The organism is Piscinibacter sp. PDB5-1 (assembly GCF_056676035.1).
Map to the genome: position 1 here is coordinate 1 of NZ_JBWVZL010000005.1, position 223,292 is coordinate 223,292.

Consider the following 223,292-nt stretch of genomic DNA (forward strand, 5'->3'; position numbering starts at 1 on the left):
GTGCGGCGCTGGGCGCCAGCCGCGCCGCGGTGGACGCGGGCTACGCGCCCAACGACTGGCAGGTCGGCCAGACCGGCAAGATCGTTGCGCCGCAGCTGTACGTGGCGGTGGGCATCTCGGGAGCCATCCAGCACTTGGCCGGCATGAAGGACAGCAAGGTCATCGTCGCGATCAACAAAGACCCGGAAGCCCCGATCTTCAGCGTCGCCGACTACAGCCTGGAGGCCGACCTCTTCACGGCCGTGCCGGAGCTGATCGCTGCGCTGTAACCTTCGCGGCAGCGTGAAGACCAGGGCGCGCCAGAATGGCGCGCCCTTTTCGTTTTTGGGCGCCCTGCGGCTTCGCCTCGGCGGCCGTTCGCCCTGAGGTCTCGACGGGCCCGCGCCTTGGGTGGCTGGGCTTCGAGTCCTCAGCCCGAATGGGTGTGGAGCGAGGCGATGCCAAAGGGCGCATCCCCAGGAGACCGCCATGCCCACCGCCACCCTCGACATCCCCTCGATCCGCCACCAGGTCTCGCCCGAGGAGTGGCAGGCGCGCGTGGACCTCGCCGCCGCCTACCGGCTGGTCGCGCTGTTCGGTTGGGACGACCTCGTCTTCACGCACATCTCGGCGCGGGTGCCGGGTGAAGAAGACCACTTCCTGATCAACCCCTACGGCCTGTTCTTCGAAGAGATCACCGCGTCGAGCCTGATCAAGGTCGATCACGTCGGCAAGCCCTTGATGGACTCGCCCTTCCCGGTCAACCCGGCGGGTTTCGTGATCCACAGCGCCATCCACGAGGCGCGGCCCACGGTGAACTGCGTGCTGCACACGCACACGCCGCATGGCGTCGCGGTGTCGGCCCAGAAAGACGGGTTGCTGGCGCTGTCGCAGACCTCGGGCTTTCCGCTCACGAGCCTCGCGTACCACGATTACGAAGGCGTGGCCCTGCGCGACGACGAGAAGCCGCGCCTGTGCGCCGACCTCGGCACGGCCAACAACCTCATCTTGCGCAACCACGGCCTGCTGACCTGCGGGCGCACGGTGGCCGAGGCCTTCCAGGGCATGTACACGCTCGAGCGTGCGTGCCAGATCCAGATCCTCGCGCAGGCCGGTGGTGTGGCGCTGACGAAGGTGCCGCCAAGCATTCTCTCGACCATGGGTGAGCAGGCGCGCGAGGTCAGCAAGGGCCTGGGCGCCAACCTCGTGTGGCCGGGGCTCTTGCGCCGCCTGCAGCGGCACAATCCGGGCTTCGACGCCTGAGGCGGCCGAGGCACCCGCATGGCGATCCTCGTTCTGTCGTCCCCGCTGCCGTCGGCGCCGTTCGCCGAATCGCTGCGGCTCGCCGCCCCCGACCTGCCGATCTGGACCGAGCACGACGCGCCCGACCCGAACGCGGTCGAGGCCATCCTCGCGTGGCGCATGAAGCCCGGCGTGCTGCCGCTGTACCCGAAGCTGCGCGTGCTGTGCTCGACCGGCGCCGGCGTGGACAAGCTCCTGAGCGCGCCCGACCTGCCGGCGCAACTGCCCGTCACGCGCGTGGTGGACCCGATGCAAAGCGTCGAGATCGCGCAGTACGTCGTCGGCTGCACGCTGGCCCACACGCGCGACATGCGCGTCTACGCGCAGCAGCAGGCGCGCGCCGAGTGGCAGCGCCACCCGGTGCGCCTGGCCCTGCATTGCCGCGTGGGCATCCTCGGCTTCGGCGAGGTCGGCCAGGCCATCGCGCGGGCCTTCGCGCCGCTGGGCTACCCTGTGTCGGCCTGGACGCGTTCGCGCCGCGAGCATCCGCAGGTGAAGACCTTCGCCGGTCCGCAAGAGCTGTCGCGCTTTTTGGCGCAGACCGACGTGCTCATCTGCACGCTGCCGCTCACGCCCGAAACGCACGGCCTCTTGAACCGGGCCACGCTCGAAAGCCTGCCGCCCGGCGCCTATGTGATCAACGTGGGCCGGGGTGAGCACGTGGTCGAGCCCGACTTGCGCGCGCTGCTCGATGAAGGTTTCTTGGCCGGCGCCGCGCTCGACGTGTTCGAGCGCGAGCCGCCCCGCCCCGACAACTGGGTCTGGTCGCACCCGCAGGTGGTGGCCACGCCGCACATCGCCGCGCAGGCCTCGTTCGACGTGGTCGCGCGCCAGTGCGTCGAGTCGCTGCGGCAGGCGCGGCGCGGCGAGGTGCCCACGCTCGCGGTGGACCGGGCCCTGGGTTACTGAGCATGGCGTCGCCGCCCCGCTGGACGCATCGCCCCGAGGGCTCGACCTGGGGCGACTTCGGCCCCGACGACCAGCTCGGCCGGCTGAACCTGCTGACGCCGCAGAAGGTGCGCGAAGGCGTGGCCGAGGTGCACGAAGGCCGCTCGTTCTGCCTCAGCCTGCCGCTCGACTATCCCGGTGGGGCCAAGCTCGACCGGCGCCGGCAGCCGCCTGCGCTGCGCCCCATCGAAAGCCGGGGCCAGCCGATGATGAACACGCCCCTGAGCGCGTTCGATCCCCGCCACACCGACGTCGTCTGCGACGACCAGGTGACGCTGAGCCTGCAGTACTCGACCCAGTGGGACAGCTTCGCGCACGTCGGCGCCTGGTTCGACGCCGACGGCGATGGCGAACCCGAGAAGGTCTACTACAACGGCTATCGCGCGCACGACGACGTGCTCGGCCCCGGCGACCTGAAGCTCGCCTCGTGCCCGTGCGGCGCCGAGGGCCAGTCGTACGCGCTCAGGCTCGGCATCGAGACCTTCGCCGCGAAAGCCCTCCAGGGCCGGGGCGTGCTGGTGGACCTGCACGCGTACGTCGGCGATGCGCGCGAACTGATCGGCTACGAACGGCTGATGCGCATCCTCGACGCCGACGGCGTGGCGGTCGAGCGCGGCGACATGCTGCTCTTGCACACCGGCTTCGCGGGCCTCGTGCTGGGCATGAACCGCCAGCCCGACATGGCGGTGCTGAACCAGTCGTGCGCCGTGCTCGATGGCCGCGACGAACGCCTGCTGCAGTGGATCACCGACAGCGGCCTCGTCGCGCTGTGCGCCGACAACTACGCGGTCGAGGCCTTCCCCGCGCGCGTGCTCGATGGCGATGCACCGCGCGCCGCGCTGCCGCTGCACGAACACTGCCTCTTCAAGCTCGGCGTGCCGCTGGGCGAGCTGTGGTGGCTGGGCGACCTGGCCGCCTGGCTGCGCGCGAACCGGCGCCACCGCTTTCTGCTGACCGCCCCACCGCTGCGCCTGCCCGGCGCGGTAGGCTCGCCGGTCACGCCGGTGGCGACGGTGTAGCGTGTTTGGCACCTGGGGCGGACATGGCTACAAGATCACCGCAAAGGCGCCAAGAACGCAAAGAACGCCAAGGGGTTGCTCTTCTTTGCGAACCGTGGCGTCCTTGGCGACTTTGCGTTGACAACACCCCACCCAACCACCTTCGCTGACCGACGCCTCGATTCCTTCCAAAGCCCACCCCATGCAAGAACACTTCGACCGCGACTTCGGTGTCATCGCCGACCTGATCCGCCTGCATGCCGAGCAGCAGCCGCAACGCGCCGCCTTGATCGACCCGAACCACCGCCTCAGCTACGCCGAACTCGACGCGCTGATGGACCGCATCGCCGCCAGTCTGCAGCGCGATGGCTTCCAGCCCGGTGACGCCATCGCCATCTGCGCGACCATGACCGTGCCCTACGCCGCCGTGTTCATGGGCGCGCTGCGGGCCGGCGTGGTGGTGGCCCCGCTCGCCCCCGGCTCGACGCCGCAAAGCCTCGCGCGCATGCAGCAAGACGCCGACGCCCGGCTGCTGTTCACCGACGCCTCGGCCGCCGACACGGTGGGCCCCGAGCTGCCCGACAGCCTGCCGCGCATCGCGCTCGACAACGACGCGAACGTCGGTCGCACGCTCGACGCCTGGCTCGCCCCGGTCGGCGCGAAACCGCAGGCCGTCACGCCGCAGCCCGGCTGGCCCTTCAACATCATCTATTCGTCGGGCACGACCGGCGAGCCCAAGGGCATCGTGCAAGGCCACGGCATGCGCTGGTCGCACGTCAAACGCGGCGCGAAGTACGACTACGGCGGCCCCGACGGCGTGACCTTGCTCTCGACGCCGCTGTACTCGAACACCACGCTGGTGGTCTTCTTCCCGAGCCTGGCCTGGGGTGGCACCGTCGTGCTGATGCCCAAGTTCGACGCGCTGCAGTACCTCAAGCTCGCCCAGGAGCACCGCGTCACGCACACCATGCTCGTGCCGGTGCAGTACCAGCGCCTGATGGCCCGGCCCGAGTTCGACACGTTCGACCTGTCGAGCTTCAAGATCAAGTTCAGCACCAGCGCGCCCTTCGGCGCGGCGCTGAAGGCCGACGTGCTCAAGCGCTGGCCCGGCGGGCTCGTCGAGTTCTATGGCATGACCGAAGGCGGCGGCACCTGCATCCTCGACGCGCACCTGCACCCGACCAAGCTGCACACCGTGGGCCAACCGGCCGAGGGGCACGACATCCGCCTCATCGACGACGCGGGTGTCGAGGTGCCGCGAGGCGAGGCCGGCGAGGTCGTCGGCCACTCGCCCGGCATGATGATCGGTTACCACAAGCAGCCGCAGAAGACGCGCGAGGCCGAGTGGTTCGCGCCCGATGGCAAGCGCTTCATCCGCACCGGCGATGTGGGGCGTTTCGATGCCGATGGCTTCCTGACGCTGTTCGACCGCAAGAAAGACATGATCATCAGCGGCGGCTTCAACATCTACCCGAGCGACCTGGAAGCCGTGCTGCGCCAGCACCCGGCCGTGGCCGACGCGTCGGTGGTCGGCGTGCCCAGCGAGCAATGGGGCGAAACGCCGGTGGCCTATGTGGTCAAGAAGGCCGAGGCCACGGCCGACACGCTGCTGCAGTTCGTCAACGGCCAGGTCGGCAAGACGCAGCGCCTGGCCGACCTGCGCTTCATCGACGAGCTGCCACGCAGCCCGATCGGCAAGGTGCTCAAGCGCGAGCTGCGCGACCTGTACGTGAAGGCGTGATGGACTGAATGGAAGAAGCCGCCGCACTGCCTGCGGGCATCGAGCACCGCATCCTCACGCTGCGCGGGCAGCGGGTGATGCTCGACGCCGAGCTCGCGCGGCTCTACGGCGTCGAGACCCGCGTGCTGGTGCAGGCGGTCAAGCGCAACGCCGAGCGCTTTCCGGCGGACTTCATGTTTCAGCTCAGCGCGGCCGAGTTCGCCGCTTTGACATCACAGGCTGTGATCTCAAACGGCGGCGTGCGCCCCGGCCGCGGCGGGCGCCGCAGCGCGCCCTATGCCTTCACCGAGCAGGGCGTGGCGATGCTCTCGTCGGTGCTCGGCAGCCCGCGCGCCATTGCCGTCAACATCGAGATCATGCGCAGCTTCGTGCGGGTGCGGGCGCTGTCGGCCTCGCACGCGCAATTGGCGAAACGTCTCGACGACATCGAGCGCATCACCCGCGCGCTGGCCATCGAACACGAGCAGTTGAGCACCGAAACGCGGGCGCAGCTGCAACAGGTGTTCGAGGTGATCCAGCAACTGATGGCACCGCCCGAGCCGCCGCAACGATCCATCGGCTTCCTCGCCGAGGCCGACCCCCAGCCGGGCCAGAAGAAGCCCGGTCCCAAGAAGCGCTGACGACGCACTCGCGGCGCACTCACCCTCGACGATGGAGATGACGATGACCCGCTTCCCCCTGACGCGACGCCGTTTCAACCTGGCTGCCGCCGCCAGCCTCGCCGCCCCTGCCGTGCAGGCGCAGGCCTGGCCGAGCAAACCGATCCGCGTGATCGTGCCCTACACCCCCGGCGGCTTCACCGACGTGACCGCGCGCCTGATCGGCCAGAAGCTGCAAGAGCGGCTGGGCCAGTCGGTCGTCATCGAAAACAAGCCCGGCGGCAACAGCATCACCGGCGTCGATGCGATGGCCAAGGCCGCGCCCGACGGCCACAGCTTCGGCGTCGTGATCGCGGCCTACGCGGCCAACACCACGCTGTACCCCAAGCTGCCTTACGACCCGAAGAAAGACCTGGTGGGGGTGTCGCTGATCGGCGTCTCGCCGCTGATCGCGGCCGTGCCCAACGACGCACCCTTCAAGACCGCCAAAGAGCTGATCGAGTACGCCAAGCGCAACCCCGGCAAACTGGCCTTCGGCTCCAGCGGCAACGGCTCGGCCGCGCACCTGACCACCGAGTTGCTGAAGGCGCAGACCGGCACCTTCATGCTGCACATCCCCTACCGGGGCGCCGCCCCCGCGCTGACCGACCTGATCGGTGGGCAGATTCAACTCTTCTTCGACGCGGCCTCGGGCCTCATCCAGCCCGGCAAGGCAGGCCGTGTGCGCCTCATCGGCGTGGCGAGCGACAAGCGCCTGGCCGCCGCACCCGAGGTGCCGACCTTCATCGAACAAGGCTTCACGCAGTTCACCGGCAGCACCTGGGCCGGCGTGCTGGCCCCGGCCGGCACGCCGCGCGACATCGTCAAGCGCGTGTCCGACGAAGTGGCCAAGATCGTGCGGCTCGACGAGGTGAAGGCGCGGCTGGAGGCGATGGGCACCATCCCCGTCGGCAACACGCCGGAAGAGTTCGACGCCTTCATCGCCAGCGAAACCGCGAAGTGGGGCCAGGTGATCCGCCGCGCGAAGGTCACGCTCGAATGACCCGGGCAACGGGCGTCGCCCGTTGGGTGATCGGCGGCTGCGTGCTCGCGGCCGGTGTGCTGCTGTACCTCTGGGTCGCAGCCCCCATGGGCGTCGGTGCGGCCGCCCGCGCCGACGGCAAGCCCCGCTCGGGCGTCAACCACGACCCGCTTGCGCTGATGCGGTACTTCAGCCCCGACCTCGAACTGTCCGACGTGCGATGGGAAATCTTCGGCACGCCCGAATGGCATGCACGCCGCGAAGAGATGTGGCCGATCGACTATGTGAGCGTGGTCGTCGTCGGCCGGGCCGCGCCGGGTGCGATCTCGCCGAGCCACTTCGCCAGCGGGCTGGATGCTTACGCCACGCCGAACGCCGCGCGTGCGTGGCTGCCCGAGGTGTTTCACCGCACCTTGCACAACCGATCGAAAGGGCTCGCGCTGCCTGCTGGGGTGAGGTGCCGGGCGCTGAGGCCTTCAGAGACCTACGAAGGTGGGTTCGCCTGCACCGATGGCACCGAGGTGTTGTATTTCGTACTGCTCGAATCGCACGCCTGACCTGCGCGCGGGAGAGGGGCCGCACGCGTGCGCGCGCCCCGCGTGCTGACTGCGTGCCGCCCTTCGCGCAACGGGCGATGCGCTACAACCCGATTCGCCACAAGGACACCGACGATGACCCGCACATCCACCCTCGCCCGCCCCGGCACACCCCGCGCCTTGCGTGGCCTGCCTCTGGTTACGGTGCTGCTTGTGCTGGCCGCTTGCTCGTCCGCGCCGAAGAAGGCGCCGGGCAGCGTGGCCGTGCGGTCCGGGCCGGCGCCCAGCAGCGAGCGTGACGGCCCCGAGGCCCGGCCACCGGCCGACTTGGCGAAGGTGCCCGACGCGCAGCCCAAGGTCGAGCCGATCCGCCCGGGCGGGCCCAACAAGCCCTACGAGGTGCTGGGCCGCGACTACACGCCCGAGCGTGAAGACAAGCCGATGACCGAACGCGGCCTGGCCTCGTGGTACGGCAAGAAGTTCCACGGCCGGCGCACGGCCAGCGGCGAGGTCTACAACATGTACGCGATGACGGCAGCGCACAAGACGATGCCGATCCCGAGCTACGCGCGGGTGCGCAACCCGGCCAACGGCCGCGAGGTGATCGTGCGCGTGAACGACCGCGGGCCCTTCCATGCCGGCCGCATCATCGACCTCAGCTACACGGCCGCGCTGAAGCTCGGTGTGCTGCGCGGTGTGGCGCCGGTCGAGGTGGAGCGCATCACGCACGACGACATCCGCAGCGGGGCGTGGCGGCGCGACGGTGCGGCCGAGCCCGTGGCCGAATCGCCGGCGGCGGTGGCCGAGCCCGTGGTGTCGGTCGCAGCGCCACCCGCGCCCGACTCGGCGACGGTCGCCGCAGCGGCCCCGACGCCCGCCATTGCCGCGACCGAAACCGGCCGCGCCCACACGAAGGCCGCGCGGGGCTTCTGGGTGCAGCTGGGGGCCTTTCGCGAGCGTGAAGGGGCCGAGCAGTTTCAGCGCCGCGTGGCCGATGAACTCGACTGGCTGTCGCCGCTGCTGGCGGTGTTCAGCGAGCCGGCGCTGTTTCGCCTGCAGGCCGGCCCCTACCCGTCGAAGCACGAGGCGAACGAGGTGGTCGCCCGCGTGCGCGACGCGCTGAAGCTGGTGCCGGTGGTGGTCGAGCGGCGCTGAGCGAATGAGGGGGTGGCTGAGGCCACGCCGGCGTTCGTTGCTCGCCCCCCCGCGCCGATCAGTCGGCCTCGACCTCTTCCAGCGCTTCGTCGTCCGGGTCCGAGTCGTCGTCTTTCTGCGCTTTCTCGTCCAGCGTGCTTTGCAGCTTGCCCAGGCGATCGACGAAGGCGCCGGTCTCGACCGGCGTCACGAGCCGGAAGGCCGGCGGCAGCAGGTGCGTCATGTACAGGTCACGGCCCAGGCGGCCGGTGGCCTGGTGGTTGAACCACATCGACAGGCCGATGCCGACCACCGCGGCCGTCACGCCGACAAGGCGCCAGCGCTTCGGGTGGCGCGGCTCGATGGCGAGCATGTGGTGGTACAGCGCCGCGCCGATCACCGCCTGCGTGCCGAGGAAGCTGAAGTCGCTGATCCACGGCCACGAGAACATGAATGCGAGCGCGCTGGTGACGGCGTCGATCAACTGCCACGCGATCACCGCGCACAGCATCACGCGCAGGTGCCAGCCGAAGTGGCCCTGGCGCGTGAAGACCTTCGACAGCACGCTCAAGAGGCCGCACCACGCGAGGCCGATGCCCACCGCCGCGATGCCGGCGCTGGCCAGTTCGCGGGCCAGGGCGCTCGGGTCGCTGGCGAGGTAGGTGCCGAAGCCCAGCAGGGCCACCGCCACCAGCACCATCAGCGCGAGCGAACCCAGCTGGCGCGGCAGCGACAGCGCCGCGGCCAGGGGCTGCTCGGGTGGCAGCGCGTGCTGCGCCAGGCGCAGGCGCAGCGCCGTGCGGCCGAGGGTGATGGCCAGCGGCGTATCGCCCACCGGCACGCGCGCGGCGGCTGCGAGGCGCTGGTGGCCGACCTCGGCGCCGTTGACCGTGTCGCCCACGGTGACGAAGATCTGGCCTTCGTCATCGGCGGCCACGCTGATGTGGTGGGCCGCGACATGCGGGTCGTCGAGCACCAGCTCGTTGTCGAGCGCGCGGCCGGCACGCAGCGGCCAGTGCGACACGCCGACGCTGTGCCGCACGTGGCCGTCGCGGTCGAGCACCTCCAGCAGCGCTAGCGTGCCCATGCGTAGGCCTCCAGGTAGTGGCGCGTGAGCTTCATCGCGTTCTCGTAGCTGACGCCGTGCGCATCGAAGCGGCCTTGCACCCCGCCGGTCGATTGGTCGAGCGTGGCCGCGAGCACGGCCACGTCGTACAGCTTGGGCAGCTTCTTGTAGGCGCGCAGGCAGACCACCGCGCGCAGCGGCAGGCCTTGAGCGTTGACGAAGTCTTCCTGGCACAGCGGCTTGGTCTCGTGCTGGCCGCCCAGGCGGTGGAAGCGCTCGTTGCGAAAGCTCTGCGAGTAGACCGCCGAGAAGCGCATCGTGCCGAGCTTGCGGCCGTCGTAGGCCTCGTGGCGCACGCTGATCGAGCCGGTGGTGTAGTCGCCCACGAAGACCTGCGTGTCCATCACGCAGTCAGAGCGCTCGAAGTCGAGTCCACCGGTGCGCGAGGGCTCGCTGCTGCCCCAGCAGCGCATGAAGCGGTCGGGCGGCACCGGCACCTTGTAGCGTGGGTGCGTGGCGCTTTTCCAGCCCTGCGCGATGAAGCGTTCGGTCAGCACCGCCTGGTGCGCCTGCAATTGCTGCGCGACGATGGGCCAGGCCGAACCGGTGATGGGCTTGGCGTCACGGCCGCGTTGCAGCAACTCGACCGCGAACGACGCCGGCACCAGAAAGCTCACCTGCTCGCCATCGACCCGGCGCGCGACGTTGATGCCGATCACGCGCCCTTCCTGGTCGAGCGCGGGTCCGCCGCTCATGCCGCCGCTCAGCGAGCCGGCAAAGAAGATCTGCGGGTAGAAGCTGCGTTCGACCAGCCCGTTGTAGTTGCCCTCGATGACGGCGAAGCCCACGTCCAGCGGGTTGCCCAGCGAGTACATGCGCTCACCCTGCGCGAGTGGCTGGCCGAGCGGGCGAAAGGGCAGCGCGTCGAAGGCCTTGGGCGGCTGCTTCGGGTCGCCCGCCACCACCTTGAGTAGGGCCAAGTCGTGCTGCACGTCGAGCATCAGCATCTGCACCGGCGCTTCTTTGCCATCGGCCGTCACGTAGACCAAGTCGTGCCGCTCGGGCGACAGCGCCGCCTGGCTCACCACGTGGAAGTTGGTGACGATGTGCCCCTGCGCCGTGACCACGAAGCCCGAGCCCACCGAGGTCTGGCTCGCCTGCCCCTTGAGCACGGTTCGGATCTGCACCAGCTGCGAGCGCGCCTGCTCGTAGACCTTGCGGGCCGAGAGCGAGACGGGGGCGAGGGGGGCGGCGGCGGCCGATGCCGCGGGCGACACGGCCGGTGGGGCGGCCGGCCCTGTCTGTGACTGGGCGAGTGCCCCGGCACCCAGGCCCAACCCAAGCGCCACCACGGCGGCGCTGCGATGAAGAAGACTCATGCGGGGCATTCTAGGGAGCGGTCTTGCAGCCACCGGGCGCAGGCCGCTCACGGCTCGCGGCCATGCACGAACAACACGCTCAGGTCTCGCTGGGGTCGAAAGTCCTGCTGCCGGTACTCAAAGGTGCGCGGGTCGATTTTTTTCAGGTCGCCGTCGAGGCACAGGCTGATCAGGTCGTTGGCGGCCTTCTTGCGGATGCGCAGCGTGAAGTCGCCGATCGGCCCTTGCCAGTTGGCGGTCGTGAGCACGTAGCGCAGGTGGGACCAGCTCGCCCCGTATTCGGCCTCGCGCTTGCGCATGCCGGCGCGCGCACCGGCGTCGATGCAGGTGTCTTTGCCGTGGGCCTGCACCAGCAGATCGACGGGCTGCGGCACGCCGGTGCTCAGGCTGGGTTTGTAGGTGTGTCGCACCGCGAGCGGTCGGCCCGCCGGGAAACGCAGGTCCCAGGTGTAGACCTCGTTCATCGCAAAACGTGGCTGGCCGTCCGGGTCGAACCAACTCGCCGGCAGCGGCGCGCGCCCTTTGGGCAGGGTCTCGTCGGTGAAGAAATCCACGAGCTGCGCTTGCGTCCAGCCCCAACTCTTCAAGCGCGCGGTGACGTCGCTGCCGTCGCGAAGTTTCACCACCCAGCGCGGCTGGGTCGGCATCGCCCGGCCGTCCACCCAGAGCTTGAAGCCGGTGAGTTCGTTGTGGTCCATCGATCCGAAATACATCGGCGGCATCGGAAAGGCGACCGGCACTGTCACGTCCTGTGAGCCGGTGTTGCGAAAGACGTACTCGACCGTCACCTCGTCCTCGCTGACGGTGAGCACTTCTTTTTCCATGCGGATGTCGTCGCGGCGTTGCAAGACGATGCTGCCGTTGTCATCACCGAAAGCAGAGTCGTTGGCCTGAGCGAGCGGCGCGAGTGCGCAGGCTGCCGCAAGGGCCAACGCGGCCCCGCGGAGTCGAAGAGAAGGTGTCATGAACGGGATGAAGGGCGAATGGGTTGCGAATCAGCGCGCGGTGGGCATCGAAAAATCCGCCCCGGCCGCGTCTTGTGGCCAGCGTTGCATCACGCTCTTTTGTCGCGTGTAGAAGCGCACGCCTTCTTCGCCGTAGGCATGCGAGTCGCCGAAGAGGCTGCGCTTCCAGCCGCCGAAGCCGTGCCAGGCCATCGGCACCGGGATGGGCACGTTGATGCCGACCATGCCCACTTCGATCTGCCGCGCGAACTCGCGCGCGGTGTGGCCGTCGCGCGTGAAGCAGGCGACGCCGTTGCCGTACTCGTGCGCGTTGATCAACTGCACGGCCGAGGCGAAATCGGGCACGCGCACCACGCACAGCACGGGGCCGAAGATCTCTTCGCGGTGGATGCGCATCGCCGGCGTCACGCGGTCGAACAGCGTGCCGCCGAGCCAGAAGCCGCCTTCGTGGCCGGGCACGTGGATGCTGCGGCCATCGACCACCAGGTCGGCCCCTTCGTCCACCCCCTGGGCGATCAGGCCGGCGATGCGCTCGCGGGCCTCGCGCGTGACGAGCGGGCCCATCTCGACGCCCGGCTTCAGGCCGTCGCCCACCTTCAGCGTGCGGGCACGTTCGGCCAGCGCGGCCACGAGGCGGTCGCCCACGTCACCCACCGCCACCGCGACGCTGATCGCCATGCAGCGCTCGCCGGCCGAGCCATAGGCCGCGCCCACCAGCGCATCGACGGCCAGCGGCAGGTCGGCGTCGGGCATCACGACCAGGTGGTTCTTCGCGCCGCCCAATGCCTGCACGCGCTTGCCGTGCTTCGCGCCGGTCTCGTAGAGGTGCTGCGCGATGGGCGTCGAGCCGACGAAGCTGAGCGCCTTCACGTCGGGGTGCGTCAGCAGGGCCTCGACCGCCAGCTTGTCGCCCTGCACGACGTTGAACACGCCGTCGGGCAGGCCGGCCTCTTTCAGCAGCGCGGCCATGAAGAGCGAGGCCGACGGGTCGCGCTCGCTCGGCTTCAGCACGAAGCTGTTGCCCGTGGCGATGGCGAGCGGGAACATCCAGCACGGCACCATGCACGGAAAGTTGAACGGCGTGACGCCCGCCACCACGCCCAGCGGCTGGCGCATCGTCCAGTTGTCGATGCCGGTCGAGACCTGCTCGGTGTAGTCGCCCTTCAGCAACTGCGGCACCCCGCAGGCGAACTCGACGATGTCGATGCCCCGGCTGACCTCGCCCTGCGCGTCGTCGAAGACCTTGCCATGCTCGGCCGTGATGATCGCGGCCAGCGCATCGCGCTCGCGGTTCATCAGTTCGAGAAAGCGCAAGAGGATGCGCGCCCGGCGGATCGGCGGCGTGTCGCCCCAGGCCGGCTGCGCGGCCCGGGCGGCGGCCACGGCGGCGTTCACCTCGTCGAGGCTCGCCAGCGCCACCTCGCGCGCCACCGCGCCCGTGGCTGGTTGGTACACCGGCTGGCGGCGCCCGCTGGTGCCCGCGACCCGTCGGCCGCCGATGAAATGGCCGACCTCGCCGGCATCGGTGAAAGGCATGGGTGCGGCCATCGGAGTCTCCTGCGGGTTCGGCGTGCAGCCAGTCTATGCTGCCCCCACCGTCCCTCGGAGACCCCCATGCTGCGTGCCGGATTCACCCCCGAGAGCTTCGACCAGAGCGACGCCTATCTGCCCGGCCACTTCGGCCTGCGCATCACCGAGCTGGCGGAAGGCCGCATCGCCGCCGAGATGCCCATCCAACCCTGGATGCTCGCGCCCAACGGCTTTCTGCATGCCGCCAGCGTGGTGCTGCTGGCCGACACCTGCGCCGGCTTCGCCACCATCGCGCACCTGCCCGAAGGCGCGAAGAACTTCACCACCGTCGAGCTGAAGAGCAACTTCTTCGGCACGGCCCGCGAAGGCGTGCTGCGTTGCGAGGGCCTCGCCGACCACCTGGGCCGCTCGACGCAGGTCTGGTCGGCCGCCGTCTTCGGTCCGCAGGGCAAGAAGCTGGCGCTGTTTCGTTGCACGCAGATGGTCTTGAGCTGAGTGGCTGAGTGCTCGTCCAACGAAGAACAAAAAAAAGCCCGCCTCGTGAGAGGCGGGCTGGAAGTCCTTCGAAAAGGACGTCGTTGGGAACGTTGCAGTCCTCGCCCTTTTTCTGGGCTCGCAGCCACATTCGTGTGCACCGGGCGATGGACTCGTTCGCTTGGTAGAGCGGAACAAACCCTGTGATGACAGCACCGGCCCACTGTAGGAGGGCCACAGGGCCCGCTCCATCCCCACTTGGGTGGAGCCAAAAACAGCCGATGCGAGGCTTGGGTGGGCCGCTTTGAACCGTCTTACACGGGGCTGACACAGGCGTGGCGCGCCCTCGCGCGGTGCGGCTTGTGAACCTAGGGGGTGCGCGCCGGACCCCCGCCCACCCCCACCCTCTTTTGGGGGATGTGCTGAGAACGCGCCGTTGACCGCTGACCTCGGCCGCGCGGTTTTCATGGCGCGCGGGCGCGGCGCCACAATCCCGCCATGTCATCGCCGCCCCGTCGCCCGCCGTCCTCCCCGCCTCCTCGCTCGGCGCCGCCGCCGCGGCCGAGCCCGCCCCGGCCCGCTGCCGCCGCGTCCCAACCGCTGAGCGAGCAAGAGGTCGAACGCCTGCAAGCCCTGCTCGATGCGGTGCCGGCGCCGCTGGAGCCACTGGACGTGAGCATGCTCGACGGCTTTCTGTGCGGCGTGCTGCTGCAGCCCACGTTCGTGCCGCCGGCACGCTGGCTGCCGGCCGTGACCGACGCCGACGGCCGCGCTCTGCCGGCGCGCTTCAACCCGGCCGAGTTGCACGCGCTGGTGCTGCGCCGCCATGCCGAGTTGAACCAGGCCATCGCCGAACGCCAGTGGTTCGACCCCTGGGTGTTCGAACTCGAGGCGGACGACGACGAAGACGCGGACCCGTCCGACGATGACGAGGCGCTGATGGGTTCGCCCGCCGCCAGCGAAGCCGTCTACCCCTGGGTGGCGGGCTTTGCGACGGCGATGGAGCTGTTTCCGGCCCTGATGGCGATGGACGAAAAGGCCCTCACCGAACCGCTGGCGCTGCTGTACCGCCACCTCGACCCCGACGACCTCGAAGACGCCGACGCGCTGCTCGAAGAGATCGAATCGCTGGAGCCGCCGACCAGCCTCGACGAATCGGTCGAAGGCTTGGTGCAGGCGACGCTGCTGCTGGCCGACGTGAGCCGGCCGCTGCGCAAGCCGGCCGCAGCGCCGGCCCGCGGGCCGCGCCCGTCGCGCCCCACGCACGGCGGCGGGCCCCGGCGCCGCTGATCAGCAAGGTCTCGGACGTCGCTCAGGGCGCCGCGCCGAACACCTGCTGCGCATAAAGCCCCAGCCCGACCGCGACGCTGGCGAAGCGGTCGCCATGGACTGGCAGTGCGCCCGGAAAGGCCGCCGCCAGCGCGTTCGACAAGGCACGCAGGCCGGTCGAGCCACCGGTGAAATACAGCGCGTCCACCGCCTCGGCACCCACGCCGGCCAGCCGCACCGTCTCGCGCGCGGCTTCGACGATGCGGGCGATGTCGGCCTCGATGGCCTGCACCGCCTGCGCTTCGCTCAGGGGCACCGAGAGGGCACGTTCGACGTGCGACAGGTCGATGCACACGTCGCCTTCTTGCGCCACGCGGATCTTCGCGTCTTCGGCGCGTGAAGCCAGCTCGTGGCCGAGCCGTTCGGTCACGACGATCATCAGCCGCTCGTGGTGGCGCGGGTTGCCGTAGAAGCGCTTCATCGAGCGCAGCTCGGCCACTCGCTGCGGCGCGTACACGGTGTTGATCAGGTGCCAGGTGGCGAGGTCGAAGTACACGCCGTTGGGCACCTCGCGCGGCACGCTGCCCGGCGAGGCCGGCCCCATCGCGCCGTAGCCGAACTCGCGCAGCACGCTGGCGAGCTCGATGCGGCGGTCGAAGTCGGTGCCGGCGATGTGCACGCCGTGGCTGGCGAGCAGGTCGTCCTTGCGCTCGACGCGCGCGATGCGATCGGGCCCGACGCGCACCAGCGAGAAGTCGGACGTGCCGCCGCCGATGTCGGCCACCAGCACCAGTTGCTCGCGCTCGGCGCTGCGCTCGAAGTCGAAGGCGGCGGCGATGGGTTCGTACTGGAAGCGCACCTCTTCGAAGCCGACCGACCGCGCGGCTGCGGCGAGCGTGGCCTGCGCCTGCGCATCGCGCGCCGCGTCGTCATCGACGAAGAACACCGGCCGGCCCAGCACCGCCCGGTGGATCGGCGCGCCCGCCTGCGCCTCGGCCTGCGTCTTCAGGTGGCGCAGGTAGCCGGCGATCATGTCGAGGTACTTCACGCCCCGGCCGTTGCCCACGTCGGTGGTCTGCTCGGCGAGCGGGCTGCCGAGGATGCTTTTCATCGAGCGCATCAGCCGGCCTTCGAGCCCATCGACATAGGCCGCCTGCGCCGCGCGGCCGAACTCCCGTGGCGGCCCCTGCGACTCGTCGCCCTCGGCCAGGTAGAACACCGCCGTTGGCATCGTCACCTGACCGTCTTCGAGCGCGACCAGGCGCATGCGCTCTTGGCCGTCGGGAATGGCGATGGCAGAGTTCGAAGTACCGAAGTCGATGGCGCAGAACATGGCGGGCCCAGGGCGAAAGGGGCGCGATTCTAGGAGTCGTGTGCGGCACCCCCCGGAGGCGCGGCCATCACGCGGGTTTTTCGTGCGGACTGCATCCAAACGGCGGCCTGCCCCGTCTGATGACACAGGACGGCCGGTGACGCGCTACGGCGCGCACCGCGCGGCCTGCCCACCCACCCCGCTTCTTTGATCACCGAGGACCGACATGAAGACTTCGATCGCCCGCCTGCTGACCGTCACCGCCCTGGCCCTGGCCGCCCACGCCGCGATGGCGGCCGACTCGTCGCCCGCGCCCGCCGCGGCCAACGACAAGCTCGCCGCCGCCCGCGCGCAGATCGCGTCGCTGCAATGGACGGCGGCCATCGACGAGCTCAAGCGCGTCAACGACGTGCGCAACCCCGACTGGCACAACCTGATGGGCTACAGCCTGCGCAAGGCCAAGACGCCCGACCTCGTGGCCGCCGAACGCGCCTACAACGAAGCGCTGCGCCTCGACCCCACGCACCGCGGCGCGCTCGAATACTCGGGCGAGCTGTACCTGATGAAGGGGGACCTGGCCACGGCCGAACAGCGCCTGGCCACGCTCGGCAAGGCCTGCGCCAAGACCTGCGAGGAATACCGCGAGCTGCAGTTCGCCATCGACCGCTACAAGGCCAACGGCAACAAGCACGTGGCTCGGCAAGGCGGCTGGTGACTGGGTGTTGACGGGCCGGACTCAGACCGCCACGACGCGGCCGCGCAGCCGCAACTGCGCCTCGCCGAGAAAACGAAAGTCGATCGCCGGGCGCACGCCGCTCATCAGCTCGGCCAGCGCGCGGCCCGAGCCCGCGCCGTGCGTCCAGCCCAGCGTGCCGTGGCCCGCGTTGACCCACAGGTTGGCGAGCGCCGTGCGGCCGATGCAGGGCACGTTGTTGGGCGTGCTGGGCCGCAGGCCGGCCCAGAACTGCGGCTCGCGCGTGTCGGCCACACCGGGGAAGAGATCTTCGCAGCGCCGCACCAGCGCCTCGCAGCGAACGCGGGCGGTGGGCGTGTCGAGCGAGGCGTCGTAGCCGGCCAGTTCGGCCGTGCCGGCGATGCGCAGGCGGTCACCCAGGCGGCTGATGGCGATCTTGCGGGCGTCGTCGATCATGCTGACGACGCTGGCGGCTTCGGGCCGCTTCAGCCGCAGCGTGGCCGAGTAGCCCTTGGCCGGGTAGATGTTCAAGGCCACGCCCAGCGGGCGCAACAGCGGCGCGGTGTACGAACCCAGCGCCGCGACGAAGGCCTCGCCCCCGATGCGGTGTGTTTCGCCGAGCGGCCCGGTCGTCGTGTGCACCGCCACCACGCGGCCGGCCTGCGCCTCGATGCGCTCGATGGCGTGCCCGTAAAGAAAGCGCACGCCGCGCTGCGCGCAGCGCTCGGCGAGTTGCCGCGTGAAGGCATGCGCGTCGCCCGACTCGTCGCTCGCGGTGTAGATGCCACCGGTCAATTGCGGTGCGAAGTGCGTGAGCGCCGGTTCGATCTGCAGCACCTCGTCGGGTGTGAGCACGCGGCGGTCCACGCCATGGCGGCGCATCAACTCGGCGGCGCGCACGCCCGAGGCGAAATCGTCGGCCGAGGTGAAGAAGTGCAGGATGCCGCGCTCCAGCCGGTCGTAGGCGATGCCGGTTTGCGCGACCAGCGCCTTCAGCGCGGTGTGGCTGTAGCGGCCCAGCGCGACCAGTTGCCCGACGTTGCGCTCGAACGCGCTGTCGTGGCACTGGGCCAGGAAGGCCAGGCCCCAGCGCCATTGGTCGAGGTCGAGCCGCGGGCGAAAGAGCAGCGGCGAATCGTCGCGCCACACCCAGCGCGCGACCTTCCACGGCGCGTGCACGCTGGCCCAGGGCTCGCAGAAGCTCACCGAGATCTGCGCGCCGTTGGCGAAGCTTGTTTCGAGTGCGGCCCCGGGCTGGCGGTCGATCACCGTCACCTCATGGCCATGCTCGGCGAGGTACCAGGCGCTTGTGACGCCCAGGATGCCCGCCCCCATCACGACGACTTTCATCGGCGCCTTTCGCAGCGGTCTACTTCTGGAATGTCGGCCGTTGGCGCGGGAACTGGAGGGCGCCGCCGCGGTGCTTTCATGCTGCACCGCAAGGGCCGTCAACGCGCAGGCCGCGCCGCGTTCGCAGGGCTGAGCGTCGTGGCCGTGCCGCTGTCGAGCAGCGTCTGCCAACCGGGCTCGGGCAGGCCGGCGTCGCCCAGCGCGAGCAGCACCGCGCATGCCACAGCGGCCAGGGCGACGGCCCAGGTCCAGGTGCTGATCGAGGGCATCTTCATCACGGCGCTCCTTGTGGCCTCGCTGGAGGCATAGGGAAGTTACTCCCCTTGCGGCGTGACGTCTTTCACTGTTCGCAACCACCCCGTGGCGGGCTCGGACTTGGCGGTTCTCGGCGACCCCTCACGCAATCGCGTGGCGCGTGAACAGCGCCGCAAGCACCTCCTAATTTCCTGGTCCACGCGGGCTTGCACAAGACCACACTGTGTCCCACGAAATCAAAACCAACCAACACCAACAACGTGGAAGCGAGGTGAGGACATGGACAGCTCAGGCCACAAACCCGGTGCATGGACATGGCTGCTCGCGTGGGTCGCGGCGGGCCTGCGGCGACCGGTGCGACACCACCGCCACGAACTCGAACCCGCCGACATGGGCACCGCCTTCGGGCTCGATTGCACGCTCGGCGCCCCGCTCTACATGAACAGCCAGGGTGACCCGGTCGATGGGTGTGACGCGCCACGCGCCAAGACCGTCTGCCGGCCCACCTCGGCCTTCATCCCGGCGGCGGTGCGGCACCGGCGGGCGCGGACCTGAGTCCGATCCGCCGGCGCGCCGCACCGGGGCGCACTCACTTCGGCATCACGACCGAATCGATCACGTGGATCACGCCGTTGCTGGCGGCGATGTCGGTGGCCACCACCTTGGCCTGATCGACCAACACGCCGCCTTGCGTGCTGATCGTCAGTTCGCTGCCTTGCACGGTCTTCACCTTGCCGGCCTTCACGTCCTTGGCCATCACTTGGCCGGGCACGACGTGGTAGGTCAGCACGGCGGTCAGCTTGGCCTTGTCTTTCAGCAGTGCGTCGAGCTGGGCCTTGGGCACCTTGGCGAAGGCCTCGTCGGTCGGCGCGAACACCGTGAACGGCCCAGGACCCTTCAGCGTGTCCACCAGGCCGGCCGCTTTCAGTGCGGTCGCCAGCGTCTTGAAGTTGCCGGCGGCGACGGCGGTGTCCACGATGTCGGCGGCCTGGGCACCGAGCGCGGCGAACGAGAGGGCCGAAGCGGCCAGCAGTTGCTTGAACGAGGTCATCGAAAACTCCTTGAAGTGGGGTGAGACAGAAAGAAAAGGAAGGGACGCGCGAGCCACGCTCAGGGACTCGGCAAGATGACGCGGTCGATCACATGCACGACGCCGTTGCTCGCCAGCACATCGGTGGCGACGATGTTGGACGTGCGGCCCCGCTCGTCGGTGATGGCCAGCGTGGCGCCGACCGTGAAGGTGCCGCCCTCGACGGTGGTGATGGGCGTGCCCACCGGCACCTGGGCCCGCAGCACGCGGCCCGGCACCACGTGGTAGGTCAGCACCTGGGTCAGCAGGGTGCGGTTGGCGAGCAACTGGGCCTTGGTGACACCCAACTCGGCCAGCAGGTTCGCGAAGGCCGCGTTGGTGGGGGCGAAGACCGTGAAGGGACCCGGTCCCGACAGCGTGGTGGCCAGGTCGGCGGCGACCACCGCCTCGACCAAGGTGGCGAATTCGGCGTTGGCCTGGGCGACCTGCACGATGTTCGGCGTGGGTGTTGCCGGCGCGACCGGCTCGTCGTCGCCGCCGCCGCAGGCGCTGACCAGGGCAACCGTGGCGGTCGCCAGCAAGAACTTCAACCAAGCAGTCATGACGTCTCTCTCCTCGAAGGGTGGGTGAGGGACGGCCTGGAGGCCGTCCGCAGGTCACGGGTTGTGACGGTGCGGACGGAATTTGAACTGATCAGTTCACATAGTCAACCGTGTGGTTTTTATTGCGGACTTGATGGTTTTTATTCGCCCTCGTTCGTATACGTGACGGCCCCGCGCGCTTACACTTGCGCCATGGCCAAAGTGTCTTTCCGAGAACAGGTGTTGCGTGCCCGCGAGGATGCGATCGTCGCGTCCGTCAACCGCTTGCTCGCTGAAAAAGGCTTCGAAGCCATGACGGTGGACGAGGTCGCCGCCGATGTCGGCATCGCCAAGGCCAGCCTCTACAAGCACTTCGTCTCGAAGGAAGAGCTGGCGGCTGCGGCGATGATCCGCGTGCTCGACAAGGCGCTGGCCTTCATCGACGGCGTCGCGCCCAACACGCCGGCCATCGAGCAGCTGAAGTCGGTCGCGCGTTGGACGATGGAAGTGCAACTTGCCGGCGAGATGCCCTCGCTGCCGGCGCAAAACTCCACCCTGCGTGGCGCCCTGATGGCCAACGCGATCTACATGGACCGGCTGGTGGAGGTGAGCGACAAGCTCGGCGCCTGGATCGTCGCCGCGCAGACCGCTGGCGACATCGACCGCGAACTGCCGCCTGAGGTGGTGCTCTACACGCTGTTCGCCCGGGCCTGCGACCCGGTGCTGGGCCTCATGAAAGCCGGCGGGCAGTACAGCAACGAGCGCATCGTCGAGTTGCTGCTGCGCAGCTGCTTCAGCGGCCTGTGCGGGCCGCGTGCGGCGGGCTGATCGCCCGGGCCGTCAGCGCACCAGCAGCACCGGCGTGCTGCATTCCGACATCACCTTCGAAGTCACCGAGCCCAGCAGCAGGTTGCCGAAGCTGCCATGGCCGCGCGAGCCCATCATGATCAGGTCGGCCTTGAGGTCTTGCGACGCCTTGACGATGCATTCGGCGGCGTGGCCAACACGCTTGACGAAGTCGGCCTGCAAGCCAGTCTCTTGGACGAAAGCCCGCACCGGCTCGAACACCTTCTCGGCTTCTTCGTCGTAGTACGAGTCGAGCAACTCGCGGCCCAGCGCCGCAGCGGCACGGGGGGGCACCGCGGGGGTCACGTGGATCAGCGTGAAGTGGTGCTCGGCACCACGCCACTCGGCATGTGTCTTCACGTAGTCGAGCAAGCGGCCCGTGTAGGGGCTGCCGTCCACCGGCATCAGGATCTTCATCGTCAGTTCTCCGCAGATTGCTGGGGCTGTTCGCGCCAGTGTTGCACACGCGGTCGAGGGCTTCAGAGCTGGAAGACCCGCTGCGCCTCGTAGCCGTCGGCCTCGCCGCGTTTGCCATGGCCGCGTGCGTTGCACACCACGCGCGTGTGGCCCACGGTGTAGTCGTGCCGGCAGTGCAGGTGGCCGTGCACCCACAGCTGCGCGCCGGGCAGCAGGTCGTCGTCGGCGTTGCAAAAACTCGCCGTGGCCATCTGCGCGCCGTAGCGCGGGTCGGCGCTGCGCAGGCTGGGCGCGAAGTGCGTCAGCGCGACGGTGGCGTGCCAGTCGCCGGTCTGCGCCAGCTCGTTGGCCAGCCACGCACGGCAGGCCAGGGCCTCTTCGCGCACGGCCGCCGCATCGAAGGGCTGGCCGTGGCGGGTGGAGCGTTGCACGCGCACGAAGTAGCTGCCCGCACGCTCGGCCTTGGCGCGCTGCGCTTCGCCGAAGAGGTCGAAATCGCACCAGCGCACGGTGGCGACGAAGCGCACGCGCTGGCCTTGCGTGTCGGTGAGGACGAGCGACTCGCGCTCCAGCAGGCGGATGCCCAGCTCGGCGCAACGCGCGCGCAGCAGCGGCCAGGTGGCGTCGATGTCGCGCCCGTCGAACTCGTGGTTGCCGGCGACCATCAGCACCGGCACGGGCCAGTCCCTGAAGTGTTCGAGCCCGGCCCAGGTGGCGTCGATGTCGCCGCCCAGCACCAGCAGCTCGGCGTCGGGGGCGGGTCGGGGGCGGAAATCCTCGGTTTCGAGGTGCAGGTCGGACAGCAGCTGAAAACGCATCAGGCGACGGGCCTCGCGGGTCGGTTCGTCAGGCGTTCTTGCCGTGGCACTGCTTGAACTTCTTGCCGCTGCCGCAATGGCAGGGGTCGTTGCGACCGAGCTTCGGGGTCTCGCGGCGCACGGTCTCGACCTTGTAGCGCGCGTCGCGCGTCAGGTCGTAGAGGTCGGCGACCGTGACGACCAGGTCTTCCATCGCCTCGTCGAGCGACTTCAGCGGGTGCTCGCGGTCGAGCAGGGCGACGGTCTCGCGCTCGTCGTCGGTCTCGGCCGGCAGGTGGCGGTACAAGCGGGCCAGCGCAGCCATCACCGCGTCGTCGGGCATGTCGGCCAGCTCGGGGAAGCTGATCGTCGCGTGCTGGAAGCCGGCCACCCAGGGCATCAGCGATTGCGAAACCTCGCTCAGCCCCGCCAGCGGATCGACCTCGCCCTCGGGCACCGGCTCGCGCGGGTGCTCTTCGTCGAATTCGAGCACCAGCGGGTCGAACCAGCCGTCCTCTTCCATTGCGCGGTGCAGCGCGGCATGGCGACGCAGCACCAGCTCGGTTGCGCGCGCCTGCCAGTCGGGCTTCGTGTCGCTGGGCAGCGGGTGGCCGTCGAAGTCGAACACGTAGGGCAGCCAGTCGTCGGGCTGCAGCAGCACCGGCTGCACCAGCACGCCGCAGAGGTAGCCGTCGAGCATCACCGCATCGACGGGTTGCAGCGGCTCGGGCGTGGCCGCCAGCAGTTCGTCGAGTTCGGCGAACTCGGCGTCGGTCAGGTCGCGGGCGGCGGCCGCAATGGCGGGCGTGGGCATGGCAGGGCTCGGCAGAAAGGGAGTCGCGATTGTCGGCGATGCCGGCGTGCGTCTCGCCCGCTGACCGGGCTTACACCTCGTGCGTTTCGAGCGCCGCCTCGACCAGCAGCGCGCGCAGCCAGTGGTGCGCGCTCTCGCGGTCGTGCCGCATGTGCCACATCAGCCCGACGTGGATGCCGCCCAGGTCCAGCGGCAAGGGCTTCTCGATCAGTTCGTCCTTGTAGCCCGTGGCCTCGATGAACGAGGCAGGCAGCGCGGCCAGCAGGTCGGTCTGCGCCACCACCCGGCCGGCCGTGAAGAACTGGTTCACCGTCAGCACCACCCGCCGCGAGCGGCGCAGCGCAAACAGCGCCTGATCCATTGCCCCGTGCGGGCGGCCTGAAAAGCTCACCAGCAGGTGGTGTGCGCCGCAGTAGGCGTCGAGCGTCAGTTCTTCGTTGGCCAGCGGGTGGCCGCGTCGCATCACGCACACGTAGTGCGTGTCGTACAGGCGCTGGTGCTGAAGCGACGAACGCGAGCCCGGCGCCGCCAGCGTCGCCACCGCTTCGGGAAAGTAGCCGATCGCGAAGTCGGCGTCGCCGCGTTCGAGCAGGGCCCGGGGGTCGCGAGTGGTCAGCGGCAGCACTCGCAGGTTGGCGAGCGCACGCTGACGTTCGATTCGAGCGATCAGCGCCGGCATCAGCAAGGCCGCGGTGGCATCGGCCATCGCCAAACGGAAGTTCGCTGGGTCGTGCTGCGGGTCGTACTCGCCGGGGTCCAACGCCTCGCGCAAACGCCCCAGCGCGGTGCGCACCTCCGGCCACAAGGCCTCGCCGCGGGCGGTGGGTTTGACGCCATAAGCGGTGCGAGTGAGCAAGTCCTCGCCCACCGCTTCTCGCAGACGCTTCAAGGCATTGCTCACCGCCGGCTGGGTTAGCGCCAAGCGCTCGGCGGCGCGGGTGATGTTGCGCTCGCCCATCACGGCGTCGAACACGCGCAAGAGGTTGAGATCCAGGGTGCTGAAATTCATGCGCCGCAAGATATCACTACAGTGAATGACGAGGATTCAGAGATGTCATTGGTGTCACTGCGGGGAAACACCTATCTTTCGTCCAACAGCACCACAAGTGCTGCCTCAGAAGTTCAAAGACCTACCGGAGAGACTCATGACCACCCTGAACCTGAACGTTCCCCGCCCTGTGCAAGCCCCCCGCGGCGCACACCTGTTTGGCCGGTTGGGCGCGGCCGTCGTGCAAACCCTGCGCGATCTCGTGACCCCGCATGCAACCAATGATGCGGCCGAAGTGCGAGCCCTTGCTCACCAGTACGACGATGTGGATCCGCGCCTGGCCGCCGATCTGTACGCCGCCGCAGACCACGACGAAGCCGTTCGCGGCGTGTGACCGACGAGCTGCGTGCCGACCACCAACGTGGTCACGCCCATGAAAAAAGCCCGCTTGCAGCGGGCTTTTGTTCGTCTGCGCGCAGGGCTCAGAGCTTTTCGAGGCGCGCCTCGAGCTTTGCCTTGGTCGCGGTCAGCTCGGTCGGCAAGTGGTAAGCCAGCTGCGTGAACAACTCGGCATGCAGACCCAACTCGGCTTGCCAGGCGGCCTTGTCGATGCTGGTGACCTGCTCGTACTGGGCCTTGGTGAAGTCGAGGCCCGTCCAGGTGATGTCTTCGTAGCGCGGGGTCACGCCGAACATGTTCTCGGTGCCTTGGCCCGTGCCTTCGACGCGGTCGAGCATCCACTTCAGCACGCGCATGTTCTCGCCGTAGCCCGGCCAGATGAACTTGCCGTCGGCGCCCTTGCGGAACCAGTTGACGCAGTAGATCTTCGGCAGCGTGGCGCCCTGGGCCTGCAGCTTGGCGCCCAGGTTCAGCCAGTGCTGGAAGTAGTCGCTCATGTTGTAGCCCATGAAGGGCAGCATGGCGAACGGGTCGCGGCGCACCACGCCTTGCTGGCCGAAGGCCGCGGCGGTGGTTTCCGAGCCCATCGTGGCGGCCATGTAGACGCCTTCGTTCCAGTCGCGCGCTTCGGTGACGAGCGGCACGGTGGTCGAGCGGCGGCCACCGAAGATGAACGCGTCGATCTTCACGCCGGCGGGGTTGTCCCACTCGGGGTCGAGCGCCGGGTTGTTTTCGGCGCCGACGGTGAAGCGGGCGTTCGGGTGGGCAGCCTTGGCGCCTGTTTCCTTGGCGATCTGGGGCGTCCAGTCCTTGCCTTGCCAGTCGATGGCGTGTGCCGGGGCGTCGCCCATGCCCTCCCACCACACGTCGCCGTCGTCGGTCAGCGCCACGTTCGTGAAGATCACGTCGCGGTTCAGGCTGGCCATGCAGTTCGGGTTGGTCAGCGTGTTGGTGCCCGGCGCCACGCCGAAGTAGCCGGCTTCGGGGTTGATGGCGCGCAGCGAGCCGTCGGCCTGGGGCTTGATCCAGGCGATGTCGTCACCGATGGTGGTGACCTTCCAGCCGTCGAAGCCGGCCGGCGGGATCAGCATCGCGAAGTTGGTCTTGCCGCAGGCGCTGGGGAAGGCCGCCGCGACGTGGTACTTCTTGCCGGCCGGGCTGGTGACGCCCAGGATCAGCATGTGCTCGGCGAGCCAGCCCTGGTCGCGGCCCATGGTCGAGGCAATGCGCAGCGCGAAGCACTTCTTGCCCAGCAGCGCGTTGCCGCCGTAGCCCGAGCCGTACGACCAGATTTCTTGTGTTTCGGGGTAGTGGACGATGTACTTGGTCTCGCTGCACGGCCAGGCCACGTCTTTCTGGCCGGCTTCAAGCGGCGCGCCCACGGTGTGCACGCAGGGCACGAAGTGGCCGTCTTCGCCGAGCACGTCGAGCACGGCCTTGCCCATGCGGGTCATGATCTTCATGTTGACGGCCACGTACGGGCTGTCAGAGAGCTCGACGCCGATGTGGGCGATCGGCGAGCCCAGCGGGCCCATGCTGAACGGCACGACGTACAGGGTGCGGCCCTTCATGCAGCCCTTGAAGAGGGCTTTGTCGCCGGTTTGCAGCAGGCTGCGCATCTCGGCCGGTTCCATCCAGTTGTTGGTGGGGCCGGCGTCTTCTTTCTTGGCCGAGCAGATGAAGGTGCGGTCTTCGACGCGCGCCACGTCGCTCGGGCTCGTGACGGCGAGGTAGCTGTTGGGGCGCAGCTCGGGGTTGAGCTTCTTGAAGGTGCCGGCGGCGACGAGCTGGCCGCACAGGCGGTCGTACTCGGCGGTGCTGCCGTCGCACCAGTACACGTCTTTGGCTTCGGTGAGGGCGGCGATCTCGGCCACCCACGCCACCAGGCGGGCGTGCTTCACATACGCGGGGACGTTCAGGCGTACGCCTTCCATCACGGGTTGGTTCATCGTTGGCTCCAAGGTTTGAAAGTCAGAAATGGCGGAATCGGGCCAAGCTCCAAGCCGGCGGAAGGCGCGGGGCGTCGGGGAGCGTCAGGGCTTGGCCCCATGCCGCGGTGCAGGCGTCGGGCCGTGGATGACGGCCCTTGGGGGCGCCTGCGAGGAGGTGTACGGGCAGGCGGAAACGATTGTGATCCGTTTGTCATGGCACCGTCACCCACCGAGGCACAGGGGGTCATGCAAAATTGGAATAGTCCCATGCGACACCGCGTCTTTCCTCGCTGAAGTGTGAAAAATTGATGCCATTGGGGACAGGTTTTCCCCAGGTCTCGGGCCCGTTGGACGGGCGCACAAAACCGAGGCATCTGCCCGTGTCTCGCCACGCGAGTGGCAATTAACATTCCCGCCATGAACGACCGACGCCGCCTGCTCGCCCTCGCCCCTTTGTGTCTGCCACTCGCCGCGTTCGGCCAGCAGCGCCAGTCGCTCACCGACCCGATGCGGCTCGGCGTCGAACAGTCGTTGGTCGATTCGGGCCTGGCGGTGCAGTTGCAGCGTGCCTTCGGCCGGGACACCGGCGTGGCGGTGAAGCTGGTGCCCGGACACAGCACGGCCTTGCTGGCCGCACTGGAGCAAGGCGAGCTCGACGCCTCGATGACCAACGCGCCCCAACCTGAGAAGGCGCTCGAAAAGCAAGGTCTGGCGCACGACCGCCGCCACATCGCCGTCGGCGAATTCGTCTTGGTCGGCCCGGTCGAAGGCGCCGGCAAGAAGGCCCGCGACCCGGCCGGCGCTTTGGGCGGCAAGGACATCGCCACCGCGCTCGCGCTGATCGCCCAGGCCAAGGCACCGTTTTTGAGCGCGGGCAACGGCAGCGGCAGCCACCTCGCCGAACAGGCGCTGTGGCGCGTGGCCCAGGTCGCGCCCGCCGCGCCCTGGTACACCCCGGCGCGCGCCGGCTCGCCGGTGCTGGCGCAGGCACGGGCGTCGGCGAGTTATGCGCTGGTCGAGCGAGGCGTGTGGCTGGTGCAGGGTGGCAAGCCGCTGGCGGTGATCGTCGAGGGCGACCCGCGCCTGGCCGACGAGGTGCACGTGATGCGCTCGTTCCGATCGCGGCACCCGGCGGCCAAGCTCTTCGTGCAGTGGGTGTCGGGCCCGGGCGGGCGCCGTGCCGCCGGCAGCGTGCGTGGCTGGAGTGCCCCAGCGCGCTGATCGCCCCTCGGCGCATGGCACGATGCGCGCCATGCCGCACACCGTCCTCAGCGTCAACCGCGCGCTCGCGCAAGAAGTCGAGATCAACGGCCGCAAGCTGCGCACGGGCATCGGCAAGCGGCCGGTCGAAGGGCCGGTGGAGGTCCGGCCGCTGGGCCTCGTGGGCGACGAGCAGGCCGACCTCACGGTGCATGGCGGCTTGTCGAAGGCCGTGTACGCCTACCCAAGCGAGCACTACCCGTTCTGGCAGACCGTGCGGGCGCAGGCCAAGGTGGCGCTGTGGGACGAAGCCCTGCCCTTCGGATCGGTCGGCGAGAACCTCACGCTGTCGGGCTTGCTCGAATCGCAGGTGTGGATCGGCGACGTGCTGCGCTTCCCGGATTGCGAGCTCGCCGTCAGCGAGCCGCGCTACCCCTGCTTCAAGTTCAACGCCGCAATGGGCTTCAGCCAGGCGGCCAAGCTGATGGCGCAAAGCGCCTGGAGCGGCTTCTACCTCGCGGTGCGCGTGGCCGGCACCATGGCCGCCGGCCAGCGCTTCGAGGTGATCCCGGGCCCCCGCGAGGTGGGCATCACGGAGTTGTTCAAGTCTCGCATCGACCCGCGCAAGGTCTGAGGCGCAAGCGGGCGAGCGCCCGCTGCGCGATGCGGGCTCAGGCGGACTGCGCGTCCATCGTCGGGTAGTCGGTGTACCCGTCGGGGCCCCCGCCGTACAGGCGTTCGACGTTGAAGCGCGCCAGCGGCGCATCGACCTTCAGGCGCTCGACCAGGTCGGGGTTGCCGATGAACGGCCGGCCGAAGGCGACCAAATCGGCCTCGCCCGAGGCCACGGCGTCCATCGCCATCTGCCGCTTGTAGTTGTTGTTGACCATCCACGAGCCTGCCGCGTGGCCGGCCTTGTAGCGCTCGCGCAGCGCGGCGTAGTCGAACGGCGCGATGTCGCGCGGGCCGCCGGTCTGGCCTTCGATGACGTGCAGGAAGGCCAGCTTCAGCGGGTTCAGCTGCTCGACGACGTAGTTGAACAGGCCTTGCGCATCGCTGTCCTGCCCGGCGTCGTTGACGGGGGTGACGGGGCTCAGGCGCAGCCCGGTGCGGCCGGCGCCGATCTCGGCCACGATGGCGTTCATCACTTCGAGCAGCAGGCGGGCGCGGTTTTCTTTCGGGCCGCCGTAGGCGTCGGTGCGGTCGTTGATGCTGTCGCGCAAGAACTGGTCGAGCAGGTAGCCGTTGGCGCCGTGCACCTCGACGCCGTCGAAGCCCGCGTCGATGGCATTGCGCGCGGCCTTCCGGTACGCCTCGACCACGCCGGGCAGCTCGTCGGTGCGCAGCGCGCGCGGCGTCGAGCAATCGACGTAGCCGTCGGCGTTGAAGACCTTGCTCTTGGCCGGCCGGTTGGTGGACGACACCGGCGCCGTGCCGTTCAACTGCACCGACACGTGCGAGATGCGGCCCACGTGCCACAGCTGGATCACGATCTTGCCGCCCTTGGCATGCACGGCGTCGGTCACCTTTTTCCAGGCCGCGACCTGCTCGGGCGAGTAGATGCCGGGCGTGTCCACATAGCCCTGGCCTTCGGGGCAGACCTGCGCGGCCTCGCTGACGATCAGGCCGGCGCTGGCGCGCTGCGCGTAGTACTCGACGGTGGTGGCGTTGGGCAGGCGGTGGGTGGCGCGGTTGCGGGTCAGCGGCGCCATCACGACGCGGTTGGCGACGGCGATGTCGCCGACGTGGGTGGGGTCGAACAAGGAGGGCATGGCGGACCTGAAGAAGGGGGTGAAGGGAATGAGGCGATGCGCCCGGGCGCAGCTGTCGGCGATCCTAGTCACTCTCGGCCCGGCCTGCCGTCGCCGGGCCGACAGCCCGGTGCCGGCTCAGAAGCCCTCGAGCACCACCTTGCCGCGGGCCTGGCCGCTCTCGACGAAGGCGTGGGCGCGCTTCAGGTGGGCGGCGTTGATCGTGCCGAAGTGCTCGGCGAGCGTGGTGCGCACCCGGCCGGCATCCACCAGGTCGGCCACGCGGTTGAGCAGCACGTGCTGGGCCTGCATGTCGGGTGTCTGGAAGCGCGAGCGGGTGAACATCATTTCCCAATGCAGCGAGAGGCACTTGAGCTTGAGCGTCATCACGTTAAGCGGTGTGGCCGGGTCGTCGATCAAGCCGAGGCGCCCCTGCGGGGCCAGCGCTTCGATGATCTGCACGTAGTGCGTGTCGGTGTGCGTGAGGCTGGCAACGAAGCCGACCTGCGGCACGCCGATCCGGCGCAGCTCGGCCGCCAGCGGCTGGCTGTGGTCGATCACGTGGTGCGCGCCGAGTTCGCGCACCCAGGCCTGCGTCTCGGGCCGCGAGGCGGTGCCGACGATGGTGAGTTGCGTCAGCTGGCGCGCCAGCTGCGTGAGGATGGAGCCGACGCCCCCGGCCGCGCCCACGACCAGCAGCGCGCCCTCGGTGTCGGGCGTGACGCCGAGCCGGTCGAACAGCAGTTCCCAAGCGGTGATGGCGGTCAGCGGCAAGGCGGCCGCCTGCGCGAAGTCGAGCGAGGCCGGCATGCGGCCGACGATGCGTTCATCCACCAGCTGCAGCTCGGCGTTGCTGCCGGGGCGCGTGATGTCGCCGGCGTAGTAGACGCGGTCGCCCGGCTTGAACAGCGTGACCTGCGCACCCACCGACTCGACCACGCCGGCCGCGTCGAAGCCCAGCACCTGCGGCTGGCCGGCCGGGGGCGTGTTGCGCTGGCGCACTTTGGTGTCCACCGGGTTGACCGACACGGCCTGCACGCGCACCCGCAGGTCGCGCGGGCCGGGCACGGGCTCGGGCAGCGTGGTGTCGAACAGGGCCTCGGCGTGCTCGATGGGCAGGGGGTGCTGGAAGGCGATGGCTTTCATGGCGGGGGCGCGGGAAGGGTGGTGAGGGCCGCACTGTAGGTATTCGCCGGGGAATTGATAATTCCAGTCAATCAATCAACTCTTTCAATCAACATTTGAAGATGGGCCCCGCTGTTTTGCCCCTGCCCCCGGCCGAACTGCCGGCGGACCTGCAGCTCGCGCAGCTGCAGCTCTTCGTGCGGCTGGCCGAGGCCGGCTCGCTCTCGGCCGCCGCCCGGCAGTTGCAGCTGACCCCGGCGGCCGCGAGCGCCTCGCTCAAGCGCCTCGAAGCCGCGCTGGGCGTGCGCCTGGTCGAGCGCTCGACGCGCTCGATGCGCCTGACGCCCGAGGGCGAGCTGCTGCGCGAACACGCCCGGCGCGCCCTCGGCGAGCTGGACGACGCCCGTGCCCTGCTGGGCGCGCAGCGCCAGCGGCTGGCCGGCGACATCCACCTCGCCGCGCCGGTGGATCTGGGCCGCGAGGTGCTGAGCCCGTTGCTCGACGACTTCCTCGCCCGCCACCCCGGGCTGCGCCTGACGCTGCACCTGTCGGACGGCATCCAGGACCTGCGGCGCGAAGGGGTGGACCTGGCGGTGCGCTACGGCGTGCTGCCCGACTCGTCGCTGGTCGTGCGGCCGCTGCACGTCACCCGCCGCGTGCTGGTGGCCTCGCCCGGCTACCTCGCCCGGCACGGCACGCCCGCGCACCCGCAAGACCTGCTGCGCCACGAGTGCCTGCCGCTGTACCTCAGCGGCCAGCCCGAGCTGGTGTGGACGCTGCGCGGCGAAGGCGGCGCGACCCAGCGCGTGAAGGTCCAGGGCCGCCGCATCGCCGACGACGGCGGGCTGGTGCGCGAATGGGCCGTGCAGGGCCGCGGCATCGCCTTCAAGGCGCGGCTCGACGTGCTGGCCGACCTGCGCGCCGGCCGGCTGGTCGAACTGCTGCCCGCCTGGCGCGGCCCGAGCTTCCCGCTGCAGGCGCTGCTGCCCGCGCAGCCCCACATGCCGCTGCGCGTGCGCCACCTGCTCGACGAGCTGGTGGCCCGCTTCGGCGAGATCCCGCACGACGGGCCCCACGAGGGCGATACAGTGCCCCCTTCTTCGAAAGACTGACCATGCTCGCCTACCGACACGCCTTCCATGCGGGCAACCACGCCGACGTGCTCAAGCACATCGTCTACACGCGCGTGCTGCGCTACATGAACCAGAAGGACAAGCCCTACCGCGTGATCGACACGCACGCCGGGGCGGGCGGCTACTCGCTCGAAGGCCGCTACGCGCAGAAGAAGATGGAGTTCGAAGAGGGCATCGGCCGCCTGTGGGGCCGCGACGACCTGCCCGAGCTGGTGGCCGACTACGTCGAGGTCGTGAAGCTCTTCAACCCCGATGGCCAGCTCGCGCAGTATCCCGGCTCGCCGGCGTTCGCCAGCCTGCTGCTGCGCCCGGGCGACCAGATGCGCTTCTTCGAGAAGCACCCGACCGACCACCGCATCCTCGCGTCCTACCTCGGCGAAGCCAAGGGCGCGCAGGTGTTCGACACCGACGGCTTCGACAGCCTGAAGGGCCAGGTGCCGCCCTCGACGCGCCGCGCCGTGGTGCTGATGGACCCGAGCTACGAAGGCCACGGCGACTACGGCCGCGTGGTGCATTCGCTGCGCGACGCGGTGCAGCGCTTCGCCGAAGGCGTGTACTGCGTCTGGTACCCGCAGGTGCAGAAGGTCGAAGCGGCCGAGCTGCCGCGCCGCCTGCAAGGCCTCGCGCCCAAGGGCTGGCTGCACGTGCGCCTCACCGTACAAGAGCCCGACTCGCAAGGCTTCGGCCTCGCGGGCAGCGGCATGTTCATCCTCAACCCGCCGTACACGCTGCACGACGAGATGGTCGAGCTGATGCCCTGGCTGGTCGAGACGCTCGGCCAGTACGACGGTGCCAACTACCTGATCGAACAGAAGGCCGCCTGACCCCGCACACGCACGGATGGAGCACGCCATGGGCCCGCTGGCCGGATTGAAAGTCGTCGAACTCGGCCAGCTCATCGCCGGCCCCTTTGCCGCCAAGACCCTGGCCGATTTCGGCGCCGAGGTCATCAAGATCGAAGCCCCCGACGGCGGCGACCCGTTGCGCCAATGGCGCCTGCTGCACAACGGCACCAGCGTGTGGTGGCAGGTGCAGTCGCGCAACAAGAAGAGCGTGGCGCTCGACCTCAAGCAGCCCGAGGCGCGCGAGATCGTGCGCAAGCTCATCGACGAAGCCGACGTGCTGGTCGAGAACTTCAAGCCCGGCGTGATGGAGGCCTGGGGCTTCGGCTACGACGAACTGAGCCGCAGCAACCCCAAGCTCGTGATGCTGCGCATCAGCGGCTACGGCCAGACCGGCCCCTACAAAGACCGCCCCGGCTTCGGCGTCGTGGCCGAGGCGATGGGCGGGCTGCGCCACCTCAGCGCCGAACCGGGCCGCGTGCCGGTGCGCGTGGGCGTGAGCATCGGCGACACGCTGGCCTCGCTGCACGGGGTGATCGGCATCCTGATGGCGCTGCACCACCGGCGGGCCACGGTGTCGCCCGAGGCGCCGCAGGGCCGCGGGCAGGTGATCGACGTGGCGCTGTACGAAGCCGTCTTCAACTGCATGGAAAGCCTGCTGCCCGAGTACAGCGCCTTCGGCACCGTGCGTGCGCCGGCCGGCTCGGCGCTGCCCGGCATCGCGCCGAGCAACGCCTATGCGTGTGCCGACGGCTGGGTGCTCGTCGCGGGCAACGGCGACAGCATCTTCAAGCGCTTGATGAAGGCCATCGACCGCGCCGACCTGGCCGACGACCCTGCGCTCGCCGGCAATGCCGGTCGCGTGGCGCGGGTCGAAGAGATCGACGCCGCCATCGGCGCGTGGACGGCCACGCGGCAGGTCACCGAGGTGCTCGACGCGCTGAACGCGGCCCAGGTGCCGGCCGGGCGCATCTACACCGCGCGCGACATCGCCGAAGACCCGCACTACCGCGCACGCGGCATGCTCGAACGCGTGACCAGCGCCGACGGCCTGAGCGTCGAGGTGCCGGGCATCGTGCCCAAACTGAGCGCCACGCCCGGTGCCATCACCCGCCGCGCGCCCACGCTGGGCGAAGACACCGAGGCCGTGCTGCGCGAGGTCGGCGTGACGGCCGAACAGCTCGCGGCCCTGCGGGCACGCGGTGTCGTCTGACCCGCCGAGACACCCGAGGACACCCGACATGCTCACCACCGCCCGGCGCCACCTTCGACACTTCGCGCTGTGCTGCGCCGGGCTCGCCGCCGCCGGCGCCGGCCACGCGCAGCTTGCCGACAAGCCCTCGCCCTTCGCCGCGCAACGCAAGGGCGAGGTGCTGGCACCGGCCAGCCAGGCGCCCAGCCCGCGTGCGTCGCTCGACGCCATCCGCAGCCGGGCTGAGTTCGACCGCGTGGCGCGCGTGCAGGCCCCGGGCACGCCGCGCGAGATCGTGCACACGATCTTCCTGATCGACCTGCGCGGCGACCCGTCGAAGGGCCCCACCGTGCACTACATCAACACCCACCGCTTCGCCTTGCACGAGGCCTTCATCCGCGCGCAGCACCCGGGCGAAAGCTTCGACCGCGCCATGCTCGCGTCCCAGTACCGCAGCCCGACGCGGCGTTTTCTGCTGGGCACCATCGGTCATCGCGCCGAGCTGAAGCGCTGGGTCTACGAGTTCTGGGAAGGCGACCAGCTCACCCCCGAGCTGCTGCGCACCGCGCAGGCGCGCCTGTCGGCGAGCTTCTTCGAGCCGCTGGTGTTCAAGGCCAACTCGTCGCAGCACGAGGGCATCGGCAGCGCGGCCGGCATCGCCACGTTGACCGAGCGCGAGATCCTCGGCCAGCGCAGCTACCTGCCGCTCAACACCGGCCTCGCCGTGGGCCGGCTGCGGCTGATGGCCGACGTCGAGTCGGACACCGAAGACGACATCGAGCCCTACGACATCGTCGTGCTGCGCGAGGTGCCGCTGGCCCTGCCGCCGGTGGCGGGGGTGGTGACCGAGCGGCCGTCCACGGTGCTGTCGCACGTCAACGTGCTGGCCAAGGGCTGGGGCATCCCGAACGCGTACGTGAAAGACGCCTTCACCACGCTCGCGCCGCTCGACCGCCAGTGGGTGCGCCTGCGCGTCGGCGCCGAAGCGCATGCGATCGAGGCCGTGCCCGCCCCCAAGACGCTGCCGTCACGCGTGAAGCCCATGGCCGTGCGTGCGCCCGACCTGCGCGTGAGCACGCTGCGCCCGCTGGCCGGCCTGCGCCGCAGCGACAGCCGCCACTGCGGCAGCAAGGCCGCGACGCTCGGCGAGATCACCCACAACGTGCGCAGCGGCCGCCTGCCAGGCGTGGCGCCGGTGCCGGCGGGCTATTGCATTCCGTACGCGCACTACGCGGCCTTCATGCAGCGCGGCGAGGTGCAGGCACGCATCCGCCGCGCGCTGCAGACCGAAGGTTTCGAGCGCAGCCGCGTGGTGCGGCGCCAGGCGCTGGCGGCCTTGCGCGACGACCTGGCGGCGCTGCCGGTCGATGCCGACACCGCACGCGGCTGGTCGCAAGCCTGGTCCACCCAGCTCGCGCAGCGCGGCGTGTTCGTGCGCAGCTCGTCGAACTCCGAAGACCTGCCCCAGTTCAGCGGCGCAGGCCTCTTCGCCACCGTGCCCAACGTCACGCGCGCCGACGACCTCGTGCGCGCGGTGCAGACCGTGTGGGCCTCGGTCTACCAGTTCGAGGCCTTCGAGGCGCGGCGGCACGCGGGCATCGCACACGGCGACGTCTACATGGCCGTGCTGGTGCAGACCGCCACCGACTCGGTCGCCTCGGGCGTAATGATCACGCGCGACCCCTTCGACGCCACGCACCGCGACGCGGTCTACGTGTCGGCCAAGCGCGGCCTGGGCATGCGCGTGGTCGAAGGGCGCGCCGTGGCCGAGCAGTCGATGGTCGATGGCCGCAGCGGTGCGGTGCGCCGCCTCACCCGCTCGGCCGACGACAGCGCCTTGCAGCTCGATGCCCAAGGCGGCGTGACCGAAACCGCCATCGCCGCCGGCAGCGAGGTGCTGAGCGACGCGGCCTTGCGTGCGCTGGCGCGTGCCGGCCGGCAGCTCAAGCCCTTGCTGGGCGGCCGCGACCAGGACATCGAATGGGCCCTCGACGCGCAAGGCCGCGTGGTGGTCTTGCAGTCGCGGCCCTTCATCGACGCGGGTGCGGCGCGGCACTGAGCGGCGACGCTGCCCGGCCGCGCGTGCAGGGCGGCACCTCGTTGCAAGCGGTCACCCACACGGCCCTGTGTCGGGTTGGCTTTGCCCCGATCATCGAAGGCTCCATCGAACCCAGGCACCACGAGGAGTCCATCGCATGTCCGGCACGTCATCCACCTTGGGGCCCCGCCTCAGCACGCACAGCAAGAGCCGAGCGATGGTCGCGGTGTGGGTGCTGCTCGCCACCGTCTTCGCGGCCACGGGGGTCTTCGTGCTGTGGCTGGTCACGCAGGTCGGCAAGACGGTCAACTTCAGCGGCGACCCGGCGTTGCTGCAGGGCGCCGGCGCGGTGTCGCTCGGTGTGGCCGGGCTCATCCTTGTGTTGCTGTGGCTGGCGATGCGCGCGCAGACGACGATCCATCTGCACGACCACGGCGTGCGCGCGGTGCGAGGCGGCCGCGAGCACACCGCCCGCTACGACGACATCGAAGACCTCTACCTCTTCTACTTTCCCGGCCTCGCGTTTCGTACCACCCAAGGTGCGCCGTGGTTCAGCGCCGGTGGCCGAACGAGCGGGCTCGCGCAACTCACCCGTACGCTGCGCGAACGCCTCGTGGCACGGCGCGGCGACAAGCTCTTCGCGGAGTTGATGCGCGGTGGCGCGGCGCGCTTTCGCTGCTTCTCGGACAAAGTGGCCCTGGCCAAGAGCTTCGTCGCCTCGCGCGACATGGGCCACCCCACCCACACGCTCGAACTCACGCGCGACGAACTGCGTGTGCAGGGCAAGACGATCCCCATCGCCCGCATCGGCGACTTCAGCACCCACGCATGGACCGAACGCGCCGCCATCGTCGATGTCGACGGGCAGGTTTTTCACACGATGCACATCACCGCCGTGATGTCGGCCGACGTGCTGGTTCACCTGGTGGGGCGATTGCAGGCGGTGCAGACCGAGAAGCCGGCACCGGCGGCATGAACTCGGTAAGGCTCAGGCGGCCGCTGCCGCCGCGTGCAGCGCAATCGCCATGCGCTCGATCTCGTCGCGCATCGTGAGCCGCTCCAGCCAGTGCAGCGGAATGCCCGTGCGGCCGTAGAACGCCCCGGCCAACTGGCCGGCGATGGCGGCGGTGGTGTCGGCGTCGTCACCCAGGTTGGCGGCCATCAGCACCGTGTCTTCGAAGCTCGTGCCGTGCATGAAACACCACAGCGCGGCTTCGAGCGAGTCGATGCAATAGCCCGTGCCGCGAATCGTGTCGATGGGTTTGTCGCGGTAGGCGCCGCGGGCCAGCGCCTGCACCTTCGGCTCGCGGGGCTGGGCGAGCACGGTTTGCACGACGGCGGGCTTCGGCAGCCCGCGCAAGGCCCGGTCCAGCATTTCGGCGAACAGCTCGCAGCACTCGACGGCTTCGGGGGCGCCATGTGTGGTCTCTGAACTGCGCCGTGCCTGCGCCAGCACCTGCGGGGTGTCGGGGTGGAAGAACAGCACCACCGGCGCCAGCCGCATCAGCGAGCCGTTGCCGGCGCTGCGCGGGTCGGTGTCGCCGGCGAACGGGTCTTGCGTGGCCAGGTAGCGCTGCAAGGCCTTCGACACGGTCATGCCGATGTCGAAGCAGTCGCCGGTGGCGCTCAGGTAGCCCCATTGCCACCAGTTCACATAGCGGTTCATCTGGTCGCGTGCGTCGAAGCCCTGTCGCTGCAACAGGCTTTCGGCCAGGCACAGGGCCATCGAGGTGTCGTCGGTCCACTGCCCGGCCTGCAGCTCGAAGGGGCCACCGCCGACCATGTCGGTCACGGGGGCGAAGCTGCCGCGCGGTGAGAACTCGACCGTGGTGCCCACGGCGTCACCGCAGGCCAGGCCGAGCAAGGCGCCGAGTGCGCGGTCTTGCGGGGTGAGGCTCATGCGTGCCCCCCTCGCGGGCTGAAGGTGCGCGGAAAGACCACCGGCGCTGAGCGGTCGCGCAGGCGGTAGCCCATCGCGGGGCGGTTCGAGTCGCCTTCGACGTGGCCGGCCTCGTCGAGAAACTGCGCGGCCAGCATGCGGGTGCGAAAGCCGCTCTTGTCCACCGGGCGGCCCAGCACCACTTCGTAGGCGCGTTGCAGTTGCGGCAGCGTGAAGGGCTCGTCGAGCAGAAAGGCCGGCAGCGAGGTGTATTCGACCTTGCTGCGCAGGCGCTCGACGGCGGTGCGCAAGATGTCGCCGTGGTCGAACGCGAGCTTCGGTTTGCGCAACACGGTCTCGACGTCGAACCAGCCCACGTCGGCTGCGTTCGCGCCTTTGGCGAGCGTGAGTTCGTGCGCCGCGATCAGTGCGAAGTACACGTGCGTGGCCGACCAGCCGCGCGGGTCGCGCTGGATGCCGCCCCAGCTGCCGAGCTGTTCGAGGTAGGGGCTCACGACGCCGGTCTTTTCGACCAGCTTGCGGCGTGCGCAGGCTTCGAGGTCGGCGTCGCGCTCGATGTCCACGAAGCCGCCCGGCAGCGCCCACGCGCCCGGAAAGGGGTCGTCGCTCGCCCCGGGCCGTTGCACCAGCAGCACCCGCAGCGCGTCGTCGATCACCGTGAAGATGACCACGTCCACCGTCGTGTACGGCAGCGGAAAGCTCGGCTTTGTCGCGGCGCGCGACGGCGTGCGCACCGGGGTGTTGCGTGCAGGGCGTGTGTTCATGGGTGGGGTTCGGTGTTGGGGGGCGGTGGGTGGCCGGTGTGAGGTCGAAGCGAATCGGGGCTTGCGTGCGGCGTGAATGAGTTGTATTGTCCAACTTATGTGAGTTGCACTGTACAACTTATGAATCCGGCGAACCGGCCGATTCACGCAACCCACCACAAAGGCTCACGGAGGACCCCATGTTCGGCATTCGCTTCATCAAATCGCAACCCACCACCCACCTGATGCAGTTCAAGGGCGGCAAGCTCGTGCGCGAAGGCGTGGGCCAGTCGTTCTACTACTTCGGTCCCACGACCACGCTGGTCGCCGTGCCGGTGGCGAGCCAAGACCGCCCCTTCATGCTCGAACTGGTCACCGCCGACTTCCAGAGCGTCACCGTGCAAGGCCAGGTCACCTACCGCGTGGGCCACCCGTCGCGCGTGGCGGCCTTGATGGACTTCTCGCTCGCCAGCGATGGCAAGTCCTACGTGTCGGAAGACCCGGTGCGGCTCGGTGACCGCGTGGCGATGCAGGTCGAGGTGATCGTGCAGCAGGCCGTGCAGGCGCTCGACCTGAAGAAGGCGCTGTGCTCGTCGGCGATCATCGCGCGGGCGGCCGAGCGGCAACTCGCGGCGCAGGCCGAGATCCAGGCGCTGGGGCTCGAGGTGCTGGGCGTGTCGATCATCGCGGTCAAGCCCACGCCCGACATCGCGCGGGCCCTCGAAGCCGAGGCGCGTGAGTCCAACCTCAAGGCGGCCGACGACGCGGTGTACACGCGCCGCATGTCGGCGGTCGAGAAAGAACGCGCGATCCGCCAGAACGAGCTGGACACCGAGATCGCCGTCGAGCACAAGAAGCGCGAGATCCGCGAGACGCAGATGGAGGCCAAGGCCGTGCTGATGCGCAAAGAAAACACGCTGCGCGACGAGCAGATGGCCGCCGACGTGTCGCTCGAAGCGCAGCGCCAGCAGCTCGTCGAGGGCCAGGCGCTCAACAGCCGCACGCTCGCCGAGGCCGAAGCCCACCGCGTGGGCGCCCTTATGCAGGCGCTCGACAAGGCCGATCCGCGCACCGTGCAGGCGCTGGCCGCCGTGGGCATGCAGCCGGGTCAGCTGATCGCGCAGGCCTTCGGGGGCATCGCCGAGAAGGCCGAGCGCATCGGCCAGCTCAACATGTCGCCCGAGCTGCTGCAATCGCTGCTGGCGCCCACCGCCCGAGCGGGCAAGGCGGCGTGATGAGCGCACCGCAACGCAAGGTGGTGCTGGTGACGCGCCGCACCCGGCTCGAAGAGCTGGTCGCGCGTCACCACACCCTGGCGCAGGCGCGCTTCTATCTGGAGCGCCTGGGCGCCGACTTCGGCGACTACGTCACCGAGAACGCGGCCTATGCGCGCAGCCTCGATGTGGTGGTGAACGCCTTGCAGACCTGGGGCCGCTACCAGATCGTGGACCGGGGCTACCTGCCGAACTTCATCTTCGCCGCCGACGACATCGTGGTCGCGCTGGGCCAGGACGGCCTGGTCGCCAACACGATGAAGTACCTCGAAGGCCAGCCGCTGGTCGGCCTGAACCCCGAGCCCGCGCGCTGGGATGGCGTGCTGCTGCCCTTTGAACCTCCCGCGCTGGCTGGCGTGCTGGCGGCGGTGGCGCGCGACAAGCGGGCCACGCGCGCGGTGACGATGGCCGAGGCGCGCCTGTCCGACGGGCAGCGTTTGCGGGCCGTGAACGACCTGTTCATCGGCGCACGCACGCACACCTCGGCGCTGTACGAGATCGAGTCGTGCGGGCGGCGCGAGCTGCAGTCGTCGTCGGGCGTGATTGTCGCCACCGGCCTGGGCTCGACGGCGTGGATCAAGAGCGTCGTGACCGGCTCGCTGGGCATCGCGCAGGCGCTGCAAGGCGGGGCCGCTGGCGAGGCGCCCCACCACGCGACCGCCTGGGACGCCGACAGGCTGAGCTTCGCGGTGCGCGAGCCCTTTCCGTCGAAGGCCTCGAAGACCGAACTGGTCTTCGGCGAGGTCAGCGCCCGCCGCCCGTTGACGCTGCGCTCGCGCATGCCCGAGCAAGGCGTCATCTTTTCGGACGGCATGGAGGCGGACCACCTGCGCTTCGGTGCGGGGGTCGAGGCCCGCATCACCATCGCATCGACGCGGGGGCAACTGGTGGTCTGACGATTGAATGTCGCCCGCGATGATGATTTCCACAGAACATCGCAAGAGAAACGAAACATGAACGAGTACCTGCATTCCGGTCACCCGGGCAAGCATCCGCTGCCGGTGGCCCCATTCTTCGAGCAGCAAGCGCGCTGGCCACAAGGGGGCGAACACATCCTGGCGCAGCACGACGAGGCCTCGGTCATCGTGTACCAGGCCTACCGACCGAGCATCGGCGCGTATGCGCTGCAGAACGGGCACTTCGGAGGGCCCGGCTTCAGCTTTGAGCGCATGAGTTGGATCAAGCCGAACTTCCTGTGGATGATGTACCGCTCGGGCTGGGGCACGAAGCCTGGGCAGGAGGTGGTGCTGGCACTTCGCCTGCGTCGAGCCTTCTTCGATGAACTGCTGCACGCGGCCGTCGCGTCCTCGTTCGACCCGACGCGTCACCCGACGCGCGAAGCGTGGCAGCGCGCGGTGGCCGCCTCGGACGTTCGCCTGCAATGGGATCCCGACCACCTGCCCAGCGGGGCCAAGACGCAACGTCGGGCGATCCAGCTCGGATTGCGGGGCCCGATGCTGCGCCGCATGGCCCGGGACGAGCTGCTCGAACTGATCGACATGACCCCCTTCGTCGCCGGGCAACGAGGCCATGCCACGGACACGTCACGTGAACTGCTGACACCGTTGGAACAGGTGTACGTCACCGCTCGCCAGCCGACCTGAGAACACCGATGAGACCCACTGTTGATTGCGTGCGCAAGGTGCCTGAACTGATTGCCGCGCTTGCGAGCGGCACCCGCCCGACCTATGTCTTCTTCTGGGGCCACCGCCCCGCGCCCGATGGCCGCGTCAGCAAGAGCTGCTTCAGCCAATGGTGGGAAGCGCCGTTCACGCTCGACGGCATGAGCTACCGCACGGCCGAGCATTTCATGATGGCCGAGAAGGCGCGCTTGTTCGGCGATGCGGCCGTGCGGCAACGCATCCTGCAAGCCCACAAACCGGCCGACGCCAAGAAGCTCGGCCGCCAGATCGCCGGCTTCGACGAGGCGCTCTGGCGCGAGCAGCGCTTCGACATCGTCGTCGCGGCCAACCTGGGCAAGTTCGGCCAGCACGCCGCGCTGCGCGAGTTCTTGCTGAACACCGGCACCTCGGTGATCGTGGAAGCCAGCCCGGTGGACAGCATCTGGGGCATCGGCCTGGCCGCCGACCATGCGGACGCGCACGACCCGGCGCGCTGGCCGGGCGAAAACCTCCTGGGCTTCGCGCTGATGGAGGTGCGGGCGCGTCTGGCCGCCGGCTGAGCGCCCGGCCACACGCAGCGCGCGCAGGTGTCGCTCAGGGCCCGGGCAGCGCCGCCTGCTTCACCGCGTGCTCCCAGCGCAGCATCAGGTCGTGGGCGCGCTCGCGCGGCAGCGTCGGGTGAAAGCGCCGCTCGACCTGCCACTGCGCGGCCAGCTCGTCCTGCCCGGCATAGACGCCGCACGACAGGCCGGCGAGGTAGGCGGCGCCGAGCGCGGTGGTCTCGATCACGCGCGGGCGCACGACCGGGATGCCCAGCACGTCGGCCTGGAACTGCATCAGCAAGTCGTTGACGCAGGCGCCGCCATCGACGCGCAGTTCGGCCACGGGCGTACCACCGGCGGCGACCGCGTCGCGGATCATCGCCAGCAGCAGCGCCGCGCTCTGGAAGGCGATGCTCTCGAGTGCCGCACGCGCGATGTGCGCGACCGTGGTGCCGCGTGACAGGCCGACGATGGCGCCGCGCGCTTCGGGCTGCCAGTAGGGCGCGCCGAGGCCGGTGAAGGCCGGCACGAACATCACGCCGCCCGCGTCGGGCACGCTTTCGGCGAGGCGCTGCACCTCGCTGCTGGCGCGGATGGCATGCAGCCCGTCGCGCAGCCACTGCACCACGGCGCCGCCGATGAAGACGCTGCCTTCGAGCGCGTACTCGGGCCGCGCGAGGCTGCCGCACTGCGCGGCGCTGGTGGTGATCAGCCCGTTCGACGAGGTGAGGAAGCGTTCGCCGGTATGCATCAGCATGAAGCAGCCGGTGCCGTAGGTGTTCTTGGCGAGGCCGGCCTTGAAGCAGGCCTGGCCGAAGAGCGCGCTTTGCTGGTCGCCCGCCACGCCGCCGATGGGCAGCGCCGCGCCCAGCAGGTCGGCGCGGGTGTGGCCGAAGACGTGGCTCGACGCGTGCACCTGCGGCAGCAGCGGGGGCGGGATGTCGAGCGCGCGCAGCAGCTCGTCGTCCCAGCGGTTCTCGCGCACGTTCCACAGCATCGTGCGCGCGGCGTTGCTGACGTCGGTGGCGTGCACCTGGCCGCCGGTCAGGTGCCACATCAGCCAGCTGTCCACGGTGCCGAAGGCCAGCTCGCCGCGCTCGGCCTGCGCGCGTGCGCCGGGCACGTTCGTCAGCAGCCATTGCAGCTTGGTGGCCGAGAAGTAGGCGTCGATGACGAGGCCGGTCTTGTCGCGGACGGTGTCGCCCAGCCCGCGTGCGCGCAGCTCGGCGCACATCGGCTCGGCGCGGCGGTCTTGCCACACGATGGCCGGGTACACGGGCTCGCCGGTCTGGCGGTGCCACAGCACGGTGGTCTCGCGCTGGTTGGTGATGCCGACGGCGGCGATGTCTTGCGCGCGCAGGTTGGCGCGGGCCAGCGCTTCGCGTGCGGTGGCGAGCTGGCTGTCCCAGATCTCTTTCGGGTCGTGCTCGACCCAGCCCGGCTGCGGATAGCTCTGGCGAAACTCGCGCTGCGCCATCTCGACGATGTGGCCGTCGCGGTCGAACACGATGCTGCGCGAGCTGGAGGTGCCCTGGTCGAGGGCGAGCAGGTAGGTCATGCCAGCCCCTCGCCCGATGAAGACATCCGCCGAGCCCCCAGGGGGATGCGGGCCGGCTGGGGGGCGGCCCGACGCTCGGCCCGCTTCGACGTTGGCACAGGGTGTCTCATGCGATCAATTCATCCAGTCGTGACATGGCACTGCACACCGGCCTCGCTCAGCATGTGCGGAAAGGGCTCGGGCGGCGTCTGGTCGGTGAAGAGCATGTCCACTTCGCCCAGGCGCGCCAGCTGCACCATCGCAGGCCGGTTGAACTTGCTGTGGTCGGCGGCGACCCACACCTGCCGCGAGTGTTCGATGATGGCCCGCGCCACCTTCACCTCGCGGTAGTCGAAGTCGCGCAGCGTGCCATCGGCCTCGATGCCCGAGATGCCGATGAGGGCGATGTCCACCTTGAACTGCCGGAAGAAATCGACCGTCACCTCGCCGACGATGCCGCGGTCGCGCGAGCGCACCACGCCGCCAGCGACGATCACCTCGCACTCGGGGTTGTCGGCCAGGATGGCGGCCACGTTCAGGTTGTTGGTGATGACGCGCAGCCCCTGGTGGCGCAGCAGCTCGCGGGCAATCGCCTCGACCGTGGTGCCGATGTTGAGGATCAACGAGCAGCCCGAAGGCACCGCCTTCGCCACCGCGCGCGCGATGCGCTGCTTGGCCGCTTCGTTGAGCTGCTGGCGCTGGCGGTAGGCGATGTTCTCGGTGGTCGAGCCCGGCAGGCGCACGCCGCCGTGAAAGCGCGCCACCAGGCCGGCGTCGGACAGCAGCGCCACGTCGCGCCGCACGGTCTGCAGGGTCACGCCGAAGCGCTCGGCCAGCGCTTCGATGCTGATCGAGCCTTGGCTGCGCAGCGCATCGAGCAGCTGGGCTTGTCGGGGGTTGGGGGTCATCGGGGGCGGGACGGTTGCGCCGCGAAGGCTAGCGAAACACGGACCACGCACGCAGCGGGATGCCCCGCTTGCGCCGTTTTCGTTTTGCGCATAAAAAGAAAAGCTTCGAACCAAAACGAACATTCCCGAACCGCCGTGCGAAAAGCCGCCGGGGCCTAGGGATCGCCGCCAGGAGTCATCCGCGTTGGACGTGTCCTCCCTGCCCACCCCGCCGGCCGGCCCGGCCGCGGCGCCCGCGCCCCGTGCCGTCGATGTGCTCGTGGTGGGCGGCGGCATCAACGGCGCCGGCATCGCGCGCGACCTGGCCGGGCGCGGCCTCTCGGTGCTGCTGTGCGAGAAAGACGACCTTGCCGCGCACACCTCGTCGGCCTCGACCAAGCTGATCCACGGCGGCTTGCGCTACCTCGAGTACTACGAGTTCGCGCTGGTGCGCAAGGCGCTGGCCGAGCGCGAGGTGCTGCTCAAGAGCGCCCCGCACATCATGTGGCCGCTGCGCTTCGTGATGCCGCACGACGCGGCCATGCGCCCGGCGTGGATGATCCGCCTCGGCCTCTTTCTGTACGACCACCTGGCCCGCCGCGAGGTGCTGGCCGGCTCGCACGGCATCGACCTGCGCCATCACGCACTGGGCGAGCCGCTGCAGCCGCGGTTCACGCGCGGCTTCGTCTATTCGGACGGCTGGGTCGATGACGCGCGGCTCGTCGTGCTCAACGCGGTCGATGCGGCCGAGCACGGCGCCACGGTGCTCACGCGCTGGCGCTGCACCGACGCGCGCCGCACGGCATCGCACTGGACGGCCACGCTGCAGCACGAAAGCGGCGCCATGCAGCAGGTGCAGGCGCGGGCGCTGGTCAACGCGGCCGGGCCGTGGACGGCGCAGTTCCTCGGCGAACACGCGCACGCACCGCGGGCCAAGGCGTTGCGGCTCGTGAAGGGCAGCCACATCGTCGTGCCGCGCGTGTTCGCGCACGACCACGCCTACATCCTGCAAAACCCCGACAAGCGCATCATCTTTTTGATCCCCTACGAGCGTGATTTCACGCTGATCGGCACCACCGATGTCGAGCACCACGGCGCCATCGGCGACGCGCGCATCGACGCTGGCGAGATCGCCTACCTCTGCGCGCAGGCCAGCCGCTACCTGCGCCAGCCCGTGCAGCCGGACGACGTGGTGTGGACGTATTCCGGCGTGCGCCCGTTGCTCGACGACGAATCGGGCGACCCCGCCGCCGTGACGCGCGACTACTCGCTCGAACTCGACACCGCCGCGGCGCCGCTGCTGTCGGTGTGGGGCGGCAAGATCACCACCTTCCGCAAGCTCGCCGAAGAGGCCAGCGACCGCCTCGCCGTCGTGTTGAACCCGCCGCGCGGCGCTTGGACGCGCGGCGCCCACCTGCCCGGTGGCGACCTGCAGGCCGTGATCGGCCCGCCGCAACGCCCTGACACCGACTTCGCCCGCTTCGTGCAGGCCCTGTGCCTGCGCCACCCCGGCGTGCCCGAAGCGCTGCTGCACCGCTTGGCGCGGGCCTACGGCGCCCGCGTCGCACGGGTGCTCGACGGCGCCCTCGGCAACGAGGTTGCGCCCGGCCTGTTCGAGGCCGAGCTGCACTACCTGCACCGCCACGAATGGGCCACGCGCGCCGACGATGTGCTGTGGCGCCGCAGCAAGCTGGGCCTGCACTACACGCCCGCGCAGCGCGCAGCCGTCGCGCGCTGGTGCGAGGCGCATTGGCAAGCCGTGCCCGCGACGAGAGAGACCCCCGCATGGAACTGAGCCTGCACGCCGTCGGCCAACAGGTGGGCGCCGAGACGCACCTCTACCCGCTCGACCTCACGCTCGTGCCCAACACCATCACCGTGCTGCTGGGTGCCACGCAGGCCGGCAAGACCAGCCTCATGCGCGTGATGGCCGGGCTCGACGCGCCCACGCAAGGCCGCGTGCAGGTCGATGGCCGCGACGTGACGCGCGTGCCGGTGCGCCAGCGCAACGTCGCGATGGTCTACCAGCAGTTCATCAACTACCCGTCGATGAGCGTGTTCGACAACATCGCCTCGCCGCTCAAGCTGCGCGGCGAGAAAGACATCGCCACGCGCGTCAACGGGCTGGCCGAGCGCCTGCACATCGAGCCCTTCCTGCAGCGCCTGCCCGCCGAGCTGTCGGGCGGCCAGCAGCAGCGCGTGGCATTGGCGAGAGCGTTGGCGAAAGACGCCCCGCTGATGCTGCTCGACGAACCCCTGGTGAACCTCGACTACAAGCTGCGCGAAGAACTGCGCGACGAATTGACGCAGCTGTTCAGCGCCGGCCGCTCGACCGTCGTCTATGCCACCACCGAGCCGCACGAGGCGCTACTGCTGGGCGGCTACACGGCCGTGCTCGATGCCGGCGAGCTGCTGCAGTACGGGCCCACGGCCGAGGTGTTCCGCCGGCCGAAGTCGATGCGCGTCGCGCGAGCGTTCAGCGACCCGCCGATGAACCTGGTCACCAGCGAGTTCGCCACCGAGGGTGTGCGCATGCCGCCCGATGTCTACATCCACAAGCCGCAGCTGCCGCCGGGCTGCGGCGCGACGCTCACGGTGGGCATCCGCGCCAACGTCTTGCGCGTGCAGGCACGCGAGGGCGACCTCGCGTTCGCCGGCCGTGTGGAGCTGGCCGAAATCTCGGGTTCCGACACCTTCGTGCACGTGGCCACCGCCAACGGCGAACTCGTGGCCCAGCTCACCGGCGTGCACGTGTTCGACCTCGGCGCGCCGCTGACGCTGTACCTCGACCCGGCGGACGTCTACGTGTTCGACTTCAACGGCGAACTGCTTGCCGCGCCGGAGGGCGACTGACATGGCACGCATCGACCTCGACCTCGCCCACGCGTACCGCGCGAACCCGCAGCGCGATGAAGACTACGCGCTGCTGCCCTTGAAGATGACGTTCGAAGACGGTGGCGCCTACGCCTTGCTCGGCCCCTCGGGCTGTGGCAAGACCACGCTGCTCAACATCGTCTCGGGCCTGCTCGTGCCCTCGCAAGGCAGCGTGCGCTTCGACGGCGTGGACGTGACCGCGCAAACGCCGCAGCAGCGCAACATCGCGCAGGTGTTCCAGTTCCCGGTCGTCTACGACACGATGACCGTGGCCGAGAACCTGGCCTTCCCGCTGCGCAATCGCGGCGTGCCGGCCGAGCGCATCCGCCACCGTGTCGGCCAGATCGCCGAGATGCTCGAGATGAGCAACCAGCTCAACCAGCGCGCCGCCGGCCTGAGCGCCGACGCGAAGCAGAAGATCTCGCTCGGCCGTGGCCTGGTGCGCGAAGACGTGTCAGCCGTGCTGTTCGACGAACCGCTCACCGTGATCGACCCGCACCTCAAGTGGCAGCTGCGCCGCAAGCTCAAGCAGATCCACCACGAGCTGAAGCTCACGCTCATCTACGTGACGCACGACCAGGTCGAGGCGCTGACCTTTGCCGACCAGGTGGTCGTGATGACGCGCGGCCGCGTGGTGCAGCGGGGCACGGCGGGCGAGCTGTTCGAGCGGCCCGCGCACACCTTCGTCGGCCACTTCATCGGCTCGCCGGGCATGAACTTCCTGCCGGCCGGCATCGTGCCCGGCGCGCCCGAAGGCGCCACCCAGCTCGGCGTGCGGCCCGAGTACGTGGTGCTCGCCGGTGCGCAGGCCGAGGGCGCCGTGCAGGGCACGGTCACGCAACGGCAAGACGTGGGCACGTATTGGCTGCTGACGGCGCAGGTGGGCGCGAGCGTGGTGCGCGCGAGGTTGTCGCCGCAGCTCGCACCGCCCGCCGTGGGCGACAGCGTGTGGCTCGCGGTGCGCGGCCCGCACACCTGCTACTACCGCAACGAGGAGCTGGTGGCATGAAACCCGTCAACCAGAAAGCCTGGCTGCTCATCCTGCCCGTCGTGCTCTGCGTGGCCTTCTCGGCCGTGCTGCCGCTGATGACGGTGGTGAACTACTCGGTGCAAGACATCATCTCGCCCGAGCGCCGCGTGTTCGTCGGCACCGAGTGGTTCAAGCTCGTGATGCGCGACGAAGAACTGCACGGCGCGTTGCTGCGGCAGATCGGCTTCTCGCTCGCCGTCCTGTTGGTCGAGATCCCGCTCGGCATCCTGCTCGCGCTGTCGATGCCCGCGCAGGGCTGGCGTTCGTCGGCGGTGCTGGTGACGGTCGCGATCTCGCTGCTGATTCCATGGAACGTGGTCGGCACCATCTGGCAGATCTACGGCCGCGCCGACATCGGCCTCTTCGGCCACACGCTCGCGACGCTCGGCATCGACTACAGCTACACGGGCAACGCCACCGATGCGTGGCTCACCGTGCTGCTGATGGACGTGTGGCACTGGACGCCGCTCGTCGCGCTGCTGTGCTTCGCCGGCCTGCGCGCCATTCCCGACGCGTACTACCAGGCCGCGCGCATCGACGGCGCGAGCAAGTTCGCCGTGTTCCGCTACATCCAGCTGCCCAAGCTGCGCGGCGTGCTGATGATCGCCGTGCTGCTGCGCTTCATGGACAGCTTCATGATCTACACCGAGCCCTTCGTGTTGACTGGTGGCGGGCCCGGCAACGCCACCACGTTCCTGAGCCAGTACCTCACGCAGAAGGCGGTCGGCCAGTTCGACCTCGGCCCGGCGGCGGCCTTCTCGTTGATCTACTTCCTGATCATCCTGCTGCTGTGTTTCATCCTCTACAACTGGATGCAGCGCGTGGGCACGCAGTCGAGGCCGGAGGCCGGCCATGGATGACCGCCGCTTCAAGAAGCGCAGCGTCTTCCTCGCGCTGTACCTGCTGTTCGCCATCCTCCCGGTCTACTGGATGGTCAACATGTCGTTCAAGACGAACGTCGAGATCCTCTCCAGCTTCAGCCTGTGGCCGCAGACCTTCACGCTCGACCACTACAAAACCATCTTCACCGACGAGAGCTGGTACTCGGGCTACATCAACTCGTTGATCTACGTTGGCATCAACACCGTGGTGTCGCTGCTGGTCGCACTGCCGGCGGCGTATGCGTTCAGCCGCTATCGCTTCCTCGGTGACAAGCACGTCTTCTTCTGGCTGCTCACCAACCGCATGACGCCGCCGGCGGTCTTTCTGCTGCCGTTCTTCCAGCTCTACACGACGCTCGGGTTGATGGACACGCACATCGCGGTCGCGCTCGCGCACCTGCTGTTCAACGTGCCGCTGGCGGTGTGGATTCTTGAAGGCTTCATGAGCGGCATCCCGCGCGAGATCGACGAGACGGCCTACATCGACGGTTACTCGTTCCCGCGTTTCTTCCTGACGATCTTCCTGCCGCTGGTGAAAGCCGGCGTCGGCGTCGCGGCCTTCTTCTGCTTCATGTTCAGCTGGGTCGAGCTGCTGATGGCGCGCACGCTCACGAGCGTCGATGCCAAGCCCATCGTCGCGGTGATGACGCGCACGGTCAGCGCCTCGGGCATGGACTGGGGCGTGCTGGCGGCAGCGGGCGTGCTGACCATCGTGCCGGGCGCCATCGTCATCTGGTTCGTGCGGCACTACATCGCCAAGGGCTTCGCGATGGGGCGCGTGTGAGCGAAGGAGTCAGCATGTTCGAGTGGATGGCCTGGACCCAGCCGGTGGCGATCTTCTTCACCGCCATCGTGGGGATGCTCATCGCGATGACGGTGTGGGAGATCAAGCAACCCACCACCGAGCGCAAGGGCTGGCTGCCCATGGCCACGACGCGCGGCGACCGGCTCTTCATCGGCCTTTTGCTCGCCGCCTACGTGCACCTCGCGTTCGTGGCCTTCAGCGAAAAGATGGTCGAGTGGTTCGGTCTGGCCGAAGAGCCCTCGGTGTGGATCGCCACCGCCGTCTCTGCCGCGCTGCTGACCCTCGTCATGCGCAAGGGCTGAGCTCTCAGCGACCGAAACCGAATCGACCGACGCAGCGGCCCTCCTTCCCAGCCGATGCGCCCTGACCTGCGAGACGGGAAGCCACTGAGGAGATCACTATGAAATTGCGCTTGAATGCCGTGGCTTTCGCCGCTGCCGCCTTGACGATCGGCCACAGCGCCTGGGCCGGTGAAGCCGAAGCCAAGAAGTGGATCGACAGCGAGTTCCAACCCTCGACGCTGACGAAGGATCAGCAGATGGCCGAGATGAAGTGGTTCATCGAAGCGGCCAAGAAGCTGCAGGCCAAGGGGGTGAAGTCGATCTCGGTGGTGTCCGAGACCATCACCACGCACGAGTACGAATCGAAGACGCTGGCCAAAGCCTTCAGCGAGATCACCGGCATCCAGGTCAAGCACGACCTCATCCAGGAAGGCGACGTGGTCGAGAAACTGCAGACCTCGATGCAGTCGGGCAAGTCGATCTACGACGGGTGGATCAGCGACTCTGACCTGATCGGCACGCACTACCGCTACGGCAAGGTCATGAACCTGACCGACTACATGGCCGGCAAGGGCAAGGAGTACACCAACCCCGGCCTCGACTTGAAAGACTTCATCGGCACCAGCTTCACGACCGGCCCCGACAAGAAGCTCTACCAGCTGCCCGACCAGCAGTTCGCCAACCTGTACTGGTTCCGCGCCGATCTGTTCGCACGGGCCGACCTCAAGCAGAAGTTCAAGGCCAAGTACGGCTACGACCTCGGCGTGCCGCTGAACTGGAGCGCCTACGAAGACATCGCCGACTTCTTCACCAATGACGTGAAGACCATCGACGGCAAGCCCATCTACGGTCACATGGACTATGGCAAGAAAGACCCGTCGCTCGGCTGGCGCTTCACCGACGCGTGGCTGTCGATGGCCGGCACCGCCGACATCGGCATCCCCAATGGCAAGCCGGTCGACGAATGGGGCATCCGTGCGTCGGCCGATGGCTGCACACCACAGGGTGCGAGCGTCTCGCGCGGTGGTGCCACCAACTCGCCGGCTGCGGTCTATGCACTCACCAAGTACGTCGACTGGATGAAGAAGTACGCGCCGAAAGAGGCCACCGGCATGACCTTTGGCGAGGCCGGCCCCGTGCCCGCACAAGGCCAGATCGCGCAGCAGATCTTCTGGTACACGGCCTTCACCGCCGACATGACCAAGAAGGGCCTGCCCGTGGTCAACGACGACGGCACGCCCAAGTGGCGCATGGCCCCCGGCCCCAACGGCCCGTACTGGAAGCAGGGCATGCAGAACGGCTACCAGGACGTCGGCTCGTGGACCTTTTTCGACAAGCACGACGAGAACAAAACCGCCGCCGCGTGGCTGTACGCGCAGTTCGTGACCGCCAAGACCACGTCGCTGAAGAAGACCATCGTGGGCCTCACGCCCATCCGCGAGAGCGACATTCAGAGCAAGGCCATGACCGACCTCGCGCCCAAGCTGGGCGGCCTGGTCGAGTTCTACCGCTCGCCCGCGCGCGTGGCCTGGACGCCGACCGGCACCAACGTGCCCGACTACCCCAAGCTCGCGCAACTGTGGTGGAAGAACGTGGCCGTGGCCGTCACCGGCGAAAAAACGCCGCAGGCCGCGATGGACACCCTGGCCGAAGAAATGGACCAGGTGATGGCGCGGCTCGAACGCGCCGGCATGGCCCGCTGCGCGCCCAAGCTCAACAAGAAAGAAGACCCGAAGAAGTACCTCAGCGACAAGGGCGCCCCGTGGGCCAAGCTCGCCAACGAAAAGCCCAAGGGCGAGACCATCGCGTACGACACGCTGCTCAACGCGTGGAAGGCCGGCAAGGTGCGCTGACCTGGGCAACTGCCTGGGGCGCGGCGCGCGCGAGCCGCTGCGCCCCGGTGCAGGCGCGACGCTGCGCGTGCCGCGTGGCGCGCACAGCGAGGGGTGATCGAGGAGGTTGGTGCCGGGGACCGTGGACGAGGGCCGCTGCAGCGGGGGTCACGGAGAAGGCGTCTGAATAGTTCAGCAAAAACACGGCCGGAATGAAGCAATACTTGGCGATCCTTGTCCGCTCTCGCGTCTGCCACCCGCCGGCCATCAACCATTTGCTGGCGAAAAATGCGTCCATGAGCGCAAAAGCTTGCGCTTAACCGCGCTTATCACGGCTCTCCTGTGAGACGCCTGTCAAGTTGCGCAAGCCACGAATCCTGAAAGCGGCGCTCGTTCACGCAGGCCGTACAGAAACCGCCAATAAATCGGCCAAATGCCGTCAACTCGGGATGGCCAGCTTTCGGCGAAGCCTTCTGGCACCAACTGTGGCGCGGGTGTGCGTCTCACCGAGTGCATGTTCGTCCCAAGCATCGACTGCTGACCCCACGCAATCGGAGTTACGCGTAGACCCCGTACCTCATCCGTTGCAAGAGGATCTTGACGGATTCGCAACCGGGCGAAGTGCTCAGCAGCTCGACCGGCCTTCTAAACCCCAACCCGATCGACTCACTGTTCAGCCACTCGCTGGCGGCCTCCGCACTGCCAAGCACCTGTTCCGCCATTGCGCGCGTGGACTCGACCCGATAGACAGCGTCTGCCGTACGTACGGCGATTGGCTTGTCCGGGTTCGATCGAATACGGTGGGCGGTGTGCGCGCTTATGCCAAGGACCTTCAGGATGGCGCCGACGGAGAGAGTGCCCCTGGCTGTTCTTGAGATGGTTTCAGTCAGCGCCCTGCCTGACAGGCCCTTCATCACTGCATCGTGGGCCGTGAACTCAGAGCTTCCAAACGCGCCGGAAGTCTCGTGATAGAAGCAGTCGGACGACCCACGCCTTTTGTCTCCGAAGACGTTCACCTGGCCGCACCCGGAAGTCTGCGAACAGTCCGAGGTCAGCTTCGCGGTCGAACGTGCGCTGTGCACCTTCATGCTCTGCTCCTACCACTTGTAGACGATCCTACACCTCCGGACGCAGAGCGGGAGTGGCGCAGGTACCAGGGGTGGTAAGGGGCCGGCTCACTTCCGCACTAGTGCGTCTCTGCACCATGGGAGCGGCCGCTATGCAGCGAATGCCGTTACTAGCGGCTTTCAGCCGGGTACACGGTGCGTGGCATGAAGCCGTCATCGGCTCTTCTGAAGTCGTGGCAACACCAATGACTGGTGTCGAGAGCGCAGCAGTCGTCCGCTTGTCAGCCCGGACCACGCCGCATCAACACGCAATGGAACATCTGCTGCTCGAAGGATCGAACTTGCGCTGTCGACCCGGCACTTCCGTAGCAAATGCAAATCTCCCGCCCTGAACCGGTAGGCAGTCCCGGAACAACCACTGAGCAAACACAACGTGCCCGTTGTGGAGGCCAAGCAGGCAACCTCCAGGAGCCATAAGGCGGGGTCGCACTGCTCGGGGCACTGCTGGAAAGCATGCGCTAGGCGAAGGGCTGCGTAGCCTACTTCTTCTTGCGGTTGGGCCGCTTCGCGGCGTCCTGAGCCTTGCGATGCCGCTTCTCGGCCTTCCGCCTCTTGCCTGCGTCGCGCTTCCGATCCGACGCCGGTTTGTCCACCACCCGGCTAAGCGCGACCCTCTGATCGTCGCCAGGGAACTCGTCCTGGCGAAGACTCCACTGCTCACCTTTGCCTTTCCACAATCCCAAATCGACGCGCATTCGCTCGAGTTGCGCGAGGTCAGCTGCGCTCCAAGACTCCTGCGAGTAGACCATCAGGTCCTCTGCACCACCCTCGTAGTCCTTGCGCGGATTGTCTAGAGCAATGCCTACGAAGACGGTTCCGAGGGGGGCTTTCAATTTGGCGGTTCTCACATAGGCGTGGAGGACGCCGCGGCGATAGGTGCGGTACTCATCGTAGGTTTCCGTCGACCGCTTGGGCACAATCACGAAGACGAAGACGGTCTCGCCGGCAATGCCCCCATACACGACCCTGCCAAGGCGCATGCCAGGCTCGACTCGGTCGAGGGCGTTGAAGAGGGATATGGCCAGTTGCCTTCGACGGTAGCGCGACTCCGCGGCCATGAGGCGCAACCCATGCTCAGTCTCGGCGTTGGTTTGCACGAGGTACGGCCTTAAGAGCGTCGGGTCACCGTAGTCGATAAATCCGTCGATTAGCCGATCCCAGCCGTAGCTGATGCGGTCTACTCGCTGTTTCCGCTGGTAGCCGATGTTCTCAGTGAGGGCATCATAGGAACCAGCGTCGAAGACGATGGCGCCCGGGGGCGATTCGCCGTCGCTGACGTCGAAGAACAAGTGCTCCTGGCCATCGGCATCCGTTGTCCGCAAGTACGCCGCCAGCAGTTCCTCCTCGCCGGTGGCGCTGACCATGATGCCGGACGTGCCAAGCAACGCCTGTCTCTTCCTCAGGTAGTCCAGAAAATCGACGACGGTGTCGAGCTCGCTTAGCACCAGCTCAATAGACACCTCGTCGAAGACGTGGACGAAGTGTTTCTCTGGCTGTGGTATGCCGACGACGAAAGGAAGCTCGTTGTGGGCATCTCCCTTCACCGCGTTGTTCACAGCGAACGACCCGCGGCCTGCCCCTCCGTTGTGTGAAAGCGCGGAGTCACGGCTGCCTCGGGTCACGGCCACCAGATGGAAGGTAACGTCCTTGGCGGGGACGGGGACCGGCAACGGTCTAGTGCACTTCGCGTCCAAAAAGGCGCGCTGCGGGAAACGCTCAAGCCAGAGCTTTGCACCATGGAGTTGCCGGCACGACTCCAACACCGCCTTCTTGTACCAGCGCGGCCAGGCTACTTTGAGCCCCTTGGCCTCGTTCAAGAGGATGTGTTTGTCCGAGAACAAGATGACATCTTTCCCGAAGACGACGAGCGCATCGCATAGCTCTTTCGTGGCACCCTTGCTGTTCTTGAAACCGTCGTCGGTGTAGACGTTCGTCTGGGACCAGAGGCGCAGAAACGTCTTCCTGCACAGAGCAGTAAGGATGCGCTCGGATTCATTGACCCCTTCCGTCTCCAGTAGGTCGAAGAGCTTCGCTGGTTGTGCTTCTTCGGCTTTTGGGCCCATCATGTGCCTCAGTTCCGATCGGATCGCGTCGTGGAAATCATCCCATGCGGTGGGTGGCTTGTTGCTCTCGGCACGGCCGCATAGCGTAGGCACCGTACAGTGTTTACGCGGGCGGATAATTTGCGGCAAGCTGATCGGCGCCTCAAGGGCGCCGTCCTCTTTCCAGACGCAGAACGGTCTGGCCGGCGGCGACCACTTGGCTCTTCTCGCCTAGCGCCTCAACGACAGCGCAGTCGCTGTTGGATCTGGCCGCGCCAAGAAAGCCGCGAAGGCCGCCTGCCAGCCATCGGCCGCAATCGTCTAAGGCGTCCGTCTCAAGGTCTCCGCGTGGATTGCCGACACCTACATCACCGTCTGCGGCCTAAGGATTCAAATCAGCGATTCCAAGAATGCGCATGATTTCGTCAAAGCTACGGTCGCATTGAGCGGCGAGATCCTTGAAATGCGCTCGCAATGTTCCATGCGCAGCCCGCGCTTGTCTCTCTTCCTTGTCCTTCTCTTCGACTGAGCTGTGGGCTTTGAGGATGCTTCTCAGTGCATGCAGCCTACTCAACGGTGTGAGCAGAGCTTTGGCCTCGTCTACGGTCTTTCCGGACACCACAGCAAGTTCCGCGACCACGCGCAGGGAGGCCCAGCTTGCCTCTGCCTTTCGCCCATTGGACTCGAGCAGCTTACGCAGGGGTTTGACCTGGAAACCTTCGACGAGCATCTGGTCGAAGGCCATGATCTCGTTGGCCCACTCAAGGACCGAGTCCGTAGCTGGATGCCGAACAGCATCCATATGCCCTTCAGAGCGCGGCTGCCACCAATCAGGAGGCGTGGTGTTCAGCTTCCTGATCTTGTACTTTAAGCGGCTGAGGGGGTCGTATTCCGAGCTGAACTCACCAAGAATGTCGCTCTCATATGCTCTTTTTGATATCGACCCGTTCGGCCATTCGTTGAAGGACTGCCAATAGCGCTGCTCCTCAATCGGAAGACGTGCCAGGTCACCGATGTAGGCGTGCACTTGGCCAGCCTCGTTGATGTCATAGCTCTTCAGGTGCCAGGCATTGCGGCATGTGATCGAACGGTCGTTAAGGCTGTACTTCTCAGGGTCCGCCTTGAACCGGTGCAAGACGTCGGCACGAAAGAACGCAGGCGATATCTCCCAGGGCAGGTTGGACTTCTCAAAGTAGTTGGAAAGGAACTCCGGTGCACAGGAGGTTTCGACCTCGCGGTTGTTCTTGCGATCGAAGATCTTGAAGGTGGCGTAGTCCCTCTTTCTGTTGGGACTGGACTCCGCCTCCCACTCCGCAATCAAGTCCTGCACGGTGATCGTCGGGCGAACGATCATGCGCCCGTTCACGTAGCTGGCGTTGTGGATGCCACCGCCGTGGTAGAACAAGTCCGGAGCCCTACGATCGATGCGCTCGTGGTCGCCCCAGCCGCCGAATGCGGGACTGAAGCGGGTGAAGTCAAAGAAAAAGACCAGTGCAAAGCCACCGAGCGCCATGTATCTGGCAAGGTCTTCTGTGAGTATGGTGACCGCCACCAGCTTCTCGCCGCTCGAAGCAATGTCCGCGCGGAGGATGCGGATGACATCTTCAATATCGCCTCGTGAATCCAGCCGGCAGTAGGCGTTCCGCTCTGCCACGAAGTGCAAATCCAGGGCATGCACGAGTTTTTGGCTCAATTCCACCGCCCGCTCGCCCTTGTCCACACCATGAAAGCTGCGTTGGTAGACCAGCTTCTCGCCACCTGCGAGGGACTTGCTCGACCCTAGCGGCGGCTCCAGATATACGCGGTGACCTTCTCCACCGCCGTAGCTCTTCTGGATCGCCCAGGCCTCATCGGTACTGACAAACCGGTTCATCAAGTCCTGTTGATCTGCCGGTGTGACCTGCTGAACATGTGCGAGCACGGCGTGAATGAGCACAGCAGGACCGCCAGCGTAGATCACGATTTCGTCGCTCTGAGCGTTCTGCTTCAGGAATTCGACTGAGTCTTCCGCGCTTACAAGCCATTTGGTCGCATCCGAGGCAGGAGCATGTGCAATGGCCTTCAGTGCTGCAATGTTGAGTCTCCTAGCCATTCGCAACCGCCTCCGAGTTCCTGTGTTGGATTTGTAGCGCAACTTCCTGCGCCTAACGGTGATCGCGTATCAAGGACGAACAGGCCTATGGAAGGCCGGCAGCCGCGAAAAGTTCGGTCTTCAGCCACGAATCCAAAGTCGATATCGTCACGAAATGGGTCGGCACCGGGTAGGGCGTGTGAACCATCCAATAGTAGATGTCCCGACTCACGTAGAGCTCAACATAGCGCTCTGGAACGTTGGTGGGCCTTGGCCATTCCAGCAGCTCCAGCATCCGACTTCTGTGCCGCTGCAAGAACGCCCCTCTGCGGAGAACTTTTCCAATCTGTCCCTTGTCGTCTTCTTTGCGGCCGAAGATCTTGTCGCGCATTCGGCGACCATCCTTCATCGTGTATGCCGGCTGGTTGTACTTGCACTCTACGGCGACCAGCAGGTTGTGCTCAGGCCAGTACCCAAGGACGTCAAAGTCGCCGACATCGTCGAAGCCTTCTGCTCGGAACTTCCTGTAGAAGTCGATGCCTCGCGCGACGTAAGGGGTATGCCGGCGGAAGACCTCCTCGCCGCGGTACTCGAGCCGCTTCTCTATCCCGGCTTTCACCTGTCGAACGGCGGGTTCGATGTGCGGCCAGCCGAACTCGGCCGGCAGATATCCATCGCGCACCGACGACATCCAGTTGTACATGCAGCGACTCGCGGCCTCAGCTCCCCAGCGCAGCTCATCACCGACCTGCACCAGGGGGCGTATGGCGTAGCGGTGAACGCGCTTGCTGTGCTCCCAGTAGGGAACTTCCACCTCCTGGACTTCGCGTCCGGCGAGCCGCAACAGCCCGGTTTCTGAGAGCGTAAGGAAGGCAACGATGCGGTCTGCTTTCTCTCGTCCAAGGTCTCTGACCTCGGAATCAAGCTTCGCAGCCAACTGGTCTGCACTGGCACCGTACGAAAGCGCTAGCTCCCCGGAAAAACCGTGGCGCTGTGCTTGAGCGAGCACGGATATTGAAGTGAACAGGTCCGACAGGGTGAATCCAAGGTCAGTCTCAAAGGCCTCGTTGAAATCGGGCGATTCCAAGAGGGCCTCTGACTCACCCTCTACCACGTCCTTGCGGTTCTCGCCCAGTCCCAAGCGAGTCTTGGCGTACTCACGCGCGAACCGCATCTCCCGGTCTTTGGGGCCGTCGGAGTAGAAGACCTCCGGGATGAAGGAGTCGTTGATGACGACGCCTGCAACATCGACGCCGTTGTGAAGTACGTCGCTGGCACTCGCGAGCGACATGAGCCAGTCAACCTTGCCCACCAACTCGCGCAGCACATCGGGGGTGACGTCCACGCGTCCAGATGCCTGGCTGCTGACGGTCTTTTCCAAGAGATATCGGTAGTGGCGAGCGATGGTGCCGTACTTCTTGCGCGCCTCCTCAACGGCGTCAACCCGGTCGTAGTCGACCTCGTGGGAGAGGCTCTGACGGGCACGCTCAATCCGTCCTCGCTCGGTGGCCAGAAGCGCATCGTGCTGTTCGATGCATGCTCGGAGCAACTGTTGGCGGTCGAGCTGGGCGAGACGTTCCTCGATGCGACGCCTGAACTGGGCGCTGGCCAAGTCAATTTTCTCCTTGGCCTCCGCAAGCGCATATCGACCAGGCGCCAGTCCCAGATCCCTGATCACCTCAGCGAGCTGTTTTCGGGCCAGCTTGTAGTCCGACATCCGTGGCATGACCAACGATGGATGGTCAGGAACGTCCACACGTCGAGTCGCAACCCGGAGCGTGTAGCGTGCAAGCTCCCCCGCCGTTGAAAGAACAGCTTCCTCCAGCCCTTGCGGCAGCTCCAGGCCAAGAGCATCGTGGCTCTTGCGGATCGTCTCCGCGAGGCACTGCACCTCGAAACTTCCGTCGGTCGCGTCGGTCAGCCCTGCCAGCACTGCACGAACATCAACGTCGATGTGAACAATCGCAGCTCTACCCAAGCTTCCTTCCGCGGAGGTGACGACGGGACTTGCCTTGAGCGCGTTTGAGTCCGCTTCATCGGCGCCAACAACGGTACTGGAAGGACTGCGCCCGCAAACGAACAGGACATGCTCCAGCTGGAAGAGCGGCGCGATAGCCAGTAGTTCGCGGCATCTGAAGGAGCAATCTGCAAGGATCTGGACGAAGAGGTCGACCATGCGTCCGTCTTCTAAGTCGAGGTCATGCTTTATTTCCAGCAAGGCTTGAACAGTGCAACACGCGATGTGAGTGGAGTAGGCGAGGGCCTTGCGACCACGCGAAGTCATCTCAATGACACCCTCAGTCCCCTCGCCCAGGCGCCAGGTTGATCTGCGGTCGGGGAAGACGCGAGGTGCTCGTGACCAGAAATCAGCAAGCTCCTTGAAACGCCATGAGGTGCCCCAGCTCGGATCAAGGCTGATCATGGTGGGCTCGATCGCCCCGTCGACCAGGACCGCATCGGTGTCGCGGAACGAGGCGAAGAGGTCAGCAGGCCCGCGCGAGAAGGGATTCAGGGCGGAACTCTGCCCATCGCAGAAGGCCCAGTAACGTTCCAAGTCGTCGAGGTTGCTCAGGCTATCGAAGATGGTGATGAAGTCCGCTAGCGGCAACAGCCGCAGCGGTTTCCGCGGGAGGTTGAGCATCCCCGGTGAAGTTCCCTCCAAGGTCGGCACTAGGATGATGTGTAGCTCGTCTGCGGATGGGCCGCTCACGCCGTCCTTCGAGAGCAGGACCTCTGGGCCCCGAACCAGCTTGAAGCGAGCCGTTCCTCCCCGCTTGACCTTCCCCAAGACTCGACTGGCCGCGGCTGCTTGTTCATCCAGCAGATCGTGGCGGCAGGCGCAGATCAGGTAGACGCCGGTTTTCGCCGAGATCACGCAGCTGATGGTCAACTCGGCGCACACCTCGCCGCCGGTCACCAGCATCACCGGTCTTGGCAGGGTGTTGTCAAAGCGCTCAGAGGCGAACCGGCCGAGCGTCAGATGCACTTGCGGCGTGACACCCGAGGCCTTCCTGTTCTTGTTGGCCCAGTGGTCGACTACCACTCCTGGCCCGCTCCTCACGGCGACTGGATACCACGTGCCGGCTACGTTGACGCCCAAGAACGGCGCAGCCTCTCCAGTGAAGGCGGCATTGCCAAACTCTGCCCAGGTCAACGGTGCCTTGTAGCTCCCAAGTTCCGCATCCAGGTCCGCTCCTGCTGCTTGGCGCCATTCAATGCTTTTTTGACCGACGTTCTGGAGGACCTTGCAACACGCGGCCCAAAACTCTTCCGGCGGCAGTTCTACCTGGCCGCCCTCTGCGTTGGCGGCAGGTGCATGCGCGAGGTGAGGGATGGCTTCGATGATCAACGCCTGCAGAGCGATGACCAAGTCCATCTGGGCCAGCGCAACAGGCTCATCCGCGTAGCTGATGCGGAACGCCTCAATGAAGTCGGGGACCCGTTCGATGCTACTGCCGTAGAAGATGGGAACGAATCGACCGCCCAGGCGGACTTTCGTTTGCCCCCAGTCAGCCTCGGGGGAGAAGTCCTCGAGAGTGGGAAAGTGTGGCCATTCGGCGTACAGCGCGCTCGCAAACGCCCTGAAGTCCGCGTAGGTCTCGATTCGTCGGTTGCCACGCCCCTGAAGAGGCATATCTAGGAAGATGCACCAAGCGAACGCGTGCTTGAAGTGGCAGCCCGCATTTGCCGGCCAAAGTTCGGACACGCCGATCGCATTCGCCACGTCGGCGGGAACGTAGCTGCCTATAAGGGCGCGGATCTTCTGGACCTGGGCAAGAAAAGTCTTCTCCACCTCCTTGAGCCTGCCAGGCTGGTCGTGCAGGCTCGTCGGTTGGCGCAGCAGGAAACCGGGATCTTCTGCGTGCTTAGCAAACCGACGCTCGCGCTTCTCCCTGGACTTCTTACCCACGGGGCCTCCCAGATGTTCTCGGTGATTTTGTCTCTAAGGAGGGTCTAAAAGACACTGGCCGAGGGAGCGGTAGGCGGCCTTTGCAGCTTCCTTGCCGCGGCAAGTCCAACCTGGCCGCGGCCTTGAACAAGACGTCTTGCGCGTTCGAACCGGCCACTTTGGGGACCGGAACAGGCCAGAGGCGCCTACTCGGCAGCGCTGCGACGCCCAACGGCCGGTTCCGGGGGCATGGTTGCCAGCTAGGCCGCTGCATGTCGTTCGCCCGCTTTTGGCAGTGACAGCGGTCCTTCGTCCGCGACCGCGCCCGTAAGACTCGTTGGCCGGCCGGTCACGAGTGAGGAGCGGTCATCGGAGCTGCCGACCAATGTGAGACCGCTTGTGGCCGGAACCGTCGCTCAACCGAGGAGGCAGAGTCGCAGCACCCAGTCTGAAGCTGTCACGAGTGGCTGAGGGCTCAGCACACGATCACCTCAGCCGGACGCCCCCATTGAGGGGGCATACGCGAAAGGAACTCAATCGCAGCGCCCGCCGGTGTTGCATCGGGCAGCGCCTGTCGAAGGCCGGCCGCCAGATCCGTGGCCAATTCATCGCTGACAAGCGGTGCCATCCGCTTCAGTATCTCCGCGGCGCGCTCATCCCATTCCCGCATTTAAGTCCCCCTCTAGTTTTCGGTGCCGGAAATGTTGCCGCCCTGGGGAAGGTATGTCTTCACCCTGCCGGGGTGCCCCCCACTTGAGGGTGAAAAGGGAGGGTTGCATCTTGACTTGCAGATGAGGCCGCTTGGCTCTGGCTAACCACCTATACATGCTTGGCGGTGCTCGGTAGCATGGCGCCTACATTGAGGGAGAAAACAAGATGTCCGGATCGTCAGGTGGTGGTGGTGGTGGTGGTTCGTGGGAAACGCCCACCACATGCGAGAACCTCGTCATTGACACGCAGCTGAGTTCGCCAAAAGCAGCTGTTATCGCGGCCATTGCCGTTGGCGACGTCCTCGACGTCGCACTACAGTCGGGAGCCGGGACGATAGTTGTCGTAATGCATCGAGGCCAGGTTGCCGGCGGGCTCGCGTCGCCGGATGTGCAGCGCCTTCGGGAATGCATCGAGGGCGGTACGCAATACGGCGCCACGGTGAGGGAGATCAACGGCGCGCAAGTGAAAGTCCGCGTGAGCGCCATCGGCGCATGACGACCCCAGCTTCGAGCACTGCGCCGCTCATTCATGTAGTGGGCGGCGTCTATCGTGAGTGGTGCATGCGGCCTTCTTGGCGCGAGATCTACGGATCGGCCGGGCGGGCCGCCGTTGCCATGGCATCAATGGGTGCGAACGTCCGATTGCACGCCTACATGGATCATCTCGCGAGGGAGTCTATGGCGGCACAAGCGGCCTTGAATGGATTTGAGATCGCCCCACGCGAATCGTCAGTCGCCGTCAGTTTCGCGTACGTCCACGGTCTCGCCACACCGGAAATCTCTGCTCCCTCCCTGCAGCACGACGCGCTAGAGGTTCGCGCTGAGAACATTGTCCGGTTTGGCATGCTGGAGGCAGATGCCATCGTGCACGGCGACACCGTCGTCTACGACCCACAGAATGCGATAGGCCCACTTCCCTTCACACGGAACGGCTCCACGGCCCGACGGCTCGCAGTGATCTTGAACCGGCATGAAGCAATGCTCATGACCGGACTGCGCAGCGCCTCCGCTCGCGAGATGGCCAAAGCATTGATCGCCGACGGGGAAGCCGCCGTCGTCGTCATCAAGCAAGGGCCTCTGGGCGCCTTCGTTCTGGATGTTGATCAAGAGTCTGTTGTGCCGGCCTATCGCTCCGCCAACGTGTGGAAGATCGGCTCTGGTGACAACTTTGTCGCGCACTTTGCCTATCGGTGGATCAGCGAAGGCCGCCCGGCAGCGGAGAGCGCCGACCTGGCGTCGCGCGCCACTGCTTACTATTGCTCTACAGCCGGATTCGCCACTCATGCCGAGGTTGACGCATTTGCAATGTTGCCTATCCGGCCGAGTCAGCGGTACATAAGCGGACGAAGGCCGACGGCCTACCTTGCGGGCCCGTTCTTCAACCTGTCCCAACTCTGGCTTGTGGAGGAGGCTCGCAAAGCTTTGACCGCGATGGGTTTGCAAGTGTTTTCGCCGTTCCATGACGTGGGCCATGGCTCTGCTCAGGACATTGCCTCAAAGGATCTTGAGGCAATCGAGAACGCTGATCTCGTGTTCGCTCTCGGTGTCGGTATGGACCCTGGAACCATGTATGAACTGGGCTATGCCCGCGCCATCGGCAAGCCTGTCGTTGTCTATTGCGAGAACGAATCAGACGGCAACAAGAAAATGATGCTGGGTTCCGGCTGCCAGTTCCACACCGACTTTGTTAGCGCGATCTACAACGCATCCTGGACCGCTTGCGAGCTATGAAAACCGCTCTATTGCTGTCCGGCGGGATGGACTCCTTGTGTTTGGCCTGGTGGTTACGCCCTGACGTCGCAATTACCATCGACTATGGCCAACTACCTGCTCAAGCGGAGCGCGAAGCGTCCGCAGCGATCTGTAGCAACTTGGGCATCGAGCATCACGTCATCAGCATCGACTGCCGTCCCCTCGGCTCTGGGGACATGGCCGGTGTCGTAGCGAATGAGTACGCACCCGCGAGCGACTGGTGGCCTTACAGGAACCAAATGCTGGTCACCTTCGCGCTGATGAAAGCCATCAGCCTTGGTGTTCAGCGGCTTTTGATCGGCGCGGTCGAATCGGATGGGTCTCATGCCGATGGCACACCGGAGTTTGTCGATGCGATCAGCCGGCTCGTAGCAATGCAAGAAGGCGGGCTTGTTGTCGAAGCTCCAGCGATCAAGTTGAGCACAGCCGCGCTCGTCCAAAGAAGCGGCGTGCCCCCTTGGTTCCTCGCATGGGCGCACAGTTGTCACAAAGCCAATGTGGCCTGCGGACACTGCAGAGGCTGCAACAAGTACTTTGAGGTCCTGCGCGAGGTGGGTGGTGGATTGGCCTGACCTCGGCCAGCCGGTGCCGCGCGGCACCGCTGAGGCACATGAACCGATCAAGTGGCCTCCGTGCTCAAGGCAAGCGTTGAGCAGTTCGGCGCCAGACTGCGACCCGGCTGTCGCCGACCTGTTCCAATCCCGCAGGACGACTCGTCGTTTCCACGCGGTTTCGCCTGCTCGGCTGGCGGGCTGGTTTGAACTAAGTTGCAAAGTACAACAACGCCAAGCCAGCAGCTTAGGTTTTGAATTGACGCGCCGCCCTGCCCCTTCGGCTGGCGCCATCCATCCAATCCATGTCGTTCTGGCCTGGCCGAACGAATCAAGTTGGTACCGCTATGACGCATTCCATCACGCACTGCTGGCATTTCGCAGCACGATGGATCCGCGAGATGCTCATGCGAGCATGCAGCAGCTAATCACGGCACCAAGCGCTACGTTGGTCTTGCTCGCAGCCGAGGTGGGCCGCACAGGGTCGAAGTACCAGCATGCCGCCAGCTTGGTATGGCGCGACGCCGGTGCGCTGCTGGCGACGATGGCCTTCGCTGCGCATGCAGTGTCACTCGCCTTTTGTCCGCTCGGCGTTACCGGCGAGCCTTGGGTCGGCCGCCTACTTGAACAGCAAGGATTGGTCGGCGTCGGCGCGGCGTTTATTGGTCAGCCTGACAGCCTGACTTGAGCGGCTGACGGCGGTCATGATGCCGCTGCGAGTGCCGTCCAGCAACCGACTCACTGTCGCCGGCGACATTTTCATCTCCATCCAGATCACTGAGTCGAGTTCGGAAGCACGGACCTGCAGGCATTGACTGAACTCAATGAACCGCTCTTCGAGTGCGCGGTAGTGCCGCTCGACTGTCAAGCTGCGATCGAAGAATCCTGCTAGCGCCCCTGCACGAAGAATGTGGATATCCAAGATCGCAATGTCGTCGGCATCCAGGGTGTTGCGAGCAATCCAAGAAGCAGTCTTGAGACCAACTCCTGGCAAGTCCGTCAGCCAGTCCCGCAGTTGTCGTCCTGACGCCACGGGGGCACTCTCCGCCGCAAGACGTCGCATGGCCTCGTGAAGGTACCTCGCCTTTTGAGCGGCGAAGCGATAGCGAATGCTGCGTCCGCCAAGCTGCAAGGGCTCAGAGAGCAGCTTCTTGAGTTCGTTCTCGCTGACGGCCTCGTTCAATGCGCCGCTATCCCGTAATCGCACAAAGGCCGCCAAGCCGACTTCTGCTGGAATGCCGTGACCGCCGAGCAGACATGCAGCCACCTCTTCTCGCAGGTTGTTTCCCAACCGATGACGGATCGTCTTGCCGATCACCCGGCGAGCCAACACCTGGTAAGCCCAATACGCGGGCGTTGGAAAGGCCTCCACCGCCCCCCAAGGCACACCCGGCATGACCTCGGAAGCGGCGTCAGGTAGCTCCACCTGCACGGTGACGTGTCCACAAAAGATCCCAGCGGTCTGGCTCATGCGGACGTCACCTCAGATTCATAGCGGTCGCGAATCAGAGCGAGGAGGTGTCCGCGTTCGGTTGCCGGCATGCGGTCGAGGCGTTCAATCCAGCGCTGATGACGACGTCTCACCGACTGGCGCTCCCGGAAGGTTGAGCCCAGATGGGCACCATCGTGAAGTTGGTTTGGCGTCTCAAAGTTCATCCAGACGCATTCCTCCCGGAGATCGACGTGCGTCTTGGCCATGAACGAGACCCTGCGCCACCCGGCTAACGCGCTGTCGTACAGGGGGCTGGGGTAGCCAGAGACCATCACCATGCATGGCAGTCCCTTGAGTACGTCCAAGAGCCGAACATGATCGGCCTCTTCCAGATCATGCCGGTAGAGCTTGTTGGCGCTGCGGCGCGTCGACTTGAGGTAGGGCGGGTCGGCGTACACCAGTTCCCCACCTCGGTACGCGAACGACTTCAAGAACTCGGTGGCATCAGCGACGACCAGTTCGCAGAGTCCGGGAAAGTCTCGCCACCGCTCGACAACCTCGCCGTCTCGATCAACGCCGATGTTGATCTCGGCAGGTTTTTTGTGACGCATGACCGCACCGCCGCCTAGATGCGATTCGATGTATGTCGAATGCGCAGGCATCAGGTTAATGATGCGCTGATAGCACTTGCCCTTGCCGCCGGGATATCGCATGCGCCCATCATCGTCAGATGCGACGATGATGTCAATGGGCCCAAGGAGGTACATATTCCACACCTAACGGCCTCGTCCCCCGTGCTCGTACCCGAGGCGGTAGTAGCGTGCGCATACATCAGGCTCGTCTCAGAGTTCGGTCCTGCGCTTGCGGCTTCTTCTGATCTCCAGACTTGGGATGGCTGTTTGTAAGGGAGAATGGCAAGCTTTTTGCCTGCGGACGTCGTACTTTCTGCGCGAGGTACCCGGGATAGTCATGATGGAGCGACACACATCCGACATGGATGATTCACTGGTGAGTTCCACGGCGGGGATCGATGTCGTGGAAGCGTGGCGTTCGCTTGGTGAAGTGCGTGCCTTGCGCATACGACCAGTCAAATCAAGTGAGCCGGTACAGGTGCTTCAGGCTCGTGCGCTACAAGACATAGGGCTTGAAGGCGACAAGCATGCCAATGCCTTGTCACCACGACAGGTACTGATCGCAGGTGAAGACGTCTACAGGGAGATGTCCTTGAGTCCATACACCTTGCGAGAGAATTTGCTCGTCAACTTCTCAACCAAGGGATTGCGCTCGTCGGGCCTCTTGAAGATTGGGCACGATGTGGTCCTTTGGTTGACGTTTCAGTGTGAGGCTTGTGGTCACTTGGAAGTTCGGCGTTCAGGACTCGTTCGAGCTATCGACGGGAGACGAGGCATCTTGGCGCGAATAGTTCGTGGAGGGGAGATCCGCGTAGGTGACGAGGTCGCTTTTGCGGAGTCGACGATCCGGCCGATTTCTGAGCACTGGAAGGATCGGCTGTTTAGCGTGATGAATCGTGTGCCGAACGGCAAGTGCGTCGAGTTCAGGCATTTGGCACGCTTAGCCGGTGTGCCAAAGTCTTACTGCAGAGTTTTTCCGAAGGTTCTCTCTGGACTTCCTCACGTAGTCGCAGCTCGGGCGAAGGCCGGTGTTGTCACAGAGGCAGAGCATCGCTGGCTGGGGCAGGAGCTCTTCGACATTCGAGGCGCGACTATTCGCCGAGCAACATTCGATATTTAACGGGAGCGAACTTATGAACCAAAACAGACCATCAGCCTACGAGCAGGCCAGAAGCGCGACGCAGCAACTATTTACTGGTCAAGAGCCTGTGAAGGTTTTTAGCGTCGGAGGTACCCGCGTGACTCTGTCGAAAGTTCGCAAGGTTGAGACCGAGGCAGAACTGCCAGAGCCCTTCCCGAAGATCGATCTCAAGCCCGGCGAGGACTTTGATTCCTGGATGAAATAAAGATCGAAAGGGGGGAAGGATTGGGAAAAGAAATATATCCAGCCAAGTCCAATAAGAAGTCGTCGGAAATTGGAGGGCTACGCAAGTTTTCTACGTTTGACGACTTGGCCCAGTGGGCTGTCGACAGCAACTTGGCCACGAGTGTCGAGACTGTCCGCCAAGTACCCAGTGATCTTTGGGGGCGGTTGGTCTTTGAGTGGTACACACAGGGCCAGGTTGCGTGCATGTTCGCAATCGTGTTGGCGAAGGACGTCGACAAGACGAAATGGATCAATGCCGTCGTTGAAGGCGAATTTGATCCCGATGTCGTGACCGCGGTCATTGATGAGGCTGCCGAGGCCGGCGCGGATGCAATCCAATTGCTGTTCCCAGGTCGCGGTGATGCGCAGCATGCGGCAAACATTGCTTGCTCCTTGAGCCGGCATGCGAGGTGGCGCTGCGTCGATGTCGGTGTGCTCGAACAGGAACCCGAGTGCGATACACGACAGGTCGGACTGCGCTGGATTTCGCCTGACGGCGCGTACGAATCATGGGCGTTGGGTCTGGGAGATTTTGATCCCATGGCTTTCACGCGAAGGTTCGCTGGCGCCCCATTCATAGCGCTGGTTCTGCGCCCCACCCCTCCAGTCGATGAGCGTGCAGATCCAGTCAAAGGGGACTCGGGTCTCCCCGCGTCGCATGTCGCACACATGGATGACGGGCTTGGAGACGACAAAGTCAAGCGCGAAAAGTATCGCGACGGTTCCAGAAACCACAAGCGCGCGCTTGTCTCTCCAGCCCCCTTATCCCGAGCTCGGGCCAAGGTGACGTTCTCTTTCCTCGCGAACGAGTATTGGACTTTGCTTGCCAATGCAAACGTCCACGACGGATTGAAGAAGGCACCTCCAGCGCCGGCTGAGGCTTAGCCACAGTCAACGGGTCACGTTCTCCTTCACGCCTGCGGGTTGGCGCTCAGGACTCGTGACCCGCGCCATGAAAGAGCCACCTTGATTTCAGTTGGGCGCCGACGCGAACAGATGGGGTTCGATGTCAACTACGTTGCCCACGGCAAGTTGGTACTCAGGCGGCCGATGGCGGCGGACGTCAACCGCGACTTGCAAATCCTGCAGCGTGTAGTCGACCAGGCAACTTCGCAGTTGAAGCGTGCGGGAAGAGCGCCCACCGAAGTGCTCATGCTCGATCAATTCGGCCTGCGACCTTGGCAGCGCCGGGTGCGCCACGAGAACCACCGTAGCCAATGTGGTCCAGGCGCGGTCTTCTTGCGGTGGCATTGAGGGCGCTTCTGGCGCAGGACGTACGGAACCGACCCGCGTAATCGCGAAATCCCTAAACGCCTCTCGCTCGAAGCACCATGCACGCATGTGCCAACGGCGACCGGCGCGTACCACCACGTGCGGATACACCAAGCGCAGACGCCCCTGCGGCGTTGACATAGAGCGGTACAGGATGGTGACCGGCGTACGGTCGACGCAGGCACGCATCAGTTGAGAAAACACTGCGGGGTCCGGAAGCGTCAGCTCCAGACGGCTGTCTTCGACCACTGCCCGTATCGGGGACGACGAATCGTGCAGCGACAGATATTCCTGCAAATCCCCTTGCGCATAGCGCGGCCTAAAGCGCCCGGTGGCTATATACGCCGAGCGCGAGGTGTCACGGCGCACGCCGTGCGGATGCGTGTCGGCGAACTCTCGCAACAGGCGGCTAGCCTGCACAGCCTGGATGTCGAATAGGTGGCGAACGCGCGAGTTGTCCAGTTGGCCTTCCCAAAGGAGAACCGATTCCAACTGCCGCAAACGATCGCTCAGGCGATTGAAAGTGTTGGTCAAGCGCTTGCCTTCTCTAAGGCTCTGCTTATCATTGATGATAAGAAGGAGGAGCCACACCCCGGTCGCCCACCCACTTTCCCGCAGGCATCCTTGGCGGCGCTAGAGGGAAGCGGCGGGATAGTAGCTTTCTTTATACTAGTATCATTCAGTTTACTACCTTGGTGCAAAGTCTGTTCCCGCTGCTCCTGACACCGCAATGTCTGGCGATTCTCGCCCGTGGCGAACTTTCAGCGGCCGAACACCGGCTGCTGTGGTTGCTCGCGCAGCAGTTGGGCAATGAAGTCCAGGTGGTTTCGCTCACGGAGCTGGCAGAGCGAGCCGGACTGACCCGAGTGACCGCGGTGAGGGCGGTGCACCACCTCCTGCGCTGCGGACTTCTAGCGCGCGGTGCGCGGGTGGGCACGTCGTACCAGTACAAGCTGAACCCAGCCCATCTGAGGGCTCTGTAAGTCATGGACGCGCCGGAGGTAATGCAGCTAGCACATGACCTACTGGCGCAGGAGCGGTCGGTGCAGCTGGAAGCGCGCGACCTCGCACTCATGCTGCTGACGGCTGACGAACTTGGCCGTCGCGCCGATGCGTTCTGCCTCACCGTGCGCGAGTTGCTCACGCTATCGATCCGCCTGGACCGGCTGGAGGCTCTAGACAACGACAAAGCGCGCGCCCGCCTGACTGGCTCACTGAAGCGTCTGGTGGAGGGCGACTGCATGATGCGCGTCGACCTGAACCAGATCGGGCACCCGGACGACGCTCAGTATCAGCTGACCACCGTCGGGCACGCATGGGTGTCGTGGGAGCGCGATCGCACTCGATTTTCCGGCGCGCCACTGGTGGCCCTGCTGCGTGCGTTCAATACGCAGTTGGAGGGGCTGCTGCACGCGTTGCCCACAGACGGCGATGAAGAGTTGTGGCGTGAGAAGGTGGAAGTACCTGCGCGCAGCGTCGTCTCCGAATTGCTGCATGGCATTCACCGCCACCAAACCCGGCTTGACCGCGAACATACGCGTCTGCGAGACCTCATACCCGGGTTGCTCGCCGATGGCAGCGATGTAGCGTTGGGACGCTGTGAAGAGCAGTTGCGAGACGTGCAGCGAACCATCCGGGACCTGCATGAGGCGACCACCTCATACGGGACCACCGCACTGAACATGGTGGCGGACCTGCGACAACGCGAAGCCGCGATGACTTCGGTCCACGGGGTGTGCAGCGAGATCGAGCGCCGGCTGTTGTCGGTCATGGAATGGGCGGCACAGCGCAGCGAGGACTGGATGCGTCACTTCCACTCGGTGCACCAGCTGATGCGAACGGTGATCCGGGTGGATCGCGAGCGGAGAGTGACCGCACATCTAAAGCGCGCGCTCGCCGAGATGCCCACCTGGACGCTGCAGCTGTCCGCAGCTGAGCCCTGCCACCGGTTGCGCAACGAGTCCGATGACGTTGGGAGCCAACGCAAGCGCTTGACGCGGCCGCGTATGGACTACGCCCCGGTGATGCAGACGCTGGAGTTGGACGAATTCCCCGCCCTGCTGCTGCAAATCGCGCGCGAGCACCTGGCGCGCGGAGAGGCGAACTGGAGCGAGGTGCTTCGGGAAACGATGGAGCTCACTGGACGTGAGTCAGTGAGCGTCCTGCGCTACCTGCCGCGCCTGATGGATCTGCTCGTTAAAGAAGGCCACGTAGACCAGCGGGAACGTGCCGAAGCGGCTTTTAACGGCTTCAAATTGGAGGAGCTGAGGGTGGTGACGCGATGAACACGCTGGATCCGAGGTTCGCGCCTATCGACGTGCTGTTGCGCAGCGGCGGCCAAGTCAACCGATCCGACTTCGCTGAATACGAGTACCTCAGCCTCCAACTGGAGGAACTGCAGCGCTTCTATGCGAGCTATCAGGTCTCGCTCGTTCACCACGCTGATGGATTCTTTTTCCTTCAGGTCCAGGATGGGCTTCTGCCCACACGGCGACTGCCCCCGAGCACCATGCACCTAGGGCAGTTCGTGTGCAGCAAGTCGCGAGATCCCGAGATCACCCGCTCGGCCGGCGTACTGTCGGTGCAGCAGTTGGTCCAAGAACTGGAGTCGTCGCTGCCGCAGGCGCAGTTGCTTCGCATCTACGCGCCCCGCCATGGAAAGACCGTGGCGACTTCGCGAGCGCACGAGCAAATCCTCAAGTCGCTGCGGCAACTCGCGCGCTTTCGTTTCGTTCGCATCAAGGGCGACGCACTGACGCCGCTTGAATCGATCCTGCGCTTTGCCGAGCTGGCCCGTCATGGCAATGACCCGGACGAGTTGGGCCGGTTGGCGCTCCAGGGCCGCGGGATCGTGCTGGATGTCGACAACGACCAAGAAGAAGCGGAGGACGAGGATGAAGCCGAAACTGAATAAGGTCGCACTCGTCGGGTGGCTTGGAATCGAGTACGAAGAGATCCGCTTCGACGACGAAGTGTTCGCGGGGCTGACTGGTGGCAGCGGGGCGGGCAAGACCACCGTGGCCTTGTGCTTGGCCTATGCGCTGCTTCCCGACCGCAAGACCATGTCCGTGCGGCCACTGTCCAGCGTGAACGACCCGACGCAAGCCGCGGTCGATCCCCTGGCGGTGCGCATGGCCTCCTCGTATGCGTACGTCGCGCTCGACATCACCAGCCGTGACGGCTCGCGGGTGGTGGCCGGCATCCACGTGGCAGCGGTGGAGTCCGGCGTCTCGCTTACCGGCTGGCACATCCTCAATGCAGACGGGAACACTTCATTGCAGGACTATCTGCGCTCGATAGAGGGCTCGGACGAATGGTTTCCGGATCTTCATGACCTGCGTGCGGTCCTGGCCCGGCGAAGCGTTGACTTGCGCATTTGCCGCACGGTCTCTGAATATGGCGAGCTGCTCTATGACGTGGGGATCCTGCCGACTACGCTCGCCGAGTTATCCGATCGCACCCTGTATGCCAAGCTGATCGATTCGACTTTTCGCGGCGGACTGTCGGCAGATGTCACCAGCCGATTGAAAGACTACCTGCTGCCCGAGGCCTCCCGTGTGCCGGAAGCCTTAGGTCGCCTGCAGCAGTGCGCCGCGCAACTCAGTCGGACAAAGCGCGCGCTCGCCGAAGCCCAGCGGCACCTCGCGCTGCTCAAGCTTGTGTATGAAAAGGGTAAAGAGCTGGTCTGTGCGGCGATCTGGAGCGCACAGCGGCAGCAAGAGAGATCGGCCGCAGAGCAGGCGCGGTTGCAGCAGTTGGCGACCTCACTTATTGAGACCATCGCGGCGGCGGAACCCGCCCTCAAGGAGCTTGCCGGGACCGAAGCCCTCGTGAAGTCGCAGCAGCAGCAACTGCGCACGGAGCGTCAACGGCGATTCGCGGCCGCGCAGGCCGCGGCGACCGCGGCCCAGACCTTAGTCACCCAGCGCAACGGGACTGTGACGAAGCGGGAAGATGCGCTGAAGACTTTCGATGCCGGCCAGAGGGTGTGGGACACCCTGACCAAGGGGCACGAGCACCGACCGGACACTTACGACGACCTAATGGCCGCGCTTGCGGCGGACGCTGCCGCCCAACACGATCTGGCCGCGAAGACACGGCTCGAGCTTTCCGACTTGGACATGATCATCGAATCGCTCTCAAATGTTGCGCCTTCCAGCTCTGCGCGCTTGGCAGAGAAGTTAGGTGGCATTGCGCTGTCGGAAGCGGCCAGCAGCCTGTCCTTAGAGGATGCGCGCGCGACAGAGATGGCGCTCGCAGGTCTGACTGAAGGGGTGGTGGGCGCGACGTTGGAGGGGCTTGCGAGCCTGCGGGACGACGCGGACCTGCCCGACACCTTCTGGCTGTGCCCCGAAATGCCGCAACCCGAATCCGTGCATCACGTAGGCGACTGGTTGGTCTCGCCGTTGGCTAGCGGCTTCGTCGCCACGTCGCAGCGCCGACGGGCGGTTCTCGGCCAAGCGGCGCGGGAGCAGCGCCGGGCACAGTTGGAAAGCGCGAAGGAGCAGCCGCAACGCCTGCTCACCGAGGCGCAAGAGGGGGTGCGTCGCCTCAGCCAACAGTCTCAGCGTGCCGCCGAGAACCGCGATGAGATCTGCGCGTTTCTCGCCGATGTACAAGGACGGGACCGCCTTGTGAAGCAGCGCGACGATGCCCTTGAAGCGCAGCTTTCGGCCGAGAAGAATGCACGCGAGGCCCAGGCCGAACTAGTGGCTTTGTCCGAGTACTACGAAGATGAAACCAACCGGCTGGCCGAGCAGCTCAGTGCACTCGGCCTGCAACGCGTCGAGACCGAGCGCCGCCGCGACTCCGCAGCCAACCAGTTGGTGGACGTGCGAAAGCAGCTGCAACGGGAGGGCGCTACGTTGGCGAGCTTGTCCACGGTCTATGCAGATGTGCAGGCTACGCTCGCGTCGGCGTTTGAAGAGCTGAGTGCGGCGGCACAAGCGCGGGAGTGGGGGGAGCCGCAGAGCGCGCGTTTCGGTTCGGAGCAGGCCGCGCGGCAAGCAGCCATCGCGGACCTGCTCCGCCAAGAAGGTGAAGCGGCGTCCGGAGTCGTCTCTGCTGTGGCTGCAGACGATCCGGTTGCCTGCGCTTCGCTTTGGCCGGTGTTGATCCGCGTGCTGCGCGATCGCTTGCCGATCGAAGTGGCCGATGATGCAGACCAAGAACTTCTGGAGCAGATGCAGCACTCCCGCGACGAGCTGCAGCGGCAGTTGCAGCGTCACGAGGAGGATCTGCAGGGCGAGGCATCCGTGCTTTACCGCTCAGTGTTGGTTGACGTGCGGCGTCAGATGGTGCGCATTGAGGAACTCAACCGCCTTGGTGACACGATCGAGTTCGGCAATGTTGTTGGCCTTCGCTTCGACGCGAAGCCGCGAGAGGAACTGCTGTCCGCACTAGAGCGGGTGTCCTCGCAGCTTTCGCTGCTGATCGATGAAACAGAGGAGCCCGTTCACCTGTTGCTCGAAAGGCTGTTTCGTCAGGTCTACGACGTCAAGTTAGACGGAACTGCGCTGATGGACTACCGGAGCTACATGGAACTCCGGTTGCAAGTGCTGCGTCGCCGCGCGACGAAGTGGGAGCCGGCCAGCAACCTGTCGGGTGGGGAGGCGATCGGCGGCGGCCTTGCGGCCACGCTCATCCTCGCCCGCTCGCTGCACCAGATGGGGCCGGTCCCGTTGGAGCAGTTCACCCCAATCTTCATCACCGATGAGGTGCATCGGCTGGACCGCGACGGCCATAAGGTGATGGTCGAGATGTGCCGCCGCGAAGGTTTTCAGATGCTGGTCACCGCAATTGAACTGGAACCGGCATATCCCTGTGCGCTGTACACGCTGCGAAGAGAGTACGACCCGGTGGAGCGAGTGGTAATGCGGCGAGCGAAGGTCGAGGGGCGCGAGGATGTCAAGGGCGCTTGAAGCAGCGCTGCTGCTGCGATTGCTCGAACAAGGCCGCGCGAAAGAAGGCAGTCGCAACCACCTACTCGTGCAGCGGTTCCGATCGGCCGGTTGGCTGCAGCCGTCGACGCGCCGCGACGAGTGGCTTGCCAAGCCGCAGGCACTAGAGGCGTTGCGCACGCGGCTCGCGGAGTTGCTACCGGATTGGGAAGAAGAGGCCCGACGACTACGTGGCCTAGGTTTGGATCCATACGATGCCACGGCGATCGCCTGTATCCCGCGCCTGCAGCAGCCACCAGCACACTTCGCGTTGCTTAACCGGCGGAACTGGATGGCAGCCACCGGGCTGGGGCCGAAGCGGTCCGCTAAGCTGGCCCCGCCCGGGCAATTGACGAAGGATTGGGTCATGCGCGTTCGTTGCAACGCGTTGCTTGGGCTGCGGTGGCCTGAGCAGGTTCGCGACCTGGCTGCCCACACACGCCTTGACGGCGAAGTGATGATCTCGGAGCGGCAGTGGCTGCGGCGAATCGGCTGGCAGCTGGCAGACTCAACGGGCACTGTGATCTCGATAGAGAACCGGGGCGCGTACATCGACCCGCCAGTTCCGCCGGGCTGTCTGTTTGTTGAATCACCCGGATGGAACGTCGAGGTCGCCGTCGAACTGCTGCTGAGCCTGCCCAGTTGGCAGTGGTTGCACTTCGGCGACATCGATCCAAAAGGGTTGGAAATCGCGATCCATATCAGCGTCGCCACCGGCCGGCCGCTGCGCTTTTACGTGCCCTCTTTCGCGCAGGAGTACCTGGACTTGCCACACGCCACCGGCCTGCGCTGGCCGGCCACGGCAAGCGAGTTGCCCGCACTGGCTCCCTTTGCGACAACAGGTCTAGGCCTGTTCCAGGAAGCGTTCGTGACGGATCCGCGGCTAGCCGACGACCTTTCCTTGCACTGCCGACAACAGCACAAGGGATCTACGCCTTGATGTCCTCTGTCGACCGGTTAGTGATAACAACACAGCCAGGCAAGGCATCGCGACGGGCGGTCGATGATGACGCTTGAGACCTTTTAAGGCCTTGCTCGCAGAAAGCGCTGGACCTATGTCGACATTGGCATCCGGGCCTTCTTCCCCCCGCCGATCCCAGCTTGCTTGGCGTACCTCGTCTCCACGGCCGCAGCGAAATCGCCAAACGACATCTCGAGGGCCTTTGCGATGAGGAAGAGCACGCTGATGGTTGGCTGCTTGCGACCAGCTTCCATGAGCGTGATGTAGGGCCGGTCCAACTGACATCGACCCGCCAGATCTTCCTGGCTAAGCCCGAGCGCCACACGACGAGCTTTGATCTCCACCCCGAGAGATTCGATGAGTGGTTGATTTCGGCTCGGGCGCATCGAGGCGAAGTTTTCGACGCATGTACACTAAAGACACGTGTCTACAGACAACAAAGAATCTGTCGGCCACCCTTCGTCTGCCGAAATCGCGGAGAGATGCATCGGCAGACAACCGCCGCGCGAACGGAAGCCGTACCGCCAATGGGAGATTTCTTAGATGAGACTGATCACGACGACGATCGTGGCGCTGTTTGTGGTCGCTTGCGCCACACAGCACAACACATCAACAGTCCCGCTCGAGCAGGGCAAGACGGTGCGCTACATCCTCCCTGGACAGCTTGCCGATGAACTGAACCGGAACGGTGCGGCTGGGCGGTACGCAGATGCGCTTCTACGAACAAGCATGTACAGGCCTGCTTCCGACACCGGGGGCAGCCACAAAGGCGTAAGCGTTCGGCCGGGCGCCAACACTGTCGACGTCCTCTACCAGAACTACGGAAGTCCACAACACCGCCACACACAGCGTGCACGCTTTCAGCTGACAACGTCGCGCGCCGGTGAAGATCTGGTCCTCCAAGTTGCTTGTCCCGAAGCAATCCAGGTCGAGTCTGTCCACCTTGGCGGCTTGAGCTTGTCGCCGTTGATATCGCCGCAGCTGGTCGCAGCAGACCTAGCTGCTCTTTGCACACGAACCCCGCTGGTGTTCTCACGCAGAGAGACAGGTGAGCTCGATGTTCCGTTCAGTGCCCCAGCGGTCCTTGCAAGCTTCCAACGCAAATCACTGAGTCCGGCTCACGAGACCGATTCGTATGCAGCAGGCAACTCGATGGCTCGAAAGTGGACCATCAGCATTCAGGACTTAAACGACCGCCAGTCCGTCGCGGTCACGGTTGTGCCCTACCGCGCCGGATCGAAGGTCAGCTACGCATGGAACCATGACATTCGATGCGTCCCTGACAAGAAGTGCTCGTTCGAACCGGAGAAGCCCGCGCGAATTCGTGAGGCTCTGACGAAAATCGCGAACGACTGACCTGTAAAGTTAGAACATCCACGGTCCACAGCGAACTGAGCGTAGATCCACGGTGGCCGGCTACGTGAAGGAGGCGCCATGAAGTCACGATCAAAGTCCGCTCTGTGCCATCCGGTCGACCCGACGCCGCAAGAGTTGGCTGCAAGGTTGGGAAAGGCTCTTAGCAAGCCCGGGCTCAGCAGGCGCTCAGTCTTCGGAGATGCAGGTCCCAGCGCCCACATCTACGCATACTCGGTACTTCCCAGCGACCCAACGAAGTTCGTGCGCGAATCCGTCGACGGCAAGATCACGATCGGTCGGGTCGTCGGTGGCCGTTTTCGAGCGCTTCCCACGAAGGGCGCTGCGCAGTCCCAGCAACTCCACACCACAGTACCCGTCCCCGATTGCGTCGCCCCAAGCCGGGAAGGCTCCATTCCGACAGGCCGCAAGCGTCGCTAGGGGGACGCAGACAAACCTTGCAGTTTCTGCTCCAACGTGGCGGCAGATAGTTCGCCAATGCGGGTTGCGACGAGTTCGCCGCGGGCATCAAAGAACAGCGTGGTCGGATAGCCCTTCTGATGAAACAGTGCACCGGCTTGGCGGCGTGGGTCCAACAAAACATTGCGCAGGTGCAACCCGCTGCGATGCAGCCAGCGTTGCACACGCCCTGGCTCCTCGCCCTGGTTTAAGAACACGAAGTGAACGTCTGCGCGTCGGCGCTGGGCGTCAAGCAATACCGGCATCTCTCGCACGCAAGGCGGGCACCATGTGGCCCACAGGTTGACCACTACCGGTTTGCCTCGAAAGCTGTCGAGCCGGACATCTGCGCCATCCATCGAGGCGAATGCGACCGCCGGCAATGGCGGGCCTGGCCGCGCCCCGACCGCCAGAGCGATGGCGCCCGACAGGTAGACAGTAGTGCCGGCGGCCAAAGCCCAGCGCAATGGTCGCCGCATGGCCGGCGCGGCGCGCCCTCGGAACAGTCCGTAGGCCCAGGCGGCTAGCAGGCCGGCAGTCGGGTTCCAACCGCCGTCACGAATGTCGAGAATTGACATTGGCGCGCCGAAGTAGAGCGAGCGGTATTCGTAGACGAAGGCGAGCCGGGCTGCTGCCAGGCCAATCGCAAGGGCCCACCACAGGGTGAGATCAACCGCCTTCGATGCCCCCGACAGGCGCTTGCCCAGCGCCAAAGCGACGACGGCCGACACCATCACGAGCAGCGGCGTCAGGGGCAGCAAGAGCGGCCCCAACGCAATGGCGCCGGTCAAGTATCCGCCTCACGCAGGCCCAGGGCGCCCAACGGGATCTTCGGATTGCTCATGCCTTCGGACGCTGCCGAGGACACCCCGCCGGTGCGTCTGCTGGCCTCGTTGAATAGCAGGATGAGCTTGGGCACTTCGATCTGTCATCCTCGGCCTGGCGCACGCACGTGACCTCCCAGGGTATCGGCCCATGTGGATCGAGCCCACTCCCAAGCGTACGCACCCTCCAGCTCATTGACCGCAGGCGAGATCGCGCCAGGGCCTGGAAGGACGCCCTTGTAGGCCTTGTCAACTTGGCTGTACCGATAGGTGTTGGCCACGTGCGCCGCCAGTGTCGGTGCAACCAAGCTGTAGCAGGCGTTCAGCAAAACCGGCTCAGCGATCTGCTGCTTGCCGGTCAGCTCAGCCACCACGGAGGCTGCAACCACCTTGCCCTGGTTGTTCGCCAGGTGACCGCTCTTCGGCATTCCCGGCGGAGAGACGATGGCGTCTCCGATCACGTGAGCATCCGTCACGACCGTTGAGGCGAAATCGACGTAACGCACAGGGCACCACCGTCCACCCGCATTGAGACCGACATCTTCGGCAAACGATGCGGCCCGCATGGAAGGAATCACGTTCAAGACGTCCGCGCGAACCTCAGGCTGCCCATCAAAGCGGAGAACCCCGGACTTGCCATCGACTGAAAGCAACCGGTGCCGCGCTCTGTGCTCGACCCGCCCGCCATACAGGTCTGACCAAGCCTTCCTGAACAGCGTCCCCTTGACGACGATGTCAGGATTGGCGTCGAGGATGAGCACCTTCGAGCGCGGCTTGGCCTGCAGCAGGTAGTGCGCAATAAGACTTGCGCGCTCGTACGGCCCCGGCGGGCAGCGAAACGGCATTTCCGGCACGGTGATGGCGACAACGCCGCCGTCAGGCAACGCCTCAAGCTGACGACGCAGCAGTAGGGTGTCCGGTCCGGCCTTCCAGGCATGAACCACCTGACCTGCCGAGATTGCCTGTGGCAATCCCTCAACCTGCGAGGTCATCATGTCGATGCCTGGGCTCACGATCAACTTGTCATAGGACAGCGTCCGATCCGAAGCAAGGCGGACCTTCCGCTGCAGGATGTCAACGTATACCGCCCTGTCACGCATCCACTGCACGCCGGTGCTTTCAAGCGTTGAATACGAGTGTGTCAGTTCGTCCATCGTGCGCGTACCGCTCAACACGAGGTTGCTCATCGGGCAGCTGACGAAGGTCGGGTTCGGTTCAACCATCGTCACGGCGACCGCGCCGCCAGAAAGCAGCCTGACGTATCTGGCCGCCGTGGCACCCCCGAAGCCGCCACCGATGACTACGACCTTCGGACTACCCGCGCCACTGCCGACGGCGGCACAGCCGACCATACCCAGAGTGCCTGCAGCCCCCGAGGCCTGCAGCAACGTTCGACGGCTGATCATCGGGCGCTCTCCATGTGGAGGGTCTGTTGTGAGAAGTACTTAGCCAGCTGCTCGATCTGACGCTCGTCAAATCCTTTGGCAATGCTCGGCATCACGGTTGACCCGCCTGCTCCCGCCTTGAACTCGCTCATTCGTGCCAAGAACCTTGCAGCCGGCAATCCAGCCAAAGCAGGCATCACAGAACCTTGGGGCGGGCGCCCATCCGTGCCGTGGCAGTTCGCGCACGTGGCAGCCAAAGTGCGGACTGCCAAGGCACCGGCGTCTTCCGAAGACCACGCCACGCCGGAGTGGGCAGTGAAGCCGATCGCGGCCGCAATGAAGAACAAGAGACGGTAGCGGTTCATTCAATCTCCATGAGAGCTCAAGCGGTGCCCACCACCGGCCTCGACCGGCGGTACCACGCGAGCGCCCCGACCGCACAGACCACGGCAAGCAAGAAGGGAAGCGCTAGGAGGTTCACCGCCTCCCACCCACTCACGTTCAGCAGCTTGCCGGCGGAGAACGAGGCGGCGGTGATCACGCCAAACACAAGGAAGTCATGAATGGCTTGAGCTCGCGCCCGATCGCTCGGCTCAGTGGAATCGGCCAGCAGCGACGTCCCGCCAATGAACAGGAAGTTCCACCCGACGCCTAGCAAGATCAGTCCGGACAGGAAATGCAGGTACTCCACTCCAGACAGGGCGATGAACACGTGGCCTGCCAGAAGGAGCGCGCCGGTTGCCATGACCGGCAGCACACCAACCCGCGCGATCAAGTGCCCCGTGAAGAACGACGGCACGAACATGCCGAGAACGTGCCACTGGATGACGGTGGTCGTCAGGCCGATCCCGTGACCGCAGATTTGCATGGCCAAAGGGGTGGCGGTCATCACCATCACCATCACCCCATAGCCAACGGCTGATCCCAAGAGCGCGGTGAGGAAGGCAGGCTGCCGGACGATCTCACGCGTAGACCGCGCCGCCTTGGCTTGAGCTCCGGCGCTCGGTAGGGGGAGTGTGAGCCGGGTGCTCAACGCAAGAGCCAGCAAGCTCAGCGCCAGAAGACAGATGAAAGACCAGAAGAAGGGGATGCTTCCCGCAGTGCCCGTGAAGCGTGCGATGTTTGGACCGGCAATGGCCGCAACCACGCCCCCTGATACCACCCAAGAAATCGCCTTTGACCGGTACGCCGCCTCCGACACCTCACCGGCTGCAAAGCGGTAGTACTGAGAAAACCCCTGGTAGGTGCCCACCAAGAAGTTGGCGAGCAGAAACAGCCCGAAGCTTTCTACGCTGACGGCCACGGCAGCGATCGCCGCTGACAGCACGCCGAGAGAAGTCCCTATGGCAAAGCCGCGGCGACGCCCGATCCGCTGCATCAGCAAGGAGGCCGGCACCATCATGAGCGCAGCGCCCACCATGGTGATCGCGATTGGCAGGGTGGCCAAACCTTTGTCCGGGGCCAGTCGAAACCCGATCAGCCCCCCGACAGTGACCATCAACACCGAGGTGGTCTGGAACAGCGCCTGCATTGCGGCCAGGAGCAGCACATTCCGTTTGAAGTCGCCGGCGCTCATGCTCATCGCGCGCTCCCGCCTACGTGCGGCCGGGTCAAGCCAGCCACCAGAAGCTGAGTACAGCGCAGGCCGCCAGTGCAGCGATGCCGACGATTCGCAAGGCGAGCGAGTCGCTCGCGTGCGGAGCCGACACGCCTCGTTTGAACCCCGTGATCATCGGCGTCACGAGATCGATCTTTCTAATGACTCGGTAGTACGCGATGGCCAGGATGTGCAACGCAAGCAGTCCATAGATGAACCACTGCGCATTCACATGCAAAGAGGTGATGAGCGTCGCTGTCTCCTCGTCGATCCGCGAGACCAAGGGACCGTCGACGCCCATGAAGTCTGAGCTGAACAGCCCGCCAACCGCCTGAAGGCCGATCAGCCCCAGAAGTGCAAACACAGACAGCGAGCCGCTTGGACTGTGACCAACATAGCGATGGTCGCCATCTCCGCGCCCGGCGAGATGGCGCAGGAGCGTACGGGGACCGTAGATGAAAGACGCGAAGCGCGCATAGCGTGGTCCCACAACACCCCACAGAAGGCGGAAGGCCAGCAGCGACAGCGTGGCGATGCCAGCGCGGGCATGCCATTCCATCCAGTTACCGCCCAACTGCGCTGTGACGATGGAGGTAGTGACGCAGATCACCAGCAGCCAATGGAACAGGCGCGTCGGAAGATCCCATACCTTGACGCCCGGACGAGTGCGGGAAGCCGGGATTGCCGAGGAAGAGCGCGGATAGATGGCGCTCATGCCGACTCGCGTTGCCGATCGCCAAGGTGACGCTCGTATGCCCAGCCAAGCAGCTGCACAGCTTGGTCAATTTCGTCTACCGTTGTGTCGTAGCCGAGGCTGAGTCGGATCGCTCCACGCGCCTGTTGGGCGGTCGCACCAATGGCCTGCATCACGCCGGAAGGCTGCTCATCATGATCCGAGTGGCAGGCTGCGCCAGCCGACATGGCCAGTTCGTCGACCAACAGCGCAATCACGCCTCGGGCAGTGCCGTTCGGCAGAGACACATGCAGGGTGTTCGGTAGACGATGCCGCTGGGATCCATTGACGGTCAGCCCAGGGATCTTTCGAATCAGTTGCGCTTGCAGTCGGTCCCGCAGATCGGCCATCCGATGCCAAGCGTCCGGAGACTGAGACACCAGACGCGCAGCCACGCCCAAGCCAGCGATATAGGGCACGTTCTCTGTGCCAGGCCGCAGCCCCTTTTCCTGCGACGCACCGAACACGAGGGGCGACAGCGGAGTTCCCTTCCTGACGTAGAGGGCGCCGATGCCCTTCGGGGCATACATCTTGTGGCCTGCAATCGTTAGCAGGTCAGCACCCAGGCTGTCGACGTTGACCTCCATCTTCCCGATGGCCTGTGCAGCGTCGACATGCACCAGCGCGCCATGCTGTTTCGCCAGTGCGGCGACTTCGGCGATCGGCTGGATGGTCCCGATCTCATTGTTGGCAAGCATCACGCTGACCAAGGCGACGGGAGGGCCCTTGAGAAGCTCTTCGAGCGCAGCCAGATCTACGCGCCCCTCGTGATCAACAGGAGCAACGGATAGCTCCCAACCTTGCCGTGCCAGCTCATGGGCCGGCTCAGCGACCGCCGGGTGTTCAACTGCGCTGATCACTAGTCGGCGCCGCTCGGGCGCGGCTGCGCGGCAGGCGCCAAGAATGGCCAGGTTGTTGGACTCCGTAGCACTGCCCGTGAAAACGATTTCGTCCGAAGTCGCCCCAACCGCTTGAGCGACGGCTTCACGGGCCGTCAACACTGCGGCTTTGGCCGCAACCCCTTTCACATGCGACGAAGACGGGTTGCCGAACTCCTCTAGGTACCTGTTGATCGCGACGCGCACATCGGGATGAATGCTCGTCGTGGCGTTGTAGTCGAGGTAGATCATTGCTGTTCCAGATAACGTTGCGCGTCCAGGGCCGCCATGCAGCCGGTGCCGGCGCTGGTGATCGCCTGACGATAGACGTGATCCTGCACGTCCCCGGCCGCAAACACTCCTGGAATGGTGGTCATCGTGGCAAAGCCTTCCGAGCCTGAGCGGGTCAGCAAATACCCGTTACGCATCTCGAGTTGCCCCTTGAAGAGGTCAGTGTTCGGATGGTGGCCGATGGCAATGAAGCATCCGCTGACGGGGACGTCGACCTGTGACCCGTCCAGCGCGTTCGCGAGTCGCAGAGCCGTAACTCCCCGCTGCGCGTCGCCGACGATCTCCTGGACCGTCTGATGGAGGTGCAGCCGGATGTGGCCGCTCAAGACCTTCTCCATGAGCTTGTCGAGCATGATGGGCTCCGCACGGAACTTGTCGCGACGGTGCACAAGGTGCACCTTGCTCGCGATGTTCGAGAGGTACAAAGCTTCTTCGACCGCCGTGTTGCCACCACCGACGACCGCCACTTCCTGCTGGCGGTAGAAGAATCCATCGCATGTGGCGCATGCGCTGACGCCACGTCCCTTGTATTCCTCTTCCGAAGGAAGGCCCAGGTACTTCGCTGAGGCGCCTGTTGCCACGATGAGGGCATCACAGGTGTAGGTGCCCGAGTCGCCTTGAAGTGAAAACGGCTTCTTCGACAGATCGACGGTGTGGATGTGGTCGTGGACAAGCTGAGTTCCGAAGCGAAGTGCATGCCGCTCGAAACGCTGCATCAGTTCTGGCCCTTGGACGCCATCGACATCGGCTGGCCAGTTGTCGACTTCGGTGGTCGTCATCAACTGCCCACCTTGCGCGATGCCAGTCACAAGCACCGGCTTGAGGTTGGCTCGTGCGGCATAGACAGCGGCGGTATAGCCAGCGGGACCGGATCCCAGAATGAGTACCTGCGCGTGCATCTGATTTCGTTCCTAGCTCATTGAACCTTGAAGGCGTCGTGGCAGTCCTTGCAGGACTTGCTCGCAGCGCCGTATGCGGCCTTCAAGGCACTCGTGTCCCCTGTTGCCACGGCCGCCTTCAGCTTGCCCACCTCCACGATGGAGGCATCACCAAGCTGTTTGAAGCGGGCGCTGTCCTTCCAGATTTCCGGCTTGGCCTTCGTTCCCTTGTCCGTTCCAGCGGGGAAGTTCTCACCAACGATGCGGCTCAGTACCTCCAGCGTCTCGGCACTCAGTTGCAGGCCTGGCTTGTCCATCGGCCAGTCCCCCTTGATGGTTGCGTTGATACGGGCCATCTGCTGACCCATCAGGTAGTAAGCCGATTGCCGTGCCTTGATTGCCTTCTCAGGAGCGATCTGCGGAGGGCCGGCAAGCACTGGTGCAGCGCTTAAAGCAAGCGCAAGTGCGGTGGGAAGAGCTTTGGAAAGCCAGGGGTGGGTGAAGTTGGTCATGCTGCGACGCTTGATTTCTTGATGCTGCACACCGTGTCGTACCAGGACTGCATACCGACCAACGGTGACGGATTGATGGGGAGGATGGCGTTGATGTTGACCCCGTTGCCGCGCCCGCCCAGCCGCTTGTCCCACCAGAGGCCATGCGCGAGATCGTCGAACTGAGCGGCGTCGCCCATCCCCTTCGCGGTTTGCGCCTGGCCTAGTTCGGCAAGCGCTTGATCGCGCGGCGCACGGCGGCCTTGAGTGGCCCGGCCGCCGAACTCCCAGCCCAGAGAGTTGGAGACGGCGACGACTCGCGGATGAATCGCCTCGGTCACGAAGACGCGGACCTTGGCGCTCCCGACTCGCTGTTCCGTGTCTGAGCCTCGGAACGCCTTGTCGCCCTGCGGGCCGGACTTGGGCCGATAGGTTGTGAGCTCGACCCACTCTCCGCTTCGAACGCCCACAAGTCGCGCTGTCTCCGGGTGGATCCACATCGGGTTGTCGTGAACGATCTCGGACAGGTACTTCTGCGAAGCCGTGCGCCCTTGCGTGTGCACGTTCCACTTGAACGTTGTCAGGATGAAGCGGTCCTTGCCAAGTCCCACATGCCAGGGCACCTGGGCGAACGACGGCATGCCGTCGTCATGCATCCCGAGGCCGCCTGCGACCTTCTCTACTTCGGGTGCATAAACCTCGAACTTGCGCGACGGCGTGGCAAAGCCTCGAAGCGCCTCACCCATGACCATGACACCGATCGCGCGGTCCTTACCGGCTGCATCGGGCTTCAAGATCACGCCAGATTTTTCATCCACGCGCGACCCTGCCACTTGCTCAGCGCTTAACTTGCGGCGGTACACCTCGTACGCCTTCGGCTTTGAGGTGTCGACGTAGACGCCGTAGTGCTTGATGTAGTCGAAGCCCGACGCGAACGTTTTGCCGTCCGGCCCAAGCTTCGGGAGCAGCGAGCACTGGTGGCGCACGAAATCTTCGTGCGAGCCGTAGGCGAAGAACTTGGCCTGGTTGGGCCCGAGGCGCTTGCCGATCTCGATCAAAGAGTCTGGGAAGCTCTTTGCTTCGCCCGGAGGCGTGACCATCGGTTGCCGCAGCGTCACGTAGTGCTGCAGCTCGAGGTTGTTGCGAATGTCCAAGCCCCAGCGCTCGAGGTACGTGGCGTCCGGAAGGATCATGTCGGCGTAGTGCGCCATCTCGGAGTAAATGATGTCCGAGCAGGCGTGAAACGGAATCAGCGCCTCGTTCTTGAGTACGTCGACAGTCTTCGAGCGACCTTCGGGCCAGGTCATGGGCGAGACGATGGTGTAGCTGAGGTAGACCTCCAGCTTCGCGCGCCCTTGTTCGAGATAGTCATAGACGATCTGACTGACCTTCATCTTCTGCCAGCGGTTGGCCAGCGGCCACTCGGGCGGGTCTTCCAGGTCAGTGCGAATCTTCGGGGCCGAGGGAACCGGCTGCGGCTGCGGGTAACGCTGCGGCGAGAGCTTTTCCTCTAGCCCATAGCAGTAGCCGCCCGGGCGGCCGACAGAGCCCACCAGGGCATTCAGCATGACAACCGCGCGCTCGGCGTTGAAGCCGTTGTAGTGCGCGCCGGTGCCCCGATTGGTAAAGGCAGCAGCCGTCGGTGCTGCCTTAGCGAATTCCCTGGCCAAGCGCTCGATATCTTTGGCCGATACGCCACTCAGTTGCTCTGCCCACTTCGGCGTACAGGTCGATAGCCATTCCCGGATCCGAGATTCACCCGGCTGAACGAGATCGGCCATGAACTGCCTGTCGTGCAGGTTGTCGCGCAGGATCACGTGACCCATGGCGAGGGCTATTGCACCTTCGGTGCCGGGAAACGGCTTGAACCACTCGTCGCTGCGCCCAGCCGTGTTCGACATGCGCACGTCGAACGTCACCAGCTTCGCACCATGGTCGAAACGCGCCTTCACGACTCGTTTGACGAAGTGGAGTCCGCCTTGGTGCGCCTCGTAGAAGTTCGAGCCGAAGTTCAAGAAGTACCGGCAGCGTTCTGCGTCGATCGATTCCCAGTCGGTATCGCCAAGGCTGACGTAGTTGGCAGCGCGCTTGTTCGATGAACAGATGGAGCGATGGTTGAGCAGGACCGGGGAGCCGATGGCGTTCAGGAACCGGTTGAACTCCGACTCGTATCTTGAGCGCCCCTGGTGGATCGCTACCCATTCAGGATGACCCGCATCGATGCACTTGCGAATGCGTGCCGCGATCTCCTCGTGCGCCTCGTCCCAGGTGATGCGCTTCCAGAGACCCTCACCCCGTGCGCCGACTCGCTTGAGCGGGTAGAGCAAGCGCTCGGGGTACGAGTTGATGGTCGGCCCGCTCTGACCCTTGGCACAGGTCATGAAGTTGCCCATGTTCGGGTCGAGCGGATTGCCGCGGATCTTCACTACCTTGTTGTCGACGACGAAGCCTTCAATGCCGCACACGGTCGAGCAGTTGAGGCACACGCTCTTGACCCGCTTGGCTGTGCGGTAGTCGGTTCTTTGCTTGCGCGGATTGCCCGCGGCATTGAGCTTGTAGCTCAGCGGCTCAAGTTCAGCGGTGGAGGCTGCGGCCGGCTGTGGCGACAAAAGGATGGTCTCACCCACGGCGAGCGTGGCGAGCGCACCCATGCCTGACTTGACGAACTGTCTGCGTTGCATGGCGTCCTCCGTCAGGCCTTCTTCTTGCCGGTGCCGTAGTCGGATGTCAGCTGCGACCACGTATCGACCTCGTACGTGAAGGGATCGTGATTACGTCCCTTGGGCAACTTCTTTTCCATCTCGCGTGGCACCACCTTGCCGAGGCCGCGGTACTTCACGCTCGGCTTCGTCCCCTCCTGGGGCTTCAGCACGGACAGCTCAGCGCCGTGCTTGGCCTGCATTTGCCTGACCTTGCTGTTGGGATCGTTCAAGTCGCCGAACGCGAAAACCTCGGCGGGACAGACCTCAACACAGGCTGGGTCCATGCCGACCTCAAGGCGGTGACTGCACCAGTCGCACTTATCCGCGACTTCCGCCACCGGGTCGATGTGAATCGCGCCGTAGGGACAGGCTGAGATGCAGTCGCCCGACTTGTCGCACGTCGAGGCGTCGATGCGAACAACTCCGTCAGCGCCGCGCGAGATCGAGGTAGTGGGGCACGCCTTGATGCAAGGAGCGTCTTCGCATTGCATACAAAGTGTGGGCAGGAAGGCCCGCTTGAGCGCAGGTCGTCCGACGGCGTTTTTCCCCTTGTGGTCGTAGTAATAGACCTTGGTTCGAAAGTTGCCGAGAGAGACCGAGTTCTCGACCTTGCAAGCCACGGAACAGGCGTGGCAACCGATACAGCGCTCGAGATCGATCGCCATGCCCCACTTGGGCGGCGACGTGTCTTGTTTCGTGTCCACACCTGCTCCCTGTTGTTGTCAGTCGATCAGAAAACGATGACTTTGTCGGCCCACAGGGTCCAGGTGGTCAGCTCATCCATCGTGCCGCGATGCGTGCCATCGGTGAGTTCAACCTCGGCCATGCCGCGTGCATCCATGCAGGTGCCGCAAACGCCGACCTCGCCATTGCGGCGGGTGACCATGCCCAGCATGTCTTCGACCTTGTAGTAGCCGGCCGGGACCTTTTGCGCGCCCTTGGCGCACAGCGCGCTGTCGCCCATCAGGAAGATGCGGACTTCTTCGCCTTCGCGCTTGGCCACAGCGCCCGCCAGGCGAAGGCCGTTGTACGTACGCTCGCTGCCGTAGGGAGCGTCATTGAAGATGAACAGGTGCTTCATGGTTTTCCTCTGATCAGAATGAATAGCGCCCGAGGACGTAGACGTTGGAGTCGTCCCTGAGCATGCCGAAACGGGTATCGGACCTGCCGTTAAATACGTTGGCCCCTCCCTCGATGGCCCAGCCATCGGCTGGGCTCCAACTCACGAAGGGGTTGAAGTGCGAGTCGCCTTCATCTCCCCCGAAAACTTGTGCGCCACCGCGGACGGTCTGCTGCGCCCACTGGCCTTGGATCCGCAGGTGGACCATGGCGGCGGTGCGCCGCGTGGGCCGAACGCCGGGTGCCAGCGAAGCGAGGTAATCACTCCGCGAGAGCGGGGCTTCCAGCTGCAATTGAATAGACGCGGTCATGTCTTGAAGCAGCTCGCGCGAGTAGCCTCCAAGCACCTTGACGGCCGACCCGTAGAAGTAGCGGCTCACCGAGCTACCTGTGACCTCTTGCGCATCACGCAGGGCAACTTCGGCCCACGCCAGGCCGTTCGCCGCATTTCCGGTCAGGCTTGCTCCGAGGTGCGACGTCAAGGGGCGCTCGAATTGCAGTCCAGCAGGCGTCGCCAGGTATCGCCGTTCGCGGCTCGAGTACCGCCCGGCATAAGCCGCCCAGTCCACACCACTCGAATGTCCCGACCACCGCGAGGCAACGTCCGCCCGGTCGTCGGCGTCGTCTTTGTCGAGCGCTGCTGCAGACATGGCGGAGGCGAGGAAGCGGTCACCGCGGGGAGGCGTGTCGCCTCGTGACCGTGAAAGGACTGCCTCCAGATCACCGCCGCCAAGCCGCCAAGAGACCTTAGCCGCGTCAACGGGTTGCTTCATGCGGTCGATGCCGCCGCCGGTGAAGAACGAGTCGTAGTTCTTGGGGAAGATGTCGTTGACGTAGAGATAGTCACTCACGCCCCAGGTCACCACCTGCCGACCGAGTTTGAGGCTCACGCGGTCAGACGGTGCGAGGTCTGCGAATGCTTCGCGCAGTTGAATCCGATCCTTGCCAATCGCCGCGTCGCGCCAGCCTTCGACCCGCAACGTGGTGCTGGCTCGACTGCCGAACCGGCGCTCATGCAACAGTTCGCCGCTCACCTCGTTCACCATGCTGCTGCACGGCATTGACGGAGCACACGCGGTCGCAGCTTTGGCCCGTTGGGCGTGCCGCAGCTGCACGAACCCGGTGAGATCGGCTTGTGCAGGAACGGAGACAGCCGTCACCGCTGCGGCGAAGAGGACTCGGCCGAGAGTCATGGAGCCAGCGTCGGCGGATTGCGGAGGCTGCGTTCACTGAAGACGTCGTCCGGCAGGCCTGCGTCGTAGCGGATCGACTTGAACGCCACCTCGGTACGGTGGCCGGTCTGCGCGTTCGTCATCGTGCGCGTCGTCACCGTCCAGTAACCGCCGATCTCTTCGACCTTTTCAGCCTTGAACGTGCGTTGCAGCTTGCCCTCGGAGTCGTAGTACTCCTCCTTGAGCGGCAGCCAGCGCTCGCGGTCCACCCACGTCAAGCGCCGGGCATAGCTCGCCGCGGCCTTGGGGCGGCTCTCGACCACGTAAGTGGGCCGGTCACCTGCGGTTTCCTGGCGGACCAGCGAATGCTGTTCTTCCTCGAGGTCACGGCCTGAGATGTCTTCGTAGGTGAAGTCGGAGCCAACGAAGGATGAGCGCTTGTCGTCGGCTGCCACACGCTTGACGGCCTTCAGAGCCGGGATGTACAGCCAGCGGTCGTCTTCCTTCTTGGCGTACTTCCAGACAAGGAAGCCCATGCCTCGCACGTCTGCGGGGGCGTCGAAGGTGATGAGGTAACGCTGGTCGCCAGCCGTACCTGCATTGACGCGCCACATGTTCATGGCGCGTTCCCGTTGGGAGCCCTGAGCGTTGATCAGACGCATGGTCACCTTGCCCTGGAAGTCCTTGCCCGATTGGTAGAAGGCTGCCAGTTGCTTTTGAACGATCTGTTCCGCCGAGGGCGCGGTCTGTGCATGAACTCCGGTGGCCAGGAAGGCCATCGTCCACGCGAGCTTTCGAATCATTGGAGGTGCTCCGGTTCAGAGTCGGAAGGTTTTGATGAGGGCGGGCAGCAGCGTCAGTGACGCCAATGCGCTGAGCGTCATCATGGAAACGATGAATGCACCGACGGTCACGTAGGGCGTCAGCGGAGCTGCCAACATCACCGAGAACGCCACAGCAAACATCAAGGCGTTGCGAACGATTCCCTTGCCAGGCCACTCGACCACCCACTTGAGCGCGGCGACGCGCTCGTCATCCGTGAGGGCCCGCCCGATGGCCGCCTTAGTGGCCGCCTGCCGGTAGCGACTGACGAAGTGGATGGCAAAGTCGACTGCCATGCCCAGTGACAGGCACGCCAGCACGGCGACGGGCATGTCCACCGACTTGCCTGCCCAGCCGAGCGCGCCAAAGATCGCCATGACAGTGACGAGGAGCGGCACGTAAGCGACGAGTGCCCATTTGAGCGAGCGGAAGTCAAGAGCCAGGACGGCGAACACCACGGCCAGGGCAATCGCGAAACCGAGCACCATGTCCTTGAGCACTTCCTGGTTCCACACCAGGTTGAAATGCGCTGGCCCCGCCGCTTGGACCTTCAAGCCGAGCTTGTGCTCGCGGGCAAAGGTGTCGACACGATCTTCCAGCCGCTTCATCGCCTGCGCGTCTCCGCTGCGGAGTTGCAGCAGCACATTGGCACGCTGGTATTCGTAGTCCACCACGCGGTTGAGGTCGCTGGGCCGCGATCCCATCGAGAACGCCAGCAGGTACTGCCCGACCGTGTCAGCATCGCGCGGAAGCACTTCCGCTTCTGCGGCGTTGCCGTTGAGGACCCGGTTGATGCGCTTGAGGTAGTCGACCAGGGAGAGGCTGGTGCCGACCAACTCCTGCTTCAACAGATCGGCCTGCAGCGCCTCGATCGCTTTGAGCAGCTCAGGATCTTTGATGCCATCCGGACGACCCGAGTCCACGACGAGGCTGGCAGGCATTGCGCCGCCCATCTCTCGGCTAAAGAGCGCGTCAGCTTGACGCACCTCGCTGCTCTCCTTGAACCAGCGCAACATGTTGTTGTCGACGATCAAGCGGGACATCCCGGTGGCGCTGAAAGCGACCAAGACCATCGCGCCGATGACGATGAGCCCAGAGCGAGGCACAGCCCAAGCCGCAAGCCACGCTGTCAGGCGAGACAGCGGATCATTCTTCGGCTGCTCGCTTGGAAGCGGGACCAGCATCAAGCAGGCTGGGACCAGGTAGAAGCTCAGCAGGCGCAAGACGATCGTGCCGAGCACGATGATGCCGCCGAACACCTTGACGGGGATGACCGTCATGAACAGCAGGACGGCGAACCCCAATGCCGTAGCGAGCGCGGTGTAGCGCACTGGACGTGCCACCGCATCGATGGTTTGCCGTACCACTTCGGCGCGGTTCATGCCCGAGCGATAGCGCTGGAAAAACTCGTTGAAGATGTGGATGCTGTCCGTGGCAATGGCCATCAGGAACACCGGCGCCATCGAGCTCATGATGTGAACCGGGAAGCCGAGCGCAATGCCCGCCCCCATTGACACCATGATGCTGACCATGGCCGTCAACATCATCACGCCCGCAAGCCACCAGCTGCGGAACATCCAATACATCAGCGCCATCATCAGCGCACCTGCGATGGGCGCAAAGATGCCCATCAGCTTGAACATCTCGGCGCCAAACAGGTCACGGGCCACCGGGTCGCCCGTGATGAATACTTCATCCGGACCGAAGTTGCTGAGCGCTGCGCGACGGATGTCGTTGGCGAGCTGAGCGCCGTCCGTGTTCTTCTGCAGCGGCACGTAGATCGCGGTGGTCTTCTCGTCGCGCGAGATCAAGCGATCGACAAACAGCGTGCTCTCGAACAACTGTTGGCGCAGGCTTTTGATTGCCGCGGCATCCGCTGGGGCATCCGCCAGCAGCGGCGCAATGCGCATGGAATCACCATCGGCTGTGACGTTGTCCACCGTGAAGAGGGACGTGACGTCGCCTTTGACCACACCTGGCAGGGCAACCACTTGGGCGCTCAACTTGCGCAACTTGGCCAAGCTGTCTGGGTCAAGCACACCATTGGAGGGGCGCAGGGCAACGACGATCGTGTCCTCATGCAACCCAAACCGTTGGTCGACCTGATCGTTCCAGACGCGCACAGGTGCGTCCGGGGGCAGCATGTTCTTCGGGTTGGTGTCGATCTTCGCCCAGGGGAAGGCCGCACCGAACAGCATCGCAATCAGCACGCACACGACGATCGTCAGCCAGGGGCGTTCGATCCCCAGGCTGGTCAGGCGTCCGGTGCGTTGCATTGGCAGGTACTCGCTGGAAATGGCACTCATCGCTGCCGGTCCTCAATACATTTTGTTGAGCCAGAACTTCTCGAAGAGAACCTTGCCGACGTGATTCCAAGGGCCCGGCATGGCCAGGCGCACGTCGGGGTTCGGTTCGGCGTAGAAGTTGCCCGCACCGCGGCCGGCCATGAAGCCACCCATCTCGACGAAGCACTGTCCGTGACCCTCATAACGGTGTGTCGCCTCTCGACCCTCGAGCTCCGCCAGGATGTTTCGGGCCGCAGCCTCTGCTTGCCCGTGAGCAAAGACGCCCGCTTTCGGCAGCGCCTTCCCGTTTGCCAGTGGAATACCGACACAGTCGCCCACGGCGTAGACGCCGGGGTACTTCGTCTTCATCGTGTTGCGATCCACCGGCAGCCAGGCGCCGGCCGCTGCCATGCCGGCGTCGACGAGCAGTTGCGGGACGCTGTGCTTGGGCACATACGCAAGATGGTCGAACTCGGCAGTTGAGTCTCCGAAGTCCAGCCGGCCTTTGGCGTCCAGCCCCTTGATCGTGTGCTTCGGGTGATAGGCAATGCCCTTGTGCTTGAGCATCTCGACCATCTGGCCTGACACCTTCTCGCCGGCCACGGGCATCGGACCTGGTTCGGGCGTGTAGATTGACACCTGGGTGCCGGAGCCGCCCCGCTTCACGCGCGACTGCCAAAGCATGGCCGCCTCATACGGAGACGCCGGGCACTTGAACGGCATCGAGCAAACCAGGACGGCGATCCGCTTGCCAGCGGGCTTCGTGCCCAGCCGGTCGATCGCGGCGGCTCCTTCCGCGCTGAATATGTTGTGCCCGACAGCGGCGACGCTTTCCAGCCCATTCATGTGCGTGGAAGCGCCCAGCGCGATCAACAGGCGGTCGGCATGCACTTGGCCAGCGTCTGTTTTGACGGTGAGCGTCGAGGGATCGATGCTCAAGACCTTCGCCTTCAAGAACTCGATGCCCTTGCGTCGCACTCGTGCGATCGGCACGGTGATCTCGGGCAGCTTCCGCTTGCCAGACAACACCCACAGGTATGACGGCGAGAACTCGTACTGGTCGGTCTGATCGATGAGCAGCACCTCGTGCTTGCCCTTGCCCAGCTTGACGAGTTCGTTGGCCGCCGCGATGCCGCCGATGCCGGCGCCGAGAATGACAATCTTGCTCATGCGTTTCCTGTTGCAGAGGCGCGATCAGGCAAGCTTGAGAACTCGAGTTTCTTCTCGTAGATCACGCTGCTGCCGGAGACCCGCTCCACGCGGGGCTCAGTAAAGAAGTTCTCAAGGCCACCCTTGCTGTCGGGGACCATCTGGATGTCACGGCCGCGGCTGAGCATCACGCGGTCTTCGTCAATCGCGCCGAAGAAGTAGTCGCGCTTCTCAGGGTGGCGGGAAGCTTCGGAGACGTCTGCCGGCACCCAGCCGAGGCCGGGAACAAGGAAGCGCGTCCAACAGTGGTAGCCGCACTTGAAGTGCGTGATGTCTCCACCATCCATGTCTGCAGGGAACGCCGCGCCGATCTCGAACTCGCAGGCAATGCCGCAGCACCGCAAGATCGCCAGGAAGAGCGTGTGGAAGTCGGTGCAGTTGCCGCGACCCATGGAACAAGCCCACTCGGTGTCCCCCGCGCCCCAGCCTTCACCCGACTTGTCGTAAGTCATCGTCGCGAGCACGTGGTCATAGGCGGCGCGCGCAACGTCCAATATGTCTTTACGGCCAACCTGGATTTCCTTGGCCGCTGACACGATGTCTGGCAGGAAACGGATCTTTCTCGTCTCGGCCAGTTGCGCTTGGAGCAAGTGAGGATCGAGCACAGCCAGCGCGCGGCGCGACTGCTCGAGATCGACCTTCCACTCTCGCCGCTCAACGACCGCCCGATATGCGACATGGGCCGGCCCGCCGCCTTGTCCCGAGGACACCGCATGCAGGATGGGGTTGCCGAATACCGGATCGAAACGAACCTCGGTCTGCATGGTCGAGTCGGACACCAGGTCGAGCACTTCCTGATGCGACGTCGATGCCGGCAACGGCATCCAGATGTGGATGGGGTCGCCTTCGTCCCGTGGCTCGGGAATGGCGACGTGGTAATGCAGCTCGATGGTGCGGGATGCGCTCATGACCGTTCCTCTCTCTTACTTGAGCAGGCCCGTCGAGCGCGCCACTTGTTCGATCACGTCGAAATCTTTGGGGTCGGCCCGCACGAACTTCTTCGCGCCCTGGATGTCGAGCACCTTGTTGTCGAGCGCTTTCGATGCGTCGAGCGTGAGGAAGGCGTTGGCGAACTTCTGAACGACGGCAGGAGGCAGGTCCTTGCGTGCGGCCCAGACATAGTCAACATACGGCGGCGTGGTCCAGACCACCTTGACCTTGGAGACGTCGACCTTCTCCTGGTCGACCATGCGGTTCCAGACCTCGATATTCAGTGCGCCGCCTTGAACCTTGCCGGACTCGACCATCTTGGCCGTCGCGTCATGCGCACCGCTGTAGATGGGCTGGCCGGCAAAGTCTTTCTCGGGATCGATGTTGAAAGAGGTCTTCAGGAAGTGGCGGGGGAACAGGTGCCCAGAAGTCGAGCTCTTGGAGCCGAACGAAAAGGTCTTGCCCTTCATCTCTTCGGGCTTGGTAATGCCCGACGCAGCGCTGGCAATGAAGACGCTCTTGAACTCGCGGTCGATGTCGCGCATCACCACGGGCTGAGCGCCCGCCAGCACCCGGGCTTGCACGAAGGTGAAGCCGCCGAGCCAGGCGAAGTCGATCTTGCCGGCCGACAACGCCGAAACGGCTGCGCCGTAGTCCACGACCGGCACGTACTGCACCTTGACCCCCAGGTGCTTCTCCAGGTGCTCCAGCAGTGGCTGGAACTTGCGCTGGAGTTCTGTGGGGTTCTCATCGGGAATGCCCGACAAGCGGATCACGTTCTGGCCGAACGACGACAGGCTCACGGCGGCAAGACACGCGGCCAGCAAACACTTGAACTTGGAAATCATGGTTCTCTCCTGGACAGTTGAAGATCAATGGGGTTGAGGTAGGGCGTCCAGCGGCATGGGCTCGCTTTCGAGCAGCCAGTCGCGGGCATCGCCGTCGTGAATCCACTGCGAGGCGTCCTCGCCGGAATCGCACGGCGTCAGTTCGTAGACGTAGTGGCTTGTGCCGAGCTCGGCGACACGCCGGGCAATCACCGCACGGGCATCCGGACGGATGCCGGCGGAACGCCCCTGTGCGGTGAGACGGAAGCACTGTCCTTCGGGGACAAGTTCGGCGGTTTGCACCACCAGCCGCTCTCGGCTCGCCTCGACGATCCGCTCGATGCCGAACAACTGAGTGCCGAACTGCATGGGAATCGTCACCGGCGGAACTGCGACTTCCTCGATGGCCGCTTCGGACAGCGACTTGGAGGACGACTGATTCGTCTGTCCGTGGTCCGACCTCAGAATTGCGCCGCGGATGCGGTCGCCCACGGTGTCGACCACAGTCACGAGCACCACCATCGTGACGAGCAACAGCATGAGGTCCTGCAGATGGAACAGGCTGATGGCCGTGTTTAGCGCGTCGCCGATGCCGCCTGCGCCGACGAAACCGACCATTGCCGTGGCGCGAACGTTGACCTCGAACCGGTACAGCGTGAAAGCCGCCAGGCGGGCGCGCACCTGAGGTAGCACGCCGAACAGGAAGGTGCCCAGGCGCCCTGCGGCCATGGCCTGCAATGCAGCGGGTGGGCCTCCTTCAACCTCTTCAAGCACGTCCGAATACAGACGGCCGAGCACCCCCGCGTTGTGGACTGCAATGGCCAAGATGCCAGCGAGCGGTCCAGCGCCGACCCATACGACGAAGACCAGCGCAAGCGTGAGCTCGGGCATCGCCCGTGTCACCTGCAGGAAGGCTCGGCTGAAGCCTTGCGCAGCTCGCAGAAAGAGCCCGCTCAGACCGCTGATGCGCACGGGGTCCGGCAAATAGCTGCCAGTGGTCAGCGCGGTCGCCGAGAGAGGCGCCAGAAGGAAGGCGACCACCGCGGACAGCACCGTCGCAATCCAGGCCATCGCCAGCGTGTCGACCACCTGGCTTGCCGCGTTGCGGATGAAGTCCCACTGCACCGGAGCGCTCTCGGCCACCATGATGGCGCCGGCCGGATTGACCAAGTCCGACCACGGCAGGTCAAGGAACCCGATGGAGGCAGCTGTTCCGAGGCCTGCAGCGACGAACGTGTACCACCCGGGCGAGCGGCGGAGCCAAGCGCTCAGCAGTTCGAGCGCGATGACAAAAGCCAGCACCGCCAGCAACGCAGTGGCGAGCTTGTCGTACTGAAAGTAGCGGATCGCCAGCGCGATTTCGCTGCCCAGGCCACCGGCACCCACCACGCCCAGGATCGTGCCGCTGCGGATGTTGCATTCCAATCGGAACAGCGCGTATGCAATCCACTGGCGCGCGACCTGCGGAATGACCGAGAAAAGCAGGATGGCCGTCCGCCCCGCGCCTGAGGCACGCATGGCAAGCACGGTGCGCGGGTCCACAGACTCGGCGAGCTCCGAGTACAGCTTGCCAATCGAGCCGCCCACGGTCAGGCCGATGGCGAGGATGGCGGGAATCGCTCCAAGGCCGAAGACCCGCACGAAGATGTAGGCCCAAACGATCTCGGGTATCGACCGGAAGAAGGCCAGCACCCATCGACCAAGCAGGCGTCCAATCTCGAACGCGTAGCGAATCGCCGGCGGCGCACGGCGCGGCGGCTGCGGCAGGTCAGGAACGCGGATCGTGCCGAACGCCAGGGCAGCGCCGATCACGACCGCCAACACCGTGCCCATGATCCCGATGAACAGGCTCTCCAACGAGAGTTGGCCGATGCGCAGCAGGAAGTCGGACGACAGATCCGGGTTGGCAAACCCCGAAAGGATTGCCAAGGCATTGCTCAGGCCGTCAGCATCCGCCAGCTTGCTCGCGTCGGCACCGACGTACTCGATTGCGATCGCTGTGAGCAACGCGATGCCGCCCCACAGTCCGAAGCGGCGATATTCGCCGCGGCGGTCAATGGCGTTCATCGCTTCCCTCGTACAGGCGTTGCAGCATGGCCGCGCTCACATCGGCCGGCTCCAGATCGAAGACGACTTGGCCATCGCGGAGGCCCACGACGCGTGTGCAGTCGTTGCGGACGATGTCGAACCAGTGAGTGCAAAACACCAGGGAGACGTTGCGGCGCTTGGCCATGTCGACGATCTGCTGGGTGACCGAGCGCGCGGTATTGGGGTCGAGTGACGCGGTCGGTTCGTCCGCCAGCAGAATCTGCGGATTCGCAATCAGCGCGCGTGCGATCGCAACGCGCTGCATTTGGCCCCCGCTCAAATCGCCGGCCCGCGTCCACTGGAAGTTGGCGATCCCCAACTGCTCGAGCATGTCGCGGACGCGGTCCTTCTCGACTGTCATCAGGCTTGCGCGCAGCGCCTGGTACCAGGGCCAATGGGAGAGGAGCCCCGACACCACGTTGTGGTGTACCGTGGCCTGAGGCACGAGCAAGCTTTGCTGCTCAACGATCCGGCATCCCGACCGATAACCCTGCAATGCGCGCCAGGACAATTTCTCCAGGTTGCAGCCGTCGACCTGCACGCTGCCCTCCGTGGCGCGAAGGGCTCCGGCCATGATCCGAATCAACGTCGACTTGCCACCGCCGCTGGGCCCGATCAACGCGACCCGATCGCTGGGACGCAGATCGAGGTTGATGTTTCGTAGAGTCGATTTCGCACCCCACGACTTTCCGACCGCGCGCAGCGACACCCCTGGCGTCTGACTGACTGCCACCATGCTTCTCTCCCCTGGACGATTTGGAATGGGCACCGGGTGCCCGGCGAGCCGACTTCAGGTCGGCACATGTCGTGTGATGCGCCGCCGCCCCAACCAGCTCCTCAGCAGAAATTGCAACTAAGCGTTACCATCACCCCTGTGATATGGTGAACAATTAATCAATTAATCCGTTGATTAGGATCATGCCGGAAATTTCTGCGGTGTCAATGCGTGAGTGCAAGACCGAACTGTTCGAACAGTTCGCCCGAGTGGCCAAGGCGCTTGCCAGTGGCGTGAGACTGGAGGTCCTGGATCTGCTTGCTCAGAAGGAGTACAGCGTCGAGGCACTTGCCGACATGCTCGGCCAATCGCTGCAGAACATGTCACGCCACTTGCAGGTACTGAAACAAGCGAAGCTCGTGACGACGCGGAAGGACGGGAACTTCGTTCACTACCGCCTGACCGATCCGGACGTTTCCGACTTGGTGTTGCGGTTGCAGGCTCTATCGCATAAGCACCTGTCGGAGGTGGATGAGGTGCTGGAGCGCTTTCGATCACATGCCGCTGAATTCGAGGCGATCCAGCTCGACGAGCTGATGAGACGAGCCCGCGCGGGCGAGATCTATGTGCTCGATGTGCGTCCCCCGGGCGAATTCGCCAGTGGTCATCTGCCGAGCGCACACAACGTGCCGTTGATGCAGCTAGAAAAGCGCGTCAACGAGTTGCCAGCGGACAGACCGGTGGTCGCCTATTGCCGTGGTCGCTACTGTCTGCTGGCGTATGCCGCCGTCGACCTGCTTCAGTCGAAGGGCTTCAACGCCCAGCGGCTCAGTGAAGGCGTGATCGACTGGAAGCTGCGTCGGATGGCGCTTGACGACGGAGCGTCGGACGTGACCTGAACGCGAAGCTCAGCGGCTCACCCGGACTGAGGGCGTGCCGGCCTCTATCCTTCCGATCACGGCGGCCCCGGAGAACCCCTGCGATCGAAAGGTAGACAGTACCTCGCTGACGCTCTCTCCGGCGCATGTCACGAGCAAGCCGCCACTTGTCTGAGGATCGGTGAGCAGCACACGCTGCCAGTCCTGCAGCGTTTCGTGAAGCACAACGTCCGACGAGTAGCTCGCCCAGTTGCGAGCAGAAGCACCCGTGGCGAGACCAGCCCGCGCGAGCCCGGCGGCCGATGAAATGAGGGGTATCTGCTGCATGTCGATGGCAGCCGCCAGGGACGAGCCCCGAGCGATCTCCAGCAGGTGGCCTAGGAGGCCGAAGCCGGTCACGTCGGTCATTGCGTGCACGCCTTCGAGGGCGCCCAGTGAGACACCCACGCGGTTGAGTTGCGTCGTGTGACGCAACATGTCCTCGTACCCGGACGCGTCGAGTTGCCGCTTCTTCAGCGCCGCCGACAGCACCCCTACGCCGAGCGGCTTGCCGAGAACGATGGCATCACCTGCCTGCGCGTCCCTGTTCCGCCGAACACGTGACGGATGCACAAGGCCCAGAACCACCAGGCCGTAGATGGGCTCGAGCACGTCGATCGAGTGCCCACCTGCGATCGGAATGCCCGCTTCACGGCAGATGCTGGCACCCCCTTCGAGGATCTGGCCGATGACGTCGAGTGGCAGTTTGTCCAGCGGCATGCCAACCAAGGCCAGCGCCATGATCGGCGTGCCGCCCATGGCGTAGACGTCCGAGATCGCGTTCGTCGCAGCGATACGGCCGAAGTCGCGCGGGTCATCGACAATCGGCGTGAAGAAGTCGGTGGTGGCCACCAGTGCCTGGTGCTCGTTGAGCTGGTAGACGGCGGCGTCATCGGCCGTTTCAGTGCCAACCATCAGCGCGGTCGGGATGAGCCCTTGAGGGGCCCTCGACAGGATTTCAGCGAGCACGCCCGGCGCGATCTTGCAGCCGCAGCCACCCCCGTGAGAGAACTCAGTCAGGCGAATCGTCGGTTGGGTCATCCCTGAAGTTTGAATCAAAACCCGACCGCCACGGCCCACCACAGTCCATGAGCTTCAAGCCCACCACCGTTGCCGACCTGGGCGCTTTCTCTGAACTGATCGATGCGCGCTCGCCTGCCGAATACGCCGCGGACCACGTCCCCGGCGCGATCAATTGCCCCGTGCTCGATGACGAAGAGCGACGCATTGTCGGCACCACCTACGTCCAGACCTCGGCCTTCGAGGCAAGGAAACTAGGTGGCGCGATGGTCGCGCGAAATATCGCCGCCCACCTGGACGCGCGTTTTCGCGAGAAGCCGCGAGATTGGCGTCCCCTCGTGTACTGCTGGCGAGGCGGTATGCGCAGCGGTAGCTTCGTGACGTGGCTACGGCTTGTCGGCTGGGACGCGCAACAACTGCAAGGCGGCTACAAGAGTTGGCGTGCGCATGTGATCAGCGTGATCGCCGAGCGTGCTCCCCAGTTGCAGATTCGGCTGCTGTGCGGACCGACTGGCAGTGCCAAGACGAAGCTGCTCTCGGCGCTTCAGCGTGTCGGCGAGCAGGTCCTGGACCTGGAGGATCTGGCAGCGCATCGAGGCTCCGTGCTGGGCGAGGTGCCTGGCCGGCCTCAACCGACGCAGAAGGCGTTCGAGACAGCGCTTGCGCAACGCCTCGCAGGCTTCGACATGTCGCGACCGGTTTGGGTCGAGGATGAGAGCCGTCGGATCGGCCGCATCGCCTTGCCGGACCCCTTGCTTCATCGCATGCGCGCGAGCCGAGTTCTTGAAGTGCGGGCCACGCCCGAAGCCCGGCTGGCTCATTTGCTCGAGGAGTACGCATGGTTGGGGCAGGACCGTGAGGGCCTCGCCGGCAAGCTTGGAACCCTGAGCACGGTGGTGTCAAAAGAACGCCTTACGCAGTGGCAGGCAATGGCTCGCGAAGGCAACCTGCCAGACCTCTTTGCGGATCTCATGGCATACCACTATGACCCGCTCTATCTGCGTTCTCAAGGCCGTCTTCTCCAGGCATCCAACAACCCTGAGTCAGTCGATGTTGATGACTTGTCTGCGCAAGGGTTGGAAGCAGTAGCCGACCGCCTCACACAATCGCGCTAGACCCCGACCCATAGGAGCTGACCGTTCCGAGGCGAGCCTCACCCGACTTGGCTCTACAGGTAGCTGAGCGCGAGTGGCACTTGGAAGGCGCAATGCGCGGCGGAGTAGACGTTCGTGGAACGCGTCCCCGTATCGCAAAAGAGCGGCGCCATCGAGTCCGGGTAGGTAGACGTGTCAGGGTCCTTTCACTCGATTGAGGATCAGTGCCATGTCCGAGGGATTGGGGAGCGACTTGAACGGGCTTATGTTGCTTCCGCCGGTGTTGCCTGTGGGCACCCAGCCGATGGCGGTCTTCGTTGCTGCGCCAATGACCCGCACCAGCTGGCCACAAACCTCGCGAGCTACGCGGTTGCGCAGTGCCCACAGCAGCATCCTCACATGTACCCGCACATGCTGCACGGTCGAGGCCTGACCGAGCACGTGGGCACGCTCAAGATGACGGAAGGCGCTGTCCGGTCCGCCGGCGGCATCGGCTGCAGCCAGCTCCTTGTCGACGTGCGGACGAATTTGGCTTCCAAAACGGCTCATGACAAGAATCCTTTCGACGATGACTGCTGGACCGCAAAGCTCGGTCCATTGGAGGCGACGAGCAGTCTCGAGCCTATGGCGTTGAACTGATCTCCATGCCGCCATTTAAAACCCTGTAGTAGGTGCAGAGTCAAGGGGGGGCCGGAGATGCGCTCATTGAGTTCTGTGAGTTGGCGCAGGAGACCGGGAACTCCGCTCCTAACGCTCCTCTTTTGCGAGCGCGAGGGTCTGTCGCTCGCTCCAGCGCGCGCAGAGTCGAATTGCCGCATCTGCAGACTTGAGCACATCGAGCGGCTAGGCATCTAGTGCGCTACTCAGCAACGCAAGTCGCGCCATCAGGGGGACATAGCCCTCAGAGCTCTTGTAAGCGCAGGCCCGGGCATCGATGTCTACGCCCAACCGAACGCAGAGTTCCTTTTGAGATCTGCTTTTCCAGCGCCTCAATGTGAGGGCGTGTAGGTCTTGTCTCGTGATGCCGCGCGACGCAAGCGCTGTGAGCTTTTGCTGGATGACATGAGGCCTTAACTCCGGGGCTTCCTGCTTGAGAGCGCGGAACGACAGGTCCAATAGTGACCAGTATGCGTGCGGGTGTCCGGTCAACGGCGCCGTATCCAGCAGGTCCGTGAAACCCTTGCATCTGCTTCCGCAATATAGGCATTCGTCGGAGGCGGTTTGCCAGATTAGCAACTGGGGCTTTTGACAGCTGCCGCACGATGCGCAAGCTGCCTGCAACGGCACGCGATGCTCCGCGCAATGGCGTGCAAAAGGCCATTGATGGTGCAGTCTCCAATGGGCAATGCCGTACTTCTTCAAGTCCGAATCAACGCACATCGGGCAGCGTCGCAACGCCGGGGACTCGATCACGTCGCGCTGGGCAAACTGGTTGAGGCAATGAAAGGCGAGCGTCGTATTCGACCGCTGCCTGTTTCGCATGGTGAGCGCGTCCTCTTGCGTGAGCATGGACGAGAACAGCGGAAGTTGGCTGTGCTCGTCGAGCAGGGCGTCCGCTGTGATGCGGCCGCCGAAGAACCGTTCGCTCAGTTGATCCGCGCCCCAACCAAACAAATGGCGATGCTGGCTCGGCGCCTCGATTGACTCGTTGGCGGACAGCGCCGTCAATCGACGCTCCCGCAGGCACCACGCGTTAATGACGGAAAGGGTTGTCGCGAAGGGTGGAACGATGAAGGGTGCCATGAAAGCTCGCAGGGATTTGTTGAATCCCGAGCTTCCCCAATCGCACCTTCGCTCGAAGCGCCTTTTCCGCTTGTTCTATCGCTGCCCGAGAAGGCGCCCCCATCAATAGAGCGGGCGACTCAGACCCAAAAGTCTCCTCAAGCGATCGAACTTCGCTCCCCAGCTGGCCCGACCCTTTTCTTCTTCCGCATCCGCATCTTCTTCGGCTGCGTCCAGCAGGTCGGCGACATAGTCGTCAAGCATGTCGTGCAGACAGCGACGAACCACGTGTTGCTCGACTCCGCTGCTGATCAAACTGGTCAACTCCTGTGCTGACTGCATTGCCCACGCAAACTTGTCGCGGTCATGGAGGTCCCAGAGTGCTTCGTTGCAAAGGGCGCTGCTTTTCGCCTCTTGCACTAGCGACTTCTGAATCTCCGCCATTAACGCCTCAGCCTCGAGCAGAGACTTCGCACGTGGCTCCCTGAAAGGCTTCGGCGCGTCGGCAGCCGCAGTTGAAGTGCTATCGCTGCGTTGACCGCCGCCGAGCACCAACCAGTCTTCGACGATTGCGGAGTTCGTAGTCGCCCCTACGCCAGAGCGCTTGTTGGCCGCTCGCAGTCCAGCTAAGGCCGCTTTCGCTTCGGACGTGAGATAGAGCATCACCGCCCAGCGTTCCGGGCGCGTCGGGTCTGCCAGCCCGCGATTGAGGTGGCGCTCGTCGAAGTCCTGCTTTCGCTGCTTCGCAGACTTGGATGTGCTTTCCGAAAGCCCATCACCCCTAGCTACGGGCGTCCCTTTCAAGGTGCATTCCTAACCTGGTCGCTTTCGTTATTAATAACGCGGAACCTCCCAAACACAGGTTTTCTACCCTTCTGGCAAGCGAGTTCCGTAAGCCCTGGCGTCTTACGCATCTGCGGATGCCTCCGGTGCTGGGGCCGCTGACTTCAATGGCGCAATGTCGACGGAAGTCATTCCCATCGCACGCGAGACCCGGATGAAAAACGCGAACGAAAACCGACCACGGTTCACCTTGTTGATGAGCGTCTGTACGGATTCAGTGGGACCGTCTTCGACCGAGGCCAGGACTGCCGCCAGACGCTTAAAGGTGAACCCTCGCCGGACCATTTCAGCTTTCAGGATCCTCTTTGCCTCATCTGCAAACGGTTCCGAATCCTTGCCTGTCTGGGCCTCGATAACCGGCACTTTCGGTCGATCAGCGCTCATCGACACAGGGTAGTGAGAACAAAGTCACAGCCAAGCATGTAAACCACATTCAGTTTATTGAACTGCTGTTCGATGTAAACGCACGCCTAATGCGAAGCGGGAGGCGTTCGTTCGACTTCAAGCCGATGACCTAAGGGAGGTCCTAGATGACGGATCGTGAAAAGTGGAAGCCTAACCAAACGCAAGAGGCACACGTCGAAAACCTGTTCGTTGAACTGCGCACACCAACGGCAGGACAGGTCTTCGTTCGCAATGCAATCGCAAACGCACCAAGCCGGCCAGTGAGCAACCGCCGTGGGAACGCCATGTTCAAGTTTATGAGCAGGAAGAACGCTCGCGTGCTTGAACTGGAAAGCCGAAGCGGAGAGTTTCCGCAGGCGGTGCTGCTCGAAGAGGACGACGACGTTGTTCTTTGGCTCTGCCAAGCGCCTAAAGAAACGTTGAGCCTCAAAGATGCAGAAGGCAATCGTGTCGGGGTCACGGGCTACTACCTGGACTTCTTGGTCGTAAGGCGAGGCCGACTCGTCGGCATCGAAGTGCGGGACGAAGCAGTGCTCTACAAGCGGCATCTGGAGAACCCACACCAGTTCTGGCTCGACATGGAAAGCGATCAATGGCACTACCGGGCAGCGGAAGAGCACTTCGCGGAACTCGGCATCGAATTCGAGGTGATTGCCAACCGCCAGATCGACAGTGTGTATGTGAATAACTTGCGGTTCCTCGAGGACTTCCTCCTTGAAGGTGCGCCTGAGGTGGATGCCGACGTTCTGACGCGGCTCAATAACCGCCTTAAAGAGGCCAAGCGCGTTTCATACATCGACGCTCTCAAGGCCGGATTCACTGCCGACCAACTGCTCTATGCGATCGCCCACCGACACGCATACGTCGACTGGCGAACGGATCGCATCGATCAATACGAAAGCTTGTCCCTGTACGCAAGCCCGGAAGTTCGAGCGGTCTACAGAATTCAAGAGCTGAAGGACCTCGCGCCGATCGAACCCATCCCAGGGTCCATGTTCCTGCGCACAGGTGCCCGGCTCGAGTTCGGCGGAAAGGTGTACCACGTGGTCCTCTGCGGGGAACGAGACGTTCAACTTCGAGACGAGCTCGGTTGCTTCCGTACCTTCGACCTTGACATGCTGAAGAGCATGCATGCCAAAACCAACCTGAAGGTCGACGGGTGCATGCCTGGTGAGGGTCCTCGCGAGCTGGCGAACTGTTCTGAGAAACAGTTGGCCGACGCCCTGCGCCGCCTCAATGCTTTGCAAACGAATGACACGACGCACTACTCACAACGCAGCCTGAGTCGCTTCGCCAATCTCACCAGGGGCATCACTGGCCAGCTGCCGCAGCTACTCGCACTCGTCGACGAAACACCGAGCAGGGGGAATCGAGAGCCCCGCTACAACGAACGGGACGAAGAGATGGTCAAACGCGCCGTCGAGGAGAAGTACAACAGGGCGGAAGCCAGTACCAAGACGGCCGCCTTCGTTCGATACGGCGAGCTCTGCAATGAGGCCGATCTAAACGAGAGCGACAAGCCAAAGGTGCGCCGTGTGTCGTTCACGACCTTCTGTCGGCGGGTCGATCAACTGAAGGACGATCGTGCGCGACACGGTAAGCGAGTGGCGTATCAACGCGCTGCAATCGTGTCGACGGCTCACGACGCATACCCCGTGCATGGCGCCATACCTCATGAGGTCTGCTACATCGACCACACCAACCTGAATCTCGCAACGATCAGTGGCGATGGGTCACGCACACCCCTTCACAAGCCCTGGATTTCAGTGGCACAGGACGGCTGCACAACACAAGCACGAGCTTTGATCATGACCTACGACCCACCGTCGACCACGACGGTGCTGCTCGTCCTTCGTGACTACGTCAGACGCAACAAGCGGCTTCCCAAAACTCTCTCACTTGACAACGCCAAAGAGTTTCGCGGCAAGGGACTGCAGAGCTTCTGCCAGCTCTACGGCATTCACCTGCGCTTCAGACCGCCCGGACAGCCGCGCGGAGGAGCTCCTATCGAGAGCTTGCAAGGCGCGATCGAAAAGGAGGTTCTGTCGCAAATGACGGGCAACACCATTCAGCTGAAAGATCCCCGACTTGTCACGAAGTCGGTCAATGGCTTCAACCATGCCGAGCACTCGCTGGCCAGCGCGTACGGCCTGATCGAGTCCTACCTGTTCGTCACGCGCGAGACGCGGGTCCATCCTGTACTGGGCGTGTCACCTGCAGAGTATGAGAGCCAGCGCACTGCTGTCGCCGGAAACAGAGAACATGTGTTCATCCGGTACGACGAGAACCTGCTCCTCGCGACGAGCCCATTCGCAAAGCGCGTTGAACATTCAGTGTGTCATCGGCGCGGCGTGTGGGTCGACAACATGTGGTACCGGCACTCCAAACTGCGCGGCCTCAGCAAAGGGGCAAAGGTACGTGTTCGCATCGAGCCGTTCCTGGCGCGCGTCGTCTATGTGGAAGTCAAAGGAAGGTGGTACGCCGCCGTGGGGACCAACTCGCGCAACTTGGACGGCCGCACGGCTCGAGAGGTGCAGATCGCTTCGCGAGCGAAGCTCAAGGCCGCAGGGACTTCTGCGCGGAAAGCTCGCCTTGCCGGAAAGACAGAAGACGGGTCGCCGAGATCCTTTGCCCCCGAAGACTTCGATCCACGCCTCGCCATTCAGCAGATGGAAACCAAGGGCGTCCTCTCGGCCAACGACCTGCTCGGCGCCATCCTTCCTGATGAATCCGAGCTGAACGGCGACGAGCCACTGGCCTTCGATCGCAAGCCATTCATGCTGCCCGAGCGCCAGTCTGCGACGCCGGCACTGGGGTTGGATCAAACCATGCAACTCTTTGCTAAGGCTCAGGCGGCCAACGAGGCCGCTGCTGGCTTCGTCGCCGCCCCCGCCGAAGCCGGAGGCCAAGCAGAAGCTCCGAAGGCCCGAGTGCTGAAAGGATTCATGTAATGGCGCGCACGCTGACAGTCGCAGCTACAGACGAGGTCGTCCAGCAGGCAACGCGGATTCAACTGACGCCGGAGGATGAGCAACTCAGCATGCTGACCCGGGAGCACGTCCTCCAACTTCCGGCACACATGAGGCTTCGATGGTTTCACTTGATGCGAGTTTCGCATCGCGAACTGATGAGAGTGGTAGACGACGTATACGAGCTTCTGCAAGACGACAACCAGGTGAGCATCGTGGCCCTCTTAGGCTTTTCAGGAGTGGGCAAAACCACAGTCGCCTCGGCGATTTGCACGCAACAAGACGACCGCTTCGAGAAGGAGATTGAAGCGGGGCACACACCCGTTCTCTATGTGGAAGCTCCCGCAAACGGGGAGAAGTCGCTTTCATGGCGGGTGCTCTACCAACGCATCCTTCGCGCGGGTGGCGTATCGGCTCCTCCGTCTATGCGCGCGGCAACTCTGAAGGATGGGTGGCTGACCGCTTCATGGGGTCGTGCCACTGTCGCGGAACTGCGCGAAGGGGTAGAGACGATGGTGCGTCAGCGCGGCGTCCGGGTCCTGATCATTGACGAAGCACTGCACTTGCTTCGATTCAGCATGTACGACGCCATCATGGATACGCTCAAGAACATCGCGGACATACCCGGTCTGAAGCTTGTGCTGATCGGGGCATATCCGGTCGCCGATCTGCTCGAGCGCTATGGGCAGGTCGTTCGCCGTACAGAGATCGTCCACTTCCAGCCTTACGTCCGGCCGGACGCGAAGGGCGGCACGAGGCAAGCTCAGCCAATTCCCTCTGCCCCGGTTGGCTCAGGGCCCAGCACGGATGCGTACGAGTTCTACTCCGCCCTGAAGAGGAGTCTGGAGGTCTGGCCCTGCAAGGATGTCCCCAATCTGCTGCCTTTCTGGTGGCAGCTCATGGACACCTGTTTGGGCTCTATTGGCCTTCTCAAGATGCTGTTGCTTCGTCTTGCCGCACAGCAGTTGCACGCGCCGTCAGAAGTGTTTACTCCGCAAATGCTGGCTAAAGCCGGGAAGAGCGAGAAGGCACTCAAAAAGTTGCGGGAGGAGTTGGAGTCTGGGCAGCAGGATCTGAAGAATGGCTGCTACGGTGAGTCGAGATTGCAGCGGGAGTACGGAGATCTATTCCAGTCACTGATACCAGCCAATGTGGCTCATCCTCGTCAACCCGCCGGAGCTGCTGCGCATGCATGACGCCGGTCTTCTGCGAATAAGAAGTCGAAAGTACACGCCGCCCGCCTTGTACCCGCTTGAGCCGCGGGGCGTCGGCACGGCTGATGTGGAGAGCCTGTACGGCTACATGCTAAGTCTTGCAGGCGAGCACTGCATGGCGCCTCGGGCACTGGGTGACCGGTTGGCTGAACTGCCTGCTTGGCATCAGCTCGGCCACTCGTCAGGGAAGTACTGGGACACCTGTCAAGGAGCAGACCTGGTGGGCGTATCGAACGTCGCGAAGCGTTGGGCAAACTTGCTGCAAGCTGCCACCGGGGTTCAGACGCTACAGGGCTCCACTCTCGCAGCGTTGGGGCCCTTCGTGTGTGGCATTGGGCTCATTGCTGCCGAACCACGCGTCTGCTTGCCGTGTTTGGCCGAGGATGCGGAAGGTGAAAGGTTGCCCTACGAGCGGCTCTGGTGGCGGATCGCAGCCGCGAAGTGTTGCCCCACGCACAAGACGTTCCTCGTGGTGCCGAAGTGTCATCAACAGGCCGCACACCGACGGCTGCTGATTCCTAAGCGATCCGGCGTCTGCTCGACATGCGGTTCCGTCGCGCACGCTTGCCACAGGGCTCCTGAATGTTCGCCTCCCACCAAGACGCAGCTCTGGATTTCAGGTCAGATTCGTCGACTTGTTGGTGAGCTGCCAACGCTGGCGACGACAACCAATGCACACATGAAAGATCAGCTCACTCACTACTGTGCAGAAGGAGACGGGCAAAGCGCACTTGCGAAGCGGGTGAATATGACGAAATCACAGATGAGCCACTGGCTTCGCAAACCCAACGCCAAAACATCCCTTGGTCAGTTGCTCGACATCGCACTGGTGGAACGATTTGATCTGACAGAGCTGCTCCGCGGGAAGCTGAAGCGGACCGACGGAGGCAGTGACGAACCGGAGGCGATCTTGGACGCCAAGGTCTCGAACGATGAGTCAGCAGTCGATCGGAGCCCTTTGCGGAAGAGCAAACGGACCCGTTGGGTCGACCATCACGCACTGCGGTTGCGGCTCCACGCCGCTGTCAGCGACGGAGAAAACGCCTCTGAGGTCGCTCAGGAGGCCGGGGTCGATATCTCCACGGTCGCCCGGCACCGGGACCTCTACCTCCAACTGCGCAGCCAAACGATGGCCAAGCGAAGCGCAGCTGACACCGAACGCCGGAAACAGGCCGTGGAGGAGGCGGAGAACGTAGTGGCCACTCTTGCCGAAGCAGGGCTTACGCCCTCGCTGCGCGCAGCGTCAGAACTCACCGGCTCCAAGTGGTATCCGGCACAGCTACGTGCGCTAGCGCTGGCGGTACTACGTATCCAGCTTAACGATTGCCGCGTTGCTGTCCCTCCGAGGCTCTCAGCAACCAGCAACGAATATCGAGGAATGCTGGAGTGCAGCGCTCGCCGGCTGCGAGAGCGCCTGGGCTACTCGGATGTGAGGCCGGCCTGGCCAGAGCTGCTCAAGCAGCTTCCTGAGAACCAGCGCGCTCTAAACCGATTCAATGCGGATCCCGACATCAAGCAAAACGGGGCACAACCGCCGTTATTTGCTTAACTTGTCAGCGTCGGGCCGATCGGGCGAGGGCCGCCTTGGCGCGCCCGGCTGGGATCGAACCAGCAACCCCTGCCTTCGGAGGGCAGTACTCTATCCATTGAGCTACGGGCGCGAAGGCCGCGATTCTATCAGCGCACCGTCGGCGGACTCGGGTTGGCAGGGCCCCCACCCTATAATCCGGAGCTTTTGCGCTCTGCGTCACCCCGTTTCCCGCCGCCGAGGAATTCATGACTGAAGCCAACCACACCGACGCCCACGACGCCCCGCACGAAGGGCCCATCAAGACCCCGAAGCAACTCGTCGTTGCGGTCCTCTTCGCCTTCATCGTGCCCATCATCGGCATCATCCTGCTGGTGACCTACGTGGCCTCGGGCAGCAAGACCGGGGCGGGCAGCTCGGGCATGGAAGAAGAAACCATCTCGCGTCGCATCCAGCCGGTGGCCAGCGTCGAGGTGAAAGACGCCTCGGACGTGGCCTCGCTGAAGGCCGGTGACCAGGTCTATGCCGCGCAGTGCGCGGCCTGCCACGGCAGCGGCGCGGCCGGTGCCCCGAAGCTCGGTGACACGGCGGCCTGGGCCGCCCGCATCGGCCAGGGTTTCGACGCGCTGCTGACCAGCGCCCTGAAGGGCAAGGGCGCGATGGGCCCGCAAGGCGGCGGTGATTTCAGCGACTTCGAAATCGCCCGTGCCGTGGCCCACATGGCCAACAAGAGCGGCGCGAACTTCCCCGAGCCCAAGGCCCCGGCCGCTGCCGCACCCGCGGCCGACGCCGCCCCGAAGGTGGACGACAGCGCCGCCGTCGCCGCGGCTGCGGCCGTGGCTGCCGCCAACGCCACGCCGGCCGCAGCGCCCGCCAAGGCCGATGCATCGCCCGCGCTGTACGCCCAAGCCTGTGCCGTGTGCCATGGCGCTGGCGTGGCGGGTGCGCCGAAGACCGGCGACAAGGCCGCCTGGGCCCCGCGCGTGTCGCAAGGCGTGGATGCGCTGACCGCCTCGGCGATCAAGGGCAAGGGCGCGATGCCCCCGCGCGGTGGAGCTTCGGCGTCCGATGCCGACATCAAGGCCGTCGTGACCTACATGGTCAACGCCTCGAAGTAAGCCCTGCGCCGCTGGCGCTCCGCGCGCCACGACAAAGCCGGCCCGAGGGCCGGTTTTCTTTTGGGCGATCCGATGTGGGGTGGGCGCGCTTGCATCCGATCGACCAGGGGCTGCGTATGGGGTCGGACTGTCTGGCTCGCCGAGGCGAGCGGCTGTTTTCTCATCCTCACCGACCCAGGAGATCCCCATGAAGAACGTTCTGCTGTTGAGCGCCACCGCTGTCGTGCTGGCGGCTTGCGCTTCGTCGCCCGCGCCGATGGCGGCGGTGGACAACGCCACGCTGCCCGAGGCGGTGCGTGTGCCGGCCGGCCAGAAGTGGCGCATGAGCACCACCGCCACCGGCGAGATCACGTACGAATGCCGCGAGAAGAAAGACATGGTCGGCGCCTACGAGTGGGTGTTCGTCGCGCCGGTCGCCACGCTGTATGGCAGCGGCAAGCAGGTGGTCGGCAAGTACTACGCCGGCCCGACCTGGGAGTCGAACGATGGCTCGAAGGTGGTGGGCAAGCAGGTGGCGGTCGCCCCGGGCGGCACGGGCAACATCCCGCTGCAGCTGGTGAAGGCCGAGCCGGCGATGGGCATGGGCGCGATGCAGGGCGTGAGCTTCATCCAGCGGCTCAACACGCAGGGCGGCGTGGCGCCGGCGATGGCCTGTGATGCCTCGGCCAAGGGGCGCCGCCAGCAGGTGGCGTACGCGGCCGACTACGTGTTCTACGGTTCCTGAGCCGGTGCGTCGGCCGGCGCCGTGCTCAATGCGCGGTGGCGGCCGGGGCCTTCACCGCCTGCGGGCTGAGCTGGTGACCGAAGCGCTCGCTCAGGTCGGCGAAGCGCACGTCTTGCGGCGACCAGAGGCCCTGCTCGATGGCGTCGGCGGCGCTGTGCATGTCGAGCGTGTGCACGATGCCCAGGCCCTGGTCGGTGGCGAGAAAGAGCCGGCCCGATTCATCGAGCCAGGCCGATTCGACCTGCGCGGCGACGCCGGTGTGCGAGCGCACGCGCGGGGCGCTGCCCTCGATCGCATCGAGCCGCCACACCCATGGGGCAGCTTCGAGTTCGACGTAGACGCGCTGCGGCCCGTTCTGGAAGAACCAGCAGCCGGCGTCGTCGCGCTCGTAGTTGCGCGCGATGAACTCGCGCAGCTTGTCGTGCTCAATGCGGCTGCCCTTGACACGCGGGAAGGGGCCGGCCGCCTGCGTGCGGTCGTCGCGCATGTACCAGTCGCCGCGTGCGTCGAGTGCGAGCCAGCCGCAGCAGTCGGGCACGTTGGGCCACTTCTTCAGTGCGGCTTTGACGAGGTCGTCCATTCAGGCTCCTGCGGTGTGGGGGGCGGCCCAGGCCATCACCCGCTCGGGCAGCGTCAGCACATGGCCGGGCCAGCGCCCACGGGGAAAGCCGACGTGACCGCCGTGGTCGGGTTGCCACAGCGTGACGAAGTCGCCGACTTCGCCCGCGCGAGGCAGGCTGTGCGCTGGCACGAAGGGGTCGTTGCGCGCGTTGAGCACCAGCGCCGGCACGCGGATGCGGTGCAGGTGCGGCTTGGCCGAACCGCGCGCCCAGTAGTCTTCGGTGTTCTTGAAGCCATGCAGCGGCGCAGTGAAGACGTTGTCGAAGTCGTACAGGGTGCGCACGTTGCGCAGTGTGCTCGCATCGAAAAGACCGGGATGCTGGCGCAGTTTGGCCTCGGCCTTGGGCACCATGGTGCGCAAGAACATGCGCGTGTAGATCAGGCGATTGAAGCCTTGGCCGATGCACTCGCCGCCGGCGGCCAGATCGACCGGCGACGACACCGCCGCCACCGCGCTCACGGTGCGGGTGGCGGTCTCGCCAGCTTCTTCGGCCCAGCGCAGCAGCGCGTTGCCGCCGAGCGAGACGCCGATCGCGACGATGGGACCGACGTGCTGCTGGCGCAGGCGGTCGAGCACCCAGCCGATCTCTTCGAAATCGCCCGAGTGGTAGGCGCGCGGCGCGAGGTTCAGCTCACCCGAGCAGCCGCGGAAGTGCGGCACGACGAAGTGCCAGCCGTTCTCACGCGACCAGTTGGCGAAGGCCTCGGCGTAGTGGCTGCGCGACGAGCCTTCGAGCCCGTGAAACAGCACCAGCAGCGGCCGCACCAGCGCTTCGGCGTGGCCCATCTCGACCTGCCAGTCGAGGTCGATGAAGTCGTGGTCGGGGGTGGTCCAGCGCTCGCGGCGGTACACCGGCGCGGGCCCCTGGAAGCGGCGCGAAAACAGCGCCGGCCAGATCGTCTGCAGGTTGCCGCCCAGTACGCCCCGGCCCATCAGCCAGTTCGGCGCCGAATACTCGTTCATGGTCCCGCCTGTCCCGCCCTCGGCATGTTTGCTCGGTCAGTGCAGCACCGACGGCATCTCGCCCATGTCGGGCAGCTCGTGCGACATCGCCCGGCTCGCGTGGTGCGTCACCATGCGCCAGCCCTGCGCCGTCTTGAGGTAGACGTTGGTGGCGATCACGTAGCCCACCTGCGTGCCTTCGTCGTTGGTCACGCGGATGCGCTCCAGCACGCTGTGCACGGCGCTGGTCTGCGTTTCGAGCCGGCGCACCTTCTCGGGCTGCGCATCGACGCCGCCGCTGCCGAACATGGACTCGAAGCTCGCGCGGATGGCCATCGGCCCCACCACGCGCGGGCCTTCGGGGTGCACGCAGGTGATCTCGTCGTCGTCGGACCACACGGCCATCAGCTTGTCGATGTCGCCACGTTGCATCGCTTCGTAGAACTGCTGCTCGATGTCATCGGGCGAGGCCATCAGCGCAGCGGCGGGGGGCTTGGGTCGTGCCATGTGGGTCTCGTCGGTTCAGGGATCGTCGGCTCAGAGAAAGGCGACCGTCTTGTGGCCGTTGAGCAGCACGCGGTGCTCAACGTGCCATCGCACGGCGCGTGCCAGCACCATGCACTCCACGTCGCGGCCGACGGCGGTCATGTCTTGCGCGCTGAGCGAGTGGTCCACGCGGGCGACGTCTTGCTCGATGATCGGGCCTTCGTCGAGGTCGGCGGTCACGTAGTGCGCGGTCGCGCCGATCAGCTTCACGCCGCGGTCGTGCGCCTGGAAGTACGGCTTCGCGCCCTTGAAGCTCGGCAGGAAGCTGTGGTGGATGTTGATCGCGCGGCCCTTGAGAAACGCGCAGAACGCCGGGCTCAGGATCTGCATGTAGCGCGCGAGCACGACGAGGTCGATGTGGTGCTCGGTGATCAGCGCCTCGACCTGCTGCTCTTGCGCGCGCTTGGCCTCGGCCCCCGCACCGGCCGCCAGCGGCAGGTGGTGGAAGGGGATGCCGTAGCGTTCGGCCAGCCCGGCGAAGGTCGGGTGGTTCGACACGATGGCCGGGATGTCCACGTTCAGGTGGCCCGATTGCCAGCGGTACAGCAGGTCGTTCAGGCAGTGGCCGTGCTGGCTCACCATCAGCAGCAGGCGCGGCCGGCGCGCCACGCTGTGAAAGCGCGCGTCGAGGCCGAACTGGTCTTTCACGCTCTTGAACAGGGTTTCGAGCGTCTCGGTCTTCGCCAAGTGAGGCGGGGCTTCGAAGTGCACCCGCATGAAGAAGAGACCCGTCGCCGATTCGTTGCCTTCGCCGGGCAGGTCACCGAACTGTTGCGAGTCGAGGATGTTGCAGCCGGCCTGGTACAGCAGCCCCGACACCGCATAGACGATGCCCTTCGCGTCGCGGCACGACAGGGTCAGGATGAATTCTTGATTGCGTGTCATGGGTGGGGCCCGGAGGAGGTGGCCATTGTACGAACGGGGTTGCATCGCAATCGTGGGATGCAGCGCGAAGCCGCATGAAACCTAGAATCGCGCGAGCCGTGAACCGCCTCACGGACGAGCCTGCCACACGCCCATGACACTGCCCGTCGATGACTGGAGCGACAAGAGCCGCGACCTCGCGCGCCTGCTGGCCCGTGCAGGAATTGGCGATCGCGCCGCCTTTGCCCAGCTCTACCAGCGCACCAGCGCGCATCTGCTGGGCGTGGTGCTGCGTATCAACCGGGACCGGGCGCAGGCCGAAGACGTGCTGCAAGAGGTGTATGTGAACGTGTGGCGTGCCGCGAAGACCTTCGACGCGGCGCAGAGCCAACCGCTCACCTGGCTGACCAGCATCGCGCGAAACCGCGCCATCGACAGCCTGCGCCGCAAGCAGACCGAACCGCAAACCCAGCCCGCCACCCTCATCTCTGACGACAACGAGGAACGCAACGTGTACGACGACGTGGCCGACGACGCCCCCGGGCCCCTGGCGCTTTTGAGCCGGGCCTCGGATGCGCGCGCCCTCGCGCACTGCATGCAGGGCTTGAGCGCATCGCAGCGCCAGAGCGTCGCGCTCGCGTTCTACGACGGCCTCAGCCACGCCGAAGTCGCCGAGCAAATGCGCCAGCCGCTGGGCACCGTGAAGTCGTGGGTGCGTCGTGCCTTGCTGTCGCTCAAGTCCTGCCTCGAAGCGGCGGTCGCACGTGACGTGCGCACCGAAAGCTGATGGACTACAGCCGCCCCGCACTCGCCGACCGGTTGGCCGCCGACTACGTGGCCGGCACGCTGCGCGGCCGCGCGCGCCGTCGCTTCGAATCGCTGCTGCCCGCCCACCCGGCGCTGCGTGCGGCGGTGCGGGGCTGGGAGTCGCGCCTGATGCCGCTGACCACCACCATCGCACCGGTGCAGCCGTCGCCGCAGCTGTGGCAGCGCATCGAAGCCCGCCTCGGTGGCGCAGCGGCACCGGCGCCGACCAAGTCGCCGTGGTGGACGCAGCTCGCGATGTGGCGCAGCCTCGCCGGTGTGGCGACGGTGGCGGCGCTGACGCTGGGCGTGTTGCTCGCCGTGCCGCCGGCCGCACAAGCGCCGGTGGTGGTGGTGCTCAACGCGACCTCGCCCGTGCCGGGCGGTGCGGTCGTGCCCGCAACCTTCGTCGCCAGCATCAGCGGCGATGGCCGTGCCGTGGTGACGAAGCCGCTCACACCCGTCAGCGTGCAGGCCGACCGCACGCTCGAACTCTGGGCCGTACCGCCCGAGGGCGCCCCGCGCTCGCTGGGCTTGATCTCGGCACAAGGTGCGACCGTGGTGAAGAAGGGCCGCGTGCTCGACAACACCGCGGCGCTGGCCGTCAGCCTGGAGCCGCCGGGGGGCTCGCCGACCGGCGCACCGACGGGGCCGATTCTTTACGTTGGCAAGCTCACGCTCTGAGCGACGCGTGGGCCGTGCGCTGGGGCGCCCTTGCTCGCCGGTGCATCCGCCAGCGGCGAGCGCACGGACGACACACACAGCCGACGCGCACAACCGGCACTCGCAACCAGCACGTACAAGCAATGCCGCAAACAAAAAGGCCGGTGCAGGGCACCGGCCTTTTTAAAAGAGCCCGAGGGCTCTGGTCACTTCAAGTGGCTGTTGACCAGCTTGGTCAGCTCGAACATCGAGACTTGCGCTTGCTTGACGACTTCCTTGAGCTTGGCGTCTGCGTTGATCAGCGTGCGCTTCACGCTGTCTTGCAGGTTGTGCTTCTTGATGTATTCCCAGACCTTCTTCGTGACCTCGGTGCGGGGCAGCGGCGAGTTGCCGATGATCGCTGCGAGTTGGGCGCTGGGGGTCAAGGGCTTCAGGAAGGCCGCGTTGGGGGTGCGCTTCTTGGCCGGAGCCTTCTTCGCCGCCGCCTTCTTGGCGGGCGCTGCCTTCTTCGCAGCGACCTTCTTCGCGGGCGCGGCCTTCTTTGCCGGAGCCGTCTTCTTCGCCGCAGGCGCCTTCTTTGCTGCCGCCTTTTTGGCGGGGGGCGTCTTACGGGTCGGGGGTTTCGCAGTTGCCATGTCGAATCTCTCCATCAAGATGTTGTTGATGTGCCCGGGTTGGGTGAAGACCGCATGAGCCTTCTGTTCTCCATGAACCGCGTGCGAGGCGAATCCTACAGCGAGAGTTCAGCAGTGAGAAGCCGTTTTCCCAGGTAAATCGTGCATTCGCGCGGCTTGCAGCGGCGTTTTGTCGTCGCATCGCATCATTCATGCGGCCCCGAGGGCTCGAACTTGTAGCCCACGCCGTAAACCGAGTGGATGAGTTCGCGTTGCGGCGCGGCTTCGGCGACCTTCTTGCGCAGCTTCTTCACGTGGCTGTCCACCGTGCGATCCGACACCACGCGCTCGTCGCGGTACATCGCATCCATCAGCTGGTCGCGCGTGAAGATGCGCCCCGGTTGCGCGGCCAGCACCTTGAGCAACTGGAACTCGACCGCGGTGAGCCCGAGGTCGCGGCCGTCGAGCGTGGCGCGCCAGCCCGCGTCGTCGAGCAGCAGGCCGCTGTCGGTGCCGGCTGCACCACCGAGCGTGCGGCGCAGCACGGCCTTCACGCGCGCCACCACCTCGCGCGGGCTGAAGGGTTTGCAGATGTAGTCGTCGGCGCCGAGCTCGAGGCCGAGCAGGCGGTCGATCTCTTCGACGCGAGCGGTGACCATCACGATGGCTGCACGCGTTTGGTTCGGCCCGGGTGCACGCAGCGCTTTGCACACGTCGAGGCCGCTCTTGCCCGGCAGCATCAGGTCGAGCAGCACGAGGTCGGCGCCGTGCGCCTGCATCCACGGCTCGACCTCGTCGCCGCGCATCAGGCGGTGCGTCTCGAAGCCGTGCTGCACGAGGTAGTCGCGCAGGATGTCGGCGATCTTGTCTTCGTCTTCGACGATGAGGATGCGTTCAGGCATGGGGCGCCTCGGTCTCAATCAGCGGGAAGGTGATGCGCCACGCCAGCCCGCCGAGCGCGCTGGCCCCGGCCTGCAGCGTGCCGCCATGCGCTTCGACGATGGCCTGCACGATCGCGAGGCCCAGCCCCGAGCCGCCGCCCGCGCGGCTGCGCGAACCATCGACGCGGTACAGCCGCTCGGTCAGGCGTGGCAGTTCGGCCTCGGGCACACCGGGCGACGAGTCGCGCCAGTCGAGCACCGCGCGCGGGCCGTCGCGTGTGAGCGTGACTTCGAGCGTGCCCGGCGCGTCGGTGTAGCGCAGCGTGTTTTGCAGCAGGTTGGCGAAGACCTGCGCGAGCCGCGTCGCGTCGCCGTCGATGCGCAGGTGTTCGGCCAGCGTGGTGCGCAGCGTGAGGCCCTTGGTGTGCAGCGCGCTCGCGTGCACCGCGAGGCCGTCGTCGATCAGCTCGGCGAGGTCGAGCGCCTCTTTCTGGTACGTGAGCGCGCCCAGGTCGGACAGCGACAGCACGCGCAGGTCTTCGACCAGCCGCGCGAGCTGCGCCACCTCTTGCGCGAGCGAGCCCACGCTGCCTTGCGTGAGCGGGCGCACGCCGTCTTGCAGCGCTTCGATCTCGGCGCGCAGCACCGCGAGCGGCGTGCGCAGTTCGTGGGCGATGTCGGCGATCCACTGCTGGCGCGCGCGGCGTGCGGCGTCGAGCGTTTGTGCGAGCTGGTTGAAGTCTTGCGCCAGCTGCGCCAGCTCGTCGTGGCCTTGCGGTTCGATGCGCTCGTCGTAGCGGCCCTGGATCAGCGCGTGCGCGCCCTGTGCCAGCCGGCGGATGCGCCGCGACAGCCAATCGGCCAGCAGGGCAGCGATCACCAGGCCGGCCAGCAGCATCACCACCGCGATGGCGGCGAACTTGCGGTTCTGCTGCGCGGCGAACAGTTTTTCGAGCGACTCGACGATCTTCAGCCGCGGCACATACCCCAGGTGCCCGACCACCGTGCCGTCGAGCGTGATGGGCTTCAACACCGCCTCGGGCACCATCTCGGCGCGGCCGACGACCAGGTGACGCTCGGCATCGAACAGCATCAAGCGGGGGTCGATGGTCAGCAGCAGGTCGCTCGACGGCGGCGGTGCGGCCTGAGGCGTCGAGGCGGCGCGCGCCACCACCGGCGCGCTCGGGCCGACCTCGTCGGGGCGCCGGATCGGCGGGCGCGGCGCGCCCATCACCTCGCGCGTGAGGTCGTAGAACTTGCGGCGTTCTTCACCACTGAAGCGCCACGCACCGTCGCGCCGGTAGACCTCGCCCAGGCGCACGACCAGCGGCTGCAGGCGTGCTTCGTCGGCGCGGTTCAGGTACTCGACCAGGCCCTGGTCGAAGCTCCAGCTGAAGACGATGAAGGCCGTCAGCGCGAGCAGCGCGTTCGCCCCGGCAATCGCCGCGAAGAGCTTGATGCGCAGCGTGTCGAAACGCGCGAGGCCGCGACGGGCCACCGGGCGCGAGGGCGAAGAAGAGGCGGGCGTCATGGGCGGCAAGTCTGGGCGCGAACTGGGCAAGCACTGTGCACGCGGGCTTGAACAGGCCTGCACGCCACGGGTTTCTGTTTGTAAACCAGACTTCCTCGGTTCTTCCTCAGTGCTGCGGCTTTTGGTGGCCACACTGCCCACCAACGCTCTGACCTCGACTTCACCGATGACCGCCTCGCCCACCCCTGCCCGCGCCGCCTGGCGCCGCCGTGTGTTCAACCGCTACACCATGGGCGTGCTGGTGCTCGCACTGGCCGGCGCTGGCTTCTGGGGTTGGCAGCGCAACAACGGCGCGAAGAACGCCCGCCAGCAATTCAACATCGCCAGCGTGCAGCGCGGTGACATCCAAGACCTGGTGACCGCCACCGGCACCGTGCAGCCGCGCGACTACGTGGACGTGGGCGCGCAGGTCTCGGGGCAGCTGAAGAAGCTGCACGTCGAGGTGGGCTCGCTGGTCAAGCAGGGCGACCTGCTGGCCGAGATCGACCCCACCGTGCTCACCGCCAACGTCGAAGCGCGCCGCGCCGGCCTGCGCAACCAGCAGGCCACGCTGAAAGACCGCGAGGCGCAGCTCGCGCTCGCGCAGATTCAATACCAGCGCCAGAAGAACCTCGCCGCCGAAGACGCCACCACCGCTGAGCAGGTGCAGCAGGCCGAGGCGGCCCTGCGCTCGGCGCGCGCGCAGCTCGACGCCGTGCGCGCACAGATCGAGCAGACGCAATCGACGCTGCGCGCCGACGAGGCCAACCTCAACTACGCCCGCATCTACGCGCCGATGGGCGGCACCGTCGTCACCGTCACCGCGCGCCAGGGCCAGACGCTCAACGCCAACCAGTCGGCCCCGGTGGTGCTGCGCATTGCCGACCTCTCGACGATGACGGTGCAGACGCAGGTGTCCGAGGCCGACGTGAGCAAGCTGCGCCAGGGCATGGAGGTCTACTTCACCACGCTCGGCAGCCAGGGCCGCCGCTGGTACGGCAAGCTGCGCAAGGTCGAGCCCACGCCGACGGTGACCAACAACGTGGTGCTCTACAACGCACTGTTCGACGTGCCGAATGCGAACCAGCAGCTGATGTCGAACATGACCGCGCAGGTCTTCTTCGTTGCCGCGCAGGCCGACGACGTGCTGCTGGTACCCGTGGCCGCCGTGCAGCGCGCACCGATGGGCGGGGGCGCGCGGCGCGGGCACGAAGACGCCGGCGGCGCGGCGCCCTCGGTGGTTGCCTCGGGCGTGGCGGCGGTGGCCGATGGTGCGGCCTCGTCCCCGCGCCGCGAGCGCCGCCGTGCCGAACGCGAGGCCGCAGGCAGCGACGCCCCGGCGCGCGGGGCGACGGCCGCGAGCGACGCCGCTTCGCGCGCGCCGGTGTCGGCCGGGTTCGCCGCCACACCCGCGGCGCGTGGCCCGCGCAAGGGCACGGTCAAGGTGATCGACGCCCACGGCCAGGTCGAAGAACGTGCGGTCGAACTGGGCATCACCAACCGCGTGCAGGTGCAGGTGCTGGCCGGCCTGAAAGAAGGCGAGCAGGTGATCGCCGGCGCCAAGGCCCCGCCGGCGGCCAGCGGCTCGCGCGGCGCCAGCAACGCCGGTGCGCCGCCCGGCTTCGGCGGTGCGCCGGGCGGCCTGGGTGGTGCAGGTGCGGGTGGTGCCGGCGCGGGCGGACGCGGAGGCCGTTGATGCACAGCGACCCTCACCTCACCGGCGCGGACCCTGCGGTGCTCGACGCGGCCTCGCCACGCGGCGGGCCCGGCCGTGGGCCCGGCGACGTGCCGCTGATCGACCTGCGCGGCGTCACCAAGACCTACTTCAACGGCGACCTCGCCACGCAGGTGCTGCACGGCATCGACCTGCAGATCTACGAAGGCGAGTTCGTCGCGATCATGGGCAGCTCGGGCTCGGGCAAGTCCACGCTGATGAACATCCTCGGCTGCCTCGACCGGCCGACCGGCGGCAGCTACCGCTTTCGCGGCCGCGACGTGTCGAACTTCTCGCGCGACGAACTCGCGGTGCTGCGGCGCGACGACTTCGGCTTCGTCTTCCAGGCCTACCACCTGATCCCGGGCGCGAGCGCGGCCGGCAACGTCGAGGTGCCGGCCATGTACACCGGCCTGGCCGCTGAAGAACGCCATGCGCGGGCGCGCGAGCTGCTGGGCGAACTGGGCCTCGGTGAACGCCTGCATCACCGGCCCAACCAGCTGTCGGGCGGCCAGCAGCAGCGCGTGTCGATCGCGCGTGCGCTGATGAACGGCGGGCGCATCATCCTCGCCGACGAGCCCACCGGCGCACTCGACAGCAAGACCGGCGACGAGGTGATGAAGCTGCTGGCCGAGCTGTCCGCGCGCGGTCACACCGTGCTGCTGATCACGCACGAGAAAGAAGTCGCCGCCCACGCGCATCGCCTCATCGAGATCAAGGACGGCCGCGTCATCGCCGACCCCGGCCCGCCGCCGGTCGATGCCGGGCGCCCGACCTTCCAGGCGCCCGCCGTGGCGAGCGAACCTTCGCCGCTGACCGACATGGTCGAAGCCGGCCGCATGGCCTGGCGCTCGCTGCGCGCCAACATGTTTCGCGCCGCACTCACGCTGCTGGGCATCGTGATCGGCGTCGGCTCGGTGATCGCCATGCTGGCCATCGGCGACGGCGCCAAGCAGGCCGTGGTGGACCGCATCAGCGCGATGGGCTCGAACCTCTTGCTGGTGCGCCCAGGCGCACCCAACCAGCGCGGCTTCAGTGCCACCTCAACGCTCGTCGTGGCCGATGTGAAGGCCATCGACGACGAGGTGCCCAATGTGCTGGCCGCCGTGCCCGAGCAGACCAGCAACGCCACGCTGCGCTATGGCGACGCCGACGTCAGCACGCAGATCAACGGCACCTCGTCGAAGTTTCCGCAGGCGCGCCAGTGGCCGCTGGCCGAGGGTGCGTTCTTCAGCGACGAAGACGAGGCCAACAACGCGACCGTCGCGGTGCTCGGCAAGACGGTGGCCAAGGCGCTCTTTCCCGATGGGCGCAGCCCGCTCGGCGAGTACGTGCTGGTCAACAACCTGCTGTTCCAGGTGGTCGGCGTGATGGGCGAGCGCGGCGCCTCGCCGATGGGCAGCGACCAGGACGACATCGTCTTCGTGCCCTATGCGACCAGCAGCCTGCGCCTGTCGGGCCAGCGCTTCCTGCGCAACGTGACGGTGGCGGTCGAAGACGTGGGCCGCATCGACGAGACGCAGGGCAAGGTCGAACAGCTGCTGCTCGAACGCCACGGCGTGGTCGATTTCCAGATCCGCAACATGGCCTCGATCATCGAGACCACCGAAGAGACGCAGAACACGATGACGCTGCTGCTCGGCTCGATCGCGGCGATCTCGCTGCTGGTCGGCGGCATCGGGGTGATGAACATCATGCTGGTGTCGGTCACCGAGCGCACCCGCGAGATCGGCATCCGCATGGCCACTGGCGCGCGCGAGGCCAACATCAAGATGCAGTTCCTGATCGAGGCCGTGGTGGTGTCGGCACTCGGTGGCGCCATCGGTGTGGTGGGCGGGCTCGCCACCGCCGCGCTCATCGCCGGCTTCGGCACGCCGGTGAAGTTTTCGCTGCCCCCGGTGCTGCTGGCCTTCGGCTGTGCGTTCGCCACCGGCCTCGTCTTCGGCTGGCTGCCGGCCAAGAAGGCCGCCCAGCTCGACCCCGTCGTGGCCCTCGCGGCCGATTGATCCCCTGCCCATGTTGCAACCCCGACCTTCTATATATGTGCGCCGCGTGCTCGCGGCCGCGCTGGCGGCCGCGCTCGCGGCCTGCGCGACCACCGCGCCGCCGTCCTCACGCCCCGAGCTGCCGCTGCCGGCGCAATGGACCGAGGCCGGTGCGCCGCAAGGCACGGCCGTGTCGCCCGACTGGTGGCGCAGCTTCGGCTCGGACGAACTCGCCGCGTTGATCACCGAAGCGCAGGCCGGCAACCCCGAGCTGCGCATCGCCGCCGAGCGCGTCACGCAGGCCGAGCTGGCGGTGCGCAACGCGGGCGGCTCGCTCTTCCCGTCGCTCGACCTGAGCGGCAGCACCGGGGGCCGCCGCAGCGACAGCGCCGGCAGCGAGGCCAGCAGCAGCCGCTCGACCAGCGTCGGCCTGAGCGCGAGCTACGAGATCGACCTGTGGGGGCGGCTCGCGGCCGGCGTGCGCGGGGCCGAGGCCAGCCGCGGCGCCACGCGCTTCGACCGCGACGCGGCCCAGTTGTCGCTCGGCAGCGGCGTGGCCAATGCGTACTTCCAGGTGCTGGTCCTGCGCATGCGGCTGGTGACGGCGCGCGACAACCTCGCCATCGCCGAGCGCGTGCTGTCGATCGCCGAAGCGCGCTACCGCAACGGCGTGGCCTCGGCGCTCGACGTGAGCCGCCAGCGCAGCACCGTGCTCGCGCAACGCGCGGCCATCACCCCGCTCGAAGTGCAAGAGCGGCAGACGCTGACGGCGCTGGCGCTGCTGCTGGGCCGCCCGCCGCAGGGCCTGGTCGTGCAGACCGCGAGCCTCGATGGCCTGCGCCTGCCCGAGGTCGCGCCCGGCCTGCCGGCCGAACTGCTGACGCGCCGGCCCGACCTCGCCAGCGCCGAGGCCCAGCTCGCGGCGGCCGATGCCGACATCGCGGCCGCACGCGCGGCGCTGCTGCCGCGCATCTCGCTGTCGGGCTCGGCCGGGTTGGCGAGCACGGCGCTGCTGTCGCTGTCGAACCCGGTCTCGTCGCTCGGGCTCACGGCCTCGGTCGTGCAAAGCCTGTTCGACGCGGGCCGGCAGCGCAACACGGTGCGCATCGGCGAGTCGGCCCAGCGCCAGCTCGTCGAGCGCTACCGACTGGCCGCGTACACCGCGCTGAAAGAGGTCGAAGACGCGCTCGGCAACGGCGGCCGTGCGCAGTCGCAAGAGCTGGCGCAGGCGGCCATCCGCGACGAAGCGCAGCGCGCCTTGCGCTTGTCGGAGCTGCGCTTCCGCGAAGGTGCCGACGACCTCTCGACCGTGCTCGATGCCCAGCGCACGCTCTTCAGTGCGCAAGACGCGCTGGCGCAGGCGCGGCTCGCGCGGCTGGCGGCGGCGGTCGATCTCTACAAGGCGCTCGGGGGCGGCTGGCAGGCGCCGGCCCCGGCGGCCGCACCCGCGCGCTGACACGACGGGCAAGCCCAAGTTGCCGGCGGTGGTCCCGCTGCACCGGCATGGGGCGATCTGCTCGCACGCTTGATCAAACTCAAGGCGCGGGGCCCCACGCGGCATGTCGGGTCGCTACGATGGGCCGAATGCAACCTTCCGGGTTGCGCTTGCGAGGCCCTCGTTGCTCTCCTGCCATGACCAGTGCCCCCAGCGACGACCCCAGCGCCCTGCTGCAACGCATCGTCGATGCCGTGCCGGCCATGCTGGCCTATTGGGACAAAGACCTGCGCTGCCGCTTCGCCAACCACGCGTACGAGCGCTGGTTCGGTGTGAAGGCCGACGCGCTCGTGGGCATGCGCATCCAGGACCTGCTCGGCCCTGAACTCTTCGCCTTGAACGAGGCCTACATCCGCGGCGCACTCGCCGGTAAAGAGCAGCTGTTCGAGCGCGTCGTCCCGGGGCCCGATGGCGTGCAGCGCCACAGCCTGGCCAACTACGTGCCCGACATCGTCGATGGCGAGGTGTGCGGCTTCGTGGCGCACGTCACCGAGGTCACGCGACTGAAGCGCACCGAAGAGCGGCTGCGCAGCGAAATGGCCGAGCGCGAACGGGTGCTCGAACGCCTGCGCGAGAGCGAGGCTGCCTTGCGCGAAGCGCAGCGCCTCGGCCAGGTCGGCAGCTGGGAGTGGGACGTCACCACGCACGAGCTGCGTTGGTCCGAGGCGCTGTACCACTTCTTCGGGCTCGACCCGAGCCAGCCGCCGCCCGCCATCGGACAACACGAGCAGCTCTACGAGCCGACCAGCTGGGCGCGCCTGCGGGCGGCAGTGAAGCGGGTGCGGCAAAGCGGCGAGCCGTGCACGCTCGACATCGAGTACCGCCGCGTCGACGGCAGCTACGGCTGGTTCGAAGCGCGCTGCGATGTGCTGCGCGACGCCAGCGGCGCGATCACGCGGCTGCACGGCGTGGTGCACGAAACCACCTGGCGGCACAGCGTGGAAGAGGCCCGCCTCGAACTGCAGGCCGTCGAAGCGGCCAATCGCAACAAGACCGCGCTGCTTTCGCGCGTGAGCCACGAGTTGCGCACGCCGCTGAACGGCATCCTCGGCTTCGCGCAGATCTTCATGGGCGATGCGTCGCTGAGCGCGAAACACCACCAGTGGGCCGAGATCATCGTGTCGAGTGGCGAGCACATGCTGGCCATCGTGGACGAGATGCTCGACCTGGCCGCCGCCGAAGCGGGGCGCCTGCCGGTGCTCGACACCGAGGTCGATCTGGTGCCGGTGCTGCAGATGGCGCTGCGGCCCGTGCGCGTGCTGGCGGCCTCGTCGGGCGTGACGCTGAACGAGCGGCTGCCCAGCGGCTCGCTGTGGGTGCGCGGCGATGCGCTGCGCCTGGGCCAGATCGCGGACAACCTGCTGTCGAACGCCATCAAGTACACGCCGCGCGGCGGTGTCGTCACGCTGTCCGCGCAGCGCCAGGGCGCGATGGTCGAGGTGCGCGTCGAAGACACCGGCGTCGGCCTGTCGCCCGAGCAGCTCAAGCGCCTGTTCATGCCCTTCGACCGGCTCGGCGCCGAGCGCACGCTCGTCACGGGCACCGGCCTCGGCCTGTCGCTCACGAAGCGCCTCGTCGAGTTGATGGATGGCCACATCCAGGTGAGCAGCGCGCCTGGGGTCGGCAGCAGCTTCACGGTGGCCTTGCCGGTCGTCGAGCCGGCCGAGCAGCCGGCCGCACCGCGCAAGGCGCGCACCGGTTGATGGTCTTCGCGGCGCGCCTTGCGTCGCCCCTGGCGCGCTGCCGGACCGAGCGCTGGCTTGACATTCAATAATGAGAATCATTATCATTCTAGCCACTGCGCGGCCTGGAGGGGCCGTCGCCCCCATGCAGCCAGCCATCTGATCTCCATCGCGCCGAACCCGGTGGCGCCACGACAGAAGCCAGCCACCGGATTCGACACTGACTTTGGAGCCCCCGATGGCCTACATCAAGAGCCGCAAGCACGCGCTCGCCCCCACTTCGTCGCTGACCCCGAGCGCCGCCGCCCTGGCGGTCGCCGCGCTGGCGCTGCCGCTGGCGGCCCTGGCACAAACCGCCGAGCCGGCCAAGCCCGCCGCTCCGCAGGCCGAGACGCTGCCCGAGGTGAAGGTCAAGGCCAAGACGGCCACCGAGACTGACTACAAGGCCGATACGGTGTCGAGCCCGAAGTTCACGCAGCCGCTGGTGGACACGCCGCAGACCATCACGGTCATCAAGAAAGAAGTGCTGCAGCAGCAGGGCACGACCTCGCTGAGCGAGGCGCTGCGCAACACGCCGGGCATCACGCTGCAGATGGGCGAGAACGGTAACTCGCAGACCGGTGACTCAATCTTCATGCGCGGCTTCGACACCTCGGGTTCGATCTTCGTGGACGGCATCCGCGACCTCGCCACCATCAGCCGCGACACCTTCAACATCGACGCCGTCGAAGTGGTCAAAGGCCCGGCCGGCAGCGACAACGGCCGCGGCGCTTCGTCGGGCTACGTCAACCTGGCGACCAAGCAAGCCACGAAAGACAGCTTCAACAACGCCAGCGTGACGCTGGGCACGGCCAAGCGCATGCGCGCCACGGCCGACCTGAACCGGCCGCTCGACCTGGGCCTGCCCGGTGCGGCGATCCGCCTGAACGTGATGGCGCAGGACTACGGCGTGCCGGGCCGCGACGAGGTCAAGGCCAAGCGCTGGGGCTTTGCGCCCTCGCTGTCGCTCGGCCTGGGCACGCCCACGCGCACGACCTTCAACTACCTGCACGTCGAGCAGCGCAACCGCCCCGACGGCGGCGTGCCGACCATCGGCCTGCCGGGCTACCTGGGCACCAACGCCGCGCCGGTCGATTCATCGAACTACTACGGCTCGCTGAACGACTTCGACAACGTCACGCTCGACATGTTCACCGCGCGCATCGAGCACGACCTCAAGCCCGGCGTGACGCTGCGCAACACCACGCGCCTGGGCCGCACCGAACAAGACCTGCTGGTGACGGGCGTCAACGCCGTCACGGCGACCGGCGACCCGTCCACCTGGACGGTGGCCCGTTCGCGCCAGGGCAAGCACCAGAACAACGAGATCCTGACCAACCAGACGAACCTGAGCGCCGAGTTCGAGGCCGCGGGCATCAAGCACTCGCTCTCGAGTGGCATCGAGTTCATCTATGAACGCCAGGCCACGCGCACGCCGCAGACGCTGAGCAACACCACGCTGCCCACGTCGATCCGCCAGCCGTCGGCCAACCTCTACAACCCGAGCACGGGCGATGTGTTCCTCACGCCGCCCGACAAGGGCGCCTACACGCGCGGCAGCACGCTGAGCGCGGCGCTGTATGCCTTCGACACGCTCAAGCTCAACGAGCAGTGGTTGCTCAACGGCGGCCTGCGCTGGGAGCGCTTCCACACCGAGACCAACGGCTCGACCTTCACCGCGCAGACGGCCACCGTGGCCGAAACGCTGGTGCAGAACGCGCCGCTGTCGATGAGCGACGACCTGCTCAGCTGGAAGCTCGGCGCCGTCTTCAAGCCGGCGCCCACCGGCAGCATCTACGCGGCGGTGTCGAACTCGTACCTGCCCCCGGGCGGCGGCAACTTCGCGCTGAGCGGCCAGGCCAACAGCGCCAACCGCACCGACCTGAAGCCGCAAGAGGGCAGCAACATCGAGGTCGGCACCAAGTGGGACCTGCTCGGCGGCAAGCTGGCGCTGACGGCCGCGGCCTACCGCAGCGAGAACAAGAACGAGCTCGTCAGCGACGGCGGCTCGCCCGCCACCTACGCGCAGGTCGGCAAGCGCCGCGTCGATGGCGTCGAGCTGGGTGCCGTCGGCCAGGTGACGCCCGCGCTGAACCTCAGCGCCGGCCTCGCCTACATGGACCCGCAGATCATCCAGGGCACGCCGGGCAACACCGGGCTGATCGTGTTCTCGCCCAAGCTCACCTTCACCTCGTGGGCGACCTACAAGCTGCCCATGGGCCTGACCATCGGCGGCGGCGCACGCTATGTGGACACGGCCGTGCGTTCGAGCAACGTGGTCACGAGCAACCTGCCGGGCATGCCCTCGTACTGGGTGGCCGACGCGATGCTGTCGTACGACGTGTCGAAGAACGTGTCGGTGCAGTTCAACCTGAACAACGTGCTCGACGAGGAATACCTCGCGCTCGTCAACAACGGCGGCTCACGCTACAAGCCGGGCGAGAAGCGCAACGCGCTGGTCACGGCCAACTTCAAGTTCTGAGAGGCTAAGAGTCTTTCGTTCATGCCCGCTCATCACGCCCAAACGCCCCCGCTTGTCGTTGCAAATGTTCGCCATCGCCCGAGCCATGGCTGTGCTTTGCGCCTAAACCGGGCGCCATTGGACGCGCTGCTCGGGCATGCCCGAAAAACTCTCACCCGCTGAGCGAGTTGCCGCCCGGCCGGCACGGCGGGCGATGCGACACTTTGGAGCCTCTTCGTGGTGAAGAGGCTCTTTTTTCTTGTGAGGAAGGGTTCGCCATGCTGCTGCATGTCCCCAACGTGTTGACCCGTGCGCAGGTGCAGGACATCCGCCGCCGCCTCGACGCCACCGACTGGGTCGATGGCCGCGAGACCGTCGGCCTGCAAGGCGCGCAGGTCAAGCAGAACCGCCAGCTGCCCGAGACCTCGCCGGTGGGCCGCGAGCTGGGCGACGTCATCTTGAAGGCGCTGGCCAACCACCCGCTGTTCTTCTCGGCCGCGCTGCCCATGCGCACGGTGCCGCCGCTGTTCAACCGCTACGAAGGCGGCGAGCACTACGGCCTGCACGTCGATGGCTCGGTGCGCGCCCTGCCCGGCACCGCGCTGCGCCTGCGCACCGACGTGTCGTGCACGCTCTTTCTCACCGACCCCGAGGACTACGACGGCGGCGAGCTGACCGTGGTGGACACCTACGGCGCGCACGAGGTCAAGCTGCCGGCGGGGGACTTGATCCTCTACCCCTCGACCAGCCTGCACCAGGTGACGCCGGTGACGCGCGGCGCGCGCGTGTGTTCGTTCTTCTGGGTGCAGAGCCTGGTGCGCGAAGCCCCGCGCCGCGCGATGCTGTTCGAGCTCGACCAGACCATCCAGAAACTGCGCGCCCAACTGGGCGACAACACCGAGGTGCTGACCCTCACCGGCCACTACCACAACCTCTTGCGCGAGTGGGCCGAGACCTGAATCAGTACACGTCGCGCCGGTAGCGGCCTTCGGCGATGAGGGCGTCCACCGTGTCTTGCCCGGCGATCTCGACCAGCGCGGCTTCGACGCCGGCGGCCATGCCGTCGAGGCTGCCGCACACATAGAGGGCGGCGCCGTCGCGCAGCCACTGGTGCAGCGCTTCAGCAGCGCCGCGCAGGCGGTCTTGCACGTAGCGGTCGGGCCCGCCATCGCGCGAGTAGACGAGGTCGGCGCGCTCGAGCACGCCCTGCGCCTTCCAGGCCGCGATCTCGTCGCGGTGGTAGGCGTCGTGCGCTGCGTGGCGCTCGCCGAAGATCAACCAGTTGCGCGTCGGCTGTGCCTGGGCGGCGCGCGCCTTCAGGTGCGCGCGCAGGCCGGCCAGGCCGGTGCCGTTGCCGATCAGCACCAGCGGGCGTTGGCCGTTGTCGCCGATGCGGAAGTTGCGGTGCTCGCGCAGGCGCAGCTCCAGCGTGTCGCCCAGCGCCGCGCGCTCGGTCAGCCAGCCCGAGGCCAGGCCCAGCGTGCCATCGGCGCGCCGCTGCTGTCGCACCAGCAGGTGCAGGCGGCCCTCGGACGGCAGCGAGGCGATCGAGTACTCGCGCGGGTGCTCAGGGTCGTCGGGCAGGCGGATTTGCGCGAGGTCGCCGGCCTGCCACGCGGGCGGGTTCGCGAGGCTGCCATCGGCAGGTTCGAGTTCGAGGTGGAAGGTCGGCCCGCCCGCGCTGCCCGGGTTGAGGTGCTCGCGCGCGACCAGCCGCCACGGCGCATAGGCCGGTGCGCGCCAGTCGTCGAGGTCACTCGTGCCGCCGTGGTGGCCGAGTTGCTGCTGCCAGGTGCGCAGTGCGGCCGGGTCGCCGGCATGCACGTCGATGCGCTCGAACATCGGCAAGGCGCCGCGCGCTTGCAGCCACGCATCGAGCCGGCGGCCGAAGCCGCAGAAGTGCCCGTAGCTGCGGTCGCCGAGCGCGAGCACCGCATGGCGCAGCGCCGACAGCTCGGGCGCGGCCTCGCCCTCGGCGCCCATCACGCGGCGCGCGAAGGCGGCGGCGGCGTCGGGTGGGTCGCCTTCGCCATAGGTGCTGACGATGAAGAGCGCGTGCGACGCCTCGCGCAGCATGTCGGCGCTGAGGGCCGACAGCGCCACCAGCCGCGCCGGCACACCGGCGGTGTGCAGCGCGCGTGCGGTCTGCCAGGCGATGTGTTCGGCGGTGCCGGTCTGGCTGGCGTAGGCCACGAGCCAGGGCGCCACGCCCGCGGCGGCCGGCGCGAACGACGCCGCCTCGCGCGATGCGCGTTCGCGTCGCGTGCGCTCGCGCCACACGATGGCGAAGCACATCGCCAGGTACATGAACACCACGCCGCTGGCGGCCCACAAGCGCAACTCGATCGCGGGGTTCATGCGGGGCGGCTCATTGCAGCCAGGCCTGCCAGGCGCGGCTGGTGTGTTCGACGAAGCCGGCGGGCGTGCGCACGACGAAGCGCGCCGCGAGCGCCTGGCGTTCGGCCAGCGCGAGGCCGGCGTCCACGCCCAGCACGTTGAGTGCGGTGGACCACGCATCGGCCGCCATGGCCTCGCCGTGCAGCACGCTCACCGAGGCCAGGCCGTGCGTGATGGGCCGGCCTGAGCGCGGGTCGAGCGTGTGCGAGTAACGCTGGCCGCCGTGCTCGAAGAAGCGGCGGTAGTCGCCCGAGGTGGCGATTGCCGCGCCATGCAGGGCGACCCAGGTGTCGGCGAGGCCCGGAGCCTGAGCTTCGGGCGCTTCGAGCGCGACCCACCAGGGCTGCGCGTCGGGCTTGAGGCCGTGGCCGCGCAACTCGCCGCCCACTTCGACCAGAAAACTGTCGCGGCCATGTGCCAGCAGCCAGCGCGCGACCTGGTCCACCCCGAAGCCCTTGGCGATGGCCGAGAGGTCGAGTTCGAGCCCGCCAGGCTGCAGCGCGCGGCGCTGGGCGGCCTCGAAGGGCAAGCGCGTCCAGCCGCCTTGCGCGCGGGCCGCCTCGATGCGTTCAGACGAGGGCGGTGCGGTGCCCATGCGGGGCGCCGGCCCGAAGCCCCACAGGTTGACCAGCGCGCCCGCCGTCGGGTCGTAGGCCCCGTCGCTGGCCCGCGCGACCTGCAGCGCGAGCCCCAGCACGTCGCAAAACGCGCGCGGCAGCACCTGCCAGCGGCCGGGGGCCGCGCGGTTGAAGCGGCCCAGGTCGGAGCCGGCGTCCCAGCTGCTCATCTGCGCGACCACGTCGTCGAGCTGCTGCTGGATGCCCTGCTGCAAAGGCCGCAGCGGCGTGTGGCGATGGGCGCTGAGCACCACCGACCAGGTGGTGCCCATGGTTTCGCCTTGCAGCGTGTGCAGCACCGCCCCGAGCGCCGGCGGCGCGGGGTCGATGTGCGGCGAGATGAGCAACCGCCGCTCGGGGCTCGGGGTCGCAGCGTTCGACACGCTCAACACCGCGCGTTCATGACCAAAGCGTCAGTGCCCCGGCGCGTGCCGTCACTGCGGCAGCACTTCGAGCGTGGCCGAGTACGACGCCCGCCGTTGCGGCGCGCCCGTGGCGGCCGGGGCGGGCGATTCGCCGCCGCCCATGCCCGGGCGGCCACCGGTCGAGGCGCCCAGCCAGTAGCGGCCGGCCTCGACCCAGCTCACGCTGAACTCGCCCTTGGCATCGGTCTTGAGTGCGATCTCGCCCATCTTGTAGCGGTAGCGGTGGCCGGCACGCACCAGCGTCACGTCCACGTTCGCGGCGGGCTGGCCGTCGAGCAGCAGGCGGAACTTCGACACGTCGCCGGTGCTGATGTCGGTCGGCGTGGTCAGCGGCTGCAGCTCCAGGCCGGTGCCACTGATGCCGGGCACCGTGGCACCGGGCTCGCCTTGGCTCACGAAGGTCTCGACGCGGCTGAAGGTGCGCGACACCTGCAGGTCGGCGGCGTCGCCGGGCACGTTCTTCGACTGCTCTTCGGGCTTGCCGCGCCAGCGCTTGGTCTCGCCGCCGACCTTCCACGAGGCCATCACCGTCTCGGCCGTGCCGGCGATGCGGTAGGTGCCGGCCTGCGGCAGCTTCACTTCGAAGCTGGTGCGGCGCTTGCCCTGGTGGCGCGATTCGGGCGCGAGCGTGGCGCCATCGGGGGCCGTGATGCGCAGCGTGTCGATCTGCAGCGCGTTGGTGTCGTACTCGAACAGGTCTTCGGACACCGCCGCGTCGATGGTGACCGACGGGTCCTTGCCTTCGACCACGGTCGCCGCCGGCAGGATCCAGGTGCGGTGCGCCGAAGCGACGGTGGGCAGACCGAAGGCCAGCGTGGCCAGCAGCGTCAGCGCGAGGGGGGAGCGGTTCATGGCGAGTCCTTCTCGTGGATGTCGTGGAGGGGGTCGTGACAGGCGTCGCTTCAGGGCTTGACGCTGAGCTGCACCGTGCCCAGTTCGCCTTCGCCCTGCGCCTTGGCGGTCTGCGCGGCCTTGACCGGCCATTGCAGCGGCAGGCGCAGCACCTCGCGGCCGCCGTTTTCGCGCGCGGCTTCGACCACCAGCTGGTACTCGCCAGCGGGCAGCTTGGCCAGCGCCTTGTGCGAGCCCAGCTGCAGCACCGCTTCGCCCGGCGCGCGCGTCGCGCCGCTCACGCCGTCGGCCGGCACGCTGAGGTCGCGCCCGCCCTTGCGCCACCAGGTGCGCATGTCTTTCAGCCACTTGGTGCCGCCGTTGTCCTTCTTCTTCAGGTCGTACCAGACGGCCACTTGCGCGGCGGCGCTCGGTTCGTTCGCGCGTTCCAGCCACACCGCGACGTAAGGGCGGTGGTACTCGGCCACCGGCAGGCGCGGGATGTCGATCTTCAGCGTCACGTCGGCGGCCAGCGCCGGCAGTGCGGGCAGGCCCAGCACGGTCGCCCACGCCGCGGTGCGGCGCAGTGAAGAGGTCGAAGAAGCGGTCATGGGCGAATCCTCAAAACGTCAATCAGGGTCAATGGATGAACAGCAGCGCCAACAGCACCGGGGCGATCACCCCCAGCCCGACCACCGGCCAGGTGCTGGGTCGGTTGGCGGCGTGCAGCTTCAGGATGAACAGGCCGGTGATCGAGAACACCAGCGTCGCGGCGGCGAAGAGGTCGATGAACCAGCCCCAGGCCGTGCCCGTGTGCCGGCCCTTGTGCAGGTCGTTGAAGTACGAAACCCAGCCGCGGTCGGTGCGCTCGTACTCGGCGCGGCCGCTCTCGCGGTCGATGCGCAGCCAGGCGTCGCCGCCAGGGCGCGGCAGCGGCACGTACATCTCTTCGGGTGACCACTCGGCCTCGCGCGCCGACAGGTCGAGCGACCACGCCGACGCCGCCCACTCGCGCAGCGCGCCCGGTACCACTCCGGTGCCGTCTTCAGGTGCGGTGCGCAAGGCGGCCAGGGCGTCGGCCGGCAGGCTGGCTTCGCGCGTCGTGACCCGCGGCTGCGCCTCGATCTGAGACGCATGGTTCAGCGTGATGCCCGTGACGCTGAACAGCAGCATGCCCAGCAGGCACAGCGCCGAACTGATCCAGTGCCACTGGTGCAGCGTCTTGAGCCACGCCGCGCGGCGTGTGTGGGGAGGGGTCGAGGTGTCCATGCCGTTCCAGCGCCCGGGCGGCGCAGAGCGGCGAGTTTACTCGCAAATGCGAATTACTCTCAATCGCAAGAAGGGGCGGGCGCAACTTTCACAGGGCTTGCACATTTCGCCCCGTGGACCGCGCCGCGGCCTGCTGCCATTCGGCCACGGCCGGGCAGGTGCTCCTTGCCATCGGCGAGGTCGGTGATGCGCACGGCGGCTACCGCGCCCGGCAGCGCTGTGGCAGGTAGCGCGCCGGCAGGTCGGTGCGGTTGTCGCCCTGTGCGGTCATCTGCGCCGGTGGGCTGGCCTGGCCGCAGACCCAGCTGATGGGCACGATGCGCGCGCTTTCGACGACGGCAGGGCGCAGGCTCACGACCTTGCCGCGCAGGGCGCCGTTGGCGTTGTTGCCGAAGGTGACGTGCAAGGCGCCGTTGTGCAGCTCGACCGACTGCACGAACTCGCTGACGATGAGGTTCGACGCCGGCAACCCCGCGGCCGCGTTGTCGGCCGGCATCGGCTGGCTCGCCGCCCAGGCCACCTGCACCGGCTGCTTGGCGAAGTCGGCCAGTGGCAGCGCCTCGGCGACCTGCGCGCGCGCGATGCGCTCGTGGAAGGACGGCATCGCCGCCATCGCGAGGATGGCGATGATCGCCACCACCACCATCATTTCGATCAGGGTGAAGCCGCGTGGGGGGCGAAGTCTCATGGTCGGGGCGCGCGCTGCGTCGGGTGGCGTCAGCGGCAACCATAACGCTTCGCGTGCCGTCGGCCGCGCCACCGGTCGGGCAGCCGCTGCCGATCGCCTCGTCGACACCCTGCAGGGCGGTATTTGTTCCTCAACCCGCGTGCCAGGCGGCCGATATGCCGACGACCTGGGGAATCCACCCAGTGGTTGATTCAAAAAGGTGAGGAATGAAAACGACCCTGAATTCGCGGCTGCTGGCCGCATTTGGTGTGCTCATGGCGTTGATCGCCGCCGTGGGCGTGGTGGCTGGCCTGCAGGTCTGGAAAAGCCGCAGCGACTACCGTGAGCTGTACGGCAGCACGCGGGCCACCGCGGCGCTGGGCGAGGCCAACCACGTGCTGTGGGAACTGCGCTACGCCACCGCCCAGGCACTCACCGCCACCCCCGAGGCGGCCCGCAAGATCGCCGACGCCGAGGCTGCGCGTTACCAGAAGGTCTGGGCCGCGCTCGACGCCTATGCCGCCACGCGCCTGGCCGCCGACGAGCAGGCCGCGCTGGTGAAGACGCGCGAGGCCTTCCAGCGCTACACCGAGGTGCGGCCCAAGTGGTTCGCGCTGCACCTGGGCGGCCAGGCCGACGAGGCGAAGGCCTTGCGCAGCCAGCAGATGACACCGGTGGGCGCCGAACTCGTGCGCGCGGTGGAAGAACAGATCCGCCTGCAGGCCACGGCCGCCGACGCGACCAGCGCCGCGCTGGGCGAACAGGCCGCGTGGATCGGCTGGGTGGTGCTGACCGTGGCCGTTCTGGCCCTGGTCGGTGCGGCCGGCTTGTCGCGCTGGATCGTGCGCATGCTGACCGGCCCGCTGTCGCGTTCGACGGCGCTGGCCAAGTCGATCGCCCATGGCGACCTGCGCTCGCGCATCGACGTCGAACCGGGCCCGCTGTCGGCGCTGCAAGAGGCGCTGCGCGACATGCAGGCGAGCCTGGCCGGCACCGTGGCCCAGGTGCGCGACAACGCGCACGAGGTGGCCGCCGCCGGCACGCACATCGCGCAGGGCAATTCGGACATGAGCTCGCGCACCGAGCAGCAGGCCTCGTCGCTGCAGCAGACCGCGGCCTCGATGGAGCAGCTGAGCAGCACCGTGCGGCAGAACGCCGACAACGCGCGCGAAGCCAACCAGCTGGCGCAGCAGGCCTCGGACGTGGCCACGCGCGGCGGCGACGTGGTGGCCCAGGTCGTGGGCACGATGAAGGGCATCAACGACTCGTCGAAGCAGATCGCCGAGATCATCGGCGTCATCGACGGCATCGCCTTCCAGACCAACATCCTCGCGCTGAACGCGGCGGTCGAAGCTGCCCGCGCCGGCGAGCAGGGGCGCGGCTTCGCGGTCGTGGCCTCGGAAGTGCGCTCGCTCGCGCAGCGCTCGGCCGAAGCGGCCAAGGCCATCAAGACCCTCATCTCGGCCAGCGTCGAGCGCATCGACCAGGGCGCCGCGCAGGTGGATCAGGCCGGCGCCACGATGCAGGAGGTGGTGCGCTCGATCCGCAGCGTCTCGACGCTGGTCGCCGAGATCAGCACCGCCAGCGCGCAACAGAGCGCGGGCGTCGCGCAGGTCAGCGAGGCCGTGGCCGACATGGACCGCAACACGCAGCAGAACGCCGCGCTGATGCACGTGGCCAACCAGTCCGCCCGCAGCCTGCAAGAGCGCGCCGAGCGCCTGGTCGGCGCCGTCTCGGTGTTCAAGACTTGATGAGCGGTGCCTCGCCGGCGGCCGGGGCGGCTTCGGCCACCGGCAGTTGAGCGAGGCCGCGCACGAAGCCGGCGACGCTGGGTTTGTCGAGGTAGACGCAGCGCTTGCCGGTGCGTTTGCAGTGGTCCTTGACCAGCCAGTAGGCGTTGTGGCTCAGGCAGCCGGTCTGGCAGATCACCAGGTCGGCCGCAGCCAGGCTCGCGTCGAGCCGGTGGGTGTTGTCCTCGATGCCGCCGTCGTGGTGCGTGAAGCGCCCGCCGTGGCGTTCGACCAGCTCGCGGTAGATCGGGATGCTGCCCAGCCGCCCGCCCACGCACAGCACGCTGCGTTCGGCCAGCGGCACGGGCGTCGGCTCGGCCGGTGTCGGTGATGCCGCGGGGTTGGCTTTGGGCGTCTGGGCCGCCAGCAAGGCCCGCTCTTGCTGCGCGCACTGGCGCTTGAGGTCGGCGAGTTCGAGTTCGAGCGCGCGGTTGCGGGCACTCAGCTCGCCCACGCGCTGCGACAGGTGCTGGCGCGCTTGCAGCTCGGGCAGCGCCTCGCGCAGCTGCGCCAGCTCGCCGCGCAACGCGGCCAGCAGCGTGTCTTGGCGGATGGCTTCGGCGCGCAGCCGCAGCGTCTGGGCCGCGTGGCGCTCTTGTTCAGTGGCGCGCTCGGCCTGTTGCTGCACCGCGCGTTGCTGGCTCAGCGCCAGCTCACGCACCAGCTCGCGTTCACGCTGCGCCAGCGTGTCGAGCCGTTGCAGGTCGGCCCGCTGCATGGCGCCGGCCTGGTGCTGGATCATGTGGATGTCGCGGCACACGTCTTCGCACAGCGCCTCGTCGCAACGCGCGTGCGTCAGCGTGGCCCACAGCGCGCCGGCCACGTCGCCGGCCTGCACGGCCTCGCGCCACAGGGCCTGGACCGCATCGCGGTGCTTGGCGAGCGAGAAGCGCCGCAGCGTCAACGCGAAGCGGCGGTCGAGCTCGCGCTGCAAGGCGTCGGACAAGGGGTTGCGTGCCGTGCACTGGCCGACCACGCCGACGTGCAGCTCGTAGTCGTCGGCCACCGGTTCGCCCTGCAACAGCTTGCCCACGATGCGCCGCAGCGTGTCGAGCGGCAGACACACGCCGATCAGCGGGCAGTGGGCGTGGTGCGGCAGTTCCCACAGGCGCTGGCGGCGCGAACTACGTGGGGTGTCGTGGGAGCCCGCGGCGCACGAAGCGTCGGGGCTACACATGGCCACCTCGCGGGGCACGCACAGTCGGAGATCGCAGCATGGTGTCCTCCTTGCGGATGAAGCACGGGCTGGCGCGGTCGGGCTGGCGGTGCGGATGGCCTCTGGGGCCGGCTTACTTGGTGAGGATGAGCTTGCCCAGCGAGGTCTGCTTCAGGCGGTAGATCGAGCCGCGGTGCTCGATGTGCACCTCGGTCGCGCCGCCCAGCAGCTGGTCGCTGGAGATGCGGGCCACGGCGCCGGGCGTGGCGGTTCGGTTCGGCTCGCGCGGCGCGCTGGCGTCGTCGCCTGCACGGGGCCGCTCGGTGCCGTCGAAAGAGGCGGTGGCAGAGGCAGTCATTACGGCGTCTCCGGTTCGCTGACGAAGCCGACTTTCGACAGCCCGGCCTTCGACGCGTCGGCCAGCGTCTCGGCCACGTGGCGGTAGGCCACCGCCTGGTCGGCGCGCAGGTGCACTTCGGGCTGGGGCTGCTTGCCGCCCTCGGCCTGGAAGCGCTTTTGCGCCTCGGCGCGGTTGACCACCTCGCCGTTCCAGTAACGCGTGCCGCTGGCGTCGATGGCGAACTCGATCTTCTCGGCCACCGCCGCGTTGGCCTGCGCACTGGCCTTGGGCAGGTCGAGCTTGACGGCCTGCGTGAGCAGCGGCGCGGTCACGATGAAGATCACCAGCAGCACCAGCATCACGTCGATCAGCGGGACCATGTTGATCTCCGCCATCGGCGCGCCGGCGTTCTTGTTGTCGAAGCTTGCGAAGGCCATGGCGAGACCTCGCTCAGGCGGCGCGGGCGCGCTGGCCCGGCAGTTCGTGCACCACCGGCGCGGGCGCCGGCGAGGCCAGCGGCTGGCCCATCGACACGAAGGTGTGCAGCTCGTAGGCGAAGGCGTCGAGCTTCGACAAGATGACGCGGTTCGAGCGCGTCAGCCAGTTGTAGCCCATGACCGCGGGAATCGCGACCGCCAGGCCCAGGCCCGTCATGATCAGCGCCTCGCCCACCGGGCCGGCCACCTTGTCGAGCGTGCCGGCGCCGCTCATGCCGATGGCGACGAGTGCGTGGTACACGCCCCAGACCGTGCCGAACAGGCCGACGAACGGGGCCGTCGCGCCCACCGTGGCCAGCATCGCCAGGCCGTTTTCGAGCCGCGTGGTTTCTTCGTCGAGCACCTTCTTGATGGTGCGCGTGACGAACTCGGCCGAGCTGCCCGCTTCTTCGAGCTTGGCCGCGCCGTACTTCGCGTGGTGCGCCTGCGCATGCAGCGCATGGCTGGTCAGGTGCGAGAACGGGTCGCGCGCGTCGTGCGCGCCGACCTCGAAGGCCACCGCGTCGAGCGAACTGGCGTTCCAGAAGAAGTTCAGGAACTTCTCGCTGCGGCGCTTGCGGGCCATCAGCGTGAGGCCCTTGACGACGATGATGATCCAAGAGATGGCCGACATCAGCAGCAGCGCCACCAGCAGCGTCTTGCCGACGGCGTCGCTTTGCGCGATGAAGTGGCCGAAGCCCAGGGCTGAGGGTTCGTTCACGTCAGTTCTCCAGTTCGAAAGTCAGCGGGATGAAGGCCCAGCCGGCCGTGGCCCGGCCGTTCTCGATGTAGGGCTTGAAGCGCGCGCGCTTGACGGCACGCACGCCTTCGTCGTCGAGGCGTGAAAAGCCCGAGGACTTGTGCACCTGCGCGTCGCGCACGGCGCCGGCTTCGTCGATGTAGGCCCGCACCATCACGCGGCCGGTCTCGCCCAGGCGCTTCGAGGTGCGCGGGTATTCCAGCTCGGGCGCGACCAGGTACTGCACCGCCGAGGCCGGGATGGTCTTCGGCGCGGGCGGAGGGGCCGGGGGGGTCGGCGGTGCGTCGGCCACCGGGGGCGGCGACGGCGGGGCTGGCGTGGGCAAGGGCGGCGGCGGGGGCTCGGCCACGAAGGGGGCCGGCGCGGGGGTGGGCGCCGCGGTCACCAGGGTTTCGGTCGGCGGCGCCCGCTTGGGCTGCGGCACCTCGACGGGTGGCGGTGGCGGCACAGGCGCCGGCGGCGTTTCGGGCGCGGGCGGCGCGATGAAGTTCACGAAGATCGGCGCGGCCTGCACGACCGCGTCGCGCACCTGCGGCACCTGCATCAAGGCCCAGGCGCCGGCCACGTGCGCCAGCGCGATGCCGATCACCACGCCGCGCAACTGGCCGGGCGTCAAGCCATCCTGGCGCGAAGGCCGCGCGCCGGCTCGCCACGCCGGCGCGGCGGGGGTGGGCAGGGGGCGGGGTGCGGTGGACATGGCAAGGCAGTGATCCGGCGCGGGGCGGGCCCGCTCGACCGGTGGTGAACAACTCTAACACAAACGAGAACGATTCTCATTAATGGTTTTTGTGCGGGTTGTGCGCCAGATCAAACCTTGGCCGTGACACGCGGAAGCGACGCGGGGCGCCCGTGGGCGCCCCGCTGGGGTCAGGCCCGCCGTGCGCGGCGGGTTGGCGCATCGCGCCGGCGAATCACTTCGCCGGGCAGAGCTTCTTCTTGCGCGCGCCGTCGGGCCACACCACGCGCTTCTTCGCGTCGAGCAGCACCGCGTCGCCGTCGCAGGTGAAGGCGCTGTGTGCGAGCAGCTTGCCCTGGATGTCGGTCAGGCCGTACTGGCCGCCGCTGCGCACCACGGCGCGTTCTTCGGCGAAGTCGCCCATGGCCTCGAAGCGCACCGGCACGGTCAGGCGGCCGTCCATGTCGAGCGCGCCGTAGCGCCATTGCGGTTCGCCGCCCTTGGGCGCCGGCGTTTTGCGGCCGACCACGGCAAAGCCTTCTTTCATCGGCCGGATCAGGTCGTAGGGGTACATGCCCAGCAGCTTGCCCTGGTGGTTGTACAGGCCGAAGGGCTTGCCGGGCACGGGCGTCATCGGCTCGACGACGAGCACGCCGTCCATGAAGGTCTGGTTCGGCAGCACGCGCCCGGGCACGCGCACGCGGTCCTTGAAGTCGAAGCTCTGGAAGACGTTGACCTGCTGCGGCGTGCCGGCGTTTTCGATGCGCGGCCACCACCAGTTGGGCCAGTCTTCCATCAGGCCGATCGGCTTCTCAGGCGTCGAGACGCGCCCGCGGATGTCGATCGCGCGGCGGTTCGCGCCCTCGCCCAGCACGATGTAGGGCTTGCCCTTGTCGCCGGGCAGCGGCTCGGCGGTGGGGGCGATGGCCCATTCGCCGTCGGGGCGGATCAGCCCGCGCAGCGCGCCCTGCTCGCCGACGAAGAGACCGAAGTCGTTGGGCGGCAGCACGCGCACGTCGCGCCCGAAGCGCTTCAGCACCTTGCCGCTGTCGTCGATGACGGCTTGCGCGCCGTCGATCTCTCGCACCAGCGCGACCCCGGCGCGGAAAGGCCCGCCCTCGGCAAAGCTCGGCGCGATGACGACCTTGCCGGTCTCGTCGATGTAGCCCGCCTTGCCATCGACCGTGATGCGTGCGCGCTTGAACGAGAACGGCCCGGCCAGCGCGAACTGCGGCGGGATCACCCACTGCCCTTTGTTGTCGATGAAGCCCCACTCGCGGCCGCGGCGGGCCAGCGCGAGGCCTTCGCTGAAGTCGTCGAGGTCGTCGAACTGCGGCTTGACCGCCAAGCGGCCTTCGGCGTCGATCAAACCCCACACACCGCCGATGCGCACCCGCGCCATGCCTTCGCGGAAGGTGCACAGCGCCTGCACGGCGGTCGGTGCGGTGGCGCCGGGCAGGGTGCAACCGGCTTCTTCGGTGGCTTGGGCGAAAGGGGCGAGGCCCAGCACGGCGAGGCCCAGCAGGCCGGCGGTCAGTGAACGGATGGTCATCGTGCGCATGTCCCGAAAAGCGAGCAAACCCCACAGCGGCGTGGGGCGCCGGGCCCCACGGTGGGCGCGCAGTTTAGGGCGCGTGAACCCGCCCGCGGCTCGGTGACTCCCCGACCTTGCCGGGATAGGGGCATGTGCCGTCGGGTCGGCGCTGCCCCGCTCAGCCGCCGGCCGGCTTCAGCACTTTCGCTTGTGGCGCGCGGCCTCGGGCCAGACGATCTGCGCCTTGCCGTCGAGCAGCACCGGGTCGCGCCCGCACATCCAGGCGCTGTGCAGCACAAGGCGGCCTTGCGTGTCGATCAGGCCGAGGTTGCCGCGGGTCAGCACCACGGCGCGGCCTTCCGAGAACGCCTGCGCGGCCTCGAAGCGCGGCGCGATGGCGAGCTTGCCCTGGCGGTCGATGAAGCCCAGGCGAGCGACGAGGTTCTCGTCCTCGCGGCCGGGAATCCGCCGTGCCCGGGTGCCGGCCGGCGCAGGTTCGAGCGCGGTCACGGCGGCCAGGCCGTTGGACATGGCACCGATGGACGCATACGGGTACGGGCCCAGCACCTGGCCACGCGTGTCGATCAGGCCCACCTGCGACCGCTCGGTTCTTTCCGCCGGTTGGAAGGCGACCACCCCTTCCGAGAACCGGCCGTCATGCGTGACCAGCGTGCCGGGTACCTGTACCCGCACCTTGAAGTCGAAGCCGCGGAAGACCGTGCGGCGCGCGTCGTACGGCCCCGTTTCTTCGGCGAACCAGGCCTCGGCGGGGTCGTCGGGCAGGCTCAGGGGCTGCGATGCGCTGGAGACGCGGCCCCGCCGGTCCACTGCTTCGTGCTGGCCGTCGCGCCAGCGCAGCGCGTACGGGTGGGTTTCGAGGTCGCCCAGTTCGCCGTACTGGGGCTCCATCAGCCATTCGCCGCGCGCATCGAGCAAGCCGTGCTGCGCCTGCGGGTGCGCTTCGTACCAGCCGTCGTCGCGCGCATCGAGGCGCTCGTGCACTGCCGCGATGACGACGCGGCCGTCGGGGGCGATCACGCCCGAGCCTTCGGGCCAGCGGCGCACTTCGAGGAGCCCGCTGTAAGGGGCGTAGCGCAGGCTGTCGTAGATCGGACGCACCAGCTCGCGGCCCTCGGGCGAGAGCCAGCCGTGCAGCGTGTCGGTGCCGGTCGCCGTCTGGACCCGGCGCCCGGTCACCCAACCGAGGTGCCGCCGGTCGTCGGCGTCGAACACCGGCTTGGGCTCGTCGTCGTACGTGGGTGCGACGACCCACTCGCCGCGTGCGTCGAGCAGACCCCAGCGCTCGTCGTGCCACGCTGCGAGCAGCATGCCGCCCATGGCGCCGGTGCGCACGCCCTTGGGCAGCGTCCAGCGGGTGACCTTGCCGCTGCGCACGTCAAAGTGCACAGGGGCGTCGGTGTCGTCGTCGCGTCCGAGCACGACGAAGGGTGCGACGACGCTGAAGTGGTCGGCGTCGTCGGGCAGCGCGTGCTGGCGGCCTTCGCGGTCGAGCAAGCGGGTCTTGCGCGTCGTGACGGCCAGGCTCAGTCCGTTTTGGAAGAGGCCCAGGCGCCGGTAGCTTGGCTGGACCACCCAGCGGCCCTGGCCGTCGATGGCGCCCCAACCGTCTTTGGTGGCCATCGGCAGGGGGCCTTCGAAGGACTTGTCGTCGCTGTAGCCGTAGCGGAAGTCGAGCGAGTCGCCGTGGAAGGTCCAGGCCGGGTCGCTCATCACCTTCAGGTCGCGCGTGACGATGCCGATGGACTCGTAGTCTTTCGTCAGCACGGCCAGCGGCAGCAGGTGTGGCGTCTGGCGCGCCAGCGCACCCCGGCCCTCGACCAGGTATGCCTCGTCGAAGCGGCCAGCCACGCGGGCGTCGTCGCTGGCCAGCACCACGCGGCCCTTGGTGTCGAGCAGCTGGAAGGCCGCCGGACGCGGTGGGTCGGCCTGCTCGTCGGCCTTGGTTTGCAGCAGGGCGTGGTCGGCGGTGGACGTCAACTCGACGCCGCGGCCCGACCACCCCACGGGCACGGTGCGCTCGCCGTCGAGCACCAGCCAGCTCTTGCCACAGCCGCTCACCAGCACCCATCGCGGGTGGTTCGACCCACCGGCGTGGTGCGGCCGCCAGTCGTCGCAGGCCACTTCGAGCAGCCGCTGCCCCTGGCGGCCGTACACATCGACCCCCTGGTCGCTGCGCCAGGCTTCGTAGACCGAGGCCTTGCGTTCGATGCGCTTGTAGCGCGCCGGCACGACCCACTCGCCGCGCAGGTTGACGAGGCCGTGCAGGTCGGGTACCTCGTGCCCGGCGGTGGGCACGTCAGGCTTGGCCACGACGAGCCCGTTCTGCACGGCGCTCAGCTCGCGGAAGGTCGGCGGCAGCACCCAGCGCCCCTGCTGGTCTTGCAGGCCGTAGAGCCACACGCGGGCATCACCGCGCCTCGCCAGTTGGCTGGCCGGCATCAGCCCTTCGGCCAAGTGCAGGGCCTGCACCCCGTCGCGCAGCGGCGTGATGCGGCCATCGAGGTGGCGCAGGTGCGGCGCGGGCTTGCGTTCGACGCGCCAGGGCCCATCGACCTGGTGCTGGTAGCCCAGGGCGATGTCCACCGGCAGGCGCTTGACGACCTGGCCGCGCGTGTCGATCAGCGACCACACGCCGTCGGCGCCACGCACCGCGCCGGTCGGGCCCTTGAACGAGCGCGCGTCTTCGTGCACCGGCGGCACCACCCAGCGCCCGGTCTTGTCGATGAAGCCGCGCTTGTCGTCCTGCCACGCCAGCGCCAGGCCCGAGGCGAAGGCTTCGGCATGTTCGAGCCGGGGCTCGATCACCACGCGGCCGGTCTTGTCGATGAAGCCGTATCGCTTGTCTTTCTCGATGCGCGCGAGACCGTCGCTGAAGTTCTCGACCGCCTCGAACTGCGGCGCGATGGCGACTTGCCCTTGCAGGTTGACGAAGCCCCACTGGTGGCCGATGCGCACACGCGCCAGGCCGTCATGGAACGAACACAGCTCCTGGATGGCCGAGCGGCTGTCGCCCGGCAGCGGGCACACGCGGTCGGCGTGCGCCGGGGCCATCGCCAGGCCGGCGAGCGACAGCGCCGCCAGCCACGGCTTGAAAGAAGAGACACGCAGGTTCATGGACGGGCGCTCACGTGGGCGTAGTTGAAACGGGCGCGCTGGGCGCGGGCGGCGGCACGCACGGCCAGCAGCATGGCTTCGGGTGTGGCGTGGGCGGCGAGGGTCGGGTCGGTGAAGCCGAGCGCGCCGAAGCCGCCGTAGCCCGCGTCTTCGTGGGTGGGTTCGCTCGCGGGGGCGGTCGTGCCGTGCAGCGCGGCGCTCGCCACCAGGCGGCACATCCCGAAGCTCACGTCGCCATCGACCGGGCCGGTGCCCAGCGGCCACACCGGCAGTGCGTCACCCTCGTTGGCGCGACGCGCGGCGGCCGTGCGCTCCAGCGCGGCCTGCGTCGAAAACGGCTGCGTCCACAGGGGCTTGTTCTGGTCGTCGCGCCACACACGCGAAATCGGCACGGTGATGCCGCTTTCGCAGTCGGTCCGCACGATGTCGGTGGCGCGGCGCGCCGTCGGTGCTTGAGGCGGGGCTTCGGCGCCCCAGCCGAGTTCGGCATCGATCTGAAACTCGATCGCACTGCCGCCCAGCACGCGCACCGTGCCAGGCAGTCCGCCCGTGGCCTCGAAGCGCGCATTGGCGGCCTTCTGCACCCGTGCGAGCCACGCGGCGTTTTGCTTGGCGGGCGCGCGGTAGGCCCCGTCCAGCGTGCGGCGCCACGCGCCGTACTGCCGCGCCAGGTCGTCGAACAAGGCGGTGGGATTCGCCGGCGCGCGCTTCGCGTACGCGCTGAGGTCGAACACCTGCTTGCCCGCGGCGACGAGCGCGGTGCTGTCGCCCATGAACTGCTCGGTGACGGGCTCGTAGCTGATCAGCGGCACGGCTTGTTTCGCGGCGCGCTGGCGCTGGGCCAGAAAGCCGGGCTTCGAGGCCGCCGCGCAGCTCATGAAGACCTCGCTGTTGCTGGGCCACTTGGTCTCGCTGCGCAGCCGTTCGAGCAGCCACTTGCGGCGCTCGGCGGCGGGGGTCTGGCGAGAGGCGATGACGGTGCCGTCCTGGTCGAGCAGCGCCTCGCCGGTCGAGACCCAGAGGCCGGTCTCGCAGTCGATCACCCGCGATTCGTGTTCGTACCAGCCGCGCTCGTTCTGCTCTTTCGTCCACGCGTCGTACGAGTGGCGCGGGTAACGTGAGCCGGCGGCCAGCAGCCCGTCGGGGCGGAACTTGAGCGCCCGCAGATCGACGGCGTGGGCCGTGTCGCGCTCGTACATCGGGAAGTAAAGCCAATCGGCTTCATGGGCGCGGGCCGCAGCCACCGTGCCCAGCGCCAGGGCCAAGGCGAGCGCGCGCGCGCCGCCGGTCTTGCTTGTCGTTGTCATGGGACTCCCTCCAGAGGGCGCGCAGTGTAGGTGCGGCTCAGAGGGGAATCGCGAGCCTCACCCCTCAGAGGGTGCGGTCGGCCGGGTCGGCGAGGCGCGGTTGCTTTACAAATAAGAGTTATTATCATTCTCATTGACTCTCGCTTGGCATCGCGTGCGCGCGCTGTCGCTCGCCCGCCTGTCTCGCCGAACGCCATGACCGCTTCCCGCCTCAGTGACCTTCCTGCCGGTGCCCAGGGCACCGTGCAGGCCGTGTGTGCCGTCGGCCCCGACGCCGACGCGCAGATGCTGCGCCGCCTGGGCGAACTGGGCTTTCTGCCGGGCGAGCCGGTGCAGGTGCTGCGGCGCGGCCCGGGCGGACGCGAGCCCATCGCCGTGCAGATCGGCGAGACGCTGTTCGCGCTGCGGCGCGTCGAGGCGCAGTGCGTCGAGGTGGTGCTGGCCGGGGCCGCGGCATGAGCGCGATCCCCATGGACACCGCGCATGCCGCCGCGCCGCTGCGTGTTGCGCTGGTCGGCAACCCGAACTGCGGCAAGACCGCCTTGTTCAACCTGCTCACCGGGGCGCGCCAGAAGGTCGCCAACTACGCCGGCGTGACGGTCGAGCGCAAGGTCGGCACGGCGCACTTGAAAGATGGCCGGCAGGTCTCGGTGATCGACCTGCCCGGCACCTACAGCCTGACGCCCAGCACGCCCGACGAAGAGGTCACGCGCGCGGTCGTGATGGGCCAGCGCGCCGACGAGCCGGTGCCCGACGCGCTGGTGGCGGTGGTCGATGCGACCAACCTGCCGATGAACCTGCGCCTGGTGCTCGAACTCAAGCGCCTCGGCCGGCCGATGGTGCTGTCGCTCAACATGGCCGACGTGGCCCGCAAGCGCGGCCTCGCGATCGACGTGGCCCGGCTCTCGGCCGAACTCGGCCTGCCGGTGGTCGAGACCGTGGCCGTGCAAGGCCAGGGCCACGCGGCGCTGGTGGCGCAGCTCGAACGCCAGGCCCAGTGGCCGACGCCGGTCGCATCGAGCGAGCCGCTGTCGGCCGCCGAGGCGCAGAAAGAGGTGCGGCGCATCCTCGCGCTGGCGGCGCCCGGGGCCATGCAGTTCAAGCGCTTCAACCACCGCATCGACTCGGTGGTGATGCACCCGGTGTGGGGCCTCGCGCTGCTGGCGACGCTGCTGTTCCTGATCTTCCAGGCCGTGTTCGCCTGGGCCAGCGTGCCGATGGACGCCATCGAGGCCAGCGTCGGCTGGCTCGGCGAGCAGGTCAACGCCCGCATGGCCGAGGGCCCGCTGCGCAGCCTGCTGGTCGATGGCGTGGTGGCGGGAGCGGGCGGCGTGCTGGTGTTCCTGCCGCAGATCCTGATCCTGTTCTTCTTCATCCTGGTGCTCGAAGACTCGGGCTACCTGCCGCGGGCGGCCTTCCTGCTCGACACGGTGATGGGCAAGGTCGGGCTGTCGGGGCGGGCGTTCATTCCGCTGCTCTCCAGCTTCGCCTGCGCCATCCCCGGGATCATGGCGGCGCGCACCATTCCCAACTGGCGCGACCGCTTGGCGACCATCATGATCGCGCCGCTGATGACCTGCTCGGCGCGGCTGCCGGTGTATGCGCTGCTGATCGCCGCCTTCGTGCCGGGGCGCGCGGTCGGCGTGTTCAACCTGCAGGGGCTGACGCTCTTCGGCCTGTACGTTGCCGGCGTGCTGTCGGCGATGGCCGTGGCCTGGGTGATGAAACGTGTGTGGAGCAAATCCAGCTACCAGCCGCTGATGCTGGAGCTGCCGCCCTACCGCTGGCCCAGCCTGCGCAACCTCGCTCTCGGCCTGTGGGAGCGGGCGCGCATCTTCCTGCGCCGCGTGGGCACGATCATCTTCGCGCTGACCGTGCTGCTGTGGTTCCTGGCCAGCTACCCCGAGGCCCCGGCCGGCGCCACCGGATCGGCCATCGAATACAGCTTCGCCGGCCAGCTGGGCCGCGCGCTGCAGACGGTGTTCGAGCCCATCGGTTTCAACTGGCAGATCTCGATTGCGCTGGTGCCCGGCATGGCGGCGCGCGAAGTGGCCGTGGGCGCACTCGGCACGGTGTACGCGCTCTCGGGCAGCGAAGACCAGGTCGGCGAGGCGCTGACCACGGTGGTCGCGCAGACCTGGTCGCTCGCCACCGCCTACGCGCTGATCGCGTGGTTTGTGTTCGCGCCGCAGTGCCTGGCCACGCTCGCGGTGGTCAAGCGCGAGACCAACTCGTGGCGCTACCCGCTGTTGATGGCGGCCTACCTGTTCGGCCTGGCCTACGTGGCCGCCTTCGTCACCTACCGCGTGACGCTCTGGCTCAGCGCCTGAGCCTGGCCTGTCACGCCCAGCCTGGAGCCTGCGATGCAAGACGTTCTGGTCGGCGTGGTCGTGTTGTTCTGTACGTTGTACGCGGTGTGGGCGCTGCTGCCCCCGACGTGGCGGCGCTCGGTGGCCTTGCGCCTCGCGGCAGCCCCCTGGCCCGGTGTCATCGCACGCGCCCTGCGCCGTGCGGCCGACACCGAGGCCGGGTGCGGCGGCTGCAAGGGCTGCAAGAGCGCAGTGCCCACACCGCGCGCGGGGGGCGGGCAGCCCGTGCACCTGCACCCGCGGCGTCCCCGCTGAACGCAGGCCGTCGGCGGCTGACACGCGCCAGTCACCGTTCCGTCACGCCGCTTTCATCGGCGGCTTCCAGACTGCCGGGTTTTCGCCTGGATGTTCTGGAGCCCCGTGATGCCGTCTGCCTCGTCCTTCATTTCTCGCACGCCGCGCCGCGCCCTGTGGGCTGGCGCCGCCCTGGCCGTGGCCGTGCTGGCTGCCTGTGGCGGAGGCGATGACGAACCCGTCAGCACCGAACGCACGCCCACCACGCTGACGCTGCAGAAGATCGGCGGCTACAACGGTGGCGCCGCCGGTGCGGCCGAGATCACGGCCTACGACGCGTCCTCGCGCCGGCTTTTCGTGGTCAACGGTGCCAACGGCACGGTGGACGTGCTCAACCTCGCGACCCCAGGCACGCCCACGCTCATCAGCACGATCAACGTCGCCACCGTGGGCGCCGGCCTCGGAGGTGTCAACAGCGTGGCCACGCACAACGGCCTGGTCGCGCTGGCCATCGAAGCCAACCCGAAGACGAGCCCCGGCCGCGTCGCCTTCTTCGACGCCAACACGCTGGCCCTGCTCGGCCAGGTGACTGTGGGCGCCCTGCCCGACATGCTGAGCTTCACGCCCGACGGGCTGAAGCTGATCGTCGCCAACGAAGGCGAGCCCAACAGCTACGGCTTCGTCGATTCGGTGGACCCGGAAGGCTCCATCAGCATCATCACCGTCAACCGCGGCGGCACACCGACTGTGCAGACCGCCGACTTCCGCGCCTTCAACGGCCAAGAGGCCGCGTTGCGCAACCAGGGCGTGCGCCTCTTCGGCCCCAACGCCAGCGCCGCGCAGGACATCGAGCCCGAGTACGTCACCGTCAGCGACGACGGCCGCACCGCCTACGTCACGCTGCAGGAGAACAACGCCATCGCCACCGTCGATGTGGCCAGCGCGACGGTCACCGCGATCCGCGCACTCGGCACCAAGGACCACAGCCTCGCCGGCTTCGGCCTCGACGCCAGCGACGAAGACGGTGGCAGCAACACCAACAGCGGCACGCCGGTCATCCGCATCACGCCGCAGCCGGTGCGCGGCCTGTACCTGCCCGACGCCATCGCCAGCTACCGCATCGGCGGCAGCACCTACCTCGTCACTGCCAACGAGGGCGATGCCCGCGCCGACTGGCCCGGCTTCAACGAAGAGACCCGCGTGCGCGCCCACTGCAGCAACGGGCTCGACCCGGCGGTGTTCGCCGACCCGGCCAACCTGATCCTCGACTCGAACCTCGGCCGCCTGCGCATCACCAGCAGCCCCAACGGCGGCAGCGACGGCAAGAACGCGGCAGGTCAGTGCACGGCGTTGTACGCATTCGGCGGGCGCTCGTTCTCGATCTGGACGGCCGACGGCGCGCGTGTCTACGACTCGGGCGACCAGTTCGAGCAGCGCACCACGGCGCTCGGCAACGCCGCCTTCAACGCCAGCAACGACAACAACACCGCCGACGGCCGCAGCGCGAGCAAGGGCCCCGAGCCCGAAGGCGTGGTGCTGGGCCGCCTGGGCGCGAAGACCTTCGCCTTCATCGGCCTGGAGCGCGTCGGCGGCGTGATGGTCTACGACGTCACGACGCCCTCGGCACCGAGCTACGTGACCTACCTCAACAGCCGCGACGGTGCCAACGGCGACCGCGGCCCCGAAGGGCTGACGTTCATCCCGGCGGCGCAATCGCCGAACGGCAGGCCGCTGCTGGTGGTGGGGCACGAAACCAGCGGCACGACCGCCATCTACGAAATCGTGCCGACGTACTGACGCGGGACACGCGCGGGGGCCGGGCGGCCACGCCGCCTACCATCGCGCGCATGAACGCATTCATCGCCTGGGCGCTGGCCATTGCCGCGCTCTTCGTCGGCTGGCAGAGCTACGGCCTCAACGGCCTGGCCCTGGCCGGCACGCTCATCGTCTTCTGGCTGCTGCTGCATTTCAACCGCGTGATGCGCGTGATGCGCAACGCCAGCCACCGGCCCATCGGCCACATCGGCAGCGCCGTGATGCTGAACGCGAAGCTGCGCCCCGGCATGACGATGGTGCAGGTGATGACGCTGACGCGCAGCCTGGGCGAGAAGCGGTCCGAATCGCCCGAGGTGTGGAGCTGGAAAGACGGTTACGGCGCGTCGCTCGCCCTCACCTTCGTCGGCGGCAAGCTCAGCGCGTGGGCACTGCAGCGGCCCGGCGATGCGGTGTCGTCCCCTGCCCCTGGGTCGGTGGATGCACCATGAAAAACGCCCGCTGGCGCGGGCGTCATCGCAGGCAAAAAAAGAACGGGCCGTTCAGGCTTGCTGGCGACGGCGCCGGGCCACGGCACCGATCAGGCCGAGGCCGGCCAGCATCAGCGCGTAGGTTTCGGGTTCGGGCACCGCGGTCACCGGCAGGATCTGCGACACAAGGTCGTAATTGCGACGGCTGCCGATCCAGTCGATCTTGAAGTCGGGGGCGTAGTTGGCGAAGGCACCGGCCGCTGCCGTCAGGCTGAAGGTGAACGACATCGTCGGCGCCGCGGCTGCATAGCCCGAGAAGCAGAAGAAGTTGCCGCGGCCGTTGCAACCGTTGGAGTTCAGACCGCCGGAGTGGGTGACCCAGCCCGGCAGCGTGGCCGACACGAAACCGGTCGGCATGTTGAACGCGAACGACGTGACAGCGGTGCGGCCGTCGGTCGAGTTGTTGGCGATGTCGAGCGTCAGGCTGTGCGTCTCGGTCGAGCCGCTGGACGACACCAAAGAATCACGCAGCGTGTAGGTGATGTTGTCAACCGTCAGCGCGAACGACGCAGCGGAAGCAAGGACCAACGCGGTGGCGGTGGCAAGAGCGCGCAGGGGCTTCAGCATGGGACACCTCGAGAGGGAGCCGTTCCTGTGGAGCGCGGAACGGGTAACGCCCGGTGACTATAGGGATTCCCCTCGGACAGCGACAGTGCTCGCCCCCCCTGGAACCGAGGGGGTGCCACCCCCGCGCTCGTAGAATCCGGACCTTTCTCCCGAACACACTGAGGAACTTGCCATGTCGATGGCCGATCGCGACGGAAAAATCTGGATGGACGGCCAACTGGTCGATTGGCGCGACGCCAAGATCCATGTGCTCACCCACACCCTGCACTACGGCTGCGGGGCCTTCGAGGGCGTTCGGGCCTACAACACGGTCAACGGCACGGCGATCTTCCGCCTGCGCGAGCACACCGAGCGGCTCTTCAACAGCGCGAAGATTTTGCGCATGAAGATCCCCTTCTCGTTCGACGAGGTGATGGAAGCGCAACGCGCCGTGGTGCGTGAGAACAAGCTCGAGAGCTGCTACCTGCGCCCGCTGACCTGGATCGGCGACACCAAGCTCGGCGTCAGCCCCAAGGGAAACAAGATCCACCTGATGGTCGCGGCCTGGGCCTGGGGCGCCTACCTCGGCGAAGAGGGCCTGAAGCGCGGCATCCGCGTCAAGACCAGCAGCTACACGCGCCACCACGTCAACATCACGATGACGCAGGCCAAGGCGGTGAGCAACTACAGCAACTCCATCCTCGCCAACATGGAAGCCACCGACGACGGCTACGACGAGGCGCTGCTGCTCGACGCGGCCGGTTTCGTGAGCGAAGGCGCGGGCGAGAACATCTTTGTGATCAAGAACGGTGTGGTCTACACGCCCGACCTGTCGGCCGGTGCGCTGAACGGCATCACCCGCAACACCATCTTCGCGATCTGCAAGGATCTCGGCCTGGAGCTGAAGGAAAAGCGCATCACGCGCGACGAGGTCTACATCTGCGACGAGGCCTTCTTCACCGGCACGGCCGCCGAAGTGACGCCGATCCGCGAACTCGACCGCATCGAGCTCGGCCAGGGCTCGCGCGGCCCGATCACCGAGAAGATCCAGTCGGCCTTCTTCGACATCGTGAACGGTCGCAACCCGAAGTACGCCGAGTGGCTGACCAAGGTCTGATTCGAGCGAGGACGCAGCCATGAGCGAAGCCAAGTCCACCGGGTCCACCGTCGAAGTGCTGGCCAAGGAGCTGCAAGGCCCCGGCGTCGTGCACTGCCCCAACCCGAAGATGCCGCTGTGGAGCAACCACCCGCGGGTCTTCATCGACGTGGCGGCCACCGGCGAAGGCAAGTGCCCGTACTGCGGCACGGTCTATGCGCTGAAGGCCGGCGAAGTGGTGCGTGGCGGGCACTGAGGCCACGTCGGGCCGAGCGCCGGGCCGCTCCCAAGCCGGCCCGAATCGCCTCGGGGGATCGGCCGACGTACCCGTCGGCCGAGGGGCCCTCATCATTGCGCCGCAATGGATCGGCGACGCGGTGATGTCCGAGCCGCTGCTGGCGGCGCTGGCCGCGCGCGGCGAACAGCTCGCGGTGGCGGCGCTGCCCTGGGTGGCGCCGGTGTACCGCGCGATGCCGCAGGTGCGCGAGGTGATCGAATGGCCGTTCGCGCACGGCCGCCTCGACTGGGCGGCGCGCAAGCAGGCCGCACGCGCGCTGCGTGGCCGCTTCGATGCGGCCTACGTGCTGCCGAACTCCATCAAATCGGCGTTGATCCCGTTTCTGGCGCGCATCCCGCGCCGCGTGGGCTACCACGGCGAAGGCCGCTTCCTGCTGCTCAACGAGCGCCTGAAGAGCCCCGAGGGGCGTCCGCCGATGGTGGCCTTCTACCGCGCGCTGGCCGGCGGGGTGAGCGACCTGCACGCCCCGCAAGACCGCCCGAAACTGAGCTTCGATGCGGCCACCGTGCAGGCGGCCTGCGCCAAGGTGGGTCTCGTCGCTGCCGGCTACTGGGTGTTCGCCCCCGGGGCCGAATACGGCCCGGCCAAGTGCTGGCCCGCGAGCCACTACGCCGAACTCGCGCGCGCGCTGCACGCGGCGCACGGGCTGCCGGTGGTCTTGCTCGGCTCGGGCAAAGAGGCTGCGCTGTGCGACGAGATCGCAGCGGCCGCGCCGGGCGCCTGCCGCGTGCTGGCCGGCAAGACGAGTCTGCTCGACGCGATGGCGCTGATCGCCGGTTCGCGCGGCGTGGTCAGCAACGACTCGGGGCTGATGCACGTGGCGGCGGCCTTCGGGCTGCCGCAGGTCGCGGTGTTCGGCTCGACCAGCCCCGAGCACACGCCGCCGCAGAACCCGCGCGCGCAGGTGCTGTGGCTGAAAGACGAGTTGAAGCTCGACTGCATGCCCTGCTTCGAGCGCACGTGCCGCTACGGGCACTACCGCTGCCTGACCGAGGTCGCGCCGGCGCGCGTGCTGAACGCGCTGCAGGCAAGCGTCGCGTCGGCCTGAGCCGGCCCGCCCGCCGCTACTGCGGCAGCACCTGCCCGAGGCCTTCGAGGATGCGGCCGATGTGGATCGGCTTGGTCCAGTAGCCGTCGTAGCCGGCGGCGAGCGCGGCGTCGATCTGCGACTGCATCGCGTCGGCCGACAGGGCCACGCAGCGCTGGCGCGCCAGCCCGGCGTCGGCGCGCAACTCGCGGATCAGCTGCAGGCCGTTCATGTCGGGCAGGTTCATGTCGATCAGCAACAGGTCGTGCGGGCGCTCGCGCGCCATCGCCAGACCTTCGCGGCCGTTGACCGCCACACGCAGGCGCCACTGCGGGCGCGCCTTGAAGACCTCTTGCATCAGCAGCACGTTGAGCGGCTCGTCTTCGATGTAGAGCACCTCGCGCTGCGCCGCGGGAGGAGGGCTGGTGCTGACCGGCGGCGTGTTGGCCGAGGCCCCCGCTGCCACGAGGGGCGCCCCCGGGGGGCCGGGCGGCAGGCACAGCGTGAAGGTCGAACCCGCACCGGCCTGGCTGCAGACTTGCAGCTCACCGTGCATGGCCATCGCCAGTTCGCGCGCGATCACGAGGCCCAGGCCGCTGCCTTCGACGCGGCGCTTCTCGGCGCCGAACCGGTGGAAGGGCTGGAACAGCAGAGACTGCTGCTCGGGCGTGAAGCCCTCGCCTTCGTCCTTGATCGACACCGAGACCCGCCCCGCGCCCTGGCCCACCGAGATGCGCACGGCGCCGTGCGGGCGGTTGTACTTGATGGCGTTCGACAGCAGGTTCAGCAGCACCTGCTCGACCGCCCGGGCGTCGGCCTCGGCCCAAGTCGGCGCCAGCACCGGGGCGATCAGCCGCACGCCGGTGGCCAGCGCCTGTGGCTGCAGCAGACCGACCACCGCGTCGACGGCGGCCGCCAGATCGACCGGCACGCGCTTGAGCGTGAAGTCTTGATGCTCGATGCGCGCGAGGTTGAGCACGTCGTTGATGAGGTCGAGCAGGTGGCGCCCGGCGCGCAGCACGTTGTCGAGCCGCATCGACTGTTCGGCGCCCAGCGGCTGGTCGCGGTCGAGCGCCATCAGCTGCGCGAAGCCGAGGATGCCGTTGAGCGGCGTGCGCAGCTCGTGGCTCACGCGCGAGAGGAATTCGCTCTTGGCGCGGTTGGCGCGTTCGGCCGCTTCTTTCTCGGCACGCAGCTGTTCGAGAGCAACCTGCTGGGTCACGTCACGGCAGGTGCCGACGATGCCGGTGGCCTGGCGCTGGGCGTCGAAGGTGCAGCGGGCCGAGATTTCGAGCGTGGGCAGGCTGCCGTCCTCGCGCTGCACGCGGTAGCGCAGGTCGAACGAACTGCCGGTGGCCACGGCATGCTGCAAGGTCGCGTCGACGCGCTCGCGGTCGGGGCCGGGCATCAGGCGCAGCCAGTCGGGCACTGTGAGCGCGCCGTGCGGGTGCGCCAGGCCGTGCGCAGCGCAGGCGCGGGCGTCGAAGCTCAGCACGCCGCCCGGCCACGCGATGTGGGCAATGCCGATGCCGGCGGCTTCGGCCGCGAGGCTCCAGCGCTCTTCGCTGCGGCGCAGGGCGATCTCGATCTCTTTGCGCTGGGTCACGTCGGCGGTGAAGCCGTGCCACAGCGTGCCGCCCTCGGGGTGAGGCTCGGGCACGGCGCGCACCTCGTGCCACCGCACCGCACCGTGGCGGATCACCCGGTACTCCCGGTACCAGGGCTGCAGGCGCCGGCCGGCCTCGTGCAGGCTGCGCAGAAAGCTTTCTTCTTCATCGGGGTGCAGCACGCGGCAGGCGGCTTGCGCGTCGCCCCCGTCGCCGTCGCGCGGCGGCTCGGCGTCGTACAGCTCGCGCGCCGCATCGCTCGCGTAGAGGTAGCGCGCGGTGAAGTCGGGCATCAGCCGCAGCTGGAAGATGCAGCCCGGCACCTGAGCCGACAGCTTGCGCAGCAGTTCGACCTGCGCATGGGTCTCGCGCTCGGCGGCCATGTGCAGCGACACGTCGCGCGCGGTGCCTCGGTAGCCGGCGAAGCCGCCTTTGGCGTCGAACACCGGCACGGCGCTGCGCGAGATCTGCAGCACGCCGTGCGGGGTGGTCTCGGCCGTGACGATGCGGGCGATGGGCTGGTGGCGGTGCAGCAGTGTGTGCAGCGTCTCGCCGCTCTTGAGCGGGTGGCCCAGTTCGTCGAGCAACGGCGCGTCGGCGATGGGTTGGCCGCGCACCTGGGTCGCCTCGAAGCCGGTGATGGATTCGAAGCGGCCCGACACCCAGGTGTAGCGCAGCGCGGCATCGGTCTCCCACATCCAGTCGCCCGACGAGCGGGCCAGGTCCAGCAGGCGTTCGCGTTCGGCGTGGACCACACGCAGCCGTTGGCGCTCGCGCAGTACGCCGCTGGCCACGCGGGCCAGGCGCAGCAGCACCTCGTGGTGCTGCGCATGCAGCGCGCGGGGCTCGTGGTCGATGACGGCCAGCGTGCCCACGGGTTGGCCGTCGAGCATCAGCGGTGCGGCGGCATAGAAGCGCAGCCCACGCGGCCCCCGTACCGCCGGGGTCTGGGCGAAGCGCGGGTCGTCGGCTGCATCGGACACCTCGAAGGTCTGCTCATGCGTGGCCGCATGGCGCAGCGCTTGGATGCAAAAGGCGGCGGTGTCGAGCGCCAGGGCGGCGTGGCCATGGCTGGCCAGCACCCGGCTCTGCTGGGCTTCGCACAGGCTGACTCGCGCGCCGGGGCAGTCGCAGGCCTGGGCGGCGCTCGCGGCGAGGTCGCGCAGGGCTTCGAGGTGAGAGGGGTCGGTGTCTTCGTGCAGTCCCAGCGGGTGCGGGATCAGCCAGCGGCGGGATTCATCGGTGGGCGACGGGGCTGCTGGCTGCATGAGAGCGCGGAGTGGGGGAACCGGCCGATTGTGAAACACGAACATGTCATGCCGGTGCGGTGAAAACGCGAAGGCACCCCGGTCGCTGGTGCAACAACAACACCGGGACGACGCCCACTGTAGGGTCCGTCCGACAGCTTCTGGCCGGCTTGTCCGGCATACCCGGCGCGGGGGTGTACGTAGTCTTGCCAGCGTCCCGAACAAGGCCCTGGCCGCACGGCTGGGGTTCGGGTTCCGTTCACTCTGAGGAGAAAAGACCATGACGAACCAACGCTTCCAACCCGCCGCGATCACTCGCGCCTTGATCGCCGTTTGTGGCGCCTTCGTGATGGCCGCCGGTGTGCAGGCTGCCGACGGCAACAAGGCGGCCTACGAGTCTGCGAAGGACTCGGCCAAGGCCACCTACGAGGCCGCCAAGAAGCAGTGCGACACGCTGGCCGGCAATGCCAAGGACATCTGCCAGGCCGAAGCCAAGGTCGAGCGCAAGAAGGCCGAGTCGACCGCCGAGGCCAGCTACAAGAACACGCCCAAGGCCCGCTACGACGCGCGCACTGACATCGCCGAGGCCGAGTACGAACTCGCCAAGGAACGCTGCGACGACAAGGGCGGCAACGAGAAGGACGTCTGCGTGAAGGAAGCCAAGGCCGTGCTGGCCAAGGTGAAGGCCGATGCCAAGGCCGAACGCGAGTCCACCCAGGCGGTCAACAAGGCCTCGCATGACAAGGCCAAGGCCGACGCGAAGACCAACGTCGAGAAGTGCGACACCCTGGCGGGCGACGCCAAGGACGCCTGTGTGAAGCAGGCGAAGGCGCCGGCCAAGATGTGACGCCGCTGCGTCGCGTGCGCTGAAGAAAGGGCCCCTCGGGGCCCTTTCTTTGTGGGTCGCGGCCGGGCTCAGCCGGCGGCCGCGGCGCGCTGCAGGCGACGCTCGACGAAATCGAGCCGGTCCTGGCCCCAGAAGATCTCGCCGTCGATCACGTAGCTCGGCGCGCCGAACACGCCCGAGGCGATGGCGCGTTCGGAGTCGGCTTCGTAGCGCTCGTGGACCGCCTGCGTGTGGGCGTCGTCGAGGCGTGCCTCGGGCAGGCCCTGTGACTTCAGCAGGCCGCGCAGCACCTCGGCGTCCGAGATGTTGAGGTCGTCCACCCACACGGCCTTCATCAGGGCGCCGGCAAAGGCCATCGCGGCCTCGGTGCCGTCTTTCATGTCGATGGCGATGATGAGTTGCGCCGCGTCGTCGTTGCTGGCCACCGGAAAGTACTTGGGCTGCAACTTGATTGGCAGGCCCAGGTGCTCGCTGAAGCGCTTCATCTCCAGCAGCCGGTAGGCCTGGCGCTGCGGCGCGCGTTTGTTGAGCGGCAATCCGCCGGAACTCGGGAACACCTTGCCGCCCAGATCGACCGGCAGCACGTTGATGCGGGCCCCGGCGGCGCGTGCGATGTCCCAGAAGCGCTGGTGGCCGAGGTAGGTCCACGGCGACTGGGGGGTGAAGTAGTAGTCGATCTCCACGCTCATGGCGGCTCCCTGGCACGACGAAGGGGGGCAGTCTAGCCAGTGCGTGATGAACCTGCCGCGAAAGCGCTGAAGCCCCGCGCGTAGACTTTGCGCCACCCAAGGAGACGCGCGTCGATGATCAAGTGGCAATGGCAAGTCTGGCTGGGCGCGGTGGTCCTGGCGCTGGGCGGCGGCGTGGTGGCGGCGCCCGCCGAGGCCCCGGCGCCGACAGCCACACCGAAGGTGCTGCGCTACGCCTTCAACGCGGCCGAGACCGGCTTCGACCCGGCCCAGGTGAGCGACCTCTACTCGGCCATCATCAACGCGCACATCTTCGAGCCGCTGTACCAGTACGACCACCTCGCGCGGCCGGCCAAGATCAAGCCGCTCACGGCGGCCGGCATGCCCGAGCACAGCGCCGACTTTCGCGTGTGGACGGTGAAGCTGCGCCCCGGCATCCACTTCGCCGACGACCCGGCCTTCCGGGGCAAGAAGCGCGAACTCGTCGCCGAGGACTACGTCTTCGCCCTCAAGCGCTTTGCCGATCCGGCGCTCAAGAGCCCGGCCTGGCCCGGACTCGAACAAGAGGCGTACGCGGGGCTGAACGAGCTGCGTGCCAAGGCGCTGAAGCAGAAGAAGCCCTTCGACTACGACACCCCCATCGACGGCGTGCGCGCACTCGACCGCTACACGGTGCAGTTCAAGATGGCGCAGCCGCGGCCGCGTTTCATCGAAGGGCTGGCCTCGGGCACCTTCGGCGCCGTGGCGCGCGAGGTCGTGCAGGCTTACGGCGACCAGATCAGCGCCCACCCGGTGGGCACCGGCCCCTTCGTGCTGAAGCAGTGGCGCCGCAGCTCGCTGATCGTGCTGGAGAAGAACCCCAGCTACCGCGAGGTGCTGTACGACGGCGAGCCCGCCGCTGACGACATGCAGGCCCAGGCCCTGCTCGCGCGCTTCAAGGGCCGGCGGCTGCCGATGATCGACCGCGTCGAGGTGTCGATCATCAACGAGTCGCAGCCGCGCTGGCTGTCGTTCCTCAACGGTCAGTCGGACCTCATCGAGCGCGTGCCGCCCGAGTTCATCAACCTCGCCATGCCGAAGGGGCAGGTCGCGCCCAACCTCGCCAAGCAGGGCATCGAGGGGCACCGCACGGCGGCCTCGGTCGTCACGATGACCTACTTCAACATGGACGATCCGCTGGTCGGCGGCTACACGCCCGAGAAGGTCGCGCTGCGCCGCGCCATCAACCTGGGCACCGACATCGAGCGCGAGATCCGCCTGGTGCGGCGCGGGCAGGCCATCCCGGCGCAGTCGCCGATCGTGCCCGGCACCACGGGCTACGACCCCGCGTTCAAGTCCGAGAACGGCAGCTACGACGTGGGCCGCGCGCAGGCGTTGCTCGACCTCTTCGGCTACACCGACAAAAACGGCGACGGCTGGCGCGACCAGCCCAACGGCCAGCCGCTCGAACTGGTGCTGGCTTCGCAGACCGACCCGCTGTCGCGCCAATTCAACGAGCTGTTCAAGCGCAACATGGACGCGTTGCGCCTGCGCTCGCGCTTTTCGCTCGCCACCTGGCCCGAGCAGTTGAAGGCTGCGCGCGCCGGCAAGCTGATGATGTGGGCGCTGGGCAGCTCGGCCGCCGCGCCCGACGGCCAGGGCGCGCTGGGCCGCCTGTACGGCCCCGAGGCCGGCGGCGGCAACCTGGCGCGCTTCAAGCACAAGCGCTTCGACGAGATCTACGAGCGCATGCAGACCCTGCCCGACGGACCCGAGCGCCTGGCCCTGTTCGACGAAGCCAAGCGCATCGCCGTGGCCTATGCGCCCTACAAGTACCACGTGCACACCATCATTACCGACATGACCCACCCCTGGGTGCTGGGCTTCAAGCGGCCGCTGTTCTGGCAGACCCACTGGCAGTACATCGACATCGACGAAAGCCGGCGCCCGCGCTGACCCGAGGTGCCCATGAGCACGACGCGCGAAGCCCAGATCGACCGCTACCTGCGCTGGCTCGAAACGACCCGGGGCCTGCGCTTCGACGCGCACACGACCGCCGGCTACGACGCGCTGTGGCGCTGGTCGGTGGGCGACCTCGACGCCTTCTGGGGCTCGCTGTGGGACTACTTCGAGATCGCGTCCCCCACCCCGTACGACACCGTGCTGGCCGATGGCCGCATGCCCGGGGCGCGGTGGTTTCCCGGCGCCACGCTCAACTACGTGCAGCAGGTGTTTCGCCACGCCGAGGCGGCGCACGCGGCCGGCCACCCGGCCCTCGTCTTTCAAGATGAGGCCTTGCACGCGCAAGGCGAGCTGCGTGAACTGAGCTGGCCCGAGCTGCAACGCCAGGTCGCCTCGCTGGCCGCGCAGCTGGCGGCCATGGGCGTGCAGCGCGGCGACCGCGTGGGCGCCTTCTTGCCGAACCGGCCCGAGACGGTGGTGGCCTTTCTCGCCGTGGCCAGCCTGGGTGCGATCTGGTCGGTCTGCTCGCCCGACATGGGGCCGATGGCGGTGCTCGACCGCTTCGCGCAGATCGAGCCCAAGGTGCTGATCGCCTGCGCCGGGTACCGCCACGGCGGGGTGGCGCACGCGCGCATCGACGTGCTGCGCGAGGTGGTGGCGAAGCTGCCGTCGCTGACCGATGTGGTGCTGTGGGGCGGCGGGGGCGAGGGCGCGTTGGCCGGGGCCTCATCGCCCCCCACGTGGCACGACTTCGAGGCCCTCCTCGCCGACGACGTGCCGTTGCACCCCGTGCCCGTGCCTTTCGACCACCCGCTGTGGATCGTCTACAGCAGCGGCACCACCGGCCTGCCCAAACCCATCGTGCACGGACATGGCGGCGTGGTGATCGAGGCGCTGAAGCTCACGCGCTTCCACCTCGACCTCGGCCCGAGCGCCGAGACTGGCGACCGCTTCCACTGGTACAGCGCCACCGGCTGGATCATGTGGAACTGCCAGGTCGGCGGCCTGCTGAACGGCACCACCGTGTGCCTGTACGACGGCAGCCCCAGCGGCCCGGCGGGGGCGGCCGACTGGGACACGCTGTGGCGCTTCGCGTCGCAGGCCCGCGCGAGCTTCTTCGGCGCCGGCTCGGCCTTCTTCGCCGGCTGCCTGAAGGCGGGGTGCGCGCCGATGGCCTCGGCCGACCTCTCGCGCATCCGCGCGGTGGGCGCGACGGGTTCGCCGCTGGCCGTCGAGGCGCAGCGCTGGGTCACCGATCACCTGCCGCGCCAGGCCGATGGCTCGCCGGTGTGGATGGACGTCATCTCGGGCGGCACCGATTTCGCCGGCGCCTTCATCGCCGGCCTGCCCACGCTGCCCGTCACCGAAGGCGAGATGCAGTGCCGCTGCCTGGGCGCGGCGGTCGAGAGCTGGGACGAACACGGCCAGCCGCTCGTCGATGCGCTGGGCGAACTGGTGTGCACGCGCCCGCTGCCGTCCATGCCGCTTCGCTTCTGGAATGACCTCCATGACCAGCGTTACCGCGAGAGCTACTTCGACATGTACCCCGGCGTGTGGCGGCATGGCGACTGGGTCGTCATCACGGCGCGCGGCGGGGCGGTCATCCATGGGCGCAGCGACGCGACCATCAACCGCCACGGCATCCGCATGGGCACGGCCGAGCTGTACCGCGCGGTCGAGGCGCTGCCCGAGGTGATCGACAGCCTGGTGGTGGACCTCGAAATGCTCGGCCGCGAGAGCTACATGCCGCTCTTCGTGGTGCTGCGCGAGGGGCTGACCCTCGACGACGCGCTGACGGCGCGCATCCGCCAGGCGATCAAGGCCGCGCTGTCGTCGCGCCACGTGCCGAACGAGATCTTCCAGGTCAGCGCCATCCCCCGCACGCTGTCGGGCAAGAAGATGGAGTTGCCCGTGAAGAAGCTGCTGCTGGGCACGCCGGCCGAGCAGGTGTTCAAGCTCGACGCGATGGCCAACGCCGAGGCGGTGGCCTGGTTCACGGCCTTCGCGGCACAGCGTCCGGCCTGACCGGCCGGAGCCGCTCAGGCGGTGTCGCGCGACTCCGAGGGGGCGGGTGCTTCGTCCACCGCCGGCAGGCTGAAGAAGAACGCCGCGCCCTGGCCCTTGACGGCCTCGGCCCATACCTCGCCGCCGTGCTTGTTCATCACGCGCCGCACGATGGCCAGGCCCACGCCGGTGCCGGGGAAGTCGGCCTCGCGGTGCATGCGTCGAAACGGCTGGAAGAGCTGCTGGGCGTAGGTCATGTCGAAGCCCGCCCCGTTGTCGCGCAGGCAGCAGACCACCCGGCCATCGGCCGCCGCCTGCCCAGTGAGGGTGATGCGGGCCTGCTCGGTCTTGCCGGTGAACTTCCACGCGTTGGACAGCAGGTTGTCGAGCGCCAGGCGCAACAGGCCAGCGTCGCCGCGCACCACGAGCCCGGTGTCGACCTCGACCTCGACCTGCCGTTCGGGGGCGCCCGTGCGCAGCGCACGCACGATGTCGCGCGCCATCAGGCCGAGCGGCACGCGGTCAAGGTGCACGTCGGCGCGGGTCACCTTCGACAGCGTCAGCATGTCTTCGATGAGCGTGTTCATGCGCTGCGCCGAGATGCGCACGTTGCGCAGGAAGTCGAGCGCCTGGCCGTGCAGCGGCGGGTCCACGCCGTCGAGCAGCAGGTCGCTGTAGCCCTGCACTGCGCGCAGCGGCGCGCGCAGGTCGTGCGAGACCGAGTACGAAAACGCTTCCAGTTCGCGGTTGGCCTCTTCGAGCTCGGCGGTGCGCTGCATCACGCGCTGCTCCAGGCTTTCGAGCAGCGCGACATTCTCGAATGCGAGCGAGGTGCTGTCGGCCAGCGCCTGGATCAGCGACACCTCGTCGGGCGTCGCCACGTGCGGCGTGGCCCAGTAGTTGCCGATGGCACCGATGGCCGAGCCGGCGCGGATTGGCGCCATCACCAGGCTCTTCACGAAGGTCGGCCGGTAGGCCTCGTGCGGGATCCGCGCATCCTCATAGATGTCGGGAATCACCACCTCGCGTCCGTTGAGCATGGCCCAACCGCTGATGCACGCCTGCAGCGGGAAGCGCTTGCCTTTCCACAGCGGCCCGATGGCGTCCTCATCGACGTAGTGGCAAAAGCCGCCATCGCGCAACACCACCGTCGCGCCATCGGCCAGGTTCAGCTGGCGCGCGCCACGGCGCACGACCTCGACAATGGCCTCCCTGCTGCGCGCCAGCGAGAGATCTTTGACGATGTCGATCAGGATCGTGTGGCCCCGCGCGAGGGCGCGCAGCCGTTCGTTCTCGCGCGCTTCGCTCAGGCGCTTGAGCGCGCTCGGCAGGCGCCACAGCTGGTGCTTGGGCACATAGTCGGTGGCGCCGGCTTCGAGGCAGTGTTCGGCCCAGCGCGGGTCGGGGTTGCCGCTGACGAAGATGAATGGCATGTCGGGCCGACGCTCGCGCACCCGCTTGAGCGCTTCGAGGCCATCGATGCCCGGCACCTGGTTGTCCGACACGATGGCGTCGAAGTGCTGGTGGTCGAGGGCCTCGAAGAACTCGGTGGCCGACGTGGCGTTGCGCCAGGTGGGTTCGGTTTCGAGGCGGGCGGCTTCGAAGCGGGCGACTTCGCGGTGCACGAGGTCGGCATCGAGCACGTCGTCCTCGAGGTGAAGGATGTGGAGTGCTTGCATGTGCGTCTCGTTCTGCGACGAGCCTCCCAGCGTTCGGGTCGAGCGGCGTGGCGCAGACAATGCGCGCCGTCGCGGGGTCACGAGTGTGTCGCCGCCTCGCCGGGTTTCGTCCGCCAACCTCGCCGCCGAAAAGGTCTTGAATGAACGCCACTGCAACAGGTCCCGAATTCGAGCAGGCAAAAGCGCAGTTCATCGAGGGGCTCGCGCACTACCAGGCGCAGCGCTTCGAAGCCGCCGAACGCTGCTTCGCCGAGTCGTTGCAGCGGCTGCCGGGGCGGGTCTCGACGCTCGTGAACCTGGCCGCCGCACGCCTGCGCCTGCACCGGCCCGAGGCCGCGCTGCAAGCCGCCGAGGCGGTGCTCGCCACCGAGCCCGACAACGCCGATGCGTGGCTGCACCGCGCGCAAGCCCTCACCCTGCTCGGCCGGCATGGCGACGCGCTCGCAGGCTTCGAGCGCCTGATATCGCTGCGCCCCACGCTCGCCGAAGCGTGGGTCTTGCGCGGCGAGTCGCTCGAGCAACTGGGGCGCAACGACGACGCCCTGGCGAGCCACGACCGGGCCCTCGCGCTCGATGCCACCCATGCCCCGGCCTGGAGCCGGCGCGGCGGCCTGCTGCGCGAGCTGCACCGCTTGGACGAAGCGGCGCACGCCTACGAACAGGCCATCGCGCACGGGCTCGACGATGCGCTGCACCGCCACTGCCTCGCCGCCGTGCGCGGCGAGGCCTCGGCCCACGCGCCCCGGGCGTACGTCGAAGCGCTGTTCGATGCCTATGCCGGTGAGTTCGACACGCACCTGCGGGCTTTGGGCTATCGCGCCCCCGAGCTGCTGGCCGCTGAAGTGAGCGTCGCGGTCGGCGCACGGTGCTTCGATGCGGCGCTCGACCTCGGCTGCGGTACCGGCCTGTGCGGCCCGTGGCTGAAAGCGCGTGCCACGCAGCTGAGCGGCGTCGATCTGTCGAAGCAGATGCTGGTGCAAGCGCGCACGCTCGGGGTCTACGACGCGCTGGCGCACGCCGACATCACCGAGCACCTGCGCGGGCTGCCGACGGGGCACTGCGACCTGGTCGTCGCCGCCGATGTATTCATCTACGTCGGCGAGTTGCAGGCGTTGTTCGAAGGCGTCGCACGCGTGCTGCGGCCGGGCGGCGTCTTCGCGTTCTCGGCAGAGCGCGCGCCCGACGGCAGCGCCGGCTGTGTGCTGCAGCCCAGCCTGCGTTACGCCCACACCGAGCCCTACCTGCTCGGCCTCGCCCATGCGCACGGCTTCGAGCGCCTGCGCCTGCTGCGTGCACCGATCCGCGAAGACCAGCGTGAGTCCATCGACGGGCTGTACCTCGTGCTGCAACGCCCGCCTGGTTGACCACCTGAGCCCTTCAAGCCCTGTGCGCCTCGACGCCTCCATGGGGCCCCAAGCGCTCAGTCGGGCGCTTCGCGTTTTGTGAATGCGGATGGGGTTGCGCCCCTCGCCTCCAAGCTCGTTGAACGCATCGAAGCGCGCCACTTCGTGGGGTCGACCGTGTCATGCAACGCGTGTGCACCCCGTGGGCTTGAGCACCCGCTCGGTCGAAGCGGGGTTGCGCGCGAGCTTGGCGGCGGGCCGGCGAGGGCGGGGCAGCAGTTCGCCGCCGCAGTTGGGGCACAGGCCGCCGAGGGTGCCTTCAGCGCACGGGGCGCAGAAGGTGCACTCGAACGAGCAGATGCGTGCCGCCGTCGAGTCGGGTGGCAGGTCGGTGTCGCAGCATTCGCAGTTGGGACGCAGTTGCAGCATGGTGGCTCCTCGGGTCGGGGTTGCCAGCATGCCGGCTCCAGCCCGCCTGCGGGATGAGCAATGTGCATCGAAGGGATGCGCCCCGCGCCGCGGTGGATCGAGCGCACCCCCCCGGGCTATGCTCCGCCTCCATGAAGATCCTTGTCCGCTGGTTGTTGTTGGCCGCCGCCCTCTTGTTGGTGGCGCATGTGATCCCCGGTGTCGCCGTGAACAGCTTCACCGCCGCGATGATCGCGGCCCTGGTGCTGGGCCTGTTGAACGCCTTGCTGCGGCCCCTGCTGGTGCTGCTGACGCTGCCGGTGACGGTGCTGACGCTCGGGCTCTTTCTCTTCGTGATCAACGCGCTGATGTTCTTCTTTGCCGCCGAGCTGCTGAAGGGGCTGTCGGTCACCGGCTTTGGCGCGGCGCTGCTGGGCTCCCTGGTCTACAGCGTGTGCGGCGTGGTCATCGACAGCGCGCTCGAAAGCATCTTCCGCTCGAAGGATTGACCCGTCGGCCACGCCCCCGGGCTCAGCCCAGGGCTTCGGCGGCCGGTTCCGCCAGGCGGCTTCGCTCGGCCTCGGCGCGCTGCTGCTCGGGGCAGCCGCACATCTGCAGGCCCGTGTGGTGTTCGAGGATCTCGGCCACCCAGTCCACGAACACCCGCACCTTCGACGACAGGTGCCGGTTCGACGGGTACACCACGTGGAAGGGGATCGGGTCGGACAGCCAGTCGCACATCACCAGTTCGAGCGCGCCGCACTTCGGGTACTGCTGGAACATGTAGGTCGGCAGCCGGCCCACGCCCAGGCCGGCCAGGCAGGCATCGACGTATGCGTTCGAGTCGTTGAGCGTCAGCCGGCTCGACACCGGCAGCAGGATGCGTTCGCCGCCGCGCGAGAACTCCCACTCGTAAGTCTCGCCGCCGCGCGGCGAGAAGTAGTTGAGGCAGGTGTGGTGCTTGAGGTCGTCCGGGTGTTCGGGCCAGCCGTGCTGCGCCAGGTAGCCCGGCGTCGCGCAGGTCACGAGCTGCATGGTGCCCACGCGCCGCACCACGGTGCTCTGGTCACTGACTTCGCCGGCGCGCAGCGCGCAGTCCACGCCTTCGCTCAAGAGGTTGAGCGGCCGGTCGCTGCAGCCGAGTTCGAGTTCGATGTCGGGGTAGCGCTGAAAGAAGTTGTGCAGCGCGGGCATCAGCAGCCGGCTGGCGACCGCCGTGCTCACGTCCACCCGCAGCCGCCCGCGCGGGTTGGCCTGGCGCGACGAGAACGACTCTTCAGCGTCACGCAAATCTTCGAGGATGCGCACGCAGCGCTCGTAGTACGCGGCCCCTTCGGTGGTGACGCTGACACGCCGCGTCGTGCGGTGCAGCAGCCGCACCTTCAGGTGCGACTCCAGCTCGGCGATGGCCGCTGACAACGTGGCCTTGGGCATGTGGAGCAGCGTCGCGGCGCTGGTGAAGCCGCCTGTATCGACCACGCCGACGAAGGCTTGCATGGCTTTGATGGTGTCCATTGTTCCGATTCCTGAACAGTCAATCCCCGAGTGGCCACTTTATACGCTTGGGGCAAGCAAATAAAGTCCTGCTGCGTCGCAACATGGGCCCTCAGCCCTTTTGGCGTTGCGCCGCATTTCCCCTCTCCGTTTCGAAAGTCCCGCCATGTCCCAGCGCGCCGTGCCCTTGATCTTTTCGATGACTGCCCTTGCGCTGGCATCGGCCCTCGTCTTGACGCTTGCCGGCTGCTCGCGCGGCGGCGAGGCGATGGCGGCCGACTCCCCGGCTGGGGGGCCGCCGCCCGCGCCGCCGGTCAGCGTGGCGCCGGTCGAGGCGCGCGAGGTGGTCGAGCAGCGCGAGTTCTCGGGCCGCATCGAGGCAGTCGAGTCGGCGCAGATCCGCGCCCGGGTGGGCGGGGTGATCGACGACATCCGCTTCAAGCCCGGCTCGATGGTGAACAAGGGCGACGTGCTGTTCGTGATCGACCCGCGCAGCTACCGCGCCGAGGTTGCCAAGCTCGAAGCCGCCGCCGCCTCGTCGCGGGCGCGCGCCGACCTGGCCGCCACCGAGCTGGAGCGGTCCAAGCGCCTGCTGGCCGACAACGCCATCGCGCAGCGCGACTACGACGAGCGCGCGGCCAGCGCCCGCCAGCTCGATGCCAACGCCCGCGCCGACGACGCGGCCCTGCGCGTGGCCCGCCTGAACCTCGAGCATTCGACCGTGCGTGCGCCCTTCGCCGGGCGCATCGGCAAGGCCGAGGTCACCACCGGCAACTTGGTGGACAGCAGCGTGGTGCTGACCACCCTGGTCTCGGTGAGCCCGGTGTACGTGAGCTTCGATGGCGACGAGGCCACCTACCTGGCGCTCGGCAGCGCCGCCCGCGGCAATGCGTCGGCGGTGAAGGTGCGTGCAGGCCTGGCGAACGAGAGCGGCTTTCCGCACGAAGGCCGGCTCGACTTCGTGGACAACCGCATCGACCCGGCCTCGGGCACGCTGCGCATGCGCGCGGTGGTCAACAACGACAAGGGCCTGCTGACACCCGGCCTGTTTGCCCGCGTGCAGGTCGGCACCGCTTCGCAGACGAACACGCCGGCCGTGCTGATCCACGACGCGGCCATCGGCACCGACCAGGACCGCAAGTACGTCTACGTGATCGGCGCCGACAACACCGCCGAATACCGCGTGGTGCAACTCGGCCCGGTGGTCGAAGGCCTGCGCATCGCGCGCAGCGGCCTCAAGCCGGGTGAACGCATCGTCGTCAACGGCCTGCAGCGCGTGCGGCCCGGGGCCCCGGTGACGCCGGAGGTGGTGGCGATGGCCAACCCGACGGCTTCGGCGCCGGGGGCGGACAAGCCCAAGCAATAAGACCGACCGCAACGCCTCGCCCCCCCCATCGCCCGAACCCCTGCACCGGTTCGGGCGGGGGCCTCGAAGCCCCGCCACCCATTGAGTGGCCCGCGCTTCGATCCCTCAGGACGGTCGGAAGACCGTCGCAGGGCGAACGGGTTGCGAGACACGCGAACAAGACACCAGGACATTCCCATGCGCTTCTCCCGCTTCTTCGTGAACCGGCCCATCTTCGCGGCCGTGCTGTCCATCCTCATCTTTCTCGCCGGGCTGATCGCGATCTTCCGGCTGCCGATTTCCGAGTACCCGTCGGTGGTGCCGCCCTCGGTCGTCGTCAGCACGCGCTTCCCCGGTGCGAACCCGACGACCATCGCGCAGACGGTCGCCGCGCCGCTCGAAGAGGCCATCAACGGCGTCGAGAACATGCTCTACATGTCGTCGCAGGCCACGGGCGACGGCGGCATGAACCTCACCGTCACCTTCAAGGTCGGCACCAACGTCGAGCAAGCCGAAACGCAGGTGCAGAACCGCGTGCAGCGCGCGCTGGCGCGCCTGCCCGAAGAGGTGCGCCAGATCGGCGTCGTCACGGTCAAGAGCTCGCCCAACATCACGATGGTGGTTCACCTCGTGTCGCCGAACTCGCGCTACGACGAGGTCTACCTCAGCAACTACGCGGTGCTCAACATCAAGGACCGCCTCTCGCGCATCCCCGGCATGGGCCAGGTGCAGGTGTTCGGTGCGGGCGACTACTCGATGCGCGTGTGGCTCGACCCGCAAAAGGTCGCCGCGCGCGGCCTGACCGCGCCCGACGTCGTCAACGCCATCCGCGAGCAGAACGTGCAGGTCGCGGCCGGCGTGGTCGGCGCCTCGCCCAACAAAGACGCGCCCTTTCAGCTGTCCGTCAACGCACAAGGCCGGCTGACCACCGAAGAAGAGTTCGGCGACATCGTCGTCAAGACGGGCTCGAACGGCAACGGCATGGCCAGCAGCGGCGGCGTCACGCGGCTGCGCGACGTGGCGCGCATCGAACTCGGCGCGTCGCAGTACTCGTTGCGCTCGCTGCTCAACAACAAGCCGGCGGTGGCGATGGGCATCTTCCAGGCGCCCGCGTCGAACGCCTTGCAGCTGTCGAGCGACGTGCGTGCGCTGATGGACACGCTGCAGAAAGACTTTCCCGAAGACCTGCGCTACGAGATCGTCTACGACCCGACGCAGTTCGTCGAAGACTCGATCGAGGCCGTCATCAAGACGCTGCTCGAAGCGGTGGCCCTGGTCGTGCTGGTGGTCATCGTGTTCTTGCAGACCTGGCGCGCGTCGCTGATCCCGCTGCTGGCGGTGCCGGTGTCGGTGGTCGGCACCTTCGCCGTGCTGCTGGGCTTCGGCTTCTCGATCAACACGCTGAGCCTTTTCGGCCTGGTGCTGGCCATCGGCATCGTGGTCGATGACGCCATCGTGGTGGTCGAGAACGTCGAGCGCAACATCGCCAACGGCCTGAGCCCGCGCGACGCGACCATCCAGGCGATGAAAGAGGTCTCGGGGCCCATCATCGCCATCGCGCTGGTGCTGTGCGCGGTGTTCGTGCCCATCGCCTTCGTGTCGGGCCTGACCGGCCAGTTCTACCGGCAGTTCGCGCTGACGATTGCGATCTCGACCGTGATCTCGGCCTTCAACTCGCTGACCCTGTCGCCCGCCTTGGCCGCTGCGTTGCTGCGCCCGCACGACGCGCCGAAAGACCGCCTCTCGCGCGGCATGGACTGGGCGCTCGGCGGCTTCTTCAAGCGCTTCAACCGCTTCTTCGACCGCGCCTCGCACGGCTACACCGGTGGCGTGCGCGGCGTGCTGCGCCACAAGGGCGCGACCATGGGCGTGTACCTGCTGATCCTGGTGGCGGCGGTGGCCATGTTCCGCGTCGTGCCGGCGGGCTTCGTGCCGGCGCAAGACAAGCAATACCTCGTCGGCTTCGCGCAGCTGCCCGACGCGGCCTCGCTGGACCGCACCGACGCGGTGATCCGCCGCATGTCCGACATCGCGCAATCGGTGCCGGGCGTGAAAGAGTCGGTGGCGTTCCCGGGCCTGTCGATCCATGGCTTCATGAACGCGCCCAACTCGGGCATCGTGTTCTACACGCTCGATGACTTCAAAGACCGCAAGGGCCGCAGCAGCGACGCCATCGCGGCCGAGGTGAACCAGAAGCTTGGTGCCATTCAAGACGCGTTCATCATGGTCTTCCCGCCCCCGGCGGTCGATGGCCTCGGTGCCACCGGCGGCTTCAAGCTCTACATCGAAGACCGCGCCAACCTCGGGCAAGACGCGCTGTACCAGGCCGTTCAGGCCTTGCAGATGAAGGCCTGGCAGACGCCGCAGCTGGCGGGCGTGTTCTCGGGCTACCAGGTCAACGTGCCGCAGTTGAAGGCCGACGTCGACCGCACCAAGGCCAAGCAGATGGGCGTGCCGCTGGCGAGCATCTTCGACACGATGCAGATCAACCTCGGCTCGCTGTACGTCAACGACTTCAACAAGTTCGGCCGCACCTACCAGGTCATTGCGCAGGCCGACGCGCCCTTCCGCGCCGATGCGTCGGCCATTGGCCAGTTCAAGGTGCGCAGCGGTGCGGGCGAGATGGTGCCGCTGGGCTCGCTGGTCAACGTGAGCAACACCTACGGCCCCGACCGCGTCGAGCGCTACAACTCGTTCATGGCGGCCGACTTCAACGGCGGCCCCGCGCCCGGCGTGTCGTCGGGCCAGGCGCAGGCCATCATGGAAAAGCTCGCCAACGAGACGTTGCCGCGCGGCATCGGCTTCGAGTGGACCGACCTGACGTACCAAGAGATCCTGGCCGGCAACACGATGGTCGTGGTCTTCCCGCTGTGCGTGCTGCTCGTGTTTCTGGTGCTCGCTGCGCAGTACGAGAGCTGGACGCTGCCGCTGGCGGTGATCCTCATCGTGCCGGCGTCGATCTTGTGTGCGCTGCTGGGCGTGTGGCTCACCAAGGGTGACAACAACATCTTCACGCAGATCGCCTTGTTCGTGCTCGTGGGGCTGGCGTCGAAGAACGCGATCCTGATCGTCGAGTTCGCGCGTGACCTCGAACACCAAGGCAAGGGCATCGTCGAAGCCGCGCTCGAAGCCTGTCACCTGCGCCTGCGGCCGATCCTGATGACGTCGATCGCTTTCATCATGGGCGTGCTGCCGCTGGTGTTCTCGTCGGGCGCCGGCTCCGAGATGCGCCACGCGATGGGCGTGGCCGTGTTCGCCGGCATGCTGGGCGTGACCTTGTTCGGGCTGTTCCTGACGCCCGTGTTCTACGTGCTGCTGCGCACGCTGGCGGTGAAGCTCGAAGCGCGCCGCGGCGTGTCGCCTGCCCGCCCGGTGGCAGGAGCCGAGGCATGAGAAAGACAACCATGAACCGCTTTGCCCTGACGCTGATCGCCGCGGCGTCGCTGTCGGCCTGCTCGCTCGCCCCCAAGGTGCCCGAGCCCGAGATCAGCATCCCCACCACCTACAAGCAGGTGCAGGCCGATGCCGACGGCACGCGCTGGAAGGCCGCCCTGCCCGCCGAAGCCGCCGCACGCGGCGCGTGGTGGGAGGCCTTCAACGACGCGCAGTTGAACGCGCTCGAAGCACAGGCCGCGCAAGCCAGCCCCACGCTCGCCGCCGCCGCCGCGCGGGTGAAGGCCGCACGCGCCTCGGTGCGCGGTGCGCAGGCCGAGCGCTGGCCGCAACTCGGCCTCAGCGCCGGGGCCACGCGCCAACGCCAGCCCGCTGCGGCGCTGGGCCTGCCGGCCGGCTCGCCGACGTCGCCTGGCACGCTGTACCAGGTGGGCCTGGGCGCGAGCTACGAGATCGACCTGTTCAGCCGCGTCGGCAATGGCGTGACCGCCGCCGAGGCCGATGCGAAGTCGGCCGAAGCCAGCTACCGCTCGGTGCTGCTCGCCTTGCAGGCCGACGTGGCGCAGACCTACTTCGCGCTGCGCGCGCTCGACGCCGAGATCGCGCAGCTCGACGCCACGGTCAAGCTGCGTGGCGAGAACACCGGCCTCATCGAGAAGCGATTCAAGACGGGCGACGTGGCCGAGATCGACCTCGCGCGCTCGCGCACCGACCTCGCCACCGTGCAGGCCGAGTCGGCCGCCTTGCGCGGCCAGCGCGCGCGCTTCGAGCACACGCTGGCCTTGCTGCTGGGGCAGACGCCGTCGCAGTTCAGCTTCGCCGCCGCGCCGCTGGCCGATACCGCGAACGTGCCCGCCGTGCCACCCGGCCTGCCCTCGGCGCTGCTGGAGCGCCGCCCCGACGTGGCCGCCGCGCAGCTCAACCTGCAAGCGGCGACGGCACGCGTCGGCAGCGTGCGTGCGGCGCTGTTCCCGGCGCTGACGCTCACGGCCAACGCGGGCCATGCGTCCGGCGACATCGACGACCTGTTCAAGTGGAGCAGCCGCCAGTGGCTGGCGAGCCTCGTGATGTCGCTGCCGATCATCGACGGCGGGCGCAACGCCGCTGCCGTCACACGGGCCGAAGCGGCGCTCGACGGCGCGGTGGCCGACTACCGGCAGACCGTGCTCGGTGCCTTCGCCGACGTCGAAGACCAGCTGGCGCAGCTGCGCGCCGTGCGCGAGCAGGTCGTGCAGCTCGACGCCGCCGTGGCCTCGGCGCAGCGGGCGAGCGCGCTCGCGAACATCCGCTACCGCGCCGGCGAAGACAGCTACCTGCAGTTCATCGACACGCAGCGCGGGCTGCTGGCGATCCAGCGGCAATCGGCTCGGTTGCGCGGCGAGTGGGCCAACAGCACGGTGCGACTGATCCGCGCGCTGGGCGGCGGGTGGAGCGAGCCGAAGGCCGAGTGAGCCGTCGCGGGGCCCTCAGGCCTTCGTCGGCGCGTTGCCCGGCGCCGCCTCGAACATCTGCTCGAAACGGCTGACCTCGACCTCGGCCACCTCGACCTCTTGCTCATCGACCAGGAACGACGACACCACCGGCGTGCCGTTGGCCTGTTGCGCGCGTTTCTCTTGCTCGGCGATGGCGTCCATCAGCCGCGTGCCCAGCGCGGCCAGCCCCGGCGGTGGCGTGCCCGCACGCAGGCTGGCGAGCTGGCTCAGCGCCACCTGCAGCTGGGAGAGGTCCACGTCGAAGAGAAACAGGCCTTCGGCGTCTTTGCGCAGGCCCTTCTCGATGGCGGCCAGGTGGCGCAAGACCGCGCGGCTGTTGGGCACGGCGTCGAGCAGGCGACTCAGGTCGCGGCGCATGTCCGCGCTGGGAGCTGTCTTCTCGGGCACTGGTGCTGCCTTCGCTTCGGGCACTTTCGCTTCGAGCACGAAGCTCAAGCCGCCAGGGCCGGACCGCAGGCGCAGCTGGTGCGAGAAGAAGGCCCGCACCCATTGCCAGGGCGAGCGGCGGGGCGATGTGGGGCGAGGCAAGGCGGTGGACTTTGGCATGGCGTGGGGTGGCCCGGAGGGCAGGGGAGGCTTCGCCCTCGGGTTATCGGCGCGACGGCTCCCGCCGTGAAGCGTGGGGACCGACGCCGTCGCGCGGTGCGCGGCTTGCGTCACGCCAATGGGGCCGGGGCGATGGCATAAGCACCGGGCTGCCCCACCCACATCACCCCGCCGTAGGGTCGCCGATCGACCGGTTGAGCGCGCAGGCGGCTTCGACCAGACGAACCACCGTGTCGCGGTCGAGCGGCGTGTCGCGCAACAGCTGCAGGGTCGCCATCTCGTAATTGCCACCCGGCCGAAGCCGGGGCTCGATGGCCCGCAGGCGCTGCCCTCGCCAGAAGCCGAACAGCACCCGCTGCGGCTCGGCGCGAATCAACAGCACCGGGCCGCCCAAGAAGTAGACGAGGTGGCCCCACTTCAAACGCTCGTCGAGGGCCGGCTCCGTCGCCCGCACGGCCTCGCGCAGGGCTTCGGCGTAAGACCGCTGCCAGCCACCGAGGCACGCGAGGTAGCCGCCGGGCGTCTGGGCCGGGGTGAGGATCATCTTCATGCGTGCGTCGGCTGCGGCTGGGGTGACAGATGCCTAAAACGCGCGCTTCCCGGTCACTGTGTCCCACCACAGGCGCCAGTCGCCGAGGAGGCTGAACCATGGGTATCGAAAGGTCGCCGGCCGGTTGTGCTCGAAGAAGAAGTGGCCGACCCAGGCGAAGGCATAGCCCTGCAGCAAGGCCACCAGGATCAGCCACCACGTCTGCGTCGCCAGGGCCGCGAGCAGCAGCACGAGCGCAATGCTCGTGCCCACCACATGCAGCCGGCGCGACACGCGGTGCGTGTGCTCACCCAGGTAGAAGGGGTAGAACTCGGCGAAGGTCTGGAAGCGTGTGTCGGTGCCCATGGGGTGCTCCGCGCGGGGGTGGTTCGCGCGTTGTACCCAGCTTCGCTCACCGTGGAAAGGGCCGTCAATCTGCCGGCGCGTCGCCCCACAGCGCGGGCAGCGCTTCGGCCATCACCGACATCGCGCGGCCGAAGCCGGCCACGTAGCGCAGCGAGCGGGCCTCGATGACGACGAGCGCGAAGTCGCCGAAGCTGAACAGTTCTTCGCTGTCGGGCAGCCTGGCGACATAGGCCGCGCGCGCGGCGTCGTAGCCCGTCGAGCCGGGCTCGCACACCCGGGCTTGGCCCTGCACGCTGACGCGCGGCAGCGCGAGCGGCGACGTGCCCCCGCGCAAGGGCGCCGTCACGAGCAACGCGACCGTGGGGTGCGCCTGCATGTCGTGCGTGTGCGTGGCCAGCGCGCTCACGTGCACGACGAAGTGCGTGCTGTGCGGTACCCGCGCAAACGGCACCATCGACACGGCCGGCTCGCCGCGGTGCAAGGTGGCGAGTGCGGCGATGGGCTGCGCGTCGATCAGCGCCCGCAGCTCGTGTGCATCTTTCGGTGTCATGGGCTTGGCGTGTCGGCGTGTCGTGCGGATGCCGGCGCCCCCGGCCTGAACCGGTAGTGCAGCGGCTCGGGCCAGTGGTAGTGGGCGGCGGGCATGCAGCTGAGCGAGATCTGGTCACCCTGGCGCTCGGCCTCGAACTTGTACGAGCCCATGCCGGTGGGCCAGCGGCCCTTCAGCCGGTCACCCTGGACCGTGTATTTGCCGACGGTCACGTCGCGGCGCGACGGGTCGAGCTGCACGAAGGCCGTGTCGGTGTCCACCTGGCCCGACAGGTTCGCGAGTGACATCCGGCCGTCCGGCAAGAAGCGCAAGCAGATCAGGTAGTGCTGTGACGGCGGCTGGCAAGCGTAGAGGCCGTCGTAGCGCAGGCCCGCCGTACCGTGCGCGGTGCTGGCCGTGGGCTCGGCCGCCGCGCCGACTTCGACCCCGTTGGCGAGGTAGAGCGCCTGGCGGTCTTCGTCGAACAGGTGCAGCCGGTGCCGGCTCGCCGTGCGCCGCAACCAGCCCATCAGCTTCGACCCCACGAGCTCGCCCTGGAGCGCGAGCGTCAGCACCGGCCCGGCGCCTCGCAACGAGGGCACGCCCTGGGGCCACAGGGGGATGTCGTCGCCACCGGCTTCGCCGGTCTGCGAGCGATCGGGGTGCTTGGCGAGCACATCGGCCAGGAAGGCCTCGATGCGCGGGCTGGCGGCGCCCTGGTCGTCACGGCCGGCGGCGAGCAGGCGGTTGGCCTCTTCGGGCGTGCTCAGTGTCGGCTGGTCGAGGGCGTGCAGCTGAAGAATGGGCATGGGCATCGGTCGGGCGGACAGAGAACGCGAAAGCCGGCATGGTGCCCGAGCCCGGCCGGAGGGCTCACCCCGGCAACCACGCCAGCAGCTTGCGATTCACCGCCGAGTGGCTGAACAGGGTGGTGTGCATCACGCCGTCGCTCGGCTTCAGGGCGAGCAGGCGCTCGTCGGGCACCGGGAAGCCGGTGCCGCCGTTGAGTGCGTACACGCCTTCGGTGGGCACGACGAGGTCGTTGCCGGCGTCCTGGAAGATCACGTCGAGCGCCGAGTCGGCGGCGCCCCAGGCCAGGCCGCGCAGGCCGGCGTCGAGGGGTTCGTAGTCGGCGGTGACGGCGTAGTAGTCGGGCGTCGGGTCCACGGTGACGTTGAGCGTGCCGATGAAGGCGCCTTGCGGGTCCATGCTGCGCAGACCGTCGAGGCCTTTCAAGGTGGCGTGGCCGATGACCTTCAGCGCGGTGACCAGCGCTTCGAGCGTTTCGGCCACCGGGCCTTCGGGGACGAGCGTGAGCGCGGTGGTGAGGCGATCGACCATGTGCACCATGTGCGCGGGCTGGGCCAGCAGCGTGCCGGCGTTGGGCACGCCGGCCAGCACGATGCGCCGCACCTTCAGGCGCTGCGTGTCGAGTCCGAAGGGCGAGGGCCGCTCGGACAGCGTGCGCGCCACCAGGCCGCCGCGGCTGTGGCACACGATGTCGATCGGCCACGGCGTGCCGGTGTCGGCCGGCAGGTGGTCGAGCAGCCATTGCACGTTCTGCTTCGGGTCTTCCGACAGCGAGGGGTGGTTGAACGCGAACACGCGCCCGCCGTAGCGCTGGTGCAGTTGCTCGAAGGTGTCGTCGCGCAGGCCGGCGAAGGCCGCGTGCGCGGTGCTGAAGGTGCCGTGGATGAACAGCAGCGCCGGCCCGCCGTCGCGCAGGGCCTGCAGCTCGGCCGGCGTGAGCGGCGGCACGTCGATGCTGCGAAAGTTCTGCGGCGTGAAGCTGCGCAGGCCGTAGGGGCGCTTCTTCGACTCCCACCAGCCGGCGAAGAACTCGCCGACCGCGCCGATGACCGGGTCGGTGATCGGGTAGACCAGCACCTTGAGCAGGCGCCGGGCGATGCTGCCGAGCACGCTGCGGTGCGTGCCGCTGGGCGCGGCCAGCGCAGGCGAGGGCAAGGCGGGGATGACGAAGCGCAGCGTGCCGCCCCCGCCGCGCGTGGCGCCGGCCGCAGCCCCGGCGCGTGCGGGCTCGGGCAGGTGCCAGCGCAGCGCGCCAGCGGCGTCGATCGACAGCACCAGTTGCCCGACCTCGGGGCCCAGGTCGGGCACTTCGAGTTCGAGGGCCGGCTCGCCGTGGCTGCTGCGCAGCGCGGCCCCGGCGCCGGCGGCCGGGCCGGCGGGCTGCAGGCTCAGCTCGATCTGGCGCACTTCGGTGACTTGTGCCGCGGCCAGGGCCGCGTCGAGCGCGTCGAGCCCGCCGTCCATGCCGTGCGCGGCCGAGCGCGTGGGGCCGGCGCCGCCCTGGCGCAGCTGGGCGTCGCCTTTGAGCCCGGGGGTGCGCAGCGCGTAGCCGCCGCCGAGGCTGACGGCTTGCGAGGTGCCGGTGAGGGTGGTCATCGGGGGACTCCTTGAAGGGGTGAAGCGGTCACGTCACGCGCTCAGGCGGCCCGCGCGAGCGTGAGCCGCGGGTGGCCGTAGAAGACGTAGGCGAGGTAGGTGTGCACCGGCAGTGCGTCGGCGCCGGCGGAGGCGTACTTGGCGCGCAGGTCGCGCAGGATGGCGGCCACCGGCTCGGGTGCGGCGGGTGCCGCCGGCAGGGCGCGGCGCCAGAACTCGAGTGCGATGTCGTGGGCCACGCTGTCGTCGATCTCCCACAGCGCGCCGAGCACGCCGCCGAAGCCGCCGCGCAGGCAGTTGCCGGGAAAGCCGCCCATGTCGCCCAGCAGCTCGCCACCGACGCCGACCATGCAGGCGTTCAGGAAGATCAGCGGCTGCTGCGCGCCGCCGTAGTCGGCCGCACGAAACAGGTTCGAGCGCAGCGGCGAGCCGTCTTCGAGAAAGAGCGTGCCGCTGTCGGGCTGGGTCGGGTCGAAGTCGCCATGGCCGGCGACGTGCACGGCCTGCACCGGCCGGGTGAGCTTGGCGTGGATGAGCTGGGCCACGTCTTTCGGCGTGGCCGACAGCGCTTGCGCCTGGTGGGCGGCCACGAGCTGCCGCGCTTCGTCTTCGGCCTTGGGCAGCTTGCGTAGGCCCGACTCGGCCTTGTAGAGCCCGGCCATCACGGCCATGTGCGAGACGGCGATGGCCGACAGCGGCTGGGTCGGCGGGCGCGCGGCCACGGGCGTGGCACCGGGCCGGGGCGGCGAGGCCGCACCGCCCTCGCGCAGCCAGCGGCCGACCAGCGCCTGCGCGCCCAGGTAGGACGGCCGGCCTGCGTCGAGCGGGTTGTCGAGCCAGGCCAGTTCCCAGGGCACGAAGGGCTCGGCGCTGACGACCAGCACCGTGGGCACGGCCGGGGCGCAGCGCGCGGCGACTTCGGCCAGCGCCTCGAACAGCGCCGCCGGCAGCCGCTCGGACACGGCGCGGCCGGCGGCTTCGAGCACGGTGTCGATCAGCTCGTTGGCGCTGAACTGCCGCACCTCATCGACCAGCTGCTTGGCGAAGGTCTTGGCCTCTTGCCCGAGGTCCATCTCGTGCGGGCCGGTGTCGGCCGTGAGCGGGTGCGGTGAGTACAGCTTGCACACGTAGTGGCCGGCGGCGGGGTTGCGGTCGGGCTTGAGGATTTCGACCGTGAGGTCGGGCGCCTGCGCGTCGGGGCGCAGATCGACCGCCGAGGCCTGCGCCGGCTGCGTGGCCCAGGCCTGGCCCCAGGTGCGGTCGCTCGCCTGCGCGGCGCCCGCGGTGATGACCAAGGGGCGCGAGGCCAGGCCGCACACGCTGCCGTCGAGCACGTAGCGCACTTCGAGCGTGCTCAGCGTCATGTCGCGCCCGCCTGCCGGTGCCCGGCCGATGAGCCGAAAGCTCACCTGTGCCGCCGCCGGGTCGGCCAGCGCGACGCGCAGCGGGCGGTTCCAGCCCTGGGGCGCGTCAAGCCCGTGGGCGATGAGTTCGATCTGCAGGTCGAGGTGCTCTCGATTCGGTGCGCGTGGCAGTTGCACCGCGCCACCCGTCACGCCGGCCTGCTGTTCGCGTGCGAAGCCGACCAGCACGTCGAAGGCCTGCTCGGCCTGCACGAAGGCGGGCGCGTCGATGCGCGGCCAGGCCTGCACGGGCGGGGGGGCCTCGGGGGCGCTGTCGGGCGCGCTGCCGGCGGTGTCATCCGGGGCACTGCCGGTGGCCGTGGGGCGTTGCGGGGGCAGGCGACCGGTGCGGGGTTTGGCGTGGCCGCCGTCGAGGTCCAGCATGTCACGCAGGGAGTCGAGAACGCGGCCGAAGCCACCGCTGCGCTTGGGGCCGCTGTGGCCGTTCTTGAAGCCCCCCGGCGCCTCGATCGGCTCGGTGGGCGCGGTCTGCGGCGCCTCGGTCTCGGGCGCCTGGATCGGTGGGTGGGGGCGACCGCCGCCGTTGGCCATGCGCGGCACCGGGGCCACCACGCCCAGCGGCACCTCGCCGTCGAGCACCACGCCCGGGGGCGCCCCTTCGCGCGAGGCCTCGGCGGGTGTGAGCGTCGGGTCGCTGTCGGACTCGTGCAGCTGCATCGCGTCGATCAGCGGCATGGCCAGGGGCGCGTGGCCGCAGCGGTCGAGCACCGCCTGCAAGGGGATGCCGTACCAGAGGATGCGGTCGCCCCACTGCCGGCGAATGGCGGCGTACACCCCGCGCGGACTGCGTGCGAGGCGCTGCGCGGCGTCGTCGAAGGGAATCTTCAGCCGCGTGGCCAGCGAGTCGATGCGGGCCTGCGCGCACGGCGCGTGCGGGTCGAGCCAGTGCCCGTGCAGCGCCAGGCGCGTGAGCACCTCGCCCACGGCCATGTCGGCGTCCAAGGTGATCGCAGGCTCGACCATCGCCTTCCCCTCTTTTTGCGCTGGCGTCAGGGTCGCCGGCATCGGACGAGTCTAGGCAGCGGGGCTGGGCGCGCCATCCCCAAGTTGCGTCACGTGTTGCGGATGATCAAGGCGGCGGCGGCGGCGGCGGCGGCGGCGCGTCGCCCAATTCGTCACCCAGCCAGCCCTGCGCCTCGTGCGCTTCGCAGCCATCCACCGGTGTCGCGCGGGCGAGCGCCATCCACACGCCGAAGGGCAGCTTCATCGCGCGCTTGGGCGCGGGGCGGGCGACGTCGAGCGCCAGCCCGTCGGCGACCAGCACGCCGCACTCGGGCGGCAGCTCGTCGGGCTGGGCGATGCCGGCCTTGATGACGTACCAGCACTCGCTGCTGAGGTCGAGGTAGGCGGCCCGCTTGGCCGTGCGCCGCAGGTCGGCGAGCAGGTCGCTGCGCTGCACCTTGACCTCGTGCACGATGGGTTCGAGGTAGGCCTCGACCGTGGTGTGGCGGATCGAGAAGACATCGGGCATTGCCATCACCCAGCCCTCGTCCACCCGGGCGCGCAGGTTGAGGCCGCGCCACGCGATGCGGCCGGCACGTGTCATCTCGCGCGCCACGCGTTCGACCAGGGCTTCGTGCGGGTCGCGCCGTGCGCGGTTCTTCTGCAAGGTGTCGGCCAGCAGGGCGACGCCAGCATCGGTGACACGCAGGGTTTCGTGGCCCGAGGGCTGGCGCACGCGTTCGAGCAGGCCGGCCGCGAGCAGGTCGATCTCGATCAGGTCTTGGACAGGCCAGCCGGCCGAGCGCCAGATCTCGCGCAGGCGGCGGCGGTGCAGGGTGCTCAACTCGGCCGGGGGCATCGCACTTGGGGGTCGGACAGGGGCTTCGATCCGGGGCTTCGGGTCAACCCGAAGGGGCGGGCGGGCGGCAGGTACGATCCCGGGATTCACCTCACACACCGACAAGACCTTGGGCTCATGAGTGTAGAGCGACACCCCTTTCCGGCCGACGCGCGCCACGCGCCCCTGCGGCGCCTGCTGCTGGCCCTCGACGGCTCGACCACCCGCGTGTGCGAGGCCCTGGTCAACCACCCCATCGACGTGCTCGTGCACCACCAGCAACGCACGCAGGACGTGCCCGCCGCCGTGCGCCAGCAGCTCGGCGGCAGCGCCTGGCTCGAACGCGTCACCAGCCTCGTGGCCGATGGCCGCGTGATGATGGACAACCTCTCGTACACCCGGCTCGACGTGGTGCCGCCGTGGTTCGTCGAGCGGCTCGACGAAGGCATCGCCCCGGTCGGGCACCTGCTCGCCCGCCTGTTCGTGCAGCGCGAGGCGGTGCCGGTCGATGCGGCCACGCAAGACGCGCTGTGGCGCCACGTCGGCTGCCGCGACGACGCCGCCAGCCGCAGCTACCGCGTGGTGACGGCCGAGGCGCCGCTGATGCTGATCTTCGAAGCCTTCCGCGACGGCATGGTGCCGCGCGTCGGGGCCTGAGCGCATGAGCCCCCTGGCCGCGCGCAGCCTGCGCAGCGTCTGGCACCCCTGCACGCAGATGAAGCAGCACGAGGCGCAGCCGCCGCTCGAAGTGGCGCGTGCGCAGGGCGTGTGGCTGATCGGCCCTGACGGCCGTCGCACGCTTGACGGCATCAGCTCGTGGTGGGTCAACCTCTTCGGCCATGGCCACCCGCACCTCGTGGCGGCGATGAAAGACCAGCTCGACCGGCTCTCGCACGTCATGCTCGCCGGCTGCACGCACGAACCGGTGGTTGAACTGTCTGAGCGATTGGCCGCGCTCACCGGCCTCGGCCACGCCTTCTATGCGAGCGACGGCGCCTCGGCCACCGAGATCGCGCTGAAGATGAGCGCGCACTACTGGCGCAACGTCGGCCGCCCGAACAAGTCGCGTTTCATCGGCCTGGCCGGCGGCTACCACGGCGAGACCGCGGGCGCCCTGTCGGTGACGGACATCCCGCTCTTCCGCGAAGCCTACGGCCCGCTCGTGCGCCTGAGCGCCACCGTGCCCAGCCCCGATGCCCGTGGCGCCACGCCGGGCGTGTCGCCCGCCGACCATGCGCGGCACTGCGCGCAGGCCTTGCAGCAGTACCTCGAAGCGCACCACGAAGAAACCGCTGCGCTGATCGTCGAACCGCTGGTGCAATGCGCCGCCGGCTTGGTGATGCACGACCCCGAGTACCTGCGCCAGGCGCGCGCGCTGTGCGAGCGCTACGAGGTGCACCTGGTCTGCGACGAGATCGCGGTCGGCTTCGGGCGCACCGGCAGCCTGTTCGCGCACCAGCAGGCGGGCATCACGCCTGACTTCCTGTGCTTGTCGAAGGGACTGACCGGCGGCATGCTGGCCTTGTCGTGCGTGCTCACCACCGACACCGTCTACGAGGCCTTCTACGACGACGCCACCGCGCGCGGCTTTCTGCATTCGCACTCGTACACCGGCAACGCGCTCGCGTGCCGCGCGGCGCTGGCCACGCTCGACGTCTTCGCGCAAGACGACTGGATGGCCCGCAACCGCGCCACCGCCGCGCGGCTCACCGCGCTGTGCGAACCGCTGGCGCAGCACCCGCGTGTGAAGCGCACGCGCCAGCTCGGCATGCTGTGGGCCTTCGATGTGGACACGGCCGATGCCAAGTTCGCGGCGCGTTACCACGCCGCGGCGCTGCGCCATGGCCTGCTGCTGCGCCCCATCGGTTCGACGCTGTACTTCATGCCGCCGTATGTGATCGACGCGGCCGAAAGCGCCCACCTCGCGTCGGGGGCCTTGCAGGCGCTCGACGAAACCCTGGCCGAGGGCGATCACGTGCTGTCACCGACCCCCGGCCCCGCCGACTCTTTCGCATGACCCTCGGCTACTTCGTCACCGGCACCGACACCGAAGTCGGCAAGACCCTCGTCAGCAGCGCGCTCGTGCGCCACCTCGGCCTGGCGCATGCACGCGTGGCCGGCATGAAGCCGGTGGCCGCCGGCACGCAGCCGATGCCGCACGGCGACGACGACAACGAAGACGTGGTCGCGCTGCGGGCCGCCGCCACCTTCGACGCCCCGCGCGAACTCGTCAACCCGTACTGCCTGCCGCTGCCGATGTCGCCGCACCTCGCGGCGCGTGCCGCCGGCCAGCGCATCGAGGTCGAGGTGGTCGTGCAGCGCTACCGCCAGCTGGCGGCGCTGTGCGACGCCGTGGTGGTCGAAGGCGCGGGCGGCTTCCACGTGCCGCTCAACGAGTCGCAGACCGGCGCCGACCTCGCGCAGGCCCTCGGCCTGCCCGTCGTGCTGGTGGTCGGCCTGCGCCTGGGCTGCCTCAACCACGCGCTGCTCACGCAAGAGGCGATTGCCGCGCGCGGGCTCACGCTGGCCGGCTGGGTCGCCAACCGCATCGACCCGCAAATGGCCTCGGCCGACGACAACATCGCCTACCTGCGCGAGCACCTGCGTGCGCCACTGTGGGCCGAGGTGCCGTGGATGGCGCAGCCCGCCGACGCCCGCGTGGCGTGGCGGGTGTGAGGCCGGCACAGCACACATCGAACAAGACACAACACAACAGGGGAGTTTTCATGGATCGAACGCGCAGGGCGCTGGCCCTCGGCATGGGCGTGGTTTTGTCGGGATGCGGCGGGGGTGGGGGTGACTCGTCCACGCCGAAGTCAGTGGGCGACGAGAGCGGCGACGCGGTCATACCGCCCAGCCCGCCCCTGCCGGCCGAGCCGGTGCGCATCGGCGACGCCGCCAGCGGCAACGCGCGTGTGCTGCAGCTGCGGTCCAACGACCACGGCCAAGTGCTGGCGGTCTGGATGCGTTCGGGCAACCTGTACGCGGCCATCGGCGACAGCCGCACCGGCGCCTGGTCGAGCCCGCGCCTGGTGGCCGAGTCCGTCGGCTCGCGCGTGGACGCGGCGACCGATGGCGACGGCTTCGTGCTGACCTGGTTCGCCTATGCCGAGGCGGCCCTGGGCTGGCGCCTCCACGCCGACGTGTACCAGCGCGGGCAATGGCTCGGCGCGCAGCTCATCGACCCGCTCGACGCCGGCGCCGAAATCTCTGGCCTGCGCGGGCCGCAGCTCGCGGCCGGGGGCCTCGGCTATGCGGTGGTCTGGCAATACAACGTGCGCACCCCCACCGGCTATGCGGGCCGTGTGGTGGCGCAGCGCTTCGGCGCGACGGGCTGGTCCGGCCCGGCCGCGTTACAGGCGGTGGCCGAGATGCTGCAAGACGCCGAACCCCAGGTGGCAGCCAGCGCGACCGGTTTCGCGGCCGCCTGGTTGCAGCGGCGCACGCAGGGCGCCGAGTTCGTCGGCGAGGTGCACGCCAGCCGGTGCGATGCCGGTGGCTGGCGCCCGGCCGAGGCGTTGTCGTCGAGCGCCACCGCGCAGGCCCCGCAACTGGCGTCGAACGGCGCGGGCTTCGCGCTGGCCTGGTCCGAAGACCGCCCCGCGCCCAATGCCAGCACCAGCCCGAACCGGTGCGTGCTCGCGCGCGTCGCGGCCGCGGGCGGTGGCTGGTCCGACACCGCGCCCATCAACTTCGACAGCAGCCGGGTGGTGACCGGCAGCCAGCGCCTGGCCAGCAACGGCACCGGGTACCTGCTCGTGTGGCTGCAAAGCCCCTCGATCGTCGGCGGTGTGAGTGTCGGCCTGCACCCCACCTTGCGGGTCAGCGCCTTCCAGGCGGGCCAGTGGACGCTGAACCCGCCGGCGCTCGCCGAGGTGCCCGAGCCCAGTTTGCTCACCGTGGTCGGCGGCACCAAGGGCTATGCGCTGACATGGCGCAACACGCCCAGTGGCCAGTACACCCGGCACGAACAGTTCGCCGCATTGCACGATGGCAGCGCATCGAACGTGCCCACGGTGCAAGCGGTCACGCGCAATGCCGACATCGCCACGCCGCAGCTGGTGGCCAGCGGAGGGGGCTTCGCCATCGCGTGGCTCGAACGCTCGGCCGCGGGCCGCGCGCCCACCTGGGCGCGCCTCGGCGCAGCCGCGGTCACCGGCGAGCCGCTGGGCACTGCGGGCTGGACGTCCAACAGCGTGTGCCTGACCGGGCTCACCAGCGGCTACGCGGCCCTCTTCGCCCAGGTGTCGTCGGGGCGCTTCGACGACTATGCACAACCCTACGGGCAGTGGTTGCCGGGCTGAGGCCCGCCCCCTTGCCCATCGACCGGGCCTTCGATGAACGACCTTTCTTCGCACACGCCGCCGCTCGGCGACATCCCTGACCGCCTCGCCGCCCTCGACGCGGCCCAGTTGCGCCGCACGCGCCGCGTGGTCGAGGCCATCGACGGGCCGCGCCTCGTGGTCGATGGCGTGCCACTGCTGGCTTTCTGCAGCAACGACTACCTCGGCCTCGCGCAGCACCCGGTGCTGATCGAAGCGGCGCAGCAGGCTGCGGCGCGCTACGGCGTGAGCGCGAGCGCGTCGCCGCTGGTGTGCGGGCACAGCACCGCGCACGAGTTGCTGGAGCGCGAGCTCGCCGCCTTCGTCGGCCTGCCGCGCGCGCTGTACTTCGTCGCGGGCTTTCTCGCCAACGTGGGCCTGGTGGGCGCGCTGGCGGGCAAGGGCGACGCGATCTTTTCGGATGCGCTCAACCACGCGAGCCTGATCGATGGCTCGCGGCTGTCCGGCGCGCAGGTGCACATCTACCCGCACAACGACGCGGCGGCCTTGGCCCCGCTGCTGGCGGCCTCGACGGCCAAGCGCAAGCTGGTGCTGACCGACGCGGTGTTCAGCATGGATGGCGACATCGCGCCGCTGCGCGAGCTGCTCGCGCTGTGCGAACGCCACGACGCGTGGCTCATGGTCGATGACGCGCACGGTTTCGGCGTGCTGGGGCCGCGCGGCGAGGGCACGGCGGTGCACCTGGGGCTGCGTTCGCCGCGTCTCGTCTACATGGCCACGCTGGGCAAGGCGGCGGGCGTGGGCGGTGCCTTCGTGGCCGGCGAGGACGAGGTCGTCGAGTGGCTGATGCAGCGCGCACGCAGCTACATCTTTGCGACGGGTGCGCCGCCGATGGTTGCCGAGGCGCTGCGCGCCAGCGTGCGCGTGATGGCCGACGAAGGCTGGCGGCGCACGCACCTGGCCGCGCTCGTCGCGCGGCTGCGCGAAGGCCTGGCCCCGCTGCCCTGGCGGCACTGCGAGTCGAGCACGGCGATCCAGCCGGTGATCGTCGGCGACAACGGCGCTGCGCTCGCGCTCACCGACGCCCTGCGCGCCCAGGGCATCTGGGTGCCCGCGATCCGTCCGCCGAGCGTGCCGGAGGGCACCGCGCGCCTGCGCATCACGCTGTCGGCGGCGCATTCACTCGACGACGTCGACCGCCTGATCGCCGCCCTGTCCCAGGCAGCGGGCTGACCCTCCCGGCCTGGCGCCGGACGACACCCGGTGCGGCCGTAGGAGCGGGCCGCGACCGCCGCGGGGGCCGGAACTCTCCCGCGTCTGGTGCTTCCGACACCGGGTGTTGGACTCTCGCCCAAGCCCATGCCGTCGACCGTTGCCACGCCTGCGGACCTGGCCCCCTCTGCGGGCCCCCCGCCCCTTGTGTGGCCGTGGCTCGGGCGCGCCTTCGCCATCGCCGCCGCGTGGTGGGGGCTGGCGGGCTTGGGGGGGTGTGCCAGCTTGCCGCCGCCGGTCGCCCACACGCCGGTGAAGGCGCTGCCCGAAGCGCAGGCGCAGGGCACGCCGCTCGGGCGTCTGGTGGCCGCGCATGCGCCGGCTGGCCAGGTCTCGGGCTTTCATGTCGTCGCCTCGGGCGAAGAGGCCTACGCGTTGCTCACGCAACTGGCCGACCGGGCCGAGCGTAGCCTCGACTTGCAGTACTACCTGATCCGCAGCGACGACTCGTCGCGCGGCATCCTGAAGCGCGTGCGCGCCGCCGCCGACCGCGGTGTGCGCGTGCGCCTGCTGGTCGATGACCTCAACACCGCCGGCCAGGACGAAGGCCTGCTGCGGCTGACGCAGCACCGCAACATCGAGGTGCGGCTCTACAACCCGTTCCCGGCCGGGCGCTTCAGCACCCTGAGCCGCGTGCTGGCCTCTCTGACCGACATCTCGCGCATCAACCAGCGCATGCACAACAAGATGTTCGTGGCCGACAACGCCGTGGCCATCACGGGCGGCCGCAACCTCGGCGACACGTACTTCCTGCAAGACCCGAAGACCAACTTTCTCGACCTGGACGTGCTCGTCGCGGGCCCGGCCGTGCGTCGCCTGTCGGCCACCTTCGACGCGTTCTGGAACCAGCCGCTTGCCTACCCGGTGGCCGCGGTGGTGGCCATGCCGCCCCCCGAGGCGGCGTCCGCCTCAAACGCTGCGGCTGCGAGCGACCCGCTCGTCGCGGTGGCCTCGGCTCCGCCGGCTTCGGCGGTCGGCGCGACCGGCCTCGACGCGCCGGGCCGCGAGGTCGCCACCGCCCGCAGCAGCTTCGCGCAGGCGCTGGCCCAGGGCCGCCTGCCGCTGGTGTGGGCGCCGGCGCGGGTGCTGGCCGACAAGCCCTCGAAGATCGAGAGCGAGGGCGACCCGTCGCGCCACGAGACCATCGCCGACGACGTCGAAAGCCTCATGCGCTCGGCGCGTGAAGAGGTGGTGCTGGTGTCGCCTTACTTCGTGCCGGGTGAACGCGGGTTGCTGATGGCGCGCGAGTTGGCGGCCAGGGGGGTCAAGCTGCGCGTGTTGACGAATTCGCTGGCCACCACCGACGCACCGGTCGTGCACATTGGCTATGCGCGGTACCGCGAAGCACTGCTGCGCACGGGCGCCGAGTTGCACGAGTTGCGCCGCGAGGTCGATGCACCGCGCAGCCGCGTGGGCTCGTTCGGCTCGTCGAGCGCATCGCTGCACGCCAAGCTCATCGTGGTGGACCGGCGCACCGCGCTGGTCGGCTCCTTGAACATGGACCCGCGGTCCGAGAAGCTCAACTCCGAGATGGGCGTGGTGATGCACAGCCAGGTCATCGCCCAGCAGCTCGTGCGCCTGTACGAAGAAGTCAGCGCGACCAGCTATCGCCTCGCACTCGATGGCGACGGCCGCCTGCACTGGACCCATGGCAGCGGCGCCGAAGCCATCGACACCACGAGTGAACCCGAGGCCAAGTGGTGGCTCAAGACGGGCTTGAAGCTGCTCGGCCCCTTCGCCCCCGAAGAGATGCTGTGACGGTCACTCGACCCGCACGCCCTTCCAGAACGCGACACGGCCCTTGATCTCTTTGGCGGCGTCGCTGGGCTCGGGGTAGTACCAGGCCGCGTCGGGGTTCATCTCGCCGTTGACGAGCAGGCTGTAGTAGTAGGCCTGGCCCTTCCAGGGGCAGCTGGTGCGGTGGTTGCTGAAGGTCACGAACTCGCGCTTGAGGCTCGACTCGGGAAAGTAGTGGTTGCCTTCGACCACCACCGTGTCGTCGCTCTCGGCGATCACGGCGCCGTTCCAGGTGGCTTTCATGCGGGGCTCCGGTTGAACGAGAAGGCGTGATCGTAGTCGCCGCCGCGGCCCGGCAGGCGCGGCAAGACAGCGCACCACAACGCGACGCGGCGCTGTCCGACAGCTGAGCCTCCGGGCCCGATCCAGCATGGCGCATGACCGATGTGCGCCTGGGCCAAGCCCCCGAACCCCTCGACCGCCAGCGCTTCGGCGAGCGCTTCCGCAACCGCTTCGTGGACCCGGCCTTCGCGGCCGAGGCCGAGGCGCTGGCGCGCATCGAAGACATCGCATGGCAGGCCTACCACGAGGGGCGCAAGGCGCCTTTCACGGCCCCGGCCGGGCCGGGGTATGCCGACCCGGACTACGCGCTCAGCGACGAGTGGCGGGCGACTGCCGAACGCCTGAAGGCCGCGCAGGTGCGCTGGGCCGATGCCGCCACGCCGTCACGCGTGCTGCTGGTGTGCGCGTCGGCGCGCAACGACGGCACGTGCCCGGGCGAGATCTCGAAGACCTGGCGCATGACGCAGTGGGCGCGCGACGAACTGCAGCGCGGCGGCATGGAAGTCGACGTGCTCGACCTGAGCTGGCTCACGTCCGACTACGACCGGCACATCCACCCTTGCAAGGGATGCGTCTCGACCGCGATGCCGCTGTGCCACTGGCCGTGCAGCTGCTACCCCAACCACGCCACCGGCCAGACCAACGACTGGATGAGCGAGATCTACGAGCGCTGGGTGTCGGCGCACGGCGTGGTGATCCTCACGCCGGTGTACTGGTACCAGAGCCCCAGCCCCCTGAAGCTGATGATCGACCGCCTGGTCTGCGCCGACGGCGGCAACCCCGACCCGACCACGACGCAAGGCAAGAAGCCCGCGCTCGCCAAGGCCCTCGAAGCCGGCGGCTGGGACTACCCGCAGCACCTGGCAGGCCGCACCTACGGCGTGGCTGTGCATGGCGACGTGGCCGGCATCGAAGGAATGCGCCGCGCCCTGTGCGACTGGCTCGATTGGATGGGCTTCATCGACGCTGGCGCGCAAGCGCGGTTGGACCGCTTCGTCGGCTACTACGAGCCCTACGAAAACAGCCACGAGTCCCTCGACCGCGACACCGCCTTCGAAGGCGAGGTGCGCAACGTCGCACGCTGCGTGGCCTGGGCCGTGGGCGAGCTGCGCGCCGGCCGCCTGCACGCCCCCGACCTGCGCCGACCCCGGCCCAAGTGACTGCCAGAGGCGGCGGGAATGCCCCCACACCCCGCATTGCATTGCTGCAATGCAGTAACATCCAAGTGGATGGTGCTAGCATGCATTCATGCCAGCCAAATCCCTCACCCGCCTCGACCGTGGTGCGCCCGACACCGAGAAGGTCACCGTCAACCTCAACTTCGTGGACCTGGGTCAGATCGACCTGCTGGTCAACGAAGGTTTCTATTCCAACCGCGCCGATTTCATTCGCCACGCCATCCGCCAGCAGCTGCTGCAGCACGGCGAGGCAGTGCGCCAGACGGTGCTGCGCAAGACGCTCACGCTGGGCTTGCAGCAGATCACGCGCAGCGAACTCGAAGCCGCGCAGCGCGCGGGCCAGCGGCTGCAGGTGCGCGTGCTGGGGCTGGCCCACATCGCCGATGACGTGACGCCCGAACTGGCGCTCGCGACCATCGAATCCCTCACCGTGCTGGGCGCCCTGCAGGCCAGCCCGGCCGTCAAGGCCGCGCTGATGCCGCGGCTGCGCCCCCAATGAAAGCCCATCCCATGAAGCTCCACACCCCTCCGCTGCTTGCCAAGTGGCTGCGCCGCGCCGGCGACCTGACCCACCAGGGTCGGCTCGCCGATGCCACGGCAGTGATCCAGCGTGCGCTGCGCCAGGCTGGCCTGATGGCGCCGGACACCCCCGCGCCAGCGCCGCCGCCTCGGGCCGACGTGTTCGATGGCTTCGTGCGCGAAGTGCCGCCCGCGCCGGCGCCGCCCACCGCGGCGGCCAACGCGCCGGCCGCTGCCCCCAAGGCCGACGCCAGCCGCTTTCTTGCCGGCAGCTACAGCGAGGCCGCCGGCTCGCGCCAGTACAAGCTCTTCGTGCCGGCCCTCGCCAGCCCTGCACCGCGGCCGCTGGTGGTGATGCTGCACGGCTGCACGCAAGATCCCGATGACTTCGCGCGCGGAACGCGCATGAACGAACTCGCGCAAGAGCACGGCTTTCTGGTGCTGTACCCGGCCCAGGCCCCGCGGTCGAACTCGTCCAAGTGCTGGAACTGGTTCCAGCCTGGCGACCAGCAGCGCGGCCGCGGCGAGCCAGCGCTGCTGGCGGGCATGACGCGCCACGTGATGGGCGAGCACCCGGTCGATCCGGGCCGCGTCTATGTGGCCGGCCTGTCGGCGGGTGGCGCGATGGCGGCCATCCTCGCCAGCGAATACCCCGACCTCTATGCCGCCGCCGGTGTGCACTCGGGCCTGCCCCAAGGCGCGGCGCACGACGTGATGACGGCCTTCCAGGCGATGAAGGGCGGCCCGTCGCCGGCCCGTGCGCTGCACGGCCGCGCGGACGGCATGGCGCCGACCATCGTCTTCCACGGTGACCGCGACACGACGGTGAGCCCGCTCAACGGCCAGCAGGTCATCGGCGACGTGATGAAGGCGCGGGCCGAGGCGGCCACGCCCGAAGTCGACGCCGGCCAGTCCGCCAACGGGCGGCGCTACACACACACGCGCTATCGCGACGCCCAAGGCCGCGTGCTCGCCGAGCACTGGGAGGTGCACGGCGCCGGCCACGCCTGGTCAGGCGGTAGCGCGCAGGGCAGCTATGCCGATGCGCAAGGGCCCGATGCGTCGCGCGAGATGCTGCGCTTCTTCATGGCGAACCCGCTGCAGCGGCGGGCCTGAGAGGCTGAGAGTCTTTCGTTCATGCCCGCTCATCACGCCCAAACGCCCCCGTTTGTCGTTGCAAATGCTCGCCATAGCCCGAGCTATGGCTGTGCTTTGCGCCTAAACCGGGTGCCTTTGGACGCGCTGCTCGGTCACGCCCGAAAAACTCTCAGCCTCTGAGCGACGCCACCCCGTGCAGCGGAGGCGGTGCCGCCACGGCCTGGTAGTAGTCGAAGCGCACCACCCACTCTTCGGCCAGCCGCAGGTTGCGCCGTGCGCGCCGCCAGGTGCCGACCACGCCCAGCCACGCGATGACGCTCAGCAGCAGCACCGGCACCTGCCAGTAGAGCCGCTTGCGCGCGTGGGCCAGCTGCGCCAGCGCGTTGCGCAGGTAGGGCCGCGCGAAGGGCGTGACCTCTTTGCCGAAGGCGGCGATCTCGAGCGCCCGCATCACGCGCGGTGACGCGTGGCTGCCCTCCCAGGCGGGCACGCCGCGTGGCAGCTTCTGGTTGCCGAAGTAGCCGGCGCGCGCGCCCTGTTCGCTCCAGCGCCGGAGCCAGTCGCCGTATTCCGAGCGCAGCCGCTCGTGGTCGCCGGCCATCAGCAAGGCCTGCGCGCCGATGTAGTCGGCGTAGGGCATGCGGGGCCGGGCCTTCGCGCGGTCCCACAACTCCTGGTAGGCCCCGGCCCGGGCGAGGCGCTCGATGTCGCGGTTGGCGAGCTGCTCGCCCGAGGTGGTCCATTGCGCCAAGGCCACCAGGCACAGCATCGCGCCGCCGGCGCTCAAGACCACCTGGCGCCGCAGGCCGTCGGCTCGCACCCAGGCGATGGCCGTCACCAGGCCCATGAGCAGCGCCAGAAACGACAGCGAGCGCTCGGTGGGGCTGAGGCCGCGCGTCATGGTGCCGCTCGCGTGCAAGGCCGGCGGGGGGATGTCGATGGCGGTGACCACCGGGTGCAGCGGGTCGCTCCACAGCAGGCCCACGTGCCCAGCGGCCGACCAGCCCAGGCCGACGCACAAGGCCAGCCCGGCAAGCGCCCCCCAGCGCAGCCACCTGACGCGCTGGGCCAGGCGGCCGAGCGCGCGGTCCACGTCGAAGCGGTCTTCCTCGTCGCTCATTCGCAGGCGGGGTCAGCGCGAGGTGTTGGCGAGCTTTTGCAGCTGCGTGCGCATCTGGCCGATCTGCCCGGCCACTTGCTGGCGCGCCTGCACGCCTTCGTGCTGCACCTGCAAGACGTCTTGCACGGTCTTCAGCAGCGTGTCTTGCACCTGCTGCAGGGTCTCGACGTCGATCACCAGGCGCTGGTTCGACTTCGCCGCCTCGACCGAGTTGGTGTGCAGCAGCTCGGCGTTGCGCTTGAGCATGGCGTTGGTCGCCTCGTCGATGCGCTGGCCCAGCTCGCCGGCGTTGCGCTGTTCGTTGAGCGACAGCGCCAGCATGAACTGGCGCTTCCAGGTCGGGATGGTCAGCTGCCGGATGGTCTTGAACTTGTCGATCTGCAGGCGGTTGTTGGCCTGGATCAGGCGGATCGCCGGCAGCGTCTGCAGCGCGTACTGCTGCATCACCCGCAGGTCGGCGATGCGCTTCTCAAGCACCATCAGCGCCTCTTGGCGCGAGGCGCGCCGTTCGGCTTCGAGCGGGTTGGCGCTCGGTGCCGACGCTTGCGCCGTGGCCTGCTTCAGGCACCACTCGCCAGCGGCGATGTGCGCGCCGAGCGATTTGTATTCGGCGGCGACCTCTTGGTACATCTGGTCGAGTGAACCGAGCCGGGTGGTGAGCGTGTCCTGCAGCGTGCCGATCTCGTGCGTGAGGCCGTCGATCTGCTGGCTGGCGCTCGAGAACTCGTCCACCAGCTTGTCTTTGGCGAGCGTGAACTTGTCGATCAGGCCGCCGATCAGCGGGATGCGCGAGCGCTTTTCCAGGCCCTGCACATTGACCGAGCGCGCGGCCGCCAGCACCTGGGTGAGCACCTTGCCCGAGGCGTCGAGGTCCGAGCTGCGCGCCTGCGCCAGCAGCGCATCGGCCGAGGCGGCGGCCGCGTCGGTGGCCGCGCCGCCAAAGGCAAACAGCGTGGCCGGGTCGTCGAGGTCGAGGCTTCGCGTCAGCTCGGTCACCTGCGGCAGGTCTTCGGGGGCCAGGCCCAGGGCCTGCAACTCGGCCGCCGGGATCACGGCGAGCGCGTGGCCCGCCGACGGTGCATCCGAACGTGAATCGGAAGGGGACGAAGTCATGTCAGTTCCTCTGTCTGTGCCGGTGGGAGATCGCTGCGCAGCCGCTGGCTGATCGCGTCGTAGGTCTTCATCGCGGCGCGCAGGTGCGCGGCCTTCAGCGCGCGCCCGTGGATCACCGCGGTGAGCTGGTCCAGCCACAGCGGGATCAGCTTGAGCTTGATGTCTTCGAAGCGCGCCAGCGCCGTGTCGTGCTTGGCCTGGAGCAGCTTGAACTGTTGGGCGGTGAGCTGGGCCGAGCTGAGCACCAGCTGCGCGTTCTGCAGCTGCAGGGCACGCGCCTCGCGCTCGTCGGGGGGGGCGTCTTGCAGCAGGCGCTGCTCGATGCGGATGCGCTCGCTCAGGCCGCGCACGAATTCACCATGCTCGCGGGCCACGGCCTGCCACTGCGCGTGCCAGTCGAGCTGCCGGTCGGCACAAGCCTGCGCGGTGGCCATCAGTTGCGCGATTTCGCGGTCGGCCACCCGAAAGCGCACCTCGTTCAAGACGCGCTCGCCGGTGAGCCGGCGCCACCAGCCCAGCGGCTGCAACATGCTGCTGAAGTCGCAGCGATCGAGCGTGTCGAGCAACTGACGCATCGCGGCGGTCAGTTGCTGCAAGGGGTTGGCCTTGAACAGCGCTTCGGTGCGGTCTTCGTGCCAGCGCTGCGTGCGTTGCTCGATCCACTCGGCGAGCCGCTTGTCGGGTTGTGCGTCAGGGGTGGGGGTCATCACGCGTCGCGCTTGAAGGGGCGCCACCACAAGAGCAGCGAGGCGACCGCGAACAGGGGCAGCGCGATCCACCAGTCGCGGGCGGTGATCTCGACCCGCACCGTCACGACCTCCATCTGCAGGCGGGTCGGCGTGAAGCCGACCAGGGTGTGGATGGCGGGCAGAAAGAACAGCTGCTTGTGCACCTCGGTGTGGAAGGCCGCGCTGCTGCAGGTGTAGCGGGCGCTGCCGGCCGCCGCGTGCGGCGCCTGCACCTTGCAATCGATGATGCGGTCGAAGCGGCCTTCCGGGCCCATATCGGCCATCATGTGGATTTCGACCGGGCCACTGGATGAAACCTCGCCGTCGAGCGTCCAGCGCACGGTGTGCAGACCGCCTTCGGGCTTCACGTCCACCGGGCCGACAAACCAGGCCGCCGGGAACGAGGTGGCGCGCCGGGTCGCCAGCTCGGTCATGCCTTTCAGCTCAGCGGCGGGGGCCTCAAAGCTCGCCACCACCGACAGCGCTTCAGGCGCGTGCTTCGCGCAACTGGCCAGGCCCATCGACAACAGCGCGACCGCCACGCCGCATGCCAGCCCGGCGTGGGGGCGTGGCAGGGCGTGGGTGTTGGGCAGCGATCGGGTGGACATGGCACTCCCTCGTCGGGGACCGCAGCCATCTGGCGGGCGGCGTGTCGCGGCGATTGTTGCCCACGCATGCGGCTCTCCGCCCACGGGCGTTCACCCCCGTTGGGGCGTGAAAACGTGAACTTCGTGGCACGCCGCGCGCGATTCAGCCGTATTGCGCCGCCGCCCGGCGCAGGCGCTCGGCGATCTGCGCCGCGAAGGCCTTGTCGCCGGCGACGGTCACGCTGTCGCCGTGGCGCAGGATGTCCATCGTGAGCTCGGTCGGGTCGCTGTAGGGCACCTGCAGCTCGTAGCGGCCGTCGCTCAGCCAGCGGGCCTTCTGGTGCGGGTGCCACTCTTCGCGCTCGACCCACTGCGCGGCGTCGGCCTGGAAGACCAGCGTGGCCCATTTCACCTGCGTGCCGGGCCCGCCGTAAATGCCATAGCCGGCATCGAGTGCCGTTTCGAGGTCTTTGATCGCGACGTTGCGCGCCTTGGTGTCGAGCGCGCGTGCCTCGCGCACGGCGTCGAGCGCGAAGCGGCGCAGCCCCTCGCTCGCATGGCACCACGCGTCGAGGTACCAGGTGTTGCGGTAGTTCACCAGCCGCTGCGGCGAGACCTCGCGTTCGCTCTCGCTGCGGTCGCTGCGCTTGAAGTAGCGCAGCCACACGCGCTGGCGCTGCACGAGGGCGCTGCCGAGCAACTCGAAGTGGCGGCTCGGGGCGCGGCGGCGCGCGGTGCCGATCACCTTGACGCGCCGCATCAGCTCGCGTGCCTCGGTCTCGTCCACGCCGAGCAGGCCTTGCAGCTTGTCCATCATCGGTTGCAGGTGGCGCGACAGCACGCCGTCGTCGTCGAGCCCGCTCAAGAGCTGGTGCATCGTCAGCAGCGCGTGGATCTCTTTCTCGCTGAACCACATGCCCGGCAGTTCGTGCGCATCGCCCTGAGCCGATTGCTCGAAGCGGTAGCCGTTGTCGAAACGGTCGTAGACGATGGGCGCGCTGAGCCGGTCGCGCAGGTACTGCAGGTCACGCTTGAGCGTGGCGCGCGAGACCGCCAGCTCCTCGAGCAGCGCCTCGAAGCTCACGCAGCCCCGGCTGCGCAGCAGGCGTTCGATCTTGTAGAAGCGTTCGGTGCGGTCCATGGTGGCGAATTGCCCGGGTTCAGTGGCTCACCAAATGAGCCAGCCGGCGGAGGATACCCGCATGTCGCCAGGCCGCCACGGCGCTCAGTGGCTCACGCCATGAGCCTGTGGGGCGACAAACTGCTTTCCACGCTGTCACACACACCCACAGGGAAAGCCAGGAGTAGCCACCATGACGACCGCATCGCACACCGCCTCGACGCCCGACCTCTTCGGGGCCCCCACGGTCACCCTGCACGAGCAGATCGGCTTCGAACTGGGCTGGGACTACGCCCACCACCGCCTGCAGCCCCCGGCCCCCTACGCTCAAGAGCCCTCGCCGCTGCGCTCGGGCCTGCTGGCCGGCCAGGCCACCTTCGGCGACCGCACGCTGGAGCCCACCGCCTACGTGCAGCGCTGGCTGCAACTGCGCCTGCACGCCTGGCTGCGGGGCCGCTCGCTCGAACTGGTGCAGGTCACGCCGCACTTCCTGCAGCAGATCGACGTGGCGCACTGCCCCATCACCCGCGTCGAGCTGGCGCCCGTGGGCACCGGCGCGAATGCCGCCTCGGTGGACCGCGTGCGCAGCGACGCCGCCTACGCCGCCGGCAACCTGGCGATGATGAGCAGCAAGGCCAACCACGCCAAGGCGGCCTACGGCTACCGCGCGGCGCTGACCTTCGCGCAGCGCATCGAAGCCGAGGGCGCCGACGGCATGAGCGGCCTGACCGCCGAGCAGTGGTCGCGTGTGGCCGTGCTGTGCAGCTTCGTCGAGCCGCTGCCGCACGACGAGGCCTGCCGCATCCCGATGCGCGTGCTGCCGCCGAACCGGCTGCGCCTGTTCAACCCCGCGCAGGCCCTGCAGGCCTTCATCAGCCAGCAACTGCTGGTGCCGGGCTGGAGCCACCGCCTGACGCGCCTCGAAGACCTGCTGCCGGGCCGCGAGCTGAAGCGCGCCTTCCAGACCTTCGTGCATGCGCTGCTGCCGCGTGTGCTCGAAGCCGGCAAGGGCACCACGCCGCAGGCCGCGCGCTGGGCCATCGAAGACGCCTGGCGCAGCCCGCTCGCGCTGCAGCGTTGGAGGGCCTTCGTCAGCCAGCTCAGCGCCGTGCAGTGCGAGGCGCTGGTCACGCGCGCCAGCGCCAAGAAGCTCGGCACCCTGCGGGTGCAACCGCTGGGCGATGAGCAGGCCACCGACGGCTGGGCGCTCGAATCGCGCGGCTACGTGCCGCACGCGACCCTGATGCGCCGCCAGGCCGCCCGCCCGAGGCCGCCGCTGCGCGTGCCGACCCAGCAGCACCTGCCGCTGCATTGACGCGCCGACACGGCCAGACCCGCGGAGGAGACAAGCCAGGAGGGACAACGAACGGGGGACGAAAGGGAGGAGGGGCAGACTGCTGACACTGCGGTGTCAGGGTCGCCGTTCAGCATGGCGGGCGAGGGTGGCCCCGGACGTGGCAAGGCTCGGCGTGCCGAGGCATCATGCCGGTTTGCCCGGGTCGCCAACGGCAACAACAGAAGAACCATGCGAACACCGTTTCACCGCGCTGCCGAAGGGCGCAATTTTGGAGCCGGCGTTGCCCTCGCAACGCTGGCTTTTGTCTTGGGCGCTTGCGCTCACGCGCCACAGCCGGGCCAGGCCGTGACCGACGCCGCCCCTGCCGCGCAGTGGCAGGCCCCGCTGCCGCACAACGGCCAGGTGGGCGACTTGCGCGCGTGGTGGGGTCAATTCGACGACCCGCTGCTCGCCCAACTGATCGACGAGGCCCAGCGCCTGAGCCCAAGCGTGGCCGCTGCGGGCGCGCGCATCGCCCAGGCACGCGCCGGCGTGGCGGCCGCCGGCGGGGCGCTGTCGCCCCAGCTCAATGCCCAGGCCAGCGTGGTGCGGGGCCGGCAAGACCTGAGCCTGCCGCTGGGCACGCAGGCGAACGCCGGCCTGCAGGCCTCGTGGGAGATCGACCTCTTCGGCGCCGCCCGCGCCGGCCGAGACGCGGCGCAGGCCCGCTACGAAGGCGCGCAAGCCCTGTGGCATGACGCTCGGGTGTCCATTGCCGCCGAGACCGCCAACGCCTACCTCGCGCTGCGCGTCTGCGAAGCCCAGCTGGCCCAGGCCGAGACCGACGCCCGCTCGCGTGGCGAGACGTCGCGCCTGACCGAACTCGCCAGCCGTGCCGGCTTTCAGGCGCCGGCGAACGCGGCTCTGGCGCGCGCAAGTGTCGCCCAGGCGAGCCAGCAGCTGGTGGCGGTGCGGGCGCAATGCGACATCGCGGTGAAGGCCTTGGTCGCGCTGACCGGCATCGACGAGCCCGGCCTGCGCAGCCAGCTCGCCCGTGGCACCGGCCAGTTGCCGGCGCCGGCGAGCATCGGCGTCAAGAGCCTGCCGGCCGACCTGCTGACGCAGCGGCCCGACCTCTTCGTCGCGGGCCGCGAACTGGTCGCCGCGAGCGCCGACGTGTCGCAGGCGCAGGCCGCACGGCTGCCGCGCATCACGCTCGCCGGCACGGTGGGCCGCACGCGCGTCGAGACGGGCGCGGGCACCTTTCAGGGCAACACCTGGACGCTCGGGCCGCTGGCCGTCACCTTGCCCCTCTTCGACGGCGGCACGCGCCGCGCCAACGTCGAGGCGGCGCGCGCCCGCTACGATGAGGCCAGCGCGAACTACCGCGCCCGCTTGCGCAACGCCGTGCGCGAGGTCGAAGAGGCGCTGGTGCGCCTGCAGGCCAGCGAGGCCCGGCTGGGCGACCTGCGCACCGCGGCCGATGGCTTCGAGGCCTCGTTCCGCGCCAGCGAGTCGCGCTACCGGGGCGGGCTCGCCAGCCTGTTCGAACTCGAAGACGCCCGCCGCACCGCTGTGCTGGCCCAGAACGCGCTCATCGACGTGCAGCGCGAGCGCGTGGCGGCCTGGGTAGCGCTGTACCGCGCGCTCGGCGGCGGCTGGTCGGCCACCGACCCCGCCACCGCACCCCAGGCCGGTGCCGCCCCCGATGTGTCGGCCCCGACTGGCCTGTGACCTGACGGTCGATGGCCCCGCCCCTTCGCCCGAACCCCTTTTGATGCTGACGACCCGATGAACCGCCTGTCCCCCCTGCCGCTCGCCCCGCTTCGCCTGCCCTTGTCGATGGCCTTCGCCGCTCTGCTCTGCGGTGGCCTGCTCGTGGCCTGTGGCGACGACAAACAGCCGCCCGCCGAAGCAGCAGCCGCCGACGCACCGGCCACCAGCGCGTCAGGCGCGCGTCCCGCCTTGAGCGTGACGGCCACGCGCCTGCAGACCGCGACCTTGCCGCAGGCCCTCAGCGCCAACGGCAGCATCGCCGCGTGGCAAGAGGCCATCGTCGGTGCCGAGGTCAACGGCCTGCGCCTGGCCGAGGTGCGGGTCAATGTGGGCGACGTGGTCAAGCGCGGGCAGGTGCTGGCGAGCTTCGCACCGGCCACCGTGCAGGCCGAAGTCGCCCAGGTGCGCGCGAGCGTCGCCGAGGCCGAGGCCCAACTCGCCGCCGCCGCGGCCGACGCGCAGCGCGCGCGCGACCTGCAGACCACCGGCGCCTTGAGCGCGCAGCAGATCAACCAGTACCTCACCGCTGAGCGCACCGCGAAGGCAAGGCTCGACGCGCAGCGCGCCGCCGCCCGCGCGGGCGAACTGCGCTTGGCGCAAGCGCGGGTGCTGGCGCCCGACGACGGCGTGATCTCGGCGCGCAGCGCCACGGTGGGGGCGGTGGTGCCGGCGGGGCAGGAGCTGTTCCGGCTGATCCGCCAGGGCCGGCTCGAATGGCGCGCCGAGGTGCCCTCGGTCGATCTGGTGCGCATCAAGCCTGGGCTGTTGGTGCAGGTGATGGCACCGGGCGGCCAGCCCATCGCCGGCAAGGTGCGCATGACCGCACCGACCGTGGACCCGCAAACCCGCAACGGCCTGGTCTACGTGGACCTGGGTGCACCGCGCGAGGCCAAGGCGGGCATGTTCGCGCGTGGCGAGATCCGCATCGGCGAGACGCAGGGCCACACGCTGCCGCAAAGCGCGGTGCTGCTGCGCGACGGCTTTCACTACGCCCTGGTGATCGGCGCCAACGGCAAGATCCAGCAGACCAAGGTGAAGGTCGGCCGGCGCGTGGGCGAACGCATCGAGATCGTCGAAGGCCTGGCGCCCGAGGCGCAGGTGGTGGCCGAAGGCGGTGGCTTCCTCGGGGACGGCGACACCGTGCGCGTGGTCGAGAACGGCGCCTCGGCGCCGAAGCGGGCGGCCTCGCAGCCCAAGCCCTGAACCGGCGCGCACGACCCCGCGCCCTGCGCCCTTCACGCGCCCGACACGAACCCGAAGGTTCCTTCATGTTGAACGTCTCGTCCTGGTCCATCCGCAACCCGATTCCCTCGGTGCTGCTGTTCATCATGCTCACGGTCGTGGGCCTGATGAGCTTCAAGTCGATGAAGGTGCAGAACTTTCCCGACATCGAGCTGCCCACCGTCACCGTGGTGGCGGCCTTGCCCGGCGCGTCGCCCGCGCAGCTCGAAACCGAGGTCGCGCGCAAGATCGAGAACTCGGTCGCCAGCCTGCAAAGCGTCAAGCACATCTACACCAAGGTGCAGGACGGCACGGCGACCATCACGGTCGAGTTCCGGCTGGAGAAGACCACGCAAGAGGCGCTCGACGACGTGCGCGACGCGGTGGCGCGGGTGCGTTCCGACCTGCCGACCGATCTGCGGGACCCCATCATCTCGAAGGTCGAGCTGTCGGGCACGCCCATCCTCACCTACACGGTGGCGGCCGAGCGCATGGACGACGAAGCGCTGAGCTGGTTCGTGGACAACACCGTCACCAAGGCGCTGCTCGGCGTGCGTGGCGTGGGCAAGGTCTCGCGCGTGGGCGGCGCGACGCGCGAGGTGCGCATCGAAATCGACCCGGCGCGCCTGCAGGCGCTCAACGCCACGGCGGCCGACATCTCGCGGCAGCTCAAGATGATCCAGCAAGAGGCCTCGGGCGGCCGCACCGACGTGGGTGGCGCCGAGCAGTCGGTGCGCACCATCGCCACCGTGCAATCGGCCGAAGAGCTGGCGCGCATGGAGATCGCACTGAGCGACGGCCGGCGCATCCGCCTCGACCAGGTCGCGCGCGTGGCCGACACCGTGGCCGAACAGCGCTCGGCGGCGCTCTTGAACGGCAGGCCCGTGGTCGGCTTCGAGATCACCCGCACGCGCGGCGCCGGCGAGATCGATGTGGCCGATGGCGTGCGTGCGCGGCTCGAACAGTTGCGCGCCGAGCACCCCGGCATCACGGTCACCGAGGCCTTCAACTTCGTCGAGCCGGTGGCCGAGAGCTACCAGGGCTCGATGATGCTGCTGTACGAAGGCGCCATCCTCGCCGTCATCGTGGTGTGGTTCTTCCTGCGCGACTGGCGCTCGACCTTCGTCGCGGCGGTGGCGCTGCCGCTGTCGATGATCCCGACCTTCGGTGCGATGGCGCTGTTCGGCTTCACGCTGAATGCGGTGACGCTCTTGAGCCTGTCGCTGGTGGTGGGCATCCTCGTGGACGACGCCATCGTCGAGATCGAAAACATCATGCGCCACCTGCGCATGGGCAAGACGCCGTTCCAGGCCGCGATGGAAGCGGCCGACGAGATCGGGCTGGCGGTGATCGCGACCACCTTCACGCTGATCGCGGTGTTCTTGCCGACGGCTTTCATGAGTGGCGTGCCGGGCAAGTTCTTCGTGCAGTTCGGCTGGACGGCGGCGATCGCGGTGTTCTTCTCGCTGGTGGTCGCGCGCATGCTCACGCCGATGATGGCGGCCTACATGCTCAAGCCGCCGAAACACGAGCACAAAGAGGGCCGCTGGATCGTCATCTACATGCGCTGGGCCCAGGCCTGCCTGCGGCACCGCGTGCTCACCAGCCTGGGGGCGCTGGCGTTCCTGGTCGGCTCGTTCATGCTGGTGCCGTTCTTGCCGACGGGGTTCATACCGCCCGACGACCTGTCGCAGACGCAGGTCACGGTCAACCTGCCGCCGGGCAGCACCTTCAAGCAGACCTTCGCTGCAGCCGAGAAAGCGCGCGCGCTGATCGAAGACCACCCGCACGTGAAGCTCGTCTACACCGCCATCGGCGGCGGCCTGACTGGCGCGGACCCGTTCGCACCGGCCGGCGCGGCCGACGTGACCAAGGCGACGTTGAGCCTCAACCTCACGCACCGCAGCGAGCGCGGCGGCTTGAGCAAGCAGGCCGTCGAATCGCAGCTGCGCGAGCGCCTCGCGGTGCTGCCCGGCGCGCGCGTGAAGGTGGGCTTCGGCGGCTCGTCCGAAAAATACATCCTCGTGCTCGCGGGCGAAGATGGCCGGGTGCTGTCCGAGCACGCACGCACCGTCGAGCGCGAGCTGCGCACGCTGCCGGGCATCGGCAACGTCACGTCCACGTCGAGCCTGGTGCGCCCCGAGCTGATCGTGCGGCCCGACTTCGCACGCGCAGCCGACCTGGGCGTCACCTCGGCGGCCATTGCCGAAACGCTGCGCATCGCCACCGCTGGCGACTACGACCAGGGCTTGGCCAAGCTCAACCTGTCGCAACGCCAGGTGCCGGTGGTCGTGAAGCTCGCCAGCGAAGCGCGCAGCGACCTCGACCTGCTGTCGCGCCTGGCCGTGCCGGGCGCGCGTGGGCCGGTGCCTTTGGGCAACGTGGCCGACCTCAGCATCGAAAGCGGGCCGGCCGAGATCGACCGCTACGACCGACTGCGCAACATCAACTTCGAGATCGAGCTGAACCAGCAGCCGCTGGGCGAAATCGAGAAACGCGCACTCGCGCTGCCCAGCCTGCGCACGCTGCCGCCAGGCGTGATCCAGACGACCGTCGGCGATGCCGAGGCGATGGCCGAGCTGTTCGCGAGCTTCGGCCTGGCGATGCTGACCGGCGTGGCCTGCATCTACATCGTGCTGGTGCTGCTGTTCAAGGACTTCGTGCAGCCGGTGACCATCCTCGCGGCGCTGGTGCTGTCGATCCCGGGTGCGTTCCTCGCGCTCTTTCTCACGCAGACGGCCTTGTCGATGCCGTCGATGATCGGCTTGATCATGCTGATGGGCATCGCCACGAAGAACTCGATCCTGCTGGTCGAGTACGCGATCATGGCCCGCCGCGAGCATGGCATGACGCGCTGGGACGCATTGCTCGACGCCTGCCACAAGCGCGCCCGCCCGATCGTGATGACCACCATCGCCATGGGCGCCGGCATGCTGCCCATCGCCCTGGGCATCGGCGTGGACCCGAGCTTCCGCGCACCGATGGCCATCGTCGTGATCGGCGGGCTGATCACCTCGACCTTCCTGAGCCTGCTGGTCATTCCGGTGCTCTTCACCTACATCGACGACCTCGTGCAGTGGACCGGCCGCCAGCTCCGCCGGGGCCGGCACAGCTCGCCCGCGCCGCAGGCCCAGCCGGGCGCGGGCGGTTGAGCCTGCACGCTGTGCCCCGACACCGCACAATCCGCCGACCCGATTGCCAGGACCGCCCATGTCCCCAGACACCCCCGAGGACGACCTCGCCGCGCTGCCCGCTTCCGACCGCATCCGCTACCGGCTGGTCGGCGCCGACTGCCGCCACCACGCCAACGACAACATCTCGGCCTTCATCAAAGAGGGCGAGTTGGCCGAGCTGCAAGACGAAGTCGCGCAGAAGATGCACGAGGTGCTGAAGTCGCTGGTGATCGACACCGAGAGCGACCACAACACGCAAGACACCGCCAAGCGCGTGGCGAAGATGTTCCTGCACGAGGTGTTTCGCGGCCGCTACGTGCCGATGCCCTCGGTCACCGAGTTCCCGAACGTCGAGCGTTTGAACGAGCTGATGATCGTCGGCCCGGTGACGGTGCGCAGCGCCTGTTCGCACCACCTGTGCCCCATCCTCGGCCGGGTGTGGATCGGCATCCTGCCGAACGAACACTCGAACCTGATCGGCCTGAGCAAGTACGCGCGCATCTGCGACTGGATCATGTCGCGCCCGCAGATCCAGGAAGAAGCGGTCACCATGCTCGCCAACGAGCTGCAGAACCGCGTCAAGCCCGACGGCCTGGCCATCGTGATGGAGGCCGACCACTTCTGCATGCACTGGCGCGGCGTGAAAGACAGCGACGCGATGATGACCAACAGCGTGATGCGCGGCGCCTTCTTGAAAGACGCCAACCTGCGCCGCGAATTTCTCTCGCTGCTCAGCAAGAAGAACTGACGCGCCCGCGCCCGAACCCTGAAAGAGGTACGCACCATGCTCGTTCGATTGATGTACGCCAGCCGCGCCAACGCCTTTGCCGGGGGCATGTCCGAGGCCGACACGCTGCACGCCATCCTGAAGAAATCGCGCGTGCACAACGCGACGGTGGGCGTCACCGGCGTGCTGTGTTTCTCGGACGGCATCTACCTGCAACTGCTCGAAGGCGGGCGCACGCAGGTGAGCACGCTCTACAACCGCATCGCGCAGGACCCGCGCCACCGCGACGTGGTGCTGCTCAACTTCGAAGAGGTCGGCGAGCGCCGCTTCGCCGGCTGGTCGATGGGGCAGGTGAACCTGTCGCGGCTCAACCCGGCACTGCTGCTGAAGTATTCAGAGACGGCGGTGCTCGACCCGTATGCGGTGTCGGGTGCGGTGTCGGCGGCGCTGTTCGACGAACTCGTCGCCACCGCCTCGGTGATGTGCCAGAACTGAAGGCCCGGTCGCTCAGGCCAGCATGACGGCCGCACCCTGGCTCAGCCGCTCGGCGTGCTGCGGCCAGCGCTCGCGCTCGATGCGGTACAGGCTGTGCGGGCGCAACGGGCTGTCGTCGGGCAGCGCGGGGTGCTCGAAGCGGTCGAGTACACGCTGCATGCCCAGGCGACGCATCACCGCCACCGAACGTTCGTTGCCCACGGTGGTGAACGACACCACGGCGTCGAGGTTCAGCCAGTCGAAGGCGACGCTCAGCGCGTGGGCCGCCGCCTCGGTGGCATAACCCCGGCCCCAGTGCGCATGCGCCAGGCACCAGCCCACCTCGATGGCGGGCTCGAAGGGCATCTCGACCAGGGGTTCTTGCAGCCCGACGAAGCCGATGAACTGCTGGGTGTCGCGTCGTTCGACGGCCCAGAAGCCCCAGCCCCGCGCCTCGATTTCGTCGCGGCAGCGCGCGGCCATGTCGGCGCTGTCGTCGGCGCTGACGACGGACGGAAAGAACGCCATCACGCGCGGGTCGGCGTTCAGTGCGGCGAACGGGGCCAGGTCGGATTCGCGCCATTGGCGAAGGCACAAACGGGGTGTGAGGACTTCCATCTGCAGATTTCGCACGCCCGGTGAAAATCGGGCAGTTGGCGATTCTGAGTCCCCGTGCGATTTGCCGCCACCCCCTTTGTTGCAGTGCTGAACAACACCCAGCGACTGCGTTCAATCCCCCAGCAATTCGCCCACCGGCTTGAGGTCGTCCACCCGCTCGCAGACGGTCTTGATGACCATGAGGATGGGCACGCCCAGCAGCATGCCCCACACGCCCCACAGCCAGCCAAAGGCCAGCACCCCGATGAACACGGCGACCGGGTTCATGCGGCCGGCGCGGCTGGTCAGCCAGGGGGTGAGCAGTTGGCCCTCGACGGTGTTGATGGCGAGCGAGACGCCGCCGACGACGAAGGCCATCTCCAGCGTGCCGAACTGCAAAAACGCCACCAGCATGGACAGGGCCGTCACCGCCAGCGAGCCCAGATAAGGGATCAGGTTCAGCACCCCTGCCACCACGCCCCACACGGCCGCCTGTTCTAGCCCGATGGCCCAGAACGCCAGCCAGGTCGCCAGCCCCACCAGCGCGCTGGTGAACAGGTTGACCAGCAGGTAGGTCTGGATCTGCTGGTTGATCTCGTCGAGCGCCTGCACGGTGATTTTCTTGTCGCGCAGCGAATGCCCGGCGATCTTGACGATCTTGCGCCGGAAGGTCGTGCCCGAGACCAGCAGAAAGTAGACGAGGAAGACGACCACCGTCGTTTGCCCGAGCATCGCGGCCAGGCCGAGCGTACCGCTCCAGAAGTAGTCCTTGATGTTGAAGCGCGGTGGTTCGATCTGCACGCGCATCACGCCGCGCGGTGGGGGTGTGGCGGCGGTGTCGGCGGCGGCCTGTTCGAGTTGTGCCGCAGCCTTCTGCACCTGGTCGATCGGGCCGGCGGGTCGGTTGCGCGGCGAGGTGAGCGACTTGCGCAGCTTGGTGGCGGCCTCGGGCAAGGTCTCCATCAGCTGGTTGGCGTCGTCGGCCAGGCTCCAGCCCGTGGCCCCGATGCCGCCAAGGATGGCCAGCAGCACGACGGCGGCGCCCAGGGCGCGCGGCAGCCGCCAGCGCTCCAGTCGGTCCACCAGTGGCCACAGCGCGTAGGCCAGCACCACGCCCAGCAGGAGCGGAATGAACACCGCACGCGCCCAGTGCAGCGTGTAGATGCTGGCCAACAGGGCCAGCACGGCCAGCGAGATGCTGCGCACGTTCACCGGCATGTGCAATTGCACGCGGCCGCTTTCGTCGGGCGCGGGCAGCGGCGCGCCGAGTGCGGTCGCCGGGCCGGGCGGCGCGGTGGGGTCGGAGCGTGGGGTGTCGCTGGCGGGCGATGGCGTCAAGGCGCGGGCTCCTGGGGGCTGGAAAATCGACCCAGTGTGCCCGCACCGCCCTCAGGGCGCGAGGCGTCGCCGGCGCGCCCCGCTGTCGGACGCGATCACGCCAGCGCGTCAGCCCAGATCGTGCGCGCCCAGTTCCAGGCGTAGCTGCCTTCGAGCGCGTTGGCCTCGGACGACAGGCCGCCCGATCCGGGCACCGGCTTGTAGGTCTTGTCGGCGGCGACGTAGCTGTGCACGCTCGCCACGTGCACCACCAGCTGGTCGTTGACGAAGCTGTAGCAGGTGTTGGTGAGCATGGGCGCGGCGTTGACGGGCCAGCCGTTCAGCTCGGCGACGATGGCCGCGGCGCAGGCCTTGGCCTGGCTGTTGGCCATGTGGCCGCTCTTGGGCATGCCCGGGGCGAGCTGCATCGCGTCGCCGATGACGTGCACGTCTTTCGCGGCGGTCGATTCGAAGTTCAGGTAATTCACGCCGCACCAGCGCGCGTTGCCCTGCGCATCTTTCACCGAGGCGAGGCCGGCGTCCACCGCGATGCGGCCGGCGCGCATCGGCGGCAGCAGGTTGAGCACGTCGGCGCGCACGTCGTCTTGCACCTCGAACTTCACGGTGTTGGTATTCGCATCGACGGCCATCGCCTTGTGCGTGCCGCGGAACTCGACCATGCCCGGGTACAGCGTGGTCCACGCCTTGCGAAACAGCGCGCCCTTCGAGGTGATGTCGGGGTTGGCGTCGAGCACCAGCACCTTCGAGCGCGGCTTGGCCTGCTTGAAGTAGTGCGCGACCTGGCTGGCGCGCTCGTACGGCCCGGGCGGGCAGCGGTACGGCGCTTCGGGCACGACGATGGCGTAGGTGCCGCCGTCGGGCATGGCTTCGAGCTGGCGGCGCAAGGCGGCCGTCTCGGGGCCGGCCTTCCAGGCTTGCAGGATGCCGCCGCTGGCGTTGGCCGCCCGCAGGCCTTCGACGCTGTCGAACATCAGCTCGATACCGGGCGACAGCACCAGCTTGTCGTAGGCGATGGTCGTGCCCGACGCCAGCGTGGCGGTCTTCTTGGCGGTGTCGATGGTGCTGACCGTGTCGCGCACGACCTGCACGCCGTGCTTGCTTTGCAGCGTGTCGTAGGGGCGCGTGATCTCGGCCATCGAGCGGCTGCCGCCGATCACGAGGTTGGACATCGGACACGACACAAAGCTTGCTTGCGGCTCGACCAGCACCACGCCGATCTGCTGCTGCGAAAACATGCGCACGTACTTGGCAGCGGTCGCGCCGCCGTAGCCGCCGCCCACCACCAGCACACGCGCCTTGCTGGGCGCACCGCCCGTGGCGCAGGCGCCCAGGCCCAGGGCAGACAAGGCCATGCCGGTCTGCAGCAACTGGCGTCGATTGAAGTTCGTCGTCATCGTCAGGCCCCTTTCAGCGTGGCAGCGTGGCGAAGTACGCCGCGAGTTGTTCGATCTGTTCGTCGCTGTAGCCCTTGGTAAGCTGGTGCATCACGGTGGCCGGGCGCGAGCCGTCCTTGAAGGCCTTCATCTGCGCGACAAGGTAGGCCGCCGGCATGCCGGCCAGGCCGGGGATGGCGCTGTTGTCCACTGCGCGACCTTCGCTGCCATGGCAGTTGGCGCAGGTGGCCGCGAGCGCGCGGGCGTTCAGGGCCTTGGCGTCTTGCGCCTGGGCCGGCAGCAGCACCGCCGTGAGGGCGACGCAGACGAGCAGTTTGTGCATGGGCGGGTTCTCCTTCAGCGGTTGTCGTGGGCCCGGATTCAGGGGGCCGGGGGATCGATGTACTGCCGCGCCAGCTCCGGCGGCAAGGGCGAGTCGAGCAGAAAGCCGACCAGCCGCAGCGCGTCGGCGGCGGTGTCGTCCAGGCGGCCGAGCGGGCTGGCCGCGAGCGCCGCGTCGAGCCAGGCGCGCATCAGCACGGGCCGCAGCATCCACGGCAGTGTCTGCACCTCGGCCAGCGCGTGCACCAGGCCATCGGCGTCGGGCGGCTCGCAGGGCGCGGGCGGGGTGGTCCAGGCGCTGACGACGGCGCGGTGCCAGGCCTCGCCGGCCTCGACCTCGCCGTTGGGCACCACGCGCGACAGAAACGCGGTGAGCCGCACGATGTGCGCGCGCGTGGCCGCGGGCAGCTGCGCCACGTCGTTGTGCGCGTCGGTGGCAGGCGGTACGCGCAGCGGCGGCGCCAGCCGCCGGCGCATGGCCACCCACACCAGGCGGTCGATGGCGCGCACCTGGCCGTCGGCCGACATCACGCGGCGCGCGGCCTCCACGAGTGCCTGCCGATCGCCGATGGGCGCCCGTGCGGCGCGGTCGAGCAAGGTTTCCAGCCAGGGCAGCCGGGCCGCCGGGCCGAGCAGGTCCACGTCGGCACCGATGGCCTCGGCGCTCGCCAGCCCGCGGGTCTCGTCGCGCCAGGCGCGGCGTTCGCGGCGGCTGCCGGGCGTCAGCAAGAGCGCGAGGATGGCCGCGCGCAACTCGCCCTGACCGTTCAGGCGCGACAGCCGGCCCAGCGCTTCGCGTTCGTCCGCGCTCTGGGTCGGGCGCGGGCTTGGCACGGCGGCCGACGCCCCCGTCGCGGCGGGCGACGGGGGCGCGGGCGAGGCGGGCAGCGCGGCGTTCATCGGCGCAGCATAGGCCAGCGGCGCGTCGAACGGCGAGGGCGGCGTGGGGGCGGCAGCCACCGGGCCGCGCGGCCGCAGGGCGGGCTCGGGCTGCGAGGGATCGTCTTTCAGCACGGGCGCGGCCAACGGCTCGACCGCGTGGCCGTACAGCCGGCGCAGGCGCTGCGGCAAGGGCGGGTGGCTCGCCATCCAGTGCTCGGGCGCCTGCAGCAGCATGGCCGAGAGCATGGCCACCGGCACGCCGCGCAGGCGGTCTTCGTCGCGCAGCGCCTGCTGCCACACCTTGCGCAGCGTGCCGCCCAGGCCGTCGCGACTGCGGGTGAACTGCACCGCGCAGGCGTCGGCCAGCAGTTCACGCTGGCGCGAGACGGCCGCCTGCAGCACACGCCCCGCCAGCCAGCCCAGGCTGCCCACCGCGACGAACACGGCGCCGACCAACACGCCGCTGGCCGAACGCTGACCGTTCTCATCGGCGGCCATCTTGGCGGCGCCGAAGCCGTGTACCAGCGACAGGCCCCACACCAGCGCCAGCAGCACCATGTGCAGCTTCAGGTCTTCTTGCTGGATGTGGCCGAACTCGTGCGCCACCAGGCCTTGCAGCTCGTCGCGCGTCAGCCGTTCGAGCGCGCCGCGCGTGACGGCGATCACCGCCTCATCGGCACCCCACCCGCTGGCGAAGGCGTTGATGGCGTCCTCGCGGTCGAGCACATACAGGCGCGGGCGCGGCAGGCCGCTGGCGATCGACATCTCTTCGGTGACATTGAGCAGGCGTCGCTCGCGCAAGTCGCGCGGCTCGCCCACCTCGCGCCCACCGGCCCAGTGCGCGACGTGTTCGCCGCCGCCCAGGCGCAGCCGCACCGTCTCGACCGCGCAGCCGCCCAGCACGAACAGCAGCACCAACGCCGTGTTGGTCTCGAAGAAGAGCGCCGGCAGCGGAAAGATCCACGACAGCAGCGCCCACCACAACGCGTACATCAGCGCGTTGACGGCCAGCACCAGGCCGGCCAGCAGCAGCGCGAACAGCAGCAGCAGCCGGTGGGTCGCGCTGCGGGCGTCGTCCTGGTGGTGTCGGAAGCGCACGGCTTCCGGGTCAGAGCTGCACGCGAACCGGCGCGCGTTCGGCGTCGCTGGTGGTCGATTGCAGCATCGCCGCCTCGCGGAAGCCGAACAGCGCCGAGAGGATGCGCGTCGGGAATTCTTGCGACGCGTTGTTGTAGTCGAGCGTCGCGTCGTTGAAGAGCTGGCGTGCGAAGGCGATCTTGTTCTCGGTCGCGGTGATCTCTTCCGACAGCTCGCGCAGGCTCTGGTCGGCCTTCAGCTCGGGGTACTGCTCGACCACGGCCATGAGCCGGCCCATGGCCGAGCCCAGCACCTCTTCGGCCATCGACAGGCTGGTGACGGCGCCGGCCGCGGTGGGCCGGGTGCGGGCACGGTCGGCGGCCGACTGGGCCTGGTTGCGCGCGGCGATCACCGCTTCGAGCGTGTCGCGTTCGTGCGTGAGGTACTTGCGCGCCACCTCGACCAGGTTGGGGATCAGGTCGTAGCGCCGCTTGAGCTGCACGTCGATCTGCCCGAAGGCGTTGGCGATGCCGTTGCGCAGCCTCACCAGGCGGTTGTAGGCGCCGACCGCCCAGAAGACGACGACGGCGACGACGATCCAGCTCACGATCTGGGTGGTGTTCATGGCGGGCCCCTCCGGCCAGTGATGTCTTGGAATGCCGCGCACTCTACGACAGCGGCCGCCGAGCGCGCGACGGCCCGGTGAGGCGCCGCCGCGACACCCGGGTGTGCCGGATGTCCGCACTTACCCCAGCGACTGCAAACAAAACCTCAATTGGGTGGCACTTTGGCCGATAGGGTCTGTGGCCCCCCGCAAGAATGGCGCTGCCTGCCTGTTTTCGCTGGCGGGCCCTCACTCTCCCTTTGCATGCCAGGCTTCCACGCCCTTTTCCGCCCCGCCGCTGTCGCGCTCGCCCTCGGCCTGGCCCTGGGCAGCGCTGCGACGTCGCATGCGCAGTCCCCGTTCCCAGACCTCGATGGCCTGTCCCCCAACGACCGCGAGACCACCGCGCTGCGCCTGAGCGGCTTTGCCACGGCCGGCGTCGTCTACAGCGACATGGCCGGCCCCTGGGCCTTCCGGCGCGATGTGCTCCAGCGCAGCAGCGGCCCCGGCAGCGTGAGCCGCTCGGTCGATTCGCGAGTGGGCCTGCAGGCGCACTTCACGCTGTCCGACCAGTGGGAGGCCATCGTGCAAGGCGTGCTCAAGCCCATCGCCAACGCCGCCCCCCACGAGCAGCGCCTCGAATGGGCCTTCGTGTCGTGGCGGCCGTCCGATCGCAGCACCTGGCGCTTCGGCCGCGTCAGCACCGACACCTACCTCGAATCGCAGTATTCGAGCGTCGGCTTCGCCTACCCCTGGGTGCGGCCGAACATGGAGTTCTACGGCTGGACCTCGCTGCAGGCCATCGACGGCCTCGACTACCAGCACACCTGGCAGTCGGGCGAGCAGGGCGAGCGGCGCTGGCGCTTCAAGGTGCTGGCCGGGCAAGCCAGCCTGAACGTGCCCTCGACCACGGGCGAGCCGATCGTCTTTCATGGGCGCGACATGTTCGGCGCTTCGCTTGCCGCCGAAGCGGGTGGGCTGAGCGCCAAGCTCAGCCACCTGCGCCTGACCTACAGCTTCGACAGCGGCGCCTCGGTCACCCCGCTGTTTGCCGCCCTAGCCGGCATTCAGAGCTCGCCGGTGATTCCGGCAGCAATCCGCGCCGAAGCGGCCAGCCTGCGGCAGGCCATTCCCGCCAGCCGCGACGAGGCTTCTCACTACACGGCGCTCAGCCTGCAGTACCGCGAGGGCCCGTGGCACGCCCAGAGCGAGTTCTCGCGCAGCGTGGGCGGGCCGAACAGCCGCCACCTCACCGGCAGCCTGGCCTACCGCACTGGCTCGGTCACGTTCTTCGGCACCGGTGGCCGCGCCCTGCCCCGCAAGGACGCCACCGCGCGCCCGCAATGGCAAAGCACCCTCGCGGCCAACCCCTTCATCGGGCCGGTGGTCGCGGCGCGCCTGCAGTTCGCCGGCAACACGGCGGCCGACCTGGCCAACATCGCGCGCGTCGAGCAGCGCTCGGTCGGGGCCGGCCTGCGCTGGGACTTCCACGACCAGGCCGCGCTCAAGGTGCAACTCGACCGCTTCAAGGTCGCGCCAAGCGGCGGTGCGCTATGGGGAGGCAACAACTTCGAGGGCCGGCGCGCGAACGTGCTGTCGGTCGTCGTGGACACGGTGTTCTGAGCATGAAGCAGTACACCTTGCTTCGCCGCCTCGCCGTCGCCACGGTGGCCGTGCTGTCGATGCTGCCGTCGCTGTCGCCGGCCCGCGCGGCCGACATCTACATCGTCGTCAACGCCAGCAACCCCGTCGGGTCGCTCAAGCACAACGAAGCGCTCGACCTCTTCATGGGCCGCAGCCGCCAGTTCACCGGCGGCCTGAGCGCGCAGCCCTACGACCACGCGCGCAACAGCGTCGCGCGCGCTGACTTCTACCGGCTGCTGACCGGCATGGACATGCCCCAGGTCAACAGCTACTGGGCGCGGCTCATGTTCAGCGGACAGACCCAGCCGCCGCGCATCACCGACACCGAGGCGGCCATGGTCGAGGCGCTCAAGCGCTCGCCCGGCGCCATCGGCTACCTGACGCAGCCGCCGACCGACAAATCGCTGACCGTGGTGCTGGTGCTGCGGGACCGCGACCCGCGCTGAACGGCCGAGCGTCGCGCCGCCCTGCCATGAAGATCCGTGGCCTCCAGGTTCGCTTTCTGCTGGTGATGCTGGCGAGCGCGGCCGTGTTCTCGGCCGTGGCCGGCAGCCTGTCGTACTGGATCGGCTATCAGCGCCAAGAGGCCGCCGGCCGCCAGACCATCGTGGACCTCGTGGCTGCCGTCGAAAAAACCGCGGCCATCGGTGCCTTTGCCGCCGACAACGTGCTGATGCGCGAGGTCATCGACGGGCTGGCCGGCCACCGGCTCATCGCCGCCGTGCGCATCGACGACCCGCAGGGCCGCACCCTGGTGCGCAGCGGGCGCCAGACCGCGCGGGCCGGCGACGAGCAGGCGGTGATCCACACGCTGATGTCGCCCTTCAACCGCGGCGAGGTGACCGCGCGGCTGGTGATCCAGCCCGACCTCGGCGAGATCGCCGCCCAGGGCCGCCAGCAGACCTGGGCGCTCGTCGGCCTGCTCGTGCTGCAGGTGGTGCTGGGCGCCGGAGCGCTGTACTTCACCGCCACGCGCTTCGTCTCGCGGCCCATCGTGCGGCTGGCGAGCAAGCTGCGTTCGATCCGGCCGGGCGCTGAAGAGCGCCTGAGCGTGCCGCGCCAGCACAGCGACGACGAGATCGGCGTGCTCATCGCTGGAGCCAACGCGCTGCTGCAGGCCAACGCCCTGACGCTGGAGCGCGAGCGCCACCTGCGCCTCGACGTCGAGCGCATGGAGGCGCAATACCGCCAGATATTCGATTCGACCAGCGCAGGCATCTTCCTGCTCGACGCCGACGGCCGCCTCATCAACGGCAACCCCACGCTGCTGAAGGTGATGGGCCTGCCGCTCGGCGACATGCAGCAGCTGCGCGGCGACGACTTCCTGCTGGCCGCCTTCGACGACCCCGAGCACGTGCGCGAGATGATCCGCCAGGCCGCTGCGCGCCGCGAAACCCTGTCGGGCGACCTGCGCCTGCGCGTTCGCGACGGCGCGCCGCGCTGGGTGCACTGCCTGATCTCGGTGCAGACCGACGCCGGCAGTCCCACGGCGGCACAGCCCCTGCTTGTGGAAGGCGTGATGTACGACATCACCGACCGCAAGCAGGCCGAGCGCCAGGTGCGCCACCAGGCCGAACACGACGTGCTCACCGGCCTGAAGAACCGCATGGCCAGCGACGACGGCATCGACCGCATCCTGGCCGAGTCGCAGGCCGGCGCCGAGAGCGCCACGCTGCTGTTCATCGACCTCGACGGCTTCAAGCAGGTCAACGACACCCTCGGCCACAGCGCCGGCGACGAGGTGCTGCGCCACTGCGCCGACCGCATGAGGCGCGTGGTGCGCCGCGCGTCCGACCTGGTCGGGCGCATCGGCGGCGACGAGTTCGTCGTCGTGCTGCCGCACACCGGCCCGGCCGACCCGCTGGCCACGCAGGTGGCCGCCGCGCTGGTGCAGTCGCTCGCGCTGCCGGTGCGGCTCGACGACGGCCGCGAGGCACGCGTGGGCGTCAGCATCGGGCTGGCCTGCTACCCGCTGCACGGCCACAGCCGCCGCGAGATCGAAGAAGCCGCCGACCAGGCGCTCTACGCCGTCAAGCGCAACGGCAAGCTCAGCTACGCGATGGCCCTGGCGCCACGCGAACGCCGGGCGGTGCAAGGGGTGTCACCGCAGCCCGTGGAGGCCGCGACATGAATGCCGCGCGCAAGCAGGTCTTGCTCGACTCGGTGCGCGACCTCGGCGGGCAGCTCAGCAGTGGCGACATCAATCTGGTGGACTACGGTGCCGGCCTGTGCCGCGCCTTTCTCGACCACTTCGATTGCTCGCGCGCGAGCCTGTGGCGCTTCGTCGGTGACGACGCCGTGCGCCGCCTGCGCTGCGTGGGCCTGCACACGCGCGCCGACGGGTTCAGCACCCCGGGCACCGAACTGGCCGAAGCCGACTTCCGCGTCTACATCGGCGAGCTGCTCGCACGCGGCACCTTCATGGCGCCGGACGTGCGCGCCGAACCGCATCTTGCCGAGCTGCGCACCTACTTCGACGCCCATGGCGTGTGCTCGATGCTCGACACCGCCTTCCAGATCAACGGCGCGCCCTTCGGCGTGGTTTGCCTCGAAGAAACGGTGCAGCCGCGCACGTGGTCGCGCCCCGAGCAATCCACGCTGCGAGAAGCCGCCGCACAGGTCAGCCTGACGATTGCCCGCCTGGGGCCGGCGCGACTCGCTGCGCTGCGGGCCGAAGCCGACCGGGGCACCGCGTCGGCCTGGTGAGCGCCAGCGCCCTCAGCCGGGGGTGGGCGGCACGACGGACGGCGCAGCACGCCAGCGTGCATGGCCCTGGGCACGCAGCGCGCAGGCCGGGCAGTGGCCGCAGCCGTGGCCCCAGGCGTGGCGCGTCGTGCGCTCGCCCAGGTAGCAGGTGTGCGTGTGCTCGACCACCAGCTCGGTGAAGGGCGCACCACCCAGCGTGTCGCCCAGAGCCCAGGTTTGGGCCTTGTCGAGCCACATCAGCGGGGTCTCGATGGCCATCGGCGCGTCGAGCCCCAGGCTCAGCGCCACCTGCATGGCCTTCATCGTGTTGTCGCGGCAGTCGGGGTAGCCCGAAAAGTCGGTCTCGCACATGCCGCCGACCAGCACGTTCAGCCCGCGCCGGTAGGCCACGGCCGAGGCAAAGCTCAGGAAGATCAGGTTGCGCGCCGGCACGAAGGTGTTGGGCAGGCCGCTCTGCGACATCTCGATCGCACGCTCGCTGGTGAGCGCGGTGTCGGACACCTGACCCAAGAGCGCGAGGTCGAGCACGTGGTCGTCGCCCAGGCGCTGCGTCCACTGCGGGAACTGCCGGCGCAGTTCGGCGAGCACCGTGAGCCGGCACTGCAGCTCGATGGCGTGGCGCTGGCCGTAGTCGAAGCCGAGGGTCTCGACGTGGGCGAAGCGCTCCAGCGCCCAGGCGAGGCAGGTGGTGGAGTCCTGCCCACCCGAAAAGAGAACCAGCGCGCGGCGCGGGTCTTTCATGGGCTCTGTGGCTTGCGGGCCGGCGGCAGCACGTCCTGGAACTCCGGCATCTGCTTCCACTTGGGATCGGGCGGCTCGACGCCTTCGCACGGGATGTACTTCGACGGCTCGACCTCGGCCATGCGCGGCAGGTAGCGCGAGCAGTTCGGAAACACCGCCTCGGCGCGCACGCGCACGATCAGCTGCGCACCCGGAAAACTGCCCAGCAGCGGGTCGTGGGCATCGACCGTCGCACGGCCGTTGACGCGCAGGCGGCGCGGCCGCTCGACGAAGTCGATGAACAGCAGGCCCACCGACGGGTTCACGCGCACGTTGCCCAGGCTCATGAACATGCCGTTGCCGTCGTAGCTCGGGAAGGCCAGCGTGTGGTCGTCGATGACGCGCACGAAGCCGGGCGCGCCGCCCTTGAACGAGCACTCGGGCCGGCCCTGGTCGTCGGCCGTGGCCAAAAAGAACATCGGCCGCGTCTCGATGAAGGCGCGGTCGTCGTCGTTGAAGTGGTCGCGCGCCAGGAACTCGACCACGCGGTCGGCCAGCGGTCGCGTCTCGAACTCGTCTTGCAGGGCCCGGGAACCGCCATGGAACATGCGCGGCTTGCTCATGACAGCCCCTCGGCCGATGAATACATCGGCCGATCCCCCAAGGGGATGCGGGCCGGCTTGGGAGCGGCCCGGCGCTCGGCCCGCAGCGCGGTTGAATCTCGGGGTGTCATGTTCAGCCGCGCACTTCGCCTTGACCCAGCACCACCCACTTCATCGACGTGAGCCCTTCGAGGCCGACCGGCCCACGCGCATGGAACTTGTCGGTGCTGATGCCGATTTCGGCGCCCAGGCCGTACTCGAAGCCGTCGGCGAAGCGCGTGCTGGCGTTGACCATCACGCTGGCCGAATCGACCTCGCGCAAGAAGCGCATCGCGTTCGAATGGCTCTCGGTCAGGATGGCGTCGGTGTGGTGCGAGCTGTAGCGGTTGATGTGCGCGATGGCGTCATCGACGCTGGCGACGATCTTCACGCTGATGATGGGCGCGAGGTATTCCTCCGACCAGTCCTGCTCGGTGGCGGTGGCGAGCTGCGCGCCGGGCACGTCGCGCAAGAGGGCCAGCGAGGCCGCGTCGCCTCGCATCTCGACGCCCTTGGCGGCAAAGATGGCGCCGATCTTCGGCAAGAAGGCCGGCGCGATCGCCTCATGCACCAGCAGCGACTCGGTCGCGTTGCAGGGGCTGTACTTCTGCGTCTTGGCGTTGTCGGTGACGCGCAGCGCCAGGTCCATCTGGGCGCTGGCATCGACGTAGGTGTGGCAGTTGCCGTCGAGGTGCTTGATGACCGGCACCTTGGCCTCGGCGCTGATGCGCTCGATCAGCCCCTTGCCCCCGCGCGGAATGATCACGTCCACCGCCTCGGGCGAGCTGATCAAGAAGCCCACGGCTGCGCGGTCGGTGGTGGGCACCAGCTGCACGGCATCGGCCGGCAGGCCGGCTTCGTCGAGCGCGGCGCGCACCAGTTGCCACAGCGCGAGGTTCGAGTGGATGGCCTCGGAGCCGCCCCGCAGGATGCACGCGTTGCCGCTCTTGATGGCCAGCGACGCGGCCTCGATGGTCACGTTGGGCCGGCTCTCGTAGATCATGCCGAACACGCCCAGCGGCACGCGCATCTGGCCGACGCTGATGCCGGTGGGGCGGCGGCGCAGGTTGGTGATCTCGCCGATGGGGTCGGGCATCGCGGCGATCTGCTCGCAGCCTTCGGCGACGGTGGCCAGCACCTTGTCGGTCAGGCGCAGGCGATCGACCATCGGCGCGGCGAGGCCGGCGGCCGTGGCGGCGGCGATGTCCTGCGCGTTGGCGGCTTGCAGCGCGCCGGGGTCGCTGCGCAGGCGGCGGGCCAGGGCCAGCAGGGCGGTGTTTTTGGCGGCGGTGGGGGCGGCGGCCATGCGCGTGGCGGCGGCCCGGGCGGCCACACCCATCTGCGCGATCAGGGCCTGGAGGTCTTGCGTGCTCATGGGGGCGGATTGTCCTAGATGTCGGCCCCGCGCGTGGCGCCCGGCCCCCCCGCGCCTCAGGGCGCGAAGTGCCGCAGCGCCAGCAGCCACAGCGGCGCGGTGAGCGCGAAGCCGAGCGTCGAGACGACGATGGCCGAGGTGGTTTCGCCCTCTTGCGCGCCATAACGCTGCGCAAAGATCAGCGGGTTGTTGCCCACCGGCAGCGCGGCGGCCATCACCACCACGGCCAGCGGCAGCCCGTGCAGGCCCAGCAGCCCGTGTCCGACCGCGAACACCAGCGTGGGCAGCACCAGCAGCTTGATCACCGAGATCAGCACCGCGCCCTTGGCCGAGGCCGCGAAGCCGTACTGCGCGAGCGACAGCCCGATCAGCAGCAGGCACAGCGGCACCACCGCCTGCCCCAGCAACACGAGCAGTTCGTCGGCCACCTGCGGGACGGGCAGCCCGAGCGCGTTCCACGCGAGGCCGAGCAGGATGGGCAGCACCACCGGGTGGATGATCGTGTGCCGCGCCGTCGTCCACAGCATGCGGCCGAGGTGGGCTTCGGTCTGCGCCTGGCGCGCGTGGTCGCGGGCGAGGTCCATCTCGACGAAGCCCGTGGTCAGCGTCAGCAGCGTCAGCGCGTGCAGGCTGACGATCGCCACGTGGATGGCCAGGCCCGGCTCGCCGAACATCGCCGCGGCCATCGGGATGCCCATCTGCACCGTGTTGCCGAAGGTCGCCGCCAGCGCGCGCACGCCGGGCGCGGCCACCGGCAGCCGCCGCGTGCGGTTGCGGTGTTTCTGCCACGCGTACAGCAGCACCAGCACCGCGGCCACCGGCCCGAAAAACACCGCCAGCGTGCGCCAGGGCATCAGCGAGAAGTCGATGCGCGAGGTGGTGCGAAACAGCAGCGCCGGCACGAAGATGTAGAAGGCCGCGTTGTTGATGACGCGCGCGGCCTGCGCGTCGCCCAGCCAACGCAGGCGGCCGGCGGCATAGCCGATGGCGATCACGAGCACCAGCGCGGCGAGCTTCAGGGCAATCAAGGCAAACATGGGCGCGAAGTATCCGTGACGGGATGCGCGGTGGGCGTCACGTGCGTGGCGGCCGGCACAGCGCTTGCAAGACCCCGGTGACGTTTAGTCTTGGAGGTCCGCGATGCTCATGCCCGTCCAGGCCCCGCCGGCCGAACAGGCCGACGAGACCTACAGCGCGCTCATCAACACGGCGGGCCGGCAGCGCATGCTCTCGCAGCGCGTCGTGCTCTTCACCACGCTGGCCGCGCAGGGCGATGCGAGCGCCCTGCCCACCGCCGACCAGGCGCTCGCGCTGTTCCGCGACAGCCACCTGGCCTTGTCGCTCGGCGGCAATGGCCTGCCGGCGCCGTTCACCGAAGAGCTGCAGGCCGCTTTCTTCGGCCCGCGCGGGGTGGACGGGCCGGTGCACGAATTCATCGCGATGGTGCAGCACGCGCTGCGCGCCATTCGCTCGGGGCAGGTGCAGCAGGCGGGACTGCCGGCGCTGGTCGAACGGGCCACGCCGCTGCTGGGGCAGCTGAACACACTGACGCTGTGCTACGAGACCCAGGCGCGCCGCCACGCCGTGCAGCAGCGGGCCAAGCAAGCCGCACTGATGGAAGAGATCCAGCGCATCGCCCAAGAGGCGCGCATGGTCAGCATGAATGCGCGCATCGTGGCCGCGCGCGCCGGCCACGAGGGCAAGGAGTTCGCCGTGGTCGCCAACGTGCTCTCGGGCATCAGCCAGCGCATCGAAGAGCTGACGCGCGCGGCGCTGGGCGGGCGCTGAAGGGGCGCACAAAGAAAAACCGCTGGCGCGCGGTGCGGGCCAGCGGTTCGGCGACGCTGCGGGTCAGCAGCGTGCGCGGGGCTCAGCGGAAGTAGTACGTGAGGTAGCCGCCGATGTGCGTGCCGTCGATGGCCGGGCCGTTGAAGTTCTTGAGCTTGAACTCTTCAGACACGACGCGCAGCTTGGCGCCCCAGTTGCTGTTGGGCTGCAGGTACTCGCCTTCAAGCACGAAACCGGTGGATGGCTTGAAGTCCACCGTGCCACCGCCGTTGCCCGACACGCTCAGCTTCGTGCCGGTGCTGTAACGCAGGCCGCCGCCGATGCGCACGTCGTCGCTGACGCGGTAGTGGCCCAGCAACTCGATCGGGATGCGGCCGAAGGTCACGCTCATGTTCGACGCGTTGACCTTGTCGAAGTGGTAGGTCGCGTTCAGTTGCAGGCTGAGCGGGCCGCCGAAGCCGAATTCGAGGCCGCCGCCGAAGGCGAACAACGCGCCGCTCGACACCTTGGCGCTGGAGCCGTCTTCATAGATCAGCTCGCCCAGCGTGTCGCCGCCACCGGTCAGGCCGAAGGTCAGCAAGGGCCGCACTTCGACGGCCTGGGCCGCGCCGGCGCCCAGAGACAGGGCAGCCGCCACGGCCGCCATCAGGTGTTTTTTCATGTCAGGGTCCTCCCCGTTGTTTCTGAAGATTGGGATTGCGTTGTGATGCCCCCGCGCGCCGCCTCGCGCGAAGCGGCGAGATTCTGCCGTGGGCCCACCGGGGCCCCCGCCCCGGCGTTGCATCGATGTCGCACCCAGGTGAGGGGGCGGTGAGGCGGCCTTCTTGGCGGCCGCGCGTGGCCTGGGAATTTGAACCCGACCACAACAGCCCCCACGCCCGTCACGTGGCGGGCTCCGGCACCTACCATAGGCCACCTCAAAACGACTCTGCAATTCGACCATGCGAAACGCTGTCGGCCAGACCCTGAGCGCGTCGCTCCTTGCCCTGCTCACCGTCGCGTGCACATCTCAGGCCAGGGACGAGGCGCCCCAAGCAGCCCCCCCGTCGCGCGCGAACCCAGCCCACAGCCCCGAGGTCCAAGCCCTGCTGGACAAGACCTTGCGCAACCTGCGCTTCGTCGAGGGGGGCAGTTTCCAGATGGGTGATTTCGGCCCGGTGCACTCACCCGAGAAGCTCTACTACAGCTTCTCGAAAGACAACAAACCGCTCCACAAGGTCACGCTCGACAGTTTTTCGATGAGCGCCTACAAGACCACCTATGCCGACCACGATGTGTATGCGCAGGCCACGGGCAAGCAGAAAGCAGGGCAAGACGACCTCACGCGCCGGTACCGCCTGCCTGACGTCGCTGCGGGCCTGAACTGGCACCAGGCCCGCGAGTACTGCCAATGGCTGGGCCAGCAATTGAACCTCCCGATGGATCTGCCCACCGAAGCCCAGTGGGAATACGCCGCGCGGGCTCGCGGACAGTTTTTCCTCTTCGCCACCGACAACGGCAAGATGGAAGAGCCTCGCAACGTGTGGGAGTTTGACCAGCGCGACGCGTTTGCCGAGAAGCACGGCCTTCACGGCGCGCCATCCATGCCGCTCGGGCAATTCCCGCCCACGCCGCTGGGCCTCTACGACATGATGACCGACGGCTTCGAGTGGACCCTCGACTGGTATGCCGAGAACTACTACGCCGTATCTCCTGAGATGAACCCCAAGGGCCCTGAAACGGGAACCGAGAAGGTGCTGCGCAGCTATCGCAGCAGCAGTGGATCACACATGGGGCATGGCGACGGGCAGTCCATCACCCGGCACAAACGACAACCCGATCCACCCAAACTCAACTGGAGGTTTCAGCCCGACCCGACTGCCAACATGACCTACGACACGGCGGCTCGCTGCGTGGTCAACAGTCCCAGACCCGTGCCCGCCAAGTGACCCACCCGGTTCAGGTGACGGACGCGCCCGGGTCTCCGGCCATCGCCTGACCCGGCCCGCTGTTTGAAGACGACTCTGCAATTCGACCATGCGAAACGCTGTCGGCCAGACCCTGAGCGCGTCGCTCCTTGCCCTGCTCACCGTCGCGTGCACATCTCAGGCCAGGGACGAGGCGCCCCAAGCAGCCCCCCCGTCGCGCGCGAACCCAGCCCACAGCCCCGAGGTCCAAGCCCTGCTGGACAAGACCTTGCGCAACCTGCGCTTCGTCGAGGGGGGCAGTTTCCAGATGGGTGATTTCGGCCCGGTGCACTCACCCGAGAAGCTCTACTACAGCTTCTCGAAAGACAACAAACCGCTCCACAAGGTCACGCTCGACAGTTTTTCGATGAGCGCCTACAAGACCACCTATGCCGACCACGATGTGTATGCGCAGGCCACGGGCAAGCAGAAAGCAGGGCAAGACGACCTCACGCGCCGGTACCGCCTGCCTGACGTCGCTGCGGGCCTGAACTGGCACCAGGCCCGCGAGTACTGCCAATGGCTGGGCCAGCAATTGAACCTCCCGATGGATCTGCCCACCGAAGCCCAGTGGGAATACGCCGCGCGGGCTCGCGGACAGTTTTTCCTCTTCGCCACCGACAACGGCAAGATGGAAGAGCCTCGCAACGTGTGGGAGTTTGACCAGCGCGACGCGTTTGCCGAGAAGCACGGCCTTCACGGCGCGCCATCCATGCCGCTCGGGCAATTCCCGCCCACGCCGCTGGGCCTCTACGACATGATGACCGACGGCTTCGAGTGGACCCTCGACTGGTATGCCGAGAACTACTACGCCGTATCTCCTGAGATGGACCCCAAGGGCCCGGAAACGGGAACCGAGAAGGTTCTTCGCAGCTTTCGGAATAGAGACGGTCGGGGCCTTTCAGCAGGGGACGGACTTTCCATCACTCGGCACAAGCGGCAACCTGACCCCCCAAAGATCAATCCGTTCACCAGAGAACCTGACGCATCGGCCAACCGGACTTATGACACGGCGGCTCGCTGCGTGGTCAACAGTCCCAGACCCGTGCCCGCCAAGTAACCCACCTGGTTCAGGTGACGGACGCGCCCGGGTCTCCGGCCATTGCCTGACCCAGGCCCGCCGTCTCGATCTGCGCGAAGAGGGGGTGCGCTCTCCCATCGAACAAGGCCAGGCTGCGAAATTCCAGAGAGTCCAGCGCCGCCACGCGGTACCCCGGTGGAAATTTCTTGAGCAACAGGCCCCGCATCTTCAGGAACGTGTCCAGATAGGAGTTGCCGGTCGCCGCGAATGCCGCCCCCGGCAAGTCTTGTGTCGATCGTTCTCTGGCCTGGATGTCGGCATTGACCTTGCTGAAGACCGATGGCAACTCTGCCAGCGAGATGCCGTTGTTCAGGAAGCGGAGCACGTCGCCCTCGTTCTTCCCCGCCGGGCGAGAGCTTTTGGTGCCTTGCCGTGTCATGTGCTGCATC

At 67.7% G+C, this 223,292-nt stretch carries 204 protein-coding genes, 1 tRNA gene and 1 pseudogene (1 of these 206 running past the window's edge); 100 read left to right on the forward strand and 106 right to left on the reverse strand.

Annotated features, from left to right (window positions below; translation table 11 throughout):
- The 9 genes from AC1KAT_RS18880 to AC1KAT_RS18920 form a co-directional block, all read left to right on the forward strand.
- Positions 1–269, forward strand: a 269-nt coding sequence (locus AC1KAT_RS18880) for an electron transfer flavoprotein subunit alpha/FixB family protein (RefSeq protein WP_480328532.1), incomplete at its 5' end; no start/stop codon positions are given.
- 199 nt (positions 270–468) lie between these two features.
- Entirely contained in the window at positions 469–1,242 is a 774-nt protein-coding gene (locus AC1KAT_RS18885; protein WP_480328533.1) for a class II aldolase/adducin family protein, read from the forward strand.
- Positions 1,243–1,260: 18 nt separating this feature from the next.
- Positions 1,261–2,190 (forward strand): 2-hydroxyacid dehydrogenase, encoded by a 930-nt coding sequence (locus AC1KAT_RS18890; protein ID WP_480328534.1) that lies wholly within the window; start codon positions 1,261–1,263, stop codon positions 2,188–2,190.
- A gap of 2 nt (positions 2,191–2,192) precedes the next feature.
- Positions 2,193–3,248 (forward strand): cyclase family protein, encoded by a 1,056-nt coding sequence (locus AC1KAT_RS18895; RefSeq protein ID WP_480328535.1) that lies wholly within the window; start codon positions 2,193–2,195, stop codon positions 3,246–3,248.
- Between the two features lie 181 nt (positions 3,249–3,429).
- Complete coding sequence (locus tag AC1KAT_RS18900) at positions 3,430–4,968, forward strand: class I adenylate-forming enzyme family protein (RefSeq protein ID WP_480328536.1); 1,539 nt, start codon at positions 3,430–3,432, stop codon at positions 4,966–4,968.
- A gap of 8 nt (positions 4,969–4,976) precedes the next feature.
- Positions 4,977–5,588 (forward strand): ORF6N domain-containing protein, encoded by a 612-nt coding sequence (locus AC1KAT_RS18905; RefSeq protein ID WP_480328537.1) that lies wholly within the window; start codon positions 4,977–4,979, stop codon positions 5,586–5,588.
- 43 nt (positions 5,589–5,631) lie between these two features.
- Positions 5,632–6,609, forward strand: a complete 978-nt coding sequence (locus tag AC1KAT_RS18910; RefSeq protein WP_480328538.1) for a tripartite tricarboxylate transporter substrate binding protein — start codon at positions 5,632–5,634, stop codon at positions 6,607–6,609.
- Positions 6,606–7,145 carry a hypothetical protein gene (locus AC1KAT_RS18915; protein ID WP_480328539.1) on the forward strand — a complete coding sequence of 180 codons (540 nt, stop codon included), beginning with the start codon at positions 6,606–6,608 and terminating at the stop codon, positions 7,143–7,145. Before AC1KAT_RS18910 ends, AC1KAT_RS18915 begins: the two co-directional genes overlap by 4 nt.
- Before the next feature lie 114 nt (positions 7,146–7,259).
- A complete protein-coding gene (locus AC1KAT_RS18920; RefSeq protein WP_480328540.1) occupies positions 7,260–8,279 on the forward strand; it encodes a septal ring lytic transglycosylase RlpA family protein in 1,020 nt (339 codons plus the stop codon).
- A 58-nt stretch (positions 8,280–8,337) separates the two neighbouring features.
- Here the strand turns inward: AC1KAT_RS18920 and AC1KAT_RS18925 are convergent, their stop codons facing one another.
- The 4 genes from AC1KAT_RS18925 to AC1KAT_RS18940 are packed head-to-tail and all read right to left on the reverse strand — an operon-like array spanning position 8,338 to position 13,216.
- On the reverse strand, positions 8,338–9,345 hold the full coding sequence (locus AC1KAT_RS18925; RefSeq protein ID WP_480328541.1) for an FHA domain-containing protein: 1,008 nt from the start codon (positions 9,343–9,345) through the stop codon (positions 8,338–8,340).
- A complete protein-coding gene (locus AC1KAT_RS18930; protein ID WP_480328542.1) occupies positions 9,333–10,703 on the reverse strand; it encodes a S1 family peptidase in 1,371 nt (456 codons plus the stop codon). Before AC1KAT_RS18930 ends, AC1KAT_RS18925 begins: the two co-directional genes overlap by 13 nt.
- Positions 10,704–10,750: 47 nt before the next feature.
- A complete protein-coding gene (locus AC1KAT_RS18935; RefSeq protein ID WP_480328543.1) occupies positions 10,751–11,668 on the reverse strand; it encodes a DUF4424 family protein in 918 nt (305 codons plus the stop codon).
- 30 nt (positions 11,669–11,698) lie between these two features.
- On the reverse strand, positions 11,699–13,216 hold the full coding sequence (locus AC1KAT_RS18940) for a CoA-acylating methylmalonate-semialdehyde dehydrogenase (RefSeq protein WP_480328544.1): 1,518 nt from the start codon (positions 13,214–13,216) through the stop codon (positions 11,699–11,701).
- Between the two features lie 66 nt (positions 13,217–13,282).
- Between AC1KAT_RS18940 and AC1KAT_RS18945 the strand changes: the two genes are divergently transcribed.
- The gene (locus AC1KAT_RS18945) at positions 13,283–13,693 is read left to right on the forward strand and encodes a PaaI family thioesterase (protein WP_480328545.1); all 411 of its coding nucleotides are present in this window, start codon (positions 13,283–13,285) and stop codon (positions 13,691–13,693) included.
- Positions 13,694–14,170: 477 nt separating this feature from the next.
- Complete coding sequence (locus AC1KAT_RS18950; protein WP_480328546.1) at positions 14,171–14,962, forward strand: YecA/YgfB family protein; 792 nt, start codon at positions 14,171–14,173, stop codon at positions 14,960–14,962.
- Positions 14,963–14,984: 22 nt separating this feature from the next.
- Here the strand turns inward: AC1KAT_RS18950 and AC1KAT_RS18955 are convergent, their stop codons facing one another.
- Positions 14,985–16,274 (reverse strand): Hsp70 family protein, encoded by a 1,290-nt coding sequence (locus tag AC1KAT_RS18955; protein WP_480328547.1) that lies wholly within the window; start codon positions 16,272–16,274, stop codon positions 14,985–14,987.
- Between the two features lie 205 nt (positions 16,275–16,479).
- On the opposite strand from AC1KAT_RS18955, the gene AC1KAT_RS18960 reads away from it, so the two are divergent.
- Complete coding sequence (locus AC1KAT_RS18960; protein ID WP_480328548.1) at positions 16,480–16,968, forward strand: tetratricopeptide repeat protein; 489 nt, start codon at positions 16,480–16,482, stop codon at positions 16,966–16,968.
- Between the two features lie 21 nt (positions 16,969–16,989).
- Here the strand turns inward: AC1KAT_RS18960 and AC1KAT_RS18965 are convergent, their stop codons facing one another.
- Both AC1KAT_RS18965 and AC1KAT_RS18970 read right to left on the reverse strand, forming a co-directional pair.
- Positions 16,990–18,297, reverse strand: a complete 1,308-nt coding sequence (locus AC1KAT_RS18965) for a D-amino acid dehydrogenase (protein ID WP_480328549.1) — start codon at positions 18,295–18,297, stop codon at positions 16,990–16,992.
- A gap of 98 nt (positions 18,298–18,395) precedes the next feature.
- On the reverse strand, positions 18,396–18,572 hold the full coding sequence (locus AC1KAT_RS18970; RefSeq protein WP_480328550.1) for a hypothetical protein: 177 nt from the start codon (positions 18,570–18,572) through the stop codon (positions 18,396–18,398).
- A gap of 259 nt (positions 18,573–18,831) precedes the next feature.
- Here AC1KAT_RS18970 and AC1KAT_RS18975 point away from each other — a divergent pair, with 259 nt between their 5' ends.
- Positions 18,832–19,107, forward strand: a complete 276-nt coding sequence (locus AC1KAT_RS18975; RefSeq protein ID WP_480328551.1) for a hypothetical protein — start codon at positions 18,832–18,834, stop codon at positions 19,105–19,107.
- Positions 19,108–19,141: 34 nt separating this feature from the next.
- On the opposite strand, the gene AC1KAT_RS18980 is transcribed toward AC1KAT_RS18975, so the two are convergent.
- Both AC1KAT_RS18980 and AC1KAT_RS18985 read right to left on the reverse strand, forming a co-directional pair.
- Complete coding sequence (locus AC1KAT_RS18980) at positions 19,142–19,603, reverse strand: fasciclin domain-containing protein (protein WP_480328552.1); 462 nt, start codon at positions 19,601–19,603, stop codon at positions 19,142–19,144.
- A gap of 59 nt (positions 19,604–19,662) precedes the next feature.
- Positions 19,663–20,184 (reverse strand): fasciclin domain-containing protein, encoded by a 522-nt coding sequence (locus tag AC1KAT_RS18985; protein WP_480328553.1) that lies wholly within the window; start codon positions 20,182–20,184, stop codon positions 19,663–19,665.
- A 192-nt stretch (positions 20,185–20,376) separates the two neighbouring features.
- Here AC1KAT_RS18985 and AC1KAT_RS18990 point away from each other — a divergent pair, with 192 nt between their 5' ends.
- The gene (locus AC1KAT_RS18990) at positions 20,377–20,991 is read left to right on the forward strand and encodes a TetR/AcrR family transcriptional regulator (RefSeq protein ID WP_480328554.1); all 615 of its coding nucleotides are present in this window, start codon (positions 20,377–20,379) and stop codon (positions 20,989–20,991) included.
- 12 nt (positions 20,992–21,003) lie between these two features.
- Here the strand turns inward: AC1KAT_RS18990 and AC1KAT_RS18995 are convergent, their stop codons facing one another.
- From AC1KAT_RS18995 to AC1KAT_RS19010, 4 genes are all read right to left on the reverse strand, one after another.
- Positions 21,004–21,426, reverse strand: a complete 423-nt coding sequence (locus tag AC1KAT_RS18995) for a universal stress protein (protein ID WP_480328555.1) — start codon at positions 21,424–21,426, stop codon at positions 21,004–21,006.
- A gap of 62 nt (positions 21,427–21,488) precedes the next feature.
- Complete coding sequence (locus tag AC1KAT_RS19000; RefSeq protein ID WP_480328556.1) at positions 21,489–22,244, reverse strand: metallophosphoesterase; 756 nt, start codon at positions 22,242–22,244, stop codon at positions 21,489–21,491.
- Between the two features lie 28 nt (positions 22,245–22,272).
- Entirely contained in the window at positions 22,273–23,037 is a 765-nt protein-coding gene (locus AC1KAT_RS19005) for a UPF0149 family protein (RefSeq protein WP_480328557.1), read from the reverse strand.
- A 70-nt stretch (positions 23,038–23,107) separates the two neighbouring features.
- The gene (locus AC1KAT_RS19010) at positions 23,108–24,046 is read right to left on the reverse strand and encodes a LysR family transcriptional regulator (protein ID WP_480328558.1); all 939 of its coding nucleotides are present in this window, start codon (positions 24,044–24,046) and stop codon (positions 23,108–23,110) included.
- 136 nt (positions 24,047–24,182) lie between these two features.
- On the opposite strand from AC1KAT_RS19010, the gene AC1KAT_RS19015 reads away from it, so the two are divergent.
- The gene (locus tag AC1KAT_RS19015; RefSeq protein ID WP_480328559.1) at positions 24,183–24,419 is read left to right on the forward strand and encodes a hypothetical protein; all 237 of its coding nucleotides are present in this window, start codon (positions 24,183–24,185) and stop codon (positions 24,417–24,419) included.
- Positions 24,420–24,507: 88 nt separating this feature from the next.
- On the opposite strand, the gene AC1KAT_RS19020 is transcribed toward AC1KAT_RS19015, so the two are convergent.
- Complete coding sequence (locus AC1KAT_RS19020; protein WP_480328560.1) at positions 24,508–26,373, reverse strand: phosphoenolpyruvate carboxykinase (GTP); 1,866 nt, start codon at positions 26,371–26,373, stop codon at positions 24,508–24,510.
- A gap of 399 nt (positions 26,374–26,772) precedes the next feature.
- On the opposite strand from AC1KAT_RS19020, the gene AC1KAT_RS19025 reads away from it, so the two are divergent.
- Together AC1KAT_RS19025 and AC1KAT_RS19030 are read left to right on the forward strand one after the other, a co-directional pair.
- Positions 26,773–27,576: a substrate-binding domain-containing protein gene (locus AC1KAT_RS19025; protein WP_480328561.1), complete on the forward strand. Its 804-nt coding sequence runs from the start codon at positions 26,773–26,775 to the stop codon at positions 27,574–27,576.
- Positions 27,577–27,607: 31 nt separating this feature from the next.
- Positions 27,608–28,189, forward strand: coding sequence for an MOSC domain-containing protein (locus AC1KAT_RS19030; RefSeq protein ID WP_480328562.1), 582 nt, complete (start codon positions 27,608–27,610; stop codon positions 28,187–28,189).
- A 37-nt stretch (positions 28,190–28,226) separates the two neighbouring features.
- On the opposite strand, the gene AC1KAT_RS19035 is transcribed toward AC1KAT_RS19030, so the two are convergent.
- Positions 28,227–29,327, reverse strand: coding sequence for an alkene reductase (locus tag AC1KAT_RS19035; RefSeq protein ID WP_480328563.1), 1,101 nt, complete (start codon positions 29,325–29,327; stop codon positions 28,227–28,229).
- A 117-nt stretch (positions 29,328–29,444) separates the two neighbouring features.
- Positions 29,445–30,452 carry a zinc-binding alcohol dehydrogenase family protein gene (locus AC1KAT_RS19040; RefSeq protein WP_480328564.1) on the reverse strand — a complete coding sequence of 336 codons (1,008 nt, stop codon included), beginning with the start codon at positions 30,450–30,452 and terminating at the stop codon, positions 29,445–29,447.
- A gap of 101 nt (positions 30,453–30,553) precedes the next feature.
- On the opposite strand from AC1KAT_RS19040, the gene AC1KAT_RS19045 reads away from it, so the two are divergent.
- The 5 genes from AC1KAT_RS19045 to AC1KAT_RS19065 all read left to right on the forward strand — a co-directional run bounded on the left by AC1KAT_RS19045 (position 30,554) and on the right by AC1KAT_RS19065 (position 36,612).
- Entirely contained in the window at positions 30,554–31,543 is a 990-nt protein-coding gene (locus tag AC1KAT_RS19045) for a LysR family transcriptional regulator (protein WP_480328565.1), read from the forward strand.
- Between the two features lie 2 nt (positions 31,544–31,545).
- Positions 31,546–32,388, forward strand: coding sequence for a 23S rRNA (adenine(2030)-N(6))-methyltransferase RlmJ (locus AC1KAT_RS19050; protein ID WP_480328566.1), 843 nt, complete (start codon positions 31,546–31,548; stop codon positions 32,386–32,388).
- Positions 32,389–32,416: 28 nt separating this feature from the next.
- Positions 32,417–33,619, forward strand: a complete 1,203-nt coding sequence (locus AC1KAT_RS19055) for a CaiB/BaiF CoA transferase family protein (protein ID WP_480328567.1) — start codon at positions 32,417–32,419, stop codon at positions 33,617–33,619.
- A 28-nt stretch (positions 33,620–33,647) separates the two neighbouring features.
- A complete protein-coding gene (locus AC1KAT_RS19060) occupies positions 33,648–35,657 on the forward strand; it encodes a PEP/pyruvate-binding domain-containing protein (protein ID WP_480328568.1) in 2,010 nt (669 codons plus the stop codon).
- A 136-nt stretch (positions 35,658–35,793) separates the two neighbouring features.
- Complete coding sequence (locus AC1KAT_RS19065) at positions 35,794–36,612, forward strand: hypothetical protein (RefSeq protein ID WP_480328569.1); 819 nt, start codon at positions 35,794–35,796, stop codon at positions 36,610–36,612.
- Between the two features lie 12 nt (positions 36,613–36,624).
- Here AC1KAT_RS19065 and AC1KAT_RS19070 read toward each other — a convergent pair whose 3' ends face one another.
- Together AC1KAT_RS19070 and AC1KAT_RS19075 are read right to left on the reverse strand one after the other, a co-directional pair.
- Positions 36,625–37,536 carry an ADP-ribosylglycohydrolase family protein gene (locus AC1KAT_RS19070; protein ID WP_480328570.1) on the reverse strand — a complete coding sequence of 304 codons (912 nt, stop codon included), beginning with the start codon at positions 37,534–37,536 and terminating at the stop codon, positions 36,625–36,627.
- On the reverse strand, positions 37,533–38,300 hold the full coding sequence (locus tag AC1KAT_RS19075) for an NUDIX hydrolase (RefSeq protein ID WP_480328571.1): 768 nt from the start codon (positions 38,298–38,300) through the stop codon (positions 37,533–37,535). Before AC1KAT_RS19075 ends, AC1KAT_RS19070 begins: the two co-directional genes overlap by 4 nt.
- 179 nt (positions 38,301–38,479) lie before the next feature.
- On the opposite strand from AC1KAT_RS19075, the gene AC1KAT_RS19080 reads away from it, so the two are divergent.
- From AC1KAT_RS19080 to AC1KAT_RS19095, 4 genes are read left to right on the forward strand one after another with little or no spacing between them, the layout of a single operon-like run.
- Positions 38,480–39,514, forward strand: a complete 1,035-nt coding sequence (locus AC1KAT_RS19080; protein ID WP_480328572.1) for an SPFH domain-containing protein — start codon at positions 38,480–38,482, stop codon at positions 39,512–39,514.
- A complete protein-coding gene (locus AC1KAT_RS19085) occupies positions 39,514–40,449 on the forward strand; it encodes a diacylglycerol kinase catalytic domain-containing protein (protein ID WP_480328573.1) in 936 nt (311 codons plus the stop codon). Before AC1KAT_RS19080 ends, AC1KAT_RS19085 begins: the two co-directional genes overlap by 1 nt.
- Positions 40,450–40,452: 3 nt before the next feature.
- Positions 40,453–41,157, forward strand: a complete 705-nt coding sequence (locus tag AC1KAT_RS19090; RefSeq protein WP_480328574.1) for a DUF4291 domain-containing protein — start codon at positions 40,453–40,455, stop codon at positions 41,155–41,157.
- A gap of 8 nt (positions 41,158–41,165) precedes the next feature.
- Positions 41,166–41,735 carry an NADAR family protein gene (locus AC1KAT_RS19095; RefSeq protein ID WP_480328575.1) on the forward strand — a complete coding sequence of 190 codons (570 nt, stop codon included), beginning with the start codon at positions 41,166–41,168 and terminating at the stop codon, positions 41,733–41,735.
- 34 nt (positions 41,736–41,769) lie between these two features.
- On the opposite strand, the gene glpK is transcribed toward AC1KAT_RS19095, so the two are convergent.
- Positions 41,770–43,275, reverse strand: coding sequence for a glycerol kinase GlpK (gene glpK / locus AC1KAT_RS19100; RefSeq protein WP_480328576.1), 1,506 nt, complete (start codon positions 43,273–43,275; stop codon positions 41,770–41,772).
- 119 nt (positions 43,276–43,394) lie between these two features.
- Positions 43,395–44,162: a DeoR/GlpR family DNA-binding transcription regulator gene (locus AC1KAT_RS19105; protein WP_480328577.1), complete on the reverse strand. Its 768-nt coding sequence runs from the start codon at positions 44,160–44,162 to the stop codon at positions 43,395–43,397.
- Between the two features lie 190 nt (positions 44,163–44,352).
- Here AC1KAT_RS19105 and glpD point away from each other — a divergent pair, with 190 nt between their 5' ends.
- From glpD to AC1KAT_RS19140, 7 genes are all read left to right on the forward strand, one after another.
- Positions 44,353–45,936, forward strand: a complete 1,584-nt coding sequence (glpD, locus tag AC1KAT_RS19110; protein ID WP_480329204.1) for a glycerol-3-phosphate dehydrogenase — start codon at positions 44,353–44,355, stop codon at positions 45,934–45,936.
- A complete protein-coding gene (locus AC1KAT_RS19115) occupies positions 45,927–46,994 on the forward strand; it encodes an ABC transporter ATP-binding protein (protein WP_480328578.1) in 1,068 nt (355 codons plus the stop codon). Before glpD ends, AC1KAT_RS19115 begins: the two co-directional genes overlap by 10 nt.
- 1 nt (position 46,995) lies before the next feature.
- Positions 46,996–48,024, forward strand: a complete 1,029-nt coding sequence (locus AC1KAT_RS19120; protein WP_480328579.1) for an ABC transporter ATP-binding protein — start codon at positions 46,996–46,998, stop codon at positions 48,022–48,024.
- Complete coding sequence (locus AC1KAT_RS19125; protein WP_480328580.1) at positions 48,021–48,905, forward strand: carbohydrate ABC transporter permease; 885 nt, start codon at positions 48,021–48,023, stop codon at positions 48,903–48,905. The genes AC1KAT_RS19120 and AC1KAT_RS19125 overlap by 4 nt, the downstream gene beginning before the upstream one ends.
- The gene (locus AC1KAT_RS19130; RefSeq protein ID WP_480328581.1) at positions 48,898–49,710 is read left to right on the forward strand and encodes a carbohydrate ABC transporter permease; all 813 of its coding nucleotides are present in this window, start codon (positions 48,898–48,900) and stop codon (positions 49,708–49,710) included. The genes AC1KAT_RS19125 and AC1KAT_RS19130 overlap by 8 nt, the downstream gene beginning before the upstream one ends.
- Positions 49,711–49,724: 14 nt before the next feature.
- Positions 49,725–50,033, forward strand: coding sequence for a DUF2160 domain-containing protein (locus tag AC1KAT_RS19135; RefSeq protein WP_480328582.1), 309 nt, complete (start codon positions 49,725–49,727; stop codon positions 50,031–50,033).
- A 98-nt stretch (positions 50,034–50,131) separates the two neighbouring features.
- The gene (locus tag AC1KAT_RS19140; protein ID WP_480328583.1) at positions 50,132–51,865 is read left to right on the forward strand and encodes an ABC transporter substrate-binding protein; all 1,734 of its coding nucleotides are present in this window, start codon (positions 50,132–50,134) and stop codon (positions 51,863–51,865) included.
- Positions 51,866–52,401: 536 nt separating this feature from the next.
- Here AC1KAT_RS19140 and AC1KAT_RS19145 read toward each other — a convergent pair.
- The 4 genes from AC1KAT_RS19145 to AC1KAT_RS19160 all read right to left on the reverse strand — a co-directional run bounded on the left by AC1KAT_RS19145 (position 52,402) and on the right by AC1KAT_RS19160 (position 60,994).
- Positions 52,402–52,932 (reverse strand): antitoxin Xre/MbcA/ParS toxin-binding domain-containing protein, encoded by a 531-nt coding sequence (locus AC1KAT_RS19145; protein ID WP_480328584.1) that lies wholly within the window; start codon positions 52,930–52,932, stop codon positions 52,402–52,404.
- A gap of 518 nt (positions 52,933–53,450) precedes the next feature.
- Positions 53,451–55,034, reverse strand: coding sequence for a hypothetical protein (locus tag AC1KAT_RS19150; protein ID WP_480328585.1), 1,584 nt, complete (start codon positions 55,032–55,034; stop codon positions 53,451–53,453).
- Between the two features lie 361 nt (positions 55,035–55,395).
- Positions 55,396–57,105 carry a hypothetical protein gene (locus tag AC1KAT_RS19155; RefSeq protein WP_480328586.1) on the reverse strand — a complete coding sequence of 570 codons (1,710 nt, stop codon included), beginning with the start codon at positions 57,103–57,105 and terminating at the stop codon, positions 55,396–55,398.
- Between the two features lie 85 nt (positions 57,106–57,190).
- Entirely contained in the window at positions 57,191–60,994 is a 3,804-nt protein-coding gene (locus AC1KAT_RS19160) for a hypothetical protein (protein ID WP_480328587.1), read from the reverse strand.
- An 855-nt stretch (positions 60,995–61,849) separates the two neighbouring features.
- Here AC1KAT_RS19160 and AC1KAT_RS19165 point away from each other — a divergent pair.
- The 4 genes from AC1KAT_RS19165 (at position 61,850) to AC1KAT_RS19180 (ending at position 64,674) form a co-directional block, all read left to right on the forward strand.
- On the forward strand, positions 61,850–62,179 hold the full coding sequence (locus tag AC1KAT_RS19165; RefSeq protein ID WP_480328588.1) for a hypothetical protein: 330 nt from the start codon (positions 61,850–61,852) through the stop codon (positions 62,177–62,179).
- Entirely contained in the window at positions 62,176–63,414 is a 1,239-nt protein-coding gene (locus AC1KAT_RS19170) for a PfkB family carbohydrate kinase (protein WP_480328589.1), read from the forward strand. The genes AC1KAT_RS19165 and AC1KAT_RS19170 overlap by 4 nt, the downstream gene beginning before the upstream one ends.
- Complete coding sequence (locus AC1KAT_RS19175) at positions 63,411–64,007, forward strand: 7-cyano-7-deazaguanine synthase (protein ID WP_480328590.1); 597 nt, start codon at positions 63,411–63,413, stop codon at positions 64,005–64,007. The genes AC1KAT_RS19170 and AC1KAT_RS19175 overlap by 4 nt, the downstream gene beginning before the upstream one ends.
- A 76-nt stretch (positions 64,008–64,083) precedes the next feature.
- The gene (locus AC1KAT_RS19180; RefSeq protein ID WP_480328591.1) at positions 64,084–64,674 is read left to right on the forward strand and encodes a nitroreductase family protein; all 591 of its coding nucleotides are present in this window, start codon (positions 64,084–64,086) and stop codon (positions 64,672–64,674) included.
- On the opposite strand, the gene AC1KAT_RS19185 is transcribed toward AC1KAT_RS19180, so the two are convergent.
- Entirely contained in the window at positions 64,606–65,457 is an 852-nt protein-coding gene (locus AC1KAT_RS19185) for an 8-oxoguanine DNA glycosylase (protein WP_480328592.1), read from the reverse strand. The two genes, AC1KAT_RS19180 and AC1KAT_RS19185, sit on opposite strands and share 69 nt — an antisense overlap.
- On the reverse strand, positions 65,454–66,185 hold the full coding sequence (locus AC1KAT_RS19190; RefSeq protein ID WP_480328593.1) for a DNA adenine methylase: 732 nt from the start codon (positions 66,183–66,185) through the stop codon (positions 65,454–65,456). Before AC1KAT_RS19190 ends, AC1KAT_RS19185 begins: the two co-directional genes overlap by 4 nt.
- 226 nt (positions 66,186–66,411) lie before the next feature.
- Between AC1KAT_RS19190 and AC1KAT_RS19195 the strand changes: the two genes are divergently transcribed.
- From AC1KAT_RS19195 to AC1KAT_RS19205, 3 genes are all read left to right on the forward strand, one after another.
- Positions 66,412–67,170, forward strand: a complete 759-nt coding sequence (locus AC1KAT_RS19195) for an MOSC domain-containing protein (protein ID WP_480328594.1) — start codon at positions 66,412–66,414, stop codon at positions 67,168–67,170.
- Positions 67,171–67,183: 13 nt separating this feature from the next.
- Positions 67,184–67,396 (forward strand): hypothetical protein, encoded by a 213-nt coding sequence (locus AC1KAT_RS19200; RefSeq protein ID WP_480328595.1) that lies wholly within the window; start codon positions 67,184–67,186, stop codon positions 67,394–67,396.
- Between the two features lie 224 nt (positions 67,397–67,620).
- Complete coding sequence (locus tag AC1KAT_RS19205; protein WP_480328596.1) at positions 67,621–68,301, forward strand: hypothetical protein; 681 nt, start codon at positions 67,621–67,623, stop codon at positions 68,299–68,301.
- A gap of 87 nt (positions 68,302–68,388) precedes the next feature.
- Here the strand turns inward: AC1KAT_RS19205 and AC1KAT_RS19210 are convergent, their stop codons facing one another.
- The gene (locus AC1KAT_RS19210) at positions 68,389–69,222 is read right to left on the reverse strand and encodes a helix-turn-helix transcriptional regulator (protein WP_480328597.1); all 834 of its coding nucleotides are present in this window, start codon (positions 69,220–69,222) and stop codon (positions 68,389–68,391) included.
- A 161-nt stretch (positions 69,223–69,383) separates the two neighbouring features.
- Between AC1KAT_RS19210 and AC1KAT_RS19215 the strand changes: the two genes are divergently transcribed.
- The 5 genes from AC1KAT_RS19215 to AC1KAT_RS19235 are packed head-to-tail and all read left to right on the forward strand — an operon-like array spanning position 69,384 to position 75,567.
- A complete protein-coding gene (locus AC1KAT_RS19215) occupies positions 69,384–69,671 on the forward strand; it encodes a MarR family transcriptional regulator (RefSeq protein ID WP_480329206.1) in 288 nt (95 codons plus the stop codon).
- 3 nt (positions 69,672–69,674) lie between these two features.
- Complete coding sequence (locus AC1KAT_RS19220; RefSeq protein ID WP_480328598.1) at positions 69,675–70,973, forward strand: hypothetical protein; 1,299 nt, start codon at positions 69,675–69,677, stop codon at positions 70,971–70,973.
- Positions 70,970–71,602, forward strand: coding sequence for a chromosome partition protein MukE (locus tag AC1KAT_RS19225; RefSeq protein WP_480328599.1), 633 nt, complete (start codon positions 70,970–70,972; stop codon positions 71,600–71,602). Before AC1KAT_RS19220 ends, AC1KAT_RS19225 begins: the two co-directional genes overlap by 4 nt.
- Entirely contained in the window at positions 71,583–74,609 is a 3,027-nt protein-coding gene (locus AC1KAT_RS19230; protein WP_480328600.1) for an SMC family protein, read from the forward strand. Before AC1KAT_RS19225 ends, AC1KAT_RS19230 begins: the two co-directional genes overlap by 20 nt.
- Positions 74,593–75,567, forward strand: coding sequence for a hypothetical protein (locus AC1KAT_RS19235; protein WP_480328601.1), 975 nt, complete (start codon positions 74,593–74,595; stop codon positions 75,565–75,567). The genes AC1KAT_RS19230 and AC1KAT_RS19235 overlap by 17 nt, the downstream gene beginning before the upstream one ends.
- A gap of 113 nt (positions 75,568–75,680) precedes the next feature.
- Here AC1KAT_RS19235 and AC1KAT_RS19240 read toward each other — a convergent pair whose 3' ends face one another.
- Positions 75,681–75,974 carry a helix-turn-helix domain-containing protein gene (locus AC1KAT_RS19240; protein WP_480328602.1) on the reverse strand — a complete coding sequence of 98 codons (294 nt, stop codon included), beginning with the start codon at positions 75,972–75,974 and terminating at the stop codon, positions 75,681–75,683.
- 157 nt (positions 75,975–76,131) lie between these two features.
- Here AC1KAT_RS19240 and AC1KAT_RS19245 point away from each other — a divergent pair, with 157 nt between their 5' ends.
- Positions 76,132–76,944, forward strand: a complete 813-nt coding sequence (locus AC1KAT_RS19245) for a hypothetical protein (RefSeq protein ID WP_480328603.1) — start codon at positions 76,132–76,134, stop codon at positions 76,942–76,944.
- A gap of 434 nt (positions 76,945–77,378) precedes the next feature.
- On the opposite strand, the gene AC1KAT_RS19250 is transcribed toward AC1KAT_RS19245, so the two are convergent.
- The 19 genes from AC1KAT_RS19250 to AC1KAT_RS19340 form a co-directional block, all read right to left on the reverse strand.
- A complete protein-coding gene (locus tag AC1KAT_RS19250; RefSeq protein WP_480328604.1) occupies positions 77,379–78,191 on the reverse strand; it encodes a TlpA family protein disulfide reductase in 813 nt (270 codons plus the stop codon).
- Between the two features lie 137 nt (positions 78,192–78,328).
- On the reverse strand, positions 78,329–79,630 hold the full coding sequence (locus AC1KAT_RS19255) for an NAD(P)/FAD-dependent oxidoreductase (protein ID WP_480328605.1): 1,302 nt from the start codon (positions 79,628–79,630) through the stop codon (positions 78,329–78,331).
- Positions 79,627–79,974 carry a c-type cytochrome gene (locus AC1KAT_RS19260; RefSeq protein WP_480328606.1) on the reverse strand — a complete coding sequence of 116 codons (348 nt, stop codon included), beginning with the start codon at positions 79,972–79,974 and terminating at the stop codon, positions 79,627–79,629. The genes AC1KAT_RS19255 and AC1KAT_RS19260 overlap by 4 nt, the downstream gene beginning before the upstream one ends.
- A gap of 17 nt (positions 79,975–79,991) precedes the next feature.
- Complete coding sequence (locus AC1KAT_RS19265; RefSeq protein ID WP_480328607.1) at positions 79,992–81,191, reverse strand: MFS transporter; 1,200 nt, start codon at positions 81,189–81,191, stop codon at positions 79,992–79,994.
- A 28-nt stretch (positions 81,192–81,219) separates the two neighbouring features.
- Positions 81,220–81,921, reverse strand: coding sequence for a cytochrome b/b6 domain-containing protein (locus AC1KAT_RS19270; RefSeq protein ID WP_480328608.1), 702 nt, complete (start codon positions 81,919–81,921; stop codon positions 81,220–81,222).
- Positions 81,918–83,069, reverse strand: a complete 1,152-nt coding sequence (locus AC1KAT_RS19275; protein ID WP_480328609.1) for a cysteine desulfurase family protein — start codon at positions 83,067–83,069, stop codon at positions 81,918–81,920. The genes AC1KAT_RS19270 and AC1KAT_RS19275 overlap by 4 nt, the downstream gene beginning before the upstream one ends.
- Positions 83,066–84,007 (reverse strand): thioredoxin-disulfide reductase, encoded by a 942-nt coding sequence (gene trxB, locus AC1KAT_RS19280; protein WP_480328610.1) that lies wholly within the window; start codon positions 84,005–84,007, stop codon positions 83,066–83,068. The genes AC1KAT_RS19275 and trxB overlap by 4 nt, the downstream gene beginning before the upstream one ends.
- Before the next feature lie 17 nt (positions 84,008–84,024).
- Positions 84,025–84,498, reverse strand: a complete 474-nt coding sequence (locus AC1KAT_RS19285; RefSeq protein ID WP_480328611.1) for a c-type cytochrome — start codon at positions 84,496–84,498, stop codon at positions 84,025–84,027.
- The gene (locus AC1KAT_RS19290) at positions 84,495–87,158 is read right to left on the reverse strand and encodes a molybdopterin-containing oxidoreductase family protein (protein ID WP_480328612.1); all 2,664 of its coding nucleotides are present in this window, start codon (positions 87,156–87,158) and stop codon (positions 84,495–84,497) included. The genes AC1KAT_RS19285 and AC1KAT_RS19290 overlap by 4 nt, the downstream gene beginning before the upstream one ends.
- An 11-nt stretch (positions 87,159–87,169) precedes the next feature.
- Positions 87,170–87,883, reverse strand: coding sequence for a 4Fe-4S dicluster domain-containing protein (locus AC1KAT_RS19295; RefSeq protein WP_480328613.1), 714 nt, complete (start codon positions 87,881–87,883; stop codon positions 87,170–87,172).
- A gap of 26 nt (positions 87,884–87,909) precedes the next feature.
- Positions 87,910–88,260, reverse strand: a complete 351-nt coding sequence (locus tag AC1KAT_RS19300) for a DsrE/DsrF/TusD sulfur relay family protein (RefSeq protein WP_480328614.1) — start codon at positions 88,258–88,260, stop codon at positions 87,910–87,912.
- 13 nt (positions 88,261–88,273) lie between these two features.
- Positions 88,274–89,491, reverse strand: a complete 1,218-nt coding sequence (locus tag AC1KAT_RS19305; RefSeq protein WP_480328615.1) for a hypothetical protein — start codon at positions 89,489–89,491, stop codon at positions 88,274–88,276.
- A complete protein-coding gene (locus tag AC1KAT_RS19310) occupies positions 89,488–90,273 on the reverse strand; it encodes an outer membrane lipoprotein-sorting protein (RefSeq protein WP_480328616.1) in 786 nt (261 codons plus the stop codon). Before AC1KAT_RS19310 ends, AC1KAT_RS19305 begins: the two co-directional genes overlap by 4 nt.
- Before the next feature lie 15 nt (positions 90,274–90,288).
- Positions 90,289–92,598 carry an efflux RND transporter permease subunit gene (locus tag AC1KAT_RS19315; RefSeq protein WP_480328617.1) on the reverse strand — a complete coding sequence of 770 codons (2,310 nt, stop codon included), beginning with the start codon at positions 92,596–92,598 and terminating at the stop codon, positions 90,289–90,291.
- Positions 92,599–92,610: 12 nt separating this feature from the next.
- On the reverse strand, positions 92,611–93,747 hold the full coding sequence (locus AC1KAT_RS19320) for an NAD(P)/FAD-dependent oxidoreductase (protein WP_480328618.1): 1,137 nt from the start codon (positions 93,745–93,747) through the stop codon (positions 92,611–92,613).
- Positions 93,744–94,694 (reverse strand): transglutaminase-like domain-containing protein, encoded by a 951-nt coding sequence (locus AC1KAT_RS19325; RefSeq protein ID WP_480328619.1) that lies wholly within the window; start codon positions 94,692–94,694, stop codon positions 93,744–93,746. The genes AC1KAT_RS19320 and AC1KAT_RS19325 overlap by 4 nt, the downstream gene beginning before the upstream one ends.
- A 15-nt stretch (positions 94,695–94,709) precedes the next feature.
- Positions 94,710–95,564 carry a putative selenate ABC transporter substrate-binding protein gene (locus tag AC1KAT_RS19330; protein ID WP_480328620.1) on the reverse strand — a complete coding sequence of 285 codons (855 nt, stop codon included), beginning with the start codon at positions 95,562–95,564 and terminating at the stop codon, positions 94,710–94,712.
- 24 nt (positions 95,565–95,588) lie between these two features.
- The gene (locus tag AC1KAT_RS19335) at positions 95,589–97,610 is read right to left on the reverse strand and encodes a PhnE/PtxC family ABC transporter permease (RefSeq protein WP_480328621.1); all 2,022 of its coding nucleotides are present in this window, start codon (positions 97,608–97,610) and stop codon (positions 95,589–95,591) included.
- On the reverse strand, positions 97,597–98,367 hold the full coding sequence (locus tag AC1KAT_RS19340; protein WP_480328622.1) for a phosphonate ABC transporter ATP-binding protein: 771 nt from the start codon (positions 98,365–98,367) through the stop codon (positions 97,597–97,599). The genes AC1KAT_RS19335 and AC1KAT_RS19340 overlap by 14 nt, the downstream gene beginning before the upstream one ends.
- 182 nt (positions 98,368–98,549) lie before the next feature.
- On the opposite strand from AC1KAT_RS19340, the gene AC1KAT_RS19345 reads away from it, so the two are divergent.
- Positions 98,550–99,245 carry an ArsR/SmtB family transcription factor gene (locus tag AC1KAT_RS19345; RefSeq protein ID WP_480328623.1) on the forward strand — a complete coding sequence of 232 codons (696 nt, stop codon included), beginning with the start codon at positions 98,550–98,552 and terminating at the stop codon, positions 99,243–99,245.
- Positions 99,246–99,254: 9 nt separating this feature from the next.
- On the opposite strand, the gene selD is transcribed toward AC1KAT_RS19345, so the two are convergent.
- A complete protein-coding gene (gene selD / locus AC1KAT_RS19350) occupies positions 99,255–100,304 on the reverse strand; it encodes a selenide, water dikinase SelD (protein WP_480328624.1) in 1,050 nt (349 codons plus the stop codon).
- 47 nt (positions 100,305–100,351) lie between these two features.
- On the opposite strand from selD, the gene mnmH reads away from it, so the two are divergent.
- On the forward strand, positions 100,352–101,398 hold the full coding sequence (gene mnmH, locus AC1KAT_RS19355; RefSeq protein ID WP_480328625.1) for a tRNA 2-selenouridine(34) synthase MnmH: 1,047 nt from the start codon (positions 100,352–100,354) through the stop codon (positions 101,396–101,398).
- A 174-nt stretch (positions 101,399–101,572) separates the two neighbouring features.
- Here mnmH and AC1KAT_RS19360 read toward each other — a convergent pair whose 3' ends face one another.
- The 4 genes from AC1KAT_RS19360 to AC1KAT_RS19375 all read right to left on the reverse strand — a co-directional run bounded on the left by AC1KAT_RS19360 (position 101,573) and on the right by AC1KAT_RS19375 (position 104,326).
- Positions 101,573–101,926 (reverse strand): DUF3703 domain-containing protein, encoded by a 354-nt coding sequence (locus AC1KAT_RS19360; RefSeq protein ID WP_480328626.1) that lies wholly within the window; start codon positions 101,924–101,926, stop codon positions 101,573–101,575.
- Between the two features lie 294 nt (positions 101,927–102,220).
- Complete coding sequence (locus tag AC1KAT_RS19365; RefSeq protein ID WP_480328627.1) at positions 102,221–103,120, reverse strand: TniQ family protein; 900 nt, start codon at positions 103,118–103,120, stop codon at positions 102,221–102,223.
- A 102-nt stretch (positions 103,121–103,222) separates the two neighbouring features.
- Positions 103,223–103,903, reverse strand: a complete 681-nt coding sequence (locus AC1KAT_RS19370; RefSeq protein WP_480328628.1) for a hypothetical protein — start codon at positions 103,901–103,903, stop codon at positions 103,223–103,225.
- Between the two features lie 102 nt (positions 103,904–104,005).
- Positions 104,006–104,326 (reverse strand): DUF6471 domain-containing protein, encoded by a 321-nt coding sequence (locus tag AC1KAT_RS19375; protein WP_480328629.1) that lies wholly within the window; start codon positions 104,324–104,326, stop codon positions 104,006–104,008.
- Between the two features lie 146 nt (positions 104,327–104,472).
- Here AC1KAT_RS19375 and AC1KAT_RS19380 point away from each other — a divergent pair, with 146 nt between their 5' ends.
- The 3 genes from AC1KAT_RS19380 to AC1KAT_RS19390 are packed head-to-tail and all read left to right on the forward strand — an operon-like array spanning position 104,473 to position 110,079.
- Positions 104,473–107,298 carry a hypothetical protein gene (locus AC1KAT_RS19380; protein ID WP_480328630.1) on the forward strand — a complete coding sequence of 942 codons (2,826 nt, stop codon included), beginning with the start codon at positions 104,473–104,475 and terminating at the stop codon, positions 107,296–107,298.
- Positions 107,298–108,512: an AAA family ATPase gene (locus tag AC1KAT_RS19385; protein WP_480328631.1), complete on the forward strand. Its 1,215-nt coding sequence runs from the start codon at positions 107,298–107,300 to the stop codon at positions 108,510–108,512. Before AC1KAT_RS19380 ends, AC1KAT_RS19385 begins: the two co-directional genes overlap by 1 nt.
- On the forward strand, positions 108,466–110,079 hold the full coding sequence (locus AC1KAT_RS19390; protein ID WP_480328632.1) for a TniQ family protein: 1,614 nt from the start codon (positions 108,466–108,468) through the stop codon (positions 110,077–110,079). Before AC1KAT_RS19385 ends, AC1KAT_RS19390 begins: the two co-directional genes overlap by 47 nt.
- Positions 110,080–110,115: 36 nt before the next feature.
- Here AC1KAT_RS19390 and AC1KAT_RS19395 read toward each other — a convergent pair.
- Positions 110,116–110,191, reverse strand: a tRNA-Arg gene (locus AC1KAT_RS19395).
- A gap of 115 nt (positions 110,192–110,306) precedes the next feature.
- Here AC1KAT_RS19395 and AC1KAT_RS19400 point away from each other — a divergent pair.
- Together AC1KAT_RS19400 and AC1KAT_RS19405 are read left to right on the forward strand one after the other, a co-directional pair.
- On the forward strand, positions 110,307–111,176 hold the full coding sequence (locus AC1KAT_RS19400) for a c-type cytochrome (RefSeq protein ID WP_480328633.1): 870 nt from the start codon (positions 110,307–110,309) through the stop codon (positions 111,174–111,176).
- 187 nt (positions 111,177–111,363) lie between these two features.
- Positions 111,364–111,900: a DUF3455 domain-containing protein gene (locus tag AC1KAT_RS19405; protein ID WP_480328634.1), complete on the forward strand. Its 537-nt coding sequence runs from the start codon at positions 111,364–111,366 to the stop codon at positions 111,898–111,900.
- A 25-nt stretch (positions 111,901–111,925) separates the two neighbouring features.
- Here AC1KAT_RS19405 and AC1KAT_RS19410 read toward each other — a convergent pair whose 3' ends face one another.
- From AC1KAT_RS19410 to purU, 4 genes are read right to left on the reverse strand one after another with little or no spacing between them, the layout of a single operon-like run.
- Positions 111,926–112,480: a DUF2946 family protein gene (locus tag AC1KAT_RS19410; RefSeq protein WP_480328635.1), complete on the reverse strand. Its 555-nt coding sequence runs from the start codon at positions 112,478–112,480 to the stop codon at positions 111,926–111,928.
- Entirely contained in the window at positions 112,481–113,485 is a 1,005-nt protein-coding gene (locus tag AC1KAT_RS19415; RefSeq protein WP_480328636.1) for a YheT family hydrolase, read from the reverse strand.
- A 36-nt stretch (positions 113,486–113,521) separates the two neighbouring features.
- Positions 113,522–113,971, reverse strand: a complete 450-nt coding sequence (locus AC1KAT_RS19420) for a YybH family protein (protein WP_480328637.1) — start codon at positions 113,969–113,971, stop codon at positions 113,522–113,524.
- A gap of 30 nt (positions 113,972–114,001) precedes the next feature.
- Positions 114,002–114,895: a formyltetrahydrofolate deformylase gene (gene purU / locus AC1KAT_RS19425; protein WP_480328638.1), complete on the reverse strand. Its 894-nt coding sequence runs from the start codon at positions 114,893–114,895 to the stop codon at positions 114,002–114,004.
- Positions 114,896–115,028: 133 nt separating this feature from the next.
- Between purU and AC1KAT_RS19430 the strand changes: the two genes are divergently transcribed.
- Positions 115,029–115,661 (forward strand): sigma-70 family RNA polymerase sigma factor, encoded by a 633-nt coding sequence (locus AC1KAT_RS19430; protein ID WP_480328639.1) that lies wholly within the window; start codon positions 115,029–115,031, stop codon positions 115,659–115,661.
- Complete coding sequence (locus AC1KAT_RS19435; protein WP_480328640.1) at positions 115,661–116,362, forward strand: anti-sigma factor; 702 nt, start codon at positions 115,661–115,663, stop codon at positions 116,360–116,362. The genes AC1KAT_RS19430 and AC1KAT_RS19435 overlap by 1 nt, the downstream gene beginning before the upstream one ends.
- 185 nt (positions 116,363–116,547) lie before the next feature.
- Here the strand turns inward: AC1KAT_RS19435 and AC1KAT_RS19440 are convergent, their stop codons facing one another.
- The 3 genes from AC1KAT_RS19440 to AC1KAT_RS19450 form a co-directional block, all read right to left on the reverse strand.
- Positions 116,548–116,976, reverse strand: coding sequence for an SWIB/MDM2 domain-containing protein (locus AC1KAT_RS19440; protein WP_480328641.1), 429 nt, complete (start codon positions 116,974–116,976; stop codon positions 116,548–116,550).
- A 185-nt stretch (positions 116,977–117,161) separates the two neighbouring features.
- Positions 117,162–117,857: a response regulator gene (locus AC1KAT_RS19445; protein ID WP_480328642.1), complete on the reverse strand. Its 696-nt coding sequence runs from the start codon at positions 117,855–117,857 to the stop codon at positions 117,162–117,164.
- Positions 117,850–119,367, reverse strand: a complete 1,518-nt coding sequence (locus tag AC1KAT_RS19450; RefSeq protein WP_480328643.1) for an ATP-binding protein — start codon at positions 119,365–119,367, stop codon at positions 117,850–117,852. Before AC1KAT_RS19450 ends, AC1KAT_RS19445 begins: the two co-directional genes overlap by 8 nt.
- A 166-nt stretch (positions 119,368–119,533) precedes the next feature.
- Here AC1KAT_RS19450 and AC1KAT_RS19455 point away from each other — a divergent pair, with 166 nt between their 5' ends.
- The 6 genes from AC1KAT_RS19455 to AC1KAT_RS19480 all read left to right on the forward strand — a co-directional run bounded on the left by AC1KAT_RS19455 (position 119,534) and on the right by AC1KAT_RS19480 (position 129,681).
- A complete protein-coding gene (locus AC1KAT_RS19455; protein WP_480328644.1) occupies positions 119,534–121,042 on the forward strand; it encodes an efflux RND transporter periplasmic adaptor subunit in 1,509 nt (502 codons plus the stop codon).
- Positions 121,042–123,066 (forward strand): MacB family efflux pump subunit, encoded by a 2,025-nt coding sequence (locus AC1KAT_RS19460; protein WP_480328645.1) that lies wholly within the window; start codon positions 121,042–121,044, stop codon positions 123,064–123,066. The genes AC1KAT_RS19455 and AC1KAT_RS19460 overlap by 1 nt, the downstream gene beginning before the upstream one ends.
- A gap of 10 nt (positions 123,067–123,076) precedes the next feature.
- Entirely contained in the window at positions 123,077–124,501 is a 1,425-nt protein-coding gene (locus AC1KAT_RS19465) for an efflux transporter outer membrane subunit (protein ID WP_480328646.1), read from the forward strand.
- A 176-nt stretch (positions 124,502–124,677) separates the two neighbouring features.
- Positions 124,678–126,243 (forward strand): sensor histidine kinase, encoded by a 1,566-nt coding sequence (locus AC1KAT_RS19470; protein WP_480328647.1) that lies wholly within the window; start codon positions 124,678–124,680, stop codon positions 126,241–126,243.
- Positions 126,244–126,460: 217 nt separating this feature from the next.
- Entirely contained in the window at positions 126,461–128,743 is a 2,283-nt protein-coding gene (locus tag AC1KAT_RS19475) for a catecholate siderophore receptor Fiu (RefSeq protein ID WP_480328648.1), read from the forward strand.
- Positions 128,744–129,000: 257 nt separating this feature from the next.
- Complete coding sequence (locus tag AC1KAT_RS19480; protein WP_480328649.1) at positions 129,001–129,681, forward strand: Fe2+-dependent dioxygenase; 681 nt, start codon at positions 129,001–129,003, stop codon at positions 129,679–129,681.
- 1 nt (position 129,682) lies between these two features.
- Here AC1KAT_RS19480 and AC1KAT_RS19485 read toward each other — a convergent pair whose 3' ends face one another.
- The 6 genes from AC1KAT_RS19485 to AC1KAT_RS19510 form a co-directional block, all read right to left on the reverse strand.
- Positions 129,683–131,080, reverse strand: coding sequence for a sulfite reductase subunit alpha (locus AC1KAT_RS19485; protein ID WP_480328650.1), 1,398 nt, complete (start codon positions 131,078–131,080; stop codon positions 129,683–129,685).
- Positions 131,081–131,090: 10 nt separating this feature from the next.
- A complete protein-coding gene (locus AC1KAT_RS19490; protein WP_480329208.1) occupies positions 131,091–132,119 on the reverse strand; it encodes an FAD:protein FMN transferase in 1,029 nt (342 codons plus the stop codon).
- Between the two features lie 51 nt (positions 132,120–132,170).
- Entirely contained in the window at positions 132,171–133,013 is an 843-nt protein-coding gene (locus AC1KAT_RS19495) for a DUF4198 domain-containing protein (protein WP_480328651.1), read from the reverse strand.
- A 50-nt stretch (positions 133,014–133,063) separates the two neighbouring features.
- Positions 133,064–133,603, reverse strand: a complete 540-nt coding sequence (locus AC1KAT_RS19500) for a DUF2271 domain-containing protein (protein WP_480328652.1) — start codon at positions 133,601–133,603, stop codon at positions 133,064–133,066.
- A 28-nt stretch (positions 133,604–133,631) separates the two neighbouring features.
- The gene (locus tag AC1KAT_RS19505) at positions 133,632–134,261 is read right to left on the reverse strand and encodes a PepSY-associated TM helix domain-containing protein (protein ID WP_480328653.1); all 630 of its coding nucleotides are present in this window, start codon (positions 134,259–134,261) and stop codon (positions 133,632–133,634) included.
- A 199-nt stretch (positions 134,262–134,460) separates the two neighbouring features.
- Positions 134,461–134,949, reverse strand: a complete 489-nt coding sequence (locus AC1KAT_RS19510) for a pilin (RefSeq protein ID WP_480328654.1) — start codon at positions 134,947–134,949, stop codon at positions 134,461–134,463.
- 206 nt (positions 134,950–135,155) lie between these two features.
- On the opposite strand from AC1KAT_RS19510, the gene AC1KAT_RS19515 reads away from it, so the two are divergent.
- Positions 135,156–136,679, forward strand: a complete 1,524-nt coding sequence (locus AC1KAT_RS19515) for a methyl-accepting chemotaxis protein (protein ID WP_480328655.1) — start codon at positions 135,156–135,158, stop codon at positions 136,677–136,679.
- Here AC1KAT_RS19515 and AC1KAT_RS19520 read toward each other — a convergent pair.
- The 8 genes from AC1KAT_RS19520 to AC1KAT_RS19555 form a co-directional block, all read right to left on the reverse strand.
- Positions 136,669–137,895, reverse strand: coding sequence for a DUF2325 domain-containing protein (locus tag AC1KAT_RS19520; protein WP_480328656.1), 1,227 nt, complete (start codon positions 137,893–137,895; stop codon positions 136,669–136,671). The two genes, AC1KAT_RS19515 and AC1KAT_RS19520, sit on opposite strands and share 11 nt — an antisense overlap.
- A gap of 112 nt (positions 137,896–138,007) precedes the next feature.
- Complete coding sequence (hemP, locus tag AC1KAT_RS19525) at positions 138,008–138,232, reverse strand: hemin uptake protein HemP (protein ID WP_480328657.1); 225 nt, start codon at positions 138,230–138,232, stop codon at positions 138,008–138,010.
- Positions 138,232–138,651 (reverse strand): ExbD/TolR family protein, encoded by a 420-nt coding sequence (locus AC1KAT_RS19530; protein WP_480328658.1) that lies wholly within the window; start codon positions 138,649–138,651, stop codon positions 138,232–138,234. Before AC1KAT_RS19530 ends, hemP begins: the two co-directional genes overlap by 1 nt.
- 13 nt (positions 138,652–138,664) lie before the next feature.
- Complete coding sequence (locus AC1KAT_RS19535; protein WP_480328659.1) at positions 138,665–139,411, reverse strand: MotA/TolQ/ExbB proton channel family protein; 747 nt, start codon at positions 139,409–139,411, stop codon at positions 138,665–138,667.
- Position 139,412: 1 nt separating this feature from the next.
- Positions 139,413–140,147, reverse strand: coding sequence for an energy transducer TonB (locus tag AC1KAT_RS19540; protein WP_480328660.1), 735 nt, complete (start codon positions 140,145–140,147; stop codon positions 139,413–139,415).
- Between the two features lie 214 nt (positions 140,148–140,361).
- Positions 140,362–141,678 carry a WG repeat-containing protein gene (locus AC1KAT_RS19545; protein WP_480328661.1) on the reverse strand — a complete coding sequence of 439 codons (1,317 nt, stop codon included), beginning with the start codon at positions 141,676–141,678 and terminating at the stop codon, positions 140,362–140,364.
- A gap of 177 nt (positions 141,679–141,855) precedes the next feature.
- On the reverse strand, positions 141,856–144,795 hold the full coding sequence (locus AC1KAT_RS19550) for a WG repeat-containing protein (protein WP_480328662.1): 2,940 nt from the start codon (positions 144,793–144,795) through the stop codon (positions 141,856–141,858).
- Positions 144,792–146,102, reverse strand: a complete 1,311-nt coding sequence (locus AC1KAT_RS19555) for a hypothetical protein (RefSeq protein ID WP_480328663.1) — start codon at positions 146,100–146,102, stop codon at positions 144,792–144,794. The genes AC1KAT_RS19550 and AC1KAT_RS19555 overlap by 4 nt, the downstream gene beginning before the upstream one ends.
- A gap of 195 nt (positions 146,103–146,297) precedes the next feature.
- Here AC1KAT_RS19555 and AC1KAT_RS19560 point away from each other — a divergent pair, with 195 nt between their 5' ends.
- The 5 genes from AC1KAT_RS19560 to AC1KAT_RS19580 all read left to right on the forward strand — a co-directional run bounded on the left by AC1KAT_RS19560 (position 146,298) and on the right by AC1KAT_RS19580 (position 150,969).
- On the forward strand, positions 146,298–146,561 hold the full coding sequence (locus AC1KAT_RS19560; RefSeq protein ID WP_480328664.1) for a FeoA family protein: 264 nt from the start codon (positions 146,298–146,300) through the stop codon (positions 146,559–146,561).
- Positions 146,558–148,432: a ferrous iron transporter B gene (feoB, locus tag AC1KAT_RS19565; protein WP_480328665.1), complete on the forward strand. Its 1,875-nt coding sequence runs from the start codon at positions 146,558–146,560 to the stop codon at positions 148,430–148,432. Before AC1KAT_RS19560 ends, feoB begins: the two co-directional genes overlap by 4 nt.
- A gap of 33 nt (positions 148,433–148,465) precedes the next feature.
- Positions 148,466–148,726, forward strand: a complete 261-nt coding sequence (locus AC1KAT_RS19570) for a DUF6587 family protein (RefSeq protein ID WP_480328666.1) — start codon at positions 148,466–148,468, stop codon at positions 148,724–148,726.
- 108 nt (positions 148,727–148,834) lie between these two features.
- The gene (locus AC1KAT_RS19575) at positions 148,835–150,502 is read left to right on the forward strand and encodes a choice-of-anchor I family protein (protein ID WP_480328667.1); all 1,668 of its coding nucleotides are present in this window, start codon (positions 148,835–148,837) and stop codon (positions 150,500–150,502) included.
- A gap of 50 nt (positions 150,503–150,552) precedes the next feature.
- Positions 150,553–150,969: a hypothetical protein gene (locus AC1KAT_RS19580; RefSeq protein WP_480328668.1), complete on the forward strand. Its 417-nt coding sequence runs from the start codon at positions 150,553–150,555 to the stop codon at positions 150,967–150,969.
- Positions 150,970–151,020: 51 nt separating this feature from the next.
- On the opposite strand, the pseudogene AC1KAT_RS19585 reads toward AC1KAT_RS19580, so the two are convergent.
- Positions 151,021–151,116 (reverse strand): annotated as a pseudogene (locus AC1KAT_RS19585) (PEPxxWA-CTERM sorting domain-containing protein); the annotation flags it as partial.
- Between the two features lie 631 nt (positions 151,117–151,747).
- Between AC1KAT_RS19585 and AC1KAT_RS19590 the strand changes: the two are divergent.
- From AC1KAT_RS19590 to waaF, 3 genes are all read left to right on the forward strand, one after another.
- Positions 151,748–152,671, forward strand: coding sequence for a branched-chain amino acid transaminase (locus AC1KAT_RS19590; protein WP_480328669.1), 924 nt, complete (start codon positions 151,748–151,750; stop codon positions 152,669–152,671).
- 19 nt (positions 152,672–152,690) lie between these two features.
- Positions 152,691–152,906, forward strand: a complete 216-nt coding sequence (locus tag AC1KAT_RS19595; RefSeq protein ID WP_480328670.1) for a zinc-finger domain-containing protein — start codon at positions 152,691–152,693, stop codon at positions 152,904–152,906.
- A 124-nt stretch (positions 152,907–153,030) separates the two neighbouring features.
- Positions 153,031–153,996 (forward strand): lipopolysaccharide heptosyltransferase II, encoded by a 966-nt coding sequence (waaF, locus tag AC1KAT_RS19600; protein ID WP_480328671.1) that lies wholly within the window; start codon positions 153,031–153,033, stop codon positions 153,994–153,996.
- Positions 153,997–154,012: 16 nt separating this feature from the next.
- Here the strand turns inward: waaF and AC1KAT_RS19605 are convergent, their stop codons facing one another.
- Positions 154,013–156,850, reverse strand: a complete 2,838-nt coding sequence (locus AC1KAT_RS19605) for a hybrid sensor histidine kinase/response regulator (RefSeq protein WP_480328672.1) — start codon at positions 156,848–156,850, stop codon at positions 154,013–154,015.
- A 259-nt stretch (positions 156,851–157,109) separates the two neighbouring features.
- Between AC1KAT_RS19605 and AC1KAT_RS19610 the strand changes: the two genes are divergently transcribed.
- A complete protein-coding gene (locus AC1KAT_RS19610) occupies positions 157,110–157,676 on the forward strand; it encodes a hypothetical protein (RefSeq protein ID WP_480328673.1) in 567 nt (188 codons plus the stop codon).
- A gap of 68 nt (positions 157,677–157,744) precedes the next feature.
- On the opposite strand, the gene AC1KAT_RS19615 is transcribed toward AC1KAT_RS19610, so the two are convergent.
- A complete protein-coding gene (locus tag AC1KAT_RS19615; protein ID WP_480328674.1) occupies positions 157,745–158,365 on the reverse strand; it encodes a DsbA family protein in 621 nt (206 codons plus the stop codon).
- Between the two features lie 114 nt (positions 158,366–158,479).
- On the opposite strand from AC1KAT_RS19615, the gene AC1KAT_RS19620 reads away from it, so the two are divergent.
- Together AC1KAT_RS19620 and AC1KAT_RS19625 are read left to right on the forward strand one after the other, a co-directional pair.
- On the forward strand, positions 158,480–160,300 hold the full coding sequence (locus AC1KAT_RS19620; RefSeq protein ID WP_480328675.1) for an ABC transporter substrate-binding protein: 1,821 nt from the start codon (positions 158,480–158,482) through the stop codon (positions 160,298–160,300).
- A 12-nt stretch (positions 160,301–160,312) separates the two neighbouring features.
- Positions 160,313–162,331: an acetoacetate--CoA ligase gene (locus AC1KAT_RS19625; RefSeq protein ID WP_480328676.1), complete on the forward strand. Its 2,019-nt coding sequence runs from the start codon at positions 160,313–160,315 to the stop codon at positions 162,329–162,331.
- A gap of 14 nt (positions 162,332–162,345) precedes the next feature.
- Here the strand turns inward: AC1KAT_RS19625 and AC1KAT_RS19630 are convergent, their stop codons facing one another.
- Complete coding sequence (locus AC1KAT_RS19630) at positions 162,346–163,989, reverse strand: sensor histidine kinase (protein WP_480328677.1); 1,644 nt, start codon at positions 163,987–163,989, stop codon at positions 162,346–162,348.
- Positions 163,990–164,129: 140 nt separating this feature from the next.
- Here AC1KAT_RS19630 and AC1KAT_RS19635 point away from each other — a divergent pair, with 140 nt between their 5' ends.
- The gene (locus AC1KAT_RS19635) at positions 164,130–165,353 is read left to right on the forward strand and encodes a methyltransferase domain-containing protein (protein ID WP_480328678.1); all 1,224 of its coding nucleotides are present in this window, start codon (positions 164,130–164,132) and stop codon (positions 165,351–165,353) included.
- Between the two features lie 159 nt (positions 165,354–165,512).
- On the opposite strand, the gene AC1KAT_RS19640 is transcribed toward AC1KAT_RS19635, so the two are convergent.
- The gene (locus AC1KAT_RS19640; protein ID WP_480328679.1) at positions 165,513–165,761 is read right to left on the reverse strand and encodes a DUF1272 domain-containing protein; all 249 of its coding nucleotides are present in this window, start codon (positions 165,759–165,761) and stop codon (positions 165,513–165,515) included.
- 131 nt (positions 165,762–165,892) lie between these two features.
- On the opposite strand from AC1KAT_RS19640, the gene AC1KAT_RS19645 reads away from it, so the two are divergent.
- Positions 165,893–166,249 (forward strand): phage holin family protein, encoded by a 357-nt coding sequence (locus AC1KAT_RS19645; RefSeq protein WP_480328680.1) that lies wholly within the window; start codon positions 165,893–165,895, stop codon positions 166,247–166,249.
- A 22-nt stretch (positions 166,250–166,271) separates the two neighbouring features.
- On the opposite strand, the gene AC1KAT_RS19650 is transcribed toward AC1KAT_RS19645, so the two are convergent.
- A complete protein-coding gene (locus tag AC1KAT_RS19650) occupies positions 166,272–167,255 on the reverse strand; it encodes a LysR family transcriptional regulator (RefSeq protein WP_480328681.1) in 984 nt (327 codons plus the stop codon).
- 145 nt (positions 167,256–167,400) lie between these two features.
- Here AC1KAT_RS19650 and AC1KAT_RS19655 point away from each other — a divergent pair, with 145 nt between their 5' ends.
- The 3 genes from AC1KAT_RS19655 to AC1KAT_RS19665 all read left to right on the forward strand — a co-directional run bounded on the left by AC1KAT_RS19655 (position 167,401) and on the right by AC1KAT_RS19665 (position 173,423).
- Positions 167,401–168,600, forward strand: a complete 1,200-nt coding sequence (locus AC1KAT_RS19655) for an efflux RND transporter periplasmic adaptor subunit (RefSeq protein WP_480328682.1) — start codon at positions 167,401–167,403, stop codon at positions 168,598–168,600.
- Positions 168,601–168,777: 177 nt separating this feature from the next.
- Positions 168,778–171,972, forward strand: coding sequence for an efflux RND transporter permease subunit (locus tag AC1KAT_RS19660; protein ID WP_480328683.1), 3,195 nt, complete (start codon positions 168,778–168,780; stop codon positions 171,970–171,972).
- On the forward strand, positions 171,969–173,423 hold the full coding sequence (locus AC1KAT_RS19665) for an efflux transporter outer membrane subunit (protein WP_480328684.1): 1,455 nt from the start codon (positions 171,969–171,971) through the stop codon (positions 173,421–173,423). The genes AC1KAT_RS19660 and AC1KAT_RS19665 overlap by 4 nt, the downstream gene beginning before the upstream one ends.
- Before the next feature lie 15 nt (positions 173,424–173,438).
- Here AC1KAT_RS19665 and AC1KAT_RS19670 read toward each other — a convergent pair whose 3' ends face one another.
- From AC1KAT_RS19670 to AC1KAT_RS19705, 8 genes are all read right to left on the reverse strand, one after another.
- A complete protein-coding gene (locus tag AC1KAT_RS19670; protein ID WP_480328685.1) occupies positions 173,439–174,011 on the reverse strand; it encodes a hypothetical protein in 573 nt (190 codons plus the stop codon).
- A 163-nt stretch (positions 174,012–174,174) separates the two neighbouring features.
- Complete coding sequence (locus AC1KAT_RS19675) at positions 174,175–174,561, reverse strand: DUF1801 domain-containing protein (protein ID WP_480328686.1); 387 nt, start codon at positions 174,559–174,561, stop codon at positions 174,175–174,177.
- Positions 174,562–174,594: 33 nt separating this feature from the next.
- On the reverse strand, positions 174,595–174,906 hold the full coding sequence (locus tag AC1KAT_RS19680; protein ID WP_480328687.1) for an Mpo1-like protein: 312 nt from the start codon (positions 174,904–174,906) through the stop codon (positions 174,595–174,597).
- Positions 174,907–174,970: 64 nt separating this feature from the next.
- Positions 174,971–175,456: a pyridoxamine 5'-phosphate oxidase family protein gene (locus AC1KAT_RS19685; protein WP_480328688.1), complete on the reverse strand. Its 486-nt coding sequence runs from the start codon at positions 175,454–175,456 to the stop codon at positions 174,971–174,973.
- A complete protein-coding gene (locus AC1KAT_RS19690; RefSeq protein ID WP_480328689.1) occupies positions 175,453–176,244 on the reverse strand; it encodes a hypothetical protein in 792 nt (263 codons plus the stop codon). Before AC1KAT_RS19690 ends, AC1KAT_RS19685 begins: the two co-directional genes overlap by 4 nt.
- 64 nt (positions 176,245–176,308) lie before the next feature.
- Positions 176,309–177,841, reverse strand: coding sequence for an esterase/lipase family protein (locus AC1KAT_RS19695; protein ID WP_480328690.1), 1,533 nt, complete (start codon positions 177,839–177,841; stop codon positions 176,309–176,311).
- 41 nt (positions 177,842–177,882) lie between these two features.
- Entirely contained in the window at positions 177,883–180,270 is a 2,388-nt protein-coding gene (locus AC1KAT_RS19700; protein WP_480328691.1) for a TCAD7 domain-containing protein, read from the reverse strand.
- 64 nt (positions 180,271–180,334) lie between these two features.
- Positions 180,335–181,066 (reverse strand): hypothetical protein, encoded by a 732-nt coding sequence (locus AC1KAT_RS19705; protein ID WP_480328692.1) that lies wholly within the window; start codon positions 181,064–181,066, stop codon positions 180,335–180,337.
- A 117-nt stretch (positions 181,067–181,183) separates the two neighbouring features.
- On the opposite strand from AC1KAT_RS19705, the gene AC1KAT_RS19710 reads away from it, so the two are divergent.
- The 6 genes from AC1KAT_RS19710 (at position 181,184) to AC1KAT_RS19735 (ending at position 188,358) form a co-directional block, all read left to right on the forward strand.
- Positions 181,184–181,702, forward strand: a complete 519-nt coding sequence (locus AC1KAT_RS19710) for a chorismate--pyruvate lyase family protein (RefSeq protein WP_480328693.1) — start codon at positions 181,184–181,186, stop codon at positions 181,700–181,702.
- A gap of 4 nt (positions 181,703–181,706) precedes the next feature.
- A complete protein-coding gene (gene bioA / locus AC1KAT_RS19715; protein ID WP_480328694.1) occupies positions 181,707–183,062 on the forward strand; it encodes an adenosylmethionine--8-amino-7-oxononanoate transaminase in 1,356 nt (451 codons plus the stop codon).
- Positions 183,059–183,721 carry a dethiobiotin synthase gene (gene bioD / locus AC1KAT_RS19720; RefSeq protein ID WP_480328695.1) on the forward strand — a complete coding sequence of 221 codons (663 nt, stop codon included), beginning with the start codon at positions 183,059–183,061 and terminating at the stop codon, positions 183,719–183,721. The genes bioA and bioD overlap by 4 nt, the downstream gene beginning before the upstream one ends.
- Positions 183,722–183,771: 50 nt before the next feature.
- Positions 183,772–185,349, forward strand: a complete 1,578-nt coding sequence (locus AC1KAT_RS19725) for a hypothetical protein (protein ID WP_480328696.1) — start codon at positions 183,772–183,774, stop codon at positions 185,347–185,349.
- A 33-nt stretch (positions 185,350–185,382) separates the two neighbouring features.
- On the forward strand, positions 185,383–186,561 hold the full coding sequence (bioF, locus tag AC1KAT_RS19730; RefSeq protein WP_480328697.1) for an 8-amino-7-oxononanoate synthase: 1,179 nt from the start codon (positions 185,383–185,385) through the stop codon (positions 186,559–186,561).
- Positions 186,562–186,687: 126 nt separating this feature from the next.
- On the forward strand, positions 186,688–188,358 hold the full coding sequence (locus tag AC1KAT_RS19735) for a phospholipase D-like domain-containing protein (RefSeq protein WP_480328698.1): 1,671 nt from the start codon (positions 186,688–186,690) through the stop codon (positions 188,356–188,358).
- 3 nt (positions 188,359–188,361) lie between these two features.
- Here AC1KAT_RS19735 and AC1KAT_RS19740 read toward each other — a convergent pair whose 3' ends face one another.
- Positions 188,362–188,640 carry a DUF427 domain-containing protein gene (locus AC1KAT_RS19740; protein ID WP_480328699.1) on the reverse strand — a complete coding sequence of 93 codons (279 nt, stop codon included), beginning with the start codon at positions 188,638–188,640 and terminating at the stop codon, positions 188,362–188,364.
- Positions 188,641–188,774: 134 nt separating this feature from the next.
- Between AC1KAT_RS19740 and AC1KAT_RS19745 the strand changes: the two genes are divergently transcribed.
- From AC1KAT_RS19745 to AC1KAT_RS19755, 3 genes are all read left to right on the forward strand, one after another.
- Positions 188,775–189,839 carry a flavodoxin family protein gene (locus AC1KAT_RS19745; RefSeq protein ID WP_480328700.1) on the forward strand — a complete coding sequence of 355 codons (1,065 nt, stop codon included), beginning with the start codon at positions 188,775–188,777 and terminating at the stop codon, positions 189,837–189,839.
- 88 nt (positions 189,840–189,927) lie between these two features.
- Positions 189,928–190,356: a CopG family transcriptional regulator gene (locus AC1KAT_RS19750; protein WP_480328701.1), complete on the forward strand. Its 429-nt coding sequence runs from the start codon at positions 189,928–189,930 to the stop codon at positions 190,354–190,356.
- A gap of 11 nt (positions 190,357–190,367) precedes the next feature.
- Complete coding sequence (locus AC1KAT_RS19755) at positions 190,368–191,492, forward strand: extracellular catalytic domain type 1 short-chain-length polyhydroxyalkanoate depolymerase (RefSeq protein WP_480328702.1); 1,125 nt, start codon at positions 190,368–190,370, stop codon at positions 191,490–191,492.
- Positions 191,493–191,643: 151 nt separating this feature from the next.
- On the opposite strand, the gene AC1KAT_RS19760 is transcribed toward AC1KAT_RS19755, so the two are convergent.
- The 5 genes from AC1KAT_RS19760 to AC1KAT_RS19780 form a co-directional block, all read right to left on the reverse strand.
- On the reverse strand, positions 191,644–192,594 hold the full coding sequence (locus AC1KAT_RS19760) for a hypothetical protein (RefSeq protein ID WP_480328703.1): 951 nt from the start codon (positions 192,592–192,594) through the stop codon (positions 191,644–191,646).
- Between the two features lie 12 nt (positions 192,595–192,606).
- The gene (locus AC1KAT_RS19765) at positions 192,607–193,707 is read right to left on the reverse strand and encodes a toxic anion resistance protein (RefSeq protein WP_480328704.1); all 1,101 of its coding nucleotides are present in this window, start codon (positions 193,705–193,707) and stop codon (positions 192,607–192,609) included.
- On the reverse strand, positions 193,704–194,414 hold the full coding sequence (locus AC1KAT_RS19770) for a hypothetical protein (RefSeq protein ID WP_480328705.1): 711 nt from the start codon (positions 194,412–194,414) through the stop codon (positions 193,704–193,706). The genes AC1KAT_RS19765 and AC1KAT_RS19770 overlap by 4 nt, the downstream gene beginning before the upstream one ends.
- Positions 194,414–195,043: a hypothetical protein gene (locus tag AC1KAT_RS19775; protein WP_480328706.1), complete on the reverse strand. Its 630-nt coding sequence runs from the start codon at positions 195,041–195,043 to the stop codon at positions 194,414–194,416. Before AC1KAT_RS19775 ends, AC1KAT_RS19770 begins: the two co-directional genes overlap by 1 nt.
- A gap of 142 nt (positions 195,044–195,185) precedes the next feature.
- Positions 195,186–196,163, reverse strand: coding sequence for a helix-turn-helix transcriptional regulator (locus tag AC1KAT_RS19780; protein ID WP_480328707.1), 978 nt, complete (start codon positions 196,161–196,163; stop codon positions 195,186–195,188).
- Between the two features lie 172 nt (positions 196,164–196,335).
- Here AC1KAT_RS19780 and AC1KAT_RS19785 point away from each other — a divergent pair, with 172 nt between their 5' ends.
- The 6 genes from AC1KAT_RS19785 to AC1KAT_RS19810 all read left to right on the forward strand — a co-directional run bounded on the left by AC1KAT_RS19785 (position 196,336) and on the right by AC1KAT_RS19810 (position 204,810).
- Entirely contained in the window at positions 196,336–197,457 is a 1,122-nt protein-coding gene (locus AC1KAT_RS19785) for a hypothetical protein (RefSeq protein ID WP_480328708.1), read from the forward strand.
- A gap of 210 nt (positions 197,458–197,667) precedes the next feature.
- The gene (locus AC1KAT_RS19790) at positions 197,668–199,152 is read left to right on the forward strand and encodes an efflux transporter outer membrane subunit (RefSeq protein WP_480328709.1); all 1,485 of its coding nucleotides are present in this window, start codon (positions 197,668–197,670) and stop codon (positions 199,150–199,152) included.
- A 57-nt stretch (positions 199,153–199,209) separates the two neighbouring features.
- The gene (locus tag AC1KAT_RS19795) at positions 199,210–200,397 is read left to right on the forward strand and encodes an efflux RND transporter periplasmic adaptor subunit (protein WP_480328710.1); all 1,188 of its coding nucleotides are present in this window, start codon (positions 199,210–199,212) and stop codon (positions 200,395–200,397) included.
- 65 nt (positions 200,398–200,462) lie between these two features.
- On the forward strand, positions 200,463–203,567 hold the full coding sequence (locus tag AC1KAT_RS19800; protein ID WP_480328711.1) for an efflux RND transporter permease subunit: 3,105 nt from the start codon (positions 200,463–200,465) through the stop codon (positions 203,565–203,567).
- Between the two features lie 58 nt (positions 203,568–203,625).
- Positions 203,626–204,336, forward strand: a complete 711-nt coding sequence (gene folE / locus AC1KAT_RS19805) for a GTP cyclohydrolase I (protein WP_480328712.1) — start codon at positions 203,626–203,628, stop codon at positions 204,334–204,336.
- Positions 204,337–204,372: 36 nt separating this feature from the next.
- On the forward strand, positions 204,373–204,810 hold the full coding sequence (locus AC1KAT_RS19810) for a BLUF domain-containing protein (protein ID WP_480328713.1): 438 nt from the start codon (positions 204,373–204,375) through the stop codon (positions 204,808–204,810).
- A 12-nt stretch (positions 204,811–204,822) separates the two neighbouring features.
- On the opposite strand, the gene AC1KAT_RS19815 is transcribed toward AC1KAT_RS19810, so the two are convergent.
- The 6 genes from AC1KAT_RS19815 to AC1KAT_RS19840 all read right to left on the reverse strand — a co-directional run bounded on the left by AC1KAT_RS19815 (position 204,823) and on the right by AC1KAT_RS19840 (position 211,023).
- Positions 204,823–205,407, reverse strand: coding sequence for a GNAT family N-acetyltransferase (locus AC1KAT_RS19815; RefSeq protein ID WP_480328714.1), 585 nt, complete (start codon positions 205,405–205,407; stop codon positions 204,823–204,825).
- 111 nt (positions 205,408–205,518) lie between these two features.
- Positions 205,519–206,724 (reverse strand): AI-2E family transporter, encoded by a 1,206-nt coding sequence (locus AC1KAT_RS19820; RefSeq protein WP_480328715.1) that lies wholly within the window; start codon positions 206,722–206,724, stop codon positions 205,519–205,521.
- Between the two features lie 95 nt (positions 206,725–206,819).
- Complete coding sequence (locus tag AC1KAT_RS19825; protein WP_480328716.1) at positions 206,820–208,118, reverse strand: FCSD flavin-binding domain-containing protein; 1,299 nt, start codon at positions 208,116–208,118, stop codon at positions 206,820–206,822.
- A 13-nt stretch (positions 208,119–208,131) separates the two neighbouring features.
- Positions 208,132–208,440 (reverse strand): c-type cytochrome, encoded by a 309-nt coding sequence (locus tag AC1KAT_RS19830; protein ID WP_480328717.1) that lies wholly within the window; start codon positions 208,438–208,440, stop codon positions 208,132–208,134.
- 38 nt (positions 208,441–208,478) lie between these two features.
- Positions 208,479–210,419: a M48 family metalloprotease gene (locus tag AC1KAT_RS19835; RefSeq protein WP_480328718.1), complete on the reverse strand. Its 1,941-nt coding sequence runs from the start codon at positions 210,417–210,419 to the stop codon at positions 208,479–208,481.
- A gap of 10 nt (positions 210,420–210,429) precedes the next feature.
- A complete protein-coding gene (locus tag AC1KAT_RS19840; RefSeq protein ID WP_480328719.1) occupies positions 210,430–211,023 on the reverse strand; it encodes a LemA family protein in 594 nt (197 codons plus the stop codon).
- Positions 211,024–211,266: 243 nt separating this feature from the next.
- On the opposite strand from AC1KAT_RS19840, the gene AC1KAT_RS19845 reads away from it, so the two are divergent.
- Genes AC1KAT_RS19845 through AC1KAT_RS19860 form a run of 4 tightly spaced genes read left to right on the forward strand, consistent with a single transcriptional unit; the run spans position 211,267 to position 215,352 of the window.
- Positions 211,267–212,625, forward strand: a complete 1,359-nt coding sequence (locus AC1KAT_RS19845) for a hypothetical protein (RefSeq protein WP_480328720.1) — start codon at positions 211,267–211,269, stop codon at positions 212,623–212,625.
- A gap of 2 nt (positions 212,626–212,627) precedes the next feature.
- Positions 212,628–213,092, forward strand: a complete 465-nt coding sequence (locus AC1KAT_RS19850; RefSeq protein ID WP_480328721.1) for a hypothetical protein — start codon at positions 212,628–212,630, stop codon at positions 213,090–213,092.
- Positions 213,093–213,118: 26 nt separating this feature from the next.
- Positions 213,119–214,777: a diguanylate cyclase domain-containing protein gene (locus AC1KAT_RS19855; protein WP_480328722.1), complete on the forward strand. Its 1,659-nt coding sequence runs from the start codon at positions 213,119–213,121 to the stop codon at positions 214,775–214,777.
- A complete protein-coding gene (locus AC1KAT_RS19860; RefSeq protein WP_480328723.1) occupies positions 214,774–215,352 on the forward strand; it encodes a GAF domain-containing protein in 579 nt (192 codons plus the stop codon). Before AC1KAT_RS19855 ends, AC1KAT_RS19860 begins: the two co-directional genes overlap by 4 nt.
- 12 nt (positions 215,353–215,364) lie before the next feature.
- Here the strand turns inward: AC1KAT_RS19860 and queC are convergent, their stop codons facing one another.
- The 4 genes from queC to AC1KAT_RS19880 all read right to left on the reverse strand — a co-directional run bounded on the left by queC (position 215,365) and on the right by AC1KAT_RS19880 (position 219,125).
- On the reverse strand, positions 215,365–216,093 hold the full coding sequence (gene queC, locus AC1KAT_RS19865; protein ID WP_480328724.1) for a 7-cyano-7-deazaguanine synthase QueC: 729 nt from the start codon (positions 216,091–216,093) through the stop codon (positions 215,365–215,367).
- Positions 216,090–216,695, reverse strand: a complete 606-nt coding sequence (locus AC1KAT_RS19870) for a pyridoxamine 5'-phosphate oxidase family protein (RefSeq protein WP_480328725.1) — start codon at positions 216,693–216,695, stop codon at positions 216,090–216,092. The genes queC and AC1KAT_RS19870 overlap by 4 nt, the downstream gene beginning before the upstream one ends.
- Before the next feature lie 112 nt (positions 216,696–216,807).
- A complete protein-coding gene (locus AC1KAT_RS19875; RefSeq protein WP_480328726.1) occupies positions 216,808–218,088 on the reverse strand; it encodes a glutamate-5-semialdehyde dehydrogenase in 1,281 nt (426 codons plus the stop codon).
- Between the two features lie 56 nt (positions 218,089–218,144).
- Positions 218,145–219,125: an AEC family transporter gene (locus AC1KAT_RS19880; RefSeq protein ID WP_480328727.1), complete on the reverse strand. Its 981-nt coding sequence runs from the start codon at positions 219,123–219,125 to the stop codon at positions 218,145–218,147.
- A gap of 103 nt (positions 219,126–219,228) precedes the next feature.
- Here AC1KAT_RS19880 and AC1KAT_RS19885 point away from each other — a divergent pair, with 103 nt between their 5' ends.
- Complete coding sequence (locus tag AC1KAT_RS19885; protein WP_480328728.1) at positions 219,229–219,876, forward strand: type IV pili methyl-accepting chemotaxis transducer N-terminal domain-containing protein; 648 nt, start codon at positions 219,229–219,231, stop codon at positions 219,874–219,876.
- 82 nt (positions 219,877–219,958) lie between these two features.
- On the opposite strand, the gene AC1KAT_RS19890 is transcribed toward AC1KAT_RS19885, so the two are convergent.
- Positions 219,959–220,537, reverse strand: a complete 579-nt coding sequence (locus AC1KAT_RS19890) for a hypothetical protein (protein ID WP_480328729.1) — start codon at positions 220,535–220,537, stop codon at positions 219,959–219,961.
- Positions 220,538–220,976: 439 nt separating this feature from the next.
- Between AC1KAT_RS19890 and AC1KAT_RS19895 the strand changes: the two genes are divergently transcribed.
- Entirely contained in the window at positions 220,977–221,804 is an 828-nt protein-coding gene (locus AC1KAT_RS19895; RefSeq protein ID WP_480328730.1) for a formylglycine-generating enzyme family protein, read from the forward strand.
- 88 nt (positions 221,805–221,892) lie between these two features.
- Positions 221,893–222,882, forward strand: a complete 990-nt coding sequence (locus AC1KAT_RS19900; protein ID WP_480328731.1) for a formylglycine-generating enzyme family protein — start codon at positions 221,893–221,895, stop codon at positions 222,880–222,882.
- A 10-nt stretch (positions 222,883–222,892) separates the two neighbouring features.
- Here AC1KAT_RS19900 and AC1KAT_RS19905 read toward each other — a convergent pair whose 3' ends face one another.
- Positions 222,893–223,292: the final stretch of a hypothetical protein gene (locus AC1KAT_RS19905; RefSeq protein WP_480328732.1), read on the reverse strand. Its footprint extends 2,429 nt past the window's final position; 400 of the gene's 2,829 nt are visible here — the last part of the coding sequence; its start codon lies off the right edge, out of view; it ends in the stop codon at positions 222,893–222,895.

Bases quoted from the DNA above. Each gene is read 5' to 3' on its own strand.
- AC1KAT_RS19060 (WP_480328568.1), top strand. From the start codon at position 33,648: ATGCTCACCACCGCCCGGCGCCACCTTCGACACTTCGCGCTGTGCTGC.
- AC1KAT_RS19780 (WP_480328707.1), bottom strand. From the start codon at position 196,163: ATGGACCGCACCGAACGCTTCTACAAGATCGAACGCCTGCTGCGCAGC.
- AC1KAT_RS18900 (WP_480328536.1), top strand. From the start codon at position 3,430: ATGCAAGAACACTTCGACCGCGACTTCGGTGTCATCGCCGACCTGATC.
- AC1KAT_RS18995 (WP_480328555.1), bottom strand. From the start codon at position 21,426: ATGAAGATCCTGATGCCGGTGGACGGCAGCCCCTACACGGGCCGCTTG.
- AC1KAT_RS19810 (WP_480328713.1), top strand. From the start codon at position 204,373: ATGCTCGTTCGATTGATGTACGCCAGCCGCGCCAACGCCTTTGCCGGG.
- bioF (WP_480328697.1), top strand. From the start codon at position 185,383: ATGAACGACCTTTCTTCGCACACGCCGCCGCTCGGCGACATCCCTGAC.
- AC1KAT_RS18965 (WP_480328549.1), bottom strand. From the start codon at position 18,297: ATGAAAGTCGTCGTGATGGGGGCGGGCATCCTGGGCGTCACAAGCGCC.
- AC1KAT_RS19240 (WP_480328602.1), bottom strand. From the start codon at position 75,974: ATGCGCCCGAGCCGAAATCAACCACTCATCGAATCTCTCGGGGTGGAG.
- AC1KAT_RS19315 (WP_480328617.1), bottom strand. From the start codon at position 92,598: ATGAGTGCCATTTCCAGCGAGTACCTGCCAATGCAACGCACCGGACGC.
- AC1KAT_RS19455 (WP_480328644.1), top strand. From the start codon at position 119,534: ATGACCGCCTCGCCCACCCCTGCCCGCGCCGCCTGGCGCCGCCGTGTG.
- AC1KAT_RS19765 (WP_480328704.1), bottom strand. From the start codon at position 193,707: ATGACTTCGTCCCCTTCCGATTCACGTTCGGATGCACCGTCGGCGGGC.
- AC1KAT_RS19795 (WP_480328710.1), top strand. From the start codon at position 199,210: ATGAACCGCCTGTCCCCCCTGCCGCTCGCCCCGCTTCGCCTGCCCTTG.
- AC1KAT_RS19305 (WP_480328615.1), bottom strand. From the start codon at position 89,491: ATGACTCTCGGCCGAGTCCTCTTCGCCGCAGCGGTGACGGCTGTCTCC.
- AC1KAT_RS19755 (WP_480328702.1), top strand. From the start codon at position 190,368: ATGAAGCTCCACACCCCTCCGCTGCTTGCCAAGTGGCTGCGCCGCGCC.
- AC1KAT_RS18920 (WP_480328540.1), top strand. From the start codon at position 7,260: ATGACCCGCACATCCACCCTCGCCCGCCCCGGCACACCCCGCGCCTTG.
- AC1KAT_RS19420 (WP_480328637.1), bottom strand. From the start codon at position 113,971: ATGGCACGACCCAAGCCCCCCGCCGCTGCGCTGATGGCCTCGCCCGAT.
- AC1KAT_RS19360 (WP_480328626.1), bottom strand. From the start codon at position 101,926: ATGAGCCGTTTTGGAAGCCAAATTCGTCCGCACGTCGACAAGGAGCTG.
- AC1KAT_RS19550 (WP_480328662.1), bottom strand. From the start codon at position 144,795: ATGAACCTGCGTGTCTCTTCTTTCAAGCCGTGGCTGGCGGCGCTGTCG.
- AC1KAT_RS19675 (WP_480328686.1), bottom strand. From the start codon at position 174,561: ATGAAGATGATCCTCACCCCGGCCCAGACGCCCGGCGGCTACCTCGCG.
- AC1KAT_RS19185 (WP_480328592.1), bottom strand. From the start codon at position 65,457: ATGAGCCAGACCGCTGGGATCTTTTGTGGACACGTCACCGTGCAGGTG.
- waaF (WP_480328671.1), top strand. From the start codon at position 153,031: ATGTCCGAGCCGCTGCTGGCGGCGCTGGCCGCGCGCGGCGAACAGCTC.
- AC1KAT_RS19020 (WP_480328560.1), bottom strand. From the start codon at position 26,373: ATGAACCAACCCGTGATGGAAGGCGTACGCCTGAACGTCCCCGCGTAT.
- AC1KAT_RS19735 (WP_480328698.1), top strand. From the start codon at position 186,688: ATGCCGTCGACCGTTGCCACGCCTGCGGACCTGGCCCCCTCTGCGGGC.
- AC1KAT_RS19685 (WP_480328688.1), bottom strand. From the start codon at position 175,456: ATGACACCGAAAGATGCACACGAGCTGCGGGCGCTGATCGACGCGCAG.
- AC1KAT_RS18915 (WP_480328539.1), top strand. From the start codon at position 6,606: ATGACCCGGGCAACGGGCGTCGCCCGTTGGGTGATCGGCGGCTGCGTG.
- AC1KAT_RS19605 (WP_480328672.1), bottom strand. From the start codon at position 156,850: ATGCAGCCAGCAGCCCCGTCGCCCACCGATGAATCCCGCCGCTGGCTG.
- AC1KAT_RS19645 (WP_480328680.1), top strand. From the start codon at position 165,893: ATGAAGATCCTTGTCCGCTGGTTGTTGTTGGCCGCCGCCCTCTTGTTG.
- AC1KAT_RS19885 (WP_480328728.1), top strand. From the start codon at position 219,229: ATGCTCATGCCCGTCCAGGCCCCGCCGGCCGAACAGGCCGACGAGACC.
- AC1KAT_RS19860 (WP_480328723.1), top strand. From the start codon at position 214,774: ATGAATGCCGCGCGCAAGCAGGTCTTGCTCGACTCGGTGCGCGACCTC.
- folE (WP_480328712.1), top strand. From the start codon at position 203,626: ATGTCCCCAGACACCCCCGAGGACGACCTCGCCGCGCTGCCCGCTTCC.
- AC1KAT_RS19630 (WP_480328677.1), bottom strand. From the start codon at position 163,989: ATGCAAGCACTCCACATCCTTCACCTCGAGGACGACGTGCTCGATGCC.
- AC1KAT_RS18895 (WP_480328535.1), top strand. From the start codon at position 2,193: ATGGCGTCGCCGCCCCGCTGGACGCATCGCCCCGAGGGCTCGACCTGG.
- AC1KAT_RS19230 (WP_480328600.1), top strand. From the start codon at position 71,583: ATGAAGCCGAAACTGAATAAGGTCGCACTCGTCGGGTGGCTTGGAATC.
- AC1KAT_RS19340 (WP_480328622.1), bottom strand. From the start codon at position 98,367: ATGGTGGCAGTCAGTCAGACGCCAGGGGTGTCGCTGCGCGCGGTCGGA.
- AC1KAT_RS18945 (WP_480328545.1), top strand. From the start codon at position 13,283: ATGCTGCGTGCCGGATTCACCCCCGAGAGCTTCGACCAGAGCGACGCC.
- AC1KAT_RS18960 (WP_480328548.1), top strand. From the start codon at position 16,480: ATGAAGACTTCGATCGCCCGCCTGCTGACCGTCACCGCCCTGGCCCTG.
- AC1KAT_RS19710 (WP_480328693.1), top strand. From the start codon at position 181,184: ATGAGTGTAGAGCGACACCCCTTTCCGGCCGACGCGCGCCACGCGCCC.
- AC1KAT_RS19095 (WP_480328575.1), top strand. From the start codon at position 41,166: ATGAGACCCACTGTTGATTGCGTGCGCAAGGTGCCTGAACTGATTGCC.
- AC1KAT_RS19740 (WP_480328699.1), bottom strand. From the start codon at position 188,640: ATGAAAGCCACCTGGAACGGCGCCGTGATCGCCGAGAGCGACGACACG.
- AC1KAT_RS19655 (WP_480328682.1), top strand. From the start codon at position 167,401: ATGTCCCAGCGCGCCGTGCCCTTGATCTTTTCGATGACTGCCCTTGCG.
- AC1KAT_RS18970 (WP_480328550.1), bottom strand. From the start codon at position 18,572: ATGAAGATGCCCTCGATCAGCACCTGGACCTGGGCCGTCGCCCTGGCC.
- AC1KAT_RS19460 (WP_480328645.1), top strand. From the start codon at position 121,042: ATGCACAGCGACCCTCACCTCACCGGCGCGGACCCTGCGGTGCTCGAC.
- AC1KAT_RS19620 (WP_480328675.1), top strand. From the start codon at position 158,480: ATGATCAAGTGGCAATGGCAAGTCTGGCTGGGCGCGGTGGTCCTGGCG.
- AC1KAT_RS18940 (WP_480328544.1), bottom strand. From the start codon at position 13,216: ATGGCCGCACCCATGCCTTTCACCGATGCCGGCGAGGTCGGCCATTTC.
- AC1KAT_RS19750 (WP_480328701.1), top strand. From the start codon at position 189,928: ATGCCAGCCAAATCCCTCACCCGCCTCGACCGTGGTGCGCCCGACACC.
- AC1KAT_RS19165 (WP_480328588.1), top strand. From the start codon at position 61,850: ATGTCCGGATCGTCAGGTGGTGGTGGTGGTGGTGGTTCGTGGGAAACG.
- AC1KAT_RS19840 (WP_480328719.1), bottom strand. From the start codon at position 211,023: ATGAACACCACCCAGATCGTGAGCTGGATCGTCGTCGCCGTCGTCGTC.
- AC1KAT_RS19225 (WP_480328599.1), top strand. From the start codon at position 70,970: ATGAACACGCTGGATCCGAGGTTCGCGCCTATCGACGTGCTGTTGCGC.
- AC1KAT_RS18985 (WP_480328553.1), bottom strand. From the start codon at position 20,184: ATGACTGCTTGGTTGAAGTTCTTGCTGGCGACCGCCACGGTTGCCCTG.
- AC1KAT_RS19440 (WP_480328641.1), bottom strand. From the start codon at position 116,976: ATGGCAACTGCGAAACCCCCGACCCGTAAGACGCCCCCCGCCAAAAAG.
- AC1KAT_RS19245 (WP_480328603.1), top strand. From the start codon at position 76,132: ATGAGACTGATCACGACGACGATCGTGGCGCTGTTTGTGGTCGCTTGC.
- AC1KAT_RS19875 (WP_480328726.1), bottom strand. From the start codon at position 218,088: ATGAGCACGCAAGACCTCCAGGCCCTGATCGCGCAGATGGGTGTGGCC.
- AC1KAT_RS19330 (WP_480328620.1), bottom strand. From the start codon at position 95,564: ATGATTTCCAAGTTCAAGTGTTTGCTGGCCGCGTGTCTTGCCGCCGTG.
- AC1KAT_RS18885 (WP_480328533.1), top strand. From the start codon at position 469: ATGCCCACCGCCACCCTCGACATCCCCTCGATCCGCCACCAGGTCTCG.
- AC1KAT_RS19145 (WP_480328584.1), bottom strand. From the start codon at position 52,932: ATGAAGGTGCACAGCGCACGTTCGACCGCGAAGCTGACCTCGGACTGT.
- AC1KAT_RS19815 (WP_480328714.1), bottom strand. From the start codon at position 205,407: ATGGAAGTCCTCACACCCCGTTTGTGCCTTCGCCAATGGCGCGAATCC.
- AC1KAT_RS18950 (WP_480328546.1), top strand. From the start codon at position 14,171: ATGTCATCGCCGCCCCGTCGCCCGCCGTCCTCCCCGCCTCCTCGCTCG.
- AC1KAT_RS19025 (WP_480328561.1), top strand. From the start codon at position 26,773: ATGAACGACCGACGCCGCCTGCTCGCCCTCGCCCCTTTGTGTCTGCCA.
- AC1KAT_RS19650 (WP_480328681.1), bottom strand. From the start codon at position 167,255: ATGGACACCATCAAAGCCATGCAAGCCTTCGTCGGCGTGGTCGATACA.
- selD (WP_480328624.1), bottom strand. From the start codon at position 100,304: ATGACCCAACCGACGATTCGCCTGACTGAGTTCTCTCACGGGGGTGGC.
- AC1KAT_RS19625 (WP_480328676.1), top strand. From the start codon at position 160,313: ATGAGCACGACGCGCGAAGCCCAGATCGACCGCTACCTGCGCTGGCTC.
- AC1KAT_RS19465 (WP_480328646.1), top strand. From the start codon at position 123,077: ATGTTGCAACCCCGACCTTCTATATATGTGCGCCGCGTGCTCGCGGCC.
- feoB (WP_480328665.1), top strand. From the start codon at position 146,558: ATGAGCGCGATCCCCATGGACACCGCGCATGCCGCCGCGCCGCTGCGT.
- AC1KAT_RS19085 (WP_480328573.1), top strand. From the start codon at position 39,514: ATGAGCGCACCGCAACGCAAGGTGGTGCTGGTGACGCGCCGCACCCGG.
- bioA (WP_480328694.1), top strand. From the start codon at position 181,707: ATGAGCCCCCTGGCCGCGCGCAGCCTGCGCAGCGTCTGGCACCCCTGC.
- AC1KAT_RS19545 (WP_480328661.1), bottom strand. From the start codon at position 141,678: ATGACCATCCGTTCACTGACCGCCGGCCTGCTGGGCCTCGCCGTGCTG.
- AC1KAT_RS19640 (WP_480328679.1), bottom strand. From the start codon at position 165,761: ATGCTGCAACTGCGTCCCAACTGCGAATGCTGCGACACCGACCTGCCA.
- AC1KAT_RS19570 (WP_480328666.1), top strand. From the start codon at position 148,466: ATGCAAGACGTTCTGGTCGGCGTGGTCGTGTTGTTCTGTACGTTGTAC.
- AC1KAT_RS19390 (WP_480328632.1), top strand. From the start codon at position 108,466: ATGTGGCTCATCCTCGTCAACCCGCCGGAGCTGCTGCGCATGCATGAC.
- AC1KAT_RS19665 (WP_480328684.1), top strand. From the start codon at position 171,969: ATGAGAAAGACAACCATGAACCGCTTTGCCCTGACGCTGATCGCCGCG.
- AC1KAT_RS19705 (WP_480328692.1), bottom strand. From the start codon at position 181,066: ATGCCCCCGGCCGAGTTGAGCACCCTGCACCGCCGCCGCCTGCGCGAG.
- AC1KAT_RS19845 (WP_480328720.1), top strand. From the start codon at position 211,267: ATGCCAGGCTTCCACGCCCTTTTCCGCCCCGCCGCTGTCGCGCTCGCC.
- AC1KAT_RS19300 (WP_480328614.1), bottom strand. From the start codon at position 88,260: ATGAAGCACCTGTTCATCTTCAATGACGCTCCCTACGGCAGCGAGCGT.
- AC1KAT_RS19485 (WP_480328650.1), bottom strand. From the start codon at position 131,080: ATGAACCCCGCGATCGAGTTGCGCTTGTGGGCCGCCAGCGGCGTGGTG.
- AC1KAT_RS19745 (WP_480328700.1), top strand. From the start codon at position 188,775: ATGACCGATGTGCGCCTGGGCCAAGCCCCCGAACCCCTCGACCGCCAG.
- AC1KAT_RS19255 (WP_480328605.1), bottom strand. From the start codon at position 79,630: ATGATCAGCCGTCGAACGTTGCTGCAGGCCTCGGGGGCTGCAGGCACT.
- AC1KAT_RS19365 (WP_480328627.1), bottom strand. From the start codon at position 103,120: ATGGCACCCTTCATCGTTCCACCCTTCGCGACAACCCTTTCCGTCATT.
- AC1KAT_RS19320 (WP_480328618.1), bottom strand. From the start codon at position 93,747: ATGAGCAAGATTGTCATTCTCGGCGCCGGCATCGGCGGCATCGCGGCG.
- AC1KAT_RS19590 (WP_480328669.1), top strand. From the start codon at position 151,748: ATGTCGATGGCCGATCGCGACGGAAAAATCTGGATGGACGGCCAACTG.
- AC1KAT_RS19435 (WP_480328640.1), top strand. From the start codon at position 115,661: ATGGACTACAGCCGCCCCGCACTCGCCGACCGGTTGGCCGCCGACTAC.
- AC1KAT_RS19190 (WP_480328593.1), bottom strand. From the start codon at position 66,185: ATGTACCTCCTTGGGCCCATTGACATCATCGTCGCATCTGACGATGAT.
- AC1KAT_RS19345 (WP_480328623.1), top strand. From the start codon at position 98,550: ATGCCGGAAATTTCTGCGGTGTCAATGCGTGAGTGCAAGACCGAACTG.
- AC1KAT_RS18930 (WP_480328542.1), bottom strand. From the start codon at position 10,703: ATGAGTCTTCTTCATCGCAGCGCCGCCGTGGTGGCGCTTGGGTTGGGC.
- AC1KAT_RS19775 (WP_480328706.1), bottom strand. From the start codon at position 195,043: ATGTCCACCCGATCGCTGCCCAACACCCACGCCCTGCCACGCCCCCAC.
- AC1KAT_RS19635 (WP_480328678.1), top strand. From the start codon at position 164,130: ATGAACGCCACTGCAACAGGTCCCGAATTCGAGCAGGCAAAAGCGCAG.
- AC1KAT_RS19220 (WP_480328598.1), top strand. From the start codon at position 69,675: ATGGACGCGCCGGAGGTAATGCAGCTAGCACATGACCTACTGGCGCAG.
- AC1KAT_RS19055 (WP_480328567.1), top strand. From the start codon at position 32,417: ATGGGCCCGCTGGCCGGATTGAAAGTCGTCGAACTCGGCCAGCTCATC.
- AC1KAT_RS19530 (WP_480328658.1), bottom strand. From the start codon at position 138,651: ATGGCCTTCGCAAGCTTCGACAACAAGAACGCCGGCGCGCCGATGGCG.
- AC1KAT_RS19850 (WP_480328721.1), top strand. From the start codon at position 212,628: ATGAAGCAGTACACCTTGCTTCGCCGCCTCGCCGTCGCCACGGTGGCC.
- AC1KAT_RS18980 (WP_480328552.1), bottom strand. From the start codon at position 19,603: ATGACCTCGTTCAAGCAACTGCTGGCCGCTTCGGCCCTCTCGTTCGCC.
- AC1KAT_RS19335 (WP_480328621.1), bottom strand. From the start codon at position 97,610: ATGAACGCCATTGACCGCCGCGGCGAATATCGCCGCTTCGGACTGTGG.
- AC1KAT_RS19005 (WP_480328557.1), bottom strand. From the start codon at position 23,037: ATGCCCACGCCCGCCATTGCGGCCGCCGCCCGCGACCTGACCGACGCC.
- AC1KAT_RS19270 (WP_480328608.1), bottom strand. From the start codon at position 81,921: ATGAGCGCCATCTATCCGCGCTCTTCCTCGGCAATCCCGGCTTCCCGC.
- AC1KAT_RS19415 (WP_480328636.1), bottom strand. From the start codon at position 113,485: ATGAACGAGTATTCGGCGCCGAACTGGCTGATGGGCCGGGGCGTACTG.
- AC1KAT_RS19555 (WP_480328663.1), bottom strand. From the start codon at position 146,102: ATGACAACGACAAGCAAGACCGGCGGCGCGCGCGCGCTCGCCTTGGCC.
- hemP (WP_480328657.1), bottom strand. From the start codon at position 138,232: ATGACTGCCTCTGCCACCGCCTCTTTCGACGGCACCGAGCGGCCCCGT.
- AC1KAT_RS19410 (WP_480328635.1), bottom strand. From the start codon at position 112,480: ATGGACGACCTCGTCAAAGCCGCACTGAAGAAGTGGCCCAACGTGCCC.
- AC1KAT_RS19900 (WP_480328731.1), top strand. From the start codon at position 221,893: ATGCGAAACGCTGTCGGCCAGACCCTGAGCGCGTCGCTCCTTGCCCTG.
- AC1KAT_RS19670 (WP_480328685.1), bottom strand. From the start codon at position 174,011: ATGCCAAAGTCCACCGCCTTGCCTCGCCCCACATCGCCCCGCCGCTCG.
- AC1KAT_RS19045 (WP_480328565.1), top strand. From the start codon at position 30,554: ATGGGCCCCGCTGTTTTGCCCCTGCCCCCGGCCGAACTGCCGGCGGAC.
- AC1KAT_RS19690 (WP_480328689.1), bottom strand. From the start codon at position 176,244: ATGCCCATTCTTCAGCTGCACGCCCTCGACCAGCCGACACTGAGCACG.
- AC1KAT_RS19155 (WP_480328586.1), bottom strand. From the start codon at position 57,105: ATGGCTAGGAGACTCAACATTGCAGCACTGAAGGCCATTGCACATGCT.
- AC1KAT_RS19700 (WP_480328691.1), bottom strand. From the start codon at position 180,270: ATGCCGGCGACCCTGACGCCAGCGCAAAAAGAGGGGAAGGCGATGGTC.
- AC1KAT_RS19470 (WP_480328647.1), top strand. From the start codon at position 124,678: ATGACCAGTGCCCCCAGCGACGACCCCAGCGCCCTGCTGCAACGCATC.
- AC1KAT_RS19880 (WP_480328727.1), bottom strand. From the start codon at position 219,125: ATGTTTGCCTTGATTGCCCTGAAGCTCGCCGCGCTGGTGCTCGTGATC.
- AC1KAT_RS18990 (WP_480328554.1), top strand. From the start codon at position 20,377: ATGGCCAAAGTGTCTTTCCGAGAACAGGTGTTGCGTGCCCGCGAGGAT.
- AC1KAT_RS18935 (WP_480328543.1), bottom strand. From the start codon at position 11,668: ATGACACCTTCTCTTCGACTCCGCGGGGCCGCGTTGGCCCTTGCGGCA.
- AC1KAT_RS19790 (WP_480328709.1), top strand. From the start codon at position 197,668: ATGCGAACACCGTTTCACCGCGCTGCCGAAGGGCGCAATTTTGGAGCC.
- AC1KAT_RS19855 (WP_480328722.1), top strand. From the start codon at position 213,119: ATGAAGATCCGTGGCCTCCAGGTTCGCTTTCTGCTGGTGATGCTGGCG.
- AC1KAT_RS19265 (WP_480328607.1), bottom strand. From the start codon at position 81,191: ATGAGCATGAGCGCCGGCGACTTCAAACGGAATGTGCTGCTCCTGGCC.
- AC1KAT_RS19040 (WP_480328564.1), bottom strand. From the start codon at position 30,452: ATGAAAGCCATCGCCTTCCAGCACCCCCTGCCCATCGAGCACGCCGAG.
- AC1KAT_RS19505 (WP_480328653.1), bottom strand. From the start codon at position 134,261: ATGGACACCTCGACCCCTCCCCACACACGCCGCGCGGCGTGGCTCAAG.
- AC1KAT_RS19450 (WP_480328643.1), bottom strand. From the start codon at position 119,367: ATGACGCCCGCCTCTTCTTCGCCCTCGCGCCCGGTGGCCCGTCGCGGC.
- AC1KAT_RS19285 (WP_480328611.1), bottom strand. From the start codon at position 84,498: ATGACCAACTTCACCCACCCCTGGCTTTCCAAAGCTCTTCCCACCGCA.
- AC1KAT_RS19150 (WP_480328585.1), bottom strand. From the start codon at position 55,034: ATGGGCCCAAAAGCCGAAGAAGCACAACCAGCGAAGCTCTTCGACCTA.
- AC1KAT_RS19000 (WP_480328556.1), bottom strand. From the start codon at position 22,244: ATGCGTTTTCAGCTGCTGTCCGACCTGCACCTCGAAACCGAGGATTTC.
- AC1KAT_RS19275 (WP_480328609.1), bottom strand. From the start codon at position 83,069: ATGATCTACCTCGACTACAACGCCACGACGAGCATTCATCCCGATGTG.
- AC1KAT_RS18910 (WP_480328538.1), top strand. From the start codon at position 5,632: ATGACCCGCTTCCCCCTGACGCGACGCCGTTTCAACCTGGCTGCCGCC.
- AC1KAT_RS19325 (WP_480328619.1), bottom strand. From the start codon at position 94,694: ATGAGCGCATCCCGCACCATCGAGCTGCATTACCACGTCGCCATTCCC.
- AC1KAT_RS19260 (WP_480328606.1), bottom strand. From the start codon at position 79,974: ATGAACCGCTACCGTCTCTTGTTCTTCATTGCGGCCGCGATCGGCTTC.
- glpK (WP_480328576.1), bottom strand. From the start codon at position 43,275: ATGACCTACCTGCTCGCCCTCGACCAGGGCACCTCCAGCTCGCGCAGC.
- AC1KAT_RS19480 (WP_480328649.1), top strand. From the start codon at position 129,001: ATGCTGCTGCATGTCCCCAACGTGTTGACCCGTGCGCAGGTGCAGGAC.
- AC1KAT_RS19560 (WP_480328664.1), top strand. From the start codon at position 146,298: ATGACCGCTTCCCGCCTCAGTGACCTTCCTGCCGGTGCCCAGGGCACC.
- AC1KAT_RS19515 (WP_480328655.1), top strand. From the start codon at position 135,156: ATGAAAACGACCCTGAATTCGCGGCTGCTGGCCGCATTTGGTGTGCTC.
- AC1KAT_RS19870 (WP_480328725.1), bottom strand. From the start codon at position 216,695: ATGAGCAAGCCGCGCATGTTCCATGGCGGTTCCCGGGCCCTGCAAGAC.
- AC1KAT_RS19010 (WP_480328558.1), bottom strand. From the start codon at position 24,046: ATGAATTTCAGCACCCTGGATCTCAACCTCTTGCGCGTGTTCGACGCC.
- AC1KAT_RS18905 (WP_480328537.1), top strand. From the start codon at position 4,977: ATGGAAGAAGCCGCCGCACTGCCTGCGGGCATCGAGCACCGCATCCTC.
- AC1KAT_RS19510 (WP_480328654.1), bottom strand. From the start codon at position 134,949: ATGAGACTTCGCCCCCCACGCGGCTTCACCCTGATCGAAATGATGGTG.
- AC1KAT_RS19015 (WP_480328559.1), top strand. From the start codon at position 24,183: ATGACCACCCTGAACCTGAACGTTCCCCGCCCTGTGCAAGCCCCCCGC.
- AC1KAT_RS19140 (WP_480328583.1), top strand. From the start codon at position 50,132: ATGAAATTGCGCTTGAATGCCGTGGCTTTCGCCGCTGCCGCCTTGACG.
- AC1KAT_RS18975 (WP_480328551.1), top strand. From the start codon at position 18,832: ATGGACAGCTCAGGCCACAAACCCGGTGCATGGACATGGCTGCTCGCG.
- AC1KAT_RS19520 (WP_480328656.1), bottom strand. From the start codon at position 137,895: ATGTGTAGCCCCGACGCTTCGTGCGCCGCGGGCTCCCACGACACCCCA.
- AC1KAT_RS19050 (WP_480328566.1), top strand. From the start codon at position 31,546: ATGCTCGCCTACCGACACGCCTTCCATGCGGGCAACCACGCCGACGTG.
- AC1KAT_RS19120 (WP_480328579.1), top strand. From the start codon at position 46,996: ATGGCACGCATCGACCTCGACCTCGCCCACGCGTACCGCGCGAACCCG.
- AC1KAT_RS19595 (WP_480328670.1), top strand. From the start codon at position 152,691: ATGAGCGAAGCCAAGTCCACCGGGTCCACCGTCGAAGTGCTGGCCAAG.
- AC1KAT_RS19235 (WP_480328601.1), top strand. From the start codon at position 74,593: ATGTCAAGGGCGCTTGAAGCAGCGCTGCTGCTGCGATTGCTCGAACAA.
- AC1KAT_RS19680 (WP_480328687.1), bottom strand. From the start codon at position 174,906: ATGGGCACCGACACACGCTTCCAGACCTTCGCCGAGTTCTACCCCTTC.
- AC1KAT_RS19660 (WP_480328683.1), top strand. From the start codon at position 168,778: ATGCGCTTCTCCCGCTTCTTCGTGAACCGGCCCATCTTCGCGGCCGTG.
- AC1KAT_RS19580 (WP_480328668.1), top strand. From the start codon at position 150,553: ATGAACGCATTCATCGCCTGGGCGCTGGCCATTGCCGCGCTCTTCGTC.
- AC1KAT_RS19760 (WP_480328703.1), bottom strand. From the start codon at position 192,594: ATGAGCGACGAGGAAGACCGCTTCGACGTGGACCGCGCGCTCGGCCGC.
- AC1KAT_RS19200 (WP_480328595.1), top strand. From the start codon at position 67,184: ATGAACCAAAACAGACCATCAGCCTACGAGCAGGCCAGAAGCGCGACG.
- AC1KAT_RS19540 (WP_480328660.1), bottom strand. From the start codon at position 140,147: ATGTCCACCGCACCCCGCCCCCTGCCCACCCCCGCCGCGCCGGCGTGG.
- AC1KAT_RS19030 (WP_480328562.1), top strand. From the start codon at position 27,608: ATGCCGCACACCGTCCTCAGCGTCAACCGCGCGCTCGCGCAAGAAGTC.
- AC1KAT_RS19115 (WP_480328578.1), top strand. From the start codon at position 45,927: ATGGAACTGAGCCTGCACGCCGTCGGCCAACAGGTGGGCGCCGAGACG.
- AC1KAT_RS19475 (WP_480328648.1), top strand. From the start codon at position 126,461: ATGGCCTACATCAAGAGCCGCAAGCACGCGCTCGCCCCCACTTCGTCG.
- AC1KAT_RS18890 (WP_480328534.1), top strand. From the start codon at position 1,261: ATGGCGATCCTCGTTCTGTCGTCCCCGCTGCCGTCGGCGCCGTTCGCC.
- AC1KAT_RS19500 (WP_480328652.1), bottom strand. From the start codon at position 133,603: ATGACCGCTTCTTCGACCTCTTCACTGCGCCGCACCGCGGCGTGGGCG.
- purU (WP_480328638.1), bottom strand. From the start codon at position 114,895: ATGACACGCAATCAAGAATTCATCCTGACCCTGTCGTGCCGCGACGCG.
- AC1KAT_RS19135 (WP_480328582.1), top strand. From the start codon at position 49,725: ATGTTCGAGTGGATGGCCTGGACCCAGCCGGTGGCGATCTTCTTCACC.
- AC1KAT_RS19105 (WP_480328577.1), bottom strand. From the start codon at position 44,162: ATGACCCCCAACCCCCGACAAGCCCAGCTGCTCGATGCGCTGCGCAGC.
- AC1KAT_RS19800 (WP_480328711.1), top strand. From the start codon at position 200,463: ATGTTGAACGTCTCGTCCTGGTCCATCCGCAACCCGATTCCCTCGGTG.
- AC1KAT_RS19065 (WP_480328569.1), top strand. From the start codon at position 35,794: ATGTCCGGCACGTCATCCACCTTGGGGCCCCGCCTCAGCACGCACAGC.
- AC1KAT_RS19785 (WP_480328708.1), top strand. From the start codon at position 196,336: ATGACGACCGCATCGCACACCGCCTCGACGCCCGACCTCTTCGGGGCC.
- AC1KAT_RS19380 (WP_480328630.1), top strand. From the start codon at position 104,473: ATGACGGATCGTGAAAAGTGGAAGCCTAACCAAACGCAAGAGGCACAC.
- AC1KAT_RS19375 (WP_480328629.1), bottom strand. From the start codon at position 104,326: ATGAGCGCTGATCGACCGAAAGTGCCGGTTATCGAGGCCCAGACAGGC.
- AC1KAT_RS19695 (WP_480328690.1), bottom strand. From the start codon at position 177,841: ATGACCACCCTCACCGGCACCTCGCAAGCCGTCAGCCTCGGCGGCGGC.
- AC1KAT_RS19195 (WP_480328594.1), top strand. From the start codon at position 66,412: ATGGATGATTCACTGGTGAGTTCCACGGCGGGGATCGATGTCGTGGAA.
- AC1KAT_RS19310 (WP_480328616.1), bottom strand. From the start codon at position 90,273: ATGATTCGAAAGCTCGCGTGGACGATGGCCTTCCTGGCCACCGGAGTT.
- AC1KAT_RS19725 (WP_480328696.1), top strand. From the start codon at position 183,772: ATGGATCGAACGCGCAGGGCGCTGGCCCTCGGCATGGGCGTGGTTTTG.
- mnmH (WP_480328625.1), top strand. From the start codon at position 100,352: ATGAGCTTCAAGCCCACCACCGTTGCCGACCTGGGCGCTTTCTCTGAA.
- AC1KAT_RS19175 (WP_480328590.1), top strand. From the start codon at position 63,411: ATGAAAACCGCTCTATTGCTGTCCGGCGGGATGGACTCCTTGTGTTTG.
- AC1KAT_RS19400 (WP_480328633.1), top strand. From the start codon at position 110,307: ATGACTGAAGCCAACCACACCGACGCCCACGACGCCCCGCACGAAGGG.
- AC1KAT_RS19610 (WP_480328673.1), top strand. From the start codon at position 157,110: ATGACGAACCAACGCTTCCAACCCGCCGCGATCACTCGCGCCTTGATC.
- AC1KAT_RS19430 (WP_480328639.1), top strand. From the start codon at position 115,029: ATGACACTGCCCGTCGATGACTGGAGCGACAAGAGCCGCGACCTCGCG.
- trxB (WP_480328610.1), bottom strand. From the start codon at position 84,007: ATGCACGCGCAGGTACTCATTCTGGGATCCGGTCCCGCTGGCTATACC.
- AC1KAT_RS19170 (WP_480328589.1), top strand. From the start codon at position 62,176: ATGACGACCCCAGCTTCGAGCACTGCGCCGCTCATTCATGTAGTGGGC.
- bioD (WP_480328695.1), top strand. From the start codon at position 183,059: ATGACCCTCGGCTACTTCGTCACCGGCACCGACACCGAAGTCGGCAAG.
- AC1KAT_RS19290 (WP_480328612.1), bottom strand. From the start codon at position 87,158: ATGCAACGCAGACAGTTCGTCAAGTCAGGCATGGGTGCGCTCGCCACG.
- AC1KAT_RS19575 (WP_480328667.1), top strand. From the start codon at position 148,835: ATGCCGTCTGCCTCGTCCTTCATTTCTCGCACGCCGCGCCGCGCCCTG.
- AC1KAT_RS19130 (WP_480328581.1), top strand. From the start codon at position 48,898: ATGGATGACCGCCGCTTCAAGAAGCGCAGCGTCTTCCTCGCGCTGTAC.
- AC1KAT_RS19825 (WP_480328716.1), bottom strand. From the start codon at position 208,118: ATGACGACGAACTTCAATCGACGCCAGTTGCTGCAGACCGGCATGGCC.
- AC1KAT_RS18955 (WP_480328547.1), bottom strand. From the start codon at position 16,274: ATGTTCTGCGCCATCGACTTCGGTACTTCGAACTCTGCCATCGCCATT.
- AC1KAT_RS19070 (WP_480328570.1), bottom strand. From the start codon at position 37,536: ATGAGCCTCACCCCGCAAGACCGCGCACTCGGCGCCTTGCTCGGCCTG.
- AC1KAT_RS19035 (WP_480328563.1), bottom strand. From the start codon at position 29,327: ATGCCCTCCTTGTTCGACCCCACCCACGTCGGCGACATCGCCGTCGCC.
- AC1KAT_RS19830 (WP_480328717.1), bottom strand. From the start codon at position 208,440: ATGCACAAACTGCTCGTCTGCGTCGCCCTCACGGCGGTGCTGCTGCCG.
- AC1KAT_RS19770 (WP_480328705.1), bottom strand. From the start codon at position 194,414: ATGACCCCCACCCCTGACGCACAACCCGACAAGCGGCTCGCCGAGTGG.
- AC1KAT_RS19405 (WP_480328634.1), top strand. From the start codon at position 111,364: ATGAAGAACGTTCTGCTGTTGAGCGCCACCGCTGTCGTGCTGGCGGCT.
- AC1KAT_RS19385 (WP_480328631.1), top strand. From the start codon at position 107,298: ATGGCGCGCACGCTGACAGTCGCAGCTACAGACGAGGTCGTCCAGCAG.
- AC1KAT_RS18925 (WP_480328541.1), bottom strand. From the start codon at position 9,345: ATGGGCACGCTAGCGCTGCTGGAGGTGCTCGACCGCGACGGCCACGTG.
- AC1KAT_RS19890 (WP_480328729.1), bottom strand. From the start codon at position 220,537: ATGAAAAAACACCTGATGGCGGCCGTGGCGGCTGCCCTGTCTCTGGGC.
- AC1KAT_RS19615 (WP_480328674.1), bottom strand. From the start codon at position 158,365: ATGAGCGTGGAGATCGACTACTACTTCACCCCCCAGTCGCCGTGGACC.
- AC1KAT_RS19125 (WP_480328580.1), top strand. From the start codon at position 48,021: ATGAAACCCGTCAACCAGAAAGCCTGGCTGCTCATCCTGCCCGTCGTG.
- AC1KAT_RS19205 (WP_480328596.1), top strand. From the start codon at position 67,621: ATGTTCGCAATCGTGTTGGCGAAGGACGTCGACAAGACGAAATGGATC.
- queC (WP_480328724.1), bottom strand. From the start codon at position 216,093: ATGAAAGACCCGCGCCGCGCGCTGGTTCTCTTTTCGGGTGGGCAGGAC.
- AC1KAT_RS19495 (WP_480328651.1), bottom strand. From the start codon at position 133,013: ATGAACCGCTCCCCCCTCGCGCTGACGCTGCTGGCCACGCTGGCCTTC.
- AC1KAT_RS19075 (WP_480328571.1), bottom strand. From the start codon at position 38,300: ATGAACACACGCCCTGCACGCAACACCCCGGTGCGCACGCCGTCGCGC.
- AC1KAT_RS19080 (WP_480328572.1), top strand. From the start codon at position 38,480: ATGTTCGGCATTCGCTTCATCAAATCGCAACCCACCACCCACCTGATG.
- AC1KAT_RS19445 (WP_480328642.1), bottom strand. From the start codon at position 117,857: ATGCCTGAACGCATCCTCATCGTCGAAGACGAAGACAAGATCGCCGAC.